At 59.7% G+C, this 230,686-nt stretch carries 198 protein-coding genes, 1 tRNA gene, 2 pseudogenes and 1 riboswitch (2 of these 202 running past the window's edge); of the genes and pseudogenes, 103 read left to right on the forward strand and 98 right to left on the reverse strand.

Features of this window, described 5'->3' with window-relative positions; all coding sequences use genetic code 11:
- Positions 1 to 289, reverse strand: the 5' end (the start) of a protein-coding gene (gene tyrS / locus ACOYXH_RS22500; RefSeq protein WP_095126209.1) for a tyrosine--tRNA ligase. Its footprint begins 911 nt before the window's first position; 289 of the gene's 1,200 nt are visible here — the first part of the coding sequence; the start codon lies at positions 287 to 289; its stop codon lies beyond the left edge, outside the window.
- Between the two features lie 212 nt (positions 290 to 501).
- Here tyrS and ACOYXH_RS22505 point away from each other — a divergent pair, with 212 nt between their 5' ends.
- Both ACOYXH_RS22505 and ACOYXH_RS22510 read left to right on the forward strand, forming a co-directional pair.
- A complete protein-coding gene (locus ACOYXH_RS22505; protein ID WP_095050332.1) occupies positions 502 to 1,920 on the forward strand; it encodes a peptidoglycan DD-metalloendopeptidase family protein in 1,419 nt (472 codons plus the stop codon).
- A 3-nt stretch (positions 1,921 to 1,923) separates the two neighbouring features.
- Positions 1,924 to 3,015, forward strand: coding sequence for an anhydro-N-acetylmuramic acid kinase (locus tag ACOYXH_RS22510; RefSeq protein ID WP_258708891.1), 1,092 nt, complete (start codon positions 1,924 to 1,926; stop codon positions 3,013 to 3,015).
- 71 nt (positions 3,016 to 3,086) lie between these two features.
- Here the strand turns inward: ACOYXH_RS22510 and erpA are convergent, their stop codons facing one another.
- Positions 3,087 to 3,437 carry an iron-sulfur cluster insertion protein ErpA gene (gene erpA, locus ACOYXH_RS22515; protein ID WP_008077999.1) on the reverse strand — a complete coding sequence of 117 codons (351 nt, stop codon included), beginning with the start codon at positions 3,435 to 3,437 and terminating at the stop codon, positions 3,087 to 3,089.
- Positions 3,438 to 3,605: 168 nt separating this feature from the next.
- Positions 3,606 to 4,640, reverse strand: coding sequence for an N-acetyl-gamma-glutamyl-phosphate reductase (gene argC, locus ACOYXH_RS22520; RefSeq protein WP_034155112.1), 1,035 nt, complete (start codon positions 4,638 to 4,640; stop codon positions 3,606 to 3,608).
- 133 nt (positions 4,641 to 4,773) lie between these two features.
- Between argC and hemJ the strand changes: the two genes are divergently transcribed.
- From hemJ to coq7, 6 genes are all read left to right on the forward strand, one after another.
- Positions 4,774 to 5,202, forward strand: a complete 429-nt coding sequence (hemJ, locus tag ACOYXH_RS22525; RefSeq protein ID WP_034155111.1) for a protoporphyrinogen oxidase HemJ — start codon at positions 4,774 to 4,776, stop codon at positions 5,200 to 5,202.
- 33 nt (positions 5,203 to 5,235) lie between these two features.
- Positions 5,236 to 6,207 carry an NAD(P)H-dependent flavin oxidoreductase gene (locus tag ACOYXH_RS22530; protein WP_095050330.1) on the forward strand — a complete coding sequence of 324 codons (972 nt, stop codon included), beginning with the start codon at positions 5,236 to 5,238 and terminating at the stop codon, positions 6,205 to 6,207.
- Between the two features lie 78 nt (positions 6,208 to 6,285).
- Entirely contained in the window at positions 6,286 to 7,236 is a 951-nt protein-coding gene (locus ACOYXH_RS22535; RefSeq protein ID WP_095050329.1) for a DUF805 domain-containing protein, read from the forward strand.
- 61 nt (positions 7,237 to 7,297) lie between these two features.
- Positions 7,298 to 8,086 (forward strand): SDR family NAD(P)-dependent oxidoreductase, encoded by a 789-nt coding sequence (locus ACOYXH_RS22540; RefSeq protein ID WP_093441854.1) that lies wholly within the window; start codon positions 7,298 to 7,300, stop codon positions 8,084 to 8,086.
- 57 nt (positions 8,087 to 8,143) lie between these two features.
- On the forward strand, positions 8,144 to 8,482 hold the full coding sequence (locus ACOYXH_RS22545; RefSeq protein WP_003228789.1) for a histidine triad nucleotide-binding protein: 339 nt from the start codon (positions 8,144 to 8,146) through the stop codon (positions 8,480 to 8,482).
- A 190-nt stretch (positions 8,483 to 8,672) separates the two neighbouring features.
- Positions 8,673 to 9,320, forward strand: coding sequence for a 2-polyprenyl-3-methyl-6-methoxy-1,4-benzoquinone monooxygenase (gene coq7, locus ACOYXH_RS22550; RefSeq protein WP_008077993.1), 648 nt, complete (start codon positions 8,673 to 8,675; stop codon positions 9,318 to 9,320).
- Positions 9,321 to 9,439: 119 nt separating this feature from the next.
- On the opposite strand, the gene speD is transcribed toward coq7, so the two are convergent.
- Both speD and ACOYXH_RS22560 read right to left on the reverse strand, forming a co-directional pair.
- Positions 9,440 to 10,234 carry an adenosylmethionine decarboxylase gene (gene speD, locus ACOYXH_RS22555; protein WP_095050328.1) on the reverse strand — a complete coding sequence of 265 codons (795 nt, stop codon included), beginning with the start codon at positions 10,232 to 10,234 and terminating at the stop codon, positions 9,440 to 9,442.
- Positions 10,235 to 10,471: 237 nt separating this feature from the next.
- Positions 10,472 to 10,894: an OsmC family protein gene (locus tag ACOYXH_RS22560; protein ID WP_003228794.1), complete on the reverse strand. Its 423-nt coding sequence runs from the start codon at positions 10,892 to 10,894 to the stop codon at positions 10,472 to 10,474.
- 237 nt (positions 10,895 to 11,131) lie between these two features.
- On the opposite strand from ACOYXH_RS22560, the gene crp reads away from it, so the two are divergent.
- Positions 11,132 to 11,776: a cAMP-activated global transcriptional regulator CRP gene (gene crp / locus ACOYXH_RS22565; RefSeq protein ID WP_008088598.1), complete on the forward strand. Its 645-nt coding sequence runs from the start codon at positions 11,132 to 11,134 to the stop codon at positions 11,774 to 11,776.
- Between the two features lie 9 nt (positions 11,777 to 11,785).
- Here crp and ACOYXH_RS22570 read toward each other — a convergent pair whose 3' ends face one another.
- From ACOYXH_RS22570 to ACOYXH_RS22585, 4 genes are all read right to left on the reverse strand, one after another.
- The gene (locus tag ACOYXH_RS22570) at positions 11,786 to 12,487 is read right to left on the reverse strand and encodes a lipoate--protein ligase family protein (protein ID WP_460409954.1); all 702 of its coding nucleotides are present in this window, start codon (positions 12,485 to 12,487) and stop codon (positions 11,786 to 11,788) included.
- 135 nt (positions 12,488 to 12,622) lie between these two features.
- A complete protein-coding gene (trpC, locus tag ACOYXH_RS22575) occupies positions 12,623 to 13,459 on the reverse strand; it encodes an indole-3-glycerol phosphate synthase TrpC (RefSeq protein ID WP_258708893.1) in 837 nt (278 codons plus the stop codon).
- Complete coding sequence (trpD, locus tag ACOYXH_RS22580) at positions 13,456 to 14,505, reverse strand: anthranilate phosphoribosyltransferase (RefSeq protein ID WP_095050325.1); 1,050 nt, start codon at positions 14,503 to 14,505, stop codon at positions 13,456 to 13,458. The genes trpC and trpD overlap by 4 nt, the downstream gene beginning before the upstream one ends.
- A 9-nt stretch (positions 14,506 to 14,514) precedes the next feature.
- Positions 14,515 to 15,108 carry an aminodeoxychorismate/anthranilate synthase component II gene (locus ACOYXH_RS22585; RefSeq protein ID WP_093441878.1) on the reverse strand — a complete coding sequence of 198 codons (594 nt, stop codon included), beginning with the start codon at positions 15,106 to 15,108 and terminating at the stop codon, positions 14,515 to 14,517.
- Positions 15,109 to 15,516: 408 nt separating this feature from the next.
- Here ACOYXH_RS22585 and estP point away from each other — a divergent pair, with 408 nt between their 5' ends.
- Positions 15,517 to 17,424, forward strand: coding sequence for an esterase EstP (gene estP, locus ACOYXH_RS22590; RefSeq protein ID WP_095050323.1), 1,908 nt, complete (start codon positions 15,517 to 15,519; stop codon positions 17,422 to 17,424).
- A gap of 23 nt (positions 17,425 to 17,447) precedes the next feature.
- Here the strand turns inward: estP and ACOYXH_RS22595 are convergent, their stop codons facing one another.
- The 11 genes from ACOYXH_RS22595 to ACOYXH_RS22645 form a co-directional block, all read right to left on the reverse strand.
- Positions 17,448 to 18,653, reverse strand: a complete 1,206-nt coding sequence (locus ACOYXH_RS22595; protein WP_095126667.1) for an ISL3 family transposase — start codon at positions 18,651 to 18,653, stop codon at positions 17,448 to 17,450.
- Between the two features lie 259 nt (positions 18,654 to 18,912).
- Positions 18,913 to 20,394 carry an anthranilate synthase component I gene (gene trpE, locus ACOYXH_RS22600; protein WP_095112702.1) on the reverse strand — a complete coding sequence of 494 codons (1,482 nt, stop codon included), beginning with the start codon at positions 20,392 to 20,394 and terminating at the stop codon, positions 18,913 to 18,915.
- A gap of 71 nt (positions 20,395 to 20,465) precedes the next feature.
- Complete coding sequence (locus tag ACOYXH_RS22605; protein WP_038363360.1) at positions 20,466 to 21,284, reverse strand: phosphoglycolate phosphatase; 819 nt, start codon at positions 21,282 to 21,284, stop codon at positions 20,466 to 20,468.
- On the reverse strand, positions 21,281 to 21,955 hold the full coding sequence (gene rpe, locus ACOYXH_RS22610) for a ribulose-phosphate 3-epimerase (protein WP_007918813.1): 675 nt from the start codon (positions 21,953 to 21,955) through the stop codon (positions 21,281 to 21,283). The genes ACOYXH_RS22605 and rpe overlap by 4 nt, the downstream gene beginning before the upstream one ends.
- 114 nt (positions 21,956 to 22,069) lie before the next feature.
- Positions 22,070 to 23,218, reverse strand: coding sequence for an iron-containing alcohol dehydrogenase (locus ACOYXH_RS22615; RefSeq protein WP_095050322.1), 1,149 nt, complete (start codon positions 23,216 to 23,218; stop codon positions 22,070 to 22,072).
- Between the two features lie 391 nt (positions 23,219 to 23,609).
- A complete protein-coding gene (locus ACOYXH_RS22620) occupies positions 23,610 to 24,434 on the reverse strand; it encodes an ABC transporter permease (protein WP_008084123.1) in 825 nt (274 codons plus the stop codon).
- A 12-nt stretch (positions 24,435 to 24,446) separates the two neighbouring features.
- Positions 24,447 to 25,694 (reverse strand): ABC transporter permease, encoded by a 1,248-nt coding sequence (locus ACOYXH_RS22625; RefSeq protein WP_093441896.1) that lies wholly within the window; start codon positions 25,692 to 25,694, stop codon positions 24,447 to 24,449.
- Between the two features lie 198 nt (positions 25,695 to 25,892).
- Positions 25,893 to 26,936, reverse strand: coding sequence for an ABC transporter substrate-binding protein (locus tag ACOYXH_RS22630; RefSeq protein WP_038363355.1), 1,044 nt, complete (start codon positions 26,934 to 26,936; stop codon positions 25,893 to 25,895).
- A gap of 48 nt (positions 26,937 to 26,984) precedes the next feature.
- The gene (locus tag ACOYXH_RS22635) at positions 26,985 to 28,109 is read right to left on the reverse strand and encodes an ABC transporter ATP-binding protein (protein ID WP_095126215.1); all 1,125 of its coding nucleotides are present in this window, start codon (positions 28,107 to 28,109) and stop codon (positions 26,985 to 26,987) included.
- Positions 28,110 to 28,461: 352 nt separating this feature from the next.
- Entirely contained in the window at positions 28,462 to 29,091 is a 630-nt protein-coding gene (locus tag ACOYXH_RS22640) for a response regulator (protein ID WP_093441901.1), read from the reverse strand.
- A gap of 85 nt (positions 29,092 to 29,176) precedes the next feature.
- Complete coding sequence (locus tag ACOYXH_RS22645) at positions 29,177 to 31,573, reverse strand: PAS domain-containing sensor histidine kinase (RefSeq protein WP_095050320.1); 2,397 nt, start codon at positions 31,571 to 31,573, stop codon at positions 29,177 to 29,179.
- Between the two features lie 73 nt (positions 31,574 to 31,646).
- Between ACOYXH_RS22645 and ACOYXH_RS22650 the strand changes: the two genes are divergently transcribed.
- Positions 31,647 to 32,630: an alpha/beta hydrolase family protein gene (locus ACOYXH_RS22650; RefSeq protein ID WP_460066202.1), complete on the forward strand. Its 984-nt coding sequence runs from the start codon at positions 31,647 to 31,649 to the stop codon at positions 32,628 to 32,630.
- Positions 32,631 to 32,753: 123 nt separating this feature from the next.
- On the opposite strand, the gene ACOYXH_RS22655 is transcribed toward ACOYXH_RS22650, so the two are convergent.
- The 3 genes from ACOYXH_RS22655 to ACOYXH_RS22665 are packed head-to-tail and all read right to left on the reverse strand — an operon-like array spanning position 32,754 to position 35,210.
- On the reverse strand, positions 32,754 to 33,521 hold the full coding sequence (locus ACOYXH_RS22655; protein ID WP_093441918.1) for a TerB family tellurite resistance protein: 768 nt from the start codon (positions 33,519 to 33,521) through the stop codon (positions 32,754 to 32,756).
- A 1-nt stretch (position 33,522) separates the two neighbouring features.
- Positions 33,523 to 34,194, reverse strand: a complete 672-nt coding sequence (gene murU / locus ACOYXH_RS22660) for an N-acetylmuramate alpha-1-phosphate uridylyltransferase MurU (protein WP_258708896.1) — start codon at positions 34,192 to 34,194, stop codon at positions 33,523 to 33,525.
- Complete coding sequence (locus ACOYXH_RS22665; protein WP_095050317.1) at positions 34,191 to 35,210, reverse strand: aminoglycoside phosphotransferase family protein; 1,020 nt, start codon at positions 35,208 to 35,210, stop codon at positions 34,191 to 34,193. The genes murU and ACOYXH_RS22665 overlap by 4 nt, the downstream gene beginning before the upstream one ends.
- Before the next feature lie 130 nt (positions 35,211 to 35,340).
- Here ACOYXH_RS22665 and ACOYXH_RS22670 point away from each other — a divergent pair, with 130 nt between their 5' ends.
- From ACOYXH_RS22670 to ACOYXH_RS22720, 11 genes are all read left to right on the forward strand, one after another.
- Positions 35,341 to 38,154, forward strand: coding sequence for an LPS-assembly protein LptD (locus ACOYXH_RS22670; RefSeq protein ID WP_095126217.1), 2,814 nt, complete (start codon positions 35,341 to 35,343; stop codon positions 38,152 to 38,154).
- Positions 38,135 to 39,451, forward strand: a complete 1,317-nt coding sequence (gene surA / locus ACOYXH_RS22675) for a peptidylprolyl isomerase SurA (protein WP_408980817.1) — start codon at positions 38,135 to 38,137, stop codon at positions 39,449 to 39,451. Before ACOYXH_RS22670 ends, surA begins: the two co-directional genes overlap by 20 nt.
- Positions 39,448 to 40,437, forward strand: coding sequence for a 4-hydroxythreonine-4-phosphate dehydrogenase PdxA (pdxA, locus tag ACOYXH_RS22680; RefSeq protein ID WP_258708899.1), 990 nt, complete (start codon positions 39,448 to 39,450; stop codon positions 40,435 to 40,437). The genes surA and pdxA overlap by 4 nt, the downstream gene beginning before the upstream one ends.
- Entirely contained in the window at positions 40,434 to 41,252 is an 819-nt protein-coding gene (gene rsmA / locus ACOYXH_RS22685; protein ID WP_095122616.1) for a 16S rRNA (adenine(1518)-N(6)/adenine(1519)-N(6))-dimethyltransferase RsmA, read from the forward strand. The genes pdxA and rsmA overlap by 4 nt, the downstream gene beginning before the upstream one ends.
- 113 nt (positions 41,253 to 41,365) lie before the next feature.
- Complete coding sequence (apaG, locus tag ACOYXH_RS22690; RefSeq protein WP_134178005.1) at positions 41,366 to 41,746, forward strand: Co2+/Mg2+ efflux protein ApaG; 381 nt, start codon at positions 41,366 to 41,368, stop codon at positions 41,744 to 41,746.
- The gene (locus ACOYXH_RS22695) at positions 41,746 to 42,627 is read left to right on the forward strand and encodes a symmetrical bis(5'-nucleosyl)-tetraphosphatase (protein ID WP_134178006.1); all 882 of its coding nucleotides are present in this window, start codon (positions 41,746 to 41,748) and stop codon (positions 42,625 to 42,627) included. Before apaG ends, ACOYXH_RS22695 begins: the two co-directional genes overlap by 1 nt.
- Positions 42,628 to 42,660: 33 nt before the next feature.
- Positions 42,661 to 42,990, forward strand: coding sequence for a thiosulfate sulfurtransferase GlpE (gene glpE / locus ACOYXH_RS22700; protein WP_016983139.1), 330 nt, complete (start codon positions 42,661 to 42,663; stop codon positions 42,988 to 42,990).
- 297 nt (positions 42,991 to 43,287) lie between these two features.
- Positions 43,288 to 45,210, forward strand: coding sequence for a PrkA family serine protein kinase (locus ACOYXH_RS22705; RefSeq protein ID WP_007910115.1), 1,923 nt, complete (start codon positions 43,288 to 43,290; stop codon positions 45,208 to 45,210).
- Between the two features lie 121 nt (positions 45,211 to 45,331).
- On the forward strand, positions 45,332 to 46,603 hold the full coding sequence (locus tag ACOYXH_RS22710; protein WP_007910114.1) for a YeaH/YhbH family protein: 1,272 nt from the start codon (positions 45,332 to 45,334) through the stop codon (positions 46,601 to 46,603).
- Entirely contained in the window at positions 46,600 to 48,162 is a 1,563-nt protein-coding gene (locus tag ACOYXH_RS22715; RefSeq protein ID WP_258708900.1) for a SpoVR family protein, read from the forward strand. The genes ACOYXH_RS22710 and ACOYXH_RS22715 overlap by 4 nt, the downstream gene beginning before the upstream one ends.
- 63 nt (positions 48,163 to 48,225) lie before the next feature.
- The gene (locus ACOYXH_RS22720; RefSeq protein WP_095126220.1) at positions 48,226 to 49,449 is read left to right on the forward strand and encodes a multifunctional CCA addition/repair protein; all 1,224 of its coding nucleotides are present in this window, start codon (positions 48,226 to 48,228) and stop codon (positions 49,447 to 49,449) included.
- Between the two features lie 91 nt (positions 49,450 to 49,540).
- On the opposite strand, the gene folK is transcribed toward ACOYXH_RS22720, so the two are convergent.
- Complete coding sequence (gene folK, locus ACOYXH_RS22725; protein ID WP_095050309.1) at positions 49,541 to 50,056, reverse strand: 2-amino-4-hydroxy-6-hydroxymethyldihydropteridine diphosphokinase; 516 nt, start codon at positions 50,054 to 50,056, stop codon at positions 49,541 to 49,543.
- Complete coding sequence (gene folB / locus ACOYXH_RS22730) at positions 50,047 to 50,403, reverse strand: dihydroneopterin aldolase (RefSeq protein ID WP_064390789.1); 357 nt, start codon at positions 50,401 to 50,403, stop codon at positions 50,047 to 50,049. Before folB ends, folK begins: the two co-directional genes overlap by 10 nt.
- Positions 50,404 to 50,477: 74 nt before the next feature.
- On the opposite strand from folB, the gene plsY reads away from it, so the two are divergent.
- Positions 50,478 to 51,047, forward strand: coding sequence for a glycerol-3-phosphate 1-O-acyltransferase PlsY (plsY, locus tag ACOYXH_RS22735; RefSeq protein ID WP_095050308.1), 570 nt, complete (start codon positions 50,478 to 50,480; stop codon positions 51,045 to 51,047).
- A 23-nt stretch (positions 51,048 to 51,070) separates the two neighbouring features.
- On the opposite strand, the gene tsaD is transcribed toward plsY, so the two are convergent.
- Positions 51,071 to 52,096, reverse strand: a complete 1,026-nt coding sequence (gene tsaD, locus ACOYXH_RS22740) for a tRNA (adenosine(37)-N6)-threonylcarbamoyltransferase complex transferase subunit TsaD (RefSeq protein ID WP_093441977.1) — start codon at positions 52,094 to 52,096, stop codon at positions 51,071 to 51,073.
- A 199-nt stretch (positions 52,097 to 52,295) separates the two neighbouring features.
- Here tsaD and rpsU point away from each other — a divergent pair, with 199 nt between their 5' ends.
- The 18 genes and pseudogenes from rpsU to ACOYXH_RS22830 all read left to right on the forward strand — a co-directional run bounded on the left by rpsU (position 52,296) and on the right by ACOYXH_RS22830 (position 74,207).
- Positions 52,296 to 52,511, forward strand: coding sequence for a 30S ribosomal protein S21 (rpsU, locus tag ACOYXH_RS22745; RefSeq protein ID WP_002551877.1), 216 nt, complete (start codon positions 52,296 to 52,298; stop codon positions 52,509 to 52,511).
- A gap of 486 nt (positions 52,512 to 52,997) precedes the next feature.
- Positions 52,998 to 54,962, forward strand: a complete 1,965-nt coding sequence (gene dnaG, locus ACOYXH_RS22750) for a DNA primase (RefSeq protein ID WP_093441982.1) — start codon at positions 52,998 to 53,000, stop codon at positions 54,960 to 54,962.
- Positions 54,963 to 55,029: 67 nt separating this feature from the next.
- A complete protein-coding gene (gene rpoD / locus ACOYXH_RS22755) occupies positions 55,030 to 56,874 on the forward strand; it encodes an RNA polymerase sigma factor RpoD (RefSeq protein WP_093441990.1) in 1,845 nt (614 codons plus the stop codon).
- Positions 56,875 to 57,000: 126 nt separating this feature from the next.
- Entirely contained in the window at positions 57,001 to 60,747 is a 3,747-nt protein-coding gene (locus ACOYXH_RS22760; protein WP_095050307.1) for a bifunctional diguanylate cyclase/phosphodiesterase, read from the forward strand.
- A 15-nt stretch (positions 60,748 to 60,762) separates the two neighbouring features.
- A tRNA-Ile gene (locus ACOYXH_RS22765) sits at positions 60,763 to 60,839 on the forward strand.
- A gap of 282 nt (positions 60,840 to 61,121) precedes the next feature.
- Positions 61,122 to 61,635, forward strand: a pseudogene (locus tag ACOYXH_RS22770) (PAAR domain-containing protein).
- A complete protein-coding gene (locus ACOYXH_RS22775; protein ID WP_176471330.1) occupies positions 61,628 to 61,852 on the forward strand; it encodes a hypothetical protein in 225 nt (74 codons plus the stop codon). The pseudogene ACOYXH_RS22770 and the gene ACOYXH_RS22775 overlap by 8 nt, the downstream one beginning before the upstream one ends.
- A gap of 188 nt (positions 61,853 to 62,040) precedes the next feature.
- Positions 62,041 to 63,135, forward strand: a complete 1,095-nt coding sequence (gene ptaA, locus ACOYXH_RS22780; RefSeq protein ID WP_460409955.1) for a pyoverdine biosynthesis transaminase PtaA — start codon at positions 62,041 to 62,043, stop codon at positions 63,133 to 63,135.
- 147 nt (positions 63,136 to 63,282) lie between these two features.
- The gene (locus tag ACOYXH_RS22785; RefSeq protein WP_007910086.1) at positions 63,283 to 63,744 is read left to right on the forward strand and encodes an Lrp/AsnC family transcriptional regulator; all 462 of its coding nucleotides are present in this window, start codon (positions 63,283 to 63,285) and stop codon (positions 63,742 to 63,744) included.
- Between the two features lie 223 nt (positions 63,745 to 63,967).
- Positions 63,968 to 65,650, forward strand: a complete 1,683-nt coding sequence (locus ACOYXH_RS22790; RefSeq protein WP_095050305.1) for a flavin monoamine oxidase family protein — start codon at positions 63,968 to 63,970, stop codon at positions 65,648 to 65,650.
- A gap of 12 nt (positions 65,651 to 65,662) precedes the next feature.
- Entirely contained in the window at positions 65,663 to 66,457 is a 795-nt protein-coding gene (locus ACOYXH_RS22795; RefSeq protein ID WP_220557078.1) for a carbon-nitrogen hydrolase family protein, read from the forward strand.
- Positions 66,458 to 66,495: 38 nt separating this feature from the next.
- Complete coding sequence (pqqF, locus tag ACOYXH_RS22800) at positions 66,496 to 68,910, forward strand: pyrroloquinoline quinone biosynthesis protein PqqF (RefSeq protein WP_460409956.1); 2,415 nt, start codon at positions 66,496 to 66,498, stop codon at positions 68,908 to 68,910.
- 155 nt (positions 68,911 to 69,065) lie between these two features.
- A complete protein-coding gene (gene pqqA / locus ACOYXH_RS22805) occupies positions 69,066 to 69,140 on the forward strand; it encodes a pyrroloquinoline quinone precursor peptide PqqA (protein WP_003422658.1) in 75 nt (24 codons plus the stop codon).
- A gap of 81 nt (positions 69,141 to 69,221) precedes the next feature.
- Positions 69,222 to 70,133 (forward strand): pyrroloquinoline quinone biosynthesis protein PqqB, encoded by a 912-nt coding sequence (gene pqqB, locus ACOYXH_RS22810; RefSeq protein ID WP_064388219.1) that lies wholly within the window; start codon positions 69,222 to 69,224, stop codon positions 70,131 to 70,133.
- Between the two features lie 140 nt (positions 70,134 to 70,273).
- A complete protein-coding gene (pqqC, locus tag ACOYXH_RS22815) occupies positions 70,274 to 71,026 on the forward strand; it encodes a pyrroloquinoline-quinone synthase PqqC (protein WP_095050302.1) in 753 nt (250 codons plus the stop codon).
- Positions 71,023 to 71,298 carry a pyrroloquinoline quinone biosynthesis peptide chaperone PqqD gene (gene pqqD / locus ACOYXH_RS22820; RefSeq protein WP_095050301.1) on the forward strand — a complete coding sequence of 92 codons (276 nt, stop codon included), beginning with the start codon at positions 71,023 to 71,025 and terminating at the stop codon, positions 71,296 to 71,298. Before pqqC ends, pqqD begins: the two co-directional genes overlap by 4 nt.
- Entirely contained in the window at positions 71,291 to 72,430 is a 1,140-nt protein-coding gene (gene pqqE, locus ACOYXH_RS22825) for a pyrroloquinoline quinone biosynthesis protein PqqE (protein WP_016983158.1), read from the forward strand. Before pqqD ends, pqqE begins: the two co-directional genes overlap by 8 nt.
- Positions 72,396 to 74,207, forward strand: coding sequence for a S9 family peptidase (locus ACOYXH_RS22830; RefSeq protein ID WP_460409957.1), 1,812 nt, complete (start codon positions 72,396 to 72,398; stop codon positions 74,205 to 74,207). Before pqqE ends, ACOYXH_RS22830 begins: the two co-directional genes overlap by 35 nt.
- A 133-nt stretch (positions 74,208 to 74,340) precedes the next feature.
- On the opposite strand, the gene ACOYXH_RS22835 is transcribed toward ACOYXH_RS22830, so the two are convergent.
- Both ACOYXH_RS22835 and ACOYXH_RS22840 read right to left on the reverse strand, forming a co-directional pair.
- Entirely contained in the window at positions 74,341 to 74,499 is a 159-nt protein-coding gene (locus ACOYXH_RS22835; RefSeq protein ID WP_003228885.1) for a YqaE/Pmp3 family membrane protein, read from the reverse strand.
- 193 nt (positions 74,500 to 74,692) lie between these two features.
- Entirely contained in the window at positions 74,693 to 75,976 is a 1,284-nt protein-coding gene (locus tag ACOYXH_RS22840) for an aspartate aminotransferase family protein (protein ID WP_095126227.1), read from the reverse strand.
- A gap of 169 nt (positions 75,977 to 76,145) precedes the next feature.
- Here ACOYXH_RS22840 and ACOYXH_RS22845 point away from each other — a divergent pair, with 169 nt between their 5' ends.
- Positions 76,146 to 77,060 (forward strand): LysR family transcriptional regulator, encoded by a 915-nt coding sequence (locus tag ACOYXH_RS22845; protein WP_460409958.1) that lies wholly within the window; start codon positions 76,146 to 76,148, stop codon positions 77,058 to 77,060.
- Positions 77,061 to 77,287: 227 nt separating this feature from the next.
- On the opposite strand, the gene ACOYXH_RS22850 is transcribed toward ACOYXH_RS22845, so the two are convergent.
- The 10 genes from ACOYXH_RS22850 to bioB all read right to left on the reverse strand — a co-directional run bounded on the left by ACOYXH_RS22850 (position 77,288) and on the right by bioB (position 89,839).
- Positions 77,288 to 79,066, reverse strand: a complete 1,779-nt coding sequence (locus ACOYXH_RS22850; protein WP_194935268.1) for an acyl-CoA dehydrogenase C-terminal domain-containing protein — start codon at positions 79,064 to 79,066, stop codon at positions 77,288 to 77,290.
- Positions 79,067 to 79,280: 214 nt separating this feature from the next.
- Complete coding sequence (locus tag ACOYXH_RS22855) at positions 79,281 to 81,077, reverse strand: acyl-CoA dehydrogenase C-terminal domain-containing protein (protein WP_095050297.1); 1,797 nt, start codon at positions 81,075 to 81,077, stop codon at positions 79,281 to 79,283.
- Between the two features lie 90 nt (positions 81,078 to 81,167).
- Positions 81,168 to 82,457, reverse strand: coding sequence for a GGDEF domain-containing protein (locus tag ACOYXH_RS22860; protein ID WP_095050296.1), 1,290 nt, complete (start codon positions 82,455 to 82,457; stop codon positions 81,168 to 81,170).
- Between the two features lie 300 nt (positions 82,458 to 82,757).
- A complete protein-coding gene (locus ACOYXH_RS22865) occupies positions 82,758 to 84,563 on the reverse strand; it encodes a phenylacyl-CoA dehydrogenase (protein WP_095050295.1) in 1,806 nt (601 codons plus the stop codon).
- A gap of 274 nt (positions 84,564 to 84,837) precedes the next feature.
- The gene (locus tag ACOYXH_RS22870; RefSeq protein ID WP_093429944.1) at positions 84,838 to 85,134 is read right to left on the reverse strand and encodes a pyrroloquinoline quinone biosynthesis protein PqqE; all 297 of its coding nucleotides are present in this window, start codon (positions 85,132 to 85,134) and stop codon (positions 84,838 to 84,840) included.
- Positions 85,135 to 85,241: 107 nt separating this feature from the next.
- Positions 85,242 to 85,922, reverse strand: coding sequence for a dethiobiotin synthase (gene bioD / locus ACOYXH_RS22875; RefSeq protein ID WP_095050294.1), 681 nt, complete (start codon positions 85,920 to 85,922; stop codon positions 85,242 to 85,244).
- Positions 85,919 to 86,728, reverse strand: a complete 810-nt coding sequence (gene bioC, locus ACOYXH_RS22880; RefSeq protein WP_095126230.1) for a malonyl-ACP O-methyltransferase BioC — start codon at positions 86,726 to 86,728, stop codon at positions 85,919 to 85,921. The genes bioD and bioC overlap by 4 nt, the downstream gene beginning before the upstream one ends.
- Positions 86,721 to 87,452: an alpha/beta fold hydrolase gene (locus ACOYXH_RS22885; protein WP_095050292.1), complete on the reverse strand. Its 732-nt coding sequence runs from the start codon at positions 87,450 to 87,452 to the stop codon at positions 86,721 to 86,723. The genes bioC and ACOYXH_RS22885 overlap by 8 nt, the downstream gene beginning before the upstream one ends.
- A complete protein-coding gene (gene bioF / locus ACOYXH_RS22890; protein ID WP_258708907.1) occupies positions 87,445 to 88,623 on the reverse strand; it encodes an 8-amino-7-oxononanoate synthase in 1,179 nt (392 codons plus the stop codon). Before bioF ends, ACOYXH_RS22885 begins: the two co-directional genes overlap by 8 nt.
- Before the next feature lie 160 nt (positions 88,624 to 88,783).
- On the reverse strand, positions 88,784 to 89,839 hold the full coding sequence (bioB, locus tag ACOYXH_RS22895) for a biotin synthase BioB (RefSeq protein ID WP_007910031.1): 1,056 nt from the start codon (positions 89,837 to 89,839) through the stop codon (positions 88,784 to 88,786).
- A 91-nt stretch (positions 89,840 to 89,930) separates the two neighbouring features.
- Between bioB and ACOYXH_RS22900 the strand changes: the two genes are divergently transcribed.
- The 5 genes from ACOYXH_RS22900 (at position 89,931) to rarD (ending at position 95,823) form a co-directional block, all read left to right on the forward strand.
- On the forward strand, positions 89,931 to 90,665 hold the full coding sequence (locus tag ACOYXH_RS22900) for a ComF family protein (RefSeq protein WP_220557082.1): 735 nt from the start codon (positions 89,931 to 89,933) through the stop codon (positions 90,663 to 90,665).
- 182 nt (positions 90,666 to 90,847) lie between these two features.
- Positions 90,848 to 91,612: a TOBE domain-containing protein gene (locus tag ACOYXH_RS22905; protein WP_460409959.1), complete on the forward strand. Its 765-nt coding sequence runs from the start codon at positions 90,848 to 90,850 to the stop codon at positions 91,610 to 91,612.
- Between the two features lie 70 nt (positions 91,613 to 91,682).
- On the forward strand, positions 91,683 to 93,584 hold the full coding sequence (locus ACOYXH_RS22910) for a PhoX family protein (RefSeq protein WP_093429938.1): 1,902 nt from the start codon (positions 91,683 to 91,685) through the stop codon (positions 93,582 to 93,584).
- A gap of 170 nt (positions 93,585 to 93,754) precedes the next feature.
- Positions 93,755 to 94,729, forward strand: a complete 975-nt coding sequence (locus tag ACOYXH_RS22915) for a serine/threonine protein kinase (RefSeq protein ID WP_093429937.1) — start codon at positions 93,755 to 93,757, stop codon at positions 94,727 to 94,729.
- A gap of 206 nt (positions 94,730 to 94,935) precedes the next feature.
- Positions 94,936 to 95,823 (forward strand): EamA family transporter RarD, encoded by an 888-nt coding sequence (rarD, locus tag ACOYXH_RS22920; RefSeq protein WP_093429936.1) that lies wholly within the window; start codon positions 94,936 to 94,938, stop codon positions 95,821 to 95,823.
- Positions 95,824 to 96,046: 223 nt separating this feature from the next.
- On the opposite strand, the gene ACOYXH_RS22925 is transcribed toward rarD, so the two are convergent.
- A complete protein-coding gene (locus ACOYXH_RS22925; RefSeq protein ID WP_093429935.1) occupies positions 96,047 to 96,565 on the reverse strand; it encodes a glycine cleavage system transcriptional repressor in 519 nt (172 codons plus the stop codon).
- 453 nt (positions 96,566 to 97,018) lie between these two features.
- Between ACOYXH_RS22925 and ACOYXH_RS22930 the strand changes: the two genes are divergently transcribed.
- Complete coding sequence (locus ACOYXH_RS22930) at positions 97,019 to 99,196, forward strand: malate synthase G (protein ID WP_460409960.1); 2,178 nt, start codon at positions 97,019 to 97,021, stop codon at positions 99,194 to 99,196.
- 399 nt (positions 99,197 to 99,595) lie between these two features.
- Here the strand turns inward: ACOYXH_RS22930 and ACOYXH_RS22935 are convergent, their stop codons facing one another.
- Positions 99,596 to 100,042 carry a response regulator gene (locus ACOYXH_RS22935; protein ID WP_095050287.1) on the reverse strand — a complete coding sequence of 149 codons (447 nt, stop codon included), beginning with the start codon at positions 100,040 to 100,042 and terminating at the stop codon, positions 99,596 to 99,598.
- 259 nt (positions 100,043 to 100,301) lie between these two features.
- Here ACOYXH_RS22935 and ACOYXH_RS22940 point away from each other — a divergent pair, with 259 nt between their 5' ends.
- The 8 genes from ACOYXH_RS22940 to ACOYXH_RS22975 all read left to right on the forward strand — a co-directional run bounded on the left by ACOYXH_RS22940 (position 100,302) and on the right by ACOYXH_RS22975 (position 109,622).
- On the forward strand, positions 100,302 to 102,236 hold the full coding sequence (locus ACOYXH_RS22940; RefSeq protein WP_305883329.1) for a putative nucleotidyltransferase substrate binding domain-containing protein: 1,935 nt from the start codon (positions 100,302 to 100,304) through the stop codon (positions 102,234 to 102,236).
- Positions 102,233 to 102,940 (forward strand): 3'-5' exonuclease, encoded by a 708-nt coding sequence (locus ACOYXH_RS22945; RefSeq protein WP_258708910.1) that lies wholly within the window; start codon positions 102,233 to 102,235, stop codon positions 102,938 to 102,940. The genes ACOYXH_RS22940 and ACOYXH_RS22945 overlap by 4 nt, the downstream gene beginning before the upstream one ends.
- A 353-nt stretch (positions 102,941 to 103,293) precedes the next feature.
- Entirely contained in the window at positions 103,294 to 103,770 is a 477-nt protein-coding gene (locus tag ACOYXH_RS22950) for an RNA polymerase sigma factor (RefSeq protein ID WP_189661312.1), read from the forward strand.
- Positions 103,767 to 104,741 carry a FecR domain-containing protein gene (locus ACOYXH_RS22955; protein WP_095050284.1) on the forward strand — a complete coding sequence of 325 codons (975 nt, stop codon included), beginning with the start codon at positions 103,767 to 103,769 and terminating at the stop codon, positions 104,739 to 104,741. Before ACOYXH_RS22950 ends, ACOYXH_RS22955 begins: the two co-directional genes overlap by 4 nt.
- Before the next feature lie 234 nt (positions 104,742 to 104,975).
- Positions 104,976 to 107,402, forward strand: a complete 2,427-nt coding sequence (locus tag ACOYXH_RS22960; RefSeq protein WP_460066242.1) for a TonB-dependent siderophore receptor — start codon at positions 104,976 to 104,978, stop codon at positions 107,400 to 107,402.
- Positions 107,403 to 107,476: 74 nt separating this feature from the next.
- Positions 107,477 to 108,607, forward strand: coding sequence for a PepSY-associated TM helix domain-containing protein (locus ACOYXH_RS22965; protein ID WP_460066244.1), 1,131 nt, complete (start codon positions 107,477 to 107,479; stop codon positions 108,605 to 108,607).
- The gene (locus ACOYXH_RS22970) at positions 108,604 to 108,783 is read left to right on the forward strand and encodes a hypothetical protein (protein ID WP_095050282.1); all 180 of its coding nucleotides are present in this window, start codon (positions 108,604 to 108,606) and stop codon (positions 108,781 to 108,783) included. The genes ACOYXH_RS22965 and ACOYXH_RS22970 overlap by 4 nt, the downstream gene beginning before the upstream one ends.
- Positions 108,784 to 108,992: 209 nt before the next feature.
- Positions 108,993 to 109,622 (forward strand): glutathione S-transferase, encoded by a 630-nt coding sequence (locus ACOYXH_RS22975; protein ID WP_095126234.1) that lies wholly within the window; start codon positions 108,993 to 108,995, stop codon positions 109,620 to 109,622.
- A 208-nt stretch (positions 109,623 to 109,830) separates the two neighbouring features.
- Here ACOYXH_RS22975 and creD read toward each other — a convergent pair whose 3' ends face one another.
- From creD to rloA2, 4 genes are all read right to left on the reverse strand, one after another.
- Positions 109,831 to 111,201 (reverse strand): cell envelope integrity protein CreD, encoded by a 1,371-nt coding sequence (gene creD, locus ACOYXH_RS22980; protein ID WP_095050279.1) that lies wholly within the window; start codon positions 111,199 to 111,201, stop codon positions 109,831 to 109,833.
- 168 nt (positions 111,202 to 111,369) lie between these two features.
- Positions 111,370 to 112,788, reverse strand: a complete 1,419-nt coding sequence (creC, locus tag ACOYXH_RS22985) for a two-component system sensor histidine kinase CreC (protein ID WP_460066247.1) — start codon at positions 112,786 to 112,788, stop codon at positions 111,370 to 111,372.
- Positions 112,788 to 113,468 (reverse strand): two-component system response regulator CreB, encoded by a 681-nt coding sequence (gene creB / locus ACOYXH_RS22990; protein ID WP_460066250.1) that lies wholly within the window; start codon positions 113,466 to 113,468, stop codon positions 112,788 to 112,790. Before creB ends, creC begins: the two co-directional genes overlap by 1 nt.
- Positions 113,469 to 113,541: 73 nt before the next feature.
- Complete coding sequence (rloA2, locus tag ACOYXH_RS22995) at positions 113,542 to 114,045, reverse strand: retropepsin-like aspartic peptidase RloA2 (protein WP_460066252.1); 504 nt, start codon at positions 114,043 to 114,045, stop codon at positions 113,542 to 113,544.
- Positions 114,046 to 114,302: 257 nt separating this feature from the next.
- Here rloA2 and ACOYXH_RS23000 point away from each other — a divergent pair, with 257 nt between their 5' ends.
- The gene (locus tag ACOYXH_RS23000) at positions 114,303 to 115,190 is read left to right on the forward strand and encodes an acyltransferase (protein WP_095050276.1); all 888 of its coding nucleotides are present in this window, start codon (positions 114,303 to 114,305) and stop codon (positions 115,188 to 115,190) included.
- A 1-nt stretch (position 115,191) separates the two neighbouring features.
- Here the strand turns inward: ACOYXH_RS23000 and ACOYXH_RS23005 are convergent, their stop codons facing one another.
- Positions 115,192 to 115,749, reverse strand: coding sequence for a DUF2780 domain-containing protein (locus ACOYXH_RS23005; RefSeq protein WP_095112740.1), 558 nt, complete (start codon positions 115,747 to 115,749; stop codon positions 115,192 to 115,194).
- A 150-nt stretch (positions 115,750 to 115,899) separates the two neighbouring features.
- On the opposite strand from ACOYXH_RS23005, the gene ACOYXH_RS23010 reads away from it, so the two are divergent.
- Positions 115,900 to 116,535, forward strand: a complete 636-nt coding sequence (locus ACOYXH_RS23010) for an RNA polymerase sigma factor (protein WP_095050274.1) — start codon at positions 115,900 to 115,902, stop codon at positions 116,533 to 116,535.
- On the forward strand, positions 116,532 to 117,206 hold the full coding sequence (locus ACOYXH_RS23015; protein WP_258708914.1) for an anti-sigma factor: 675 nt from the start codon (positions 116,532 to 116,534) through the stop codon (positions 117,204 to 117,206). Before ACOYXH_RS23010 ends, ACOYXH_RS23015 begins: the two co-directional genes overlap by 4 nt.
- A 252-nt stretch (positions 117,207 to 117,458) precedes the next feature.
- Here the strand turns inward: ACOYXH_RS23015 and fdhA are convergent, their stop codons facing one another.
- From fdhA to ACOYXH_RS23055, 8 genes are all read right to left on the reverse strand, one after another.
- Complete coding sequence (gene fdhA, locus ACOYXH_RS23020) at positions 117,459 to 118,658, reverse strand: formaldehyde dehydrogenase, glutathione-independent (RefSeq protein ID WP_093429915.1); 1,200 nt, start codon at positions 118,656 to 118,658, stop codon at positions 117,459 to 117,461.
- A gap of 199 nt (positions 118,659 to 118,857) precedes the next feature.
- Positions 118,858 to 119,715, reverse strand: coding sequence for a formyltetrahydrofolate deformylase (purU, locus tag ACOYXH_RS23025; protein ID WP_008086918.1), 858 nt, complete (start codon positions 119,713 to 119,715; stop codon positions 118,858 to 118,860).
- Positions 119,716 to 119,928: 213 nt separating this feature from the next.
- Positions 119,929 to 120,561 (reverse strand): sarcosine oxidase subunit gamma, encoded by a 633-nt coding sequence (locus ACOYXH_RS23030; protein ID WP_008086919.1) that lies wholly within the window; start codon positions 120,559 to 120,561, stop codon positions 119,929 to 119,931.
- 132 nt (positions 120,562 to 120,693) lie between these two features.
- Positions 120,694 to 123,711 (reverse strand): sarcosine oxidase subunit alpha, encoded by a 3,018-nt coding sequence (locus ACOYXH_RS23035; RefSeq protein ID WP_460066258.1) that lies wholly within the window; start codon positions 123,709 to 123,711, stop codon positions 120,694 to 120,696.
- Positions 123,708 to 124,037 (reverse strand): sarcosine oxidase subunit delta, encoded by a 330-nt coding sequence (locus ACOYXH_RS23040; protein WP_007913119.1) that lies wholly within the window; start codon positions 124,035 to 124,037, stop codon positions 123,708 to 123,710. The genes ACOYXH_RS23035 and ACOYXH_RS23040 overlap by 4 nt, the downstream gene beginning before the upstream one ends.
- Positions 124,038 to 124,051: 14 nt before the next feature.
- Positions 124,052 to 125,302, reverse strand: a complete 1,251-nt coding sequence (locus tag ACOYXH_RS23045; protein WP_034155011.1) for a sarcosine oxidase subunit beta — start codon at positions 125,300 to 125,302, stop codon at positions 124,052 to 124,054.
- A 20-nt stretch (positions 125,303 to 125,322) separates the two neighbouring features.
- Positions 125,323 to 126,576 carry a serine hydroxymethyltransferase gene (locus tag ACOYXH_RS23050; RefSeq protein ID WP_007913117.1) on the reverse strand — a complete coding sequence of 418 codons (1,254 nt, stop codon included), beginning with the start codon at positions 126,574 to 126,576 and terminating at the stop codon, positions 125,323 to 125,325.
- A 285-nt stretch (positions 126,577 to 126,861) separates the two neighbouring features.
- Complete coding sequence (locus ACOYXH_RS23055; protein ID WP_220557094.1) at positions 126,862 to 127,572, reverse strand: TraX family protein; 711 nt, start codon at positions 127,570 to 127,572, stop codon at positions 126,862 to 126,864.
- A gap of 126 nt (positions 127,573 to 127,698) precedes the next feature.
- Between ACOYXH_RS23055 and ACOYXH_RS23060 the strand changes: the two genes are divergently transcribed.
- From ACOYXH_RS23060 to ACOYXH_RS23070, 3 genes are all read left to right on the forward strand, one after another.
- The gene (locus tag ACOYXH_RS23060) at positions 127,699 to 128,739 is read left to right on the forward strand and encodes a threonine aldolase family protein (protein WP_093429910.1); all 1,041 of its coding nucleotides are present in this window, start codon (positions 127,699 to 127,701) and stop codon (positions 128,737 to 128,739) included.
- Between the two features lie 309 nt (positions 128,740 to 129,048).
- Positions 129,049 to 129,582 (forward strand): REP-associated tyrosine transposase, encoded by a 534-nt coding sequence (locus ACOYXH_RS23065; RefSeq protein ID WP_258708916.1) that lies wholly within the window; start codon positions 129,049 to 129,051, stop codon positions 129,580 to 129,582.
- 294 nt (positions 129,583 to 129,876) lie between these two features.
- Entirely contained in the window at positions 129,877 to 130,701 is an 825-nt protein-coding gene (locus ACOYXH_RS23070; RefSeq protein WP_095050269.1) for an SDR family oxidoreductase, read from the forward strand.
- A gap of 209 nt (positions 130,702 to 130,910) precedes the next feature.
- Here ACOYXH_RS23070 and gbcB read toward each other — a convergent pair whose 3' ends face one another.
- Entirely contained in the window at positions 130,911 to 132,011 is a 1,101-nt protein-coding gene (gene gbcB, locus ACOYXH_RS23075; RefSeq protein ID WP_007911227.1) for a glycine-betaine demethylase subunit GbcB, read from the reverse strand.
- A gap of 297 nt (positions 132,012 to 132,308) precedes the next feature.
- On the opposite strand from gbcB, the gene gbcA reads away from it, so the two are divergent.
- Positions 132,309 to 133,604 (forward strand): glycine-betaine demethylase subunit GbcA, encoded by a 1,296-nt coding sequence (gene gbcA / locus ACOYXH_RS23080; RefSeq protein ID WP_095050268.1) that lies wholly within the window; start codon positions 132,309 to 132,311, stop codon positions 133,602 to 133,604.
- Between the two features lie 123 nt (positions 133,605 to 133,727).
- Here gbcA and ACOYXH_RS23085 read toward each other — a convergent pair whose 3' ends face one another.
- From ACOYXH_RS23085 to ACOYXH_RS23125, 9 genes are all read right to left on the reverse strand, one after another.
- Positions 133,728 to 134,972, reverse strand: coding sequence for a metallophosphoesterase family protein (locus ACOYXH_RS23085; protein WP_095050267.1), 1,245 nt, complete (start codon positions 134,970 to 134,972; stop codon positions 133,728 to 133,730).
- A 25-nt stretch (positions 134,973 to 134,997) separates the two neighbouring features.
- Positions 134,998 to 136,866 (reverse strand): c-type cytochrome, encoded by a 1,869-nt coding sequence (locus ACOYXH_RS23090; protein ID WP_095050266.1) that lies wholly within the window; start codon positions 136,864 to 136,866, stop codon positions 134,998 to 135,000.
- 139 nt (positions 136,867 to 137,005) lie between these two features.
- Positions 137,006 to 140,458: an alpha/beta fold hydrolase gene (locus ACOYXH_RS23095; protein WP_460066264.1), complete on the reverse strand. Its 3,453-nt coding sequence runs from the start codon at positions 140,456 to 140,458 to the stop codon at positions 137,006 to 137,008.
- Between the two features lie 982 nt (positions 140,459 to 141,440).
- The gene (gene etfB / locus ACOYXH_RS23100) at positions 141,441 to 142,211 is read right to left on the reverse strand and encodes an electron transfer flavoprotein subunit beta (protein WP_064119206.1); all 771 of its coding nucleotides are present in this window, start codon (positions 142,209 to 142,211) and stop codon (positions 141,441 to 141,443) included.
- 9 nt (positions 142,212 to 142,220) lie between these two features.
- Positions 142,221 to 143,441, reverse strand: coding sequence for an electron transfer flavoprotein subunit alpha (gene etfA / locus ACOYXH_RS23105; RefSeq protein WP_258708919.1), 1,221 nt, complete (start codon positions 143,439 to 143,441; stop codon positions 142,221 to 142,223).
- Entirely contained in the window at positions 143,441 to 145,390 is a 1,950-nt protein-coding gene (gene dgcB / locus ACOYXH_RS23110; protein ID WP_095050262.1) for a dimethylglycine demethylation protein DgcB, read from the reverse strand. Before dgcB ends, etfA begins: the two co-directional genes overlap by 1 nt.
- Positions 145,391 to 145,553: 163 nt before the next feature.
- The gene (gene dgcA, locus ACOYXH_RS23115; protein WP_460066268.1) at positions 145,554 to 147,614 is read right to left on the reverse strand and encodes a dimethylglycine demethylation protein DgcA; all 2,061 of its coding nucleotides are present in this window, start codon (positions 147,612 to 147,614) and stop codon (positions 145,554 to 145,556) included.
- 15 nt (positions 147,615 to 147,629) lie between these two features.
- On the reverse strand, positions 147,630 to 148,160 hold the full coding sequence (locus tag ACOYXH_RS23120) for a DUF5943 domain-containing protein (protein ID WP_008083165.1): 531 nt from the start codon (positions 148,158 to 148,160) through the stop codon (positions 147,630 to 147,632).
- A gap of 214 nt (positions 148,161 to 148,374) precedes the next feature.
- Positions 148,375 to 149,352, reverse strand: coding sequence for a dipeptidase (locus tag ACOYXH_RS23125; RefSeq protein ID WP_007962626.1), 978 nt, complete (start codon positions 149,350 to 149,352; stop codon positions 148,375 to 148,377).
- Between the two features lie 234 nt (positions 149,353 to 149,586).
- Here ACOYXH_RS23125 and ACOYXH_RS23130 point away from each other — a divergent pair, with 234 nt between their 5' ends.
- Entirely contained in the window at positions 149,587 to 149,988 is a 402-nt protein-coding gene (locus ACOYXH_RS23130) for a lysozyme inhibitor LprI family protein (protein ID WP_077574880.1), read from the forward strand.
- A gap of 47 nt (positions 149,989 to 150,035) precedes the next feature.
- Positions 150,036 to 150,452, forward strand: coding sequence for a DUF3010 family protein (locus ACOYXH_RS23135; protein WP_258708920.1), 417 nt, complete (start codon positions 150,036 to 150,038; stop codon positions 150,450 to 150,452).
- 94 nt (positions 150,453 to 150,546) lie between these two features.
- Here ACOYXH_RS23135 and ACOYXH_RS23140 read toward each other — a convergent pair whose 3' ends face one another.
- Positions 150,547 to 151,491: a GlxA family transcriptional regulator gene (locus ACOYXH_RS23140; RefSeq protein WP_258708921.1), complete on the reverse strand. Its 945-nt coding sequence runs from the start codon at positions 151,489 to 151,491 to the stop codon at positions 150,547 to 150,549.
- A 207-nt stretch (positions 151,492 to 151,698) separates the two neighbouring features.
- Here ACOYXH_RS23140 and ACOYXH_RS23145 point away from each other — a divergent pair, with 207 nt between their 5' ends.
- The 6 genes from ACOYXH_RS23145 to ACOYXH_RS23170 all read left to right on the forward strand — a co-directional run bounded on the left by ACOYXH_RS23145 (position 151,699) and on the right by ACOYXH_RS23170 (position 157,354).
- Positions 151,699 to 152,643 (forward strand): choline ABC transporter substrate-binding protein, encoded by a 945-nt coding sequence (locus ACOYXH_RS23145; RefSeq protein WP_095050254.1) that lies wholly within the window; start codon positions 151,699 to 151,701, stop codon positions 152,641 to 152,643.
- Positions 152,644 to 152,752: 109 nt separating this feature from the next.
- Positions 152,753 to 153,640, forward strand: a complete 888-nt coding sequence (locus ACOYXH_RS23150; protein ID WP_016983621.1) for a beta-keto acid cleavage family enzyme — start codon at positions 152,753 to 152,755, stop codon at positions 153,638 to 153,640.
- A gap of 182 nt (positions 153,641 to 153,822) precedes the next feature.
- The gene (locus tag ACOYXH_RS23155) at positions 153,823 to 154,788 is read left to right on the forward strand and encodes an L-carnitine dehydrogenase (protein WP_220557101.1); all 966 of its coding nucleotides are present in this window, start codon (positions 153,823 to 153,825) and stop codon (positions 154,786 to 154,788) included.
- A gap of 242 nt (positions 154,789 to 155,030) precedes the next feature.
- Positions 155,031 to 155,507 (forward strand): thioesterase family protein, encoded by a 477-nt coding sequence (locus ACOYXH_RS23160; RefSeq protein WP_220557102.1) that lies wholly within the window; start codon positions 155,031 to 155,033, stop codon positions 155,505 to 155,507.
- A gap of 23 nt (positions 155,508 to 155,530) precedes the next feature.
- Positions 155,531 to 156,694, forward strand: a complete 1,164-nt coding sequence (locus ACOYXH_RS23165) for a gamma-butyrobetaine dioxygenase (RefSeq protein ID WP_460409962.1) — start codon at positions 155,531 to 155,533, stop codon at positions 156,692 to 156,694.
- Between the two features lie 396 nt (positions 156,695 to 157,090).
- The gene (locus ACOYXH_RS23170; RefSeq protein ID WP_095050250.1) at positions 157,091 to 157,354 is read left to right on the forward strand and encodes a hypothetical protein; all 264 of its coding nucleotides are present in this window, start codon (positions 157,091 to 157,093) and stop codon (positions 157,352 to 157,354) included.
- 125 nt (positions 157,355 to 157,479) lie between these two features.
- On the opposite strand, the gene gbdR is transcribed toward ACOYXH_RS23170, so the two are convergent.
- On the reverse strand, positions 157,480 to 158,583 hold the full coding sequence (gene gbdR, locus ACOYXH_RS23175; protein WP_007949927.1) for a choline metabolism transcriptional regulator GbdR: 1,104 nt from the start codon (positions 158,581 to 158,583) through the stop codon (positions 157,480 to 157,482).
- A gap of 514 nt (positions 158,584 to 159,097) precedes the next feature.
- On the reverse strand, positions 159,098 to 160,474 hold the full coding sequence (locus ACOYXH_RS23180) for an L-serine ammonia-lyase (protein ID WP_034153599.1): 1,377 nt from the start codon (positions 160,472 to 160,474) through the stop codon (positions 159,098 to 159,100).
- Between the two features lie 436 nt (positions 160,475 to 160,910).
- Here ACOYXH_RS23180 and ACOYXH_RS23185 point away from each other — a divergent pair, with 436 nt between their 5' ends.
- From ACOYXH_RS23185 to choV, 3 genes are all read left to right on the forward strand, one after another.
- Complete coding sequence (locus ACOYXH_RS23185) at positions 160,911 to 161,855, forward strand: choline ABC transporter substrate-binding protein (RefSeq protein ID WP_007918300.1); 945 nt, start codon at positions 160,911 to 160,913, stop codon at positions 161,853 to 161,855.
- Positions 161,856 to 161,921: 66 nt separating this feature from the next.
- Positions 161,922 to 162,767, forward strand: a complete 846-nt coding sequence (gene choW / locus ACOYXH_RS23190) for a choline ABC transporter permease subunit (RefSeq protein ID WP_016983941.1) — start codon at positions 161,922 to 161,924, stop codon at positions 162,765 to 162,767.
- Positions 162,764 to 163,942: a choline ABC transporter ATP-binding protein gene (gene choV / locus ACOYXH_RS23195; protein ID WP_016772804.1), complete on the forward strand. Its 1,179-nt coding sequence runs from the start codon at positions 162,764 to 162,766 to the stop codon at positions 163,940 to 163,942. The genes choW and choV overlap by 4 nt, the downstream gene beginning before the upstream one ends.
- 186 nt (positions 163,943 to 164,128) lie before the next feature.
- On the opposite strand, the gene betT is transcribed toward choV, so the two are convergent.
- Positions 164,129 to 166,126, reverse strand: a complete 1,998-nt coding sequence (gene betT, locus ACOYXH_RS23200) for a choline BCCT transporter BetT (RefSeq protein WP_095050249.1) — start codon at positions 166,124 to 166,126, stop codon at positions 164,129 to 164,131.
- Positions 166,127 to 166,555: 429 nt separating this feature from the next.
- Between betT and betI the strand changes: the two genes are divergently transcribed.
- The 9 genes from betI to yccS all read left to right on the forward strand — a co-directional run bounded on the left by betI (position 166,556) and on the right by yccS (position 180,420).
- Positions 166,556 to 167,149, forward strand: a complete 594-nt coding sequence (betI, locus tag ACOYXH_RS23205) for a transcriptional regulator BetI (protein ID WP_008085771.1) — start codon at positions 166,556 to 166,558, stop codon at positions 167,147 to 167,149.
- An 88-nt stretch (positions 167,150 to 167,237) separates the two neighbouring features.
- Positions 167,238 to 168,710 (forward strand): betaine-aldehyde dehydrogenase, encoded by a 1,473-nt coding sequence (betB, locus tag ACOYXH_RS23210; protein ID WP_077574839.1) that lies wholly within the window; start codon positions 167,238 to 167,240, stop codon positions 168,708 to 168,710.
- A 178-nt stretch (positions 168,711 to 168,888) separates the two neighbouring features.
- Entirely contained in the window at positions 168,889 to 170,592 is a 1,704-nt protein-coding gene (betA, locus tag ACOYXH_RS23215) for a choline dehydrogenase (protein ID WP_320413592.1), read from the forward strand.
- Between the two features lie 256 nt (positions 170,593 to 170,848).
- On the forward strand, positions 170,849 to 172,291 hold the full coding sequence (locus ACOYXH_RS23220) for a TldD/PmbA family protein (RefSeq protein WP_449123685.1): 1,443 nt from the start codon (positions 170,849 to 170,851) through the stop codon (positions 172,289 to 172,291).
- Positions 172,291 to 173,628, forward strand: coding sequence for a TldD/PmbA family protein (locus tag ACOYXH_RS23225; RefSeq protein ID WP_095126240.1), 1,338 nt, complete (start codon positions 172,291 to 172,293; stop codon positions 173,626 to 173,628). Before ACOYXH_RS23220 ends, ACOYXH_RS23225 begins: the two co-directional genes overlap by 1 nt.
- A 150-nt stretch (positions 173,629 to 173,778) precedes the next feature.
- Positions 173,779 to 175,206, forward strand: a complete 1,428-nt coding sequence (mdtD, locus tag ACOYXH_RS23230; protein WP_093429880.1) for a multidrug transporter subunit MdtD — start codon at positions 173,779 to 173,781, stop codon at positions 175,204 to 175,206.
- Between the two features lie 80 nt (positions 175,207 to 175,286).
- Complete coding sequence (gene dbpA / locus ACOYXH_RS23235) at positions 175,287 to 176,672, forward strand: ATP-dependent RNA helicase DbpA (protein ID WP_008085781.1); 1,386 nt, start codon at positions 175,287 to 175,289, stop codon at positions 176,670 to 176,672.
- Positions 176,673 to 176,803: 131 nt separating this feature from the next.
- Positions 176,804 to 177,982, forward strand: a complete 1,179-nt coding sequence (locus ACOYXH_RS23240) for a BaiN/RdsA family NAD(P)/FAD-dependent oxidoreductase (RefSeq protein WP_095050245.1) — start codon at positions 176,804 to 176,806, stop codon at positions 177,980 to 177,982.
- Between the two features lie 254 nt (positions 177,983 to 178,236).
- The gene (gene yccS, locus ACOYXH_RS23245; protein WP_095050244.1) at positions 178,237 to 180,420 is read left to right on the forward strand and encodes a YccS family putative transporter; all 2,184 of its coding nucleotides are present in this window, start codon (positions 178,237 to 178,239) and stop codon (positions 180,418 to 180,420) included.
- Positions 180,421 to 180,562: 142 nt separating this feature from the next.
- Here yccS and ACOYXH_RS23250 read toward each other — a convergent pair whose 3' ends face one another.
- Positions 180,563 to 181,300 carry a substrate-binding periplasmic protein gene (locus ACOYXH_RS23250; RefSeq protein WP_095050243.1) on the reverse strand — a complete coding sequence of 246 codons (738 nt, stop codon included), beginning with the start codon at positions 181,298 to 181,300 and terminating at the stop codon, positions 180,563 to 180,565.
- A 255-nt stretch (positions 181,301 to 181,555) separates the two neighbouring features.
- Between ACOYXH_RS23250 and ACOYXH_RS23255 the strand changes: the two genes are divergently transcribed.
- A complete protein-coding gene (locus ACOYXH_RS23255) occupies positions 181,556 to 182,008 on the forward strand; it encodes a GNAT family N-acetyltransferase (protein WP_034153611.1) in 453 nt (150 codons plus the stop codon).
- A gap of 187 nt (positions 182,009 to 182,195) precedes the next feature.
- Here the strand turns inward: ACOYXH_RS23255 and ACOYXH_RS23260 are convergent, their stop codons facing one another.
- The 3 genes from ACOYXH_RS23260 to ACOYXH_RS23270 are packed head-to-tail and all read right to left on the reverse strand — an operon-like array spanning position 182,196 to position 185,178.
- Positions 182,196 to 182,492 (reverse strand): winged helix-turn-helix domain-containing protein, encoded by a 297-nt coding sequence (locus ACOYXH_RS23260; protein ID WP_008081019.1) that lies wholly within the window; start codon positions 182,490 to 182,492, stop codon positions 182,196 to 182,198.
- A gap of 24 nt (positions 182,493 to 182,516) precedes the next feature.
- Complete coding sequence (locus tag ACOYXH_RS23265) at positions 182,517 to 183,011, reverse strand: M48 metallopeptidase family protein (protein ID WP_095050242.1); 495 nt, start codon at positions 183,009 to 183,011, stop codon at positions 182,517 to 182,519.
- Positions 183,012 to 183,054: 43 nt separating this feature from the next.
- Positions 183,055 to 185,178, reverse strand: a complete 2,124-nt coding sequence (locus ACOYXH_RS23270) for a putative bifunctional diguanylate cyclase/phosphodiesterase (RefSeq protein ID WP_460066291.1) — start codon at positions 185,176 to 185,178, stop codon at positions 183,055 to 183,057.
- Between the two features lie 321 nt (positions 185,179 to 185,499).
- Here ACOYXH_RS23270 and ACOYXH_RS23275 point away from each other — a divergent pair, with 321 nt between their 5' ends.
- The 4 genes and pseudogenes from ACOYXH_RS23275 (at position 185,500) to ACOYXH_RS23290 (ending at position 188,101) form a co-directional block, all read left to right on the forward strand.
- Positions 185,500 to 186,168 (forward strand): polysaccharide lyase family 7 protein, encoded by a 669-nt coding sequence (locus ACOYXH_RS23275; RefSeq protein ID WP_258708925.1) that lies wholly within the window; start codon positions 185,500 to 185,502, stop codon positions 186,166 to 186,168.
- Positions 186,169 to 186,616: 448 nt separating this feature from the next.
- Entirely contained in the window at positions 186,617 to 186,979 is a 363-nt protein-coding gene (locus tag ACOYXH_RS23280) for a DUF6124 family protein (protein ID WP_095050239.1), read from the forward strand.
- 101 nt (positions 186,980 to 187,080) lie between these two features.
- Positions 187,081 to 187,333: pseudogene (locus ACOYXH_RS23285) on the forward strand (helix-turn-helix domain-containing protein).
- A 405-nt stretch (positions 187,334 to 187,738) separates the two neighbouring features.
- A complete protein-coding gene (locus ACOYXH_RS23290; protein WP_095126244.1) occupies positions 187,739 to 188,101 on the forward strand; it encodes a hypothetical protein in 363 nt (120 codons plus the stop codon).
- A 107-nt stretch (positions 188,102 to 188,208) separates the two neighbouring features.
- Here the strand turns inward: ACOYXH_RS23290 and fba are convergent, their stop codons facing one another.
- From fba to tkt, 6 genes are all read right to left on the reverse strand, one after another.
- The gene (fba, locus tag ACOYXH_RS23295; RefSeq protein WP_007913760.1) at positions 188,209 to 189,273 is read right to left on the reverse strand and encodes a class II fructose-bisphosphate aldolase; all 1,065 of its coding nucleotides are present in this window, start codon (positions 189,271 to 189,273) and stop codon (positions 188,209 to 188,211) included.
- Between the two features lie 252 nt (positions 189,274 to 189,525).
- Entirely contained in the window at positions 189,526 to 189,858 is a 333-nt protein-coding gene (locus tag ACOYXH_RS23300; RefSeq protein WP_008081029.1) for an MliC family protein, read from the reverse strand.
- Between the two features lie 57 nt (positions 189,859 to 189,915).
- The gene (locus ACOYXH_RS23305; RefSeq protein ID WP_007913756.1) at positions 189,916 to 190,137 is read right to left on the reverse strand and encodes a hypothetical protein; all 222 of its coding nucleotides are present in this window, start codon (positions 190,135 to 190,137) and stop codon (positions 189,916 to 189,918) included.
- A gap of 34 nt (positions 190,138 to 190,171) precedes the next feature.
- Positions 190,172 to 191,335, reverse strand: a complete 1,164-nt coding sequence (locus ACOYXH_RS23310; protein WP_460409963.1) for a phosphoglycerate kinase — start codon at positions 191,333 to 191,335, stop codon at positions 190,172 to 190,174.
- A 12-nt stretch (positions 191,336 to 191,347) separates the two neighbouring features.
- Complete coding sequence (epd, locus tag ACOYXH_RS23315; RefSeq protein ID WP_460066295.1) at positions 191,348 to 192,400, reverse strand: erythrose-4-phosphate dehydrogenase; 1,053 nt, start codon at positions 192,398 to 192,400, stop codon at positions 191,348 to 191,350.
- Between the two features lie 178 nt (positions 192,401 to 192,578).
- Entirely contained in the window at positions 192,579 to 194,576 is a 1,998-nt protein-coding gene (tkt, locus tag ACOYXH_RS23320; protein ID WP_093429867.1) for a transketolase, read from the reverse strand.
- Positions 194,577 to 194,835: 259 nt separating this feature from the next.
- On the opposite strand from tkt, the gene ACOYXH_RS23325 reads away from it, so the two are divergent.
- The 4 genes from ACOYXH_RS23325 to ACOYXH_RS23340 all read left to right on the forward strand — a co-directional run bounded on the left by ACOYXH_RS23325 (position 194,836) and on the right by ACOYXH_RS23340 (position 199,470).
- Complete coding sequence (locus ACOYXH_RS23325) at positions 194,836 to 195,831, forward strand: ArsR/SmtB family transcription factor (protein ID WP_095049498.1); 996 nt, start codon at positions 194,836 to 194,838, stop codon at positions 195,829 to 195,831.
- A gap of 18 nt (positions 195,832 to 195,849) precedes the next feature.
- On the forward strand, positions 195,850 to 197,040 hold the full coding sequence (metK, locus tag ACOYXH_RS23330; protein ID WP_095049497.1) for a methionine adenosyltransferase: 1,191 nt from the start codon (positions 195,850 to 195,852) through the stop codon (positions 197,038 to 197,040).
- A 260-nt stretch (positions 197,041 to 197,300) separates the two neighbouring features.
- On the forward strand, positions 197,301 to 198,977 hold the full coding sequence (gene ligB / locus ACOYXH_RS23335; RefSeq protein ID WP_320413596.1) for an NAD-dependent DNA ligase LigB: 1,677 nt from the start codon (positions 197,301 to 197,303) through the stop codon (positions 198,975 to 198,977).
- A 97-nt stretch (positions 198,978 to 199,074) separates the two neighbouring features.
- Positions 199,075 to 199,470 (forward strand): DUF1090 domain-containing protein, encoded by a 396-nt coding sequence (locus ACOYXH_RS23340; protein WP_095049495.1) that lies wholly within the window; start codon positions 199,075 to 199,077, stop codon positions 199,468 to 199,470.
- A gap of 78 nt (positions 199,471 to 199,548) precedes the next feature.
- On the opposite strand, the gene ACOYXH_RS23345 is transcribed toward ACOYXH_RS23340, so the two are convergent.
- Positions 199,549 to 199,998: a c-type cytochrome gene (locus ACOYXH_RS23345; RefSeq protein ID WP_095049494.1), complete on the reverse strand. Its 450-nt coding sequence runs from the start codon at positions 199,996 to 199,998 to the stop codon at positions 199,549 to 199,551.
- 128 nt (positions 199,999 to 200,126) lie between these two features.
- Between ACOYXH_RS23345 and mltA the strand changes: the two genes are divergently transcribed.
- On the forward strand, positions 200,127 to 201,305 hold the full coding sequence (gene mltA, locus ACOYXH_RS23350) for a murein transglycosylase A (protein WP_095049493.1): 1,179 nt from the start codon (positions 200,127 to 200,129) through the stop codon (positions 201,303 to 201,305).
- Between the two features lie 120 nt (positions 201,306 to 201,425).
- Here mltA and ACOYXH_RS23355 read toward each other — a convergent pair whose 3' ends face one another.
- Positions 201,426 to 201,809, reverse strand: coding sequence for an MAPEG family protein (locus tag ACOYXH_RS23355; RefSeq protein ID WP_008081053.1), 384 nt, complete (start codon positions 201,807 to 201,809; stop codon positions 201,426 to 201,428).
- A gap of 38 nt (positions 201,810 to 201,847) precedes the next feature.
- On the reverse strand, positions 201,848 to 202,681 hold the full coding sequence (locus ACOYXH_RS23360) for an EamA family transporter (RefSeq protein ID WP_258708928.1): 834 nt from the start codon (positions 202,679 to 202,681) through the stop codon (positions 201,848 to 201,850).
- Between the two features lie 212 nt (positions 202,682 to 202,893).
- Between ACOYXH_RS23360 and ACOYXH_RS23365 the strand changes: the two genes are divergently transcribed.
- Positions 202,894 to 204,063, forward strand: a complete 1,170-nt coding sequence (locus ACOYXH_RS23365; protein WP_095049491.1) for an MFS transporter — start codon at positions 202,894 to 202,896, stop codon at positions 204,061 to 204,063.
- Between the two features lie 266 nt (positions 204,064 to 204,329).
- Positions 204,330 to 205,595, forward strand: coding sequence for a cation:proton antiporter (locus ACOYXH_RS23370; RefSeq protein WP_320413597.1), 1,266 nt, complete (start codon positions 204,330 to 204,332; stop codon positions 205,593 to 205,595).
- On the opposite strand, the gene ACOYXH_RS23375 is transcribed toward ACOYXH_RS23370, so the two are convergent.
- Entirely contained in the window at positions 205,596 to 206,483 is an 888-nt protein-coding gene (locus ACOYXH_RS23375) for a formate/nitrite transporter family protein (RefSeq protein WP_095049489.1), read from the reverse strand.
- 174 nt (positions 206,484 to 206,657) lie between these two features.
- Positions 206,658 to 207,065 (reverse strand): acyl-CoA thioesterase, encoded by a 408-nt coding sequence (locus tag ACOYXH_RS23380; RefSeq protein WP_016984776.1) that lies wholly within the window; start codon positions 207,063 to 207,065, stop codon positions 206,658 to 206,660.
- 198 nt (positions 207,066 to 207,263) lie between these two features.
- Positions 207,264 to 207,362: riboswitch (S-adenosyl-L-homocysteine riboswitch) on the forward strand.
- Positions 207,363 to 207,385: 23 nt separating this feature from the next.
- Here ACOYXH_RS23380 and ahcY point away from each other — a divergent pair.
- From ahcY to ACOYXH_RS23400, 4 genes are all read left to right on the forward strand, one after another.
- On the forward strand, positions 207,386 to 208,795 hold the full coding sequence (gene ahcY, locus ACOYXH_RS23385) for an adenosylhomocysteinase (protein WP_008083099.1): 1,410 nt from the start codon (positions 207,386 to 207,388) through the stop codon (positions 208,793 to 208,795).
- Positions 208,796 to 208,951: 156 nt separating this feature from the next.
- Complete coding sequence (gene metF / locus ACOYXH_RS23390; RefSeq protein ID WP_095049506.1) at positions 208,952 to 209,797, forward strand: methylenetetrahydrofolate reductase [NAD(P)H]; 846 nt, start codon at positions 208,952 to 208,954, stop codon at positions 209,795 to 209,797.
- 146 nt (positions 209,798 to 209,943) lie between these two features.
- Complete coding sequence (locus ACOYXH_RS23395; RefSeq protein ID WP_194935197.1) at positions 209,944 to 210,756, forward strand: substrate-binding periplasmic protein; 813 nt, start codon at positions 209,944 to 209,946, stop codon at positions 210,754 to 210,756.
- A 222-nt stretch (positions 210,757 to 210,978) separates the two neighbouring features.
- The gene (locus ACOYXH_RS23400; RefSeq protein WP_460409964.1) at positions 210,979 to 212,859 is read left to right on the forward strand and encodes a DEAD/DEAH box helicase; all 1,881 of its coding nucleotides are present in this window, start codon (positions 210,979 to 210,981) and stop codon (positions 212,857 to 212,859) included.
- Positions 212,860 to 213,118: 259 nt separating this feature from the next.
- On the opposite strand, the gene ACOYXH_RS23405 is transcribed toward ACOYXH_RS23400, so the two are convergent.
- The gene (locus ACOYXH_RS23405; RefSeq protein ID WP_038358767.1) at positions 213,119 to 213,697 is read right to left on the reverse strand and encodes a YceI family protein; all 579 of its coding nucleotides are present in this window, start codon (positions 213,695 to 213,697) and stop codon (positions 213,119 to 213,121) included.
- 31 nt (positions 213,698 to 213,728) lie between these two features.
- Positions 213,729 to 214,280 (reverse strand): cytochrome b, encoded by a 552-nt coding sequence (locus tag ACOYXH_RS23410; protein ID WP_460409965.1) that lies wholly within the window; start codon positions 214,278 to 214,280, stop codon positions 213,729 to 213,731.
- 320 nt (positions 214,281 to 214,600) lie between these two features.
- On the opposite strand from ACOYXH_RS23410, the gene ACOYXH_RS23415 reads away from it, so the two are divergent.
- Positions 214,601 to 215,098: a hypothetical protein gene (locus tag ACOYXH_RS23415; protein ID WP_095049505.1), complete on the forward strand. Its 498-nt coding sequence runs from the start codon at positions 214,601 to 214,603 to the stop codon at positions 215,096 to 215,098.
- 373 nt (positions 215,099 to 215,471) lie between these two features.
- Here ACOYXH_RS23415 and ACOYXH_RS23420 read toward each other — a convergent pair whose 3' ends face one another.
- Entirely contained in the window at positions 215,472 to 217,235 is a 1,764-nt protein-coding gene (locus ACOYXH_RS23420) for a flavin monoamine oxidase family protein (protein ID WP_095049485.1), read from the reverse strand.
- 223 nt (positions 217,236 to 217,458) lie between these two features.
- On the opposite strand from ACOYXH_RS23420, the gene ACOYXH_RS23425 reads away from it, so the two are divergent.
- Together ACOYXH_RS23425 and ACOYXH_RS23430 are read left to right on the forward strand one after the other, a co-directional pair.
- The gene (locus tag ACOYXH_RS23425; RefSeq protein WP_460409966.1) at positions 217,459 to 218,865 is read left to right on the forward strand and encodes an adenosylmethionine--8-amino-7-oxononanoate transaminase; all 1,407 of its coding nucleotides are present in this window, start codon (positions 217,459 to 217,461) and stop codon (positions 218,863 to 218,865) included.
- Positions 218,866 to 218,997: 132 nt separating this feature from the next.
- The gene (locus ACOYXH_RS23430) at positions 218,998 to 219,717 is read left to right on the forward strand and encodes a 16S rRNA (uracil(1498)-N(3))-methyltransferase (RefSeq protein ID WP_320413601.1); all 720 of its coding nucleotides are present in this window, start codon (positions 218,998 to 219,000) and stop codon (positions 219,715 to 219,717) included.
- Between the two features lie 111 nt (positions 219,718 to 219,828).
- Here ACOYXH_RS23430 and trhA read toward each other — a convergent pair whose 3' ends face one another.
- Positions 219,829 to 220,446, reverse strand: a complete 618-nt coding sequence (trhA, locus tag ACOYXH_RS23435) for a PAQR family membrane homeostasis protein TrhA (protein WP_047596560.1) — start codon at positions 220,444 to 220,446, stop codon at positions 219,829 to 219,831.
- Between the two features lie 209 nt (positions 220,447 to 220,655).
- Between trhA and ACOYXH_RS23440 the strand changes: the two genes are divergently transcribed.
- Entirely contained in the window at positions 220,656 to 221,576 is a 921-nt protein-coding gene (locus ACOYXH_RS23440; RefSeq protein ID WP_034153639.1) for a LysR family transcriptional regulator, read from the forward strand.
- A 186-nt stretch (positions 221,577 to 221,762) separates the two neighbouring features.
- On the opposite strand, the gene madM is transcribed toward ACOYXH_RS23440, so the two are convergent.
- From madM to ACOYXH_RS23500, 12 genes are all read right to left on the reverse strand, one after another.
- Positions 221,763 to 222,527 (reverse strand): malonate transporter subunit MadM, encoded by a 765-nt coding sequence (gene madM / locus ACOYXH_RS23445; protein WP_038861195.1) that lies wholly within the window; start codon positions 222,525 to 222,527, stop codon positions 221,763 to 221,765.
- Between the two features lie 5 nt (positions 222,528 to 222,532).
- The gene (gene madL / locus ACOYXH_RS23450; protein WP_016984760.1) at positions 222,533 to 222,925 is read right to left on the reverse strand and encodes a malonate transporter subunit MadL; all 393 of its coding nucleotides are present in this window, start codon (positions 222,923 to 222,925) and stop codon (positions 222,533 to 222,535) included.
- A 65-nt stretch (positions 222,926 to 222,990) separates the two neighbouring features.
- Entirely contained in the window at positions 222,991 to 223,911 is a 921-nt protein-coding gene (mdcH, locus tag ACOYXH_RS23455; protein WP_460409967.1) for a malonate decarboxylase subunit epsilon, read from the reverse strand.
- Positions 223,908 to 224,528: a malonate decarboxylase holo-ACP synthase gene (locus tag ACOYXH_RS23460; protein ID WP_258708933.1), complete on the reverse strand. Its 621-nt coding sequence runs from the start codon at positions 224,526 to 224,528 to the stop codon at positions 223,908 to 223,910. Before ACOYXH_RS23460 ends, mdcH begins: the two co-directional genes overlap by 4 nt.
- Positions 224,522 to 225,307 carry a biotin-independent malonate decarboxylase subunit gamma gene (gene mdcE / locus ACOYXH_RS23465; RefSeq protein ID WP_460409968.1) on the reverse strand — a complete coding sequence of 262 codons (786 nt, stop codon included), beginning with the start codon at positions 225,305 to 225,307 and terminating at the stop codon, positions 224,522 to 224,524. The genes ACOYXH_RS23460 and mdcE overlap by 7 nt, the downstream gene beginning before the upstream one ends.
- Positions 225,304 to 226,155: a biotin-independent malonate decarboxylase subunit beta gene (locus ACOYXH_RS23470; protein WP_460409969.1), complete on the reverse strand. Its 852-nt coding sequence runs from the start codon at positions 226,153 to 226,155 to the stop codon at positions 225,304 to 225,306. Before ACOYXH_RS23470 ends, mdcE begins: the two co-directional genes overlap by 4 nt.
- On the reverse strand, positions 226,148 to 226,447 hold the full coding sequence (locus tag ACOYXH_RS23475; protein WP_007913697.1) for a malonate decarboxylase subunit delta: 300 nt from the start codon (positions 226,445 to 226,447) through the stop codon (positions 226,148 to 226,150). The genes ACOYXH_RS23470 and ACOYXH_RS23475 overlap by 8 nt, the downstream gene beginning before the upstream one ends.
- Positions 226,447 to 227,319, reverse strand: a complete 873-nt coding sequence (locus ACOYXH_RS23480; RefSeq protein WP_460409970.1) for a triphosphoribosyl-dephospho-CoA synthase — start codon at positions 227,317 to 227,319, stop codon at positions 226,447 to 226,449. Before ACOYXH_RS23480 ends, ACOYXH_RS23475 begins: the two co-directional genes overlap by 1 nt.
- On the reverse strand, positions 227,319 to 228,989 hold the full coding sequence (gene mdcA, locus ACOYXH_RS23485; RefSeq protein ID WP_460409971.1) for a malonate decarboxylase subunit alpha: 1,671 nt from the start codon (positions 228,987 to 228,989) through the stop codon (positions 227,319 to 227,321). Before mdcA ends, ACOYXH_RS23480 begins: the two co-directional genes overlap by 1 nt.
- Before the next feature lie 295 nt (positions 228,990 to 229,284).
- Positions 229,285 to 229,650, reverse strand: a complete 366-nt coding sequence (locus tag ACOYXH_RS23490; RefSeq protein ID WP_460409972.1) for a DUF6124 family protein — start codon at positions 229,648 to 229,650, stop codon at positions 229,285 to 229,287.
- Positions 229,651 to 230,154: 504 nt separating this feature from the next.
- On the reverse strand, positions 230,155 to 230,625 hold the full coding sequence (locus tag ACOYXH_RS23495) for a chemotaxis protein CheW (RefSeq protein ID WP_095049473.1): 471 nt from the start codon (positions 230,623 to 230,625) through the stop codon (positions 230,155 to 230,157).
- Positions 230,618 to 230,686 carry the 3' portion of a hybrid sensor histidine kinase/response regulator gene (locus ACOYXH_RS23500; RefSeq protein WP_460409973.1) on the reverse strand. Its footprint extends 5,829 nt past the window's final position, so only the last 69 of its 5,898 coding nucleotides appear in the window; the start codon falls outside the window, past its right edge; its stop codon occupies positions 230,618 to 230,620. The genes ACOYXH_RS23495 and ACOYXH_RS23500 overlap by 8 nt, the downstream gene beginning before the upstream one ends.

Raw genomic sequence — 230,686 nt, forward strand, 5'->3', positions numbered from 1 at the left:
CCTGCTCACGAGTCAACGGAGGACGCGTAGCACTCTTGCCGCTCGGATCACCGATCATTCCGGTGAAGTCACCTATAAGGAAGATAACTTGATGCCCCAGCTCCTGGAACTGGCGCAGCTTATTAATAAGCACCGTGTGGCCCAAATGCAGATCCGGAGCGGTCGGATCGAAACCAGCCTTGATACGCAGCGGTTGGCCGCGCTTGAGCTTCTCGATCAGCTCGGACTCGACCAATAGTTCTTCCGCACCACGTTTAATCAGCGCTAGCTGCTCTTCAACCGACTTCATAACAGACCCGCAAGGCTCAGATTCAAAGGGAACCAACCATACAAGATCGTGCACCAATTACAAGTTTTGCCCGGCGCACGGACACCAATCCACAAACGCGGCGTCTGCAGACTTGCTTCAGAGATGATTTGGTTATATTTTATACAGTTATTTCATCTTCATCATGTCATTCATCTTTTCCAATTCATCTTTTTTCAAAGTCAAAATTACTTATGACCACAGAACCGTCTAAAGCGCCTCCGCTTTACCCGAAGACCCACCTGCTCGCCGCAAGTGGAATCGCCGCCCTTCTCAGCCTGGCACTCCTGGTATTCCCTTCCAGTGATGTTGAAGCCAAAAAGACGACCCTGAGCCTTGAACTGGAAAGTCCTGCTGAACAACTGACACAAGATCAAGACGCTGCTGACGCAGCTCAAGCCACAAATGAGCCAGTAGCTTCGCCATTTGCTCAAATCGAAAACAGTAGCGAAAACACCCCGCAAACCGCAGAGGCTGCACCTACGCCAGCCGCCGAAAAGCCAAAAGCGCCTGGCCATCGCGAAGTCATCGTTGCCAAGGGCGATACCCTGTCGACCCTGTTCGAAAAGGTCGGCCTGCCGGCTGCCTCCGTTCACGAAGTCCTGGCCAGCGACAAACAAGCCAAACAGTTCAGCCAACTCAAGCATGGCCAGAAACTCGAATTCGAATTGAATCCTGAAGGCCAACTGACCAGTTTGCACAGCAAGGTCAGCGACGTCGAAACCATTACCCTGACCAAGAATGACAAGGGTTATGCCTTCAACCGGGTTACCGCAAAACCAACCGTTCGAACTGCTTACGTCCATGGCGTAATCAATAGCTCGCTCTCACAATCAGCAGCCCGTGCCGGTCTCTCCCATAGTCTGACCATGGATATGGCCAGCGTCTTTGGCTACGACGTCGATTTCGCTCAAGACATCCGCCAGGGTGACGAATTCGATGTCATCTACGAGCAGAAAGTGGTCAACGGCAAAGCCGTCGGCACCGGACCTATCCTGTCCGCTCGCTTCACTAACCGCGGCAAGACCTACACCGCCGTGCGTTACACCAACAAGCAAGGCAACAGCAGCTACTACACCGCTGACGGCAACAGCATGCGCAAGGCGTTCATCCGTACTCCGGTGGATTTCGCCCGCATCAGCTCGAAGTTCTCAATGGGCCGCAAACACCCGATTCTCAACAAGATCCGCGCCCACAAAGGCGTGGATTACGCTGCGCCACGCGGTACGCCAATCAAGGCTGCGGGTGACGGTAAAGTGTTGCTGGCCGGACGTCGTGGTGGCTACGGCAACACGGTGATCATCCAGCACGGCAACACTTACCGCACGCTGTACGGCCACATGCAAGGCTTCGCCAAAGGCGTGAAGACTGGCGGTTCCGTTAAGCAAGGCCAAGTCATCGGCTACATCGGCACCACCGGCCTCTCGACCGGCCCGCACTTGCACTATGAGTTCCAGGTCAACGGCGTTCACGTCGATCCGCTGGGACAGAAGCTGCCAATGGCTGATCCAATTGCCAAAGCCGAACGCGCTCGCTTCCTTGCACAGAGCCAGCCGCTGATGGCGCGCATGGATCAAGAGAAAGCCACCATGCTGGCTTCGAGCAAGCGCTAAGTCATGGCCCTGTATATTGGCGTGATGTCCGGAACCAGCCTCGACGGTCTGGACATTGCCCTGATCGAACAGACCTCGGCGATCAAACTGGTCGCCACGCATTACATTCCCATGCCTGAATCCCTGCGCACCGAGCTGCTTGGCTTATGCGCCAGCGGCCCTGACGAAATCGCCCGCTCGGCGATTGCCCAGCAGAACTGGGTGACACTCGCTGCGCAGGGCATTCATACCCTCCTCGATCAGCAGCGACTCAAGCCGCAGGACATTCGGGCGATAGGCAGCCACGGCCAGACCATTCGCCATGAGCCTGCACGCGGTTTCACCGTGCAGATCGGCAACCCCGCTCTGCTGACCGAACTGACCGGTATCACCGTAGTCAGCGATTTCCGCAGTCGTGATGTGGCGGCCGGTGGCCAAGGCGCTCCGCTGGTACCTGCATTTCATGAAGCGTTATTTGAAGAGCGTACCGGTAACCAGGCCGTCTTGAATGTCGGCGGTTTCAGCAATCTGAGTCTGATTGAGCCGACCAAACCTGTAGCCGGTTTCGACTGCGGCCCCGGGAATGTGCTGATGGACGCCTGGATTCACCAGCAGCGCGGCGAAAACTATGATCGCAATGGCGACTGGGCTAAAACAGGTACAGTCGAGCCGACACTGCTAAACGCACTCCTCAGCGATCCGTTCTTCGTCACCAAGGGGCCGAAAAGTACCGGCCGAGAAGTGTTCAACCTGCCCTGGCTGGAACAACATCTCTCGCACCTGCCAGCCTTTGCTGCCGAGAACGTGCAAGCGACGTTGCTTGAGCTGACCGCGTTGACGATCGCTGAATCTTTGCAAAACGCTCAAACCGATACTCAGGAACTGTTGGTCTGTGGCGGCGGGGCGCACAACGCCACGCTGATGAAGCGTCTGGCCGAGCTGCTGCCGACCACCAAAGTCACCAGCACTGCCACTCACGGCGTTGACCCCGACTGGGTCGAAGCCATGGCCTTCGCCTGGCTGGCCCATTGCTGCCTAGAAGGCATCGCCGCCAACCGCCCAAGCGTCACCGGCGCACGCGGGCTGCGGATACTTGGCGCTATCTACCCCGCTTAAAGATTAAGCACAGCAAAACGCCGCAGAACCGTGAGGCTCTGCGGCGTTTTGTTATCTGGAGCGAGGAGCAATCAGATCGAGAACGAAGACCCGCAACCACACGTCGTGGTGGCGTTAGGGTTCTTGATCACGAAGCGCGAACCTTCCAGACCTTCCTGGTAATCCACTTCAGCACCGGCCAGGTACTGGAAGCTCATCGGATCCACCACCAGACTCACGCCTTCGCGCTCGACGATGGTGTCGTCCTCGGCCACATCTTCATCGAAGGTGAAACCGTACTGAAACCCTGAACAACCGCCGCCCGTAACGAATACGCGCAGCTTCAAGCGATCATTCCCCTCTTCATCGACCAGGCTCTTCACCTTGTGCGCGGCACCGTGGGTGAATTGCAAAGCCGTGGGGGTGAAGGATTCGACGCTCATGCTGACTATCTCCCGGCGTTACGCCGCCATAATGCGTGATGACGCGCATTATCCGCTTGTCCGAGAAAATCGGTCAACTATTGTTACGGTATATCAATAAACCCGACGAACTGTTCAGAATGCAAAAAGGCCCGCTTAACGGGCCTTTTTGCTGTGCTGCTTAAAGTATTACGGCAGCATACCGGCGTGGGACAGACCGAAACGCTCGTCCAGCCCGAACAGGATGTTCATGTTCTGCACCGCTTGACCCGACGCACCTTTGACCAGGTTGTCGATCACCGACAGCACCACCACCAGATCGCCATCCTGCGGACGATGAACGGCGATACGGCAAACGTTGGCACCGCGCACGCTACGGGTTTCCGGATGGCTGCCGGCCGGCATCACATCGACGAACGGTTCGTTGGCATAGCGCTTTTCAAACAACGCCTGCAGATCCACCGAGCGATCAACCACGGTCGCGTAGAGCGTCGAGTGAATGCCACGGATCATCGGAGTCAGGTGCGGTACGAAGGTCAGACCGACATCCTTGCCCGCTGCGCGACGCAGACCCTGGCGAATTTCCGGCAGGTGACGGTGACCTTTCACCGCATAGGCCTTCATGCTTTCTGACGTTTCGGAGTACAGCGAGCCGACAGCCGCACCGCGACCAGCACCGCTGACGCCGGATTTGCAGTCGGCGATCAAGCGCGAAGTATCCGCCAGACCAGCCTCGAGCAACGGCAGAAAGCCCAGCTGCGTAGCGGTTGGGTAGCAACCCGGCACCGCGATCAGGCGGGCCTTCTTGATCTGCTCGCGATTGACTTCCGGCAGACCGTAAACCGCTTCGTCCAGCAACTCAGGCGCGCCGTGCGGCTGACCGTACCACTTGGCCCACTCTTCAGCGTCTTGCAGACGGAAGTCAGCCGACAGGTCGATGACCTTGGTGCCCGCTGCCAGCAATTCACCGGCCAACGCATGAGCCACACCGTGCGGAGTGGCGAAGAACACTACGTCGCAAGCGCCGAGGGTCTTGATGTCTGGGACGCTGAAGGCCAGGCCGTCGTAGTGTCCGCGCAGGTTCGGGTACATGTCAGCCACGGCCAGACCGGCCTCGGATCGGGAAGTGATCACTACCACTTCTGCCTGCGGATGCTGCGCCAACAGACGCAGCAGTTCGACACCGGTGTAACCCGTGCCGCCGACGATACCGACCTTGACCATAACCTGCCCTCAAAGAACCCACTGGAAAGCCGTCGATAATAGGGGCCGCGCGGCCCTGCGACAACCGTCAAGGTGACGTGCGGACGCTCAAGCCTCTACTATCCGGCTTACCGTGAACCTGGAATAACTAAAAATGCTCTATCTATGGATCAAAGCTTTTCACATTGTCAGCATCGTTTGCTGGTTTGCCGGGCTGTTCTACTTGCCGCGTCTGTTCGTGTATCACGCGCAAAGCGAAGACACGATCAGCAAAGAGCGCTTCAGTGTCATGGAGCGCAAGCTGTATCGCGGCATCATGGGCCCGGCGATGATTGCGACGCTGATCTTCGGCGGCTGGCTGATTTACCTCAACCCGAGCATCTTCAGCATGGGCGGCTGGATTCACGCCAAATTGACCCTGGTCGTCTTGCTGATCGGCTACCACCACATGTGCGGTGCGCAGGTAAAACGTTTCGCCCGTGGCGAGAACACCCGCAGCCATGTCTTTTATCGCTGGTTCAATGAAGTGCCGGTTCTGATATTGCTGGCTATCGTAATTCTGGTCGTGGTCAAGCCGTTCTAACTTCAACAAGTACAGATCCTTGGGGTGTTCATAATGTCGCTGCCCGCTTTGCTCGAACAACGTCTGCGTTTGCCTGTAGTGGCGGCGCCGATGTTTCTGATTTCCAACCCTGAGCTGGTGCTCGCCTGCTGCCGTAATGGCGTGGTCGGGAGTTTTCCTGCGCTGAACCAACGCGAAAGCAGCGGATTCAAAGCCTGGCTGGAACAGATCGAAGCGGGCTTGGCGACACTGGACAACCCGGCGCCGTACGCGGTGAACCTGATCGTGCACAACAGCAACCCGCGCTTGCAGGCAGACCTGAACATCTGCGTCGAACACAAAGTGCCGATCGTCATCACCAGCCTCGGCGCGGTGAAGGAGTTGGTCGACGCGGTACACAGTTATGGCGGCCTGGTCTTCCATGACGTCACCACTCGCCGACATGCCGAGAAAGCGGCCGAGGCCGGCGTCGACGGATTGATTGCTGTGGCGGCCGGCGCCGGGGGCCATGCCGGGACCTGGAGTCCGTTTGCGCTGATCGCCGAGATCCGTCAGTTCTTCGATAAAACCCTGCTGCTTGCAGGATGTCTTAACCACGGGCATGAGATTCTCGCCGCACAGCTGCTCGGCGCGGATCTGGCCTACTTCGGTACGCGATTTATCGGCACCACGGAAAGTCATGCGCCCGACGCCTACAAGGAGATGCTGCTGACAGCCAAGGCGTCCGACATCATCCATACTCCAGCGGTCTCGGGAGTGCCGGCGAGCTTTATGCGGCAGAGCCTGGAAGCGGCCGGTTTCGACATGGCCGCCCTGCAAGGCAAAGGCGAAGTGAATTTCGGTGACAAGCTCAAGCCAATCAATGATGAAGCCAAAGCCTGGAAGACTGTGTGGTCGGCCGGACAAGGCGTCGGACAGATCGATGACCTGCCGAGCGTGGATCAATTGATCGCACGGCTGGACGCTGAATACCGGCAAGCCCAGGAACACGCAGCACAATTGCCAAAACGCTGGCCGCGCGAATAAAAAAACCGGGCAAGTCGACTCAAGACTGGCCTTACACTGACGACCTTTCAAACCATTCGCGACAAGGATGCCTCGGCCATGAGCGAACCCCGTTACAAGATCGTATTCGACGGTGCTTTGCAGCCCGGTGTCGATATCACTACGGCCAAGCTCAATCTGGCTGATCTTTTCAAAAGTGAAGTGGCGGCCATCGAACGCCTGTTCAATGGCCGCGCCGTAGCACTCAAACGCGACCTGTCCCACAACGATGCACAGGCTTATCTACAAGCTCTGAGCAAAACCGGGATTGATGCACGCATTGAAGCAGAGACGGCAATCGAACTGAATCTATCGGACGTCCAGGAACACTCCACTGTGGTGGCAGAACCGGACTCCCCGTATGCACCGCCTCGCGCCAATGTGGGGGAACACCTTCCGGCGTTCGCCACGCTCAAGCCGTTCAGCGTCGAAGGCCGCATAGGTCGCCTGCGTTTTCTTGCATGGACGATGGTACTGAGCCTGGTCACGCTGCCCATTATCGGGGTATTCGCCCTGTTGGCGCTTGGCCTGGTCAGCGGCGATTCCACCACCGGCCTGATCATCGGCGGAATCTTCGCGTTCTTCCTGTTTATCGCCTTCCTGATCGTCAGCATTCTGTTCAGCGTCCAGCGCCTGCACGATATCGGCTGGTCGGGCTGGCTCTGGCTATTGAACCTTGTACCGTTCGTGGGCAGCTTCTTCCCGCTGGTGATCATGGTCGTACCGGGCAACACCGGCGCCAATCGCTACGGCCCTCCCCCGCCGCCAAACAGCACCGCCGTGAAAGTGCTGTGCTCACTGTGGATCGTGTTCTTCGCACTGATTTTTGTCGGTGGAATGCTCGGCGGCATCTCAGCCATCCAGCAGGAATATGAAAGCAATCTGGAAAGCAGCTACGAAAGTGGCTCGGTGACCACTGATGAAGTCGAAGTAGAGGTCGAAACGCCTGCGGATTCCGCCGACGAGGCAGCCGAAGCGGCGCAGGCCCCTGTAGACTCTGCGAAAGAATGAACAGCGCTCCCCGCCGTGACACCCGCGTCGCCGGCGCGGAGCTGTTGCGATGGAGAATTGCATGACCCGTTACGCACTGATCACCGGCGCCTCCAGCGGCATCGGCCTGGCGATGGCCGAAGCACTGGCCCGGCGTGGCCGCAGCCTGATTCTGGTGGCCCGACAGCGTGATCAGCTCGAAAGCATTGCGATCGAATTGACCCAGCGTTTTGGCGTCGAGGTACTGTTCCGCGCCTGCGATCTGGGCGAGCCATTGCGTCTGTCCGGCTTCCTGCTGGAACTGGAAGAAGGTGACCGACAGATCGACTTGCTCGTCAATTGCGCCGGCATCGGCACCTGCGGCCCGTTTCTCGCACAGGACTGGATGACCGAGCAGGATCTGATCGAAGTGAACATCCTCGCCCTCACCCGTCTCTGCCACGCCATCGGCAACAGCATGGCGCTGCAGGGTGGCGGGCAGATTCTCAATGTCGCCTCGGTGGCCGCCTTCAATCCCGGCCCTTGGATGAGCACTTACTACGCCAGCAAGGCGTATGTGCTGCACTTCTCCGAAGCCTTGCGGGTTGAACTGAAACAAAGTGCGGTGAAGGTCTCGGTACTCTGCCCCGGCCCGACACGCACGGCATTTTTCCGCACGGCGCAGCTGAACAGCGACAAACTCAAAGACAGCAAGTTAATGATGAGCCCGGAGGAAGTCGCGCTATACACCGTACGCGCCCTCGACAAGAACCGCGCAATCATCATTCCCGGACGACGCAACCGCTGGTTCGCGTTCTTGCCGCGACTGGGCTCGCGCTGGCTCAATCGCACCATCGTCGGTATGGTCAATAAAGCTTACTGCCCGCGCTGAAGAAACCGGATTCAACGCGGTACACTCGATTCAGCCCAAACAGCGGAGAAAACAGCAGTGGATACTCTGTTCACCAAGATCATCAACCGGGAAATCCCGGCCAAGATCATTTACGAAGACGACCAGGTTTTGGCCTTCCATGACATCGCCCCTCAGGCACCGGTGCATTTCCTGGTGATCCCGAAAAAACCGGTGCGCACCCTCAATGACCTGACCGAAGATGACAAGGCATTGGCCGGGCACATCCTGTTCACTGCGCAGCGTCTGGCACTGGAACTGGGTTGCGAAGAAGGTTTCCGCGTAGTGATGAACTGCAATGAGAAAGGTGGGCAGACCGTCTACCACATTCATATGCACGTACTCGGTCAGCGTCAGATGAACTGGCCACCGGGCTAAAAAGCCCCCTGCGGGAGCGAGCCTGCTCGCGAAGACGTCGGCACGTTCAATATACCAGTGCCTGACACCACGCCTTCGCGAGCAGCATCGCTCCCACAAAAAAGCATGACCGTGCAGCAAATGACCCAGCGCAAACCTTCCACGGCCGATTCGGTTAAACTGGCCGTCGAGATTCTTCCCGGAGGTCAGCATGACTACCCAACGTCACTACTCGCCAATTGACCGTCTTCTGCTGCAAGCCGATGCCGCAATGCGTACCCTGCTGCCCTTCAGTGGCCAACCGTACCGTCCGTCGCCGGCGATTTTGCAGCCGGACACGCAAATGAGCGACGAAGACACCCGCCACGTCGCCGGCCTGATGCGCATCAACCATACCGGTGAAGTCTGCGCCCAAGCGCTCTATCAGGGACAGGCGCTGACCGCCAAGCTGCCTCAGGTGCGCGAGGCCATGGAGCACGCCGCCGAAGAAGAGATTGATCATCTGGTCTGGTGCGAACAACGTATTCATCAGTTGGGCAGCCATACCAGCGTTTTAAATCCGCTGTTTTACGGGATGTCGTTCGGTATTGGTGCGGTGGCCGGGTTGATCAGCGACAAGGTCAGCCTTGGATTCGTCGCGGCGACCGAGCATCAGGTGTGCAAGCACTTGAATGAACACCTGGAGCAGTTGCCGGCTGAGGACGAGAAATCCCGGGCGATTCTGGAGCAGATGCGCATAGATGAAGAACATCATGCGGAAAGTGCGCTGGAGGCTGGGGGTTTTCGGTTTCCGGCGCCGGTGAAGTTCGGGATGAGTATTCTGGCGAAGGTGATGACCAAGAGTACTTATCGGATCTGAGATCTGTGTGGGTGCTGAAGGCCTTATCGCGAGCAGGCTCGCTCCCACAGGGTGCTTTGTTCCAGCAATAAAAAAGGCGACTGTCCTGAGACAGTCGCCTTTTTTTGTGCCCGGGAATCTTAAGTCGGCATGTTGCGCGCGTAGAAGATTTCGAGCATTTCGTGTTTCACCCGATCGGTCACCTGAGCACGCTGCTCGAGGGACAGATTGCTGGTGGCGTCGCCGAACAGGTAGTTGTCCAGCTCGAAGTTCTTCAGCAGCATTTTGGTGTGGAACAGGTTTTCCTGATACACGTTCACGTCGGTCATCTGGTACGCGTCGCGGGTGTCTTCAGAGAGGTAGTTCTGGATCGAGTTGATCTCGTGGTCGATGAAGTGCTTGTTGCCTTCAACGTCACGGGTGAAGCCGCGCACACGATAATCCACAGTCACTATGTCCGAATCGAACTGGTGAATGAGGAAATTGAGCGCTTTAAGCGGTGAAATGACACCACAAGTCGACACGTCGATGTCCACACGGAAAGTTGCAATACCGTCGTCCGGATGAATTTCCGGGTAGGTGTGCACCGTGATGTGACTCTTGTCGAGGTGGGCCAGGATAATTTCGGGCAACGGGCCCGGCGACTCTTCAATCTGGCTTTCAGTCGGGGTTACCGGCTCTTCAGAAATCAGAATCGTGACGCTGGCGCCCTGAGGTTCATAGTCCTGACTGGCAATGTTCAGGATGTTGGCACCAATGATCTCGACAACTTCTGTGAGAATCTGCGTCAGGCGTTTCGCGTTGTACTCTTGATTGATGTACTCAACGTAAGCCTGCTGGTCTTGCGGGGTTTCCGCGTAGCAGATGTCATAGATGTTGAAGCTCAAGGTCTTTGTCAGGTTATTGAACCCGTGGAGCTTGAGTTTGCTTTTCACCGTTAAAAACTCTCTATGTATGCGGCCCGGCCGCGTGATCAAGCATGCCCGTCAAGTGCGAACAACGCACCTGCGTAGGACGGTTAACACCTCTTCGCGATGGCGATTTTGGTTATCTGTTCAGGCGGCTGATCCGTCGGCTGACCGATCACTGCCCTGAAAAAAGTGGCGCATTATGCAGACGTCAGCGGGGGATCGCCAGAGTCTGCACTGCTTTTATGATAGTTGAATGTCGGTTCAACCGAGTTCGACGATTTCGTAGTCGTGAGTGATCGCCACGCCAGCCGCGCCAAGCATGATCGAAGCGGAGCAGTACTTCTCGGCGGACAGTTCGATGGCGCGCTTGACCTGGGCCTCTTTCAAGCCACGGCCCTTGACCACGAAATGCATGTGAATCTTGGTGAACACCTTCGGATCTTCGGTCGCGCGCTCGGCTTCGAGAAAGGCCTCGCAGCTTTCAACGGCCTGACGGGACTTCTTCAGGATGCTGACCACGTCGAAGTTGCTGCAACCGCCGACACCCAGCAGAAGCATTTCCATCGGACGAACACCCAGATTACGACCACCAGCGTCCGGCGGACCGTCCATCACCACGACATGACCGCTACCGGATTCGCCGAGGAACATGGCTTCGCCAGCCCATTGGATGCGTGCCTTCATCGCCCAGACTCCACTGTAAAAAAAGGGTCGCCAGCTTAGCACAGGGCTTTACCCGGACAACGAGCAACGTTCCTAGGACAGGATGCCTCCACGCTGTAGGTAATTTCTCGAATTTGCGACGAAGTGTCTGTTAAGCTGGCGCCAATTCGCTGGCGCCCATGTCAGCCCGTGTAGCGACCGCCTTCAGCGCCTCATAAAAAATCAAACATCACCGTGCAGTCTTTTCGGGATACAACCATGGTTGCTATTACCCCCACACCCAAAATCAAGAATCTCGACAAGCTGTTGATGCATTGCCAGCGCCGTCGCCATGCGGCCAAGAGCAACATCATCTGTGCGGGCGATCGCTCGGACACGCTGTACTTCATCATCAAGGGTTCTGTGACGATCCTGATCGAGGATGACGACGGTCGGGAGATGATCATCGCTTACCTCAACGCCGGGGATTTCTTTGGTGAACTGGGCCTGTTCGAGCAAGCGGGACAGGAACAGGAACGCAGCGCCTGGGTGCGGGCCAAAGTTGAATGCGAAACAGCGGAAATCAGCTACGCCAAGTTCCGCGAATTGTCGCAGCAGGATCCGGACATTCTTTACGTACTCAGCGGACAAATCGCACAACGTCTGCGCAACACCACGCGCAAGGTCGGCGATCTGGCGTTCTTCGATGTAACCGGTCGAGTCGCGCGTTGCCTGCTGGAACTGTGCAAACAACCGGATGCGATGACCCACCCGGACGGCATGCAGATCAAGGTGACCCGTCAGGAAATCGGCCGGATTGTCGGTTGTTCGCGGGAGATGGTCGGTCGCGTGCTCAAGGATCTTGAGGAACGCAACCTGGTCGATGTGAAAGGCAAGACCATGGTGGTCTTCGGTACGCGCTAAGCCCGAAAGTCAGGCGCTGTAGATCTGCGCCAGCATCAATCGAAACAGCTCATCGAGACGCGCCAAGGCATGTGGCGCGTTGAATTTCTCATGCAGGCCGATGTGGCTTTCAGCCCGCACGCGTTGCTCCAGGCCGCACACTTCATTGAAGCGATTGACCGCGGCGACCATCGATTCGCGCTCGTTATCCATCAGCATCGCCCCGTGCACCAGGCCCACCGGACGTTGCCCGCCCTGACTCTGGCGCCAGCGCTGGGCGGTGCCGACCATTTTGCGGCCGTCGAGATTGACGTTGAAGCGGCCGTCGCAGAACGCGCCATCGATTTCACCCAACGATGACGAGCCGCCCAACTCCTCCAACAACTGACAGATCGGATCGCAGAGACGGTGGTAGCCGGTTTCGATGCGGTTCAGGTCGCCTTCGCTGCGTGGTGGCGCATAGACCAGGGCGATGTTGATCGTCGCCGCTGATTGCGGGACGGGTTCGCCACCGGTTTCGCGTAGCAGGACGGGCCAGCCAGCGGCGGCTGAGACTTCGCAGGCGTGGTCGAACGCGGCGAGGCGATTGAGGCGGCGAGGCATGACCAACGCACGATCGCTGGGTTGCCAGAATAGAAGGCCGAATTCTGCGTCGCCGGCGCAGACCGAGGCCAGCAAGTCTTGTTCGGCTTGCAGACCGGCTTCGATGGTCAGGGAGGTTGGCAGCGACATAACAGGCTCCGGCAACATGGAAATCATTAGCGGTTTCGATGGACCCTTCGCTAGCAAGCTCGCTCCCACATTGGAATGCATTTCCCCTGGGGGAGTGAGCCTGCTCGCGATGGTCTCGACTCGGTCTAGAGCGAATCAGTCGAGGGTCGAACCGCTGATGGAAGTGCCACGCTCCGGGAAGAACAGTCGCTGCAGTTCAGTGCCCGGATTCTCCGCACGCATGAACGCTTCACCCACCAGGAACGAATACACTTCGCTGATTTCCATCAACTCGACATCGGCACGATTGAGAATACCGCTCTCGGTAATCACCAGGCGATCGCGCGGAATGCGCGGCAGCAGGTCGAGGGTGGTTTCCAGGCTGACGTCGAAGGTGTGCAGGTTACGGTTGTTGACCCCGACCAGCGGCGTGTCGAGGGTTTTCAACGCACGCTCCAGCTCATCGCCATCGTGCACTTCGACCAACACATCGAGACCGACGCTTTTGGCGACAGCGGCCAGCTCGGCCATTTTCACGTCATCCAGTGCGGAGACGATCAGCAGCACACAGTCAGCACCCAGCGCGCGGGCTTCGACGATCTGGTAAGGATCGATCATGAAGTCCTTGCGAATCACCGGCAGTTTGCACGCGGCCCGGGCCTGTTGCAGATAAGCATCGGCGCCCTGGAAGTAATCGATGTCGGTCAGCACGGACAGACAGGTCGCCCCGCCCTTCTCGTAGCTTTTGGCGATGTCGGCGGGAACGAAGTTCTCGCGGATCACGCCTTTGCTTGGCGAAGCCTTTTTGATTTCGGCAATCACCGCAGGCTGCTTCTTCTTCGCCTGGGTCAGCAATGCCTGGGCAAAACCACGGGGTGCATCGGCCGCCTTGGCCAGACTTTCCAGCTCGCTCAGGCTGACGCGAGCGCTACGCTCGGCGACTTCCTGAACCTTGCGGGCCAGAATGTTTTCCAGAACCGTCGGTACACTCATCCCTCATTCTCCACTTTGAATACCGCGGTAAAGGCACCCAGCTCCTCGAGTTTTTCCCGAGCGAGGCCGGTGTGCAGGGCGTCGTGCGCAAGCTCCACACCCTGTTTCAAACTACTCGCCACGTCAGCGGCATACAGCGCCGCACCGGCATTGAGCACAATCATTTCGGCGGCTTTCTGGCCGTTTTCGGTTTTGCGCTTGCCGAGAGCATCACGGATCAGCGCCAGCGACGCCTCCGGGCCTTCGACCGACAGACCGTGCAGGCTCTGGCTCTTCATGCCGAGATCTTCCGGCTCGACCCAATACTCGGTGATTTCGTTGTTCTTCAACTCGGCAACAAAAGTCGGCGCGGCAAGACTGAACTCGTCCAGGCCGTCTTTCGAATGCACCACCAGTACATGCTTGCTGCCCAGGCGCTGCAAGACTTCGGCCAATGGCCGGCACAATGCCTGAGTGAACACGCCCACCACCTGATGTTTCACACCGGCCGGATTCGTAAGCGGGCCGAGCATGTTGAACAGCGTACGCAAGCCAAGATCGCGGCGCGGGCCGGCGGCGTACTTCATGGCTTTGTGGTGGGTCTGGGCAAACATGAAACCGATGCCGACGTTGTCGATGCAACGCGCGACTTGCACCGGCGTCAGGTTCAGATAGATGCCGGCGGCTTCCAGCAAGTCGGCGCTGCCGCTCTTGCCCGATACCGCGCGGTTGCCGTGCTTGGCCACGGTGCAACCGGCTGCCGCTACGACAAACGAAGAGGCGGTGGATACGTTGAAGATGTTCGCGCCGTCACCGCCGGTGCCGACCACATCGACCACGCCGTCGAGGGTTTTCAGTTCAACTTGATCGGCCAGCTCACGCATCACCGACACGGCGCCGACGATTTCGTCGATGCTCTCGCTCTTCATGCGCATGGCCATCATGAACGCGCCGATCTGCGCGTCGGTGCATTGGCCGGTCATGATTTCGCGCATCACGTCGCGCATTTCATCGGTGCTGAGGTCGAGGTGATCGACGATACGGCTCAGGGCTGTCTTGATATTCATGGGAAGTCCTTAGCGCGTGCCGCCGGTTTGTTTGAGGAAGTTGGCAAACAGTTCATGGCCCTGCTCGGTCAGGATCGACTCGGGGTGAAACTGTACGCCCTCAATGTTCAGGGTCTTGTGACGCAGGCCCATGATTTCGTCGACGCTGCCGTCATCGTGTTGCGTCCATGCGGTCAGCTCCAGGCAATCGGGCAAGGTCGCATGCTTGACGATCAGCGAGTGGTAACGGGTGACGGTCAGCGGATGATTGAGGCCTTGGAAAACGCCCTTGTCCTCGTGGAATACCGGACTAGTCTTACCGTGCATCACCTGCCGCGCACGCACTACGTCGCCGCCAAAGGCCTGACCGATGGACTGGTGGCCGAGGCAGACGCCGAGGATCGGCAGCTTGCCGGCAAAGTGCTTGATCGCTTCGATGGAAATGCCGGCTTCGGTCGGCGTACACGGACCTGGGGAAACCACGATGCGCTCAGGCTTGAGTGCTTCGATTTCGGCGATGGTCAATTCGTCGTTGCGCACGACTTTGACTTCGGCACCCAGCTCGCCGAGGTATTGCACAACGTTGTAAGTAAAGGAGTCGTAGTTGTCGATCATCAGCAACATGGCGTGTCGAACCTCTTGAATTCTGATTTGAAAACAGCCTTCAGATCACTTGCCCGCAGGGCGCTGCACGATGTCGGACGCAGATAGATGCGTCGGCACAGCGGCATTTCAAACAGGCAAGTAAGGCAAAGCGATACAGATCCGGCGGGGCCGGCAGAAAAGATTCAGGCGCGCCAACGCCAGCGGGCGTGTGCCTTGATGACTTGATCCAGAAGTTTGCTGGTGATCAACACGGGGAAGGTCTCGTTCATACGTTCCGGCACAGTAACTTAGCTGGGCGGAGCGTGCAATATGGCCGGGGCTGCGGCAGATAAAACCGGGGGAGGATTCGCGACCGATGGCAAAACGCCGGGAGTTTTTGGTACTGTCGTTTCGTTCACCTACAACAATAACTAAACGGACTTGCTCATGATCAAACAGACGTTGTTTGTACCGCTGGCCGGCTGCCTGCTCGCACTGGCCTGCGCTCAGGCCAATGCTGCACCCAATCCTTATTCCAGTTTCATTGTGTTTGGCGACAGCCTCAACGACGCAGGCACCTTCACCGACACTGGCGGACCGGCCGGCTCCACCGAGCGTTACACCAACCGGACCGGGCCGGTGTATCAAGATGGCAGCGGTGAACTGTATTCATTGAATTCCACGCAGTTGCTCGGCGGACGCCTTGGCTTTTCGCCAGACCAGACAGCCTCCTCCAGCTCCGCCGTGCGCGCCGAAAACGGCCAGCCGGACGGTAACAACTGGGCGGTCGGCGGTTATCGCACCGACCAGATCCTCGACTCGATCACGACGCAATCCGCTACCGGCGAACGCACCCGCGCCGGTTACCTGCCATCGAACGGCTTCCGCGCCGACCCGAAGGCGCTGTATTACATTTCCGGCGGCGGTAACGACTTCCTGCAAGGTCGCATTCTCAGCCTGCCGCAAGCCAACGCCGCCGCCGATCGACTGGCCGACAGCGTGCAAACCCTGCAAACCGCCGGCGCCAAATACGTGATGGTCTGGCTGTTGCCTGATGTTGGCCTGACGCCAGCGATCAACGGTACACCGCTGCAAGCTTTCAGCAGCCAGCTCGCCACTCAATTCAACAGCCAGTTGGTCACGCGCCTGCAAGGCATCAACGCCGAAATCATTCCACTGAACATTCCGGTCCTGTTGTCGGAAGTGTTTGCCGATCCTGGGCGCTTTGGCCTCGCGACCGACCAGAACCTGACCGCGACCTGCTTCAGTGGCAGCGGTTGCACCGAGAACGCGCGATACGGGATCAACAGTGCAACGCCCGATCCGACCAAGCTGATCTACAACGACGGCGTGCACCCGACCGAGGCCGGGCAAAAGCTGATCTCCGATTACGCCTATTCCCTGCTCGCCGCGCCGTGGGAGCTGACGCTGCTACCGGAAATGGCCCACGCCACCGTGCGTGCGCATCAGGATGAACTGCGCAATCAATGGCAGGCGGACTGGGAGAACTGGCAAGCGGTAGGTCAATGGCGCGCCATTGTTTCGGCGGGCGGCCAACATCTTGATGTCGACAGCCAAAGCAGCGGCGCCAGCGCCGATGGCAGCGGTTACAACCTTAACGTCGGCGGCAGCTACCGCTTGAATGAAGCCTGGCGTGTCGGTGTGGCAGGAGGTTTCTACCGGCAGAATCTGGAGGCCGGTCACAACGACTCGGATTACAAACTCAACAGCTACATGGCCACGGCATTTGCCCAGTACCAGCAGAACCGCTGGTGGGCTGACGCGGCGTTGACCGGTGGCAAACTCGACTACGACAACCTCAAGCGCAAATTTGATCTGGGCGTCAGCGAAGGTGCTGAAAAAGGCGACACCGACGGCAGCCTCTGGGCCTTCAGCGCCCGCGTCGGTTACGACATTGCCCAACCGGGCAGCGAGTGGCACCTGTCGCCATTCGTCAGCGCCGACTACGCCAGCGTCGATGTCGACGGCTACTCAGAGAAGGGCAACCGCGCCACGGCGCTGACTTTCGATGATCAGACTCGTGACTCGAAACGCCTGGGGCTGGGCTTGCAGGGCAAGTACAACATCACCCCGCAAACCCAGGTATTCGGCGAGTACGCTCACGAGCGTGAGTACGAAGACGACGTGCAGAAGGTCAACATCGCGCTCAACACCTTGCCGGCGAATGACTTCAAACTTGAGGGCTACACGCCGCAGAGTCATTTGAACCGTTTGAGCCTGGGCGTCAGCCACAAACTCACGGCGGATCTGGCGCTGCGTGGCGGCTACTCGCTGCGTAAGGATGATGACTTTACCCAGCAGGGCGTTAACGTCGGGGTCGTTCTGGACTTCTAAATCGCAGGCAAAAAAAAGGTTCTTCACGGATTACCGGGAAAGACGCTCTTGATCTTCATGAAAAAGAACTCGCTATCCCGGTAACCGTACGCCATCCGCTTGATCACCTTTATTCGATTGTTTATTCCTTCCAACTGACCGGTGTGCATCGGCCAGCGCACCCGGCTTACGATGCCTCGCCAGTAACCCTTTAGCCGTTTGGCAAACTGCACCAGAGCCGGTATTTCGCTTTCATGAGCATGGCGCAGCCATTGTTTCCAGGCCGATCGCCAGCCCCAGGCGCTGCTAGGTGCCCAAAGCGTTTTGAGTTCAGCCTTCATTAGATAGACTGTCATCAATGCTTGGTTGGCCGCCAGCAGGTCCTTTAAACGTACCTGTTGCTCCGGCGTTTTCAGGTTCTGCGGGTTGCGTAGCAACAGCCATCGCGCTTGCTTGATGACCTTTCGGGCAGGCTTGTCATGGCGTAGCCGATTAGCTTCATCGACGCGGACCCGATCAATCACCTCTCGGCCATATTTGGCCACCACATGAAAGAGGTCGTAGACCACTCGCGCTTTCGGGCAGTGCTGACGGACCTCCAGGTCAAAAGCGGTATTCATGTCCATCGCAACCGCTTCGATTCGAGCACATCCCTCTGGCCCCAGCTCTTCGAAAAAGGGCCGAACCGCCGCCCGGCTACGGCCTTCGCCAATCCATAGCACTCTTCGCGTATCGGCATCCAACACCACACTGGCGTAGCGATGCCCTTTGAACAGCGCGAATTCATCCATCACCAGGCGTCGTGGTTGCGCCTTCGGCAGCGTGGCCAACGCCGCCTGTAAGGCTCGACGCTCCAGCAACCGAACGGTGTCCCAATGCAGCCCAAACATCTGGGCCACGTGCAGGGTGGGAAGTCGCTCGCAGGCTTGAATGACCGCATCGGCCAAGCGACGCGTCATGCGGGCATAGCGATCCAGCCAACTGACGGCCTCCATGCGTTTGCCACAGTCGCGGCAACCAACACGCCTGAGCAAAACGCTGAGGCGCACCGCACGACCGAGAATGGGTAGATCACGAATCACTCGCTCGCAATACTCATGAGTGGTTGAACAGGTTTTTTGGCACCCTCCGCAGGAAGGGAAGCGGGTGGTGTGGGGTGTGAGATCGATCTGGAGGCCGTCACCATCAGGCTTGATGTTGACGACAGAAAAGCCCTCCCAAAAAGGAAGGAAAGTATTAATATCGCGCATAAGAACGCCGGTTTGTTAGATGTGTTTGCTCGCACGAACATCATCAATCAAATCGGCGTTCTTGTTTCTGTCTTTCCCGGGATTCCGTGAAGAACCAAAAAAAAGCGGCGCTCTCACAGGCGCCGCTTTTTTATGACCGAACACAGATCAAATGTAGGAGTGAGCCTGCTCGCGATTACGGTGGTTCAAACAACATATCCGTTGAATGTTAATCCGCTATCGCGAACAGGTTCACTCCTACAGGGGGTTTTGCGTGAGTTCAGGCTTCCGGGGTTTGCTCGGCCAGGGCCACGGCGCGGAACATCGCGCGGCGTTTGTTCAGGGTTTCTTCCCATTCCAGTGCCGGCACCGAGTCGGCGACGATACCGCCACCAGCCTGCACGTGCAGTTCGCCGTTCTTGATCACCGCCGTACGAATCGCAATCGCGGTGTCCATGTTGCCGTTCCAGGCGAAGTAACCCACCGCGCCGCCATACACTCCACGCTTGACCGGCTCCAGTTCGTCGATGATTTCCATCGCGCGAATCTTCGGCGCGCCCGACAAGGTGCCCGCCGGCAGAATCGCTCGAAGTGCATCCATCGCCGTCAGCCCGGCTTTCAACTGGCCGGTGACGTTGGAGACGATGTGCATCACGTTGGAATAGCGCTCGATAACCATTTTCTCGGTGAGCTTCACCGAGCCGATTTCCGACACGCGCCCGGTGTCGTTGCGACCCAGATCGATCAGCATCAAGTGCTCGGCGATCTCCTTGTCGTCCGACAGCAAGTCCTCTTCCAGCGCCACATCCGCTTCTTCCGTGGCGCCACGTGGGCGCGTGCCGGCAATCGGGCGCACGGTGATCAGGTTGTCTTCGACCCGCACCAGCACTTCCGGCGAACTGCCAACGACGTGGAAGTCGCCGAAGTTGAAGAAGTACATGTACGGCGTCGGGTTGAAGCAACGCAAAGCGCGGTACAGATCGATCGGCGCAGCCTTGAAGTCGATCGACATGCGCTGCGACGGCACGACCTGCATGCAGTCACCGGCAAGGATGTACTCCTTGATGGTGTCGACGGCTTTTTCGTAATCGTCTTGAGTAAAACTCGAACGGAACACCGGATCAGCCGCTTGTTGCTTGCTGAAGTCCAGGCCACGGCGCGGGGTGATCGGCTGACGGAGCTTTTCCAACAATGCCTGCAGTTGCGCCTGACCTTGTTCGAAGGCATCCGCCTGCGCAGGGTCGGCGAGCACGATCGCGTGCATCTTGCCGGCGAGGTTGTCGAACACCACGACGGCGTCGGAAACCATCAGCAGAATGTCTGGCACGCCAAGTGGATCCGGGTTCGGGCACTTGCCCAGGCGCTTCTCGACATAACGCACGCAGTCGTAACCGAAGTAACCGACCAGACCACCGTTGAAGCGCGGCAGACCGGCGATGGTCGGCACGTTGTAGCGCGCCTTGAAGGTTTCGACGAAGGCCAACGGATCTTCAACATCGTGGCTTTCGGTCTCGACGCCATCAACGGTGATGCTCACGTGATGGTCGTGAACGCGCAGCACGGTGCGGCACGGCAGGCCGATGATCGAATAACGGCCCCATTTCTCGCCACCCTGCACCGATTCGAGCAGGTAGGAGTTGGGCTGGTCGGCCAGTTTCAGGTAGATCGACAGCGGCGTGTCGAAGTCGGCCAGGGTTTCGCAGGCCAACGGAATGCGGTTGTAGCCGTCAGCGGCCAAGCGCAGGAATTCTTCGCGGATCATAAGGTGCCTCGTGGTGTGAGGGGCAAATCAGTCAGGTATGCAAACGCGCCGGCAGGCCGGCCAGGAACAAGTCAGGCGCGCCAACGCCAGCGGGCCAGGGCCTTGATGACTTTCATCCAGAGTTTGCGAGTGACCACCACGATGGCGTTTCCAGAATGGGATTGAGCAGCGTCGGGCAACGTTATCTCAGCGGCCGAACCTAGGCAACCGGGAATTAGCTTGCGCAGATCGTCGATGACCAGCGCCGGTGATTCTTCGGCAATCGGTCGACCGTGGTTGTAGCCATAGCTCAGCGCCACGCATTTGACCCCCGCCGCTTTCGCCGCCAGCACATCGCTGCGCGAGTCGCCGACGAAGAGCGATTGCGAGGCCGGGATGTTGGCCATTTTCATCACAAAGAACAGCGCTGCCGGATCAGGCTTTTTCTGCGGCAGGGTATCGCCACCGATGATCCACTTGAAGTAGCGGCCGATCTTCATCTGATCCAGCAGCGGCGCGACGAAACGCTCCGGTTTGTTGGTAATCAGCGCCATGGCCACGCCTTGCTTGTGCAGCCACTTGAGAGTGTCGCGCACGCCGGGATAGACCACGGTCAGCTCATGGCTGGCGCCGTAGGCTTGCATGAACACTTCCAGCGCGTGCTCGGCTTCGACGTCATCCACCGCCGAATGATCGATACCACCGGCCAACGCACGGCGCACCAGTACTGGCGCGCCGTTGCCAACCCACTCGCGCACCGAATCGATGCCCGCCGGTTGACGGCCGAGGGAGAGCAGCATGGTGTCCACGGCGGCTGCCAGGTCCGGAACCGAGTCGATCAGTGTGCCATCCAGATCGAACATCACCAGCCGTGGCAGTTTTCCCGGGAACAGCTGCTCAAAACCGCTCATGGGCGCGCCAGCGCCAGTTCGGAACGCATCTTGTCGATGACTTCCTGATAGTTCGGCGCATTGAAGATTGCCGAGCCGGCAACAAAGGTGTCAGCGCCAGCAGCGGCGATTTCGCGGATGTTGTTGACGTTGACGCCGCCATCGATTTCCAGGCGGATGTCACGGCCCGAGGCATCGATGATTGCCCGCGCTTCGCGCAGTTTATCGAGGGTGCCAGGAATGAACTTCTGCCCGCCGAAGCCCGGGTTGACGCTCATCAGCAAGACCATGTCGACCTTGTCGATCACGTACTTGAGCACATCCAGCGGGGTCGCCGGGTTGAATACCAGACCGGATTTGCAGCCACCTTCGCGGATCAGTTGCAGCGAACGATCAACGTGCAGCGTGGCTTCCGGGTGGAAGGTGATGTAGGTGGCGCCGGCTTCGATGAAGTCGCCGACAATGCGATCCACCGGGCTGACCATCAGATGCGCGTCGATAGGCGCGGTAACGCCGTACTTGCGCAATGCCGCGCAGACCATCGGACCGATGGTCAGGTTTGGCACGTAGTGGTTGTCCATGACGTCAAAGTGGACGAAGTCGGCGCCAGCGGCGAGAACGTTGTCTACTTCCTCGCCGAGGCGGGCGAAGTCGGCGGAGAGAATCGACGGAGCAATTACGAAGGGCTGCATGACGCACCTTTTCTGAGCTAAATCACGATGGCGCGCATTGTATACCTCAAGTTTCCAAGCGCGCACCGTGACCGCGATGATTGGGTTATGCCATGACGGATGACCGGCGCTGACTCAATACGCCGCGCGGTAGATCTTCTCGATATCGACAGCACTGAGTTTGCGCGGGTTATTGCGCATCAGCCGCTCAATGCCCGCGGCTTCCACGGCCATCGCCGGGATCGCCTCTTCCGGCACGCCGAAACTACGCAGCCCGGCCGGGATTTCCACGGCCGCACACAAATCGGTCATCGCTTGCACAGCTTTGTCTGCCGCTTCGGCTGCACTCAAATGAGCGGTCTTCACCCCCATGGCTTCGGCAATATCCTGCATGCGTTCGACGCAGGCCATCTTGTTCCAGGTCATGACATACGGCAGCAGCAACGCATTGCTCACGCCATGAGCGATGTTGAAGCGCCCGCCCAGCGGATACGCCAGCGCATGCACCGCGCCGACCCCGGCGTTGCCGAACGCCATGCCGGCCATCAGGCTGGCGGTGGCCATGTCTTCGCGGGCCTGCAGGTTGGCGCCATTGGCGTAGGCCTTGGGCAGCGCTTTGGCGATCAGCTTGATGGCGCCAAGGGCCAGAGAGTCGGTGATCGGCGAGGCATTCACCGACAGATAGGACTCGATGGCGTGCACCAGCGCGTCGATGCCACTGGCGGCGGTGACACTGCGTGGGCAGGTCAGGGTCATCTGCGGGCTGACCAGCGCCACGTCCGGCAATAGAAAGTCGCTGACGATGCCTTTCTTCAACTGTGCGACTTTGTCCGAGAGAATCGCGACGTTGGTCACTTCGGAGCCGGTGCCAGCGGTGGTCGGAATCGCGATCAGCGGCGGACCTTTGCGTGGTACCTGGTCAACACCGAACAGATCTTCCAGCGCGCCGTGATATCCAGCGTAGGCAGCGACACTCTTGGCGATGTCGATGGCGCTGCCGCCACCTAGACCGATCAAACCGTCATGCCCGCCTTCGCGGTAGACACGCATGCAGTCTTCGACGATGGCGATTTCCGGGTCGGGCAGTACGCGATCGAAAATCTCGTAGTCGCGCCCACCGAGTTGCACCAACGCTAGCTCGACGGTGCCGGACTTGACCAGCGCGGCGTCAGTGACGATCAGTGGATTGTCGATGTCCAGACGCGTGAGCTCAGCGGCCAGTTGTTCGATGGCGGCGGCGCCGGTGATCAGTTTATGAGCGATTTTGAACTGGGACAGACTCATCGTGCGCAGCCTCTTATAGATGTGGGAGCTGGGCACAAGATTAGCTGGGGATTTGGGGTTGTCTGCTATTCAGGTGGTGAATGACCTATCGAGCGCAAGAGCAAGAGCCCCTCACCCTAGCCCTCTCCCAAAGGGAGAGGGGACTGACCGAGGTGAATGTAAGAGGTACACCGACGTGCGATACCTAGTCGAACTCGGATTTTGAAAAGCACAACGATCTGCTCCCTTCTCCCCAGAAGGTAAAAAGACTGACCGAGGTGCATGGAGGAGATACACCGACGTGCGATACCAAGTCGGATTCAGGTTTTGAAAAACATGAAGATTTGCTCCCTTCCCCCTCGCCCCCATGGGGGAGAGGGTTGGGGTGAGGGGGTGGCTTTTGACCTGGCCCTTAAACCTGAGCCGTACGCAGTTTTTCGCTACGCCCGCGCAGCCATTCCAGGGTCAGCAGCAAAATGACGGAGAAGGCGATCAGCAACGTGGCAGCAGCGGCAATCGTCGGACTCAGGTTCTCACGAATCCCGCTAAACATCTGCCGAGGCAACGTCGCCTGCTCAGGCCCGGCGAGAAACAACGTCACCACCACCTCATCAAACGAAGTCGCAAACGCAAACAGCGCCCCGGAAATCACCCCCGGCGCAATCAGCGGCAAGGTCACCCGGCGGAACGCCGTCAGTGGCGATGCACCGAGACTCGCCGCCGCCCGCACCAGGTTGTGGTTAAACCCCTGCAATGTCGCCGACACGGTGATGATCACAAACGGCACACCCAACACCGCATGCACCACAATCAGCGAGAAAAAGCTGTTACCCAAACCCAACGGCGCGAAGAACAGATAACTCGCCACGCCGATGATCACCACCGGCACCACCATCGGCGAAATCACCAGCGCCATCACCAGCGCTTTGCCGGGGAAGTCACCGCGAGTCAGACCAATCGCCGCCAGCGTACCGAATATCATCGCCAGCACCGTCGCCGCTGGGGCAACAATGATGCTGTTCTTCAGTGCGCGCATCCATTCCGCCGAGGCGAAGAAGTCGTGGTACCACTGCAGCGAGAAACCCTGCAGCGGATAGACCAGAAAACTCCCCGAGTTAAATGACAGCGGAATAATCACCAGCACCGGCAGAATCAGGAACAACAGAATCAGGCCGCAGAGGATCCGCAGGCTGTAGAACCACACCCGTTCAATGGGCGACATGTAAGGACTCAGCATTTCGAATTCCCCTTAGCTCAGGCGCAGGCGACTGGCGCCGACCAGCCAGCTGTAAATCAGATAAAGCACCACGGTCGCCAGCAGCAACAGCCCGCCCAGCGCGGTGGCCATGCCCCAGTTGATGCTGGTGTTGGTGTAGAAAGCGACGAAGTAGCTGACCATTTGATCATTCGGGCTGCCGAGCAGCGCCGGGGTGATGTAGTAGCCGATAGCGAGGATGAACACCAACAGGCAACCGGCGCCAACACCGGCGTAGGTCTGCGGGAAGTACACCCGCCAGAAACTGGCGAACGGGTGGCAGCCGAGGGAAATCGCCGCGCGCATGTAGGTCGGCGAGATGCCTTTCATCACGCTGTAGATCGGCAGGATCATGAACGGCAGCAGAATGTGCACCATCGAGATGTACACGCCGGTGCGGTTGAACACCAGTTCCAGCGGTTTATCGATGATGCCCATGGCCATCAGCCCACTGTTGATCAGACCGCCCGATTGCAGCAGTACGATCCACGCGGCGACGCGCACCAGGATCGATGTCCAGAACGGCAGCAGCACGAGGATCATCAGCAGGTTGCTTTGCCGCGACGGCAGGTTGGCCAGCAGGTACGCCAGTGGATAAGCCAGCAGTAGGCAGATCACGGTGATGACCAGACCCATCCAGAAGGTGCGGGCGAAGATGTCGAGGTAGATCGCCTGATCCGGGGTGGCCGGGGCGATTTCGCCGAGGTCGTCGATACGGTGATCGACCGCTGCCAGCAAGTAGTAAGGCGTGATGCTGCTGGTGTTGCGTTTGACCGCTTGCCAGTAGGCCGGGTCGCCCCAACGCTCGTCGAGGCCTTCCAGTGCTTCTTTATAGGAGGCCGGTTCGCTGGCGAACGGCAGCGCCCGGGCAGTTTTGGTCAGCAGGCTGCGATAGCCGGCCAACTCCATGTTCAAGCGCTTGGACAAATCGCCCAGCGTCTGGTTTTTACGCGCTTCGGCGAGGTCTTCGCCGGCAGCTTTGTAGACCGGTTCAGCGGGCAGGCCACGGCCGTCCCAACTGGCGATGGCCGCCACGGTGCGCGGCATGCCGCCGACCACTTCGGGGTTGCCGACGCTTTTGTAGAGCAGCGCCACGATCGGCACCAGAAACACCAGCAACAGAAACAGCACCAGCGGCGCAATCAGCGCTTGAGCCTTCCAGCGGTTGACCCGCTCGGCGCGCTTGAGCTTCTGCTTCAAGGTGGGGCTGGTGCCCTCGTTCAGGGGAACGGCGATGGCCATGACGTACTCCGCAAATCTTTGATCGTTACAGAGGTGGCGAACGCTACCTCGAACTTTGGGTACTGATCGTTCCCACGCTCTGCGTGGTAACGCATCCAGTGACGCTCTGCGTCACAGGGACGCGGAGCATCCCGGGCGGCATTCCCACGCAGAGCGTGGGAACGATCATCCGGAAAGCCCTCGGTCCGTATGCTCGGGTTACTTCGCAGCCCAGGAATTGAAGCGCTGCTCCAGTTGCTCGCCGTTGTCAGCCCAGAAGCTGACGTCGATCTGCACCTGGTTGGCGATGTTTTCCGGGGTGGTCGGCATGTCTTTCAGGACGTCCTTGGCCAGCAGAGGCACAGCCTGGGTGTTGGCCGGGCCGTAGGCGATGTTTTCCGAGTAGGTTTTCTGCTGCTGCGGCTGTACCGAGAAGGCGATGAATTTCTTCGCCGCTTCGGCGCGCTTGGCGTCCAGACCTTTCGGGATGGCCCACGCGTCGAAGTCGTAGATGCCGCCGTTCCACACCACTTTCAGGTTGGATTCTTTCTGCACCGCCGCGATGCGACCGTTGTAGGCCGAACTCATCACTACGTCACCGGAAGCGAGGTATTGCGGCGGTTGTGCGCCGGCTTCCCACCATTGGATGCTTGGCTTCAGCTCATCAAGCTTCTTGAACGCACGATCCTGGCCACCCTTGCTCGCCAGCTCTTTGTAGACGTCTTTCGGCGCCACACCGTCGGCCATCAGCGCGAATTCGAGGGTGTACTTGGCGCCTTTGCGCAGGCCACGCTTGCCCGGGAATTTCTTGGTGTCCCAGAAATCCGCCCAACTGGTCGGTGCGGTTTTCAGCTTGTCGGCGTTGTAAGCCAGTACGGTCGACCACACGAAGAAGCCCACGCCGCATGGCTGAATCGCGCCTTTGACGTAGTCTTCAGTCTTGCCGAACAGTGCCGGGTCGAGTTGTTCGAACATGTCTTCGTCGCAGCCACGGGACAGCTCTGGCGATTCAACTTCGACCAGATCCCACGACACGCTCTTGGTGTCGACCATGGCTTTGACCTTGGCCATTTCGCCGTTGTATTCGCCGGCGACGATCTTGCCGTTACCTGCCGCTTCCCACGGTGCATAGAAGGCTTTGACTTGCGCCGCCTTGTTCGCCCCGCCAAACGACACCACGGTCAAATCCGGGCCAGCGGCCATTGCGCTTGCCGCACCCATCAGGCCCAGGGTCAGGGCGGTGAACTTCAGGGATCTCAACATTTATTGTTCTCTCCACGTGCAGGGTTGGTGTTGGTATTGCCGGGGCGATCAGTTCGCCTCTAGAAGAGGATCGAGTGCGCGTACGTGCTCGACCTGCCAGCCAAGCGGAACCACGTCACCGACTGCGAGCGCGGGATCGAGCTCGGCAATCGGCTGTTTCACGAAGAAGTCGGTCTTGCCGCAGACTTCCAGGCGCACCCGGACGTGGTCGCCCAGATAGATGAATTCCGCCACCCTCCCTGAGAAGCGGTTAACGCATTGATCGCTCGAACCGTTGAGGCTGACGCGCTCCGGACGGATCGACAGGGTCACCGGTTCGCCGGTCTGGCCGACATTGACCGCCAGCGCCTCGACCTTTTCGCCACGGCCCAACTCGACCACGCAGCGCTCGCCGCTCTGACTGAGCAAGCGGCCGTTGAGGCGGTTGTTCTCGCCGATGAAGTTGGCGACGAAGGTGTTTTTTGGCTCTTCGTAAAGGGTGCGGGGCGGCGCGATCTGCTGGATTTCGCCTTGATGGAATACCGCAACGCGGTCGGACATGGTCAGCGCTTCACCCTGATCGTGGGTCACGTAGACCACGGTCACACCGAGGCGCTGGTGCAGGTGTTTGATTTCCATCTGCATGTGTTCACGCAGCTGTTTGTCGAGGGCGCCGAGGGGTTCGTCCATCAGCACCAGTTGCGGTTCGAACACCAGCGCACGGGCCAATGCCACACGTTGTTGCTGACCGCCGGACAGTTGCGCCGGATAACGCGAGGCGAACGCGTCGAGCTGAACCATGCTGAGGACTTTTTTCACGCGGTCACTGACATCGCTTTTGTTCAGGCCACGGACGGTCAGTGGAAACGCGAGGTTTTCCGCAACGGTCATGTGCGGGAACAGCGCGTAGTTCTGGAACACCATGCCGATGTCGCGCTTGTGCGGCGGCACGTTGTTGATCGAGCGCCCGGCCAGCAGAATCTCGCCAGCGGTCGGTGTTTCGAAACCGGCGAGCATCATCAGGCTGGTGGTCTTGCCGGAACCGGACGGCCCGAGCAGGGTGAGAAACTCGCCTTTGCGGATGTCCAGGTTGAGGTCTTTGACGATCAGGTTCTCGCCGTCGTAGCTCTTCTGCACTCCACGAAAGCTGACCAGCACATCACTGGCCCCTGCGTTTGTTTCGACCTGGCTCATACCCACACCTTTGTTGTTGATGACTGCTTGTGGATTAAGCCTAGTGGTTGCTGACAGGCGCGCAAATCGGGGCGCAGGAGAGAATCGCCTCAGCCGGATGGAAGGTTGGGGGTAGGGATTGCCCTACAAGGATGGCGCTAATGGATAAGGCAGTGGCGAGGGTTGAGCTGCAAGCTGCAAGAACAAGCAAAAGCGCGTGTCGCTAACAGATATGCTTAAAATTTCTGGCGCTATGGAGATCCCCTGTAGGAGTGAGCCTGCTCGCGATAGCGGTGGATCAGCCACCACAGCAGTGAATGATCCACCGCTATCGCGAGCAGGCTCACTCCTACAGTTTTGATCGCGGTGATCTTTAGAGGAGTTTGTGTTCCATCGCGTATTTGACCAGTTCGGCCAGCGAGGTGATGTTGAGTTTCTGCATCAAACGCGCCTTGTGGGTGCTGATGGTTTTGCTGCTCAGGGCCAGTTGCTGGGCGATGTCGTTGACGTTGGCGCCTTGGGCCAGGCGCTCGAACACCGAGAATTCGCGCTCCGACAGCAACGAATGCAGCGGCCGCGCATCGGTCAGGCCGACTTCGAAGACCATGCGATCCGCCAGATCCGGATCAATGTAACGCCCACCGGCCGCGACCTTGCGAATGGCGGTGAGCAACAACGCCGGATCACTGTCCTTGGTCGCATACCCGGCAGCGCCAACCTTCAGCGCCCGAGCAGCCATCTGCGCTTCGTCATGCATCGACAGCACCAGAATCGCTGGCGGATTGTTCAGAGCACGGATGCGCGGGATCGCTTCGAGGCCATTGACGCCGGGCATGGAGATGTCGAGCAGCACCACTTCGCACGGCACATTGCGCAGGGTTTCGAGCAGTTGCTCACCATTGCTCGCCTCGCCCACCACTTGCAGATCCTTGGCCAGGCCAATCAATTGCTTGATGCCTTCGCGGACAATGGTGTGGTCTTCGGCTACCAGTACTCGGATCAAATCTTTTCTCCAGATTTCAGGTACACACCAATCCCTGTGGGAGCGAGCCTGCTCGCGATAGCGTCAGCCCAAACACCACAAACCTTCAAACCTCACTCACCGGCACCCGCACCACCAGACTGGTGCCCTCCCCCGGCTCACTCTCCAGCGTCAGCCGCCCGCCCATGATCAGCACCCGCTCACGCATGCCCACCAGCCCAAACGAAGTCGGCCGACCGGCAGCAGCGACGAATCCTACGCCATCATCGGCGACCGTCAGACACAATTCGTCGCCTTCCAGCGCCAGCGTCAGTTCCACAGTATGCGCCTGGGCATGGCGCATCACATTGGTCAGCGCCTCCTGCAGGATCCGGAACAGGCCAATCGCCTTGGCATCACTGAGCGCCGGCAGATTGTCCGGCACCTGCACCAGGCATGGAATCTGCGTACGCGCCTCGAACCGCCGCGCCTGCCACTCGATTGCCGACGCAATCCCGGCATCGAGAATCGGTGGTCGCAGCGCCGTCGCCACATCACGCACCAATTGAAATAACTGCGCGATCAGGCGCTTCATGCTGTTCAACCGTTCGTTCAGACCGGGATCGAGTTGCGCGTAGGCCAGTTCGCACATCGATGTTTCCAGTTTCAGCACCGTCAACATCTGCCCCAACTCATCGTGAACCTCGCGGGCAATTCGCGCCTTCTCTTCTTCACGCACGCTTTCAAGGTGCGCCGACAGTTCGCGCAGTTGCTCGCGGGAGGCCGCCAGTTCCAGCTCGATACGCTTGCTCTCGCTGATGTCCCAGACGATGCCGTCCCACACGTACGCGCCGTCCTCCAGTTGGCGAGTGATCGCTTTGATCTCGGCCCAGCGCTGCTCGCCCTGACGCGTGAGGATCCGGCCTTGCCATGACCAGTCACTGTCGGTGTCCAGCGCCTGATCCTGAGTGCGGTGATAACTCGCCTTATCTTCGGGATGCACCAGGCTGCGCAGGCCCATGTCGCGATGGGCAATGGTGGCCGGGGCATAACCGACCAGACTTTCGCTGCCCTCGCTGATGTAGGCAAAGTCGATCTGCCCGGTCACTGGCGCCCGCTCCAGACGGAACACCAGCCCCGGCACATTCGCCGCAATGCCTTGCAGACGCGCCTCGCTTTCCTGCAACGCCGCCAGTGCACGGCGGCGCTCGGTGACATCCGTGAGGTAAACCACCAGGTATTCGCTGTCGCGAAAGCGCAGGAAACTCAGCGACACGTCCGCAGGCAAAACACTGCCATCGGCGCGCACGCAACTGGTTTCGAAACTCAGCGGCCCTTCTTCGCTGGCCCGCGCGCGCTTCCACAGATTGAGCCAGCGATCCATGTGCAGTCCCGGCTCGAAGTCGATCAGGGGACGCTCGATCAATCCGCCTGAGGGGTAACCGAGCATGTTTTCCGCCGCACGATTGGCGTAGCGCACATGGCTGTCCCAATTGACCCAGAGGATGCCGACGGTGCTTTGATCGATGGAGAACTGCGTCAACCGCAGCGCTTCTTCGCTGGCTGCGCGCAAGGCGATGTCTTCCCGGGCGGCCAGCAATCGCTGCTCAAGGCTGTGCTGTTGGCGGCGCTGCCAGAGCACGATCGCGACACAACTGAGCAGGATCACCGCAAACAACAGACTGAGGTTCTGCCAGAAGCCGGGCGACTCCGACAGTCGCGGGTATTTCGGTTGCAGCCATTGGTTGTGCAGTTGCTCCAGATCTTTGGCCGGGATCGCGCGCAAAGCACTTTGCACAATGCCGGCCAGCTCCGGCCAATCGCGGCGCGAGCCGACTCGCAGCAGTTGCGGCAGGCCGATATCGCCCACCACCACCAGTTCGGCGAACTCCGGCTCTACCGACAACCGCCCGAGTTGTGCCTCGTCGACCACGGCGTAGGCGGCCTGCTGCGTCAACAGCAACTGCAAGGCTTGACGCTCTAGCGGCACGCCTTGCAGGTTCAGGTGTGGATAGTTGCTGCGCAGATAGTCCGCGGTGCTGCTGGGCATGCGCACGGCGACGCGGACCTGGCTGTCGAGTTTCTCCAGATCGACCACGCCACTGGCCTTCTGCTCACTGACCACCAGTTGCGGCACGCGCATGTAGGGATCGGAAAACTGCCACAGACGCAACGCACTCGGGGTTTGACTCAGGCCCGGAGCGATATCGATCTCGCCCTCGCGCACGGCGGTTTCCAGTTGTGCGAGATCCTGAAAGTTACGCCAGCTCAGTTCGACATTGAGCGTCTTGGCCAACAACTTCATCAGTTCGACGTTAGCCCCGGACAGCCGCTGCAAACGCCGGTCGTATTGCGCATACGGTGCTTGCAGGACCAGACCGACGCGCAGTTCATTGTGCTGCGCCAGCCATTGCTGCTGGCCCGCCGACAATTGCGCAACGTGGGCCGGGGGCGCAGGCGCCGCCCAGCCCATCAAGGGAAACCACAAACAGCCGATAACCCACAGGCAGCAAAATCGCTTCATTGAAGTCTCATACACTGACAAATTCTGACCAACCCATTAGGCTGCCGGGATACTTTCTGGCCTGGAATAACCGATGCCCTCTGTTTACCGCCTGGCAATGCCAGCATTGTGCCTGTCGCTGATCCTGCCCTGTGCGTTTTCCGTCAACGCCGCCGACCCCACTCCTGCGGCGGAAAAACCGGCAGAAGAAAAACCGGCCGAACGCCAGCCACTGCTAGAGCGTAGTCAGGAAGAGGCCGCCGCACTGGAACGTAAAGTCCCGGCGCAAGAACAGCAACAATTGCAGGCCGGCAGCGACAGCTTCCTCGCCCTGTGGAAACCGGCCAACACCGCCGAGCCCAAAGGCGCGGTGATCATCATCCCTGGCGCCGGCGAAACCGCTGACTGGCCGCAGGCAATCGGCCCATTGCGGCGCAAACTGCCGGATGCAAAATGGAGCAGCCTGAGTATCACCCTGCCCGACCTGCAAAGCGACGCCATCGCACCGCGCGTGGTTGAAGCGCCGGTTGCGCCGAAAGCACCGGAGTCGGGTAGCAAGGACTCCACCACCGCGCAGCCAATTGAACAAGCCGCTGGCGGTGAAGCCGAAGTGGCGGATCAAGTGGTCGCCGAAACCACTGAAGAACAATCCAAGGCTGACGCCGAACGCATCTTCGCGCGCATCGACGCCGCGATTGCCTACGCCGAACAGCAGAGCGCACGCAGCATTGTCGTGCTCGGACACGGCACTGGTGCCTATTGGGCCGCGCGATACCTGAGCGAGAAACAAACGGCGCAGGTAGAGAAATTCGTCATGGTCGATGCACAGATGCCAGCCAAGGCCAAACCGCCACTGGCCGAGCTGACGCCAACCCTGAAGCTGCCGACCGCAGATATTTTCTACATGGACAAGCCGCTGGATCGCAACGCCGCGCTGGAGCGCATGCAGGCGAGCAAGCGCTTGAAGACTTCGGCGTTCAGCCAAGTGGCGCTCAGAGCCTTGCCAGACAACAAGGCTGAGCAGGAACAGTTGTTCCGCCGGGTGCGTGGCTGGCTGAATCCGCAGAACACAGACTGACCGACAAACCGCGTCGCTCCCTTCGCGAGCAGGCTCGCTCCCGCATTGGATCTGCATACACAATCCATTGTGGGAGCGAGCCTGCTCGCGAAGAGGCCAGCGCAGACGATACACATCTAACGTTTAGCGAAAATCCCGCCGCTCACGAATCAACGTATAAGCATTGTGCAGCTCCCGGGTTCTATCAGTCGCCTCACGCACCTGCGCTGGCGTCGCCCCCGTTCCGGCAATCTTGTCCGGATGATGACGACTGAGCAGGCGCCGATAGGCCCGCTTGATCTGCGCCGGTTCACTGGACGCCGACACACCCAATAAACGCATCGCCTCCTGATAGCTCACTGCAGCACTGACGATCGGACGCTTGCCCGGTTCGTAATCACTGGCCAGCGCCTGCACCTGATGCGTTGTCCAGCCCAGCCATTTGCCCCACTGCGCCAACAATTCACGCTCGCTGACGCCGGCACGACCATCGGCCCAGACCATCCGCCAGCACGCACGCAAGACACCCTCGGCCGCATGGGGCTGCGCGCTCAAGCGCCGCAGATAACCGCGCAGATTGTCATTTTCAGACTTGCCACGGTTGAATGCCGCGATGGCGCGGCGCGTTGCCGGCTCACTCATCTCCAGCGCACGCATCTCGTTGCGCGCCTGCTGGATATGCCCGTCGGTAACCCGACCATCACTCTTGGCCAGACGCCCGAGCAACACAAACAACAGTTCGTCGTTGCGCAGCATCGGCCGACCGCCGAGTTTTTCCCGCAAGTGTCCCCAGCTCTGCAAGTGCAGACGCCGATCCAGCGCTTGCCCCAACAATGCCCCAAGCATGGCCCCCGGAATGCTGGCAATCGCAAAACCCGCTCCGGCTCCAATCAGAGTCCCTGGCCACAACATGTCAGCGACTCGCTTCTATCAAGGCTTCAGCTTCGGCCAGACGCTCGTGGGTACCGACATCCACCCAGTGACCTTTCAGGCGTTCGCCACTCACTTCGCCAGCCGCCATGGCTTTGCGCAGCAGCGGTGCCAGCTTGAACGCGCCGTCGGTGCAGCCATCGAACAGTTGCGGATGCAGCACAGCGATGCCGCTGTAGGTCAGGGTTGCAGCGTCGGGCTGGCCATCGATCACCTGGCCGTCGGCCAACGTGAAATCACCGTTCGGGTGATGCGTCGGGTTGTCCGCAAGGACCAGATGCGCGAGTCCGTTGATCGGCTGGTGCAGGACGCTGAAGTCATAATCGGTCCAGATATCACCGTTGACCACCAGGAACGCATCATCGCCAAGCATCGGCAGCGCCCGGAAAATCCCGCCGCCGGTTTCCAGTGGCTCGCCTTCGGGCGAGTACTGAATGCTCACACCAAATCGCGAACCGTCACCCAGATAATCCTCGATCTGCTGACCGAGCCAGGCGTGGTTGATCACGATCTCGTTGAATCCTGCGGCCGCGAGGGCGCGCAGGTGATATTCGATCAGGGGAACACCGCCGGCACGCACCAGTGGTTTCGGCGTGGTCAGGGTCAGCGGACGCATGCGCTCGCCTTTGCCTGCTGCCAGAATCATTGCCTTCATGCTGTTGCTCCACCCCGCAGGCTGGTGAACAGCGCTTGCAGTTCGGCCAATTCCGGACGTCGCGCAATCACCGCTTCTATATAGGAGAAGAAACGTGGCACGTCGGCCAGGTAACGCGGCTTGCCGTCACGGTGGCAGATGCGCGCGAAGATGCCGATGACTTTCAAATGGCGCTGCACGCCCATCAGATCGCTGGCGCGCAGGAAGTCTTCGAAGTCCGGCTGCACTGGAATGTTCAGCGCCGAAGCTTGCTGCCAGTAATTTTCCAGCCAGCCGTGCACGCGCTCTTCGGGCCAGCTGAGGAAGGCGTCCTTGAACAGGCAGGTCACGTCGTAGGTCACCGGGCCATAAACCGCATCCTGGAAGTCCAGCACGCCGGGATTCGGTTCGCTGAGCATCAGGTTGCGTGGCATGTAGTCGCGGTGTACCAGCACTTTGGGTTGAGCGAGTGCGCTGTCGATCAGTAGATCACTAACCTGCTGCCACTGCTGTTGCTGAGTCGAATCGAATTCGACACCGAGTTCACGCTTCACATACCACTCAGGGAACAGTTCCAGCTCACGGCGCAGCAAGGCAACGTCGTAGCTCGGCAACGGTGCAACCATCGGCAACTGCTGAAAAGCCAGCAGCGCTTGCAAGGCATCGGCGAACAATGCGTCGGCATTTTCGCCATCGATCACGTCGAGATAGGTCTGGTTGCCCAGGTCATTGAGCAAAAGAAATCCGCGCTCGAGGTCCTCGGCATAAATTTTCGGCACATTTATTCCGGATTTCGCCAGCAAAAAAGCGATATCCACGAACGGTTTGCAGTTTTCCTGGGGGGGCGGCGCGTCCATCACGACGAAGCTGCGCCCCTCGCCTTCCCAGCGGAAGTAACGGCGGAAACTCGCGTCGCTGCTGGCCGCAGTCAACGTGGCCGGGGGCACGGTGCCCCAGCCCTGATCTGCAAACAGGATTGCCAACTGCTCATCGAGCCAAACTTTCAGGTGTTGCAAGCGTACATCTTGGTCAGGCATTGCAAGGGTCTCCGACGGCGCTAGCCGTCAAGCGGGTCATGCTTTATTATCCAGCATCTTTTTCAGACCATCGAGAGGCGTGCGGCCCACACCGCGGGCAGATGGCACGCAGGAAGCCCGGACTAATAAGATGGCATTGAAATCCCCCGCGTTTCGTAAAAAATTTCCGTTGTTGGTAACCGGCAGTCTGCTGGCTATGCAACCTCTGGCCAGTCAATTCGTTGTTGCCGCCGAGCAGTATGACTGCTCCGTCTCGGCTTCGGGTGGTTGGGCCTGTGCGCCCAAATCAACCGCTGCTGCGTTGCCGCCGCGTCCGGTGCATGACGGCAGTGCCGTCAGTGCTACGGGCGAAGCGGCGACCGAGAACGGTTCGGCTGCCGACACAGCGCCTAAAACGGCGCTGGTCACCGAAGCCAAGGGCCGCGGTTTGAAATCCCGTAGCGAAGACTTCAGTCACCTCGACTGGGTTCCGCGCGAGAAGCTCACCGCCGCCCAATTGGCCGAGACCGGGCCTTACTGCTCTGGTGCCTATATCGAACCGATTCGTCCTGGCATGAATGACAAGACGAACAAAAGCGATGCTCCGACCTTTATCGGCGCAAAAGCCTCGCGCTATAACACCGATGATCAAGTCGGTACGCTGGCCGGTGATGTTGTCCTGCGTCAGGGCAGCATGCAGGTCGAATCCGACGAGGCCAGCCTGTATCAGGCCGAGAGCCGCGCCGAACTCAATGGCGATGTACGTATCCGCGACAACGGCGCGCTGATTGTCGGCGACCACGCCGATGTGCAGCTCGACACCGGTGAAGCCAAGGTCGACAACGCCGAATACGTGATGCACAAATCGCGCATCCGCGGTAACGCGCTGTACGCCAAGCGTGCGGAAAACGCGATCATTCGCTTGAAGGACGGCACGTACACCACGTGCGAACCGAACAGCAACGCCTGGCAGCTCAAGGGCAACAACATCACCTTGAACCCGGCCACCGGTTTCGGTACCGCGACCAACGTGACGTTGCGCGTAAAAGACATTCCGATTCTGTACACGCCGTACATCTACTTCCCGATCGACGACCGTCGTCAGTCGGGTTTCCTGCCGCCGACCATTGGCAGCGGCAGCGACACCGGCTTCATGCTGGTTACACCGTACTACTTCAACCTGGCACCGAACTACGACGCCACGTTGTACCCGCGTTACATGAGCAAGCGTGGCATGTTGGTGGAGGGTGAGTTCCGTTACCTGACCAAGTCGAGTGAAGGTCAGTTTGGTGCGGCGTATCTGAACGATGACGATACCGAGCGCAGCAAGCAGACCGACTACGAAAAAACCCGCTACATGTACAACTGGCAGCACAAGGGTGGTCTCGACTCCCGTGTGCTCACCGAAGTCGACTACACCAAGATCAGCGATCCTTATTACTTCCAGGATCTGCAGACTGACCAGATTGGCGTGAAATCCAGCGACTTCGTGAACCAGCAGGGCGCGGTTACTTATCGTGGCGACAGCTATACCGCTCGCTTGAATGCTCAGCAGTACCAATTGGCTACTGTTTCGAACATCACGCCGTATGGTCGTCTGCCGCAGATCACCTTCAATGGTCAGCTGCCGTATCATCCGGAAGGTTTGAATTTCGATTACGAGACCGAGATTGTGCGGTTTGATCGTGATTTGAAAACTGGCAACTTCATCGATGAAAACGGTAACGCGTCACCGCGTCTGGATACCAACGTTCAAGGCCTGGCCCGTGCCAACGGCGACCGTCTGAATTTGAAGCCGGGTGTCAGCCTGCCGATGAACTGGACCTATGGCTTCTTGAAGCCATCGCTGAAGTATCAGTACACCCAGTATCAGCTGGATCTGGACGGTACCGGTAAGTCGCAGATCGTTGCTCAGCAGAATGCTGCAGCTGCGGCAGGCACCGACTACGTAGGTGGCAAGTTCGGTAGCAATCAGAACCGTGGCGTGCCAATCGCCAGCATCGACAGCGGCCTCTACTTCGACCGCAACACGTCTTTCTTCGGCAAGAACTACCGTCAGACGCTGGAACCGCGACTGTTCTACCTCTACGTGCCCGAGGAGAATCAGGAAGACATTCCTGTATTCGACACCAGCGAGTACACCTTCAACTACTCGTCGCTGTTCCGTGACAACCGCTTCTCCGGCTCCGACCGTGTCGGCGACGAGAACAAACTGTCGCTGGGCGTGACCAGCCGCTGGATCGAAGACGACGGTTTCGAGCGTCAACGCATCAGTGTCGGCCAGGCTCTGTACTTCAAGGATCGCGAAGTTCAACTGCCAGGTATCGATGCCAAAACCCGTGACGACGCGAAATCCAACGTTTCGCCATATGCACTGGAATACGAATACCGCTGGAACCGCGATTGGCGCACCACGGCCGACTACAACTGGGATCCGGACAGCCGCAGCCCACGTTCCGGCAGCGCGATGTTCCACTATCAGCCTGAAGACAACCCGAACAAGGTTATCAACGCCGGCTACCGCTATCGCAATGACCAGGTCCGTTATGACCAAAACACCGGCAAATGGTCGGTGGGTGGTGGTGACTACGGCACTCCGGGCACACCTGGCTACGTGAAGGACTACTACAAGATCCAGCAGCATGACTTCTCGGTTATCTGGCCGATCGTTCCACAGTGGAACGCGATCAGCCGCTGGCAGTATGACTACAACCGTAACCGTACCTTGGAAGCCTTCGGTGGTTTCGAGTACGACAACTGCTGCTGGAAACTGCGCCTGATCAACCGTTACTGGGTTTCCTATGACGAGTTCAGCCAGGAAGCTCCGCAAAACGAAAAAGGCGACCATGGCGTCTTCCTCCAAATTGTTCTGAAGGGACTCGGCGGCCTCACTGGCGCCAAGGTAGAGAGCTTCCTCGACAAAGGCATTCAAGGTTATCGTGAACGTGAAGACCAAGCTTTCTGATTGTCTGCGCCCGCTGATGCTGGGCGCGCTGTTCCTGGGTACTGCGGCGAACGCCGCAGTTCAATCCATCGACAAAGTGGTAGCGATCGTCGACAACGATGTGGTCATGCAGAGCCAACTGGATCAACGCGTCCACGAAGTACAGCAGACCATCGCCAAGCGTGGCGGCGGCTTGCCGCCTCCTGGCGTACTGGATCAACAGGTGCTTGAGCGCCTGATCGTCGAAAACCTGCAACTGCAGATCGGCGAACGCTCCGGCATCCGCATCACCGATGAAGAACTGAACCAGGCGGTCGGCACCATTGCCCAGCGCAATAACATGTCGGTTGAGCAGTTCCGTGCTGCTCTGGCTCGCGACGGCCTGAACTATGACGACGCCCGCGATCAGATCAAACGCGAGATGATCATCAGCCGCGTGCGTCAGCGTCGCGTGGCAGAACGCATTCAGGTTTCCGAGCAGGAAGTGAAGAACTTCCTCGCTTCCGACCTGGGCAAAATGCAACTGTCCGAAGAGCTGCACCTGGCCAACATCCTGATCCCGACGCCGGAAAGCGCCAACTCTGACGCGATTCAGAGTGCTGCCCGTCAGGCCATGGAGGTTTACCAGCAGCTCAAGCAAGGCGCTGACTTCGGCCAGATGGCCGTTGCCAAATCCGGCAGCGACAACGCTCTGGAAGGCGGCGACATGGGCTGGCGTAAAGCCGCGCAACTGCCTCCGCCGTTCGACCGCGAGTTGAGCAGCATGGCTGTTGGCGACATCACTCAACCTGCACGCACGCCGGGTGGTTTCATCATCCTCAAGCTGCTGGCAAAACGTGGTGGCGAAGCGCAGATGCGCGACGAAGTGCATGTACGTCACATTCTGGTTAAGCCGAGCCCGATTCGCGATGAAGCGAAGACCAAGGCACTGGTTCAATCCTTGTACGAGCGCATTCTGGCCGGTGAAGATTTTGCCACTCTGGCGAAAAGCTATTCCGAAGACCCGGGTTCGGCGCTCAACGGCGGCGACCTGAACTGGATCGACCCGAACGCACTGGTACCGGAATTCCGCGAAGTGATGGCCAAGACCCCACAAGGTCAGCTGTCCAAGCCATTCCAGACTCAATATGGCTGGCACGTTCTGGAAGTCCTTGGCCGTCGCGCCACCGACAGCACTGAACAGGCCCGCGAGCAGCAAGCCATGACCGTACTGCGTAACCGCAAATACGACGAAGAGCTGCAAACCTGGCTGCGTCAGATCCGTGACGAAGCGTACGTAGAGATCAAACTCCCTGGTGCAGACCAGGCAGCGCAGTGAAACCCCAGCGTTTCGCGCTGACACCCGGCGAACCAGCCGGCATCGGCCCCGACCTGTGCCTGCTGCTCGCCTCGCAAGCCCAGCCACATCCCCTGATTGCCATCACCAGCCGCGACCTGCTCTCCGAGCGGGCCGCGCAGTTGGGGCTGGCCGTCACTTTGCTGGATGTTGCGCCTGGCATCTGGCCGGATGCTCCTGCACCCGCAGGCAGCCTATATGTCTGGGACACACCACTCAGCGCTCCCGTGGTTGCCGGGCAACTGGACAAAGCCAACGCCGCATTCGTCCTCGAGACCTTGACCCGCGCCGGCAATGGCTGCCTGAAGGGTGATTTCGCCGGAATGATCACCGCACCTGTGCACAAAGGCGTGATCAACGAGTCCGGCATCGCCTTTTCCGGGCACACGGAATTTCTCGCTGACCTGACCCACACCGCCCAAGTGGTGATGATGCTCGCCACCCGCGGTTTGCGCGTGGCACTGGTCACCACTCACCTGCCCCTGCGCGAGATTGCGGACGCAATCACACCCGAACGGCTGGAGCGCGTGACACGGATCCTGCACAGCGACCTGCAAAATAAATTCGGCATCGCCCGCCCGCGCATCCTGGTTTGCGGACTCAACCCGCACGCCGGTGAAGGCGGACACCTGGGCCATGAAGAAATCGACATCATTGAACCGACATTAGAGCGCCTGCGCGGCGAGGGCATGGACCTTCGTGGCCCGCTGCCTGCCGACACTCTGTTTACCCCCAAATATCTGGAGCACTGCGACGCAGTGCTGGCGATGTACCACGACCAGGGTTTGCCTGTGCTTAAGTACAAAGGCTTCGGCGCTGCCGTCAACGTGACCCTTGGTCTGCCGATCATCCGCACGTCGGTCGATCACGGCACCGCCCTGGATCTGGCCGGCAGCGGCAAGATCGATACCGGCAGCCTGCAAGTCGCCCTGGAAACCGCCTACCAGATGGCCGAGACCCGTTTATGACCGAGCAATACCAACACAAGGCGCGCAAACGCTTTGGCCAGAACTTCCTGCACGATGCCGGCGTCATCGACCGCATCCTGCGCTCCATCAGCGCCAAGTCTGAAGATCGCCTGCTGGAAATCGGCCCGGGCCAGGGCGCACTGACCGCCGGCCTGCTCAACTCCGGCGCACAACTCGACGTGGTGGAACTGGACAAGGATCTGATCCCGATCCTCAACCAGCAGTTTGCCGGAAAGAGCAACTTCAACCTGCATCAGGGCGATGCACTGAAGTTCGACTTCAACACGCTCAACGCCGCGCCAAACAGCCTGCGTGTGGTTGGCAACCTGCCGTACAACATCTCCACGCCGCTGATTTTTCACCTGCTGAACAATGCCGGCATCATTCGCGACATGCACTTCATGCTGCAGAAAGAAGTGGTCGAGCGTCTGGCTGCAGGCCCGGGTGGTGGTGACTGGGGTCGTCTGTCGATCATGGTTCAGTACCACTGCCGTGTAGAACATCTGTTCAACGTGGGTCCGGGCGCGTTCAACCCGCCGCCGAAGGTCGACTCGGCCATCGTCCGCTTGGTGCCGCACGCCGTACTGCCGCACCCCGCCAAGGATCACAAGCTGCTGGAGCGCGTGGTGCGCGAAGCGTTCAACCAACGCCGCAAGACCTTGCGCAACACTCTCAAGCAACTGCTCAGCAATGCCGAGATCGAAGCCGCCGGCGTCGATGGCAGCTTGCGTCCGGAGCAACTGGATCTGGCCGCGTTCGTACGTCTGGCCGACCAGCTCGCGGTACAAGTCCCGGCCTCCCCCGCCGCCGACTGATAAACGATGAACGCTATCGGGCAGGACGCCACTCTGGTTTACTGCCCGATACTTGCCTAGACTGAATCCCCATCAGCTACGCCCCGCGTTCCGCTTCGTTTAAGGCCTCTTGCATGTCCGATTCCCGTTACCAGGTCGATGTCAGCGTCGTTACCCGCTATCTGGCAGACCAATCGCAACCCGAGCACGACCGCTTCGCCTTCGCCTACACCATTACCGTTCAGAACAATGGCGAGCAGCCCGCACGCCTGATGTCGCGACACTGGGTGATCACCGATGGCGACGGCCATGTAGAGGAGGTGCGCGGTGCAGGCGTGGTCGGTCAGCAACCGCTGATCGATGCCGGCCAGAGCCACACCTACAGCAGCGGCACAGTGATGACCACCAAGGTCGGCACCATGCAGGGCACCTACGAAATGGTCGCCGACGATGGCAAACATTTCGACGCCATCATCAAGCCGTTCCGCCTCGCCGTTCCCGGATCTTTGCACTGATGGCGACGTATGCCGTCGGCGACCTGCAGGGCTGCCTTGAACCGCTGAAATGCCTGCTCAAGCAAGTGGCGTTCGACCCAAAGCTTGATCGACTGTGGCTGGTCGGTGACCTGGTCAACCGTGGCCCGCAATCACTGGAAACCCTGCGTTTTCTGTATGGCATGCGTGAATCGCTGATTTGCGTGCTCGGTAACCACGACCTACATCTGCTGGCAGCGGCTAGAAATATCGAGCGCTTGAAGAAGTCCGACACTTTGCGCGAGATTCTCGATGCTCCGGACAGCGCCGAGCTGCTGGAATGGGTACGCCAGCAAAAGCTGATGCACTACGACGAGACGCGTGATGTCGCCATGGTTCACGCCGGCATTCCACCGCAATGGTCGCTGCGTCGCGCGCTGAAATGCGCCGACGAAGTCGAAACCGCCTTGCGTGACGACAACCTGTTCCCCGCTTACCTCGACGGCATGTACGGCAACGATCCGGCGAAATGGGACAACGACCTGAAAGGCGTCACTCGCCTGCGCGTCATCACCAACTACTTCACGCGCATGCGCTTCTGCACCGCCGAAGGCAAACTCGACCTCAAGAGCAAGGAAGGTCTGGACACCGCCCCGCCCGGCTACAAACCGTGGTTCCAGCACAAGGATCGCAAGACCAAAGGCTTGCGGATCATCTTCGGCCACTGGGCGGCACTCGAGGGCAATATCCATGAGCCAGGCATCTCGGCACTGGACACTGGTTGTGTCTGGGGCGGCAGCCTGACCCTGATGAATGTCGACAGCGGCGAACGGCTGTCATGCAAATGCGATGAACACGGCGGCCTCGCCCCGACCGTCGCACCACTTATCCCCCAAACTTCGCCAGTCAGCGCACCGCGTTAGACTGCGCTTTCAGCCGAGCAACAGGAACCCGCCATGAGCGAATTCAAACGAATCCCCCCGGAACAGGCCCAGGCCCTGCGTGAACAAGGCGCCGTTGTCGTCGACGTGCGCGACCCGGCGACTTTCGCCGCCCTGCATATCAGCGGCTCGAAGCATCTGGACAATCATTCCCTGCACGCTTTCATTCAAGGCGCTGACCTTGATGCGCCGACCGTGGTCGTCTGCTACCACGGCAATTCCAGCCAGGGTGCCGCGGCGTACCTGATCAGCCAAGGCTTCTCTGACGTCTACAGCATGGACGGCGGCTTCGAGCTGTGGCGTACGACTTATCCTGCGGAAACTGCGCAAGGCACCGCCGAATAATTTTTTTGTCACGCGCAGGCCCCGGCTGCCGTGGGCCTGCGCGGGCAGACGAACGGTCTTGCCACAACTAATTACGTATCTCGCCTTTACCTCCCGAATTCCCAACTATCCTTAAGCCCAGGCCATCCAAATCAGGGGAGAGCCGGTACACCGGCGCACGGGTCATCGGGAGTGACTTTCACGATTGTCGATCGTGAAAGTGTTCTGGGGGGTAAACAAACAGCTGCCAAAACGGTTGTTTGCCAGCATCGACTGAGTGATCCGGCGTCGGCTCCACGTATCGAGCGAGGTGACGTCATGAGTATCTTTAGCCACTTCCAACAACGCTTCGAGTCCACACGCCAGGAAGAACTCTCGCTGCAAGAGTACCTGGAGCTGTGCAAGAAAGACCGTAGCGCCTACGTTTCCGCCGCCGAGCGTCTATTGCTGGCCATCGGCGAACCGGAACTGCTCGACACCTCGACCAACTCGAGGCTGTCACGCATCTTCTCCAACAAGGTGATCCGTCGCTATCCGGCCTTTGAAGACTTCCACGGGATGGAAGAATGCATCGACCAGATCGTCTCGTATTTCCGCCATGCCGCCCAAGGCCTGGAAGAGAAGAAACAAATCCTCTATCTGCTCGGCCCCGTCGGCGGCGGTAAATCGTCCTTGGCCGAGAAGCTGAAACAACTGATTGAAAAAGTGCCCTTCTATGCGATCAAGGGCTCGCCGGTATTCGAATCACCACTGGGTCTGTTCAACGCAACCGAAGATGGCGCGATCCTCGAGGAAGACTTCGGCATTCCACGGCGCTACCTGAATACCATCATGTCGCCATGGGCGACCAAACGCCTGGCCGAATTCGGTGGCGACATCAGTCAGTTCCGCGTGGTCAAGCTGTACCCGTCGATCCTCAACCAGATCGCCGTGGCCAAAACCGAACCGGGTGACGAGAACAACCAGGACATCTCGGCGCTGGTCGGTAAAGTCGACATCCGCAAACTCGAGGAATACCCACAGAACGACGCCGACGCTTACAGCTATTCCGGTGCGCTGTGCCGGGCCAACCAGGGCCTGATGGAATTCGTCGAAATGTTCAAGGCACCGATCAAGGTGCTCCACCCGTTGCTGACCGCGACTCAGGAAGGCAACTACAACAGTACCGAAGGCCTCGGCGCGATTCCGTTCACCGGGATCCTGCTCGCCCACTCCAACGAATCGGAATGGCACACCTTCCGCAACAACAAGAACAACGAAGCGTTCATCGACCGGATCTACATCGTCAAAGTGCCGTATTGCCTGCGCGTCAGCGACGAAGTGAAGATCTACGACAAACTGCTGTTCAACAGCTCCCTGGCCAAAGCGCATTGCGCGCCGGACACCTTGAAGATGCTCGCACAGTTCACTGTGCTGTCGCGCCTCAAGGAGCCGGAAAACTCCAACATCTATTCGAAGATGCGCGTCTACGACGGCGAAAACCTCAAGGACACCGATCCAAAGGCCAAGTCGATCCAGGAATACCGCGACTCGGCAGGCGTCGACGAGGGCATGAACGGGCTGTCGACCCGCTTCGCGTTCAAGATCCTCTCCAAGGTCTTCAACTTCGACCCGCATGAAATCGCCGCCAACCCGGTGCATCTGCTCTATGTGCTGGAACAGCAGATCGAACAGGAGCAATTCCAGGCCGAAACCCGCGAGCGCTACCTGCGCTACCTGAAGGAATACCTGGCGCCGCGTTATATCGAATTCATCGGCAAGGAGATCCAGACCGCGTACCTCGAGTCTTACAGCGAGTACGGCCAGAACATCTTCGACCGCTACGTGCTGTACGCGGACTTCTGGATTCAGGATCAGGAATACCGCGATCCGGAAACCGGCGAGATTCTCAACCGCGTCGCGCTGAACGAAGAACTGGAGAAAATCGAAAAACCGGCCGGCATCAGCAATCCGAAGGATTTCCGCAACGAGATCGTCAACTTCGTACTGCGCGCACGGGCCAACAACAACGGCAAGAACCCGACCTGGCTCAGCTACGAGAAACTGCGGGTGGTCATCGAGAAGAAAATGTTCTCGAACACCGAGGACCTGCTGCCAGTCATCAGCTTCAATGCCAAGGCCAGCAAAGAGGATCAGCAAAAGCACAACGACTTCGTCACTCGAATGGTCGAACGCGGCTACACCGACAAACAGGTACGGCTTCTTTCCGAATGGTACCTACGGGTACGGAAGTCGCAGTGAAGCAGCTGCAAGCTTCTAGCTACGAGCTGCAAGAACAAAGCGCGTAACCCACTGATGCCCGGGAACCTGCTTTTACTTGCAGCTTGAAGCTCACAACTTGAAGCTGCCCGGAGGGCTTCCTATGAGTTATGTGATCGACCGACGTCTCAATGGCAAGAACAAGAGCACGGTAAACCGTCAGCGCTTCCTGCGGCGTTACCGTGACCACATTAAGAAGGCTGTCGAAGAGGCGGTCAGCCGGCGCTCCATTACCGATATGGAGCACGGCGAACAGATCAGTATTCCCGGTCGCGACATCGACGAACCGGTGCTTCACCACGGCCGTGGCGGCAAGCAGACCGTGGTGCATCCTGGCAACAAGGAGTTCACCGCCGGCGAACACATCGCCCGCCCGCCGGGAGGCGGTGGCGGACGCGGCCCGGGCAAGGCCGGCAACTCCGGCGAGGGCATGGACGAATTCGTCTTCCAGATCACTCAGGAAGAATTCCTCGAATTCATGTTCGAAGACCTCGAACTGCCAAACCTGGTCAAACGCAACCTGAGCGGTACCGACACCTTCAAAACCGTGCGGGCCGGGATCAGCAACGAAGGCAACCCGTCGCGGATAAATATCATCCGCACGCTGCGTTCGGCTCATGCTCGGCGCATTGCCTTGTCCGGCAGCAGCAGGGCAAAACTGCGTGAAGTGAAAGAAGAACTTGAACGTCTAAGACGCGAAGAGCCAGATAACTTCGGCGATATTCAGGAGCTCGAGGCAGAAATCGAGAAACTCAGCGCGCGCATCCATCGTGTGCCGTTCCTCGACACCTTCGACTTGAAATACAACTTGCTGATCAAACAGCCCAACCCCAGCTCGAAAGCCGTGATGTTCTGCCTGATGGACGTCTCCGGCTCCATGACCCAGGCGACCAAGGACATCGCCAAACGCTTTTTCATCCTGTTGTACCTGTTCCTGAAACGGAACTACGACAAGATCGACGTCGTGTTCATCCGCCACCACACCAGTGCCCGGGAAGTCGACGAAGAAGAGTTTTTCTATTCACGGGAAACCGGCGGCACCATCGTTTCCAGCGCCCTGAAACTGATGCAGGAGATCATGGCCGAGCGTTACCCGAGCAACGAGTGGAATATCTACGCGGCGCAGGCTTCCGATGGTGATAACTGGAACGACGACTCGCCAATCTGCCGCGACATCCTGATCAACCAGATCATGCCGTTTGTGCAGTACTACACTTATGTGGAGATTACCCCGCGCGAACATCAGGCCTTGTGGTACGAGTACGAACGCATCGCCGAAGCCTTTTCTGACACTTTTGCCCAGCAGCAACTGGTCTCGGCCGGGGATATCTATCCGGTCTTCCGTGAACTCTTCCAGCGCAGGTTAGTGACATGACCGCCAAAGAGCAGAAGCGCCAACCCATTTCCACCGGCTCCGAATGGACGTTCGAGCTGATTCAGACCTATGACCGCGAAATCGCCCGGATCGCGGCCCGCTATGCGCTGGATACCTACCCCAACCAGATTGAAGTGATCACCGCCGAGCAGATGATGGATGCGTATGCCTCGGTGGGCATGCCACTGGGCTACCACCACTGGTCCTACGGCAAACACTTCCTCAGCACGGAAAAGTCGTACAGCCGTGGGCAGATGGGCCTCGCCTACGAAATCGTGATCAACTCTGACCCGTGCATCGCCTATCTGATGGAGGAAAACACCATCTGCATGCAGGCGCTGGTAGTGGCCCATGCCTGTTACGGGCATAACAGTTTCTTCAAGGGCAATTACCTGTTCCGCACCTGGACCGACGCCAGCTCGATCATCGATTACCTGGTGTTTGCCAAGCAGTACATCATGCAGTGCGAGGAGCGTCACGGCATCGATGCAGTAGAAGACTTGCTCGACTCCTGCCATGCGTTGATGAACTACGGCGTCGACCGCTACAAACGTCCTTATCCGATTTCCGCCGAAGAAGAACGGCGTCGGCAGAAGGATCGTGAAGAGCACCTGCAGAAGCAGATCAACGATCTGTGGCGCACCATTCCCAAAGGCGCGGATAAATACAGCGACAAGGATAACGCCCGCTTCCCCGCCGAGCCGCAGGAAAACATCCTGTACTTCATCGAAAAACACGCGCCGTTACTGGAACCGTGGCAGCGCGAGATCGTGCGGATCGTGCGCAAGATCGCCCAGTACTTCTACCCGCAACGCCAGACCCAAGTGATGAACGAAGGCTGGGCAACGTTCTGGCACTACACGCTGATGAACGACTTGTACGACGAAGGGCTGGTCACCGACGGCTTCATGATGGAGTTCCTCACCTCGCACACTAGTGTGGTGTTCCAGCCAGGTTTCGATAGCCCTTACTACAACGGCATCAACCCCTACGCGCTGGGTTTCGCCATGTATCGCGACATCCGGCGCATGTGTGAAGAACCTACCGAAGAGGATCGTCACTGGTTCCCGGAAATTGCCGGGAGCGACTGGCTGTCGACCATCAAATTCGCCATGAGTAGCTTCAAGGATGAAAGTTTCATCCTGCAGTATCTGTCGCCAAAGGTGATCCGTGACCTGAAACTGTTCAGCATCATGGATGACGATCAGAAGGACGACTTGTTGGTGCCTGCGATTCATGACGAACCCGGCTACCGGATCATCCGCGAAACCCTGGCCGCGCAATACAACCTCGGCAATCGTGAACCGAACGTGCAGATCTACAGCATCGATCGGCGTGGCGACCGCTCACTGACCTTGCGTCACCAACAGCACGATCGCAAACCGCTGGGAGACTCCACTGACGAAGTGCTTAAACATCTGCATCGCCTGTGGGGCTTCGATATCCATCTGGAAACCCTGCAAGGCGACCAGATCATGAAAACCCACCACGTTCCCCCCCGCAGTGAACACAGCGAAGGGGATTACGGTCGACTTGACCTTGCCGTCATTCATCTTTGATCCGGTTCCGGCCTCCGAAAGTCTGACGCAAGGGTTATTCTGTCGGGCTAACGGAGGTTTTTTATGCAGATTTTCAAGGTTGGCGGTGCCGTACGTGATCGCTTGCTGGGCAAACCAGTCACTGACATCGATTGGGTCGTAGTCGGTGCCACCACGGAAGAAATGCTCGCCCAGGGTTATCGCCCGGTCGGCGCGGATTTCCCGGTGTTTCTTCATCCCAAAAGCGGCGAGGAGTACGCCCTCGCTCGCACCGAACGCAAGAGCGGGCGCGGTTATGGCGGTTTCACTTTTCACGCCAGCCCCGAAGTGACGCTTGAAGAAGACCTGATTCGTCGCGACCTGACCATCAACGCCATGGCCGAGGACAATGAGCACAATCTGACCGATCCCTACCATGGCCAGCGCGATCTGGAAGCCCGGATTCTGCGCCACGTTTCTCCGGCGTTCGCCGAAGATCCCCTCCGTGTATTGCGGGTTGCCCGTTTCGCAGCGCGCTATGCCGGGCTGGGTTTTACCGTCGCACCGGAGACGCTGGAATTGATGCATGAGCTCAGCGAGTCCGGTGAGCTGGAGGCGTTGACCGCCGAACGTAGCTGGAAAGAAATCTCCCGGGCACTGATGGAAGATCAGCCGCAAGTGTTCATTCAGGTGCTTCGCGACTGCGGCGCGCTGAAAGTACTGATGCCGGAAGTCGACGCGCTTTTCGGTGTGCCACAACCTGAAGCGCATCACCCGGAAATCGATACCGGCCTGCACACCCTTAGCGTCCTGGAGCAATCGGCGCGGCACAAACAACCGCTGACGGTTCGCTGGGCTTGCCTGCTGCACGATCTCGGCAAAGGTCTGACCCCGGAAGAAGAGTGGCCGCGACACATCGCCCATGAGCACACGGGGTTGAAGCTGATCAAAGCGGTCAACGAACGCTTTAAGGCACCAAAGGATTGTCAGGAGTTGGCCTTGTTGGTCGGCAAGTACCACACCCACAGCCACCGGGCGCTGGAGTTGAAGGCCTCGACGCTGCTTGACCTGCTGCAGAGTTTTGACGTGTATCGCCGACCGCAGCGGTTTGAAGAGTTTATCGCCGCATGCGAAATGGACGCCCGAGGCCGTAAAGGGCTGGAGCAGAGAAGTTATCCACAGGCGGATTATTTGCGCGGTGCGGCGAAGGCTGCGCGAGAGGTTGCGGTGCAGCCGTTGCTGGAGAAGGGATTCAAAGGGCCGGAGCTTGGCGAAGCGCTAAAGCGTGAACGGCTCAAGGCGTTGAAGGCTTACAAAGAGAACGCCTGAAGCAAGATCAGAAGATCGCAGCCTGCGGCAGCTCCCACACGGGAATATGCGTTTCTCTGCAGGACCTGCCGCAGGCTGCGATCTTTTGCTTTTAAAGATTCGGCGGGGTTAACTGCTCACCCCGCCATTCGAACGGCACTGGCGCCAGCACCTGATCAATCTGCGCTTCAGCCCACAAAGTCGCGAAGCTCTTTCCCACCCCCGGATGCACGCGATCCGGCGCAATCAGCGACAGCGGCCACAGCACAAAAGCATTTTTCAGAATCTCCGCGCGCGGCAGAACCAGTCCGTCGAAATTCCCCGCCAGATCACCATACAACAGCACGTCGATATCCAGCGGCAAGCCCTTGCGATCCGGCGCGTAACGTCCGTTATCCGCCTCAATGAATTTCAAGCGTCGGTCCAGCTCCATCAACGGCAGATCGGTATACGCCGACACCACGAAGTTGAAGAACGGCCCGCTTTTGATCCCCACCGGTTGGCTCTCGAACACCGCCGAACAGCGGATATCCACCAGAAACGTCGCCAACGCTTCAAGCCCTGCGCGCAAATGGGTTTCGCGCTCGATATTGCTACCGAGCCCGAGGTAGACCTGAGTCAGCGACATCCGCGCTCGATCTCCACACCCACGCCGCCCTTGGCAGCCGGAACGGCGCCGGGCTTGGTCAGCTTCAGGCGTACCCAAGTGATCTTGAATTCGCTCATCAGCACTTCAACCAGACGTTCGGCAAAGGTCTCGACCAGTTGAAACTGCGCTTGCTCGGCAAACGCCTGAATTCGCGTGGACACGCTGGCGTAGTCGAGCGCCAGGGTCAGGTCATCACCGGCCGCGGCCGGGCGATTATCCCAGGCGAAGCTCAGATCAAGCCGCAGGCACTGGCGGATGCCGCGCTCCCAGTCGTAGGCACCAATCACGGTGTCGACTTCCAGGCCTTCGATAAACACTCTGTCCAAGCACTTCTCTCCGCTGCACGACAAGGGCGCAATGCGCCGTTAGAATCAGGGCGTCCTCGCCCGGAATAGTTAGCATGTTTTGGTTACTGGCGACTCTCGCCTACCTGCTCGGCTCGCTGTCCTTCGCCATTTTGCTCAGCCGCCTGACCGGAAACCCGGATCCGCGAATGAGTGGCTCGGGTAATGCCGGTGCCACCAACATGCTGCGCCTGGCCGGTCGCAAACTGGCGATCCTGACCTTGCTGGGTGATCTGTGCAAAGGCCTGGTGCCGGTGCTGATCGCTTCGACTGCCGGCCTTTCGCTGCAGGATCAGGCGTGGATCGGCGTGTGCGCCGTGATCGGTCACCTGTTCCCGCTGTATTTCCGCTTCCGTGGTGGCAAAGGTGTTGCCACCGCCGCCGGCATGCTGCTGGGCCTGTATCCGCCCGCCGCGCTGCTGGCCATCTGCGCCTGGCTGCTGACGTTCTACCTGACCCGCACCAGCTCGCTGGCGGCCCTTATCGCTACGCCCCTGACCTTGCCTTTGCTGGCCTGGCAGGAACCGGAAGCGCTGCTGCCGATGAGCGCGCTGACACTGCTGATCGTCTGGCGCCACCGCGGCAATCTACGCGACCTGTTTGCCGGGCGCGAACGGCATTTTTAAATACCGGCCATGAGCGCCACTCATCACAACGCCGACAATTGCTCCATCGGCCAGCGCGCCTGCACGCTGATTGCCAGACTTTCCTGCTGACCGGCCTGCAAACGCTGGCAACCGGCAAACGCGATCATCGCGCCATTGTCGGTACAGAACTCCGGGCGCGCATAAAACACATCGCCCTTCATGTCGCCGAGCATCTTTTCCAGCGAAACACGTAACGCCTTATTGGCGCTGACGCCGCCCGCAATCACCAGACGCTTCATACCGGCCTGCTTCAGGGCACGCTTGCACTTGATGGTCAAAGTCTCCACCACGGCCTGCTGGAACGCCAGCGCGATGTCGCAACGGGCTTGCTCGCTGTCGTCCCCGGCGTTGACGCACTGCTGCCAGGCGTTGAGCGCAGAGGTTTTCAGACCACTGAAGCTGAATTGCAGACCCGGGCGATCACACATCGGACGCGGGAAGGTAAAACGTCCTGCGACGCCCTTCTCGGCCAGTTTGGCGATTTCCGGCCCCCCCGGATAATTGAGACCCATCATCTTCGCGGTTTTGTCGAATGCCTCACCGGCGGCATCATCCAGCGTCTCGCCGAGCAGACTGTATTGGCCGATGCCATCGACCTGAACCAGTTGCGTATGACCGCCGGAGACCAACAAAGCGACGAACGGGAATTCGGGCGGTTTCGGCTCCAGCATCGGCGCCAGCAAGTGGCCTTCCATGTGGTGCACGCCGAGCGCAGGAATGCCCCAGGCAAACGCCAGCGCCTGAGCGCAGGAAGCGCCGACCAGCAACGCGCCAACCAGGCCAGGACCCGCGGTGTAGGCGATCGCGTCGATCTCGGTCGGCACGCAGTCGGCTTCTGCCAACACCTGACGAATCAAGGGCAGCATGCGCTTGACGTGGTCACGCGAGGCCAGCTCCGGTACCACACCGCCATAAGCGCGGTGCAGGTCGATCTGGCTGAACAGTGCGTCGGCCAGCAGGCCGCGTTCGCTGTCATATAATGCGACACCGGTTTCGTCGCAGGAGGTTTCTAATCCCAGTACTAGCATGGGTTTGCGCCTTGTTTAGGCTGAATTCGAAGGCGCGCATAATAGTCGCCGCGTGATGCCCCGACCAGCGGTTTTCGATCAGAGGCTTTGCATTCCGAGCGATGAGGGGTTAACATCCGCAACCCTTAAAAACCGACGTCTTCAAGTGCTCTTTTGCCGCGAGGATGTTGACCCCGGTAATGAATGAAGGTAGCTCTGGATGCCAGCCGTCAAAGTTAAAGAGAACGAACCCTTCGACGTAGCTCTGCGTCGTTTCAAGCGCTCCTGCGAAAAAGCCGGTGTACTGGCTGAAGTTCGTAGCCGCGAATTTTACGAGAAGCCAACTTCTGAGCGTAAGCGCAAAGCAGCAGCCGCTGTTAAGCGTCACGCCAAGAAAGTTCAGCGCGAACAGCGCCGCGCCGTTCGTCTGTACTAATACACAGACGTTCGTTGCAAGCTTCTTTGCCTAAGCCCGGCTCTCAGCCGGGCTAATGGCATTTGCGTAAAACGCTTGATGCTTCAACGTCGAAGCCGCACACGCGACCAAGACGAATCTGCTTCACACGTCAGACCTGGCTCTTTTGCCAGCGGTGCACGTCTTTTCTGACGAGCCTTTCAAGGCTACTGACGAGCACACCCACTGATTCCTCTTACGACGATCAGCCCAAGGCACCTGCATGCGTGCCCGCTTTATTGAGCTATCCGAGGCCCCTAACCGGCCGTCAGCGGATTCAGCGCAACACTTTCAAATAGTCGAAGGCTGATGAGTACTAACGTCAGTGGATTTTCGGCAGATACACTTCCCGACAGCGATTACGCAGACGACACCGGTCGAGCCGCATATTTTGCGCGCTTCAAACAATGACCCGCGTTCGGCAGCCTTTCGCATCGGACTTATTACAGCGCAGACGACGAGTACGCCATGGCCGGGCTGATTCCCCAGAGCTTCATTGACGACCTGCTGAACCGCACCGACATCGTCGACGTGGTCAGTTCGCGCGTGCAATTGAAGAAGGCCGGCAAGAACTACACCGCCTGTTGCCCGTTTCACAAAGAGAAAACCCCGTCTTTCAGCGTCAGCCCCGACAAGCAGTTCTATTACTGTTTCGGCTGCGGCGCCGGCGGCAATGCCCTCGGCTTTCTCATGGATCACGACAACCTGGATTTCCCCCAGGCTGTCGAAGATCTGGCCAAAGCCGCCGGTATGGAAATCCCCCGCGAAGAAAGCGGCCGCGAGCGCAAGCCACGGCAGCCGACCGATTCGCCGCTGTATCCGCTGCTCACCGCCGCCGCCGACTTTTACCGGCAGGCGCTCAAGAGCCATCCAGCACGCAAAGCTGCGGTGGATTACCTAAAAGGACGCGGCCTGACTGGCGAGATCGCCCGGGATTTCGGCCTCGGTTTCGCGCCGCCGGGCTGGGACAATCTGTTCAAGCACTTGAGCAGCGATACATTGCAGCAGAAGGCCATGATCGACGCTGGCCTGCTGATCGAGAACGCCGAAACCGGCAAACGCTATGACCGCTTCCGCGATCGCGTAATGTTCCCGATTCGCGACACCCGCGGGCGGATCATCGCTTTCGGTGGCCGCGTACTCGGCGACGACAAGCCGAAATACCTGAACTCACCGGAAACCCCGGTATTCCATAAAGGCCAGGAACTCTACGGCCTCTATGAAGCACGCAAGAACAACCGCAACCTCGACGAAATCATCGTCGTCGAAGGCTACATGGACGTCATCGCCCTCGCACAGCAGGGGCTGAAGAATGCCGTCGCGACGCTGGGCACCGCGACCAGCGAAGAACATTTGAAGCGCCTGTTCCGCGTCGTACCGAACGTGTTGTTCTGTTTCGACGGTGACCAGGCCGGCCGTAACGCCGCCTGGCGCGCGCTCGAAGCTACGCTTTCAAGCCTGCAAGACGGCCGCCGGGCGCGCTTTTTGTTTCTGCCCGAAGGCGAAGACCCGGATACCTTGGTGCGCGCCGAAGGCACTGACGCCTTCAAGGCCCGGATCAATCAGCATGCTCAGCCACTGGCGGATTATTTCTTCCAGCAATTGACCGAAGAAGCCGATCCGCGCTCGCTCGAAGGCAAGGCCCACATGGCCACCCTCGCCGCACCACTGATCGACAAAGTGCCGGGCGCCAACCTGCGTATTCTGATGCGTCAGCGCCTGACCGAAATCACCGGCCTGAGCAGCGAAACCGTCAGTCAGCTGGCACAAAGCGCACCGCAGGAAGCGCCTCCTGCCTACGATCCGGGCATCGATTACGACGCAATGCCTGACTACAGCGACTACCATCAGCCGCAGGCACAGGACATGTATGTGCCGCAGCAGGAGTGGACGCCCAAGAAGCCCGGTGCTGGTGGCAAGAAGTGGGACAAAAAGCCCTGGGACAAGAACGGCAAACGTGGCGGTGATCGCGATCAGCAGCGCCCGCGCACACCGATTGGCGTCGAGTCGCCAACCCTGACCGCCCTGCGCACACTGCTTCATCACCCGCAATTGGCCAAGCGCGTCGAAGATGCCGGGCACATTGCGGACGAGAATCAGACCAACGCCCAGTTACTTGTGGCCCTGCTCGAAGCTGTACAGAAGAATCCCAAGCTAAACTCATTTCAGTTGATCGCGCGATGGCACGGCACTGAACAGGGACGCTTGCTCAAGGCTTTGGCAGAAAAGGAGTGGCTGATTGACGGCGATAACCTTGAACAACAGTTTTTCGACACCATTACTAGCTTGTCAGCCCGCCAACGCGAGCGAAATCTGGAACAGTTGCTCAGGAAAGCGCGTCAAAGCGAACTGAGCGTTGAAGAGAAAAACCAACTGCGCGACCTACTAAGTCGCAATGTTTCCGCATCAAACCCGACCTCAACTGGCGCGTGAGGTCATAGCTCAGGTATAATCCTCGGCTTGTTTTTTGCCCGCCAAGACCTTCAGTGGATAGGGTGTTATGTCCGGAAAAGCGCAACAGCAGTCTCGTATTATTGAGTTGATCAAACTGGGTCGTGAGCAGAAGTATCTGACTTACGCCGAGGTCAACGACCACCTGCCCGAGGATATTTCAGATCCTGAGCAGGTGGAAGACATCATCCGCATGATTAACGACATGGGGATCCCCGTACACGAGAGTGCTCCGGATGCGGACGCCCTTATGTTGGCCGACGCCGATACCGACGAGGCCGCTGCGGAAGAAGCAGCCGCCGCGTTGGCAGCGGTGGAGACCGATATCGGTCGCACCACTGACCCTGTGCGCATGTATATGCGTGAAATGGGTACGGTCGAGCTTCTGACTCGTGAAGGCGAAATCGAAATCGCCAAGCGTATCGAAGAGGGCATCCGTGAAGTGATGAGCGCAATCGCGCACTTCCCTGGCACGGTTGACCACATTCTCTCCGAGTACACCCGCGTCACCACCGAAGGTGGTCGCCTGTCCGACGTTCTGAGCGGTTATATCGACCCGGACGACGGCATTGCGCCGCCTGCCGAAGTGCCGCCGCCTGTCGAAGCTAAAGTGGCGAAAGCCGACGACGACACCGACGACGATGAAGCCGAATCTTCCGATGACGAAGAAGAAGCCGAAAGCGGTCCGGATCCGGTCATCGCTGCCCAGCGTTTCGGCGCCGTGGCTGACCAGATGGAAATCACCCGCAAGGCCCTGAAAAAGCACGGTCGCAACAACAAGGCAGCGATTGCCGAGTTGCTCGCACTGGCCGAGCTGTTCATGCCGATCAAACTGGTGCCGAAGCAATTCGAAGGCCTGGTCGAGCGTGTCCGCAGTGCCCTGGATCGTCTGCGTCAGCAAGAGCGCGCGATCATGCAACTGTGCGTACGTGATGCACGTATGCCACGCGCCGATTTCCTGCGTCAGTTCCCGAGCAACGAAGTCGACGAAAGCTGGTCCGACGCCCTGGCCAAAGGCAAGAGCAAATACGCCGAAGCCATTGGTCGCGTGCAACCGGACATCATTCGTTGCCAGCAGAAACTGATCGCGCTGGAAACCGAAACCGGTCTGACCATCGCAGAAATCAAGGATATCAACCGTCGCATGTCGATCGGTGAGGCCAAGGCCCGCCGCGCGAAGAAAGAGATGGTTGAAGCCAACCTGCGTCTGGTGATCTCGATCGCCAAGAAGTACACCAACCGTGGCCTGCAATTCCTCGATCTGATCCAGGAAGGCAACATCGGTCTGATGAAAGCGGTAGACAAGTTCGAATACCGTCGTGGTTACAAGTTCTCGACTTATGCCACCTGGTGGATCCGTCAGGCGATCACTCGCTCGATCGCCGACCAGGCCCGCACCATCCGTATTCCGGTGCACATGATCGAGACGATCAACAAGCTCAACCGCATTTCCCGGCAGATGTTGCAGGAAATGGGTCGCGAACCGACCCCGGAAGAGCTGGGCGAACGCATGGAAATGCCTGAGGACAAGATCCGCAAGGTATTGAAGATCGCTAAAGAGCCGATCTCCATGGAAACCCCGATCGGTGATGACGAAGACTCCCATCTGGGTGACTTCATCGAAGACTCGACCATGCAGTCGCCAATCGATGTCGCCACTGTTGAGAGCCTAAAAGAAGCGACTCGCGAAGTGCTGTCCGGCCTCACTGCCCGTGAAGCCAAAGTACTGCGCATGCGTTTCGGTATCGACATGAACACCGACCACACACTCGAAGAAGTGGGCAAACAGTTTGACGTAACGCGTGAGCGGATCCGTCAGATCGAAGCCAAGGCGCTGCGCAAGCTACGCCACCCGACGCGAAGCGAGCATCTGCGCTCCTTCCTCGACGAGTGATACCAGAACCCCCGGCCCAGGCCGGGGGTTTTGTTTATATGGCAGATTAAATCCTTCGCAACGCCCCTCCCCCGCATACCCCGTCTACACTCGAAACAATCATCCCCGAGCCATAACGAGAGCGTTATGCCCAGATTGGCGTCCGTGCTTTTTTTGCTGTCACTGATGATCTGGACCGCAACGGCTGACGCGCTGACTCTGACCGATGAAGAACGTAGCTGGCTGGCGGCTCACCCGGACTTGCGCCTAGGTGTCGATGCGTCGTGGCCGCCCTTTGAGTTTCGCGACGACCAGAGCCGCTATCAGGGCCTGGCTGCCGACTATATCGACGTGATTCGCCAACGCCTGGCAATCAAATTGACGCCCATCGAACCGGTGAGCTGGACGGTGGTGCTCGAACAGGTCAAATCAGGCAAGATCGACCTCCTGCCCGGCATCATGTCCACACCGGAGCGCCAGACTTACCTGTCGTTTACCCGCCCTTATCTCGACTTCCCTATCGTCATCCTCTCGCACATCGGCGGTGCACAACCGCGCAAACTTGACGACCTGTACGGCTTGAAGATCGCCGTGGTGGAAAACTACGCGCCCCACGAACTGCTGCGCACCCACCACCCCGATCTGAATCTGGTGGCCATGCCCAATGTCAGTTCGGCATTACAAGCGTTGGCGACCGACGAAGTGGACGCCGTCGTCGGCGACCTCGCCTCCAGCGTCTGGAGCCTGCGCCAGCTCAAGCTCGACGGTCTGTACGTCAGCGGCGAAACCCCATATCGCTACCAACTGGCAATGGCCGTCCCCCGCGACAACAAGATACTGGTGGGAATTCTCGACAAAGTCCTTGCTGACATGAGCTCTGATGAAATCAGCAGCATTCAGGAGCACTGGGTCGGCAACGTCCTTGATCATCGGACATTCTGGTCGGATCTGCTGATCTACGGTTTACCAGGTCTGTTGCTGTTGGTGACGATTCTCGCCGTGGTGATCCGCATCAACCGCCGCCTGAGTTCGGAAATCGCCCGACGTATCGACCTCGAACAGGAACTGCGCAGCAGCGAATACCACTATCGTGGCCTGGTCGAGAGCCTGTCGGCCATCGCCTGGGAAGCGCGGATGAGCGACTTCACCTACAGCTATGTGTCGCCCCACGCCGAAGACTTGCTTGGCTATCCACAATCGCACTGGCTGATTCCCGGGTTCTGGCACAACATTATTCACCCGGCCGACCTGACCCGTACGCAGAATTACTGCAAAGAAGCGCTTCGCCAGGGTCGCGATCACATCGTCGATTACCGCGTTATCACCGCTGATGGCCGCTGTTTGTGGGTACGCGACATCGTCAGCCTGATCGAACATGGCCACGAGCCGGTGATGCGCGGTTTGATGATCGACATCAGCGAAATCAAGCGCACTGAAGAAGCGCTGCGGCTTTCGGAACAAAAGTTCGCTTCGGTCTTCCAGCAGTGCCCGGACATTCTAGTGATTGCACGGCTGTCCGATGGCTGCCTGCTGGAGGTCAACGAAGCGTTTGAAGAACAAATCGGCTTGAAAGCCGAAGAAGTGCTGGGGCAAACCGCAACTGACCTGAATATCTGGGGGATACCCGGCGTCGGTCCCGGATTGCTGCAGCGCTTGCAGGCGGGCAGCATTCGCAATCTGGAGATGCCGTTTCGCCGCAACAATGGCCAGTTGTTCACTGGCCTGATTTCCGCCGAGCCGTTCGACCTCGATACCACCCCCGCGCTGGTTGTCGTAGTGCGCGACATCACCCAGCTCAAGGAAACCCAACAGCAACTGCAAACCTCCGAAGAGAAGTTCGCCAAAGCCTTCCACGCCTCGCCGGACGGTTTGTTATTGTCACGCCAGAGCGACGGCCTGCTGCTGGAGGTCAACGAAGGATTCAGCCGTATCACCGGTTTCAATAGCGCCATGTCGGTGGATCGCTCGGCACTGGATCTGGGAATCTGGGTCAACCTCAACGAACGCAAACAGATGCTCGATCTGTTGCATCGCGACGGCTTCGTCCGTGACTTCACCTGCCATATCCGCCGCAGTGACGGGCAGATCCGCCTCTGTGAAGTATCCAGCCGTCCGCTGCCGATTGGCGAAGATGACTGCATGCTGACCATCGCCCGCGACATTACCGAGCGGCATCTGATGCAGGAAAAACTGCAGCAGGCCGCCACCGTGTTCGAAAGTACCGCTGAAGGCGTATTGATCACCGACACCCAACAACACATCAGTGCGGTCAATCGCGCTTTCACCGAAATCACCGGCTACAGCGAAAGCGAAGCGCTCGGGCATACCCCGCGTCTGCTCGCATCCGGTCTGCACGACAGCGCATTCTACGCGGCAATGTGGCACCAGTTGACCGACGAAGGTCACTGGCAAGGCGAGATCTCCAACCGACGCAAGAACGGCGAGCTGTACCCCAGCTGGCTGACCATCAGTGCTGTGCGCAATCGCGACAAGTTCATTACCCACTTTGTTGCCGTGTTTGCCGACATCTCCAGCCTCAAACATGCACAAGCCAAACTCGACTATCAGGCGCATCACGACCCGCTTACCGGCCTGCCGAACCGCACGCTGTTCGAAAACCGCTTGCTGATGGCACTGAACAGCCAGCAGGAAAACGGCAGTCAGGGCGCCGTGCTGTTTCTCGATCTCGACCGCTTCAAACACATCAATGACAGCCTCGGCCACCCGGTCGGCGATCTGCTGCTCAAGGGCATCGCCGTGCGCCTGAAGGAGCAATTGCGAGACATCGATACCGTGGCGCGTCTGGGCGGTGACGAATTCATCATTCTGCTACCCGGCCTGCAACAGGCCAGTGATGCCGACAACATCGCCACCAAACTGCTCAACTGCTTTGGTGCGCCGTTCCAGGCTGGCGAACATGAGTTCTTCATCAGCGCCAGCATTGGCACCAGCCTCTACCCACGGGACGGTTGTGACGTCGCCACACTGGTGAAAAACGCCGACGCGGCGATGTACCGCTCCAAGGCCAAGGGCCGCAACCGCGTCGAGAGCTACACCCGCGACCTCACTGCCCAGGCCAGCGAGCGCATCGCGCTGGAGCATGAACTGCGTCGGGCCATTGAACGTGATGAACTGTTCCTCTACTACCAACCGAAAATCAGCCTCGACGATCATCGCCTGGTCGGTGCCGAGGCGCTGATCCGCTGGCGTCACCCGACCTTCGGCGACGTGCCGCCAGAGCACTTCATTCCGCTGGCCGAAGAGAACGGCATGATCCTGCAGATTGGTGACTGGGTGCTCGAGACGGCGTGCCGGCAAATGTTCGAATGGGGGCAGGTCTACGACAGCCTCGGCCCGCTGTCGGTGAACCTCGCCGGTGCGCAACTGCGTCAGCCAAATCTGCTCGGACGCATCGAACAGCTACTCAACGACAACCGCCTGCAGCCGGATTTACTGCAACTGGAAATTACCGAGAATTTCATCATGAGTCAGGCCGAAGAGGCGCTGGCCGTGTTGCACCAGCTCAAACACCTCGGCGTACAACTGGCGATCGACGACTTCGGTACCGGATATTCCTCTCTCAGTTACCTCAAGCGCCTGCCGCTGGATATCCTCAAAATCGACCAGTCGTTTGTCCGCGGACTGCCCGATGACCCCCACGATGCGGCCATCGTCCGGGCGATCATCGCACTGGGCCGGAGCATGCAATTCACGGTTATCGCCGAAGGTGTGGAAACCCAGGCACAACAACAATTTCTCGCCGCCGAAGGCTGTGAACAGATCCAGGGCTACATCGTCAGCCTGCCGTTACCACCAGAAGAGTTCGCCGCGACGTTTCTTCGTGTAACCGTATCGGATTATTCGGATAGCACAGCCGAGAAACCGTCGCTATAATCCGCGACCTACTGAGGGCCTATAGCTCAGTTGGTTAGAGCAGAGGACTCATAATCCTTTGGTCCACGGTTCAAGTCCGTGTGGGCCCACCAAACCTGAAAGCCGCGCAAATGCGCGGCTTTTGCGTATCTGAAGCGAAAAAATGCGGCTCCTCAAAATCGCGGAATAGCTTGTTCCGTCCATAATCTGTCCACTCGTGTGCACTGATGCTGCAACAGACACATCACCTTTCGCACTCCCACCGTCAAGGCCTTTAACCAGCGCGCGGCACCGGCAGTTGCTTCGCGACACTTGGTACTGGCTCACCAGCAGCACCCGGACTTGAGGCCTGCCGAGCGTTGCGCCGCTATCGCCCTTTTGCAAGGATTCGCAAAATGAGTGGTAAACCTGCTGCACGCGTTACAGATCCGACCGCCTGTCCATTGCCCGGACATGCAACCAACCCGATCGTTTCGGGTTCCCCCGATGTAATGTTCGAAGGCCTGCAGGCCGCACGACTGAACGACGCCACCGCTTGCGGAGGCCACATTGCTTCAGGAGTATCCTCCACCGTTTTCATCAACGGCCAACCCGCCGCCATGCTTGGCATGCGTCACCGACCACGGTGCACCGGTCATTCAGGGCGCGAGCACGATCATCATCGGCGACACGCACACTCTCGCGCCCTTCATCCCGATCCCGTCTCTACCCGCGCCATTCTCCGGGCGCTTTCAATTGATCAACCAGGAAACCGGCAAGCCCATGGCTGGCCGCAAGGTCAAGGTCTGCTCCTCCTCCGGCACCAGCTTCTTCGACACCACGGATGCCGAGGGTATGACCCGTTGGGTCAAGGATAAATCGTCGCAAACCCTTCATATCGACCTTGTGCAGGGTGAAAGCAATGACTGAACCGTCCGTATCCCAAGGTGGCATGAAACCAGAGGGTCAGATGAACCCTGTCAGCGTCCTGGAACCCAAACTCGACCCGCAGGACCGGGAAGTACTTTGCTCGGCGATGCGTCACTGCAGCGCTACGCCGAACATCAGCAAGGACGGCAAGAGCCTCAAGTTGCTGCGCGACGAACCGCATCTGGACTCTACAAATTCGCTGGCAGAACGCTTGTAGCGGTCTGCGCGCAGAGAAAAACCGATGCTCGCTGCACATGCTGAACCGCCCGTGATGGGCGGTTTTTTTGCGTGTGCTTTTCTACTCATGAGATCACCCTCCTGTAAATCAACCATTAACCAGTTCGTTACTTCAGTATCCAGGCCCCACAGCCGTGGCGCATCTGATGATCCGAAAAGGGAGTTTTCATGGTTGATGTCACTCGACGCTCATTCGTTGGATTTGCTGCGACGCTGCCGTTACTGGCCCACAACCCCTGGGCACAGGCTCACATTGAAACCGCCTCGACAGCAGCAACTTCCGATGACGTGCTGATCAACTTCAACGAAAGTCCTTGGGGACCCTCAGCGACAGCCCGGCACGCGATGCAGGAAGGTATCGCCCTGTCGGGACGTTATCCCTACAAGATCCAGTACCGACTCAATGCACTGTTTGCCCGCCAGCAAGGCATTCCCGAGGATTTCGTCCAGACGTATTGCGGCTCCAAACAGGCCTTGCAGCATGCCGTGCATGCCTTCACCCAGCAGGGCAGTCTGGTAGTCGCCGCCCCCTCCTACGAAGATCCCGCCCAGGCGGCTCGTGGCAGGAAAGTCACTGTCCACGAGGTTCCCCTGAACGCCGAGCATGCCCACGACCTGCCGCGCATGCTGGTTGCCGACCCTCGGCCCGGTTTGATCTATATCTGCAACCCGAACAATCCGACTGGCACTCTCACGGCTCGCAGCGATATCGAACGTGCCCTGAAGGACAAACCCAAAGGCTCGATTCTGTTGGTCGATGAGGCCTACATTGATTTCTCGCAGGCCACGACGTGCATTCCCCTGGTCAAGGAACACCCCGACCTGCTGGTGCTGCGTACCTTTTCGAAAATTTACGGCATGGCCGGCGCAAGGCTCGGTATCGCGGTGGGCAATCCGGTGTTGCTGGAACAACTGGAGGTGTTCGGCAACTACAACGTCCCAGCCGCATCGTCCCTGCTGGGAGCAATCGCCAGCCTTGAAGACGCGTCGTTGTTGAGCCAAAGGAAACACAACAATACGCGCCTGCGCGAGGAAACCGTCGCGTGGCTGAATACGCGCGGTTTTCGCTGCACGGCGTCCCAAGCCAACTGCTTCATGATAGACGTCAGACGCCCGGCGAGTGACATAGTCAAGGCTTTGGCCGAGCGTCGCGTGCATGTCGGTCGCGTCTGGAAAGAATGGCCGACCTGGGTTCGGGTGAGTGTCGGCACGGACGATGACATGCACCGGTTCCGGGAGGCGTTTGCCGAGGTTATGGCCTAAGCAACACGGGCGTGAAGTAACGGTCAGTTTTCAGCAGTTCAATATCGTCGGCACGCAGATGAAAACCCGATCATCGCCTGCAAGCGTCCGCTCTATTGAGCCTGTAACATGCGCAAGCCACCGATTCGCGCCAATGGAGCCGCCCCCTTGCCAGACATCCGCCCGCCCGTGCTTGATGAAATCGACCGTCAGTTGATCGCCGCCCTGCAGATTAATGCCCGTGAAAGCGTAGCCATGCTCGCGCGGCAATTGGGCATCGCGCGCACCACTGTGACGTCGCGTCTGGCGCGGCTGGAAAAAGCCAAAGTGATCACCGGTTATGGCGTGCGTCTCGGCCAGCGAGTGGTCGATGGCGGGTTGCAGGCGTATGTCGGGATCAAGGTGCAGCCGCGCTCAGGCAAAGAGGTGTTGCGCCGGTTGAGTGCGATGGCGCAGGTGCAGCAGCTGTGTGCCGTGAGTGGCGAGTTTGATTATGTGGCGTGGTTGCGCACCGATTCGCCGGAGCAACTGGATCAGTTGTTGGATCAGATTGGCAGTGTGGACGGGGTGGAGAAGACGACGACGTCGATCATTCTGAGTAGCAAGATTGATCGGGGGCAGCCAGTTTAAGGTTTTGATCGGGCTTCTCGGCTGGATCAGAGGGCCTCTTCGCGAGCAGGCTCGCGTCTACACGCTGGTCGATGTGCAGTCTCTGATCGTCATATTGATATGTTAATTGGCAAAACGACGACATTTTGCGTCTTATTAACGTGTTCTACGCTCCCTAGAATGGCTGGCATCTTTTCCTATACTCAGACGCGCATCCTGCGTCGGGTCGCCAGCAAGGTCAGCCATGAACAAGAACAATCGCCATCCTGCAGACGGTAAGAAACCAGTCACCATTTTCGGCCCGGACTTTCCGTTCGCGTTCGACGACTGGATCGAGCACCCGGCCGGTCTCGGCACTATTCCTGAACATCATCATGGCGCTGAAGTGGCGATCGTCGGCGCTGGCATCGCCGGCCTGGTAGCGGCTTACGAGCTGATGAAGCTCGGCCTGAAACCGGTGGTCTACGAGGCTTCGAAGCTCGGCGGGCGTCTGCGCTCGCAAGCGTTCAACGGCACTGACGGCATCGTCGCGGAACTGGGTGGCATGCGTTTTCCGGTGTCCTCCACCGCGTTCTATCACTACGTCGACAAGCTCGGCCTGGAAACCAAACCTTTCCCGAACCCGCTGACGCCGGCCTCCGGCAGCACCGTGATCGACCTGGAAGGCAAAACCCATTACGCACAAAAGCTGGCGGATCTTCCTGCACTGTTTCAGGAAGTGGCTGACGCCTGGGCGGACGCACTGGAAGCCGGCTCGCAGTTCGCCGATATCCAGCAAGCCATCCGCGATCGCGATGTGCCGCGCCTGAAAGAACTTTGGAATACCCTGGTGCCGTTGTGGGACGACCGAACGTTCTACGACTTCGTCGCCACCTCCGAAGCCTTCGCCAAACTGTCGTTCCATCACCGCGAAGTGTTCGGGCAGGTCGGTTTCGGCACCGGCGGCTGGGATTCCGACTTCCCCAACTCGATGCTGGAAATCTTCCGCGTGGTGATGACCAACTGCGACGATCACCAGCACCTGGTGGTCGGTGGCGTCGAGCAAGTCCCACAAGGCATCTGGCGGCATGTGCCGGAGCGTTGCGTGCACTGGCCGGAAGGCACCAGCCTGAAATCCCTGCACCGTGGTGCGCCACGCTCGGGGGTGAAGAAAATCGCTCACGCGGCCGATGGCCGTTTCGCGGTCACCGACAATAATGGCGACACTCGCGAATACGCCGCAGTGCTGACCACTTGCCAGAGCTGGCTGCTGACCACCCAGATCGAATGCGACGAAACCCTGTTCTCGCAGAAGATGTGGATGGCCCTCGACCGCACCCGCTATATGCAATCGTCGAAGACTTTCGTGATGGTCGACCGGCCATTCTGGAAAGACAAAGACCCGGAAACCGGCCGCGACCTGATGAGCATGACCCTCACCGATCGCCTGACCCGCGGCACTTATCTGTTCGACAACGGCGACGACAAACCGGGGGTGATCTGCCTGTCGTACTCGTGGATGAGCGACGCCTTGAAGATGCTTCCGCACCCGGTGGAAAAACGCGTTGAGCTGGCGTTGAACGCGCTGAAAAAGATCTACCCGAAAGTCGACATCGCCGCGCGCATCATCGGCGATCCGATCACCGTGTCGTGGGAAGCCGACCCTTACTTTCTCGGTGCGTTCAAGGGCGCCCTGCCCGGCCACTATCGCTACAACCAGCGCATGTACGCGCACTTCATGCAGGACGAGATGCCCGCCGAGCAGCGCGGGATCTTCATCGCTGGCGACGACGTTTCGTGGACACCGGCATGGGTTGAAGGCGCGGTGCAGACGTCGCTCAACGCGGTGTGGGGGATCATGAAGCATTTCGGCGGTTCGACACATAAAGCGAACCCGGGCCCGGGTGATGTGTTCAAAGACATCGGCCCTATCGCCCTGCCCGAGTAAGAGGAATCCCTGATGCGTGTAGCCCTTTACCAATGTCCACCGCTGCCTCTGGACCCTGCCGCCAACCTGCAACGCCTGCATCAAGTGGCGATGGAGGCCAAAGGCGCCGATCTGCTGGTGCTGCCGGAGATGTTCATGACCGGCTACAACATTGGCGCCGAAGCGGTCAGCACCCTGGCTGAGGTCTACAACGGGGAATGGGCGCAGCAGATCGGCCGCATTGCCAAGTCGGCCGGTTTGGCGATTCTCTACGGTTACCCCGAGCGCACGGCGGACGGGCAGATCTACAACGCCGTGCAGTTGATAGACGCCAACGGTGAGCGCCTGTGCAATTACCGCAAGACGCACCTGTTCGGTGACCTTGACCGCTCGATGTTCAGCCCCGGTGAAGGCGATTTTCCGGTGGTTGAACTGAACGGCTGGAAACTCGGTTTCCTGATCTGCTACGACCTGGAATTCCCGGAAAACGCCCGACGCCTGGCCCTCGACGGCGCCGAGCTGATTCTGGTGCCGACGGCGAACATGATTCCGTTCGATTTTATCGCCGATGTCTCCGTACGCTCCCGCGCCTTCGAAAACCAATGCTACGTGGCCTACGCCAACTACTGCGGCCATGAAGGCGATATCCACTATTGCGGGCAAAGCAGCATCGCCGCGCCTGACGGCAGCCGTATTGCTCAGGCCGGTCTGGACGAAGCATTGATCGTCGGCGAACTGGATCGGCAGTTGATGATCGATTCACGCGCGGCCAATCGCTACCTCAGCGACCGCCGCCCGGAGCTTTACGGCGCGCTGAACAAGCGCTAATCCGCTAGCATGGGCACTCCACTGTTCTGGAAGTGCCCATGCCTGCGCCGACTCACCCCCGCCCCCACACCGAAACCCTGGCCAACGGCTTGCGCGTGACCCTGCGTCATGTGCCAGGCCTCAAGCGCAGTGCCGCTGCCCTGCGGGTGGCTGCCGGTAGTCATGACGTGCCATTGGCGTGGCCGGGGCTGGCGCATTTCCTCGAGCATTTGCTGTTTCTCGGCACTGAGCGTTTTCCGGCGGACGAAGGGTTGATGGCCTACGTGCAGCGCCACGGTGGCCAAGTGAATGCCAGCACTCGCGAACGCACCACTGACTTTTTCTTTGAGCTGCCGACGCGCTCGTTCAGCAAGGGGTTGGAGCGTCTGTCAGACATGCTAGCCAAGCCGCGTATGAATCTGGACGATCAACTGCGGGAACGGGAAGTGTTGCAGGCGGAATTTGTCGCCTGGTCGCAAGATCCTGCGGCTCAGCAGCAGTTTGCGTTGTATGAGGGTTTACCGGCAGAGCATCCGTTGCGCGGATTTCATGCGGGGAATCGGGACAGCCTGAAAGTGGAATTGCCAGCGTTTCAACAGGCGTTGAAGGATTTCCACCAGCAGTTCTATCGCACCGGACAAATGAGCTTGAGCCTGGTGGGGCCGCAGAGCCTTGAAGAGCTGCGCGCGCTGGCCGAGCAGTTCGCAGCGGCTTTGCCGGTTGGGGATAAAGTTGCACAGGTGGCGCCCCTGCCGCTGGCGGTGAAAAGTTATCAACAGGCCGCTGAGCGACGCGGCAATCTGCTGTTTGCGTTCGATGATTTGCCGGAGACTTCCGCCGAGGCAATGGCATTCCTCTGCCACTGGCTGAACAGTGCCAAGCCCGGGGGGTTGCTGGCGCATCTGCAGGAACAGAATCTGGCGGATGATCTGAAAGCCGCACCACTGTACTGCTTTGCGGGGCAAGCCTTGCTACATCTGGCATTCATCGCACCAGCCGAATCGATGAACGCCATTAGCGAACGCGCAAAGGATTGGCTGAGCTTCTTCGCGCAACAGGATTGGACGCCGCTGCGGGCGGAATACACGGCCCTGGTTCAGCGCCAGCAACAAGTCAGCGGCGCGCTGCAACTGGCACGACTCGACAGCGAGCGACAAGAGAGTGGTCTGTCCGACAGCGGCATCAGCGCCCTCAAACATCTGCTCCGTGAAATCGGTGTTGTGGATAACTTCAGCGCTCACTGGCGATTACCTGCTGCCAATCCATTCCTGCGCACCAGCGAACCGCTCGCCAATGCACGCCTGATTCGCGGCCAAACCAGCGCCCACCGTGGCCTTCGTACATTTGCTCAGGATCGCTCGCGCGGCCGTCGCGAACGCTCGCCGATGCAGTTCAGCCAGGTCTTGCCGGACAGCGGCAATGAAGGCGCGATTTATCTGCGTTGGCAGGTTGAGTCTGCCGCCAGCCCTGATCTGCACTCGAGATTGCAACGCAGTCTTCGGGAAACTCAGCAAGACGCGCGCGAGGCTGGAGTCGAGTTGTCTTTCAGCACCACAGGGCATCAATGGTTGCTCAAGCTCACCGGCCTGCAGGAGCCAATGCCCAGCGTCCTGGAGCATGCGCTGAAATGTCTGACGCAAGTTGACGCCGATTCGTTGCGTAGTGAGGCGGAAACGCCGCTGATCCCCATTCGCCAGTTGCTGAAAGCGCTGCCGGAACAGGCGCTGGAATCAGCTAAAACCGGCGACGACGCCCAACAGCTGTGGACAACTTCGCATTGGGACGGCCTCGCGTTGGGACTGAGCCAACAGACCCAGTCCGCCTTGGGCCTGGCCCTGAGCCGGGTTCCCGGCATCCCGGACAACCAACTGGCAGCGCCGGCGGCAATCACCGCGCAAAAACACTGGCGCCATGTCGATACCGCCTCCAGCGAACACGCCGTGCTGTTGTTCTGCCCCGCCACCAGCCGCGACATCGTCGAGGACGCCGCGTGGCGACTGTTGGCGCACGTGTGCCAGACGCCGTTCTACCAGCGCCTGCGCGTCGAATTGCAATTGGGCTATGCGGTGTTCAGTGCGCTTCGTCAGATGAATGGCCAAACCGCCCTGCTGTTTGGCGTGCAATCCCCGAGCGCCAGACCTGCGGAGTTGCTCAAACACATTCAACAGTTCCTCAAAGGTATGCCCGCGCTGATCGAACAGTTTGATGAGGCCAGCCTCAACCAGCAGCGGCATAACCTCGCGGATCAATTCGACGCAGCCAATCTATCCAGCAAAGACGCTGCTGAGCTGCTCTGGCAGGCCAGACTCGCAGGCCACTCGTCGGATTATCTTGGGCAATTACTCGCCGCCATTGGCCAACTGGATCGCCAGGCGTTGTTTAACGCAGCACAGCGCTTGATCAACGCCGAGGGCGGCTGGCTCTGTCTCGCCAGCGACCCCGCACCCAGTAACCCATGGCAAACGACAAATTGATCATTACCGAGGCTGCAAGGAGCTTTCTCGAATATTCACGGGCAAACCCGGTGAAATTTTGAGTAACATAGCCGCCTAACTATTTGGAACATCTTTGCGCTGCCGTGGACTATACCTATGGACAGCGCTATCCCACCCAACCTGAGGAGACACCTATGTCCTGGACAAAACCGGCTTACACCGACCTGCGTATCGGCTTCGAAGTCACCATGTACTTCGCCAGCCGCTGAGTTCTGCTTACGTAGAATTGCAGTGCAACGCCTCGGCTCGCCGGGGCGTTTTATTTTCCGCGTAGAAATGATGGAGCGTTCATGTTCGTCCAGATTCTGGGTTCGGCCGCCGGTGGCGGTTTTCCGCAGTGGAACTGCAACTGCGTCAATTGCGCAGGCTTTCGCGACGGCAGCCTGAATGCCAAGGCCCGCACCCAATCGTCCATCGCGATTTCCGATGACGGCGTGAACTGGGTACTGTGCAACGCCTCGCCGGACATCCGCGCACAGCTGCAAAGCTTCGCCCCGATGCAACCGGGCCGCGCCCTGCGTGACACCGGCATCAGCGCGATCATTCTGATGGACAGCCAGATCGACCACACCACCGGCCTGCTCAGCCTGCGCGAAGGCTGCCCGCATCAGGTCTGGTGCACGGACATGGTTCATGAAGATCTGAGCACTGGTTTTCCGCTGTTCAAGATGCTCACCCACTGGAACGGCGGGCTGGACTGGAACCGCATCGAACTCGACCAGAGCTTCACCGTGGCCGCATGCCCGAACCTGCGCTTCACCCCGCTGCCGTTGCGTAGCGCCGCGCCGCCGTACTCGCCGCACCGCTTCGATCCTCACCCGGGCGACAACATCGGTTTGATCGTTGAAGACTTGAAGACCGGCGGCAAATTGTTCTATGCGCCGGGCCTGGGCAAGGTCGATGCGCCGTTGCTGGAGATCATGGCCGGCAGCGATTGCCTGCTGGTGGACGGCACGATGTGGGATGACGATGAAATGCAGCGCCGTGGCGTCGGCACCCGCACCGGTCGCGAGATGGGCCATCTGGCGCAGAACGGCCCTGGCGGCATGCTCGAAGTGCTGGAGCAGTTGCCTGAGCAGCGCAAAGTGCTTATCCACATCAACAACACCAATCCGATTCTCGATGAAGATTCGCCGGAGCGTGCTGAGTTGGCCCGGCGTAATGTTGAAGTGGCGTTCGATGGCATGAGTATTGTGCTGTAAGCATTTGAGACCGCTGCGCGGTCTATCGCGAGCAGGCTCACTCCTACATTGGAATGCGATCACTTGTAGGAGTGAGCCTGCTCGCGATAAGGCCGGTACAGACACCAGATATTTCTAGGGTTGTTCCCCGGAGAACCGCAATGACCGACACCCCGCTTTCCCCGGCCGAATTCGAAGCGGCCCTGCGCGCCAAAGGCGCCTATTACCACATCTACCACCCGTACCATGTGGCGATGTACGAAGGCCGCGCCACCCGCGAACAGATTCAGGGCTGGGTCGCCAACCGCTTCTACTATCAGGTGAACATCCCCCTGAAGGACGCGGCGATCCTCGCCAACTGCCCCGATCGGGAAATCCGCCGCGAGTGGATTCAACGCCTGCTCGACCACGACGGCGCCCCCGGCGAGGACGGCGGCATCGAAGCCTGGCTGCGTCTCGGCCAAGCGGTCGGCCTCGACCCTGATCAACTGCGCTCCCAGGAACTGGTGCTGCCCGGCGTGCGTTTCGCCGTCGACGCCTACGTCAACTTCGCCCGCCGCGCCAGTTGGCAGGAAGCCGCCAGCAGCTCGTTGACCGAACTGTTTGCACCACAGATCCACCAGTCGCGCCTCGACAGTTGGCCGCAGCATTATCCGTGGATCGACCCGGCCGGTTACGAATACTTCCGCACCCGTCTCGGTCAGGCGCGACGCGATGTCGAGCACGGTCTGGCGATCACGCTTGAGCACTACAAGACGCGTGAAGGCCAGGAGCGCATGCTGGAAATTCTCCAGTTCAAACTGGACATTCTTTGGAGCATGCTCGATTCCATGAGCATGGCCTACGAACTGAACCGCCCGCCGTATCACAGTGTCACCGAGCAACGCGTCTGGCACAAAGGAATCACCTTATGAGTTTCGACCGCAGCAAAGTCCCGACCTGGCGTCCCGGCTACCGCTTCCAGTACGAACCGGCGCAGAAAGGCCATGTGCTGCTCTACCCCGAAGGCATGATCAAACTCAACGAAACCGCTGCGTTGATCGGCGGTTTAATCGACGGCGAACGCGATGTCGCGGCGATCATTGCCAAACTTGATGAGCAGTTCCCGGGCGTGCCTGAGCTCGGTGACGACATCGAGCAATTCATGGAGGTTGCCCGTGCGCAGCACTGGATCGAACTTGCCTGATCTGCCGCCCAAGCCTGAAGTCGGCCTGCCGCTGTGGCTGCTCGCCGAGCTGACCTACCGCTGCCCGCTGCAATGCCCGTACTGCTCCAATCCGCTGGATTTCGCCGAGCAGGGCAAAGAGCTGAGCACCGAGCAGTGGATCAAGGTGTTCCGCGAAGCGCGGGAGATGGGCGCGGCGCAACTGGGCTTTTCCGGTGGCGAGCCGCTGGTGCGTCAGGATCTCGCCGAGCTGATTCATGAAGCGCGGCAGTTGGGTTTCTACACCAACCTGATCACCTCTGGCATCGGCCTGACCGAGCAGAAAATCAGCGACTTCAAGAAGGCCGGGCTCGATCACATCCAGATCAGTTTTCAGGCCAGCGATGAGCAAGTGAACAACCTGCTGGCCGGCTCGAAAAAGGCTTTCGCGCAAAAGCTGGAAATGGCTCGCGCAGTGAAGGCCCACGGCTATCCGATGGTGCTGAACTTCGTCACCCATCGGCACAACATCGACAAGATCGACCGCATCATCGAGCTGTGCATTGCGCTGGAAGCCGACTTCGTTGAACTCGCCACCTGCCAGTTTTACGGTTGGGCGCAGCTCAATCGTGTCGGCCTGTTGCCGACCAAAGAGCAACTGGTGCGCGCCGAGCGCATCACCAACGAATACCGCGCGAAGCTGGAAGCCGAAGGGCATCCGTGCAAGCTGATTTTCGTCACCCCGGATTACTACGAAGAACGCCCGAAGGCCTGCATGAACGGCTGGGGCAGTATTTTTCTGACAGTCACACCGGACGGCACCGCCCTGCCTTGTCATGGCGCCCGACAGTTGCCGGTGCAATTTCCCAATGTGCGCGATCACAGCATGCAGCACATCTGGTACGACTCGTTCGGCTTCAACCGCTTCCGTGGTTACGACTGGATGCCCGAGCCGTGCCGCTCGTGCGACGAGAAAGAAAAAGACTTCGGCGGCTGCCGCTGTCAGGCGTTCATGCTCACCGGTGATGCGAGCAATGCCGACCCGGTGTGCAGCAAGTCCGAACATCACGGCGTGATTCTCAAGGCCCGCGAAGAAGCCGAGACTGCCACTCAAACCATCGAACAACTGGCCTTCCGCAATGAACGAAACTCGCGCCTCATCGCCAAGGGCTGAGCCATTCAGCGCTTCGCAAGCCGTCGCTGCCGGCATGGACTTCGCCGAACTTCAGCTCGGCGCCAACGGGCTGTTCTGGAATGAATATCGTCCGGAAGATGCCGCGTGCCGGATCTGGCATTGGCGCGATGGCGTGACGAAATGTCTGACGCCGAATGGTTTTAGCGTGCGCAGTCGCGTGTACGAATATGGCGGTGGCGCGTTTTGTCTGACGCCGGATGGGGTGGTTTTCGTCGCGGAGGCGGATCAGCAGTTGTATCGCCAGAAGCTCGGTGGCGAGCCGGAAGCATTGACCTCGGGCGAGTGCCGTTATGGTGATCTCCATTTTGCTTTCGGCCAAGTGCTGGCGGTCGAAGAACAGCAAGATCAGCATCGGCTGGTAGCAATCGATCTGGCTGACAGCGCACGACATTTGTTGGTTGAGGGCGCGGATTTTTATGCGGCGCCAATCCTTAGTGTGGATGGCCAGCGCTTGGCCTGGATCGAGTGGAGTCGGCCGCATCAGCCGTGGACGTCGACCCGGTTGATGGTGGCTGAGCGTTCGACTGACGGTGCATTTGGTTCGCCGCAATGCATTGCCGGCACCGAGGTTGAAGAGTCCATTCAGCAACCGCGATTCGATGCCGACAATCGCCTTTATTGCCTGACCGATCGTGGTGGATTCTGGCAGCCGTGGGCTGAGACTTCCGACGGTTTGGAGCCATTACCTGCTGCGCAAGCCGATCACGCGCCAGCACCGTGGCAACTGGGCGGCTGCACTTGGTTGCCTGTTGAAAATTCGGTTTTAGCCAGTTGGAGTGAAGGCGGTTTCGGCCGTCTGACATTAGGCGATGACGACTTCACCGGTGACTACAGTCGTTTCCGGCATTTGGCTTTGGATGCGCAATTTATCTACTGCATCGCCGCCTCGCCGACCAGTCCTTCTGCGGTCATCGCCATTGATCGGGCGACGCGCAAAGTGAACATGCTGGCCGGCGGCGTAGCGCCTTTACCCGCAGAGCGCATCAGCCGTCCGCAAACCCTGTGTTACCCAAGCGGTTCGGGCGAAGCGCATGGGTTCTTTTATCCGGCCATGAGCGGCGAGACAAACCCGCCGCTGGTAGTGTTCATCCACGGCGGCCCGACATCGGCCTGCTACCCGATGCTCGACCCGCGCATTCAATACTGGACGCAACGCGGCTTCGCCGTGGCCGATCTCAACTATCGCGGCAGCAGCGGTTATGGCCGCGAATATCGGCAGGCCTTGCATCTGAGCTGGGGTGAGGTGGATGTCGAGGATGCTTGTGCGGTGGTGAGTCATCTCGCCGGCCAGGGTTTGATCGACGGTGATCGCGCATTCATTCGTGGCGGCAGCGCAGGTGGCTACACCACGTTATGTGCGCTGGCGTTCAAGCAAGTCTTCCGCGCTGGAGCGAGCTTGTACGGCGTCAGCGACCCGGTTGCGTTGGCTCGAGCTACGCACAAATTTGAAGGTGATTATCTGGACTGGCTGATCGGCGATCCCGAGCAAGACGCCGAACGCTACGCCGCACGCACGCCGTTGTTGCACGCAAACAACATCCGCGTACCGGTGATTTTCTTTCAGGGTGAACTGGACGCCGTGGTCGTGCCACAACAGACCCGCGACATGGTCACGGCGCTGGAGCACAACGGCGTCCCGGTCGAAGCGCATTACTACCCCGACGAACGCCACGGATTCCGCCGCGCGGCCAATCAAGCGCATGCGCTGGAGCAGGAGTGGAAGTTCTATCGCCAGGTAATGGGATTGACGGACTGATCACCGCGCCCTGTTCAAAACCGGGTTGCCCCATTCGCGAGCAGGCTCGCTCCCACATTGGATCTGTGTTGTTCACAAATCCCCTGTGGGAGCGAGCCTGCTCGCGAAAGCTATCTACTTGGCGCCGCAGTACTCAGCGCTTGGCGATGATGTACACCGCATGCACGATCCCCGGAATATAACCGCACAACGTCAGCAGAATGTTCAACCAGAACGCCCCGCCAAACCCGACCTGCAGAAACACGCCCAGTGGTGGCAACAGAATAGCGATGATGATGCGAATGAAATCCATGGGGCAGCTCCTGTATGGGGGTTGGCTCACTTGAGCCATACAAGCTAATCGACCTGCGCCGCTCGTCAGGGTTCAGTGCAACGGCCATTTGATCGCCACCACCTCAAAAAAAACGCCCCACGCCAAAAGAATCAGGCGTGGGGCGTGCGTTATACCGCGAGACGGTTCTGGAAATCGGGTAAGAAACTTCAGTTCAGACGGCAATCCCCTTGCGGCATTGCAGTTGTGCGGTTCGCACTCGCGAGAAGGCGCGGCCCAGGCGCAGGAGCATTTCGTCGATGTTGGTTTTGCTGACGGTAAGGGCCGGGGTGAAGCGCAGGCAGTTGGCTTGCGGGGCGTTGAGCAGCAAGCCTTCGTGAAGGGCGGCGTGGACCACGGCCTCAGCGGAATCGTCCGACAGGGTCAGTCCGTAGAACAAACCTTGGCCACGCAGTTCGCCGTGGTCGTAGCGGTGCGCCAATCGGGCCAGGCCTTCGCGCAGATGCTGGCCATTATCGTTGACCTGCTGCAGGAAGCTGCGGTCGTACACGCTGTCGAACACCACCAGGCCAGCCGCTGTCATCAGCGCATTGCCGTGATGCGTGCCGCCCAGTTCACCCGTGTCGAAACAACACGCCTTGCCCCGCGCCAGCAGCGCCGCCAAGGGCACACCGCCGCCAAGGCCTTTGCCGAGCACGACGATATCGGCGCGTACGCCATAGGACTGTTCGGCAAGCAAGGTGCCGCAGCGACCGATGCCGGTTTGTACTTCGTCGAGGATCAGCAGAATGCCCAGCTCTCGGCACAGACGTTCAACGCCTTTTAGGTAATGCTCAGTCGCCGGAACAACCCCGGCATCGCTCTGGATCGGCTCCAGCATGATCGCCACGGTTTGCGCATCGACCGCGGCGTGCAGCGCGGGCAAGTCGTTGAACGGCACCAGATCGAAACCCGGCAGTAACGGCGCGAAACGGTTGTGCAAGTTGCAGCTATCGGAGGCAGAAATCGTCGCCAGACTGCGGCCATGGCAACCCTGCTTCGCGACAATGATTCGCGAGGCGCCGCCACGATGCAGTTGGCCCCATTTGCGCGCCAGTTTGATCGCCGCTTCACAGGCTTCGCTGCCGCTGTTGAGCAGATAGGCCTGATCGCTGGAGGTGCTGGCGCACAGCCGTTCAGCGAGGCTGAGCATGCCGCGATTGTGCAGGTTGAAACCGGGATTGATCAGCGCCTGCGCCTGGCTGGCAATCGCTTTGACCAGCGCTGATGGGCTGTGGCCAAGACTGTTGGCGCCACCGGCCTGGGAAAAATCGAGGTACGCGCGGTCATTGCTGTCCCACAGCCACGAACCCTGACCACGCACGAACACCTGTTGCGGCCGTTCGACGCTGGGCATCAGGCGCTCGGAGCTAAGATTTTCGTTGATATCAGAAGGATCAGCCTCAAAAGCGAGGTCATCGAGACTCGGCGTCTGGCGCCGCAAACTGAACAGATTCATTGAAAAACACCACGTTTAAGGTGTTTTGAACTGCCTATGCAAACACTGTCGAAGCGAACGCTATTCATCGCGCTTTCTGGCCCTGTAAGCCTTGTGAATGCGGTTAGACTAGGCTCACTGAGGTCTGCGGGCCATTTCGATTTACCAGCATTTTCGATAAGCATTACTTATGGATTTCAAACAACTGCGTTATTTCGTCGCGGTCTACGAAGAAGGCCATGTCGGCCGCGCCGCCGAACGCCTGTCGATCTCGCAACCGGCACTGTCGCAGCAGATCCGCCAGCTCGAACAGAACCTCGACGTCACCTTGTTCGAACGCAGCAGCAAACGCCTGCTGCCGACCCTCGCCGCGCACACGTTGTACAACCACGCTTTGCCACTGCTCGACGGATTGCAGCGGGCGCGTGAGGCGCTGGGCAACTTCAAGGGGCTGGCCTTGCGCACGCTGGCAATCGGCGTGCTGCAAACGGTTCACACCAGTCTCGTTCCGCAAATGCTTGAGCGGGTGCGCAAGGCACAGCCACATCTGGTGGTGCAGATCTATGAATTGACCGGACTTGAGATCGAGCGGCGGCTGCTCAACGGTTCTTTGGACATCGGCATCAGTTACCTGCCGCCGCGCCAACCCGGCCTGCACGGCGTGATGCTCTACGAAGATGAACTGACGCTGGTCATCCCGGCGGATCATCCGCTGCGTGAATTCAAGAAAGTTTCGATGCGCCAGGCTGCCGAGCTGCCGATGTTGCTGCTGGGCGAAGAGTTTCAGATCCGCCAGATCTGGCAGGCGCAATTGACCGCGCTCGGACGACGCCCGCAGGTGCAGGCCGAACTGAACAATATGGTGGGGATACTCGACAGCCTGCCGCACACCAAACTGGCGACGGTGCTGCCGGGGCGTTCGCAAAAGGAGTACGACGATCAGGATCTGCTCTGGAAACCGCTGAGCGAACCGCGCGTGCCGCTGAAGGTAGGGTTGGTCTGTCGCGATGTGCAGCGCCAGCAGGCGCCTTTGGCGCTGTTGCAGACATTGTTGGAAGAAGTGATGGAGCGCGAAGTGAAGCCGGCGCTTGATCCGCTGGCCTGACTACTTTTCTGCAGGCAAAAGAAAACCCCGCCGAAGCGGGGCTTTGCAGACTGTTTCCCTGACATCCATTTCACTCCGCCACCCTGGCAGAATCCTACGTGTCCGTGTTGTTGCTTTGCGCTTCCTGCGCGACGTCCATGAAATGTAGATTAGCCGTGGATCCAATCTACGCATATGGGAGAACAGCAGCACGTCATGTAAGAGAATGCTTACATGACGTCATCGCATCAGAATTGCGCCGCATCCAGCAGGAACAGCGACTCGCTACCGGCCTTCACCGACGCACTCAACGAGTGAATACGCGGCAGCAAGCGGGCGAAGTAGAAGCGCGCGGTGCCCAGTTTGCTGGCATAGAAATCGTCTTGCGCTTCTTTGCCCAGCGAAGCTTTGGCCATCAATGCCCACATGTAGGCGTACGCTGTGTATCCGAATGCTTGCAAATATTCGACCGAAGCCGCGCCGATTTCGTTCGGGTTGTTTTTCGCCCGATCCAGCAGCCACGAGGTCAGCTCGTCGAGGGTGTCGACGGCATCGTTCAGCGGTTTGGTGAATTCGCCCAGATCGGCGCTGGCCGTCGCGGTGAAATGGCGGATCTCGTCAGCGAACAGCTTGTAGAAAGCGCCACCGCTGCCGACGATCTTGCGCCCGACCAGGTCCAGTGCCTGAATGCCGTTGGTGCCTTCATAGATCTGGGTGATGCGCACGTCACGTACCAGTTGCTCCTGACCCCACTCGCGGATGTAGCCGTGGCCGCCGAAAATCTGCTGGCCGTGCACGGTGGTTTCCAGACCCAGGTCGGTGAGGAATGCCTTGGCCACAGGCGTCAGCAACGCGACCAGATCTTCCGCACGTTTGCGGGTGGTGGCGTCTTCGCTGAACTTGGCGGTGTCGAGCTGCATCGCTACGTAGGTGGAGAACGCACGGCCGCCCTCGTTCGAGGCTTTCATGGTCAGCAACATGCGCCGCACGTCCGGGTGGACGATGATCGGGTCAGCGACTTTGTCTTTGTTCTGCGCGCCAGTCGGCGAACGGCTTTGCAGACGGTCGCGGGCGTATTCGACGGCGTTCTGATAGGAGCGCTCGCCGGTGGCCAGACCTTGGATGCCCACGCCCAAACGCTCGTAGTTCATCATGGTGAACATCGCGGCCAGACCTTTATTCGGCTCACCGACCAGATAGCCCACGGCTTCATCAAAGTTCATTACACAGGTCGCGGACGCCTGGATGCCCATTTTGTGTTCGATCGAACCGCAGTTCGCCGGGTTGCGCGCGCCCAGGCTGCCGTCGGCGTTGACCATGAACTTCGGCACCAGGAACAGCGAGATGCCCTTAGGACCGGCCGGGGCGTCCGGCAGCTTGGCCAGCACCAGGTGAATGATGTTTTCGGTGAGGTCGTGTTCGCCACCGGTGATGAAGATCTTGGTGCCGCTGACTTTGTACGACCCGTCGGCCTGAGGCTCGGCCTTGGTGCGAATAATCCCCAGGTCGGTGCCGGCGTGCGGCTCGGTCAGGCACATCGAGCCGGCCCAGACGCCAGCGTACATGTTCGGCAGGTACGCGGCTTTCAGCTCTTCGCTGGCGTGAGCGTTGATCGACAGGCAGGCGCCGGCGGTCAGCATCGGGTACAGACCGAACGACAGGCTGGCGGAGTTGACCATTTCTTCGACTTGCGCCGACACGGCTTTGGGCATGCCCATGCCGCCGTATTGCGGATCGCCACCGACGCCAACCCAGCCGCCTTCAGCGTACGTCTGATAAGCCTGTGGGAAACCGGCCGGCGTGGTGACGGCACCGTCCTTCCAGTGGCAGCCTTCTTCGTCGGCAGCGCGGCTCAGAGGTGCGATGCTTTTGCTGGTGACTTTGCCGGCCTCTTCGAGAATGGCTTCAACGGTTTCGGCGTCGACAGTCTCGGCCAGGGCCGGCAGTTCGGCCCAGAGCTTGGCGACCTCGAACACTTCATTGAGGACGAAGCGCATATCGCGCAGCGGCGCTTTGTAGTCAGCCATGGCAAACCTCGCAAGATCTAAACAGGTGATTCGTGGAATGATGTTTTCGTTGAGCCCGAGTGTACCTCAACAACTTTTGCGACACATAGGGTCAACCCGTGACCGTTTTGTTATTTTTAGTCATCACAAAAAAGATCGCAGCCTGCGGCAGCTCCTACAGATAAAACTCGGTCCCATGTAGGAGCTGCCGCAGGCTGCGATCTTTTGATCTTGCTTAAAGCGCAAACATTTCCGCCGGCAACTTCATCAAGCAATCACTGCCCGCCTCGATCGCCGCACGATGCGCCGCCGTACGCGGCAACAAGCGCTTGAAGTAAAACTCGCAGGTCGCCAATTTCCCGCGCAGGTAATCCCCCTCGCCCTCGCCCGCCTCCAGTTGCGCCTGCGCCACCAGGCCCATGCGCAACCACAGATAGCCAAGGATGATGTAACCGCTGTACATCAGGTAGTCCACCGACGCCGCGCCCACTTCATCCGGGTTCTTCATCGCCGCCATCCCGACCTTCACGGTCAGGTCGCCCCACTGCTGGTTCAGCTGATTGAGCTGCGCAACGAAACTGCCCAGCTGCGGGTGCTCAGCGTTGGCTGAGCAGAACTTATGGACGATTTTGGTGAAACCGCGCAGCAACTTGCCCTGACTGCCCAGCACCTTGCGTCCGAGCAGGTCCAGCGCCTGAATGCCGTTGGTGCCTTCATAGATCGGTGCAATCCGGCAATCGCGCACCAGTTGCTCCATGCCCCATTCGCGAATGAAACCGTGGCCGCCGAACACCTGCATGCCGTGGTTGGTCACTTCCAGGCCGGTGTCGGTCATGAACGCTTTGCAGATTGGCGTGAGGAACGCCAGCAAATCCTCGGCCTCCTGCCGTGCTTCGGCATCACCGCTCAGATGCGCGACATCGAGCAACTGCGCGGTGAAGTAGGTCAGCGCCCGATTGCCTTCGTTAAAGGCTTTCATGGTCAGCAGCATGCGCCGCACGTCCGGGTGGACAATGATCGGGTCTGCAGGTTTATCCGGGGCTTTGGCGCCGGTCAGCGCGCGCATCTGCAAGCGGTCGTTAGCGTATTTGATCGCGCCCTGGAAGCTTGCTTCGCCCAGACACAAACCCTGCATGCCGGTGCCTAGCCGCGCGTGGTTCATCATGGTGAACATGCAGTTCAGGCCCTTGTTCGGCTCACCGATCAGATAGCCCTTGGCGCTATCGAAGTTCAGCACACAAGTGGCCGAAGCCTTGATGCCCATCTTGTGTTCGATCGAACCACAGGAAACACCGTTGCGCTCGCCCGCTTCACCCGCCGTATCCGGCAAGAACTTCGGCACGATAAACAGCGAAATCCCTTTGGTCCCGGCCGGCGCATCCGGCAACTTGGCCAACACCAGATGGATGATGTTATCGCTCATATCGTGCTCGCCGGCAGAGATGAAAATCTTGCTGCCGGTAACCGCGTAACTGCCATCAGCCTGAGGCACGGCGCGGGTCTTGATGATGCCCAGATCGGTGCCGCAGTGGGCTTCGGTCAGGCACATGGTGCCGGTCCACTGGCCGGCGGTGAGTTTGCTCAGGTAGGTGTCTTTCTGCTCGGCGCTGCCATGGGCATGGATCGCCGACATCGCGCCGTGGGTCAGGCCCGGGTACATGCCCCAGGAAGTGTTGCTGGAGCCGACCATCTCACTGATCACCAGCCCCAGCGAACTTGGCAGCCCTTGGCCGCCGTAGCTCGGATCTGCCGCCAGACCATGCCAGCCACCTTCGACATATTGTGCGAATGCCTGCTTGAAGCCTGTAGGCGTTGTCACCACACCGTTGTCGAAATGGCAGCCCTCTTCGTCACCGCTGCGATTGAGCGGTGCGAGCACGTTCTCGCAGAACTTCGCGCCCTCTTCGAGGATCGCGTTGATCATGTCCGGGCTGGCGTCGTGGGCGCCGAGGGCGGCGTAGTTGCTGTGAAAGTCGAAGACGTGGTCGATCAGAAAGCGCATGTCGCGCAGGGGAGCTTTGTACTCAGGCATGGTGGCTTCTCCGTCAGCAGATTTCTCCAACCTACTGCCGGCCACCACGCCCCACAATCATTGTGCAGGCGCTGAATGCGCCGTCATCACTCAACCTGCGGCCGTGTCCATGCGCACCGCGCCACGACGGTTCTGGCCGAACGCAACCACGCAGTTACGCCCCGCGCCTTTAGCGGCGTAAAGCGCCTCGTCGGCGGACTTCAGCACTTGTTCCGGGTTGCGTTGCTCCACTCGCTCGGCGACGCCGATGCTCACCGTGACCGAAACGCTGGAAGCACCGGAACCGGCGCGGCGCTGACGACCTTGCTGATCATCCTGCGGACGGTTTTCCTGATTGCGCAGTTGAATGCTGTAGGACGCAATCGACTCGCGGATCACCTCAAGGTGCGGCATGCACTCCTCAAGGGTTTTGCCTGCGAACACCAGGGCGAATTCCTCACCGCCATAGCGATACGCCCTACCGCCACCGCTGATTTTCGACAGTTTGCTGGCGACCAGACGCAAAACCTGGTCACCAACATCGTGGCCGTGGGTGTCGTTGAATTTCTTGAAGTGATCGACGTCGCTCATCGCCAATACATAGTTGCGACCCAAGCGCTGCATGCGTTCATTGAGCGCGCGACGGCCCGGCAGTCCGGTGAGTTCATCGCGGAAGGCCATTTGATAAGCCTCATGCGCAACCGCGGCGGCGATCATCAACATCACCTGACTGCACATGATGTTCAGGGTAAACGGCAGGATGAACGTTTTCGGCAGCATCCAGAACACACCGAGCAAACCCACCAGTTGCGCCGCATGCAGCGGACGCGGGTTGCGCCAGTATTGCCAGGCCAGCAGCAGGAACGCCGAGATGAACACTGGATACGAGAGCTGAATCAGACTCATCCACGCGCCGTGTAGCGCCGGCCAGCGAATTTCCGAGAGCCACATCAGCAATGCCTGGGGATAACTTTGCTCAAGCCCCAATGCCACGCTGCCAAAGGCCAGCAACACGGCGAAACGCGCGACCATGTCCTGGAACAGATGTGTACGTTCCTGCCATGCGGCGAACAAGCCGAACAACAACGGCAACAGCAGGCAGACGAGGTGGAAGACCACCGCAGCGTCTTCGCGGACCTTGCCATTGTCGCGGTAATAGTCGGTCTGGGTGTCGAGCAGAAAGTAGGCGATGTACACCGTGAGCATCAGAAACAGCTCGCGCTGACGGCGGTAAACCGCGCAATACGCGCCGCCCAGCAACAGCACCAACGTCGGCAACACGTTGAACAGCGACGTGAAGAATACGCTAAGGTCTTTGACGTACGCAGCCGCCAACCCCGCGAGTAACAACAGCAGTGAAGGTAGGAAATGGCTGAAACGTACAGCGGAAGAACGCGGCAAGGGTAAAGCTCCGACCCGTCATGGCAAAGAGGTGGCATTGTGCCTGCAATGCATGCAGTTAAGCACACACAATGTGATCCAGATCACACGCAGTCTCTTTAACGGCCGGAAACGCTGATTTCTGAGCCTTCGACCAAGGTTTTTTGCCTCCTTGGAGATGAAATCTCCTTCATGGCCATCATGCTTGATGGCCATGTCGGGAATTTCTTCCAGGAATACCCACAACCGGAGGAAATCCGCGCATAAAAAAACCGCTGCCCCCCAAGGGAGCAGCGGTTTTTCTACAGACCGCGTTAATGCTTAGTAGCCCAGTGCGAAGTCTTCTTCTTTCATGTCCATCAGGTTGTTGGCGCCCGACAGCATGGTGGCCACATGCGTACGGGTACGCGGCAGGATGCGCTGGAAGTAGAAGCGCGCGGTTTGCAGCTTGGCCGTGTAGAACGCCGCGTCGCCGGTGCCTTCTGCCAGCTTTTCAGCTGCCAGACGCGCCATGTCGGCCCAGAAGTAAGCCAGGCAGGCATAACCGGAATACATCAGGTAGTCCACGGAAGCCGCGCCGACTTCTTCGCGATCTTTCATGGCAGCCATACCGACCTTCATGGTCAGCTCGCCCCATTCCTTGTTGATCGCGGCCAGCGGTGCGACGAACTCTGCAACGGCTTCGTTGCCTTCGTTGTTCTGGCAGAACTTGTGGACGATCTTGGTGAAGCCTTTCAGGGCCTCGCCTTGCGTCATCAGCACTTTACGGCCCAGCAGGTCGAGTGCCTGGATACCGGTGGTGCCTTCGTACAGCATCGAAATGCGGCTGTCGCGAACGTTCTGCTCCATGCCCCATTCGGCGATGAAGCCATGGCCGCCGTAGATCTGTACGCCGTGGTTGGCGGATTCAAAACCGACTTCGGTCATGAACGCCTTAGCGATCGGGGTCATGAAGGCCAGCAGTGCGTCGGCTTTCTTTTTCTCTTCTTCGTCGACGCCGTATTTGACGATGTCGACCTGTTTGGCAGTGAAGTACACCATCGCACGGTTGCCTTCGGCGAACGCCTTCATGGTCAACAGCATGCGGCGAACGTCAGGGTGCACGATGATCGGGTCAGCGGCTTTGTCCGGCGCTTTCGGGCCAGTCAGGGAGCGCATTTGCAGACGGTCGCGAGCGTATTTCAGGCCGCCCTGGAAACCGATTTCGGCGTGGGCCAGACCTTGCAGTGCGGTACCCAGACGTGCGGTGTTCATAAAGGTGAACATGCAGTTCAGGCCTTTGTTCGCCGGGCCGATCAGGTAACCGGTGGCGCCGTCGAAGTTCATCACGCAAGTGGCGTTGCCGTGGATGCCCATCTTGTGTTCCAGCGAACCGCAACTCACTGCGTTGCGTGCACCGACGGTGCCATCAGCATTGGGCAGGAACTTTGGAACGATGAACAGCGAGATGCCTTTGGTACCAGCCGGTGCGTCCGGCAGGCGGGCCAGCACGATGTGGACGATGTTATCGGCCATGTCGTGTTCACCGGCCGAGATGAAGATCTTGGTGCCGGAAACCTTATAGGAACCATCGGCCTGAGGTTCGGCCTTGGTGCGCAGCATGCCCAGGTCGGTGCCGCAGTGTGGTTCGGTCAGGCACATGGTGCCGGTCCATTCGCCGGAAACCAGTTTGGTCAGATAGGCTTCTTGCTGCTCAGGGGTGCCGTGCTCGGAGATGGTGTTCATCGCACCGTGCGACAGGCCTGGGTACATGCCCCACGACCAGTTGGCTTCGCCAACCATCTCGCTCACTGCCAAACCCAGCGATTCAGGCAAGCCCTGACCGCCGTGCTCAACGTCGTGAGCCAGGCTTGGCCAGCCACCTTCGACGAATTGCTTGTACGCCTCTTTGAAGCCAGTCGGAGTTTTCACGCCGGACTCGCTCCAGGTGCAACCTTCGAGGTCGCCCACGCGGTTCAGCGGTGCCAGTACCTGCTCACAAAACTTGGCGCCTTCTTCGAGAATGGCGTCAACCATGTCTGGAGTTGCGTCTGCGCAAGCCGGAAGGCTCTGATAGTGCGCTTCGTAGCCGAGCAGTTCGTCACGAACGAAGCGAATATCACGCAAGGGGGCCTTGTAGTCAGGCATAGCGATAAACCTCTGCTGATGTAACCGGGAATGAACGACCGTGTTGATTTGTTGTGACGGTCAAACAGTTGTTTGAAACATACGTTTACGCCGAAATCTTGTCAAGCATCGATCTTTTGCCGTTCGTCCCCGCATCTTTCAAACAGCGGACGCAGCAAACCGCCATGAGCTCGAACGAGTCATGGGCGCTGAAAAAAGATTAGTTGAGGGAGAAGGACTTACAACGAAAAACGCCGCGACAAAGCGCGGCGTTCAGGGTGTAGATGGTGAAAAATCAGGCGAAGGTGTCGATGATCGTACCGAGCATTTCGTCGGAAGCTTTGGCAACTTTTACGCCTAGCTCCACCTGAAATTTGCCCTGGGCCATTTGCACCATGTCGCTGCCCAGGTCCATTTGCTGGCTGCGATCAACGCCGCGCAGACGATCGACCTGCGCTTCCGAAGACTGGCTGGTGACCGAACGCTCAATGGTGTTGTTGGCAATCTGGCTGGCGGCCTGATCAACGCGGTTCTGCCCGCTTTGAATCGAGCTCAGACCTGCATAAAAAGCTGTGTTACCGGAGATTTCCATAACAGTTCTCATCCTTGGGAAGGATCAATGGCGCCATTGAACCAGAGGCGCCAGAAAAACACCCGTCAAAAACACTAATAGCACAGTGCCTGCCCATAGAGAAAAGCTTAGTCGAGCAGATCCAGTTGCAAATGATCCGCTACCGCTTCGGCACTCAAGCTCTTGAGTTTCGGCACGCGCCCAAGGCACGGCGCCGGAATTCTCTCGGCCAATGTGGCGAGGTTCTCCTCAAGCCGCGAAGTCTTCGGATCGATGATATTCGCCACCCACCCGGCCAGTTGCAGCCCATCACGGGCAATCGCCTCGGCCGTCAGCAAGGCATGACTGATGCACCCCAGCCGCACACCCACCACCAGAATCACCGGCAGCTTCAACGCAATCGCCAGATCCGACAGATTGTCCTGATCCGCCAACGGCACCCGCCAGCCACCCGCGCCCTCGATCAAGGTGAAATCGGCGTTCATCGCCAGAATCTCGCGCATCGGCGCCAGCAACGATTGCACGGTCAACGCTACTCCGGCCTCACGCGCCGCCAGATGCGGAGCAATCGCAGGCTCGAACGCCACGGGATTGACCTGTTGATAAGTCAGCGGCAGCGAACATTCGGCCAACAGCGCCAACGCATCGGAATTGCGCAGCCCCTTGGGCGTCACTTCGCACCCGGACGCCACCGGTTTGCCCGCCGCTGTGCTCAGCCCGGCCGAACGCGCCGCGTGCAGCAACCCTGCGGCAACCGTGGTCTTGCCGACATCGGTGTCCGTTCCGGTGATGAAATAGGCTGCGCTCATACGGGTTTCTCCAACACGGCGTAGACCACCTGATAAGTCGCCGGCAATCCCGACGCTTCACGGAACTGCTCGTAAGCTTCCACCAGCCCGAGAATCCGCGCCCGCCCGGTCAAACCACCGGGCCGTCCGGGATTCAGATTGTGCGCACCCAAGGCCTTCAATTCATGGGTCAGGCTGCGCACATCGGGGTAATGCAGCACGTGAGGCTGATTCTCCAGGCTTAGCGTACGCAAGCCACTGGCCGTACACAGTTGCTCATAACGGGCGAACTCGCGGAAGCGGTTGACGTGCACCATCCCGTCGACCTGCCGCCAGCTGTCGCGCAACTCAAACAGCGTCCCGACACAAAGACTAGCAAACGCAAAAATCCCACCCGGTTTCAGTACGCGAAAGGCTTCGCTGAGCACTGCATCGAAATCCGCGCACCACTGCACCGCCAGGCTGGAAAAGATCAGGTCGCAAGTCGAGTCCTGCAACGGCAGACGCTCCGCATCGCCAGCAATGAAGTACTCAGCGCCGCCCAACGGCCGCGCGTGATCGAGCATGCCCTCGGCAATGTCCAGCGCCAGACCGTGCCCCTCGATAAAATGCGAGGCCAGTGCCCGGGTGAAATAGCCGGTGCCGCAGCCCAGATCCAGCCAGCGCGACGGTGAAAAATCCGCCGGCAAGCGTTGAAGCAATTGTGTACCCACATCACGTTGCAACTCGGCGACGCTGTCGTAACTGGCCGCCGCGCGGGAGAAAGAGGCCGCGACCTGACGCTTGTCAGGCAAGCCGCCAGGCAGCACAAGAGACAAATCAGTCATCACCGCACTCATGTAAAAAAGCCTGGATAGCGCCCGCCAGTCCGTGGGGGTCTTCCAGAAGGAACGCATGACAGGCCTGTTCGATCAGACCTATTTCGATGTCCGGCAACAGGACGAACAACGCCCCCGCCGCTTCCGCCGGAACGAGAGCGTCCTGTCCGGCGAACAGATGAAATTGCGGGCCGCGAAATGCTTGCAGTGCTTCGCGGGTGTCCAGTTGCGCGAGCAATTCCAGGCCCGCCATCAACGCCGACGGCGCCGTGTGCGGTGCGCCGCCGAGCATCAACCGCGACAAGCCGCGCGCATCTTGTGCACCTTGAGCACAGAGCAGCGAAAAGCGTTTGAGGGTCAGCCGGGGATCGGCCTGGCAACCGGCGAGAAATGCATCGAAGGTCTCGCCCGGCATCGCGGTCGGCCACTGCTCATGGGCAACGAAGGAAGGGTTGCTCGCCAGAGTCAGTAAACCGCAGCAGCGCTCGCCACGGCGCGCCGCCAATTCGGACGCGAGCATGCCACCCAGCGACCAGCCACCGAGCCAGACGTCTTGTGGAATGCGTTCATCGAGTTCATCGAGCCAGTCTTGCAGGTCACTGGAATCCAGCTCCGGCAGCGGCTCGATTTCCACTTTCAGATGCTCGTCGAGCCCTTGCAAAGCGGCGGCCAGAGGCTCCATCGGCGACACACCGAGGCCCCAGCCGGGCAGCAGAATCAGGCGATTACGCATGGCTTGGCTCCGACGACAGTTGGGCAAAGCAATCGGCCAGTCCCTCTAACAATAGCTGCACCTGCGCCTCGCTGTGGGCGGCGGTCAGGGTCACGCGCAAGCGCGCGCTGCCGGCGGGCACGGTCGGTGGGCGGATGGCGGTAACCATCAGCCCGCGCTCGCGCAACATTTGCGACAACCGCACCGCGCGCCCGGCATCGCCGATCATGATCGGCTGGATCGGCGTGAAGCTGTCCATCAACTCCAGGCCGATCTGCTCGGCGCCCTGGCGGAACTGGCGGATCAAGGTCTGCAGATGATCCCGGCGCCAGTGTTCAGTGCGTAGCAACTCCAGACTTTTCAGGGTCGCGCAAGCCAGCGCCGGGGGCTGGCTGGTGGTGTAAATGTACGGACGGGCGAACTGGATCAGGCTTTCGATCAGCTCTTCGCTGCCCGCGACGAAGGCGCCAGCGGTGCCGAAGGCTTTACCGAGGGTGCCGACCAGTACCGGCACGTCCTCCTGACTCAAACCGAAATGCTCGACGATGCCGCCACCGTTCGCACCCAGCGGCCCAAAACCGTGAGCGTCATCGACCATCAGCCACGCGCCTTTGGCCTTGGCTTCACGAGCCAATGCCGGCAGGTCAGCGAGATCGCCGTCCATGCTGAACACACCGTCGGTGACTACCAGCGTATTGCCGGTGGCTTTCTCAAGACGCTTGGCCAGGCTCACCGCGTCGTTGTGCAGATAACGATTGAAACGCGCGCCGGACAACAGACCCGCGTCCAGCAGCGAAGCGTGATTGAGGCGGTCTTCCAGCACCGTATCGCCCTGCCCGACCAGCGCCGTGACCGCGCCGATATTAGCCATGTAGCCGGTGGTAAAGAGCAATGCACGCGGTCGACCGGTGAGATCGGCCAGCGCTTCTTCCAGTGCGTGATGCGGGCCACTGTGGCCAATCACCAGATGCGAGGCACCGCCACCGACGCCCCAGCGTTCAGCACCGGCGCGCCAGGCTTCGATCACTTGCGGATGATTGGCCAAGCCTAGGTAATCGTTGTTGCAGAAGGCGAGCAACGGTTTGCCGTCGACCACCACTTCAGGCCCCTGCGGGGACTCAAGCAGCGGTCGCTGGCGATAGAGATTTTCGGCACGACGGGCAGCAAGGCGTGCGGCGAGATCGAAAGACATGCAGGCCTCGACTTTCAAGTGACACAGATCCCTTGTGGGAGCGAGCCTGCTCGCGAATAGGCCTTCACATCCAACATCAATGTCGACTGAGGCACCGCTTTCGCGAGCAGGCTCGCTCCCACAAGGGGTTTTGCATTCCTTCAGAGGAATCCGCGCAGCTTTAAACCGCGGCGTTGTAGAACTGCTCGCTGCTCTTCTGCTCCACCAGCGCCTGCTCGATCGCGGCCTGATGCACCTCATCGGAATGCTCTTCACGGGCCTCCGGTTGAATGCCCAGACGCGCGAACAGCTGCATGTCCTTGTCAGCCTGCGGGTTGGCGGTGGTCAGCAGTTTGTCGCCGTAGAAAATCGAGTTGGCGCCGGCGAAAAATGCCAAGGCCTGCATCTGCTCGTTCATCGCTTCGCGGCCGGCGGACAGGCGCACGTGGGATTGCGGCATGAGAATGCGCGCCACGGCAAGCATGCGGATAAAGTCGAACGGGTCGACGTCTTCGGCGTTTTCCAGTGGCGTGCCAGCGACTTTCACCAGCATGTTGATCGGCACCGATTCCGGATGCTCAGGCAGGTTGGCCAGCTGGATCAGCAGATTGGCGCGGTCATCCAGCGACTCGCCCATGCCGAGAATGCCGCCGGAGCAGATCTTCATCCCCGATTCCCGCACATAGGCCAGCGTTTGCAGACGTTCGCTGTAAGTACGGGTGGTGATGATGCTGCCGTAGAACTCGGGCGACGTGTCGAGGTTGTGGTTGTAGTAATCGAGGCCGGCCTTGGCCAGTGCTTCTGTCTGATCCTGATCGAGGCGACCGAGGGTCATGCAGGTTTCCAAGCCCATGGCTTTCACGCCTTCGACCATTTTCAGTACGTACGGCATGTCTTTGGCCGACGGGTGTTTCCACGCCGCGCCCATGCAGAAACGTGTCGAGCCGATGGCCTTGGCACGTGCCGCCTCTTCGAGGACCTTCTGCACTTCCATCAGCTTTTCTTTTTCCAGACCGGTGTTGTAGTGACCGGACTGCGGGCAGTACTTGCAGTCTTCCGGGCAGGCGCCGGTCTTGATCGACAGCAGGGTCGAAACCTGCACGCGGTTGGCGTTGAAATGTGCGCGGTGCACCGTTTGCGCCTGGAACAGCAAGTCGTTGAATGGCTGTACGAAGAGTGCTTTGACTTCGGCCAGAGACCAGTCGTGACGCAGGGTGGCAGTGGTGCTCGCGCTCATGGGTAGTTCCTTGGTTATGCTTGGCTGGCGGCTGCGGGAACGGAATACCCACAGGCGCGACACGGATGTTCGGCATATTTAAGGAAGAGTCATGCGCTGTCAACCACGATACGAAGGACAGGTTTACATCTGTTTAAATAATGTACAGAGCTGCTTGCTTTGCGATGAGCCGGCAGAAGCAGAAATGCCAATATGTGTGGCCTGCGAAACTGATTTGCCGTGGCTCGGCGACCACTGCCAGACCTGCGCTCTGCCACTCTTCGCCGCCGGCCTGACCTGTGGCGAGTGCCTGCTAGAGCCGCCGGCATTCGAACAGGTGGTGGTGCCGTGGCGCTATGGCTTCCCGGTCGACAGTTTGATTACGCGTTTTAAACACAACGCAAAATGGCCGTTTGGTCACCTGCTCGCCGACGTTCTCGGGCAATACCTGCAACATCGCTTCGATGAGGGGTTACCGAGGCCTGATGTGTTGTTGCCGGTGCCGCTGGCGAACAAACGCCTGCGTCAACGCGGGTTCAACCAGGCTGCGATGCTGGCGCGGTGGTTGAGTCAGTCACTGGATCTGCCGTGCGAAGAACGGGTTCTGCGGCGAATCAAGGATACCGACGCTCAGCAAAATCTCGATGCCAAGGCGCGTAAAGGTAATCTGCGCAATGCTTTCAGCCTGATACCCGACTCCGATGTGAAAGGCCGGCATCTGGCGTTGATCGATGATGTGCTGACTACGGGTGCCACTGCCCAGGCAATCGCCCGGTTACTGATGAACGCAGGCGCTGCACGGGTCGATGTCTATTGCCTGGCCCGCACGCCAAAACCCGGAACCTGAGCCAGCACAATCCCTGTAGGAGTGAGCCTGCTCGCGATAGCGTCATCATTGCCAACATTTATGCTGACTGATCCACCGCAATCGCGAGCAGGCTCACTCCTACAAGGGATCTCGGCTCGACTTGACTCTCGCGTCGCTAGCGGCCAACTTCCACGTCCACCGCCACAAAAAAGCACCCATCCATGTCCATGCCTTCCCTGCTCTCCCAGCACATCGTCCGCCGTCCGCAGCGCATCGCCTTGCTGCAACACATCGCCGAACAGGGCTCGATCACCCGCGCGGCGAAAAGCGCAGGCCTGAGTTACAAAGCGGCGTGGGACGCCATTGATGAGCTGAACAACCTGGCGCAAAAACCATTGGTCGAGCGCGCCGTCGGTGGCAAGGGTGGCGGCGGTGCGAAACTCTCCAGCGAAGGCGAGCGCGTTTTGCGCCTGTACCAAAAACTGCAGGCCTTGCAGGCCCAGGTGCTGGAGGCAGCGGAAGACGCCAGTGATCTGGATCTGCTCGGTCGTTTGATGCTCAGAACCAGCGCACGCAATCAGTTGCACGGCAAGGTCGTGGCGATCGAAGCGCAGGGCCGCAATGACCTGATCCGCCTCGAACTGGCCGAAGGCCTGTGCCTCGACGCGCAGATCACCCACGACAGCACCGTGCATCTGGAGCTGCAAGCCGGCACCGAAGTGGTGGCCCTGATCAAGGCCGGCTGGCTGGAATTGCTCAGCAACGAGCAGCCTGCAACGTTTGGTCACAATCTTCTCAACGGCACCATCGAAACGATCCTCGACGCCGAGGATGGCCCGAGCGAAGTGCGCATTGCCCTGCCCAACGGCCATACCCTCTGTGCCCTGGCGGAACCGCTGGACCTGCGCACTCGCGGGCTGGGCGTCGCACAACCGGTGCAGGTGCAGTTTTCGCCGTCCAATGTGCTGCTCGGCACGCCGCTGTAATCAGGCGCTGCAACGAAAGCGTCATCGACGCTCATTAAGGTGGCTGCCAAAACCATGCAGGGAGCCTGATGTGAGCCTATTAGAAGAAAACCAATCCACTGACCTGGAAAAAATGGTCGGCCTCAGCCGTCGCGGTTTCATCGGCGCCGGTGCGCTGTGCGGCGCGGCGATGTTCCTCGGCGGCAGCCTGTTGAGCCGCAGCGCGCTGGCCACTGGCGTCAGCGCCGGCAACAGTCGTCTGCTCGGTTTCGAGAGTATTCCGGCGGCAACCACCGACGTCATCACCCTGCCCAAAGGCTACAAGTCTTCGGTGCTGATCAGTTGGGGCCAGCCCCTGCAGAAGAACGGCCCGGCCTTCGACCCGAGCGGCAACGGCACCGCGGCCGCACAGGAAGTGCAATTCGGCGACAACAACGACGGCATGAGCCTGTTCGCCTTCCCCGACGACCGCAATCGCGCGTTGATGGCGATCAACAACGAATACACCAACTACCGCTACCTCTACCCGCACGGCGGCATGCCGCAATCGGCCGAAGACGTGCGTAAAGCACTGGCCTGCGAGGGCGTGTCGGTGATCGAGGTACAGCGCAAGAACGGCCAATGGCAGTTCGTTCAGGGCTCACGCTACAACCGCCGCATTCACGGCAACTCACCGCTGCGCATCAGCGGCCCGGCTGCCGGTCACGACTTGATGAAAACGGCAGCCGACAAACACGGCAAGAAAGTCCTCGGCACCTTCCAGAACTGCGCCAACGGCAAAACGCCGTGGGGCACTTACCTGACCTGCGAAGAAAACTTCACCGACTGTTTCGGCAGCAGCAATGCCCAGCAACAGTTCGACCCGGCGCAGAAGCGTTACGGCGTCTCGGTCGCCAGCCGCGAAATCAACTGGCACCCGTACGACCCGCGCTTCGACATGGCGAAAAACCCCAACGAACTCAACCGTCACGGCTGGGTGGTCGAGATCGATCCGTTCGACCCGCAATCGACCCCGGTCAAACGCACCGCGCTGGGCCGCTTCAAACATGAAAACGCCGCACTGGCCGAGACCGACGACGGTCGCGCCGTGGTGTACATGGGCGACGACGAGCGTGGCGAGTTCATCTACAAATTCGTCAGCCGCGACCGCATCAACCACCGCAACGCCAAGGCCAACCGCGACATCCTCGATCACGGCACCTTGTACGTGGCGAAATTCGACAACGGCGACAGCAACCCCGATCACCCGAAAGGCCAGGGCCAGTGGATCGAGCTGACCCACGGCAAAAACGGCATCGACGCCAGCAGCGGCTTTGCCGATCAGGCCGAAGTGCTGATCCATGCACGCCTCGCCGCCAGCGTGGTTGGTGCAACACGCATGGACCGCCCGGAATGGATCGTCGTCAGTCCGAAGGATGGCCAGGTCTATTGCACCCTGACCAACAACGCCAAGCGCGGCGAAGACGGGCAGCCGGTGGGCGGGCCGAACCCGCGCGAGAAAAACGTCTACGGGCAAATTCTGCGCTGGCGCACCGACCGTGACGATCACGCATCGAAGACGTTTGCCTGGGACCTGTTTGTAGTCGCCGGTAATCCGGGCGTGCATGCCGGGACGCCGAAGGGTGGCTCGAAGAACATCACCCCGCAGAACATGTTCAACAGCCCGGATGGCCTGGGTTTCGACAAGGCCGGTCGCCTGTGGATTCTCACTGATGGCGATTCGAGCAACGCCGGCGACTTTGCCGGGATGGGCAATAACCAGATGCTTTGCGCCGATCCCAAGACCGGTGAAATTCGCCGGTTCATGGTCGGGCCGATTGGTTGTGAGGTGACGGGGATCAGTTTCTCGCCGGATCAGAAAACCCTGTTTGTCGGGATTCAGCATCCGGGGGAGAACGGCGGGTCGACCTTCCCCGAGCATCTGCCGAATGGCAAGCCGCGGTCTTCGGTGATGGCGATCACTCGCGAGGATGGTGGAATCGTCGGCGCCTGACAGGCCCTCATCGCGAGCAGGCTCACTCCTACATTTGGAATGCGTGCGTTCCCCTGTAGGAGTGAGCCTGCTCGCGATAGCGTCAGCACAGACACCAACCACCTCCCCCGCTGCCATCTGCGCTACCATGCTGGGCCGGACGCGGCAGCCTGCTGCGCGCAGGAGTCAGCATGGCCCACCCGTTTGAAACCCTCACCCCAGACCTCGTGCTCGATGCCGTTGAAAGCATCGGTTTCCTGAGCGATGCGCGCATTCTCGCGCTCAACAGCTACGAAAACCGCGTCTATCAGGTCGGCATCGAAGACTCCGAACCGCTGATCGCCAAGTTCTACCGCCCGCAACGCTGGACCAACGAAGCCATCCTCGAAGAACATCAATTCACCTTCGAACTGGCCAACGTCGACATCCCGGTGGTAGCGCCGCTGATCCACAACGGCGAAACCCTGCACGAGCATGCCGGTTTCCGCTTCACCCTGTTCCCGCGTCGCGGCGGTCGTGCGCCGGAGCCGGGCAACCTTGATCAGCTGTATCGCCTCGGCCAGTTGCTCGGGCGCATCCACGCGGTCGGCGCGACCAAGCCGTTCGAACACCGTGAAGCCCTCGCCGTGCAGAACTTCGGCCATGCCTCGCTGAACACCTTGCTTGAAGGCAACTTCATTCCGAAAAGCCTGCTGCCGGCCTACGAGTCTGTCGCCCGCGACCTGCTCAAACGCGTGGAAGATGCCTACGCCAACACGCCGCACCAGAACATCCGCATGCACGGCGACTGTCACCCCGGCAACATGATGTGCCGCGACGAGATGTTCCACATCGTCGACCTCGACGACTGCCGCATGGGCCCGGCGGTGCAGGACATCTGGATGATGCTCGCCGGTGATCGTCAGGAATGCCTAGGGCAGTTGTCGGAACTGATGGACGGCTACAACGAGTTCCACGACTTCGATCCGCGAGAACTGGCGCTGATCGAGCCGCTGCGCGCCTTGCGCCTGATGCACTACAGCGCCTGGCTCGCGCGGCGCTGGGATGACCCGGCCTTCCCGCACAGTTTTCCGTGGTTTGGCACCGAGCGTTATTGGGGTGATCAGGTGCTGGCGCTGCGTGAGCAGCTATCCGCGCTGAATGAAGAGCCACTGAAACTCTTCTGATCACCACCTCCCCCTTGTAGGAGTGAGCCTGCTCGCGATAGAGCTTTGTCAGTCGACGTAAATGTTAAATGTCAGACCGCGATCGCGAGCAGGCTCACTCCTACATTTGTCCGGTGTTCACAATTTCCCGACCATTGCGCTACGGCACTCGTAGACAAATCTCCTTACAATCCCTCCTTTGTTAGCTGCCTAAGCAAGGATTCTGCATGCAAGCCGCCAACCCGCGTCGCGGGTACATTCTGGGCCTGAGCGCCTACATCATCTGGGGCCTGTTCCCGATCTACTTCAAAGCCATCGCCGAAGTGCCGGCCGTTGAAATCATCATCCATCGAGTGCTGTGGTCGGCGCTGTTTGGTGCGTTGTTGCTGATGGTGTGGAAACACCCGGGCTGGTTGCGCGAACTGCTCGACAACCCTAAACGTTTGGCGATTCTGGCCTTGAGCGGCACGTTGATCGCGGCCAACTGGCTGACCTACGTGTGGTCGGTGAATAACGGGCGCATGCTGGAAGCGAGCCTCGGTTACTACATCAACCCGTTGGTAAACGTGCTGTTGGGCATGTTGATTCTCGGCGAGCGCTTGCGGCGGATGCAGTGGCTCGCGGTCGGCCTGGCGGCGGTCGGTGTGGCGCAACAGGTGTGGCAGGTCGGCAGTCTGCCGTGGGTGTCGCTGGTGCTGGCGTTGACGTTCGGCTTCTACGGTCTGATCCGCAAACAGGCGCCGGTCAAGGCGTTGCCGGGACTGGTGGTGGAAACCTGGATGCTGGTACCGATCGCGATTGCCTGGCTGCTGTTCAATCAGACCGCGACCAGCGCCCAACCGGAGTTCTGGACCACCTCGCAAGCCTGGTGGCTGGTAGCGGCCGGCCCGGTGACATTGGTCCCGCTGGTGTGCTTCAACGCTGCCACGCGTCACTTGCCCTACACCACCATCGGCTTCTTGCAATACCTGGCGCCGACTTTGGTGCTGCTGCAAGCCGTGCTGCTGTTCGGTGAGCATCTATCGTCCAGCACACTGGTGGCGTTTATCTTCATTTGGGCCGGCCTGGCCGTTTACAGCGTCGATGCCGTGATCAGTTTACGCCGGCGCAGCTGATCAAAAAACGTACAAACCCTCACAGGCCACGGTTCTCGTGGCCTGCATCGTTCCTTCCCAAGGTTATCCACAGCGTGATCCCCGCCATTTGTGTGCAAGTCACTGAATGTTGGCGGTTTTTTGATCAGTTCCGCGCAAGCCCCGGCCGGCTTGGCGCTGCGCCCGGTCTCTACAGGTTATCCACAGGCAGGTGCACGTTAAAACTGGATAACCCGGTCAGCGCTTAACTGTCTGTGCGTAACACCAGTTCGACCATCAGATCATCAGCCAGGGTTTCCAGCCGCGACTGCAATACATCCAGCGACAGGGTTAGCGGTACCGCGAGAATCGCTTCGGCGTGGAACAGCGGTTCGCTGCTCATCGGTGCCGGACGCACTTCAGTCACCAGCCGCTCAAGGTTGACGCCCTGCTCGCTCAACAGCCGAGTGATGTCGCGGACGATACCGGGCCGGTCATTGCCCACCAACTCCATGGCGATCGGCTTCCAGGTGCAGGATTGCTCGATGCCACTCTCAGCAATCAATACGCGAATGCCATGCGTCGACAATGCTTGTAAGGCATCGACTAATTCGTCGTAAGCCTCTGCCGGCACCCCGACCCGAAGAATCCCGGCGAACTGCCCGGCCATCCGCGACATGCGGCTTTCCAGCCAGTTACCGCCGTGTTCGGCAATGCATTGGGCGATGCGCTCGACCTGCCCGGGCTTGTCCGGGGCGAATACGGTGAGTACGAGATGGTCCATGGCGCAGCCCTCTTGTCATGACTTTTGTTGTAGAAGGGCAAGTATAGGCAAGGGACGGTCCGCCGCCTCAGACGCCCGAAACAACAAATCGTGTACAACTTTTTATATTTAGCTGGAACAATCCATCTGTTTTTTGAGAACATCCCGTTCCGCGATGTGACCGCAATGCGACATGAGGTCGCAGAACGACGTAATTAGTCTGATTTTCACAAGCGCAACTCATCATGTAGTATGCCGCAGCGCGCACTACATAACGCTGAACCGATGTCTGCCCAAAGCCTGTTCGCAACCCTGAAAGCCCCGTCAGCAAGGCCCCAAGCCGTTGATTGGTCCCAGCCCAGCCGCCAGCAATGGCATGTACTGGTCGGCAGGTTTGTGGTTTAAATGGCCAGAGGCTTCATTGTCAAATTGAAGAGCTGAAAAGCGAAATAGCTGAGCAGAGTGAGGCAAGCAATGACTGAACACGTTCAAGTCGGTGGCCTGCAGGTCGCCAAAGTCCTGTTCGACTTCGTGAACAACGAAGCCATTCCCGGTACCGGCCTCACCGCCGAAAAATTCTGGGAAGGTGCCGACAAGGTCATTCATGACCTGGCGCCGAAGAACAAAGCCCTACTCGCCAAACGCGATGACTTCCAGGCTCGTATTGACGCCTGGCATCAGGAACGCAACGGTCAGGCGCACGACGCCGTGGCCTACAAAGCCTTCCTGCAAGAAATCGGTTATCTGTTGCCAGAAGCGGCTGATTTCCAGGCAACGACGCAAAACGTCGATGATGAAATCGCCCGCACCGCCGGCCCGCAACTCGTTGTGCCGGTGATGAACGCCCGCTTCGCTCTCAATGCCTCGAATGCCCGCTGGGGTTCGCTGTATGACGCCCTCTACGGCACCGACGCAATCAGCGAAGAAGGTGGCGCGGAAAAAGGCAAAGGCTACAACGAGGTGCGTGGCGACAAAGTCATCGCCTTCGCCCGTGCCTTCCTCGACGAAGCCGCGCCATTGGCTGCTGGCTCCCACGTCGATTCGACCGGCTACAAAATCGCCGACGGCAAACTGCTGGTCACCCTCAAGGGCGGCAGCAACAGTGGTCTGCGCGACGATGCACAACTGATTGGTTTCCAGGGCGACGCCAACGCGCCAATCGCGATCCTGCTGAAACACAACGGTCTGCATTTCGAAATCCAGGTCGACGCCACTACCCCGGTTGGCCAGACCGACCCGGCCGGCGTCAAAGACATCCTGATGGAAGCGGCGCTGACCACCATCATGGACTGCGAAGACTCCGTGGCCGCCGTCGATGCCGACGACAAAGTGGTGATCTACCGTAACTGGCTCGGCCTGATGAAGGGCGATCTCGCGGAATCGGTGTCCAAGGGCGGTCAGACCTTCACCCGCACCATGAACCCGGATCGCACCTACACCGCGCCAAATGGCGGTGAAGTGACGTTGCACGGTCGTTCGCTGCTGTTCGTGCGCAACGTTGGCCACTTGATGACCATCGACGCGATCCTCGACAAAGACGGCAACGAAGTTCCGGAAGGCATCCTCGACGGTCTGGTGACTTGCCTGGCGGCGATGCACAACCTCAACGGCAATACCTCGCGTCGTAACACCCGCACCGGCTCGGTCTACATCGTTAAACCGAAGATGCACGGCCCGGAAGAAGCAGCGTTCACCAACGAGCTGTTCGGCCGCATCGAAGACGTGTTGGGCCTTACGCGCAACACCCTGAAAGTCGGGATCATGGACGAGGAGCGCCGCACCACGGTCAATCTCAAGGCCTGCATCAAAGCGGCCAGCGAGCGCGTGGTGTTCATTAACACCGGTTTCCTCGACCGCACTGGCGACGAAATCCACACCTCCATGGAAGCCGGCCCGGTGGTACGCAAGGCCGACATGAAGGCTGAGAAGTGGATCGGCGCTTACGAAAACTGGAACGTCGATATCGGTCTGAGCACCGGCCTGCAAGGTCGCGCGCAAATCGGTAAAGGCATGTGGGCGATGCCGGACCTGATGGCGGCGATGCTCGAACAGAAAATCGCGCACCCGTTGGCCGGTGCTAACACCGCTTGGGTGCCGTCGCCGACTGCTGCTGCGCTGCACGCGCTGCACTACCACAAGGTCGACGTGTTCGCCCGTCAGGCCGAACTGGCCAAACGTGCTCGCGCTTCGGTAGACGATATCCTGACCATTCCGCTGGCGGTCAACCCGAACTGGACTCCGGAGCAGATCAAGAACGAACTGGACAACAATTCCCAGGGCATTCTTGGCTATGTGGTGCGCTGGATCGACCAGGGCGTGGGTTGCTCGAAAGTGCCGGACATCAATGACGTCGGCCTGATGGAAGACCGTGCCACGCTGCGTATCTCCAGCCAGCACATCGCCAACTGGCTGCGCCACGGTGTAGTCACCGAAGCGCAAGTGATGGAAAGCCTCAAGCGCATGGCGCCGGTGGTGGATCGTCAGAACGCCAACGACCCGCTGTACCGTCCGCTGGCACCCAACTTCGACAGCAACATCGCCTTCCAGGCGGCGGTCGAACTGGTGATCGAAGGCACCAAACAGCCGAACGGCTACACCGAGCCGGTGCTGCACCGTCGTCGTCGCGAGTTCAAGAAGGCCAACGGCCTGTAACTTGCGCTGAATGCCGGACATGAAAAAGCCCTGATCGAAAGATCAGGGCTTTTTTGTTTGTGCTGTGGATTGGATTTTTGTGGTGGGCTTGAGATCCATCCCCCCTCACCCCAGCCCTCTCCCCCAGGGGGGAGAGGGGGAAAGGGAGCAGATCTGTATGCTTTTCAAAATCTGAGCTCGACTCAGGAATTGCCAAGGGTAGAGGGGAAAGGGAGCCGATCTCTGTGCTTTTCAAAATCTGAGCTCGGCTCAGGAGTTGCCAAGGGTAGAAGGGAAAGGGAGCCGATCTTTGTGCTTTCAAAACCGGAGTTCGACTCGGGAATCTCAGGTCGGTGTACCTCAAACATTCACCGCGGTCAGTCCCCTCTCCCTCCGGGAGAGGGCTAGGGTGAGGGGCTCTTAGGGTTCAATCCCCAATTCATGTTTCACCAACTCCAACAACTTGCCCGTATCAATCGGCTTGAGCAGAAAATCCACCACGCTCAAATGCATCGCCGCGATCGCGTCTTTCACATCGGCATCGCCCGAGACAATGATGATCGGCATCGCCGCCCTTACCGACTCACGCACCTGGCGGATCAGCTCAAGGCCACCGACATGGCCCATGCGCAGATCGGTAATCACCAGCCCAATCGAAGGTTTTTCTTCGAGCATCTTCAGCGCCGTCTCGCCACTGGCTGCGGTCATGCAACGAATGCCATCCAACGCGAGAATCTCCGACAACAGCTCTCGGGCGTCCTTGTCGTCATCGACGATCAGTACACGCTGCGGCGGCAAATCGGGTTCGAGCATTACAGCGCTGAGCGCTTCACGCTCGGCGTCGCTCAAAATATCGTGGTCGGACATGGCGTTCTCTACGTTTTCAAATCAATCACCTGGCACAGTCGTCAGACATCGCTAAGCAGAGCTTCAATGTGCACTTCGTCGGATTTTTTTCCAAGAGGCTGGCGGGCGAATTTCCGACTGTTTTTGTAGGGCACTTCCCAAATGTGCCGAACGGCATGGCAAACCTAGACTTACGTCCAATGGGCACCCCGCCCGCAGGGGTCGACCATGGCCAGAACGATCCGACAACAACAATTCGAAAAAGACTGCGGTAATGGTTATGAGTAAAGCGGACGCCTTCACCCAGGCAGGGAAAACCGCGGTATTGCAGAACATTCAGGGCACCCTGCAATTCCTCCAGCGCTTCCCGCCCTTCAATCAGATGGAACACGCCCACCTGGCTTATCTGGTGGAGCAATGTCAGCTGCGTTTCTACGGCCAGGGCGAAAGCATCATCAAACCCGCCGACGGCCCGGTTGAACACTTCTATATCGTCAAGCAAGGTCGGGTGGTCGGCGAACGTCAGCACATCACCAAGCCCGGCACCGAGACCACGTTTGAAATCACCACCGGCGAATGTTTTCCGCTGGCCGCATTGCTCGGCGAACGCGCGACGCGCACCGAGCACCTTGCGGGCGAAGACACTTTCTGCCTGCAACTGAACAAACTGGCGTTCATCAAACTGTTCGCCCTCTCCAACGCCTTTCGCGATTTCGCCTTGCGCGGGGTAAGCAGTCTGCTCGATCAAGTCAATCAGCAAGTGCAGCAGAAAGCCGTGGAAACCCTCGGCACGCAGTACTCGCTGAACACCCGACTGGGCGAACTGGCGATGCGTCACCCGGTCACCTGCAGCCCCGACACGCCATTGCGTGAAGCGGTGAAGCTGATGCACGAGCAGCAGGTCGGCAGCATCGTTGCGGTGGATGCACACAAGGCGCCGCTGGGCATTTTCACCCTGCGTGATCTGCGTCATGTCGTGGCTGCGGGCGTCGGTGATTTCAGCGAGGCCATCGAGCGCCACATGACGCCTTCGCCCTTTTATCTTTCGCCGGATCACAGTGCGTTCGATGCGGCGATTGCCATGACCGAACGGCACATCGCGCATGTCTGTCTGGTCAAGGATCAGCGTTTGTGTGGCGTGGTCTCAGAACGTGATCTGTTTTCGCTACAACGGGTCGACCTGGTGCATCTAGCCCGGACGATTCGCAGCGCCCAACGCGTCGAACAGCTGGTCGGTCTGCGCGGTGAGATCGGCCAACTGGTCGAGCGCATGCTTGCTCATGGCGCGTCGTCGACGCAGATCACCCACATCATCACCTTGCTCAACGATCACACTGTGTGCCGGGTGATCGAGCTGACCCTCGCGGAAAAAGGCGATCCCGGCGTGCCGTTCAGTTGGCTGTGCTTCGGCAGCGAAGGCCGCCGCGAGCAAACGCTGCACACCGATCAGGACAACGGCATTCTGTTTGACGCCCGCGATGCTGCGCATGCAGCGGAGATTCGCGGCAAGCTGCTGCCGATTGCGCAGCAAATCAACCAGAGTCTGGCGCTGTGCGGCTTCACTCTGTGCAAGGGCAACATCATGGCCGGCAATCCCGAGCTGTGTCTGTCGCGGGCAGAATGGGCACGGCGCTTTGCAGCTTTTATTCGTGAGGCGACGCCGGAGAATCTGCTCGGGTCGAGCATTTATTTCGACCTGCGCGTGGTCTGGGGTGATGAACAAGGCTGTGAACAACTGCGCCGGGGCATTCTCGATCAGGTCGGCGACAACCGTTTGTTCCAGCGCATGATGGCCGAGAACGCCCTGCGCAATCGTCCACCGGTGGGGCGTTTCCGTGAGTTTGTGCTGGCACGCAAGAATGGCGAGAAAGCCACGCTGGACCTGAAGGTGCAGGGGCTGACGCCGTTCGTGGATGGCGCACGATTGCTCGCGCTGGCTAACGGTATCGACGCCAACAATACCCTCGAGCGCTTCCGTCAGTTGGTCGAGAAAGAAGTCATCGAGCGACTGGATGGCGCGGCGTATGAAGAGGCCTATCACTTCATACAGCAGACGCGCATGCAGCAGCATCAATTGCAGACGCGGGAGAACCTGCCCTATTCCAACCGCGTCGACCCGGACAGCCTCAATCACCTCGACCGGCGCATCCTGCGGGAATCCCTGCGCCAGGCCCAGCGCCTGCAAAGCAGCCTGACCTTGCGGTATCAGCTATGAGCCTGTTCTCGTGGCTGCGCCCGGCGAGTGCGGTGGTGCCGGTGGATTTTCAGCAGCGTCTGGCGCAGCTGCCGACGATTACCGAGCTGAGCGAATGCACACTGCGCGAACAACGTTGGGTAGTGCTGGATCTGGAAACCACCGGGCTGAATCTGAACAAGGACCGTGTGTTGTCGATTGGCGCGGTGGTGATCGAGGACGGCGCGATCGATTTCAGTCAGCAGTTCGAACGCACGCTGCAATGTCGCGAGCTGAAGCTCAGCCCCAGCGTGTTGATTCACGGGTTGGGGCCGAATGCGATTGCGGCGGGCAGTGAGCCGGTCGAGGCGTTGCTGGAACTCATGGAATTTATCGGCGACAGCCCGGTGTTGGCGTTTCATGCGCCGTTTGATCAGCACATGCTCGGGCGTGCGCTGAAGGAACATCTGGGGCACAAGTTGCAGCAGGTCTTTCTTGATGTCGCCGACATTGCACCGCTGGTGTGTCCGCAAGCGAATATTCGTGAGGCCGGGCTGGATGAGTGGATCGACTGGTTCAAGCTTGAGGTGTTCGAGCGGCATAACGCCAGTGCCGATGCGCTGGCCACTGCGGAGTTGGCGTTGATTCTGTTCAGCCGGGCGCGGGGGCAGCAGATTCATAGTCCGTTGAATTTGCAGCAGCGGCTGAGTCAGTGGAAGCGGCGGCAGCAGGCGCCTTCGTTCTGAAATTGAGTCAAGTCCAAGATCCATCCCCCTCACCCCAGCCCTCTCCCAAAGGGAGAGGGAGCCTACCGAGGTGTCTCGGGCTCTTCATCGACCTGAGAAATCGGGTCGATTATGGATTCCCTGAAGTTCGCTCAGGTCGGTGTACCTCCAGAATATCCCCCGATCGATCCCCTCTCCCCCCGGGAGAGGGCTAGGGTGAGGGTCTGCCTTTAAACGCTTACCTGACCAGTGGCCAATTGCTAACCATTCCCACCTCTGCCACAATCGCGAACAATTCGCGTTAGTTAATATTTCCCAATCGGTGATGTCCGGTGTCGTCAGTCCCAAGCCCTAACAGTGAGCTCGTCGGTGCGATGTATCGTGACCATCGCGGTTGGCTGCTGGCGTGGCTGCGGCGCAATGTGGCCTGCCCGCAGCGCGCCGAAGACCTGAGCCAGGACACCTTCGTCCGCCTGCTCGGTCGCGACGACATGCTGACACCCCGTGAGCCCCGCGCCTTTCTGGTGGCGATCGCCAAAGGCTTGCTGTTCGACTACTTCCGCCGTGCGGCGCTGGAACAGGCCTACCTCACCGAACTGATGCTGATCCCCGAAGGCGAACAACCGTCGGTGGAAGAACAGCAAATGATTCTCGAAGACCTCAAAGCCATCGACCGCTTGCTCGGCAAACTGTCGACCAAGGCCCGCGCCGCTTTCCTTTATAACCGCCTCGATGGCCTCAGCCATGCCGAGATCGCCGACAAGCTCGGCGTCTCGGTGCCGCGCGTTCGGCAGTATCTGGCGCAAGGCATTCGGCAGTGCTACATCGCCCTGTACGGTGAGCCGACGTGAGCCCGGCCAGTTCCAGACCGGTGCCGGCGCATGTGCTGGACGCGGCGATTGCCTGGCAACTGACCCTCGACTCAAGCAGCCCGCTGGAGCGTGAGGAATTCGCCAAATGGCATGCGGCCCATGAAGAACACGCCCGCGCGTGGCGGCAACTGGGCATGCTCGATCAGCGCTTCAGCGTGGCCAAAGGTCCGGCCCGCAGTGCCTTGCTGCAGTCACGCGAAGGCATTCGCCGCCGGGTGCGCAGACTGGGCGGTGGGCTGGCCAGCGTTGTGGTGCTGGTCGGTGTGGGGCTGTTCGCCAGCGAACGCTTTCTGCCGCTGGATTACTGGCTCGCCGATCAACGCACCGCGACCGGTGAGCAGCGCACCGTGCGTCTGGCGGACGGCACTGTGTTGAATCTGAACACCCACAGTGCGGTGGATGTGCGGTTCGATGAGAAGCGCCGGTTGATCGTGTTGCAGGAAGGCGAAATTCTTGTCGAAACCGGGCATGGCGATGCGCGCCCTTTTATCGTCGAAACCCGCGAAGGCAGCATGCGCGCGCTGGGTACGCGGTTCCTGGTCAAGCGTGAAGAAGAAGGCACGCGCCTGAGTGTGTTGCAGTCGGCGGTCGCGGCGCACCCGCAATCCAACCCTGCAGAGCAAATCCTCCATGAAGGCCAGCAAGTGCTGCTGCGCAGTGATGGATTGGGTTCGATCGTCGCGCTCAACCCCGGCGCCGATGCCTGGACGCGCGGCATGCTGGTGGTCGATAACGCGCGGTTGGGCGATCTGGTGCACGAACTCGGGCGTTATCGTCGCGGGCATCTGGGCGTGGCACCGGACGTGGCTGACCTGCGGATTACCGGTAGCTTCCCGCTGCATGACACCGATAAAGCCCTGAGCGCCCTGCTGCCGACCCTGCCGGTGCAGATCGAGCGGCATACGCCATATTGGGTCACAGTCGCTAAGGCCGAGCCCTCCTCCCCTTGACCTGATCGTTCCCACGCTCTGCGTGGGAATGCAGCTCGGGACGCTCTGCGTCCCTGCCGAAGCGGACGCAGAGCGTCCATTGAGGCATTCCCACGCGGAGCGTGGGAACGATCAAGCCCGCAGAAATGTGGCTGTTTCCAGTTAATCGAAATTATTTTCATCCTGCCCTATCACTTTCTGCTTTTCATCCGGCACACAGGCAATTGAGAAATATTTCCATTCAGGAGCCGCCGTATGTCCCGTTCGCTAGACACCTTGTTGCGCCCCGGTCTGCTGGCCGTCGCCATCGCGCTCAGCGCGCCGCTGATCAGCAGTCCGTTGCTCGCCGCTGAACAAGCGTCCAGCGTGCGCGCCTACAACCTGCCGGCGGCGCCACTGTCGACCACCCTGAACCAGATCGCCAGCCAGGGCGGCATTGCGCTGTCGCTGAATCCGTCGCTGGCGGCGGGCAAGACCTCGGCGCCGGTCAACGGCCAGTACGACGCGGCCGGTGCCTTGCGCGCAGCCCTGCGTGGCACCGGTCTGCAACTGGAACAAAGCAGCACCGGCACCTACACCCTTGTGGCGGTGCCTGAAGGGACGTTGGCCCTGCCGGAAACATCGGTTATCGGTGTGGAAAACTTCGAAAGCGCCTGGGGACCGGTCGACGGCTACACCGCCACCCGCACCGCCGCTGGCAGCAAGACCGACACCGCACTGGTCGAAGCGCCGCGTTCGATCTCCGTCGCGACTCGCCAGCAAATGGACGACCGCAGCGTGCACAGCCTCGATGACGCCGTGCGCTACATGCCGGGCATCACCGCCAGCAGCTACGGCAGCGACACCCGTGCCGACTGGCTGCGGGTGCGCGGTTTCGAACCGACCCAGTTCCTCGACGGCCTGCCACTGCCAAAAGGCGTGTACGCCAACCCGAAACAGGAAACCTGGAACCTCGACCGCCTCGCCCTGCTGCGTGGCCCGGCGTCGTCGGTGTACGGTCAGACCCCACCGGGCGGTTTGCTGGACATGGTCAGCCGTCGCCCAAGCGCCGAAGCCAGCAACGAAATCCAGCTGCAGTACGGCAGCGACAATCACCGTCAGATCAACTTCGCCAGCACCGGCAAGATCGATGACGCCGGCCAGTTCCTCTACGGTCTCAGCGGTGTGGTGCGCGACAGCGGCACGCAAGTCGATCACGTCGACAACAAGCGCTACAACATCGCGCCGAGCCTGACCTGGAACATCGACGACGACACCAAGCTCACCCTGCTGAGCCAGTTCACCCGCGACGATACCGGCATCACCAGTCAGTTCCTGCCGATTCAGGGCACCAAGATCAAGTCACCGTTCGGTGATATTTCCCACCACAAGAATGTGGGTGATCCGGACTGGGAATATTACGATCGCACCTACTACGCGCTGGGCTACGCCTTCGAACATCGTCTGAACGATGTCTGGCAGTTCAAGCAGAACCTGCGCTACACCAAGTCGGACCTGTCGTTCCAGTCGCTGACGCCGGGTTCCTACCCGTTCACCGAAGTGGATGATCAAGGCAACGTCGGGCGCACCAGCACCAGCGTCGAAGAAGACATCAGCCAGTTCGCCGTGGACAACAACTTCCAGGCCGACTTCGCCACTGGCGATATCCGCCACACCCTACTGCTGGGCCTGGATCATCAGCGCAGCAACACCAACTACACCTCGATCTTCGGCGACGGTTTGACCACCAACGTGATCACCCCGATCTACGGCCAGCCAATCGTACGTCCAGCGCGCTCCACGGCGTTTTACGATTACGACCAGAAAACCTACCAGACCGGCCTGTACATTCAGGACCAGATGGCCCTCGACCAGTGGCGCCTGACCCTCGGCGGCCGTGAAGACTGGGTGCACACCAGCACAAAGTTCATCAACAAGGGCGATGCCACCAACACCCAGCGTGACAAGGCCTTCAGCGGCAACGCAGCGCTCAGTTATGTCTTCGACAACGGTTTCGTGCCGTACCTGTCGTACGCTGAATCCTTCCAGCCGACCACGGGCGCCGACGCTACCTCGACGGGTTCGCTCAAACCGACCGAAGGCAAGCAGTGGGAACTGGGCATCAAGTACCAGCCACCGGGCAGTAAAACCCTGCTGACCGCCGCCGTGTACGACCTCACCCAAAAGAACGTCTCGGTCAACACCTTCGTCAACAACGTCTCGATCACCAGTCAGACCGGCGAAGTGAAAGTCAAAGGCCTCGAGCTGGAAGCGGTTTCCGACGTCACCGACAACCTGAAAGTCATCGCTGCCTACACCCTGGCCAAATCCGAAGTGCAGAATGGCGTCGACAAGGGCAATCGCCTGCAACTGATGCCGAACCAGCAAGCGTCGCTGTGGACCGATTACACCTGGCACGCCGGCGTCCTCGACGGCTTCGGCATTGGCGGTGGCGTGCGTTACACCGGCAACACCTACGGCGACAAGGCCAATACCTGGCTGGGCAAAGCGGACGCCTACACCGTGTTCGACGCAAGTGTGCATTACGACCTCGGCCGTCTGGACAACAGCCTCAAAGGCGCGTCGCTGGCGGTCAACGCAACCAACCTGTTCGACAAGGAATACATTTCCACCTGCGACAGCTTCTACTGCTACTACGGCGACACACGCAGTGTCGTCGCCAGCGCCACTTACAAGTGGTAAGCGCTTGAGCTGAAACAGGCCCTGTGACCAGGCCGTCCTTCGTGGACGGCTTTGGTGTTTTTGAAGGTCATGAAATGAAAAGTAAAACAATTCGTCGCTGGTCGTTCATCCACACCTGGACCAGCCTGGTCTGCACCGTGTTTTTGCTGATGCTGGCACTGACCGGTTTGCCGCTGATCTTTCATCACGAGATCGAGCACCTGCTCGGCGACGCACCCGAAGTGCGCGAGCTGCCAGCCGATACGCCTCGATTGAATCTGGCGCAACTGGTCGAGGCCGCCGAAAAGCATCGCCCCGATGACGTCGTGCAGTACTTCGGCTTCGATGACGATGAGCCGAACGCCGTGCTGACGATCATGGCGAAAACCGCTGGCACCGAACCGAATTCCTCGCACACGTTCATGCTCGATGCGCGAACCGGGGAAGCGCTGGAAACGCCTTCGGCCAATGGCGGCTTGATGCTGTTCATCCTGCGACTGCATGTCGACATGTTCGCCGGGCTGCCGGGCAAATTAATGCTGGCGTTCATGGGGCTGCTGTTTGTCGTGGCCATCGTATCCGGGACGGTGCTGTACCTGCCGTTCATGCGCCGTTTGAAGTTCGGCACGGTGCGTCAGGACAAGTCGACACGGCTGCGCTGGCTCGACCTGCATAACCTGATCGGTGTTGTCACCCTGACCTGGGCGCTGGTTGTCGGCGTGACCGGTGTGATCAGCGCCTGCGCCGACCTGCTGATCGCTGCCTGGCGCAATGACGCACTGACTGCGCTGATCGAACCGTACCGCGGTGCGCCACCGCTGACCCACCTGGCGCCGGCCACGCGTTTGCTCGATATCGCTGCTGAAGTTGCGCCGGAGATGAAAACGGATTTCATTGCCTTCCCCGGCACACGCTTTTCCAGCGAACACCATTACTCGGTGTTCATGAAGGGTGGCACGCACCTGACCTCGCATCTGCTGACGCCGGTGCTGATCGATGCGACCACGCTGCAGGTCACCGCCGTGGCCGAACGGCCGTGGTACATGGACGCCATGGGCATGTCGCAGCCGCTGCACTTTGGTGACTATGGCGGCATGCCGATGAAAATCCTCTGGGCCACTCTGGATGTGCTGACGATCATTGTGCTCGGCAGTGGCGTGTATTTGTGGGTGGTGCGGCGCAGAGCGGCCAGGCCTGTGCTGGAAACGGCGGAGGCCTCTGCATGAAGCCGCGTCAGTCGAGTTTCTGGAAAGTCTTCAGCACGCCGATCGTGATTGCGTTGCTCAGTGCGGCGGGGTTGTTTGCGGCGTTGCTGGGGGATGGGATTTGGGATGCATTGAGCTGGGTCGGACTGGGTGTTCCGGCCTTTCTGGCGATCAGGGGATTGTTGCTGCGCAGGTAGTTTTTGTGCTGTCGGTGATGGCCTCATCGCTGGCAAGCCAGCTCCCACAAGGATCTCTGCTGGGCCTGAAATGTGTGTTCACTGCAAAAACCTGTGGGAGCTGGCTTGCCAGCGATGGCGCCCGGATGGGCGCCATAAATTCCCTCGCCAGCCATCGCGGTTCTGACTAGGCTAACCACCTGCTCTTCGACGATCACCGAGGTTTGCCAATGTCCGCCCCCAGCATGACCCTGTACCACAACACGCTCTCCCCGTTTGTGCGCAAAGTGATGGTGTTGCTGCACGAAACCGGCCAGCAGGATCGCGTCGCGCTGCAAGACTGCGTGCTAAGCCCGGTCAGCCCGAGCGCCGAGCTCAATCTCGACAACCCGCTGGGCAAGATCCCTGCCCTGCGCCTGGCCGACGGCAACGTTATCCATGACAGCCGGGTGATCCTCGAATACCTCGACCAGCAGCATGTCGGCAATCCGCTGATCCCCCGCGAAGGCGCGGCTCGCTGGCGCCGCCTGACCCTGGCCTCGATGGCCGACGGGATCATGGATGCGTCGGTGATGGTGCGTTATGAAATGGTCCTGCGCGCGCCGGAAAAGCATTGGGATGAATGGCTCGAGGCTCAGCGCGACAAGATCCGCCGCGCCCTCGCAGTGTTGGAAAAAGATGCCATTGCCGAGCTGACCAGCCATTTCGATGTCGCGGCGATCAGCGTGGCGTGTGCGCTGGGTTATCTCGATCTGCGTTTCCCGGACCTGGGCTGGCGTGATGCCAACCCGCAACTGGCCAACTGGTTCTTTGAGGTGAGTCAGCGACCGTCCATGATCGCCACGATGCCCAAGCCTTAAATCGGCGGCGCCTGTTCCGGCCTCTTCGCTGGCAAGCCAGCTCCCGCAGGATTTGTGGTAGATCGGGGATTTGTGTCATCACCGAACTCATTGTGGGAGCTGGCTTGCCAGCGATGGCACCACCTCGGTTCCACAGGCAAAAAACCGATCATCCGCGTCACCAATCCCTCCCTCCAGCACTGATCCTCACGCAATCCCAGCGACCGGCTCATTGCATCGCCCCGACATCAAACTCCAACGGCTTCGCCGGTTTCTGACCGATCCCGTACCAATCCAGTTTGCGCGTCAGCACCATGAACACACCGAGCAAACCAAACAGCAACAACGAGCCCATCAACAACGCGTAATCCTCAGCGCTCAGCAAGCCATAAAGCAGGCCATACAACGCCGCCAGCCCCGCCGAAAAACTCAAGCCGTGACGCACACTGCGCAGCACATGGCAGACATAAAATCCGATCAACACCACACAGGCACTGGCCGACAGCAAATATGCCAGGGCAAAACCAATGTGCTCCGACAGCGACAGCAACAACAGATAAAAGAATGCCAGCGCCACACCAACCAGCGCGTATTGCACCGGGTGCACGGCCAGACTCTTGAGTACTTCGAAGAGGAAGAAACCGGCGAACGTCAGGACAATGAACAGCAGCGCATACTTGATCGCCCGGTCACTCTTCAGATATTGATCCACCGGATCGATAAAGCTCACACCGAAGCTACGACCGTTGAACGCCTCGCAATCATTGCTGCTCACGCAACGGCTCATGGCGTCTTGCAGGTTGGTGGAGAAAAACGTGGTCTGCCAATCGGCGCTGAAACCTTGATCATTGATTTCACGTTTGCCCGGCAGGAAGTTGCCGACAAAGCTTGGATGCGGCCAGTTGGCAGTGAGGCTGACGCTGCTGCTCTTGCCCACCGGCAGCACCTGCAATGAACCAGTGCCTTGCAGACGCAGGTCGAAGCCGAAGCTCAGTTCCGTGGTTTTACTGGTGTCGAGCAACGGCAGCGTGACCCGCACACCTTCACCGAGCCAACCGACTTGCGTACCCGGAACGAAATCGAGGCGCTGGCCATCGAGCTCCAGTTTCAGCGCATTTTCGATACCGCGAATATCGCTGATACCGACCGCGAGAAACGGTGCATCGAACTGGTAGTCGCTGAAGTCTTCCTTGATGCCCAATTGCGCCGGCAATGAGAAATGGCCGTTGATGCGGTTATCGGCGTGGAACAGCCGCGCCTCATAAATGCCCCGCGCACGCAGTTCGGTTTGCACCTGGCCGTCCAGTTCAAATCGTTCCGGCAGGAAGTACAAACGCCCGCGTTCTTCGCCCGGTTCGTCGTAACGCTGGTTGGTTTTATCGTTGGTTTTCCAGTTGTGAATCACTTTGCGATACGGCACCACCATCACCGGGCCGCTCAGTTGCTGGCTGTAGCTGGAGCTGCGGGCAATGTCTTCGAGCACGCCATCGCGCAGCTGTTGGCGCTCGTCGATGACGCCGTCGATCATCAGCAGCGGGATCAATAACAGCAGGATCAGCAGGGCGATGGCGCCGAGCTTTATAGTCAGATTCTTGTTCATGGGACTCTCCCTGTTTGGATGGGGAGAGTCTGCTGAGTGGGTGTGGGGGTTTTGTGGGGGGAATGTGGAGATTGTGTGGAAAAATCAAAAGATCGCAGCCTTCGGCAGCGCCTACAGGTGTACGCACCCTATGTAGGAGCTGCCGAAGGCTGCGATCTTTTGACGGAATCAAGGCAAGCGCAATGTCACCTCAACACCACTTTCGACATTACGAATCTGCATCGTCCCACCATGTAACTTGACCACCTCTTCAACGAAGTTAAGCCCCAACCCCGTGCTTTTTCGTCCACTGTCCGGGCGCGGCAATGAGTAGAAGCGTTCAGTCAAACGCGGCAAAGCGTAGTCAGGAATCGGCGCCGTTTCATTGAACAATCGAAATTCGATCTGCTCGCCAACCCGCTCGGCACTGAAGCGCAGCAGCCCCTCAACCGGGGTGAAATCCAGCGCATTCTCCAGCAGATTACCCAACGCCTGACGCAGCAGAAACGGCTCGCCAATCAACAGCAGATCCGCCGCAATAGTCTGTTCGATGCGCAACTGTTTGCCTTCAATTCGCGCCGCCTGCCCCTGCAACAACTGATCAACCAGCGCCGCCAACGGCACGGCGACCCGCTCTTCAAGGCCCTGACGTTGTTCCACTTGTGCCAGATTCAACAACCGCTCGATCAACTGCTGCATCCGCGTACTTTCACTGTCGATGTTGCCGACAAAGCGCAATCGCTGAACCGGCGGCATGTCCCCTTGCAGCAACTCCGCCGCGCCACGAATCGCCGCCAGCGGACTTTTCAGTTCATGGGTCAGCGTGTGCACATAACGCTCGACGTAGGCCTTGCCTTCCAGTTGCGTGCGCATCTGTTCCACGGCGGTAGCCAATTGTTCCAGTTCACCGCCACGGTAATGCGGCACTTCCACCCGCCGGCCCTCACTCACCGCTTGGGCATAACCGGTCAGACGATGCAGCGCGCGGCTCAGCCACCACGACAGCAATGCGCCAAAGAGCAGACCGAGACCGATCAATCCGGCGCCGTAAAACAGCAGGCGCCGCTCGGTGCGATCGACGTAGGGCTGCAATGAGCTGTTCGGCTTGGCCACGGTGACGACACCGATGATCTGGCCGTTGTCGCGGATCGGCGCGCCGACGTGCATCACCGACGAGCTGGCGTCATCCGGATCACTGCGGCTCGAACGTGCGCCGTACTCACCGCGCAGGGTCAGGTAGACGTCGTTCCAGCGCGAGTAATCCTGACCGACCGCGACACCACTGGAATCGAGCACGACGATGCCTTTCGCGTCGGTGACGTAGATGCGGTGGTTGACCTGATTTTTCGGCAAGCCCCAGATGGTCGCTTGCGGCTGACGCTCGCCATACGCGCGCAGCAATTCAGGCCAGCGATTCTCACTGAGGGTGCCGGCCTTGAAATCATCACGGAGGATTTCCGCCATCAGGTTGGCGGTATCGACCAGGGTTTCTTCGGTGGACTGGCGCACGCCGGGGCGGATTTCTTCCATCACCGTGTTGAGCACGAAATACCCGGTCAGGCCGACAAACAGCACATACACCAAAAAGATCCGCAGCCCCAGTGACATCAGCTGTGCCCCGGGCTGTAGCTGTAACCGAGGCCGCGATGGGTCTGGATCGGCTCGGCGTCGGCACGCACCAGACGCAGTTTGGCGCGCATGCTTTTGATGTGGCTGTCGATGCTGCGCTCGTAACCGGCGTCGGCCGCCACGCCCAGCGCATCGAGTAATTGCTCGCGGCTGAAGACCCGCTCGGGTTGTTCGAGCAGGCATTGCAGCAGGCGGAATTCGTGGCGGGTCAGGCTTAACGTCTGGCCGCGATAAATGATTTGAATCCGTTCCGGATCAATACGGAACAGCGCTGAACTGGTCTCAATCGCTGGACGCGGCGCCATGCGTTTCAGGATTGCCTTTACTCGCGCCGCGACTTCTCGCGGGCTGAACGGCTTGACCACGTAGTCGTCGGCGCCGATTTCCAGCCCGACCACACGATCAATCTCGGCATCGCGGGCGCTGAGGAACAGCACCGGCACCTCGCTGAAGCGCCGCAGTTGCTTGCAGGTCTCGAAACCGCTGATGTCCGGCAGGCCAATGTCGAGGATGATCAGATCGGCCGGCGTCTGCCGCTGATGTTCAAGCGCCGCCGCGCCGAGGCTCAGCCACGTGGTGGTGAAGCCCTCGCCCTGCAGAGCAAAAATCAGCGTGTCGGCAATCGCCGCTTCGTCTTCGACAATCAGGATATGAGGCATGGCGTCCGAGCCCGTGGGTTAGGTGCGCGAACGGTGCCCCAAGCCTGACGTTACGTCAATGAGACCACTTGGTTCAGCAGTCCGGTTTGTCGGCGGTGAAGCGCCGCGCCGGGTTCACTGCCGCGCCGAATTCACGCAAGGCCTTGGCACCGATCAGCAGCGGGTAGTTGAAGTTGCTGCGGTCGGTCAGGTTGACCTCGACGGTACGCTTGACGTTACCCAGACACAGTTCCAGATCGACCACCGGGCGCTTGGCGACTTCGGTGCTTTCGCCCTCGTCCTCTTCATCCGAACGGCTCTTGATCTTGCTGATCCGCGCGACCTTGTGTTCATAGACCTTGTTGCTGGCGTCTTTGGTGGCGAGGCTGAACCGCACCCATTCATCGCCATCGCGGGTGAAGGTCTCGATGTCCTTGGCCGACAGCGAGGCGGTCAGGGCGCCGGTGTCCATCTTGGCCTTGAGCACTTCACCGCCGATTTCCGGCAGCGCGATGTATTCATAGCGCCCGTACAGGGTCGGCTCGGCGGCCATGACCGGCAGGGCGACGAGGGCAAACAGTGCAAGGAGGGATTTCACGTAAGGGGCTTCCTTGAGAGGTTGGGCAACGGGATTTTAGACCGTTGCGCGCTTGATCGTTCCCACGCTCTGCGTGGGCATGCATCCAGTGACGCTCTGCGTCACAGGGACGCGGAGCGTCCCGGGCGGCGTTACCACGCAGAGCATGGGAACGATCAGGTTAACGCGACTAAAGTGAAACATTCGTCACCGCCGATTTGGCCTGTCGCGCGAAGCTGCTTATCATGGCGTGCCCATCCGTTTGCAAAGAGTTGCTTATGCGCCGCCTGCTCACCGGCTGTTTCGTCACCCTGCTGCTGTTGCTCAACACCCTGATCCTGATCGGGCCGTTGCTGGTATTTGCTCTGCTCAAACTGATCGCACCAGGCCGCTGGCGCGATTACGCGTCGGGCGCGGTGATGTGGATCGCCGAGACCTGGGCCGAGATCGACAAGCTGATTTTCCGCCTGTGCATCCCCACCCAATGGGACATTCGCGGTGGCGAAGACTTGCGCAGTGACACTTCGTATCTGGTGGTCAGTAACCACCAGTCGTGGGTCGACATTCCGGCGCTGATCCAGACCCTCAACCGCCGCACGCCGTTCTTCAAATTCTTCCTCAAGAAAGAACTGATCTGGGTGCCGTTTCTCGGACTGGCGTGGTGGGCGCTGGATTACCCCTTCATGAAACGCTACACCAAGGCATTTCTGGCAAAACATCCGGAGCTGGCCGGCAAGGATCTGGAAATCACCAAACAGGCCTGCGAGCTGTTCAAGCGTCAGCCAGTGACCGTGGTGAATTATCTGGAAGGCACGCGCTACACCGCCGCGAAAAGCGCGCAGCAGCAATCACCGTTCAAGTATTTGCTCAAGCCCAAGGCCGGTGGCGTAGCGTTTGTGCTGGCGGCGATGGGTGAACAGCTGGATGCGATTCTCGATGTCACGGTGGTTTATCCACAGGCGAACATCCCGGGTTTCTGGGATTTGATCAGCGGCAAAGTGCCGCGCGTGATCATCGACATCAAGACCCGCGAACTCGACCCGGCACTGTGGCAGGGCGATTACGAGAATGATCCGGCGTTCCGCCAGACGGTCCAGAACTGGGTCAACCAGCTCTGGAACGAGAAGGATCAGCGCATCGCCGAACTGCGCAGCGAACGCGGCTGAATCAGCTACCGGTGCCGGCACCCCAGATGCTGCCCAGGCTGCTCAGCAGCGAACCGCCGACGCCCTGCTGACCGAGGTATTGCAACAGCACAGGGGCAAACTGGCCGATCATGCCGCTGTCCATGCCCAATGCGCTGAAGGCATTGTTCAGGTCATTGGTGTCCTTGACGTTGCCCAGCGCATTCTCCAGCCCGGCGGACTTGCCGGACGAGCCGAGCAAAGCGCCCAACGCCGCCAGATTGCCGCTGCCACCCGACAGTTTGTCGATGCCTGGCACTTCTTTGGCCAACTGCGAATAATCGGTACTGCTCAATTGATTCTTGGCCAGACCGAGCATCGCACTGGTGCCGCCAACGGCTTGCTCCGGCGTGACATCCAGCGCACTGAGAGCACTGAGCAAACCGGCGGTTTCCGAGGTCGGCGCCGCAGCGGCCGCCTTGTCACCGCCCTGCATCCCCGAAACCGCACCAGCGACGTCGTTCAGACTGAAACCGGCAAACACCGGCCCGGCGGCCAGGGTCAGGAGCGATGCCAAGGCAAAACCGCGTGAAATCTTCATTCAGACATCCTCTTGCGCTGTGAAAACCACCCGTTGCACGAGCAGTGAAACTGCCGGTTTGACCGGGTATCCGCCGGCATGTTCCGGCGCGGCGCATCCATTTTCGTCCGGCCTGCGTATATAAAACGTGAAATCCCGGACACCTTCGCGATGAATGGCACAACCGCTGTCGCTGAACTAGCCTGTGAACAGTCCGAGCCCAGCCCTCGTCGCTCGACCTTTGCCTGGAGAGTGGTCATTTCCATCGCCGACACCGATCAGTTGCGCCAGCTGTTGGCCCAGTGTGCACTGGGCGATCGTCGCGCCTTCGAAACGCTGTACCGCAGCGTCGGCCCGCGTCTGCATGGCGTCGCCCTGCGGTTTATGGGCCGCACCGATCTGGCGGAGGAAGTGCTGCAGGAAAGCTTCGTGCGCATCTGGAACAACGCCTCGCGCTACGAAGCGCACCTGTCGGCGCCGCTGACTTGGATGATCAACATCACCCGTAATCAGGCCATCGATCAGTTGCGTAAACATCGCGAAAGGCCACTGACCGATCTGGAACAGGACACACTGCCGGACGAAAGCCCCTCGGTTCACGAGCAACTGAACAGCGCCCGTGAGGCCAACGCGCTGAACCGATGCCTCGAAACCCTCGAAAGCATGCAGCGCCAGTCAATCACCGTGGCCTACTTTCAAGGATTGTCGTGCACGGAACTCGCCGAACATCTCGCCACGCCACTGGGGACAGTCAAATCTTGGATTCGCCGTGGCCTCGAACGTCTGCGCCGGTGCCTTGAATCATGAACTACCAGACCCCTGCCCTGCGCCGCGCCCTCGCCGCCGATTACGCGATTGGCCTGATGTCTGCACCTGCGCGGCGGCGCTTTGAACAGTTGCTGCTGGATGACGCGGCATTAAGGGCTGAACTGGCGCAATGGCAGGAAAGCCTCGTCTCTCTCACCGAAGCGCTGCCGGAACATCCGGTGCCCGACCGCGTGTGGCAAGGCATCACCGCGCGCATCGAACCGCAGGTGCTGCATGTGCCTGAGAAACGGCCATTCTGGAACTGGCTGCGACTCACCGCTGCGATCTGCTCCATTGCCGTGCTGGTGCTCCTCGGCTCGCTGTACAACCGCGACGACGCCCGCTACCGCGCCACGCTGCTGACCGCCGATGCGCAACCGGCGCTGAAGGTCGAAGCGCATGCGGATTATCTGCAAGTTGAGCCGCTGACGCTGGCGGCGGTTGATTCGGATCGTAGCCTGGAGCTGTGGGCGATTCCGGCGGATGGCAAACCGATTTCCCTCGGCGTTATTCCGGCGGGCGGCAAAGGCAAGGTTGAGTTGAACGAGGCGCAGAAGGTGTTGATCGGCAAACCGATTGCGCTGGCAGTGAGCCTGGAACCGAAAGGTGGTTCGCCGACCGGGCAGCCGACGGGGCCGGTGCTGTATCAAGGGACGTTGGCGGCCTTGTAAAGCCCCTCACCCTAGCCCTCTCCCAGAGGGAGAGGGGACTGACCGTGGTGTTCTCTCGAGTTTCATCGACCTGAATTACCGAGCCGATTATGGATTCACAGCGGTATTTTCAGGTCGGCGTAAATTGTGAGCATCCCTCGGTCGGCCCCCTCTCCCTCCGGGAGAGGGCTGGGGTGAGGGGTAGCTTTTGACCTTGGCTCTAAACAAAAAAACGGCGCCCCTGAAGTCGCCGTTTTGTATCGAACTTAAGCCTTACGCCGCACTAAACAACTTATGCGGATCAATCACAAACTTCTTCGGCACGCCTGCATCGAACTCGCCATACCCTTCCGGCGCCTGATCGAGGCTGATCACCTGCACGCCCACCACTTCGGCGATGTTGATGCGATCCCACATGATCGCCTGCATTAGCTGACGGTTGTATTTCATCACCGGCGTCTGGCCGGTGTGGAAGCTGTGCGACTTGGCCCAGCCCAGACCGAAGCGAATGCTCAGGCTGCCCATTTTCGCGGCGGCATCGACAGCGCCCGGATCTTCGGTGACGTACAGGCCGGGAATACCGATCTTGCCGGCCACGCGCACCACACCCATCAGTGAGTTGAGTACGGTGGCCGGAGCCTCGGCTTTCACGCCGTCGTGGCCGTGGCCGCGTGCTTCGAAGCCGACGCAGTCCACTGCGCAATCCACTTCCGGCTCGCCCAGCAGTGCGGCGATCTGTTCGTGCAGCGGCGTGTCCTTGGACAGGTCGACGATTTCAAAACCCTGCGCCTTGGCGTGGGCCAGGCGGATGGTGTTGACGTCGCCGACGATCACCACCGCCGCACCGAGCAGACGCGCGGAAGCGGCAGCGGCCAGACCGACCGGGCCGGCGCCGGCAATGTAAACGGTGCTGCCCGGGCCAACGCCGGCAGTGACGGCGCCGTGGTAACCGGTAGGGAGGATGTCGGAGAGGCAGGTCAGGTCGCGGATTTTCTCCATGGCCTTGTCGCGGTCCGGCAGTTTCAACAGGTTGAAGTCGGCGTATGGCACCAGCACGTACTCGGCTTGGCCACCGGTCCAGTCGCCCATGTCGACGTAACCGTAAGCACCGCCGGCACGGGCCGGGTTGACGGTCAGGCACACGCCGGTGTGTTGCTCTTTGCAGGAACGGCAGCGCCCGCAAGCCACGTTGAACGGTACGGAGACCAAGTCACCGATTTTCAGGTTTTCGACGTCGGAGCCTTTTTCGATCACCTCGCCGGTGATCTCGTGCCCCAGCACCAGACCGGTTTGCGCCGTGGTACGGCCGCGCACCATGTGCTGGTCGGAGCCGCAGATGTTGGTGGAAACCACTTTGAGAATGACCCCGTGCTCGATCTTGCGACCGCGCGGGTCCTGCATTTTCGGATAGTCGATTTTCTGTACTTCGACCTTGCCAGCGCCGAGATACACCACACCACGATTGCCAGACATGCTTTCACCTCGCTGTTGTTTTTATGGAACCGCGTTGCCCAGGCAGGCAGCGCGTTGAGTGCTCGGGTACAGATGCTGTTTATGTGTTGCCTGTCAGGGCCTCATCGCTGGCAAGCCAGCTCCCACAAGGTTCGGATTGGATTCAAATCCTGTGTACGACACAAATCCCTGTGGGAGCTGGCTTGCCAGCGATGGCGGCCTAAAGAACGACCGTGCGATTGGCGTTGAGAAACACCCTTCTTTCAATGTGATACCCAACCGCCCGCGCCAGCGTCAGGCCTTCAATATCGCGCCCCTTGGCAATCAGATCCTCAGGGTAATGACTGTGATCCACCGCCTCGACACCCTGGGCAATGATCGGCCCTTCATCCAGGTCGTTATTGATGTAATGCGCCGTCGCGCCAACCAGTTTCACGCCCTTGTTGTAGGCCTGGTGATACGGCTTGGCGCCCTTGAAACCCGGCAGCAGCGAGTGGTGAATGTTGATCGCCTTGCCATCGAGCTTGCGGCACAGCTCCGGCGACAGCACCTGCATATAGCGCGCGAGGATCACCAGTTCGGCGCCGGACTCTTCGATCACCTGCCACACCTGACGTTCCTGCGACGGTTTGTCGTTGGGGTCGAGGGGGAAATGGTAGTAGGGAATCTGGTGCCAGTCGGCCAGCGGTTTGAGGTCCGGGTGATTGGAGACCACCGCCGCGACGTCCATCGACAACTGGCCGATGCGCTGGCGGTAGAGCAAGTCGTTGAGGCAGTGATCGGCCTTGGAGACCATGATCACCACTTTTGGCCGGTAGTTCGGCGCGGTCAGCTCGAAGATCATGCCGAAGGCCTGACCACGTTCGGCTAAACCGGCGCGGAAGGATTGTTCGTCGAAGCCGTCGGGCTGGCGGAATTCCACGCGAATGAAGAAACGCCCGGAGAGGCGGTCATCAAACGAATGGTGCTCGGTGACGTAGCAACCCTGCTCGAACAGAAAACGCGTCACCGCGTCCACGGTGCCGAGGACGCTGGGGCAGTCGGCGGTCAGAATCCATGTGTCTGGGGCGCGGCTCATGGTGCGGTGACTCCTGTTCTTTGTGCGGGGTGTCAGGTTTTTCCCTCACCCTAGCCCTCTCCCAGAGGGAGAGGGGACTGACCGAGGTGTTCGTTCGAGCTACGCCGACCTGAAATATCGCGTCGAACTCAGGCTCGAAAAACACACAAATCTGCTCCCTTCCCCCTCTCCCCCTGGGGGAGAGGGCTGGGGTGAGGGGTGGCTTTTGATCTTTCAGGCCTGAACGCTCAACCCGTACTCAGCCGAAGCATCCTGCAACCACAACCACCAGTAATCCGAGAAGCTGCGACGAATCAGCAGTTCCCAAGTGTCTTCAGCGGTGTGGCGAATCATCAGCTGCGACTTGGCGAACACCGTGCCCACCGCTTTACCGACCGGGAAGTTATTCGGATGCACGTCATAGCTGGTCGATTTCATCAGCACTTGACGCACGTTCGGGCCGCTCAGTTCGAGCACCTGCTGGCCACCGCTGACGTTGACGATCGCGATGTGCAGATCGCCCAGGGCTTCACGCAGTTTCTGTTCGGCGGCGAATTCTTCACCGCTCGGCACGATCAGTAGCCACTCATCCGGGCCCATCCATTGCAGGCTGGTTTCGCCTTTGACGATCACGCTCAGAGCGCCGGGCAGTTCGATACCCAGGGCCTTGTGCACACCGGCGGCGAACGCGGCATCGTGGCCATCGCCACGAATGGTCAGGTGGCCGAGGAGTTTCTTTTCCCGCACGATCACGCCGGCGTTCTTGCGGCCCTTGCCGACCAGGCTGGCGAGGTCGGCATGGTGCAGCGACGACTCGGCCTTGGCGCCGGTGGTCGGGCGTTGTTGGTAAACATTGGCTGTGGTCATAAAGCACCTTCCTGAATTCTTGATCGTTCCCACGCTCTGCGTGGGAATGCCGCCATGGACGCTCTGCGTCCGCTCTTGGGACGCGGAGCGTCCCGGGATGCATTCCCACGCAGAGCGTGGGAACGATCAGTGTCAGATGTTCTGGCGATCACCCTTCGGATCAAAGAACACCGAAGAAACAATCTCCGCCTCGATCACGCTGCCATCTGCCAGCGGTGCAAACACCCGCTCACCCATGCGCTTCAGACCGCCCTTGACCACACCCATGGCAAACGAATAACCGAGGGAGTTGTGCGCGTAGCTGGACGTCACGTGGCCGACCATGGTCATCGGGATCGCCTGCTTGGTGTTGAACACCAATTGCGCGCCTTCCGGCAGCCAGACATTCGGATCAATCGGCTTCAGGCCGACCAACTGTTTACGCTGATCCTTCACGCAGTCTTCACGGTTCATCCCACGCTGGCCGATCCACGAGAACGGTTTGGTGCGACCGACGCACCAGCCCATGTTCAAGTCATCCGGGGTCATCGAGCCGTCCGTGTCCTGACCGACAATGATGAAGCCCTTCTCGGCACGCAGGACGTGCATGGTTTCAGTGCCGTACGGGGTCAGGTTGTACTGCTTGCCGGCCTCGACGATTTTCTCCAGCACGCCCATCGCATAGTCGGCCTGCACGTTGACTTCGTACGACAGCTCACCGGTGAACGAGATGCGGAACACCCGCGCCGGCACGCCGCCGACCAGACCTTCTTTCCAGGTCATGAACGGGAACGCTTCGTTGCTCAGATCAATGTCGGTCACGGCGCTGAGCAGCTTGCGGCTGTTCGGCCCGGACAGGGTCATGGTCGCCCAGTGGTCAGTCACGGAGGTGAAGTAAACCTTCATGTCCGGCCATTCAGTCTGGTGGTACAGCTCCAGCCACTGCAGCACGCGCGCCGCGCCGCCGGTGGTGGTGGTCATGACGAAATGGTTGTCGGCCAGGCACGCCGTCACACCGTCGTCGAAGACCATGCCGTCTTCTTTGCACATCAAACCGTAGCGAGCCTTGCCCACGTCAAGTTTGGTCCAGGCGTTGGTGTACACGCGGTTGAGGAACTCGCGGGCATCCGGGCCTTGAATGTCGATCTTGCCGAGGGTCGAGGCGTCGAGCAGGCCGACGCTGTCGCGCACAGCTTTGCATTCACGCTTCACGGCGGCATGCAGGTCTTCACCGTTTTTCGGGAAGTACCATGGACGCTTCCACTGACCGACGTCTTCAAACTCGGCACCGTTCTTCACATGCCAGGCATGCAGCGCGGTGTAGCGCACCGGCTCGAAGATGTGCCCACAGTGACGACCGGCCACGGCGCCGAAAGTCACCGGCGTGTAGTTCGGACGGAACATGGTGGTGCCCATCTGCGGGATGGTCACGTTCAGCGAGCGGGCCGCGATGGCCAGACCGTTGACGTTGCCGAGCTTGCCCTGATCGGTGCCGAAACCCAGCGCGGTGTAGCGTTTGACGTGTTCGACCGATTCGAAACCTTCGCGGGTCGCCAGTTCGATCGCAGCAGCGGTCACATCGTTTTGCAGATCGACGAATTGCTTCGGCGCCCGTGCGGTGTTCTTTTCGTGCGGCACTTGGAACAGCGCCAGCGTCGGCTCTTCTAGACGGCTCAGGGCTTTTGGCAGCACGCCTTCGACGGTCTGGAAACCGGCTTCAGCGGCAGCGCGCACGCCACCTTCAAAACCGTCAGCGAGCGAATCGCCGAGACCGTACACGCCGTTGATGCCACCAACGCACACGCGCTTCTGCGGTGCTTCGCCCGGAACGAAACCGAGGATGTCTTCACGCCAGGTCGGCTTGCCACCGAGGTGCGAGGCCAAGTGAACGACCGGGCTGTAACCGCCGGAACTGGCGATCACATCGCAGTCGAGCCATTCGCCCGGGCTGGTCACGGCGTGCGCTTTGACATCGATCGCGGCAACGCGAGCAGCGGTAACACGCTTGCTGCCACGGGCTTCGATCACGGCGCTGCCGGTGAGAATGCGGATGCCTTTGGCGCGGGCTTCTTCCACCAGCGCACCACGCGGATTGCTGCGCGCATCGGCGATGGCCACCACTTGCAGACTGGCGTCGAGCCAATCCAGTGCCACGCGGTAGGCGTGATCGTTGTTGGTGCTGAGGACAAGCTTCTTGCCCGGTGCTACGCCGTAACGACGCACGTAAGTCGACACCGCACCGGCAAGCATGTTGCCCGGCACATCGTTGTTGCCGTAAACCAGCGGACGCTCGCAAGCACCGGTCGCCAGCACGACACGCTTGGCGCGAACACGGTGAATACGCTGACGCACCTGACCGATGGGCGCACGGTCGCCGAGGTGATCGGTAAGGCGTTCGTGAATGGTCAGGAAGTTGTGGTCGTGGTAACCGTTGACCGTGGCGCGCGGCAACAGCAGCACGTCCGGGGTGTTCTTCAGTTCCGTGATGACGCTGGCGACCCAGTCCATCGCCGGTTTGCCGTCGAGGCTTTCGCGGGAATCGAGCAGGCTGCCACCGAACTCTTCCTGCTCATCGGCCAGAATCACTCGGGCACCGCTGCGCGCAGCGGCCAGGGCAGCGGCCAGACCGGCCGGGCCAGCGCCGACGATCAGCACGTCGCAGTGCTGGTTCATGTAGTCGTAGGTGTCCGGATCATTCTCGGTCGGCGAACGGCCCAGACCGGCAGCCTTGCGAATGTACTTCTCGTAGGTCATCCAGAACGACTGCGGGTACATGAAGGTTTTGTAGTAGAAACCCGGCGGCATCAGCTTGCCGCCGACCTTGCCGAGAATACCCATCATGTCGTTGTTGACGCTCGGCCAGCCGTTGGTGCTGGTCGCAACCAGACCTTGATACAGTGCCTGTTGCGTGGCGCGCACGTTGGGAATCTGCGTGGCTTCGGTAGCACCGATCTGCAGCACCGCGTTCGGCTCTTCGGCACCAGCAGCGAAAATGCCGCGCGGACGCGAATACTTGAAGCTGCGGCCGATGATATCGACGCCGTTGGCGATCAGTGCGGCGGCCAGCGAGTCACCCTCGAAGCCTTTGTAGCTCTGACCGTTGAAGGTGAAGCTCAGCACTTTGTTGCGGTCGATCCGTCCACCGTTGGACAGGCGATTGGTCTGGCTCATACCTTCTCTCCCAGCGCCGTCGTGGCTGTTTTCGCCGAATCAGCCTTGTCGGTGAATTGCGGCTTGGTGCCGATCTTGTAGGTTTCGAGAATCTCGTAAGTCACGGTGTCGCGGGTGACGTTGAAGTACTGGCGGCAACCGGCGACGTGATCCCACAGTTCGTGGTGCAGTCCGCGCGGGTTATCGCGGAAGAACATGTAGTCGCCCCACTCCTCGTCGGTGCAGGCGCCTGGATCGAGCGGGCGCGGAATGTGCGCCTGGCCGGATGCGTGGAATTCCTCTTCGGAGCGCAACTCGCCGCAGTGAGGACAGAAGATATGCAACATGGGGATTTCTCCTGTTAGTGGGCGACGGCAGCAGCGCCGTGTTCGTCGATGAGTGCGCCGTTGTGGAAACGGTCGATGGAAAACGGTGCGGCCAACGGGTGCATTTCACCCTTGGCCAGACTCGCGGCAAACACGTTGCCCGAGCCAGGTGTGGCCTTGAAGCCACCGGTGCCCCAACCGCAGTTGAAGAACATGTTCGGTACCGGGGTTTTCGAAATGATCGGGCAAGCGTCCGGGGTGGTGTCGACGATGCCGCCCCACTGGCGGTTCATGCGTACGCGGGACAACACCGGGAACATCTCGACGATGGCCTGAATGGTGTGTTCGATCACCGGGTACGAACCACGCTGGCCGTAGCCGTTGTAGCCGTCGATACCGGCGCCGATCACCAGGTCGCCCTTGTCGGACTGGCTGATGTAACCGTGCACGGCGTTGGACATGATCACGCTGTCGATAATCGGTTTGATCGGCTCGGACACCAGCGCTTGCAGCGGGTGGGATTCGATCGGCAGGCGGAAACCGGCGAGTTTGGCCATGTGCCCGGAGTTACCGGCCGTGACCACGCCGACGCGCTTGGCGCCGATGAAGCCCTTGTTGGTTTCGACACCGATGCACACGCCGTTTTCCTTGCGGAAGCCGATCACTTCGGTCTGCTGGATCAAGTCGACACCGAGGGCGTCAGCGGCACGGGCAAAGCCCCAGGCCACGGCATCGTGACGGGCAACGCCGCCGCGACGCTGAACAGTCGCGCCCAACACTGGGTAGCGAGTATTTTTCGAGCAGTCGAGGTACGGAATCTCGTCAGCGACTTGCTTGGCGTTGAGCAGTTCGCCATCGACGCCATTGAGGCGGTTGGCGCTGACCCGACGCTCGGAATCACGGATGTCCTGCAGGGTGTGGCACAGGTTGTAGACGCCACGCTGGGAGAACATCACGTTGTAGTTGAGATCCTGCGACAGGCCTTCCCACAATTTCATCGCGTGTTCGTACAGGTGCGCCGACTCGTCCCACAGGTAGTTGGAGCGCACGATGGTGGTGTTGCGCGCGGTGTTACCGCCGCCCAGCCAGCCCTTCTCGACCACGGCGACGTTGGTGATGCCGTGTTCTTTGGCCAAGTAGTAAGCCGTCGCCAGACCGTGCCCGCCGCCGCCGACGATGACCACGTCGTAGACCTTCTTCGGCGTCGGCGTGCGCCACATGCGCTGCCAGTTTTCGTGGTGGCTGAGGGAGTGTTTGAAGAGGCCGAAGCCCGAATAGCGTTGCATAGTCAGTTACTCCAGAACACTCAGCGATAAACCGGGAAGTCTGCGCACAAGGCCGACACTTGCTGGGCAACATTGGCCTCGACATCGGCATCGCCGAGGTTGTCGAGGATGTCGCAGATCCAGCCGGCCAACACTTCGCACTGGGTCACCTTGAAGCCACGAGTTGTGACGGCCGGGGTGCCGATGCGCAGGCCCGAGGTCACGAATGGCGACTGCGGGTCGTTCGGCACGGCGTTCTTGTTGACGGTGATGTGCGCGCGGCCAAGGGCGGCGTCGGCGTCTTTGCCGGTCAGGCCCTGACGGATCAGGCTGACCAGGAACAAGTGGTTGTCGGTGCCGCCGGACACTACATCGTAGCCACGTTTGATAAACACGCTGGCCATCGCCTGAGCGTTGTCGATCACTTGTTGCTGATACGCCTTGAAGCCGGGCTCCAGCGCTTCCTTGAAGCACACGGCTTTACCGGCGATGACGTGCATCAGCGGGCCGCCCTGGGCGCCGGGGAACACGGCAGCGTTGAGCTTCTTCTCGATTTCTTCGTTGGACTTGGCCAGGATCAGCCCGCCACGTGGACCGCGCAAAGTTTTGTGCGTGGTGGTGGTGACCACGTCGGCGTACGGCAGCGGGTTCGGGTACAGACCGGCGGCGACCAGACCGGCAACGTGGGCCATGTCGACAAACAGCAGCGCACCGACCTTGTCAGCGATCTGACGGAAGCGCGGGAAGTCCAGCGTCTTCGAGTAAGCGGAGAAACCGGCGACGATCATTTTCGGCTTGGACTCAACGGCCAGACGCTCGACTTCGTCGTAATCGATCAGCCCGGTGTCGGTGTTGATGCCGTACTGCACGGCGTTGTAGAGCTTGCCCGAAGACGACACTTTCGCGCCGTGGGTCAGGTGCCCGCCGTGGGCCAGGCTCATGCCGAGGATGGTGTCGCCCGGCTGGATCAGCGCCAGGTAAACAGCACTGTTGGCCGATGAACCGGAGTGTGGCTGGACGTTGGCGTAATCGGCGCCGAACAGTTGCTTGGCGCGTTCGATGGCCAGTGCTTCAACTTTATCGACGTGCTCGCAGCCACCGTAGTAGCGCTTGCCCGGATAGCCTTCGGCGTATTTGTTGGTCAGGCCGCTGCCTTGCGCTTGCATCACGCGTTTGCTGGTGTAGTTCTCCGACGCGATCAGCTCGATGTGATCTTCCTGACGTTGCTCCTCGGCATTCATCGCCGCCAGCAGTGCATCGTCGTAACCCTGGATCTGGTCTTGCTTGCTGAACATCGCGTCTCTCCCAGCGGCATCTGTGCGCCATTCGTCTCGGTAAGGCACTGGCAATGAAGGCAGTGCCCTTTGATGCCGATGGTATGACCGGCGCAGACAGCTCAAATGCCTGCGCGCGCCACGCAAAGGTGCGTTTACGACATGGCTGGAAATGCCATTACCAGACTCGATCTCGAAAACACTGGAGAACCTTGTGGGAGCTGGCTTGCCAGCGATGGCGGCGGCACATCCGGCATTGATGGTGGCTGACCCACCACTATCGCTGGCAAGCCAGCTCCCACAGGGTTATGCGGCGACCTGGCGGATAAGTAGCAAGAGGAGAAAATGCGCGGGATAAAGGGTATAGGCCCAGCGCCGCATCGGTGTCGGCTGGAGATGTCGCCCATGTCGCAACAGGAACATTCCTAGCATTGGCGCAAACAGGCATGTCGCAATACCGAGAATGGCGACGCTACTGCCGAACCTCGCCGAGTCGTACAGCACTTGCCATTGATTCGCTGCGAGGCATATCAAACCCGGCAGCAAGCTGAAGTACCACGGACGGCGAAACACCAACAGCATTGCCAGCGGTAGCAGAATCCCGAAGAAACCGAACATCAGCCGTTCCGGAAACATGGCGGCCAGCACCAGCACAGCAACACCGAGCAATCGCGACATGATCGAGGGATCCTGCCACCCCCGCGCCACCAGCAAGCCCAACGCCAGCGTCGGCATCACGTTCAACGTATCGGGCTCAGGAATGTACAGCCGATAGGGAATCTCACTGACTGCACTGAACAGCATCAACCAGCCCAGATAGCGCCATTCCATCCTCCGCGACCCTGCGCGCGCCAGATTCGCCGCCATCGCCAGGCAAAACCACGGAAACGCCAGCCGCCCAGGCACATACAGCCAATCGGCGGAGAACCCGGCATATCGCAGGTGATCGAGCAACATGCACAGCAGCGCCAGCCACTTGAGCAGATCCAGTGCGCCGTCGCGTTTGCTCAAGTGCATAATCGTCCTACAAACTGGTAATTTCCTGAACGTGACATCCCGTGTGCTCCCCGGAAGATCTTCGGTAAAGTGCGCACCCTCATTGACCACGAGCCTTCACAAGAGTCTCGACCACGGAAGCCGGCCATGACCGACAAGAGCCAACAATTCGCCAGCGACAACTACTCCGGTATCTGCCCTGAAGCCTGGGCTGCAATGGAACAGGCCAACCACGGCCACCAGCGCGCGTATGGCGACGATGAATGGACCGCACGCGCGGCCGACCATTTCCGCCAATTGTTTGAAACCGACTGCGAAGTGTTCTTCGCCTTCAACGGCACCGCCGCCAACTCGCTGGCCCTGTCGTCGCTGTGCCAGAGTTACCACAGCGTGATCTGCTCGGAAACCGCCCACGTCGAAACTGACGAATGCGGCGCCCCGGAATTTTTCTCCAACGGCTCGAAACTGCTGATCGCCGGCACCGAAAACGGCAAGATCACCCCGCAATCGATCCGCGAAGTCGCGCTCAAGCGCCAGGACATTCACTACCCGAAACCGCGTGTGGTGACCCTGACCCAAGCCACTGAAGTCGGTAGTGTCTACACCCCGGAAGAAGTCCGCGCCATCAGCGCCACTTGCAAAGAACTGGGTCTGCACCTGCACATGGACGGCGCGCGTTTCTCCAACGCCTGCGCCTTCCTCGGCTGCTCGCCGGCGGATCTGACCTGGAAGGCCGGTGTCGATGTGCTGTGCTTCGGCGGCACCAAGAACGGCATGGCCGTGGGTGAAGCGATCCTGTTCTTCAACCACAAACTGGCCGAAGATTTCGATTACCGCTGCAAACAGGCCGGACAACTGGCGTCGAAAATGCGTTTCCTCTCGGCACCCTGGGTCGGCATTCTCGAAAACGGCGCCTGGCTGAAATACGCCCGCCACGCCAACCACTGCGCGCAACTGCTGGCCGAGCTGGTCAGCGACATTCCAGGCGTCGAACTGATGTTCCCGGTCCAGGCCAACGGCGTGTTCCTGCAACTGTCGGAACCAGCCATCGCCGCGCTGACCGCGAAGAACTGGCGCTTCTACACCTTCATCGGCAAGGGCGGCGCGCGCTTCATGTGCTCCTGGGACACCGAAGAAGAACGCGTCCGCGAACTGGCCCGCGACATCCGCGAAGTCATGTCCGCCTGATCCCCCTGCACTGATCGTTCCCACGCTCCGCGTGGGAATGCCTCCCGGGACGCTCCGCGTTCCCGCCTCACCACTGTCGACATGCTTAACACCGCTATGACGCAGAGCGTCGACGGCTGCCTTCCCACGCAGAGCGTGGGAACGATCTTCGATCGGGAATGATTTTTCCCACCGCAACACCAGACTTCTCTTCTAGCGAGAACATGCCACCCGCCTCATCCTGATCGCTCCCACGCTCCGCGTGGTAACGCATCCCGGGACGCTCCGCGTTCCATCTCCAATGCACCGCAAGATTCAAGGAAGAATCCCATGGGCCGCAGCCGCTACACCCTTACCGAAACCGAAAAGCCACATTTTCTGACCTGCACGGTCATGGAGTGGTTGCCGCTGTTCATCCGTCCCTACATCGTCGACCACCTGCTCAACTGCTGGCGTTATCAACAGACCCACCATGACTTGAAGCTGTACGGCTACGTGATTCTGGAAAACCATCTTCACTTCGTCGCTCAGGCGCCCGACCTGAGTAAATGCCTCAGCCAGTTCAAATCTTTCACCGCGCGACAAATCATCGATGATCTGCAAAGCAAAGGTGCAGACAAAGCCCTGCAACGTCTGCGCTTTAGCAAACGTGCGCACAAGCAAGACCGGGTTTACCAGTTGTGGCAGGAAGGCTCCCACGCAGAGATGGTTTATAGCGAATCGGTCATGCGCCAGAAGCTTGAATACATCCACAACAACCCGGTGAAACGCGGGTATGTGGATTTGCCAGAGCATTGGCGTTATTCGAGTGCCAGAAACTACACGGGAATGCCGGGGCTGACTGAGGTTCAGTGCTGGTATTGAAATGGGACGCGGAGCGTCCCGGGCTGCATTCCCACGCAGAGCGTAGGAACGATCAGATCCGACTCCACCCCACTGATCGTTCCCACGCTCCGCGTGGGAATGCCTCTCCGAACGCTCCGCGTTCCAGCCTCACCACTGTCGACATGCTTAACACCGCTATGACGCGGAGCGTCGACGGCTGCATTCCTACGCGGAGCGTGGGAACGATCAAACGCCTTCCTTCTGCCCTGAAAGACTTGGTCTACATTGTCTGTCGAGCCCTCCGCTCACATAACAATAAGCAGGAGCATCGGCATGTCGTTACAAGGCAAAACCCTGTTCATCACCGGCGCCAGCCGTGGCATTGGCCGTGAGATTGCGCTACGGGCCGCCAGGGACGGGGCCAATATCGTGATTGCGGCGAAGAGCGCCGAACCCCACGCAAAGTTACCCGGGACCATTCACAGCGTCGCAGCGGAAGTCGAAGCAGCGGGCGGCAAGGCTTTGGCCCTGCAAGTCGATGTGCGTGATGAAGACGCCGTACGCCAGGCACTGGCTCAGGCCAACGAACATTTCGGCGGCATCGATGCATTGGTGAACAACGCCGGGGCGATCAAACTCACCGGTGTGCAACACATCGAGCTCAAACGCTTCGACCTGATGCACCAGATCAACACCCGCGCGGTGTTGCTGTGCAGCCAGGCCGCCCTGCCTTATCTGAAAAAATCCGCCGGGCACATTCTCAACCTGTCGCCGCCGCTAAATCTGGCGAGCAAATGGTTTGCACAGTTCAGCCCTTACACCGTGACCAAATACGGCATGAGCATGCTGACGATCGGGATGAGCGAGGAATTTGCCAGTTACGGGATCAGTGTCAATTCGTTGTGGCCGCAGACGATGATTGCGACGGCGGCGATTGAATTTCAGTTGGGTAATCGGGAGTCGTTCAAGCAGGCGCGAACGCCAGCGATCATGGCGGATGCGGCGCATGTGATTCTGGATAGCAGCGGGCGGCAGATTACCGGGCGGTTGTTGATTGATGAGGAGATTTTGCGGGAGAGCGGTGTGACGGAGTTCGGTCAATATCGCTTTGATCGAGAAAGCGACGCGGCACTCATGCCGGATTTGTTTATCGACTGAAAAGCCCCTCACCCTAGCCCTCTCCCGGAGGGAGAGGGGACTGATTGGGAGATATTTGAGAATTACGCCGACGTGAAACTGCTTTACTGAATCCATAGTCGACTCGATCTTTCAGGTCGATGGATCCCTCAAGACACCTCCGTCGGCCCCCTCTCCCTCTGGGAGAGGGCTGGGGTGAGGGGCATGCCGTACGCAAAAATTCGCCCCACTCAAAAATCGATTCGCACATCCCCTTTAGGCACACTGCAGCACGACAAGATAAACCCTTCCGCCTCATCGTCCTCGGTAATCCCGCCGTTGTGCTCCATCTCCACTTCACCACCCAGCTTGAGCACCTTGCACGTCCCGCAAATCCCCATGCCGCACGCCTTCGGAATCATCAACCCCAGCTTGGCCGCCGCCGCATGCACCGTCTCGCCCGGTGCAACACGAATGCTCTTGCCCGACGAAGTGAATTCGACCTGATGCAGATCCGCTGCATCGATTTCTGGCGCATCGGCTGCCTGTTCGGCTTGCTCGACCGCATCGGCACGAGCTTCCGGTGGCGTAGCACCGAAGGATTCCTCGTGATAACGCGACATGTCGTAACCGGCCACTTCCAGCAGGCGCTTGACCGCGTTCATGTACGGCGTCGGGCCGCAGCAGAACACTTCGCGCTCAAGGAAGTCCGGCACCATCAACTCAAGCATCTTGTGATTGAGGTAGCCGCGATACCCGGCCCACGGCTCGCCCAAGCCGTGCTTCTCGCAAATCAGGTGCAGGCTGAAGTTGTCAATCCGCGACGCCATGTGTTCCAGCTCGCGGTGGTAAATGATGTCTTTCGGCGAGCGCGCGCTGTGGATAAAGGTCATGTCGACGTTGGCGTTAGTGTCGTAGAACCAACGCGCCATCGACATGCACGGCGTGATGCCGACGCCGCCGCTGAGGTACAGCACTTTCGGGCTCGGAAAGTCGATGGCATTGAACAGCCCGACCGGCCCGTGCACCGCCAGCTCCTGGCCTTCATGCAGCGTATCGTGCAGCCAGTTGGAAACCTTACCGCCCGGCACCCGTTTGATCGTCACCGAAAAGCTGTACGGCACCGACGGCGAACTGGAGATCGTGTACGAGCGCATGATCGGCTGGCCTTCGATTTCCAGCTCCAGGGTCACGAACTGCCCGGGCTTGAAGAAGAACAGGATCGGCTGATCGGCCATAAAGCAGAAGGTGCGCACGTCCCAGGTTTCCTGGATGACTTTGACGCAACGGACGATGTGTCGGCCATTGGCCCAGGTCTGGGTGGTGACCGGATTCAGGAAGCTGTTGGACATGCTGTTCTCCACGGCCGACTGTCGGCCTCATGTCGGCGATTCTGCGTATAGCGCGAACCGCCCGTTTACCTATCCGCGACATCGGCATACTTATCGCGACCAGCCCCCAACCACCGGGGGTTGCGCGTCGGGAACAGATTGCACCATGTCGCCCATGGATAAGGTTCGCGGCAGCGCCGGCCCCACACTCGCCCCAACACCAATACAGATTCTTTACACCTTGCGTAGCAACCGTTAGCAGCACACCTGATCAGCCACTTTTCGCCGGCCACGCAGATGGCCATGAGGATCACATCGATGGACGTCACCGCAAAAATCAGCCTGGGCGATCCGCTGGAACCCGCACGCAAGGCCACCGCACAAATGCTCCAGGAGCGCGAGCGCACGTTTTCGCTGCCGCAACCGTTCTATAGCGACGAGCGGCTGTTCGATATCGACATGCAGGAGATCTTCCAGAAAGAGTGGTTGATCGCCGGCATGACCTGCGAGATCCCGGCCAAGGGCAACTACCTGACCCTGCAGATCGGCAAAAACCCGATCATCGTTATCCGTGGCGCCGAAGGCGTGGTGCACGCGTTCCATAACGTCTGCCGCCACCGTGGTTCGCGACTGTGCACCAGCGAAAAAGGCAAGGTTGCCAAACTGGTCTGCCACTACCACCAGTGGACGTACGAGCTGGACGGTCGCCTGCTGTTCGCCGGCACCGAGATGGGCGCCGACTTCGACATGAAGCAATATGGCCTCAAACCGGTGAACGTGAAGACTGCTGGCGGCTATATCTTCATCAGCCTAGCGGAGAATCCACCGGCCATTGATGACTTCCTGGCGACGCTGAACCACTACATGGAACCGTACGACATGGAGAACACCAAGGTGGCGATCACCACCACCTTGATGGAAAAGGCCAACTGGAAACTGGTGCTGGAAAACAACCGCGAGTGCTACCACTGCAACGCGTCTCACCCGGAACTGCTGAAAACCCTGCTGGAGTGGGACGACGTCACCGACCCGCGCGCCGATCAAGCGTTCAAGGATCACGTTGCTGCGTCCGCTGCTGCCTGGGAAGCTGAGAAAATCCCTTACGCCCACGCCAGCTTTGGCCTGCGCAACCGCATCGTGCGCATGCCGCTGCTCAAGGGCACCGTGTCGATGACCCTCGACGGCAAACAGGGCTGCGCGAAACTGATGGGCCGGATCAAGAACCCGGATCTGGGTTCGATGCGCATCCTGCACCTGCCGCACTCGTGGAACCACTGCATGGGCGACCACATCATCGTCTTCACCGTGTGGCCGATCAGCGCGCAGGAAACCATGGTCACCACCAAATGGCTGGTGCACAAGGATGCGGTTGAGGGTGTCGATTACGACGTGGAGCGTATGCGTCAGGTGTGGGACGCGACCAACGATCAGGATCGTCGCCTGGCCGAAGAGAACCAGCGCGGGATCAACTCCACCGCCTACCAGCCCGGGCCTTACTCCAAGACCTATGAGTTTGGCGTGGTTAACTTCGTCGACTGGTACAGCGAGCGCCTGTTGAGCAACCTCGGCGCCGAGCCTGCGCCGTACCTAAAAGGTGTCCCGGTCCAGGGCTGATGTCTTCTGCTTGATCGTTCCCACGCTCTGCGTGGGAGTGCAGCCCGGGACGCTCTGCGTCCCAAAAGGCCGAACGCGGAGCGTCCGTTGAGGCGTTCCCACGCAGAGCGTGGGAACGATCAGTCAGTGTGATGACCACCTCACCGATCCATCCTCACCAATAAACTCCTCAAATATCTCCTCCCCCACCAACCTGATTTTCGCGTACCCGTTCAACACCCGCAGCGGATATGCCGGGTCCTTGGCATCCTGCGTCTCCGACCACAACACCCGCGAATGCCCGTCCAGCTCGCTGGCATTGCCATAGGGAATCGCCCCGTGCCCGGCACAACGCGCATGCAAACCACCCTGCTGCGCATACACGATGCCGTTGTGCAGATGCCCCCAATACCAATAATCCGGCTCGCGCCCCAGCGCATCGCACACCGGTTGATACAGCGCGGTCTTGTTGTGCCCGGAAATATCGAAGCCCTGATGATGGCTGAGCACCATGAGCTTTTTGCGTTTTGGCAGGCCTTTCATCCACGCGATCTGCGGCTCGTTCAAAGTGCCGTCCATGTACAAATTCATCGCATCAGACGCGTACGCAGAATCCAGCCCTACCACCAGCCAGTCATCGTTGATCAAGGCGAAGTAACTGGTGCCCTGCTGCCCCGGAAAACGCTTGGCCAGTTCCTTGAAGTAGCCGTGGGCGCCGCTGTACATCTCGTGGTTGGAATTGAGGGTAAACGAGCCATGCGTACCCATCGGCCAACCGGCCATGTCGACGTCTTCCTGGGAATGACTGCCGGCGTAATACACATCGCCCAAATGAATGGTGAAATCGGCCTGGGCCAGTTGCATCTGATTGGCCACCGACACCGCCGGCGCATGACTGTCGAACGGCCCGGTGCCCCAGTCGCCGGCAATCGCCAGGGTCACGTCGCGATCCATTTGCACCACCGCCGGGTCAGTACCGAAGGTCGCGTGATGGCGCAGGTTTTCGATCCACTTCAGCAGCGCCTCGCTCCACAGCAGATCCAGCAGTTCCCACTTGCGACAGCCGAGCAGGCTGCCGTCCTTGAGCACCCGGGTCGCCAGTTGATCGGTGGACTGCGGCAACGGTGCGGCGTTGCCGATGCGCAGGATCGACAGACCGTGGGACAGCTCCCAGGGTACGCTCGGTTCGTCGTCCGGCAACTCGCCGTTCTTCAGCACGTACTGCGCCTGATCATGCCCGCGTTGCAGCAGCTTGATGATCGCCTGAAACTCCTGCGGCTCAAGCTCGCTGATGAGTTTCATCCAGGCCATTTCCATGCGCGTGAACAAGCCGTGAATGCGCACTTTGACCTTGTCGTATTCGTGTTCCCAATGACTGACCAGTGACATGGTGTAATCCTCTCTCCGTAAGGGTTCACAGGGTTTTCATGAATTCGATCAATGCACGCTTGTCGTCGTCCGACAGGGTTGTGCCGTACAGGTGACCGCTGTTGTGGTTGCCCTCCAGCCGCGTGTCGTATTTGAAGTCCGCCGAGGCTTTGGCCTGGGCGCCGCTGGTGACGAAACCGACGTTGACCGGGTCGTAAATATCCGAGCCGGTGATGAACACCTGCGGACGTTTTTCCGGCGGTTGCAGTAAGTCCCATAGGGTCGGCACCGAGCCGTTGTGCAGGTACGGCGCGCGCAACCAGACGCCGTCGGTGGGCGTGTTGCTGTAGCTCTGGGTCTTGCGGTAGGCGCCGAAATCGAACGGCGGTTTTTTGAAGGTGTGGAACGCGGCCACCAGACCGGTGGTGAACGAGTCGAGCCGGTGCGGATCAGTGCCGAGCTGATCGATATTGGTCGTGACCTGCCCGGTATCGGCGCGCCCGAAGTCATGACAAGCCGCGCAGTTGGCCTCCCAGATCGGTTTGCCCTGGGCGACCTTGGCCTGATCCAGCGCCCACGGCCACGCAGGCGCCTTGTGCCCGAGCAGCCAGTTGGTCACGCGGTTGAAGCTCGGCGGCAACACCGATTCTGGCGTTGCGCCCACGGCCATCGCGGCGGCGTAGTTGCGTTCGTGGATCTTGTTGTTATTGCCGTCCCAGTGCAGGTACATCGATTCGCGGGGTTTCTGGTTCCACACTTGCGGCAGGTCGACGGTGCCGATGGTCGAGTCATCCGGGAAGCCGAACACCACCATTTTCGTCGGATTGAAGGTGTCGGTGCGGCCCGGGCCTTGTTGCGGACGCAGCTTTTGCCAGGCGTAAGCCTGCTTCTGCTTGAGCAGTGCGCTTTTGGCCATCGGCATGATCAGGTAGCGGTTGTAGAGCTTCTCAAAGAAGCCCAACTGAAACTTGCTGTTGATCGCCGCCATCACCGCGTCGGTGGTGAATTTCGGATCGCTGGCGCAATCGTAAGCGAACCACTGGAAGGCTTGCAGTTGCAGGGTGTTGGCCGGCGCGCTCGGCACATTGACGGCGACGTCGCTGGCATTGGCGCGGTAGGAGCCGGTATGGCACAGCGCGCAGTTCGGCTCTACCGTCGGGTAGCCGATCTGCCGCTTGGCCATGCCGATCGGCAGATCCTTGCCGTTTTCAAAGAGGAAACCGAAAACCTCCCAGCCACCGGGTTTGGGCATTTTCTCCGGGCACATCTGCGGCAGCACGGCGAACAGGTAATACGGGATGCGCGCTTCGATGCCGAGGCCGATGGCAGCGTACTTGTAGTGGTCTTCGTCGGAGGCATATTGCTGTTCAGGCACGACGCGGAGCATCTGATACCAGGTCTCGTAACCGATGAAACCGAGTACCGCGACGACAATCAGCGTGCCTACCTTGAAGGCGTGACTCTGCCATTGCCGCTGCCATGCCGCGCGCCACTCGCGCCAGCCATCGCAAAGCAATGCCCAAGGGCGGTTCTCCGGCGCGGTGCCGAGGTAGAGCAGAATGCCGAGGATCAGAAAGAAGCTCAGATCGCCCATCAACATCGGCACGAATACCGAGCCTTGAGAGCTGGTGTTGATCAGGTAAATCCAGAAAATCACCGCGATCAATCGCGTCAGCACACACAACCAGGAATGCACCACGTAACGCGGCGCGTTGAAACCCGACGGCATGTAAAACACGCTGATGCCAACCAGCAGCATCCCAGCGTTCTCCAGCCATGGGTCAGAGAGTTGCGGCGGCAGCCCGACCACCGATGTCAGCAACCCCGGCGCGAACAGCGCAGGGAGGGCGAACACCATGTTCATCGCAATGCCTATCCAGATGAAGCGTTGAAACCAGCGGATGTAGCTGTCCATATCAGTTCCCCTGATCGTTCCCACGCTCTGCGTGGGAATGCATCCCGTGACGCTCTGCGTCACACAAGCGGACGCAGAGCGTCCATGGCGGCATTCCCACGCGGACGGTTCGACGCCTCGACGTGGGAACGATCAGTGACTACCCGAGGGCGGTTTTCTCCAGCTGTGCAAGGATGATCGGGTAGACATCGACCACCGCGTTCTTGCCGAACATGCAGTCAATGTGGCCGTAGCCCGGCACCACTTGCCGGCTATAGCGCTCCGGCCCATGCATTTCGCACAAGCGCTGGTAGGTCTTGAGGGTGCTTTCCGGCAGGTAGCACTGGTTGTCGGCACCGCTGATAAAACAGATCGGCATGGTCAGTCGATCAAAGTGCGGCATGTACACATCGTTGCCTTTGAAATCCACCAGGTGCCCTTTGCGCACGATCAGCGCCAGGTGCTCGAAGGTTTCGATGTTCGACTCACCGAACAACTCGTGCAGGTTGTCGTGCAGGGTTTCGTTGAGGGTGTCGTGGCGATACAGCGACGCGTACATGAAGGTGATCCGGTGGCACACCGGATTGGTGCAATAGCCCTGCGCCTCGATCCGCGCGTAGCCGTTGAGGGCCTTGTCGTAGAGTCTGTTGAACCAGTTTTCCTTGCTGTCGGCGTAAGCGGTCATCGACTTGATGCCGATCGCATCGAGCATCCCCGGCAGGTGCAATCCGGCCTTCAGCCCTGTGGCAGTAGCAACTACGGTGTCAGCGGCAATCTGCGAGCAGACCACCGAACGCACACCCTGCAAACCGGCGAGCAACGACATGAAGAAGGTCGTTGCGCCGTAGCAATGCACCACGCACTGCACGTCCTTGGCCTGGGTCTGCTGCTGAATCTGCGCGATGGCAGCCTTGAAATCGTATTGGGCGATCTGGTCGCCGTTCCACTCTTTCTTGCTCGCCGGCAACAGGATACTCACGCGAAAATCCAGCAACCACACGTCGTAGTCGTGCTTGCACAGATATTCCAGCAGATTGGTCTGGATGGTGTCGGTGGAAAAGATATTCGAACCCACGCCCAAGCCATGCACCAGCATCACCGGGCCTTTGCTCCCGGCCTGATACCGGGTCAGGCGCAATTCAACGCCGTCTTCGGTGGGGAAGAAATGCACCGCCGGCGTCGGCGCATCCAAGGGCCGTTTCAACCGTGGCGGCGCGTCGGGATTGAAGTAGATATCGCCGGCAAACACCCCGCCGTAACTTTCCCAGAGGATCCCGGCGAAGAACTTGCCGAACCGCGCCAGGCCTTCAATGCGCTCGCGCTCGTTGCGCGCATTGAGGACTTTCATGGTGGTCATCTGTTTGGCGAAATCGGTCGGATGAATATGCATCACCCCGGAACCGATCACCTCACCGGTCTTGTTCGGCCCGCGATACAGCGTCACGTACAGCGTGCTGGTGTCATGCCAGATATTCAGCACGCCGTTGTCTTCCGGCACGGTTTTGAAGGCGCTGAAGAAATAGTCGTTACCGTCCTCGGCGGTCAGTTTCATGTCGTACTTCATGTGGCGCGTATCGACCTGTTGCTCGAATTGTTCGAACAGGTTGAACACGCCGTTGCTCGCGGTCAGCGGCTGCGGTGACAGCGCTGGGGCGATGACAGTGCCAACGATGGTCGCCGCGTGCTCGGGTTCCTTGATCATGCGGTTGAGGTCGTTGGCGGTGATGGTCAGGGTGAAGTCGATCGGCGAATTGTCCGCCTCGCCGCGTTTGGCCGCTGCTTCGTAGACTTTCAGGTCGGTGCTTTGCGCCGCAGTGAAAGCCCGGGAGAAATAGCCCTTCATGGTTTCGGTGAACTGCACGCCGAGGGTTGGCGGTGCCACTGGTTTACGCGGTGCGGATGGCAGCGTGTAGTCGATCTGCCAGCCACGGTCGGCGGCAAGCAGGCCCATGTTGCGCTCACTCACAGCAGAGATGGTCAGCAGCGGATTGACCGCCAGCGAGGTCGGAATCACCGCACCGTCCGTCACGTACAGGTTGGCGTAAACATCGCTGCCACTGGCACCGCTGAACACCTGCCCCTTGTGATTGACCACGCCTTGCGCCGCGTCTTCACCCATCACGCAACCGCCCAACGGGTGGACTGAAACGATGCTGTGCTTGAGCAATTTGGTCCAGATCGGGTTCTCCACCCACACGCCGCCGAGCGCCTTGGTGCTCTGGTGCAAACGCTCGTTGCCGAGCTTGAAGTTCTCCTGCTCGCCAACGCCCGGCCAGTCGATACGCAGTTGATCCTTGTTGTCGAGGACCATCCGTCCCTGGCCGCTGTCGTGGCTCATGATCAGGTAAGTCTGCATGTTGTGCAGTGCGCCGTAATACGGGCCGCGCAGAAAGCTTTCCGCTTCACGCGCCTTGTATTTGACCTTGCCGCTGAAGCTGTCATCCGTGGCGACGCCGATCATCTCGGCAAACCCGGCCATGGCCGGCACCATCGGCCGGCCGAGCGCGCCGGGGATCGAGCCCTCCTCGATGACCATGCGGCTGCGCCAGTCGCCTTCCGTGCGCATGTCGATCACCGAGGTGATGCACGGGCCGACCGGGTGCAGTTCCTTGGCCGGGTGCGCACCGAAACCGATGCCGTTGATGGTCTGCTCGCAGTTGTGGCCGAAGCCGAGGATGTCGCCGTTGCCGCTCATGTTCTCGCCGAGCTGGGCGGACATCACCACGCCTTTGTCGCGCGTGCGCAGAAGAATTTCCGTGGAGCCGAGGGTGCCGGCGGAGACCACGACGATGTCGGCCTTCACGAACAGCGTCGGCGCGTTGAACGTCTCCCGCCCGCTGTCGAGGTACTGGAAGTGCACGATCCAGCCTTCACCATCACGCTCCAGGTGCCGCACTTCGGCCTGGCAGAAAATCTCCGCGCCGTAGTTCCAGGCGTCCGGCAGATAGTTCATCAGCGTGGTGTTCTTGGCCTTGTTGTTACAGCCCGACACGCAGTCGCCGCACTGGTTGCACGGCAGTTGCTCGACGCCGACATGGTTGAGGTTGTTTGGCAGCTTGTCGAAGGTCACGTTGATCGGCGGCTTGTAGAAATGCGCGCCCTGCTTGAGGTATTCCGCGGATTTCTTGTTGGCGTCGAGTTTGGGCAGGTTGGGTGCAGTGCTCGGGTAGGGATTGGGTTTGAGCATTTCCCGGGCGCGGGCATAACCGTCCTTGAGCAACGTATCGCGGTGCTCACGCACCGCTTGCGGCCAGCGCGGATCGTCGAATACGCCCGGCTCCGGTTCAAGGGCCACGTTGGCATTGATCAGCGACGTGCCGCCGAGGCCGCAACCGACCACGACGTTCTGCTGGGCATTCACATGCAAGTCGAACAGCCCGGTGCGCGAGCCGATATGGCCGTCCGGGTCATGCACCTGCAGTTCCTCGGTGGCGGCGATCATGGTGTTGGGGTATTCGCCGGGCTGGATTTCCCGACCGCGTTCGAGCAGGCACACACGTTTGCCGGCACGGGACAGGCGCGAGGCAGCAATGCCGCCGCCGTAGCCTGAACCAATGACAATCACATCGTAGTGTTCCTTGATCTCGCTGATGGGCGTTGCGATCCGTGTCATGAGGTGGTTCCTCTAATCAGGCAGATGGGGCAACTCTGCGGTTGCCTGCAATCAATGGGCGGACGGGCACCTGGCCACCGGATCAAGTCCGGCGACAGCACAGCGGTCTGGCGGGTGGGGCGCGCTACAGGCGAGCGTGCTGATTGGCGGCGCGCCGTAGCGTGCGCTTGCGTGGCGAGGGCGGGGGGCGGTGCGGCTGACTATCCATCATGCGTTCTCCCAGAACCTGATGTGGATAAGTGACGGCTGTCCTTGTGCCATTGCAGTGAAGACAGCGCAGGAATCGAAGTCAAGGCAACGTCTTAGAACTGTATGAAATGTGATCAATTGCCATTTGGACTATGCCGGACGGGGCTTGCGGGGTTTGACGAACAAGTTATCCACATAGCCACCCACAGCAAATGGGGGTAACTGTGGATGATTAAAAAAATAACTTGCTGATTTGTAGAGAAAAATCGTGACTTATCCAGAATGACGGTTTGCCAGACGTATTGGTTGTTTTTTGATCACATTCTTGCAAGCCACGTTCTGTAAGGCCTGTAGGGGATGGCAAACACGTTATCCACAGAAGCGCCAACAGAGATCGGGGGTAACTTTGGCCTTGCTGTGGAAAAGCGTTGGAGGCTGTGTGAAATCGAGGCTTGCGCGGGAATTAAGTGCGGAAACTGACGAATTGACTGTTTTTTGATCACCCCTTCGAAAGCCACGGTTTGTATGGGCTTCAGCGGATAGCGAACATCTTATCCACAGAAGCGCCAACAGAGATTGGGGGCAACTTATTCAGTTATCCAAGATAAAAAGCCCAGAAAATCCGTAACTTAGGCTGGTTGTTTTTTGATCGGAGAGCTGTAGGGCTTGATTGACGTGGGGTGCAGAGAGGGGCGAACATGTTATCCACAGATCCGCCAACAGGGATTGTGGGTAAACAGCCCCCCTCACCCCAGCCCTCTCCCTCTGGGAGAGGGCTAGGGTGAGGGGCTTTTCAGCGAACCACACCTTCTTCAATCAGCAACTTGAGGATCGCTTCAGCCCCGGCCTGTGCAGTAACACCTTTGAGCACTTGCCCCCCGCCCCCACTGGCCTTGGCCGTCGCGGCCTTCATCCGGTCCGCCCCACTCTTGGCCTTGATCACCTTCAAGCGTTTCGGCCGTGGCTTGGCCGGTTGCAAAGTAGCAACCGCGAGCAACTCATCGTCCACCACTTCGACGTCGTCAGCCTGCAAGACCCCGCGTCGCGCCGGCCCGTAGGCACTCTGCCGAGGTTTCGGCGCGGCGTTATCCACAGTCGCCAGAAACGGCAGCTTCACTTTCAACCGGCGCCGTTGCCCGCGCGGCAACGCTTGCAGCACCAGTGCTGAACCGTCATTGATCGACTCGACCTGCGCCAGTCCCACCACCAGCGGCCAGCCCAGACCTTCCGCCAGCAAGAACGGCAACATCCCCGAACCTTCACCGGTCTCTGCCTGGCTGCCGGTCAGCACCACCTGCGCACCGGCATCACGCAGATACGCGGTCAGCGCCGGCAGCGCATCGGCACCAGCCGGTTGCTCCAGCACATGCATCTGCTCAAGACCCATGCCCAGATAAGCGCGCAACGCCGGCTCCGCAACGTCGCCGGCATGCAGCACTTGCAAGTTATCCCCAGCCAGTTGCAAACCCAGTTCCACGGCGCGCGCGTCCTGATCAGCGCGGCGTGGCCGCCCGGAAGTAGGGTGAGCGCCGATTGAAACCAGACTGATTACTTTCGTGTTCATAGCGTTTCCTTAAGCCGCATCGCGCTTGGCTTCGTTGCGGTAAGCCGCCACCGCCTCGATCAACGCCTGAAGAATCTCTGCGCTCTCGCCGATCACAGAGAGGTCTGCACGCTTGATCATGTCGCAACCCGGATCGAGGTTGATCGCCACCACCTTGTCACAGGCACCAATGCCTTGCAGGTGCTGGATCGCCCCGGAAATCCCCACCGCAACATACACCCGCGCGGTAACCCAGGTGCCGGACGCGCCGACCTGGCGATCACGGGCCATGAAGCCATCGTCCACCGCCACCCGCGACGCACCTTCGGTAGCGCCGAGTGCCGCCGCCGTTTCGTGGAACAGTGCCCAGTCCTTGACGCCGTTGCCGCCGGAGAAAATGAACTCCGCTTCGGCCATCGGAATCGCTGCCGGGTCGACCGCAACGGCGCCGAGATCTTCAATCCGCGACAGGCTACGAGCGACACTTGTGGATAACTCCACCGGCAACGCTTCGTGACGGGTTTCACTGACCGGTTCAGCGCATTCGGCCGCCGCCAGAATCAACCGTGCGACGGGACGGGCAAGGTCTTGCAGCCCCGCGCCAGCGCGGCCGATGCATTCCTGATCCTTGACCTGCCAGACCCGTGTCGCCGGGCGCTCGCCCAATGCCGCGGCAAAGCGCCGGCCGAGTTCACCGCCACCGCTGCGACTGTCAGGGAGCAGCCAGTGACGCGGGTTGAACTGGTTATCCACAGCGCGCAAACCTTGCGCGCGTTGCTCCGGTGCATAACCACTAAAGGCTTCGCCCTCGAGTACCAGCAAGCGATCGACGCCTGCCGTGGCGAAGGCATTTTCCTTGTGCTCGCCAAAGACCACCGCCAGCACCGCGCCGTCATTGCCGGCGAGCTGATGAGCGAGGCCGAGCAAGTCGCGATCGTGGCTGCTCAGGCGGCCGCCGACCATGTCCGGCACCACACAGATATAGAACGCCGGGGCCGGCACCTGATGCAGCGGCAATTGCACTTCCACAGCCGCCGAGCGTTTGACCGCCCCGCCCTGTTGCGCGCCGCTGCGGTCGATACGCTTGATGCCGTTGGGGCCGATAAAACCGATGCCATGGAGGTTTTTGCGGATGATGCCGTTAGGTCCCATCCAGCTGTGTTGCGCTGGTTGCATGGCCGCGTGCAGCGGGTGCAGGCGGTTACGCGCAATCCATTCGGCGCGCGGGTCGCGGCGGATAATGTCGCTCATCAGTGGGCCTCCGCAGGTTCACGTTTGGCCGGAGTGGCAGGCTTGCTTGGCGCGGCGTCTTCGAGCAGCGCGTCGGCGACCAGTTCGGCGATGTCCTTGATCAGCGGACGCGGTTCGACCACGCCTTCGAGCATCGCCGTGCACTGTGGACAACCCACCGCCACCAGTTCGGCGCCGGTCTCGCGGATGTCTTCCATGCGCATATCAGGAATCCGTTGCTTACCCGGAATGTCAGTGATCGGCGCCCCGCCGCCACCGCCGCAGCAGCGCGAACGGAAGCCGGAACGTTGCATCTCTTTGACTTCAATACCGAGCGCACGCAGCACTTCGCGCGGCGCTTCGTACTCGCCGTTGTAACGACCGAGGTAGCACGGGTCGTGATAGGTCACGCTGTTGCCTTTGTGCTGACCGAGGTTCAACGCACCGGCCTGAATGATTTCCGCCATGTAGGTGCTGTGGTGTTGCACCAGATAGTTGCCGTCGAACGCGCCGTACTCGTTTTTCAACACATGGAAGCTATGCGGATCGCAGGTAACGATGCGGTTGAAGCTGTATTTGGCCAGGGTCTGGATGTTGCGCTTGGCGAGCAACTGGAAGGTTGCTTCATCGCCGAGACGGCGGGCCACGTCGCCACTGTCACGTTCTTCCAGCCCCAACACGGCGAAGTCGATTTTCGCCGCTTTCAGCACTTTGACGAACGCGCGCAAAGTGCGCTGGTTGCGCATGTCGAAGGCACCGTCGCCGACCCAGAACAGTACGTCGGTGGATTTCTTCTCGCTGAGCAGATTGAGGTTCAGATCCGCCGCCCAGTTCATCCGCCCGCCCGGGGCGAAACCGCCTGGGTTGTCGGTGGCGATCAGGTTTTCGAGGACCTCGGCGCCCTTATTCGGGGTCGCGCCTTTTTCCAGGGTCAGGTGCCGGCGCATGTCGACGATGGCGTCGACGTGCTCGATCATCATCGGGCACTCCTCGACGCAGGCACGGCAGGTGGTGCACGACCACAGGGTTTCGGCGTCGACCAGACCGTTAACGATCGGTTGATGTGGATTACCGCTGTGTTCGCCCACTGGTTTGCCGGGATACGGGCTGCCGGCGAACTTCGCATCGGTGCCACCGGCGAGACCGACGACCATGTCCTGAATCAGTTTCTTCGGGTTCAGCGGCTGACCGGCAGCGAACGCCGGGCACGCCGCTTCGCACTTGCCGCACTGCACGCAGGCGTCGAAACCGAGCAACTGGTTCCAGGTGAAATCCTTGGGTTTCTCTACCCCTAATGGTGCTGAAGGATCATTGAGATCCAGCGGTTTGAGGCCGGTGGAACGACCACCACCAAAACGTTCAGCGCGACGGTGCCACGCCAAGTGCAAGGCACCGGCAAAGGCGTGTTTCATCGGCCCGCCCCAGGTCATGCCGAAGAACAGTTCCGACACGCCCCACAACACGCCGATCCCGAGGATGACCGCGAGTATCCAGCCGCCAAAGTTTTCCGGAAGAATCCCGGCCACCGGCAAGGTCAGCAGAAAGAACGACGCCGAGAACGCCAGCAGGCTTTTCGGCAGGCGCATCCACGGGCCTTTCGACAGCCGCGCCGGCGGGTTGCGCCGACGCAGATAAACGAAGATCGCACCGACGAACATCACCGCCGTCATCAGCAGCAAGGCGTAACCGAGTATGCGGTTATGCAGGCCGAAACCGTGCACCAGCAGCGCCAGCACAATCGACGCCACCGCACCGCCGGCCGTGGCCACGTGGGTGTTGGCGATGTATTTGTCCCGCGCCACGACATGGTGCAAATCGACCATGTAGCGCTTGGGCATGGCGAACAGGCCGCCGATCAGATCGACCTTCGAGGCCCGGCCCCGGCGCCACATCGCTACCCGCCGCAACGCGCCGAGGACACCAAGCCCGATAGCTGCGAACAACAGGATTGGAAGAAGGGTGTTCAACATGGTGAAGCTCCCACCAGTACAACCTGGAGAAACACGGCGTTCAATGATCGTTCCCACGCTCTGCGTGGGAATGCATCCCGGGACGCTTCGCGTCCCAAGCGGACGCAGAGCGTCCATTGCGGCATTCCCACGCAGAGCGCGGGAACGATCGGTTCACTAGCCCTTAGAAATCCTTGCAGAGCCGCAGGGCGTCATAGATCGCGGCGTGCGTGTTGCGCTGCGCCACGCAGTCGCCGATGCGGAACAGCAAGTAGCCGTCGCCGGTGGTGCTCAGCGAAGGTTGCGGCTGGATCGCGAACAACGCTTCGACGTCGATCTGGCCCTTGTTGCGCGAACCCTCTTTGAGCGCGTAGTAGATTTCCTCATCCGGACGCACACCGTTTTCCACCACCACCTGATCGACCACCCGCTCCTCTTTCGCGCCGGTGTATTCGTTCTCCAGCACCGCGACCAGTTTGTCGCCTTCGCGGTAGACCTTTTCCAGCATCATGTCGCCGGTCATGATCACTTCTTTCGGGTACATGCTGCGGTAGTAGGTCGGGAACGACGTACCGCCGATGGCCACGCCCGGTTTGATGTCGTCGGTGACAATCTCGACCTGGCTGCCTTTGTCGGCGAGGAAGTCAGCAACCGACATCCCGGTGAACTCGCAAATGGTGTCGTAGACCAGCACGTTCTTGCCCGGCGCGACCTTGCCGTCGAGCACGTCCCAGCTGCTGACCACCAGCCCTTCGGCGGCGCCCCAGTGTTCGTTCTGTTCCAGGTACGGATGCCCGCCGACCGCCAGCACCACCACGTCCGGACGCAAGTCCATGATGGTGTCGGCATCAGCCGCCGTGCCCAGGCGCAGATCGACTTTCAGCCGCGCCAGTTCCAGTTGGAACCAACGGGTAATACCGGCGATCTGGTCACGCTGCGGCGCTTTCGATGCGGTGGTGATCTGTCCGCCGATGAATTCCTTCTTCTCGAACAGGGTCACGTCGTGGCCTCGCTCGGCAGCAACACGTGCCGCTTCCATCCCGGCCGGGCCGGCACCGACGATCACCACTTTGCGCTTCGGCCCGGTGGATTTCTCGATGATGTGCGGCACGCCCATGTATTCACGGGACGTTGCAGCATTCTGGATGCACAGCACGTCGAGGCCTTGATACTGGCGGTCGATGCAATAGTTGGCGCCGACGCACTGTTTGATCTGGTCGATCTGGCCCATCTTGATCTTGGCGATCAGGTGCGGGTCAGCAATGTGCGCACGGGTCATGCCGACCATGTCGACGTAACCGCCTTCAAGGATGCGCGTGGCCTGGTTCGGATCCTTGATGTTCTGTGCGTGCAGCACCGGCACCTTGACCACTTCCTTGATCCCGGCGGCCAGATGCAGGAACGGCTCCGGTGGATAACTCATGTTCGGAATCACGTTGGCCAGGGTGTTGTGGGTGTCACAGCCCGAGCCGACGACGCCGATGAAGTCGAGCATGCCGGTGTCGTCGTAATACTTGGCGATCTGCTTCATGTCCTCGTGGGACAAGCCGTCCGGGTGGAACTCGTCACCGCACAGACGCATGCCCACGCAGAAGTCGTCACCGACCTCGGCGCGCACGGCTTTCAGCACTTCCAGACCGAACTTCATCCGGCCTTCGAAGGTGCCACCCCATTCGTCGGTACGCTTGTTGACGCGCGGGCTCCAGAACTGGTCGATCATGTGCTGGTGCACCGCTGACAGCTCAACGCCGTCGAGACCACCGGCCTTGGCCCGACGCGCCGCCTGGGCATAGTTGCCAATCACCCGCCAGATTTCTTCCGGCTCGATGGTTTTGCAGGTGGCGCGGTGTACCGGTTCACGGATGCCCGAGGGCGACATCAGCGTCGGCCAGTTGAAGCCGTCCCAGCGCGAGCGCCGGCCCATGTGGGTAATCTGAATCATGATCTTGGCGCCATGCTTGTGCATGGCGTCGGCCAGATTCTGGAAATGCGGAATGATGCGGTCGGTGGACAAATTCACCGAGCTCCACCATTCCTGCGGGCTGTCGATGGCGACCACAGAGGAGCCGCCGCAAATCGCCAGGCCGATGCCGCCCTTGGCTTTCTCTTCGTAGTATTTGACGTAGCGGTCGGTGGTCATGCCGCCGTCCGTTGCGTAGACCTCAGCGTGCGCGGTGCTGAGCACGCGGTTGCGGATGGTCAGTTTACCGATCTGGATCGGCTGGAACATTGCTTCGAAAGCCATGGCGGGTTCCTCGACTTACAACGGCTTGACGGTGAACAGGCCGTCGTCGTGGCCTTCTTCGGAGCCACCGTAGACTTGCTCGGCGACGGTGCGAATCTTGCTGCCGCGAGCCTCAAGAATCTGATCCATGGCCCCGGCAAACCAACCGGTAAACATGTAATCGACTTTGCGCCCGACCTTGCCGTAGACGTAGACGAATGCCGAGTGTTCGAGCTTGACGCTGGCAGTGCCTTTGTCGAGGTCGATGTCCTGAATCTTGAACAGGCCCCAGCCGCGCTGCGACAGGCGCTTCATGTAATGCTCGAATACCGCGACGCCTTCCAGGCCGTGGCATTCAGCTTCTTTCTCGCACCAGTGCCAGGCGGACTTGTAGCCGGCCTTGTAGAGGATCTCGGCATAAGCTTCAGCGCCCAAAACCTCTTCGATGCCCATGTGGTTGTTGACGAAGAAGTGACGCGGTACGTACAGCATTGGCAGGGCGTCGGAGGTCCAGACACCGGTCTCGCTGTCGACTTCGATTGGCAATTGCGGGGCGATCTTGGCCATGGAAACTTAACTCCAGAAAAATTCGTGGTTGGTGCCGAGCAAAGCTTTTGCTCTGCTCTTATAAACAAGCCGTATGAATGACTTTGGAGCCGTAGCGAGCACGTCGAGAGCAAGGAAGGACCGGAGCGACAAGCGAGACAGTACGGGACGTACGGCGAGTTTGGCGCGAGGACCTGACGCAGCTATCGGTGAGCGGAGTAGGCTCCAGAGTTATTCATTCGCCCCAGACGTCTTTGAGGACGTTCACCCAGTTTTCGCCCATGATCTTGCGCACGACGCGCTCGGAGTGGCCGCGCTTGAGCAGGGTTTCGGTCAGGTTCGGGAACTCGCCGACGGTGCGGATGCCCAGCGGGTTGATGATCTTGCCGAAGCTGGTCAGACGGCGGGCGTAGCCCTTGTCGTGGGTCAGGTATTCGAAGAAGTCCTGACCATGGCCTTGGGTGAAGTCGGTGCCGATGCCGATGGCGTCTTCGCCGACGATGTTCATGGTGTATTCGATCGCTTCGGCGTAATCGTCAATGGTCGAATCGATGCCTTTGGCGAGGAACGGCGCGAACATGGTCACGCCGACAAAACCGCCGTGATCGGCAATGAACTTCAGTTCTGCATCGGACTTGTTGCGCGGGTGCTCTTTGAGACCCGACGGCAGGCAGTGGGAATAGCAGACCGGTTTTTTCGATTCGAGGATGACTTCTTCGGAAGTCTTGGAACCGACGTGGGACAAGTCGCACATGACGCCAACGCGGTTCATCTCGGCGACGATTTCGCGACCGAAACCCGACAGGCCGCCGTCACGCTCGTAGCAACCGGTGCCGACCAGATTCTGGGTGTTGTAGCACATCTGCACGATGCCGACGCCGAGCTGTTTGAACACCTCGACATAGCCGATCTGGTCTTCAAACGCGTGAGCATTCTGGAAGCCGAAGAGGATGCCGGTCTTGCCTTGTTCCTTGGCGCGACGGATGTCGGCAGTGGTGCGCACTGGCATCACCAGGTCGCTGTTTTCGCGGATCAGCTTCTGGCTGGCAGCGATGTTGTTCACGGTCGCCTGAAAGCCTTCCCACACCGACACAGTGCAGTTGGCCGCCGTCAGACCGCCCTTGCGCATGTCTTCGAACAGCTCGCGGTTCCATTTGGCAATGATCAGACCGTCGATAACGATGCTGTCGGCGTGTAATTCGGCTGGGCTCATCAGGCGTCCCCTTATTGGCGATTCATGCGCCGAATCGTCTGCCGGCGCTTTGGGGCCAGCATATGCCTCGGTGCCGGGGCGACCGGGTGCAAAAACGACAGGGGAATTGCCGAAAGCGTCAATCCGCGACAAAGGGTCGCCAGGCGCCCCGATCAGCTACCTGTTCAAGCCCGCGCGCTTGAGCCAGAATCTCCCGCATCTTGGAAACACCACTGGATTAGAGCGGCGACAACAATGAAATCGATCTTCCTGGCTTTGGCTTTGCTTGCGACCGGCGTACACGCCGCTGAAGAGTCCGACAACAACCCGTGCGACGCCGTCGAAAACGACGTCCAGACCCTGGAATGCTCGACCTACAGCCGCACTACTGCAGAAGACCTGCTCAAGGACAACTACGCCAGCCTCAACGAACGCATGCAGACGGCGTATGGCAAGAACCCGACGCAATTGGCGGACATTACCGCCAAGATCAAGACGGCTCAGCAGCAGTGGTTGAAGACGCGGGACGCGGATTGTGCGGTGGAGGCGTTCCCGGCTACGGCGGGGAGCAAGGCGTTCACGATTGCGCAGAATGATTGCGTGGCGCGGATGAGTGATGAACGGTCGGAGTTTTTGGAGTCTATTGGGCAGGAGTGAGTGTCTGAACTGTAAGCTGCCGTTCTATAGCTAATCTAGGTAATCACATGAAAATCTGCGGTATCGAAATCAAAGGCAGCGAAGCGATCATCGCCGTGGCCGCTCTCGACGGTTCGGCCTTGAGCCACGTTCCCCTTGCCACCAAGAAGATCGCCCTCGAAGACGATGACGAGGCGGCCAACGTGAAGATGTTTGCGGCGCAGGTGGCGTCGTTTGTGCGGGAGAATTCGGTTGACCGGATTGCGATCAAGAAGCGCAGCAAGAAGGGTGAGTTTGCCGGTGGCCCGACGACGTTCAAGATTGAGGGGATTTTGCAGTTGCTGGATGGTTGCGAGGTGACGTTGTTGTCGCCGCAGACGATCAATGCGCAGGCGAAGAAGCATAATTTCGAGCTGCCGGGGACGTTGAACAAGTATCAGCATGAGGCTTATAAAGCGGCGTGTTCGGCGTTGGTGAAGAAGTAACCAACAGCAAGATCAAAAGATCGCAGCCTTCGGCAGCTCCTACATTGGAATGCATTTCCCTGTAGGAGCTGCCGAAGGCTGCGATCTTTTGATTTCAGGCCTGCGCGGTACGGCGGTCCTCGCGGGGGCAGCGGGCGAATTTTGCGCGGTAGCTGCGGGTGAAGTACGACGGTGATTCGAAGCCGCAGGCGATGCTGACTTCAAGCACGCTCATGTCGGTCTGGCGCAGTAGCTGCCGGGCTTTTTCCAGGCGCAGACGCAGGTAGAAGTTGCTCGGTGTATCGTTCAGATGCAGCCGAAACAAACGCTCCAGTTGCCTCCGCGTCACCTTGATCGATTCCGCCAGTTGCAGCGTGGTCAGCGGCGGTTCGCTGTGCTGCTCCATCTCGCCGATCACCTGCACCAGTTTCTTGTTGCTGATGCCGTAACGCGTGGCGACTTCCATGCGCTGGTGATCTTTGCGCGGACGGATGCGCCCTAGCACAAACTGTTCGCTGACCTGAATTGCCAGTTGCGGCCCATGAGCCTGGGCGATCAGATCGAGCATTAAATCAATGGACGCCGTGCCGCCCGCTGAAGTGATGCGCCGCCGGTCAATCTCGAACAGCTCCTGGGTGACGCTGAGCGTTGGATAAGATTCCTTGAAGGCGTCAATGGCTTCCCAGTGCAGGGTCAGGCGATGGCCCTCGAGCAAACCGGCTTCAGCGAGGACAAAACTGCCAGTGTCGATGGCGCCAAGTGTGACGCCTTCGTTATCCAGCCGCCGCAACCAGTGTTCAAGGGTTGGCGTGGCGAACTTCAGCGGTTCAAACCCGGCCACCACCAACAACGTCGCGCCTTTCTTCAGCGGCTCCAGTGCCGCGTCGGCGTTGACCGACATGCCGTTGCTCGCCAGCACCGCCCCGCCGTCGGCGCTGAGCACATGCCAACGATACAGCTCGCCACGAAAGCGGTTGGCCACGCGTAGCGGTTCGATTGCGGAAATAAAGCCAATGGCGGAGAACCCCGGCATCAGCAAAAAGTAGAAGTCCTGGGACATGGGCGCACTCGATTCGCGGGTAACGAGAGGGAGGGGAGCGTGGCTCGTTGATACGCCGATTGTCGTCAGCGTTCAAGCGCACAGGTCGCTACAGTGCAAATGCCAGTCGCCGCAGTGCGCTTTTACGGGGGCATAGCTGCGTAACTTGGCATCACCGGCGCATCAGACGCCGGGAACCACAATAAACCACCTGCCGAGGAACCCGACATGAAACGACTGATCAGCAGCTGTGTTCTTGCACTCAGCGGTACCGCTTTCTTGAGCGCCAGCGTCATGGCGGCCGAACCCGCCTCGTGCCAGAACGTGCGCATGGGCGTGGTCAACTGGACCGACGTGATCGCCACCAGTGCCATGACCCAGGTCCTGCTCGACGGCCTCGGCTACAACACCAAACAAACCAGTGCGTCCCAGCAAATCATCTTCGCCGGGATCCGCGATCAGCGCCTGGACCTGTTCCTCGGTTACTGGAACCCGCTGATGACCCAGACCATCACGCCGTTTGTCGACGCCAATCAGGTCAAAGTCCTCGAAGCGCCAAGCCTGAAAGATGCCCGTGCGACCCTCGCCGTGCCGACTTATCTGGCCGACAAGGGCCTGAAAACCTTCGCCGACATTGCCAAGTTCGAAAAAGAACTGGGCGGCAAGATCTACGGCATCGAGCCAGGCTCGGGCGCCAACACGCAGATCAAAGCGATGATCGCCAAGAACCAGTTCGGCCTCGGCAAATTCCAGCTGGTCGAGTCGAGCGAGGCCGGCATGCTCGCCGCCGTCGACCGCGCCGTGCGCCGCAAAGAGGCCGTGGTCTTCTTCGGCTGGGCGCCGCACCCGATGAACGTCAACGTCAAGATGACTTATCTGACCGGCAGCGACGACGCCCTCGGCCCGAATGAAGGCATGGCCACCGTGTGGACAGTGACCGCGCCGAAATACGCCGAGCAATGCCCGAACATTGGTCGCCTGCTGACCAATCTGACGTTCACCGCCGAGGACGAGAGCCGGATGATGCAGCCGCTGCTCGACCACAAGGACGCCTTCGAGTCGGCCAAGCAATGGCTCAAGGATCACCCGGAAGACAAGCAGCGCTGGCTGGAAGGTGTGACCACGTTCGATGGCAAACCGGCGGCTGAAAACCTGCAGCTGACCAGCAAATAACCGCGACCCTCACCCTAGCCCTCTCCCGTTGGGAGAGGGAACTGAACGACGCTTCGCAGCCCGGAAAAGGGCTGCGGACAGACCCATCACGCCTGAAGGAAACCGCACCATGAACCACGACGTCATCATCACCTGCGCACTCACCGGTGCTGGCGACACGACCGCCAAGAGCCCGCACGTGCCGGTCACCCCGAAACAAATTGCTGCTGCTGCGGTGGAAGCGGCCAAGGCTGGCGCCACCGTCGTGCACTGCCATGTGCGCGATCCGCAGACCGGCAAGTTCAGCCGTGACGTGGCGCTGTACCGCGAAGTGATGGAGCGCATCCGCGAGGCCGACGTCGACATCATCGTCAACCTCACCGCCGGTATGGGCGGCGACCTGGAGATCGGCGCGGGCGAGAACCCGATGGAGTTCGGCCCGAACACCGATCTGGTCGGCCCGCTGACCCGTCTCGCACACGTTGAAGAGTTGCTGCCGGAAATCTGCACCCTCGATTGCGGCACGCTGAACTTCGGCGATGGCGACACCATTTATGTCTCCACTCCGGCGCAACTGCGTGCCGGCGCCAAGCGTATTACCGAGCTGGGCGTGAAGGCCGAGCTGGAGATTTTCGACACCGGTCACCTGTGGTTCGCCAAGCAGATGATCAAGGAAGGTCTGCTCGATAACCCGTTGTTCCAGCTGTGCCTGGGCATCCCGTGGGGCGCGCCGGCGGATACCACCACGATGAAAGCCATGGTCGACAACCTGCCCGCCGATGCGGTGTGGGCCGGGTTTGGCATTGGCCGTATGCAGATGCCAATGGCAGCGCAAGCGGTGCTGTTGGGCGGCAACGTGCGGGTCGGGCTGGAAGACAACCTGTGGCTGGACAAGGGCGTGCTGGCGACCAACGGCCAACTGGTCGAACGCGCCACCGAAATCCTCAGCCGCCTCGGCGCCCGGGTGCTCACCCCGGCCGAGGGCCGCAAGAAAATGGGCCTGACCCAGCGCGGTTAACCCTCAGCTCAAAAAATGGGGCTCTAACTGCCCCCCAAATTTCACCTGTAGGAGCTGCCGAAGGCTGCGATCTTTTGATTTTGTTTCTCAAGATCAAGATCAAGATCAAGATCAAGATCAAGATCAAAAGATCGCAGCCTTCGGCAGCTCCTACAGGGATTACCTTCCACGGGAAAATTCCTATGAGCTTTATCACCGAAATCAAAACCTTCGCCGCGCTGGGCAGCGGTGTCATCGGCAGTGGCTGGGTCGCGCGCGCCCTCGCCCATGGCCTCGATGTGGTGGCCTGGGACCCGGCACCGGGCGCCGAAGCGGCGCTGCGTAAACGCGTAGCCAATGCCTGGGGCGCACTGGAGAAAAACGGTCTGGCGCCGGGCGCGTCGCAGGATCGTCTGCGCTTTGTCGCGACCATCGAAGAATGCGTACGCGATGCCGACTTCATTCAGGAAAGCGCCCCGGAACGCCTGGAACTGAAACTCGAGCTGCACAGCAAAATCAGCGCCGCGGCCAAGCCTAATGCGTTGATCGGTTCGAGTACCTCGGGCCTGCTGCCAAGTGAGTTCTACGAGAGCTCAACGCACCCCGAACGTTGCGTGGTCGGCCACCCGTTCAACCCGGTTTATCTGCTGCCGCTGGTCGAAGTCGTGGGTGGCAAGAACACCGCGCCCGAGGCCGTTCAGGCAGCGATGAAAGTCTACGAATCCCTCGGCATGCGTCCGCTGCACGTGCGCAAAGAAGTGCCCGGCTTCATCGCCGACCGCTTGCTTGAAGCGCTGTGGCGTGAGGCGCTGCACCTGGTCAACGATGGTGTCGCGACCACTGGCGAGATCGATGATGCGATTCGCTTTGGCGCCGGCCTGCGCTGGTCGTTCATGGGTACGTTCCTGACTTATACCTTGGCCGGGGGTGATGCCGGCATGCGCCACTTCATGTCGCAATTCGGCCCGGCGTTGCAGTTGCCGTGGACGTATCTGCCAGCGCCGGAACTGACTGACAAGTTGATTGATGATGTGGTTGATGGCACCAGTGATCAGCTTGGTCGTCACAGCATTTCGGCGCTGGAGCGCTATCGTGATGATTGCTTGCTGGCGGTGCTGGAGGCGGTGAAGACCTCCAAGGAGAAGCATGGGATGGCGTTCAGCGAGTGATATGTCTGCCGTGACATTGCAGTCCCTCACCCTAGCCCTCTCCCGGAGGTAGAGGGGACTGACCGTGTTGATTGTTCGAGTTACGCCGACTTGCACCACCGAGCCGAACTCAAGTTTTGAATAGCATAAAGATCGGCTCCCTTTCCCCCTCGCCCCCTTGGGGGCGGTCCGACGTTTCGGGAGGGCTGGGGTGAGGGGGTAGCTCTTGATCCTAACGACCCGCCCACTGCCGGAACCCAATCATGCCCACTCTCACCACCTACCAAACCACAATCATCCCCGACTGGGTCGACTACAACGGCCACCTGCGCGACGCCTTCTACCTGCTGATTTTCAGCTACGCCACCGACGCCCTGATGGACCGCCTCGGCATGGACAGCAACAACCGCGAAGCCAGTGGCAACTCGCTGTTCACCCTCGAACTGCACCTCAATTATCTGCACGAAGTGAAACTCGATACCGAGGTGGAAGTACGCACGCAAATCATCGCCCACGACAGCAAACGCCTGCACCTCTATCACAGCCTGCACAAGGTCGGTGACGAGCAGGAACTGGCCGGCAACGAACAAATGCTCTTGCACGTCGACCTCGCCGGCCCGCGTTCGGCAACGTTCAGCGCGGACACCCTGAGCCGCCTGCAAAGCATCGTCGCCGAGCAGAAAGACTTGCCCGCTCCCGCTTACATCGGCCGCGTTATCGCACTGCCACCCGCCAGGTAATCCATCGATCACAAGGAGCCGCCATGAACACCGCTGCCGCTGTTGCCGATTTCCGTACTTATCCGTTGATCAGCGCGCTCGGTGGCGTGCAGACCCTGGCGGATCGCGTTGCCATCGCATGGGCTGACGGTCGCATCAGCCCGTTTCACCACGTCTGGTTGCGGGATAACTGCCCGTGCCCGCAGTGCGTCTACAACGTTACCCGCGAGCAGGTGTTCGAGATTGTCGATGCCGCTGAAGACCTCAAGCCTGCCGCCGCCCATATCGATACCGACGGCTGCCTGCGCATCGACTGGCAGGACGGTCACCTCAGCCGTTTCGATCCCGGCTGGCTGCGCGCTCATGCCTACGACGATGATTCCCGCGCCGAACGTCTGGCTGGCAAACCCAAGCCTTATCTGTGGCGCAGCGACTCGCAGCTGCCGGTGTTCGAATACGCGGCACTGATGAACGACAACGCCGCCCTGCTGCAATGGCTGCTTGCCGTACGCGACATTGGCCTGACGCAAGTGCGCGGCGTGCCCACCGAACCCGGCTCGCTGAAACTTATCGCGCAGCGCATTTCCTTTATCCGCGAAAGCAATTTCGGCGTGCTGTTCAACGTGCAATCCAAGGCCGATGCCGACAGCAATGCCTACACCGCTTTCAACCTGCCGTTGCACACCGATCTGCCCACCCGCGAGCTGCAACCGGGGCTGCAATTTCTGCATTGTCTGGTGAATGACGCCGAGGGTGGCGAGAGCATTTTTGTCGATGGTTTTGCGATTGCCGATGCGTTGCGCAGCGAAGACCCGGAGGCGTTTCAGGCGCTGTGTGAAATCCCCGTGGAGTTTCGCAACAAGGATCGCCATAGCGACTATCGCTGCCTGGCGCCGATCATTGCTTTGGACGCCTTGGGACGTGTGGCGGAAATTCGCATGGCGAACTTTTTGCGCGGCGCATTTGATACGTCGGTGGAGCAGATGCCGGTGTTGTATCGGGCGTATCGACGCTTTATCGCGATGACCCGCGAGCCACGGTTTCGGCTGATGCAACGGCTCAATCCGGGGGAACTGTGGTGCTTTGATAACCGGCGTACGTTACATGCGCGCAATGCCTTCGACCCAACCACCGGGGCGCGGCATTTTCAGGGCTGCTATATCGACCGGGATGAGTTGTTGTCGCGGATCCTCGTGTTGCAAAGATAGACCGCGTCATCGTTCATCGCGGGCAAGCCCGCTCCCACAGGGTTCGGCGGCGTTTCACAAATATGCGACCAGACTCAAAACTTGTGGGAGCTGGCTTGCCAGCGATGACGTCGGCAGGAACAACAAATTTCTAACTGATTCACAGACAAAAAAAGCCCCGATACCAGCCGTGACTGGATCGGGGCTCAAGCTACTGTTGAGGAGCTGCCAAGCGAGGGTGACCAAACCTTCGTGTTGCAAGCTGAGTTCAGTGTGCCCACTCCCTTGAGCGGCGAGTTAGCCGAAAACGACCTGTTCATAGCCGTCGCAGCCACTGCGACAAAACGCCCTTGCCGTGCCCCGACGTGGCTACCAGAATCGAGCCACGACCTCCGTTACCGAAGAAGGATGCGCGTCATGATGTATGCCGATTTGATCGATCAGGAAGATTTGTTGGGCCAGCTCAAGGCGTTGGGTATTCAAGTGCCCAGTGGCACTACTGCCGATAAGGCTTGCGAGTGCGCGGTGCGCGGTCTGGATAATGTTCGCGCGTTTGAACTGCGCAAAATGGTCAAGGACATGTACACCAGCGGCGCCAGTATCCAGCCGGCGGTGCGCCAGGCGATCGACAAACAATTACTGCCGGCATTGGCGGACTATCAGCAAAGCCATAGCGCCTGACGTTGCTCACCTGATCGTTCCCACGCTCTGCGTGGGAATGCCTCAACGGACGCTCCGCGTTCGGCCTTTTGGGACGCAGAGCGTCCCGGGCTGCGTTCCCACGCAGAGCGTGGGAACGACCCTCATCAGAGCCTTACGCTGGCAAACGTCGACTCATTCCGAGCCTGACTCAACGCCGACATCGGCCCCGACAGCGGCGACATCACGATGGCCTGCGGCAGTGGCAACATCGCCACTTGTTGAGTGGTGTTGGAACCCACACGCTCGTCACGCGGCGGAATGCCGAAGTATTCGCGATAGCACTTGGAGAAGTGCGGCGTCGAGACGAAACCACACACGGACGCCACTTCGATGATCGACATCGGCGTTTGCTTGAGCAACTGCCGGGCGCGGATCAGGCGCAGCTTCAAGTAGTAACGCGACGGCGAGCAGTGCAGGTATTTCTGGAACAGGCGCTCCAACTGTCGACGCGACACGGCGACGTACACCGCCAGTTCATCGAGGTCGATCGGCTCTTCGAGGTTGGCTTCCATCAGCGCGACGATTTCCTGCAGCTTCGGCTGGTTGGTGCCGAGCATGTGCTTGAGCGGCACACGCTGGTGATCCTGTTCGTTGCGGATACGTTCGTAGACGAACATCTCCGAGATCGCGGCGGACAGTTCACGGCCGTGATCGCGGCTGATCAGGTGCAGCATCATGTCCAGCGGCGCGGTACCGCCGGAGCTGGTGAAACGGTTACGGTCGAGGGTGAACAAACGGGTGCTCATGGCCACGCGCGGGAAGGCTTCCTGCATCGCCGCCAGACATTCCCAGTGCACGCTGCAATCGAAACCATCGAGCAACCCGGCGCAGGCCAAAGCCCAACTGCCGGTGCACACGGCGCCGAGGCGCTTGGACTGACGCGCCTGGCTTTGCAGCCAGGAAACGTGTTCACGGGTAACGGTGCGTTGAATGCCGATGCCGCCGCAGACAATCACAGTGTCCAGTGGCGGGGCTTTGTGCATGGAAGCGTCGGGAGTGATTTGCAGACCGTCACTGGCCCACACCTGGCCGCCATCGACGGTGAGGGTACTCCAGCGATACAGCTCGCGACCGGACAATTGGTTGGCCATGCGCAGGGGTTCTACTGCGGACGCCAGAGAAATCAGCGTGAAATTGTCCAGCAGCAGAAAGCCGATGGATTGAGGCGCACGGTTCTGGGGTTGGGCCCCGGAGTTGAACGACGTCATCGCGGTATCTCCTCACACAAAGCGGGTGATGGCCTCAGGCGGAGGCTCTTGTTATTGCCAGCGTTCTCGCGTGGGAGACGGGCTTTGTTATGACAGAGCAAATGCCATGCCTAAAATTGAATGGCTGTTCAATAACTCCTGAAAACGACGTCGCGACGTGTCTATACGAGCCGTCCGACGAAAGGTGTTTCGAAGTGCCATCAGCGTTGCTGAACGCCCTGCCCCCAGGGGTGTGAGCAAATCGGTAGCACTTGTGGGAACTGGCCTGCGCGCGATTGTCGGACAGTGTCACCGCAAGCACGGGTGACGGACGGTAGGAGAGCTGAGCGCGTGTAACAGGTGGGAAAGACTCTTATCTGATTGCGACGCGCTAAAAGGTGGCGTGATTTATTGTCTGTGTTCACTTGGTGAGCAGTTTTGACTGGTCTGGCGCTATCGCGAGCAGGCTCACTCCTACAGGGGAACGCGTTCCAAATGCAGGAGTGAGCCTGCTCGCGATTGAGGCGACTCGGTCTCAGCACTCCACAGCGCTGACCGCCAACCCACCACGCGATGTCTCTTTATATTTGTCATGCATATCAGCGCCGGTATCACGCATGGTGCGGATCACCCGGTCCAGCGAGATAAAGTGCTGACCATCGCCACGCAACGCCATCTGCGCCGCATTGATTGCTTTAACCGCCGCAATCGCATTGCGCTCGATGCACGGCACTTGCACCAGGCCACCGACCGGATCGCAGGTCAACCCGAGGTTATGTTCCAGGCCAATTTCGGCCGCGTTGCACAACTGCTCCGGCGTGGCACCAAGAATCTCCGCCAGCCCCGCCGCCGCCATCGCACACGCCGAACCGACTTCGCCCTGGCAACCCACTTCGGCGCCCGAGATCGAAGCATTCTTTTTGCACAGAATCCCCACCGCCGCTGCACCGAGGAAGTAATCGACCACGTTGGCGTCAGTCACCGCTTCACTGAACTTCATAAAGTAGTGCAATACCGCCGGAATGATCCCTGCGGCGCCATTGGTCGGCGCCGTGACCATGCGCCCGCCCGCCGCGTTTTCTTCATTAACCGCCAGAGCGAACAGGTTGACCCACTCCATCGCGCTCAACGTTGAACCGATCACATTGGGCTTGCCCAGTTCCTGCAGGCTGCGATGCAGCTTTGCCGCGCGCCGACGCACATTCAGTCCGCCGGGCAAGATGCCTTCGTGTTTCAGGCCCTGCTCGACGCAATCCTGCATCGCCCGCCACAACTTCATCAGCCCGGCGCGGATCTCTTCTTCACTGCGCCAGACCTTTTCGTTGGCCATCATCAATTCGGCGACGCGCAGGTTGTTTTTCTTGCACAACTCCAACAGTTCAACCGCACTGGAAAAGTCGTAGGGCAACTCAGTGCGATCCAGATCGACCACGCCGCTGGACGCCTGCGCTTGATCCACGACAAAACCGCCGCCCACCGAATAGTAGGTGTCGCGATGCAGTTCGCCGTGATCACCCTCGGCAACGATAGTCATGGCATTGGGGTGGAATGGCAGGTTCTCGTCGATCAGGCGCATGTCCCGTGCCCAGACAAACGGCACCGACAAACGACCATCCAATAACAGTGTGTGAGTTTCACGCAGGGCCTGTATGCGCGGGCCGATCTGCGACGGGTCGATTGCGTCCGGCCACTCGCCCATCAAACCCATGATCACCGCGTTGTCGCTGCCGTGACCAATGCCCGTGGCCGACAGCGATCCGAACAATTGCACTTCTATACGGCGCACCTGTTCCAACTGGTGCTTGTCCCGTAGCGACTCGACGAACAACGCCGCGGCGCGCATGGGCCCGACGGTGTGGGAACTGGAAGGGCCGATGCCGATTTTGAACAGGTCGAAAACGCTGATAGCCATTGCTGCAGAGCTCCTGAGGATGCCGGTCCGGGGCGTGAAGCGCCCGCTGGCGGAGCTGCTACGCTCAAGCTGCGATCCGCCGGAATGCCCGCATCATCAGGCTTTTGTCGGAGCGCACGGCGTCTGACACCGACGCACTCATGTCCACCAGCGCCGCGCCGTTTTCGCCCCGGTTTTTCGCCGTTTTTGTGCGGTTCAGATGGCCATTCGGGGCTGAAAAAAGCTGTAAACGACGTCACTGACACTGGATGCGACCATCCCTGTACTGGATACGACCCCCCCTGTAGGCGTCAGATTTTCACTGGTACATGATCGTTATGACTCGATTGCAAGGCGCCGTGGTAGAGCTGTCTCCAGAACGCCATCCAACCGCAACCTATAAGTGCGGTGGTCCACAGTCGGAACACTGCCAAAAAAAACACCAAGGAGTCCATCCATGAAAGGTTCCCCGTCGTTGTTGTTGGCCGCCATGCTGAGTCTGCCGTTACTGGCGCAAGCTGCAGAACCGGCACAGTGCAGTACCGTTAACTTCTCCGATGTCGGCTGGACCGACATCACCGCTACCACCGCTACCACCTCTGTTGTGCTCAACGCCCTCGGCTACAAGACCAAGACCACCATGATCTCCGTGCCCGTGACCTACAAGTCGCTGGCCGACGGCAAGAACATGGACGTGTTCCTCGGCAACTGGATGCCGACCATGGAAAACGACATCAAGGCTTACCGCGACGCAGGCACCGTGGAAACCGTGCGCACCAACCTCAAGGGCGCCAAGTACACCCTCGCCGTGCCGCAAGCCCTGTATGACAAAGGTCTGCATGACTTCGCCGACATCGCCAAATTCAAGAAAGAACTCGACGGCAAGATCTACGGCATCGAGCCTGGCAACGACGGCAACCGTCTGATCCAGAGCATGATCGACAAGGACGCCTTCGGCCTGAAAACCGCTGGTTTCAAAGTCGTCGAATCGTCGGAAGCGGGCATGCTCTCGCAGGTGGATCGCGCGCAAAAACGCGACACCGCCGTCGTATTCCTCGGCTGGGCGCCGCACCCGATGAACAAGCGCTTCAAGATTCAATACCTGACCGGTGGCGATGATTTCTTCGGCCCCGATTTCGGTGCTGCGACCGTGGCGACCAATACCCGCAAGGGTTATGCCGAGGAATGCAGCAACGTCGGTCAGTTGCTGAAGAACCTGGAGTTCACCGTCGACATGGAAAGCGAACTGATGGGCAACATCCTCGACGACAAGATGAAGCCTGACGCGGCCGCCAAGGCCTGGCTGAAAAAGAATCCACAAGTGCTCGATACCTGGCTCGCTGGCGTAACCACCATTGACGGTAAACCTGGCCTGGAGGCCGTTAAAGCCAAGCTTCAGTAATCGCTTATGCCGGGTGGGCTCGCCCACCCGGGCTGTTTATTTCCTTGCATGCGGACGTTCACTACCATGCTGATTGATCAGAAAATACCTTTAGGCCAGTACATCGCGGGCTTCGTTGAATGGTTGACGCAACACGGCGCCAACACCTTCGACGCAATCGCCGTGACACTGGAAACGATGATCCACGGCGTGACGTTCGCGCTGACCTGGTTCAACCCACTGGTCTTGATTGGCCTGATCGCCCTGCTCGCGCACCTGATCCAGCGCAAATGGGGATTGACCGCTTTCGTGATCGCCTCCTTCCTGCTGATCCTCAATCTGGGGTACTGGCAGGAAACCATGGAAACCCTCGCCCAGGTCATGTTCGCGACCCTGGTCTGCGTGGTCATCGGCGTGCCGCTGGGCATCGTCGCCGCACACAAACCGATGTTCTACACTGTCATGCGTCCGGTACTCGATCTGATGCAGACCGTACCGACCTTCGTTTACCTCATTCCTACCCTGACCCTCTTCGGGCTGGGTGTGGTCCCGGGCCTGATCTCCACGGTGGTGTTCGCCATCGCTGCGCCGATCCGCCTGACCTATCTGGGCATCCGCGATGTCCCGCAAGAACTGATGGACGCCGGCAAGGCCTTCGGCTGCTCGCGTCGCCAACTGCTCTCACGGATTGAACTGCCTCACGCCATGCCGAGCATCGCGGCCGGCATCACCCAGTGCATCATGCTGTCGTTGTCGATGGTGGTGATCGCGGCACTGGTAGGCGCCGACGGACTCGGCAAACCGGTGGTCAACGCACTGAACACTGCTGATATCGCCCTGGGCTTCGAAGCGGGCCTGGCGATCGTACTGCTGGCGATCATGCTCGACCGTATCTGCAAACAACCCGACGCCAAAGTAGGGGGTGACGCATGAGCATAATTCGCTTCGAAGACGTCGACGTAATCTTTTCCAAAGATCCACGCGAGGCACTCAAGCTGCTGGATCAGGGCATGACCCGCAACGAAATCCTGAAAAAGACCGGACAGATTGTCGGCGTGGAAAAAGCCACGCTGGACATCAACAAAGGCGAGATCTGCGTGCTGATGGGCTTGTCCGGCTCGGGCAAGTCGAGCCTGCTGCGCTGCATCAACGGCCTCAACACCGTGAGCCGCGGCAAGCTGTTCGTCGAGCATGAAAACCGTCAGATCGACATCGCCTCCTGCACCCCCGCCGAGCTGAAAATGATGCGCACCAAACGCATCGCCATGGTGTTCCAGAAGTTCGCCCTGATGCCGTGGCTGACGGTGCGCGAGAACATCAGTTTCGGTCTGGAAATGCAGGGTCGACCGGAGAAGGAACGCAAGAAACTCGTCGATGAAAAACTCGAACTGGTCGGCCTGACCCAATGGCGCAACAAGAAGCCTGATGAACTCTCCGGCGGCATGCAGCAGCGTGTCGGTCTGGCACGAGCGCTGGCGATGGACGCCGACATTCTATTGATGGACGAACCGTTCTCGGCCCTCGACCCGCTGATCCGTCAGGGTCTGCAGGATGAACTGCTGGAACTGCAACGCAAGCTGAGCAAGACCATCGTGTTCGTGAGCCACGACCTCGACGAGGCGCTCAAATTGGGTAGCCGCATCGCGATCATGAAAGACGGCCGGATCATCCAGTACAGCGTGCCGGAAGAGATCGTGCTGAACCCGGCGGACGACTATGTGCGCACCTTCGTCGCACACACCAATCCGCTCAACGTGCTCTGCGGCCGCAGCCTGATGCGCACGCTGGACAAGTGCAAACGCATCAACGGTTCGGTGTGTCTCGATCCGGGCGGCGATTCGTGGCTGGACCTGGCCGAAGGCAACACCATCAAGGGTGCGCGGCAGAATGGTTCGGTGCTGAACCTGCAGAACTGGGCACCGGGGCAAGCGGTGGAAGGACTGGAGCGCAAGCCGACGCTGGTGGATTCGAACATCGGCATGCGCGATGCGTTGCAGATTCGTTATCAGACCGGCAACAAGCTGGTGTTGCACGATAACAATCATGTGGTGGGGATCCTGGGCGACAGCGAGTTGTATCACGCGTTGCTGGGCAAGAACCTCGGTTAAGGGGGATAAAAAAAGGGATCGCGGTGAGCGATCCCTGATCGTTCCCACGCTCCGCGTGGTAATGCAGCCCGGGACGCTCCGCGTCCCACAACAGCGGACGCGGAGCGTCCATTGAGACATTCCTTTGCTGAGCGGGGGAACGATCATGCAAAAGGGGCTCAATCGAGCCCCTTTTGTTTTAGCGGTTTAGCTGTACACCCGGCCAAGGAGCTGCCGATGGCTTTCAAACTGATCGAGCACATCGCGTGTGATCTGATCCTGCGTGAAGCCCATCAGGTCGTAATCCTGGCTGCCGTTGTGCAGATACACTTCAGCGCGGTAGTAACGCTGACGCGCTTCATCGGACTGCGCCGATTCGGTCGGGGTCGCCAGATAGCCATCCAGGCTCACTTCGTAAACGAAAGGGTTGCCCTCTTCCATCTCGACGCGCACGCCCATGCAGCGCTTGGATTTACCCAGCAGCGTCTGCACTTCCAGACCCTGCGCACGCATCTGCGCGGTGGCATCTTCCAGCGCCGGGCTGACCTGCTTATCCATGAAACGCTGCACCACCGATTGGCTCGGTTGCAGGTCCAGTTGCGTCAGACGCTCGCTGAAACCACGACGACCGCGCTCCGCCAGCTGCGCCTGCTCCTGTTCGATCTGCACGTCCTGACGCATGGCCTTGTGCAGGCCGAACATGAAGAACACCAGCACCACCGAGAACGGCAGACCCGCCAGCACCACCATGGTTTGCATGGCTTCGAAGTTACCGGCAAACAGCAGACCAATGGTCACCAGGGTGATCACCACCGACCAGAAGATCCGCAGCCAGTGCGGCGCATCTTCATCGACGTTGCCGCCCTTGCAGGACAGATTCGCCATCATCACCGCGCCGGAGTCAGCTGGGGTCAGGAACAGTACGAAGCCAACAAAAATCGACACACCGATAACGACTTTCGACGCCGGGTAGTGTTCAAGCAACTGATAAATCGCCATCGACGGCTGTTCCAGTGCCGTCTTGCCAAGCTCCACAGCCCCCTGGTTCATCACCAGATCCAGCGCCGAGTTACCGAAGATCGACAGCCAGGCCAAGGTGAAGCCCAGCGGAATCAGCAGCACGCCGGCGACCAGTTCACGCACGGTACGACCACGGGAAATACGCGCGATGAACATGCCTACGAATGGCGCCCAGGAAATCCACCAGGCCCAGTAGAACAGGGTCCACAGGCCCATCCAGCGCTCGGACTTGGCGTTGTCGCCTTCGTACACATAAAGGTCGAAGGTTTTCAGTACGATGCCATTGAGGTAGTCGCCGATGTTCTGCACGAAGCCGTTGAGCAGGTGCAAAGTCGGGCCAAACAACAGCACGAAAATCAGCAGACCGCTGAACAGTACGATGTTCAGGTTGGACAGACGACGGATGCCGTTTTCCACGCCGGACACGGCAGCGATGGTCGCCACGGTGCTCATCACGATGATCACGATCAACAGGTTAGTGTTGCTGTGCTCCATGCCGAACAGGTTTTCCAGGCCCGACGACACTTGCAGCGAACCAATCCCCAGGTTGGTCACCAGACCCAGCAGGGTCACGAACATGCCGAAGCCGTCCACCGCGTGACCGGCCGCGCCCTTGACCCAACGCTCGCCCACCAGCGGATACAGCGCCGAACGCAGGGCCAGCGGCTGGTTATGCCGGTAAGCAAAGTACGCCACGGCCAGACCGACCAGTGCGTAGATCGCCCAGCCGTGCAGGCCCCAGTGCAGGAAGGTCAGTTGCACCGCCTGACGCGCGGCCATGTTGGTGGCCGATGCGCCTTCTGGCGGATTGAAGTAGTGATCCAGTGGCTCGGACGCGCCGAAGTACAGCAGCGAAATACCGATACCCGACGAGAACAGCATCCCCGCCCAGGCTCCGTAACTGAAATCCGGGGTGTCGTCCTTGCTGCCCAGTTTGAGTTTGCCGTACGAGGAAAATGCCAGGCCCACCACAAACACCAGGTAGGCGGCGATGACCACCATGTAGTACCAGCCGAAGCTGCGCGACAACCAGGCCTGAGCGATACCCAACAGTCTGCCGGCCTCTTGCGGGGCGATAATCAGAATGGCGGTCAACAACAGAATCAGCGCGGTAGAGGTGTAGAACACCCAACCGTTGACCGTCACCTTCTCGGGCGGGGTCTTTATAAGCGAGGCAGAACTCATGGCACAAATGCTCCAGGCAGTGCGAGAGAAGAACACAAGGCAACACGGAACCCGACCAATCGGTTAGTTGGCAGCCGACCGGCGGGTGATATAAAGACACCCCGAAAAATGCCCGAACCTGCCGAAATGGCGCTGCGAATCGCTTTCGTGGCCGAAGGTGGACGGACGTTCATCCGAAACCTGGCCGTGAGCGTCTTGCCCTTTCAACACGTCCATCGAATCGCGAACCGCGCCATGCCCCACGCAGGTTTCGAGCTTTTTCGGATGTCGGTTTTATCGCCACTTACACGTAGGAAAAATCTGTAGGCAGCGACGATTTGTCGCAGATCTTATTCTTTGTTGATTGAACGTTCAATCAAAACAAAATAGACTGGCCGCTAATCCGATAGGCGTGATTCGCCGCTCGGAAGGCCTAAGGAGATGTGCAAGATGCCCAAGGTCGGTATGCAACCCATCCGCCGCCAACAACTGATCGAAGCCACTTTGCAGGCGGTCGATCAGGTCGGAATGGGGGACGCCAGCATTGCGCTGATCGCCCGTTTGGCCGGTGTCTCGAATGGCATCATCAGTCATTACTTTCAGGACAAGAACGGCCTGATTGCCGCCACGATGCGGTATCTGATGACCGCCCTCAGCGAGAGCGTCACCGCGCGCCGGCAGGCGCTGGCAGATGACAGCCCACGGGCGCATCTGCAGGTGATCATCGAAGGCAACTTCGACGCCAGCCAGGTCAATGGCCCGGCAATGAAAACCTGGCTGGCCTTTTGGGCCACCAGCATGCACCAGCCGTCTTTGCACAGGTTGCAGCGGATCAACGATCACCGTCTGTATTCCAACCTGTGCTGCCAGTTCCGCCGTGTGCTGCCGCTCGAAGATGCGCGCAGCGCAGCGCGGGGGCTGGCAGCGTTGATTGACGGCTTGTGGTTGCGCGGCGCGCTGTCGGGAGACGCTTTCGATACCGCGCAGGCGCAACAGATCGCTTACGAATACATGGATTTCCAATTGGCCAAGAAGGTGAGCTAGAGCACACAGAAAACGCTCGGCCCCTGAACGCCACCGCAGCCTCACCGCGGTGGTCAACGCCAACCACCAATGCACTTGCGAGGACACTATGGCCCGTTTCGAACTGCAAAAACTTTACATCGATGGCGCGTACTCCGACGCCGGCAGCGATGCCACCTTCGAAGCCATCAACCCGGCTAACGGTGAAGTCCTCGCACTGGTGCAACGTGCGACCAAGGAAGACGTCGAGCGCGCCGTGGTCAGCGCTGAAAAGGGCCAGAAAATCTGGGCTGCGATGACCGCCATGGAGCGTTCGCGCATTCTGCGTCGTGCCGTCGACATCCTGCGCGAGCGCAACGATGAACTGGCCGCGCTGGAAACCCTGGACACCGGCAAATCCTTCTCCGAAACCAAGTACGTCGACATCGTTACCGGCGCTGATGTGCTGGAATACTATGCAGGCCTGGTGCCAGCGATCGAAGGCGAGCAGATCCCGCTGCGCGACACTTCTTTCGTCTACACCCGTCGCGAGCCGCTGGGCGTTGTCGCCGGTATCGGCGCGTGGAACTACCCGATCCAGATCGCCCTGTGGAAATCCGCTCCAGCGCTGGCCGCTGGTAACGCGATGATCTTCAAGCCAAGCGAAGTGACCTCGCTGACCACCCTGAAACTGGCCGAGATCTACACCGAAGCCGGCGTTCCAAACGGTGTGTTCAACGTCCTGACCGGCAGCGGCCGTGAAGTCGGCACCTGGCTGACCGAGCACCCGCGCATCGAAAAAATCTCCTTCACCGGCGGCACCGACACCGGCAAGAAGGTTATGGCCAGCGCTTCGGCTTCGTCGCTGAAAGACGTAACCATGGAACTGGGCGGCAAATCCCCGCTGATCATCTGCGACGACGCCGATCTCGATCGCGCTGCCGACACCGCGATGATGGCCAACTTCTACAGCTCCGGTCAGGTCTGCACCAACGGCACTCGCGTGTTCGTTCCGGCGCACCTGAAAGCCGCTTTCGAAGCCAAGATCGTTGAGCGCGTTGCACGCATCCGCGTCGGCAACCCGGAAGACGAAAACACCAACTTCGGCCCACTGGTCAGCTTCGCGCACATGGAAAGCGTGCTGGGCTACATCGCCAAAGGTAAAGAACAAGGCGCCCGCGTGCTGTGCGGCGGCGACCGTCTGACCGACGGCGAATTCGCCAAAGGCGCGTTCGTGGCACCTACCGTGTTCACCGATTGCACCGACGACATGACCATCGTTCGTGAAGAAATCTTTGGCCCAGTGATGGCGATCCTCTCCTACGAGACCGAAGAAGAAGTGATCCGCCGCGCCAACGACACCGACTTCGGTTTGGCCGCCGGTATCGTCACCAAAGACCTGAACCGCGCACACCGCGTGATTCATCAACTGGAAGCCGGTATCTGCTGGATCAACGCCTGGGGCGAGTCCGACGCAAAAATGCCGGTCGGCGGTTACAAGCAGTCGGGTGTTGGTCGTGAAAACGGCATCAGCTCGCTGAACAACTTCACCCGCATCAAATCGGTACAGGTCGAGCTGGGCGATTACGTTTCGGTGTTCTAACCCGAGATTTGCATTGCCCGCGAAGGCCTCTTCGCTGGCAAGCCAGCTCCCACAGGTTTGGGGTCGTCCATCAAATCTGTGGCAGCCCCCAATCTTTGTGGGAGCTGACTTGCCAGCGATTCGAGTGCGCAGCACTCGCCGAGGTCAGACCTGACCACATCTAAAGAGGGTGCATTCAATGTCCCAAGAATTCGATTACATCATCATCGGTGCCGGCTCGGCCGGTAACACCCTGGCGACCCGTCTGACTGAAGACGAAGGCGTCACCGTTCTGCTGCTCGAAGCCGGCGGCCCTGACTACCGTCTCGACTTCCGCACGCAAATGCCCGCTGCCCTGGCATTCCCGCTGCAAGGTCGTCGCTACAACTGGGCCTACGAAACCGATCCAGAGCCACACATGGACGGTCGCCGCATGGAATGCGGTCGCGGCAAAGGCCTCGGCGGTTCTTCGCTGATCAACGGCATGTGCTACATCCGTGGTAACGCTATGGACTACGACGGCTGGGCGAAACTGCCAGGCCTGGAAAACTGGTCGTACCTCGACTGCCTGCCGTACTTCCGCAAAGCGGAAACCCGCGACATCGGCCCGAACGACTACCACGGTGGCGAAGGTCCGGTCAGCGTGACCACGCCGAAGGCGGGCAATAACCCGCTGTTCCACGCCATGGTTGAAGCAGGCGTGCAGGCCGGTTACCCGCGCACCGAAGACCTCAACGGTTACCAGCAGGAAGGCTTCGGCCCGATGGACCGCACCGTGACGCCGAACGGCCGTCGTGCATCCACCGCCCGTGGTTATCTCGACACCGCTAAAAAGCGCTCGACCCTGACCATCGTCACCCACGCCCTGACCGACAAGATTCTGTTTGAAGGCAAGCGTGCCGTCGGTGTGCGTTACCTGGTCGGCGATGCGGAAGAACGCGTTGAAGCCAAAGCGCGCAAAGAAGTCCTGCTGTGCTCCGGCGCCATCGCTTCGCCGCAGATTCTGCAGCGTTCCGGTGTCGGTCCTGCCGAACTGCTGAAATCCCTCGACATCCCGGTCGTTCACGACCTGCCGGGCGTCGGTGAAAACCTGCAGGATCACCTTGAGCTGTACCTGCAATACGCGTGCACTCAGCCGGTTTCGCTGTACCCGTCGCTGCTCTGGTACAACCAGCCAGCCATCGGTGCCGAGTGGCTGTTCAACGGCACCGGCATCGGCGCCAGCAACCAGTTCGAAGCCGGCGGTTTCATCCGTTCGCGTCCGGAATTCGAATGGCCGAACATCCAGTACCACTTCCTGCCGGTAGCGATTAACTACAACGGCAGCAACGGTGTGAAAGAGCACGGTTTCCAGGCGCACATGGGTTCCATGCGCTCGCCAAGCCGTGGTCGCATCCAGGCCAAGTCGAAAGACCCGCGCCAGCACCCGAGCATCCTGTTCAACTACATGGCTACCGAACAGGACTGGCAGGAATTCCGTGACGGCATCCGCCTGACCCGCGAAATCATGCAGCAGCCGGCACTCGACGCTTTCCGTGGCCGTGAAATCAGCCCGGGCATTGAAGTGCAAACCGATGAGCAGCTGGACAAGTTCATCCGCGAGCACGCCGAAACCGCGTTCCACCCGTCCTGCTCGTGCAAGATGGGCACCGACGAGATGGCTGTAGTGGATGGCGAAGGTCGCGTGCACGGCATGCAGAGCCTGCGTGTGGTCGATGCCTCGATCATGCCGATCATCACCACTGGCAACCTCAACGCGCCAACGATCATGATCGCCGAGAAAATCGCCGACAAGATCCGTGGCCGCCAGCCGCTGCCGCGCAGCACCGCGCCGTACTACGTCGCGGGTGATGCGCCGGTGAAGGGCAAACCGATGCGTGATATCACCCCGGCTGCGCAGTAGCCTGAAGTGATCGTTCCCACGCTCTGCGTGGGAATGCATCCCGTGACGCTCTGCGTCACACAGCGGACGCAGAGCGTCCATGGCGGCGTTCCCACGCAGAGCGTGGGAACGATCTCCTGCCTCGCACAGTAAATCCCCCTACACCCCCTCTTCACTTGATCCTACCCCCACGCAGGCCTACTCTAGACCTCGCGCAACCGTTTCACCCCCTCCCCGCCGCTGCTCTACCGCTTCCCCCTGACAAGGAGGTTCCCGAATGTTCGATTTCCACCCCCAGCTCAAGCAGCGCTTTGCTGCCTTGCGCACGGGCGCTGAGTTTTTTTCCCTGCGGTATGTACGCGAGTCCGGGCAATATCTGTCGGTGCGCAAGAATGTCGCCGAGCCGCCGAGCCTGAGCCGCGACGAAGGCGCGATGCTCACCGTTCGCGTCAACGGCGTTGAAACCTATGCCGCGACCAATGACCTGTCGCAACAAGGTCTGCAAGCCGCCCTCGAACGCGCCGAGCAGCAAGCCCGTCGCCTCAAGCCGCACGCCTTGCTCGACCTGCGCGATCAGCCGGTGTCCAGCGATCGCGCTGATTACTTTTCACCCAATCTCGACCAAGCCTTCCCGTCCCTGAGCGAATGTTTTGAGCTGCTCGGCGCGGAATCCGCCTCGGTGCCAAAGGATGAGCGCCTGGTGAACTGGCAGGTGAGCATTGGCATTACCCACGTCGAACAGATTTACCTGAGCAGCGCCGGGGCTGAATTGCGCCAGGCCCAACGCTTCGTCTATCCAGGCCTCGACGTCACCGCCTACGACGGTAACGACAGCCAGACCCGTAGCCTCGGCCGCGAGAACTTCGGCCAACAGGGCGGCGCTGACGTGATCAGCCGCTGCGGCCTGATCGGCGCCGGCCCGCAAGTCGCCGATCAGGCCTTGCAACTGCTGCTCGCGCCGAACACCCCGCAAGGCCCGCGCGACCTGCTGTTGATGCCGGATCAAATGATGCTGCAAATCCACGAATCCATCGGCCACCCGCTGGAACTCGACCGCATCCTCGGCGACGAGCGCAATTACGCCGGCACCAGTTTCGTCAAGGCCAGCGACTTCGGCAGCCTGCAATACGGCTCCAAGCTGCTCAACGTGACCTTCGATCCGGGCATTCCCGAAGAACTCGCCAGCTACGGTCATGACGACGACGGCAGCAAGGCCAGCAAACAATTCCTGATCCGCGATGGCCTGTTGTTGCGCCCGCTGGGCGGTGCGCTGTCGCAGTTCCGCGCCGGTCTCGATGGCGTTGCCAACAGCCGCGCCTGCGGCTGGAACCGGCCGCCGATCGACCGCATGGCCAACCTCAATATCGAACCGGGCGATCAGCCTCTGAACAAACTGATCGAAGGCATCGAGAACGGCATCCTGATGAGCACCAACCGCTCATGGTCGATCGACGATGCGCGCAACAAATTCCAGTTCGGCTGCGAATGGGGCCAGTTGATCGAAAACGGTGAACTCAAAGGTGTGGTGAAAAACCCGAACTATCGGGCGATTTCCGCGCACTTCTGGAAAAGCCTGCGCGCCGTCGGCGATGCCAACACCGTCAAGGTGCTGGGCACGCCGAACTGCGGCAAGGGCGAACCGAACCAGGTGATCCGCGTCGGCCACGCTTCGCCGGCCTGCGTATTCAGCAACGTTGATGTGTTTGGGGGAGACGCCTGATGAGCATTTCGAAGAGTCAGTCCGACGCCTTCAAGGTCATGGTCGAGTGGCTGCGCGACAGCGTGCGCGAGCCGGAACAGTTCACCCTCAGCTTTGCCGCCGAATCCTCGGCGTTCGTGCGTTTCAATCACGCCAAGGTGCGTCAGGCCGGGCAAGTGCAGCAGGCCAATATCGTTCTGAAACTGATCAACGACGGTCGCCACGCCGACCTGCAGGTCACCCTGTCCGGTGATCAGGAAGGCGATCTGCGACGCCTCGCCGAAGGTCTGCAACAACTGCGCGAAACCCTGCCGCTGCTGCCGCAGGATCCGTACCTGTTGCTCAACCACAACGGCTGGCAGAGCAAAAATGTGCAGGAGCATCCGCTGCCGGACACCGAGCAGGTTGTCGATGAAATCTGCGCTGCCGCTGAAGGTCTGGATCTGGTGGGCTTCTATGCGGCCGGCCCGATCAGTCGTGGTTTCGCCAGTTCAGCGGGGGCGTTTGGCTGGCATCAGGCGAACAGCTTCAACTTCGATTTCAGCCTGTTCCACGAGAACGGTGAAGCGGTGAAAGCCAGCTACGCCGGGCATGACTGGAGCAGCGAAGGCTTCGCCAAGCGCTTCGGCCAGGCTCGCGAGCAACTGGAGTTTCTCGGCCGCCCACTGCGCACCTTGGCGCCGGGGCAGTACCGCGCGTATCTGGCACCGGCGGCGCTGGAAGAAATCATGGGCATGCTGAGCTGGGGCGGTTTCTCGGCGCAGTCGATCGCCAGTAAGAGCAGCCCGTTGCAGAAGCTGTATGTCGGCGATCAGGCGTTCAGTCCACTGCTGTCGCTGGATGAGAAAGTCAGCGAATCGCTGAGCCCGGCGTTTTCCGGCGAGGGGTATCCGCGCAGTGATTTGCGCCTGATCGTTGAAGGCAAGGCTGGCGATCAACTTGTCGGCTCGCGCAGTGCAGCGGAATATGGCCTGACCGCCAACGGCGCCGGTGGCGGTGAAATGCCAAGCGCGTTGAACATGGCGGCGGGTGATCTGGCGCAAGCAGAGATCCTCAAGCAATTGGGTACCGGGCTGTACATCAGCAACCTGTGGTACCTGAACTTCTCGGATCAACCGGCGGCGCGCATGACCGGCATGACCCGTTTCGCGACCTTCTGGGTCGAGAACGGCGAGATCCAGGCGCCGGTCAGCACCATGCGCTTCGACGATAGCGCTTACAGCCTGCTCGGTTCGCAGCTGGAAGCGTTGACCGCCGAGCGCGAGTTGCTGCTGTCAGCGAGTACGTACAGCCAGCGCAATACTTCGTCGGCGTTGCTGCCGGGGGCGCTGGTCAGCCGTTTGACTCTGACCCTCTGACGGCGAGCATTCCCACGCTCTGCGTGGGAATGCAGCAGGGGACGCTCTGCGTCCCAGCCAAAAGCGGACGCGGAGCGTCCGTGGAGGCATTCCCACGCAGAGCGTGGGAACGATCATGGATATGCATTAACTCCAACGACAAGAGGTTCCATGCCCAACCGCCCGCCTCTCGACGCCATCACCGCCCGCTGGTTGCCGTGGGTCGTCGCCATTGCGTTCTTCATGCAGTCCCTCGACGGGACCATTCTCAATACCGCCCTGCCCGCCATGGCTCGCGATCTGGCCGAAGATCCCTTGCGTATGCAGGGCGTGATCATCGCCTACATGCTCACCGTGGCCTTGCTGATTCCGGCTTCGGGCTGGATCGCCGACCGTTTCGGCACCAAGAAAATCTTCTTCGGCGCGATCTTGTTGTTCAGCTTCGGCTCGCTGCTCTGCGCCTTGTCGAGCAGTCTGAGCATGCTGGTCGGCGCCCGAGTGATTCAGGGCCTGGGCGGTGCGCTGATGCTACCGGTCGGGCGACTCGTCGTACTGCGCGCCTATCCGCGATCCGAACTGGTGCGGATCATGGGCTTCATCACCATCCCCGGCCTGCTCGGTCCGCTGATCGGCCCGACCATGGGCGGCTGGATGGTCGAGTACCTGACGTGGCACTGGATTTTCCTGATCAACCTGCCGGTCGGCGTGATTGGTTGCTACGCGGTGTGGAAATTCATTCCCGACCTGCGCGGCACCGAGCGCACGCGTTTCGATAGCCTGGGTTTCCTGCTGTTCGGCGCGGCGATGATCCTGATCACCATCGCCATGGAAGGCCTTGGCGAACTGCACTTGCCGCATCTGCGGGTGATGTTGCTGCTGTTCGCCGGTCTGGCGTGTCTGGCGGCGTACTGGTTGCGCGCCGGGCACATCGAAAACCCGCTGTTCGCGCCATCGCTGTTCAAGACCCGCACGTTTGCCGTCGGCATTCTCGGCAACCTCTTTGCCCGCCTGGGCAGCGGCGCATTGCCATTTCTGGTGCCGTTGCTGCTGCAAGTGGCGCTGGGCTATTCACCGTCGCAAGCGGGGATGAGCATGCTGCCACTGGCGGCGGCGGCAATGTTTGCCAAGTGGATGGCACGGCCGCTGATTGAGCGGCTCGGTTATCGCATCGTGCTCACCGGCAACACCCTGGCACTGGGGATCATGCTGGCGAGCATGGGCCTGGTCAGCGAGCAGACGCCGTACTGGTTGCTACTGTGTCTGCTGGCGATTCTCGGCGCGATCAACTCGCTGCAATTCACCGCGATGAACACGGTGACGCTGATCGATCTCGACGATGCGAGCGCCAGTAGCGGCAACAGCTTGCTGTCGGTGGTGGCGCAATTATCGTTGAGCCTGGGGGTGGCGTGCGCCGGTGCTTTGCTCGGTGGGTTTACCGCAGAGATCGGTAACGATGGCGTGGAAACCGTGCTGGGTGCGTTCCAGCTGACCTTCGTCACCGTCGGCATCATGGCGATGCTGGCCGCGACGATCTTCTCGCAACTGTCGAAAGAAGACGGGCGCCGCGCCAAACGTCCGGAAGAACACATCGAACATTAACCACTGTTCGTCCAGAACTTTCGAAGAAAGTGGCACGGGGCTGCTACACTGCGCGACATTTTGTTTTGCAGGCCAGTCCCGTGACCACCATCGCCACCGCTTTTAATACTCTGCCGCTGTCCGCTGCCATGCTGGCTAACCTCGAATCCCTCGGTTATGCCCAGATGACGCCGATCCAGGCGCAGAGCTTGCCGGTGATCCTCAAGGGGATGGACCTGATCGCCCAGGCCAAGACCGGCAGCGGCAAGACCGCCGCGTTCGGCATCGGCCTGCTCAACCCGATCAACCCGCGCTATTTCGGTTGCCAAGCGCTGGTGATCTGCCCGACGCGTGAGCTGGCCGACCAGGTCGCCAAGGAAATCCGTCGTCTGGCCCGTGCCGAAGACAACATCAAAGTCCTGACCCTGTGCGGCGGCGTGTCCTTCGGCCCGCAGATCGCTTCGCTGGAACACGGCGCGCACATCATCGTCGGCACCCCGGGGCGTATCCAGCAGCACTTGCGCAAAGGTTCGCTGGTGCTCGATGGCCTGAATACGCTGATTCTCGACGAAGCCGACCGCATGCTCGACATGGGTTTCTACGACGCCATCGAAGACATCATCGTCAAGACCCCGGAACGTCGTCAGACCCTGCTGTTCTCCGCGACGTACCCGGTGGGCATCAAGCAACTGGCGTCGAAGTTCATGCGTGATCCGCAAACGGTGAAAGCCGAAGCGTTCCACGATGACACGCAGATCGAGCAGCGTTTCTACGAGATTTCCCCGGAAGATCGCATGAGCGTGGTGACCAAAGTCCTGCACCACTTCCGCCCGGCATCGTGCGTGGCGTTCTGCTTCACCAAGCAGCAAGTGCAGGAAACCGTTGATCACCTGACCGCCAAGGGCATTTCCGCCGTCGGCCTGCACGGCGATCTGGAACAGCGTGACCGCGATCAGGTGCTGGCGATGTTCGCCAACCGCAGTACCTCGGTACTGGTTGCCACCGACGTCGCCGCCCGTGGTCTGGACATCGATGCGCTGGACATGGTGATCAACGTCGAACTGGCCCGCGACTCGGAAATCCACATTCACCGCGTCGGCCGTACCGGTCGCGCTGGCGAAAAAGGCATCGCGATCAGCCTGGTTGCACCGGGCGAAGCGCATCGCGCGCAAGCCATCGAGCAGCTGCAGAAGTCGCCGCTGAACTGGGATCAGGTCGATAACCTCAAGTCCCAGGGCCTCGCCCCGCTGCAACCGCCGATGACCACGCTGTGCATCGGCGCGGGCCGTAAAGACAAGGTTCGCCCGGGCGACATTCTGGGCGCACTGACTGGCGATGCCGGTATTCCGGGTGCGCAGGTTGGCAAGATCGCGATTTTCGACTTCCAGGCTTATGTAGCCGTGGACCGCACCGTGGCCATGCAAGCCTTGCAGCGTTTGAACGACGGCAAGATCAAGGGCCGTTCGCTGCGCGTCCGCATCCTCTGACCTGATCGTTCCCACGCTCTGCGTGGGAATGCATCCCGTGACGCTCCGCGTCACATAACAACGGACGCAGAGCGTCCATGGCGGCATTCCCACGCAGAGCGTGGGAACGATCATTGTGTGAGGACACCGTTTTGCGCTCTACCGAAGTCGTGATCATTGGCGCTGGCGCCGCTGGGTTGATGTGTGCACTGACCGCTGCCGGACGCGGGCGTCAGGTGTTGCTGCTCGACCACGCGAACAAGGCCGGCAAGAAAATCCTGATGTCGGGCGGTGGTCGCTGCAATTTCACCAACATGTACACCGAACCGAGCAATTTCCTCTCGCAGAACCCGCACTTCTGCAAATCGGCACTGGCGCGCTACACCCAGTGGGATTTCATCGGCATGGTCGGCAAACACGCCGTGCCGTACCACGAGAAGAAACTCGGCCAGTTGTTCTGCGATAACAAATCCAGCGACATCCTCGAAATGCTCCTGACCGAGTGCGATCAGGTCGGTGTGGAGCTGCATCTGGACACCTCAATCCAGACCATCGAGAAGATCGAAAGCGGTTACCTGCTCGACACCACACTGGGCCAGATCCAGTGCCAGTCGCTGGTGATCGCCACCGGCGGTCTGTCGATCCCGACGCTGGGCGCCACCGGTTTCGGTTATCAAGTGGCCAAACAGTTCGGCCATGAACTGCTGCCGACCCGCGCCGGGCTGGTGCCGTTCACCATCACCGATCAGCTCAAGGAACTGTGCACCGAGCTGTCCGGCACTTCGGTGGATTGTCTGGTGAGCTGCAACGATCAGAGCTTTCGCGAGAATATTCTGTTCACTCACCGTGGCCTCAGTGGCCCGGCGATTTTGCAGATTTCATCGTTCTGGGAATCCGGCGACACGGTTGAGATCAACCTGCTGCCGGATCACGACGCGGCGAGCTGGCTGCAGCAGCAAGTGGCCGAGCGTCCGAACAGTGAATTGAAAACCCTGCTCGGTGAGATTTTCACCAAGAAGATGGCCAATCTACTGGCGGACAACTGGTTCGTGTCCAAGCCGATGAAGCAGTACACCCACGCGGAACTGGCGGAAATCGCCGACAAGCTGGGCAGCTGGAAAGTGGTGCCGGCGGGGACCGAAGGTTATCGCACGGCCGAGGTAACGCTCGGTGGCGTCGATACCCGCGAGGTGTCGTCCAAGACCATGGAATCACTGAAAAGCCCTGGCCTGTATTTCATCGGCGAAGTGCTCGACGTGACCGGGCATCTGGGCGGTTTCAACTTTCAGTGGGCCTGGGCCTCCGGCTACGCTGCCGCGCAGTACGCTTAATTCAAAGCTAAATACAAAAACCTGTGGGAGCTGGCTTGCCAGCGATGAGGCCGGCAGATCCAACATCATTGTTGACTGTCATGCAGCCATCGCTGGCAAGCCAGCTCCCACAGGGTTCCGTGCCCAATTCAAGATTTAGTTCTACACAAGATCTCAAAGGAACACTTTTTGCTGTCAGATGTGATCGGCGCCATTGCGTCGGCGTCATTACTGGCTCAATTTAGCGGCATCGCCTCGGAAGGCCTTCGCACTTCATGTCCTCGACCTCGTTTCGTCAGTCTTTGCGGCGCCTGTGGGCGCTGGATAAATTCAGCTACAGCGTGCGGGTGTTCATCGCCCTGACCGGCAGCATGGCGCTGTGTTGGTATCAGGATGAAATGGGCCTGCTGATCCCGTTGTTCCTGGGGATTATCGCCAGCGCCCTGGCCGAAACCGACGACAGTTGGCAGGGCCGCCTCAACGCCCTCGCCGTGACACTGGTGTGTTTCAGCATCGCCGCGCTGTCGGTGGAATTGCTCTTCCCTTACCCCATTGTGTTTGCCATTGCTTTGGCGCTGGCCAGTTTCGGCCTGACCATGCTCGGGGCGCTCGGCGAGCGCTATGGTGCGATTGCCTCGGCGACGTTGATTCTGTCGGTATACACGATGATCGGCGTTGATCAGCGCGGCGGTGCGGTCACCGATTTCTGGCACGAACCGATGCTGCTGGTGGCCGGTGCGGCGTGGTACGGCTTGCTCTCGGTGTTGTGGCAGGCAATGTTTTCCAACCAGCCGGTGCAGCAGAGTCTGGCGCGACTGTTCCGCGAACTGGGGTTTTACCTGAAGCTGAAATCTTCGCTGTTCGAGCCGATCCGGCAGATGGACGTCGAAGCCCGGCGGCTGGAACTGGCCCAGCAAAACGGTCGCGTGGTGGCGGCGCTGAACAGTGCCAAGGAAATCATTCTGCACCGCGTCGGCAATGGACGCCCCGGCTCGAAAGTCAGCCGTTATCTGAAGCTGTACTTCCTCGCTCAGGACATCCACGAACGCGCGAGTTCTTCGCACTATCCGTACAACGCACTGGCCGAAGCGTTCTTCCACAGCGACGTGCTGTTCCGCTGCCAACGCCTGTTGCGCCAGCAAGGCAAGGCCTGCCGCGCTCTGGCCGAATCGATCCAGATGCGCCAGCCATTTATTTATGACGCGAGTTTCGCCGAAGCCCTCAGCGACCTCGACGCCTCCCTCGAACACCTGCGCATCCAGAGCAATCCGGCCTGGCGCGGATTGCTGCGTTCGCTGCGCGCCCTGGCGGCCAACCTCGGCACCCTCGACCGCTTGCTTAGCGACGCGAGCAACCCCGACGCCTTGGCCGATGCGACTGACAGCAGCCTGCTCGACCGCTCACCGCGCAACCTCAAAGACGTCTGGGTGCGCCTGCGCACGCAACTGACGCCGACGTCTCTGCTGTTCCGGCATGCCCTGCGCCTGCCATTGGCGCTGAGTATCGGTTACGGCATGGTGCATTTGATTCACCCGTCGCAGGGTTACTGGATCATCCTCACCACGCTGTTCGTCTGCCAGCCGAACTACGGCGCGACGCGGCGCAAACTCGGTCAGCGGATTTTCGGTACCGCCATCGGCCTGACCGTGGCGTGGGCGCTGTTCGATCTGTTCCCGAGCCCGTTGGTGCAGTCGTGTTTCGCCATCGCTGCCGGCGTGGTGTTCTTTACCAACCGCACCACCCGCTACACCCTGGCGACAGCGGCGATCACCATCATGGTGCTGTTCTGCTTCAATCAGGTCGGTGACGGTTACGGACTGTTCCTGCCACGGTTGTTCGATACCTTGCTTGGCAGCCTGATTGCCGGTCTGACGGTGTTCCTGTTCCTGCCGGACTGGCAGGGCCGACGCCTTAACAAAGTGCTGGCCAACACCCTGACCTGCAACAGCATCTACCTGCGCCAGATCATGCAGCAATACGCCGCCGGCAAGAGTGATGACCTCGCCTATCGGCTGGCCCGCCGCAACGCGCACAACGCCGATGCGGCGCTGTCGACAACGCTGGCGAACATGCTCATGGAGCCGGGGCATTTCCGTAAGGAAGCCGATGTCGGCTTCCGCTTTCTGGTGCTGTCGCACACCTTGCTGAGTTATCTGTCAGGGCTGGGCGCGCATCGCGAGACGCAGTTGCCGGCGGATGTGCGCGAGCATTTGATCGAAGGCGCCGGGGTGAAACTGGCGACGAGTATTGATGAAATCGCCCAAGGGCTGGCCAACAAGCAGCCGGTGGCGATTCAGAGTGATGAAGAAGAAGCGCTGGCCAATGAGCTGGAGCAGATGGCCGATGAGATCGATGAGGGGCAGCGGCTGGTGCAGACGCAACTGGCGTTGATTTGCAGGCAGTTGGGGCCGCTGCGGACGTTGGCGGCGCATCTGATCAAGGACACCGCCGAAGTTTGAGTTGCCTTGGCGGGCCTCATCGCTGGCAAGCCAGCTCCCACAGGATTTGTGTACACCGCAAAACCTGTGGGAGCTGCGGTGCGACGATTCGACTTGCCAGCGATGAGGCCATCAGCAACAACGCAACTCTGAAATCAGAAACTCACATCCCATGCTGCCTCAACAACTTGTCATAACTCCCATCCGCCTTCATCGCCGCAATCGCCTTATCAAACCCCGCGACAATCTGCTCATGCTGCGGATTCTTCAGGCTCACCAATATATGCAGGCTGTTCTCACTCAACGGCTTGGGTAAAAACTCCACCGAATCGCGCACCTTGGCGGATTCCCGCGCCAGGTAATACTTCGCCACATATTCATCCTCCAGCGTCAACTTGACCCGATCTGCCGCGAGCATGCGCACGGCCATGGCGAAGTTATGCACAGGGACTTTCTGCAACGCCGTGTCGGCATCGAACGGCGCCGAATAGGCGTAGCCGCGCACCACCGCAATCGGATAGGTGTGCAGTTGCTGCAGATTGGAATAGTCGAGTGGCGTGTCTTTGCGCTTGAGAAAGCGAATGCGGTTGAGCAGGTATTCCCCGGAGAACTGGCCGAACCTGGTGCGTTCGTCGTTGTACCAGGCGTTGACCAACACATCGTAGCGGCCCTCGCCGACGCCAAGCAGCGCCCGCGCCCACGGCACCTGCTCATAACCGCTGGCATAGCCGGCCCGGGCGAGTGCGGTGGTGACAATGTCGGTAGCCAGACCGCCGTTGACTAGCGTGTCGTCGGTAAAGGGTGGCCAGATATCAAACACCAGCCGCAGCTTCTCCGCTGCAGCGGTCTGAGCCAGCAAGAGCAATCCGGTCAAAGCAACGGCTCGATGCAAACGCGGCATGCTTGAAAATCCTTAGCGGGCGAGTTGCCCAGCATGTTTTCAGCCAAAACCCCAAGGCCCCTTACCGGCAAAACCCAGGCCCTAACATTAGCTCATTGCAGCCAGTGCACAGGGCTCTCCAGCAGATTACACAAAGTCACCGAGGCTGCGAGAAAGGAATGATGGCATTTTGACCTTTGTCACAGACTCTTACGCCATACAGACATCTTTGCCGTGGGCGCTTAGTATCGGGCGACACGTTCAAGGAATCGGCAAATGACAATCGAATGGGTCTGCAAACATCACAGTGATCTGGGCAAGGAACAGCTATACGCGCTGTTGAAGCTGCGCTCGGACGTGTTCGTCGTCGAGCAGAAATGCGCCTATCCGGACCTCGATGGCCAGGATCTGGAAGGCGACACCTACCATCTGATGGGGTGGGAGGATGACCAGTTGATGGCGTACCTGCGCCTGCTGGATCCGGAATCCCAGGGGGGTGACGTGGTGATCGGCCGCGTGATTACCGCACCGCAAGGGCGCGGCAAAGGGCTGGGGCACGAAATGATGGAGCAGGCGTTGAAACAGGCGGAGAAGCATTGGCCGCAGGTGCCGATCTATCTGTCAGCGCAGGCGCATTTGCAGGGGTATTACGGTCGGTACGGGTTTGTTGTGGCGGGTGAAGAGTATCTGGAGGATGACATTCCACACATTGGGATGCGTCGGGCCTGAACAGCCCTCACCCTAGCCCTCTCCCAGTGGGAGAGGGGACTGACCGAGTTGTCTTGCGTCAGACATCGACCTGAAAAACCGCGTCGATTATGGATTCACAGCAATTCGTTCAGGTCGGCGTATCTCTCCAATATCCCCCAATCGGCGCCCTCTCCCTCCGGGAGAGGGCTGGGTGAGGGGCTCTTTTTCAGGGATACTCCAGAACTGCCTTGATCTGCCGCAAATTACGCTCGATCCACCCACGATCAATCGCTCCCCACTCGCGAATCCGATAGCGCCCGGCGTGATTGCGCGCGCCCTCTTCCTGCTCGAACTCACAAACGATATCCAGATCGGCCAACGCGGCAATCGTGTCCTGCGCCGTGCGCCGGGGCATGCCGGTCACGTCGGTCAGCGTCGGTACACTCGGCGCCAGACCGCTGTCGATCAGGTACGCCACATATAAGCGACGGTAGAAACTGCTTTTGGTCTTGCTGACGTCCATCCACACCTTCCTGGTTGCGTACTGTTAAGCCTGCATATCGCGCCACGTCAGATACACACGCAGATCAAACTCGACCTGGTGATACCCCGGCAGCATGTGCTCGCACAATTTATAGAACGCCTTGTTGTGATCCGATTCCTTGAAGTGCGCCAGTTCATGCACGACGATCATTTTCAGAAAGTCCGGCGCGGCCTCCTTGAACAACGAGGCGATACGAATCTCTTTCTTGGCCTTGAGCTTGCCGCCCTGCACTCGCGACACCGTGGTGTGCAGACCCAGTGCGCGGTGGGTCAGGTCAAGGCGGTTGTCGAACAGCACCTTGTCGATGGCCGGGGCGTTGCGCAGGTATTCCTGCTTCAGGTCCAGCGCGTAGCTGTACAAAGCCTTGTCGCTCTGCACGTCGTGGCGCCCCGAATAGCGTTGATTCAGGTAATCACCCAGACGCCCTTCGGCAATCAGTTGACGCACCTGATCCTGTAATTGCGCGGGATAGGCCTGGAGGTACTTCAACACAGTCATGGACGAGCGACACGGTTCGAAAAGGTGCGCCAGTGTAGCGAATTCAACCGGGCAGTGCGCTCCAGTCAAACGGCTCGGCGAAGCTGACCGCGTCCTCGGCCATCAGCGGCCGCGCGACGAGGAAACCTTGCACGTACTCACAGCCATGGGCTTGCAGCCATTGGTATTGCTCGATGGTTTCCACACCCTCGGCGATCACCAGCAAACCGTATTGCTTGCACAGACTGATGACCGTGCTGACCAGCGAGGCGTCGCGTTTGGAGTCCGGCAATCGCGCGATGAGATGGCGATCAATTTTCAGCGTATCGAGTTCCAGATCGCGCAGATGCGCCAGCGAACACGGCCCGGAACCGAAGTCATCCAGCGCCACGCGCACCCCAAGATTGCGCAGCAAACGCAGCTGTTTGCGGGTTTCGTCGGGGTTTTGCATCAGCGCTTCTTCGGTGACTTCGACCTCCAGTTGCCGAGGCTGCAAGGCGTGTCGCTCCATCACCTGACGCAACTCGGTGACCAGATTCGGCAGACTGAACTGGGTGTTGCTCAAACTCACGCCAAGCACCAGATCTTCGGCAAACAGGGTTTCCCAGGCTTTGCGCTGGCCGGCGCCACGATGATAAATCCAGCTGCCGAGGCGACTGATCAGCCGCGCCTCTTCCAGCAGCGGCAAGAACAACCCCGGCGGCACATCGCCGACACTCGGGTGCTGCCAGCGCAACAACGCTTCAAAGCCACGAATCTGGCCCGTGTCGATAGCCACTTGCGGTTGATAGACCAGATTGAAATCGCGATTCTCGATGGCGGCACGCACGCTCTCTTCGAGCATCAACCGCGAGCGCGCCCGGCCATTCATTTCATGATCGTAGAAACGATATTGCTGACGTCCGGCACGTTTGGCCTCGTACATGGCGATGTCGGAAGCACGCAGCAATCCGTCGAGGTTCGAGCCGCAGTCCGGGTAAGTGGCGATGCCGATGCTGGCGCCGAGGGCGATGTCCAACCCCTCGATCTGCTGACAGATTGACACCCGCTCGATGAGTTTCTCGGCAATCTTCGCCGCTTGCTCGGGGAACTCCAAATCCAGCAGCGCGGTAAATTCATCGCCGCCCATGCGCGCCAGAATGTCGAACGGTCGCAGACAGGCTTTCAATTGCTCGGAAACCCAGCGCAACACGCGATCGCCGGCATCGTGACCGAGTGAGTCGTTGACCCGTTTGAAGCCATCAAGGTCCAGATACAGCAAGACCCAACTGCTATCACTGCGCTCACCACGCAATAGCAGATTTTCAACGGTCTGGTAAAAACCGCGCCGGTTGAGCAACCCGGTCAGTGGATCGGTCACCGCCTGGAATTCGAGTTGCTGGTGCAAGTGCCGCACCACCGACATGTCCAGCACGGTGACCACCATCGCGTGTTGCTCGGCAGGCAACGCCGCACAGGACAGCGCCACCGGCACTTGCTGGCCGGGCGCGGTGCGCAGCAAGGCATCGTGCAGTCTTAATGTTTCGCCACGTTTATAGCTGGCATAAAACTCGGAATCGGCCCACAGCGGAATATGCGGTTTCTGCAGATAGTCGAGAAATTCCTTACCTTCCAGTTCCTTCACCGGGGCGTTGAGCAACCGCGAAATAGCCGGATTGGCAAAGCGGATCAAACCGTCCTCGCCCACCACCAGAATGCCTTCGGCGGCGTTATCCAGCACCGAGGCATTGAAGGCGCGTGCCACTTCCAGGTCATGACTCAGGCGCTGCAAGGCCCGGCGATTGCGCTGGTGTTCCAGCAACGCCTGCACTTTGGGCTTGAGTATCTGCGGGTCGAACGGCTTGAACAGGTAATCCACCGCGCCACTGGCATAGCCCTTGATCACAGCGTCCTGGGATTGTTCGTTGGCGGTCAGAAAGATGATCGGCGTCAGGCGCGTGCGCTGGCTGCCACGCATCAGGCGCGCGACTTCAAAGCCGTCCATGCCCGGCATCTGCACGTCCAGCAGAACCAGATCGACGTCATGCGAGAGCAGAATATTGAGCGCTTCGAAACCGGAGGCTGCGGTGAGGACGTGCCAATCCTGACGCTGCAGCAACGCGCGCATGCTGATCAGATTTTCAGGGTAATCATCAACGATCAAAAGGACAGAGCTGCCTTCGCCTGGCTGGGGTTGCGCGCATTCCATGCTGCTTCTCTTGTCGGGACTTTTGGTCGGCTTCCGGTAAAAACCGCACACATACTGAGCCTTCACTCTAGTACTGGATCCAAGAAAGCAGAAGCTGTCATCAGGCCATCATTTAACCAAAGCGTGAGTTTGCCGACTAACGGTCACCGCTGAAGCCCCCGGAAACCGGCAGAGATGGCATTTCGACAGGATGTTGACGTCAATCATCTGCCAAACGGGCATTAACAAAAAATCCCTCTACGCTTATAAAGGCCGCCCCAAAACGTGCGGGCTAGAGCTTCTGGCACGTACGTGCAGTGAATTTTGAGTGGAAGAACCGACATGATCGATCTCGCAACCTGGAACCTCAGCGTTCCCGTTGGCAGCCCGCCATACACCGTCGAAACCTCCAAACTGGTGAACGGCTTCAAAGATCAGTACTTCCATTCCGACACCGGCACCTTGTTCTTCTGGTCACCGGTTACCGGGTCAAAAACCGAAAACGCCATTTATCCGCGCACCGAACTGCGGGAGACCTACAGCAACGGCAGCCTGCGCAACTGGTATTACCCGGATGCCGACAACCTGCTGCGGGCGACCCTCACCGTCAACAAAGTGCCCAGCTCGGGCAAGATCGTCATCGGCCAGATTCATGCTTATGAAAGCCAGAAGCCGATGGTCAAACTTGAATATCAGTACAAGACAAAAACAGAAACCGGCAATCTGGTGATCAAAGTGCGCATGCACCCGGATGATGACGAAAGCCGCGTCATCACCCTCGCCACCGGGGTCAAACTGGATCGCGAATTCAACTACCTTATTCACCTGAGTCCTGGCGGTGCGTTGGGTGTCAGTGCGGCGGGTTATCAGTGGGACTCACAGATCAGTGCGACGTGGCGGAATAAGCCGCTGTATTTCAAGGCTGGGGTTTATGTGCAGGACAACACCGGGTACACCAGCGAAGGTGGCCAAGTGACCTTCTCCAAACTCGACATCGATCACGACAAATAACCCAATCCCCACGGTAGGAGCTGCCGAAGGCTGCGATCTTTTGATCTTGTTCTTGATTCTGAAAAGACAAAATCAAAAGATCGCAGCCCTCGGCAGCTCCTACCTTTAAACAGTGCTGTTTAGATCTGTCGGCGGTTACTTCCGGATGCCTACAACAGCTTGCGTCGTTGCCTACCACTACGCCAGAATCCGCCGGCTTGTGCGCCTGGCGGGCCATCGGTAACTTGATTCGCGTCACTGATTTCCAGTGATCGGGTTTAGTAGCCCGTGGTTACGCGATGCGCATTGGCACCATTCAGTCGGGCATAACCCGCGCTTGATGGTAGCTGTTCGCAGGGCGCCTTCGGGTGCGCCGGTCGCGTCTCCCCGGTCTACTAACCTGCGTTCAGCTGCCACCCTCTTCGTTTAGTAGCGATCCGGTGTCGGCTCCATTTACCGGAGACGAAACATGATCAGATCAACGCCACACCCGCCAGAAACAGATCTCGCATCCCCTTACGAATCCCTCGATTCAAAAAAACTCAACGACGCCGCCGAGCGCGCCCTCGACCACTACCTCAAACCGTCCGCCTTCATCATGGCAAGTACGCATAAACCCGAGCCCATGTACCTCGCCAACCCGAAGTACAACACCGAATCCCTGCTGGCCAACGCCAGCGAGACCCTGGGTTCAGCCAGCGAAATGCTCAACAACTTCGCCGCCATGCTCGATACCTCACACCGCAAGACTGCCCTAGGCATTGCGCAAGTGGTCATGCTCGGTGAATTGGCGGTAAATCAGGCACTGGATCACGTTGAACTAAAGGAGTAGTCGTTCACAAAGAAGCCCGTCTCACGACGGGCTTCTTGAGCCAAATAGATTAAATGTTCCGCATACGCCACATTGAGATCAAAATGTTACGGTAGCGCAACATGGATTACTCTCTTTTTAATTACCCGTCTGGGCATTCAATTACGTGAAAAACGTATAAATCGTGGCCTGACGCAGGCTCAGCTTTCCGATCTGGCGGGACTGACGCGATACAAAGTCATAGCGGTGGAGAAAGGTACCCTTTCTGTTGGCATGATCGCTTACGCGCGCGTTTTGGCTGCGTTGGACTGCGAACTCTCGGTGGTTCCAGCAACGATGCCAACCTTTGAAGAGATTAGAGATTTATTCAAATAAAAGGGAAAAAGGGGACAGACTTATCTAGTCCATTGACGGGCAGTCCGCGTTTCACAGAAGAAATTGAAAACATCACGAGAATGCGGATTTCACAACGCTCTAGAGGTAACCTGGAGATTTAATAAATCTGTCCCGTTTTGTGCTCAACTGGAAGGGTGACGGATGGCGGGCCTTTTGGTGTTACGTCCTTAGTTGCCATTGATAAATAAATCGTCGCCTTTTTCTACTAAGCCCCTTTTTCTATAGATCATATTGCACAGATCATTATTTCAAAAGCATATAAAAACCTGTCACTTTTTACAGGTGACAACGAATAACGCTGAAAACTAGTCTGTTCTCGCAGCAACGGCTCCTTAGGGACAACTCAAAGGAACTGAATTCAATAATTTACAGCGGAGGCTTCAAATGTCCCATTCAAATATGAAAGGTACTTACAACTCGTTTCCGAAAGGCCATCAACTTGTAATCACTACCATGGATGAATCGGCTGGTCGCTTTACAGGTACTTTTCTCACCGCTGCTGGCAAGGAAAACATCAGCGGCGGATTTCACTTTAACAACGCAGCCAAGAAAACTGATTTGAGCTTTTCAACATCCGACGCAAATTGGGCGTTCGAGGCTAAATACAACAACGATGGTCCAGACTTCGAGGAGTGGAACGGTCTTAAAAAAGAAAAATCCAACCCCGAGGCCACTGCGCTATGGCCATTTTATAAGGACTTGTCGGGGGGTACTGCAGGACTGATAGTTGACGGAAATTTAATGTAGGCGAAATATCCAAACAGCTCAGCGAGTGTCGATTCTGAGTTGACCATTCCTAATGCACTAAAAAACCGCCCGACGGCGGTTTTTTAGTGCATCTACAACTCGAAGGCTCAGTTAACCTTAGCGTTCAACTCACCCTTCAGATAACGCTGATACATCGCTTCCAGCGAGATCGGTTTGATCTTCGAAGCATTACCGGCAGTACCGAACGCTTCATAACGAGCGATACACACGTCACGCATTGCAGTAACAGTCGCGCCGAAGAATTTACGTGGGTCGAACTCGCTCGGGTTGGTGGCCATCAGGCGACGCATCGCACCGGTGGATGCCAGACGCAGGTCGGTGTCGATGTTGACTTTGCGCACGCCGTACTTGATGCCTTCGACGATTTCTTCAACCGGTACGCCGTAGGTTTCTTTGATGTCGCCGCCGTACTGGTTGATGATCGCCAGCCATTCTTGTGGCACCGACGAGGAACCGTGCATCACCAGGTGGGTGTTCGGGATGCGTTTGTGGATTTCCTTGATGCGGTCGATCGCCAGCACGTCACCGGTTGGTGGCTTGGTGAACTTGTAGGCGCCGTGGCTGGTGCCGATGGCGATGGCCAGGGCATCGACTTGGGTGCGCTTGACGAAGTCAGCGGCTTCTTCCGGGTCGGTCAGCATTTGGCTGTGATCCAGAACGCCTTCAGCGCCGATGCCGTCTTCTTCACCGGCCATGCCGGTTTCCAGCGAACCCAGGCAGCCCAGCTCGCCTTCTACCGAAACGCCGCAGGCGTGAGCCATGGCTACGGTTTGTTGGGTAACGCGGACGTTGTAGTCGTAGTCGGTCGGGGTCTTGCCGTCTTCGCCCAGCGAGCCGTCCATCATCACCGAGCTGAAGCCCAGTTGGATCGAACGCTGGCAGACGTCAGGACTGGTGCCGTGGTCCTGGTGCATGCACACCGGGATGTGCGGGAATTCTTCGATCGCGGCGAGGATCAGGTGACGCAGGAAAGGCGCGCCGGCGTATTTACGGGCGCCGGCCGAAGCCTGAACGATCACCGGGGAGTCAGTCTTGTCAGCGGCTTCCATGATGGCGCGCATCTGCTCAAGGTTGTTGACGTTGAAGGCTGGAACGCCGTAGCCGAATTCGGCTGCGTGGTCCAACATCTGGCGCATGCTGATAAGTGCCATTGTGTGTGTCTCTCCCGGTTGAGGGTCGTTAATCGTGCCAGCCTGCCGGAGCGGCGGCGGCTATTCAAGTGATTGCAGATCGGGGGTTGAGGCCCGGTCTGGTGATTCGATAAAGCCAATTCTTCAGAACTGCGCAGAACCCCTGTAGGAGTGAGCCTGCTCGCGATAGCAATCTTTCAGTCAATATTGCAGCGACTGTCAGGCCGCTATCGCGAGCAGGCTCACTCCTACAATGGGCCTGCGGTGTTGCAATTACTCGGCTTTGCAGCCGCGGCCGATCAGGTCATTGGTGGCGACCCAGTACACCAGGCCTTCCTCTCCCTTGACGTGAAACGCCAGCATGCCGTCGCTGTACAGCGTGCCCGAGGCGCCCGGTTCTTCTTTCAGGCGATAGACCTGATCACCGCCACCCAGTCGAACATCGACTTCCTTCTGGCCGGCATCGGCGTAGCGCCACAGCACTTTGGCCTGGCTGTCGCAGGTCCAGGTGGTCCAGTTGTCCGCCGGGGCAGAAGACTGAAACAGGTTCAACTGCGCGCAACCGCCCAACAATGCCAACGCCGCAATGGCGATCAAGCCTTTCATCCGTGTTCCTCGACTGACAGCACACGCCGCCAGCCCTGAGTTAAAGAGTCAGACCCGTCAAGGACAACCATGTTCCTTGGCCGGGGTTTGCGTCTCGTATTTGTCCAGGCCATCCGGCCCCGAGCGCTTATTCAGCACCGGGTTGGTTTCGGCCTGCCAGTCGGCCTGATAACAGCCCTTCTGCGACTCGCTCGGCGCCGGCGTGGCTTCGGCCTTCGGGTTACTCCCGCAGGCCGCCAGCGTACCGGTCAGCAACAACAGTGCTAACGACTTGACCATGTAAACACTCCTTTGCCTGGCCAAACGGGCGGCCTTAGGCCTTGGCCCGGCTTTCCAGGACTTCTACGGCTGGCAGCACTTTGCCCTCGACGAATTCGAGGAACGCGCCACCACCGGTGGAAATGTAGGAGATTTGCTCAGCCACGCCATATTTATCGATCGCGGCCAGGGTGTCGCCGCCGCCGGCGATGGAGAACGCCGAGCTTTCAGCGATGGCCTGCGCCAGCACTTTGGTGCCGTTGCCGAACTGGTCGAATTCAAACACGCCGACCGGGCCGTTCCACAGAATGGTTTTCGAAGATTTCAGCAGTTCGGCGAAGTTGGCTGCGGTTTGCGGGCCGATGTCCAGAATCATGTCGTCAGCCGCGACGTCAGCGATCAGCTTGACGGTGGCTTCTGCGGTTTCAGCGAATTCTTTGGCAACCACTACGTCAACCGGCAGTGGCACGCTGACTTTGGCAGCGATAGCGCGTGCGGTGTCGAGCAGAACCGGTTCGTACAGCGACTTGCCGACCGGGTGACCGGCCGCCGCGAGGAAGGTGTTGGCGATGCCGCCGCCGACGATCAGTTGATCGCAGATCTGGCTCAGGCTGTTCAGCACGTCGAGTTTGGTCGAGACCTTGGAGCCGGCAACGATGGCCGCCATTGGCTGAGCCGGCGCGCCGAGGGCTTTGCCCAGTGCGTCCAGTTCAGCGGCCAGCAGTGGACCAGCAGCCGCAACCTTGGCGAACTTGGCCACGCCGTGGGTCGAACCTTCGGCGCGGTGAGCGGTGCCGAAAGCGTCCATCACGAACACGTCGCACAGAGCAGCGTATTGCTGGGCCAGTTCGTCAGCGTTCTTTTTCTCGCCTTTGTTGAAGCGCACGTTTTCGAACAGCACGATGTCGCCGGCCTTGACGTCAACGCCGCCCAGGTAATCAGCCACCAGCGGCACTTCACGGCCCAGGGCCTTGCTCAGGTAGTCAGCGACAGGCTTGAGGCTGTTCTCGGCGGAGAACTCGCCTTCGGTCGGACGGCCAAGGTGCGAGCAGACCATCACGGCCGCGCCTTTTTCCAGGGCCAGCTTGATGGTCGGCAGCGAAGCCAGGATTCGCGCATCGCTGGTGACAACACCGTCCTTGACTGGGACGTTGAGGTCTTCGCGGATCAATACGCGCTTACCTTGCAGATCGAGGTCGGACATCTTCAACACGGTCATGGGTCGCACTTCCTACGGTTTTTTTGAAGTTGCTGTTTGCAGATAGTGTTCTGCAACGTCCAGCATTCGGTTGGCAAAACCCCATTCGTTGTCGAACCAGGCCAGGATGTTCACCAGCTTAGGGCCGGAAACACGGGTCTGACTGGCATCGACGATGGCCGAATGTGGGTCATGGTTGAAATCACAGCTAGCGTGCGGCAACTCGGTATAGGCGAGCAGACCTTTGAGCGGGCCGCTGGTGGCGGCTTCGCGCAGGATCCGGTTGACCTCATTGGCATCGGTCGCGGTGGCGGTCTGCATCGTGATGTCGAGGCAGGACACGTTGACCGTCGGCACGCGTACGGCTTTGGCCTGAATTCGCCCGGCAAGTTCCGGCAGCAGGCGCTCGATACCACGCGCCAGACCGGTGGACACCGGGATCACTGACTGGAATGCCGAACGGGTGCGGCGCAGGTCTTCGTGGTGATAGGCGTCGATCACCGGCTGGTCGTTCATTGCCGAGTGAATCGTGGTGATCGACACGTAATCGAGGCCAATGGCCTTGTCGAGCAAGCGCAACAGCGGCACGCCGCAATTGGTCGTACAGGAGGCGTTGGACACCAGCAGTTCGTCGCCGGTCAGGCAATCCTGATTGACGCCGTAAACGATGGTGGCGTCGACATCCGCCTCGCTGGCCATTGGCTGCGAGAACAACACACGTGGCGCGCCAGCGTCGAGAAAACGCTGGCCGTCATCACGGGTGTTATAGGCACCGGAACACTCAAGCACCAGATCGACGCCCAGTGACGCCCAATCGATGCCTTCGGGGGTGGCACTGCGCAGGACCTTCACGCAGTCGCCATTAATATGCAGACAATCGCCTTCTACTCGCACCTCGCCCGGAAAACGGCCGTGAGTGGAGTCGAAGCGTGTCAGGTATTCGATGCTGGCCATGTCCGCCAGATCGTTGATCGCGACAATTTCAAACCCGGCTTTCTCGCCTCGCTCAAACAACGCACGCAAGACGCAACGACCAATGCGGCCGTAGCCGTTGAGTGCAACTTTGAAGGGACGCGGTTGAGGCATGGGGTTCTCGATAGTACGCAGGCAGACGCAATGTTTGTTGCAACACAACCCTTGTGGGAGCTGGCTTGCCAGCGATAGGGCCATTCGCTTCAACATATATGCTGACTGAACGGACGCTATCGCTGGCAAGCCAGCTCCCACAGGGATTGCGGTGACCCTGAGGCCACCGCGCTGTGCCTTAGTCTTCCAGCAGCTCTTCAGCCTGACCGAGGATGTTTTCCAGGGTAAAGCCGAACTCTTCGAACAGGGCCGAAGCTGGAGCCGATTCGCCGTAAGTGGTCATGCCAATCACGCGACCTTCCAGACCCACGTACTTGAACCAGAAGTCGGCGTGTGCCGCTTCGATCGCGATACGCGCGCTGACCTGCAACGGCAGCACGGCTTGCTTATAGCCCGCGTCCTGAGCATCGAACACGCTGGTGCAAGGCATCGAAACCACTCGCACTTTGCGGCCCTGCTCGGTCAGCTTGTCGAAAGCCTGAACCGCCAGACCGACTTCCGAACCGGTGGCGATCAGGATCAGCTCAGGCTCGCCTGCGCAGTCCTTCAGCACGTAACCGCCACGGCTGATGTCGGCAATCTGGCCGGCATCGCGCTCCTGGTGTTGCAGGTTCTGACGCGAGAAGATCAGCGCCGATGGGCCGTCCTTGCGCTCCAGCGCATTTTTCCAGGCCACGGCCGATTCAACGGCATCGGCTGGACGCCAGGTGTCGAGGTTCGGCGTGGTACGCAGGCTGGTCAATTGCTCGATAGGCTGGTGCGTCGGGCCGTCTTCGCCCAGACCGATGGAGTCGTGGGTGTAGACGTGGATGACCTGCTTCTTCATCAGCGCCGACATGCGCACGGCGTTGCGGGCGTATTCCATGAACATCAGGAAGGTCGCGCCGTAAGGCACCAGACCGCCGTGCAGGGTCACGCCGTTCATGATTGCGGTCATGCCGAATTCGCGCACGCCGTAGTACATGTAGTTGCCGCTGGCATCTTCAGCGCTGACGCCCTTGCAACCTTTCCACAGGGTCAGGTTGGAACCGGCCAGGTCAGCCGAACCGCCGAGCAGTTCCGGCAGCAATGGGCCGAACGCGTTCAGGGTGTTCTGGCTGGCTTTACGGCTGGCGATGGTTTCGCCTTTGGCCGCAACTTCAGCGATGTAGGCCGAGGCTTTTTCCGAGAAGTCAGCTGGCAGCTCACCGCTCAGACGACGTACCAACTCGTTGGCTTCGGTCGGGAACGCAGCGGAGTAGGCAGCGAAACGCTGATCCCACTCGGCTTCGGCCGCGCGACCTTTTTCCTTGGCATCCCACTCGGCATAGATGTCGGCCGGGATTTCGAACGGGCCGTGGTTCCAGTTGAGCGCCTGACGGGTCAGCGCGATTTCCGCGTCACCCAGTGGAGCGCCGTGGCAGTCTTCTTTGCCCTGCTTGTTCGGCGAGCCGAAACCGATGGTGGTCTTGCAGCAGATCAGCGTCGGCAGCGGGCTCTTGCGCGCGGTTTCGATGGCAGTCTTGATTTCTTCCGGGTCGTGACCGTCAACGTTGCGGATCACTTGCCAGTTGTAGGCTTCGAAACGCTTCGGCGTGTCATCGGTGAACCAGCCTTCGACTTCGCCGTCGATTGAAATGCCGTTGTCATCGTAGAAAGCGATCAGCTTGCCCAGACCCAGCGTACCGGCCAGGGAAGCGACTTCGTGGGAAATGCCTTCCATCATGCAGCCATCACCCAGGAACACGTAGGTGTGGTGGTCAACGATGTTGTGGTTTGGACGGTTGAACTGCGCTGCCAGGACTTTTTCTGCCAGAGCGAAACCGACGGCGTTGGCCAGACCCTGACCCAATGGGCCGGTGGTGGTTTCAACGCCCGGGGTGTAGCCGAATTCCGGGTGGCCCGGGGTGCGGCTGTGCAGTTGACGGAACTGTTTGAGGTCTTCAATCGACAGGTCGTAACCGGTCAGGTGCAGCAGCGAGTAGATCAACATCGAGCCGTGGCCATTGGACAGCACGAAGCGGTCACGGTCGGCGAACGATGGATTGCTCGGGTTGTGCTTGAGGTAGTCGCGCCAAAGCACTTCGGCGATATCTGCCATACCCATAGGGGCACCGGGATGGCCGCTGTTGGCTTTTTGCACGGCATCCATGCTGAGGGCACGAATGGCGTTGGCACGCTCACGACGGCTAGGCATCGCTGATCTCCTGGGTGTGAATAGATTGAAACGGAAAAAAGGAGGGCATTTTCCCTCACCGGAGCGCCTCGGGGCAATGACAGATAGTCATCCGGAGGCGTTTTTCCAATGGATAGCAGTGGTTTCGGTAGGTGAAACCTTTCCGCTGTTCGTTTGTAGAGTTAACCGTTTCGGGAGAAGTGCCATTTATCGAGCAATATCAAAACTTTTTGATATTGGCCTTGCGATGATTTGCCCCCCTCTCTAGACTGCCAGCCCTATGAACTTACGCGTGCCTTCCATTCGCCATGACGATTGCGACGAGCTGGCGGCCCTGTGCAAGGCCGGCGGCGATCCGCTGCGCCTGAATGTATTGCGCGCGCTGGCCAACGATTCGTTCGGCGTGCTGGAGCTGGCGCAGATTTTCGGCATTGGTCAGTCCGGCATGAGTCATCACCTCAAGGTACTGGCACAAGCCGACCTGGTGGCGACGCGCCGCGAAGGCAACGCGATCTTTTATCGCCGCGCCCTGCCCCACACCGAATTGCTCGGCGGTAAGTTGCACGCTGCATTGTTAGAAGAAGTCGACAATCTGGATCTGCCTGACGACGTGCAAGCGCGCATCGAGCAGGTTCACGGCCAACGTGCCGCGGCTAGTCAGGACTTTTTCACCCGGGTGGCGGAAAAATTCCGTGCCCAGCAAGACTTGATCGCAGGCCTGCCGCAGTACCGTGACAGCGTGCTGGCCCTGCTCGACAAACTGAACTTCGATGGTGCAGCCACGGCCATTGAAGTCGGCCCCGGCGATGGTGCTTTTTTGCCGGAACTGGCGCGTCGCTTCGGCACCGTAACTGCGCTGGACAACAGCCCGGCGATGCTCGAACTGGCTCGCCAGGTATGTGAACGTGAACAGCTGGCTAACGTCAGCCTGCAATTGGCCGATGCATTGAATGGCACAAGCCTTACGGCCGATTGCGTGGTGTTGAACATGGTGTTGCACCATTTCGCCGCGCCGGCCGACGCACTCAAGCATATGGCCAACCTGCTGCAACCGGGCGGTAGCCTGCTCGTGACAGAGTTATGTAGCCACAACCAGAGTTGGGCCAGGGAGGCCTGCGGTGATCTGTGGTTGGGGTTTGAACAGGACGATTTGGCCCGTTGGGCCACCGCTGCGGGACTCGTTCCCGGGGAAAGCCTCTATGTAGGCTTACGTAATGGTTTCCAGATCCAGGTCCGCCATTTTCAGCGACCGGCTGGCGACACTCACCATCGGTAAATTCAGGAAAACATCGAGATGAGCGAATACTCCCTCTTCACCTCCGAGTCCGTGTCCGAAGGACATCCGGACAAAATCGCCGACCAGATTTCCGATGCGGTGCTGGACGCCATTATTGCCCAGGACAAACACGCACGCGTTGCCGTGGAAACCCTGGTCAAGACCGGCGTGGCCATCGTTGCCGGTGAAGTGACCACCAGCGCCTGGGTCGACCTGGAGCAGATCGTCCGTGACGTCATCTGCGACATCGGTTACACCAGTTCCGAAGTCGGCTTCGACGGCGCGACTTGCGGCGTGATGAACATCATTGGCAAGCAGTCCCCAGACATCAACCAGGGTGTTGACCGTGCCAAGCCTGAAGATCAGGGCGCCGGCGACCAGGGCCTGATGTTCGGCTACGCCAGCAACGAAACCGAAGTGCTGATGCCAGCGCCGATCACCTTCTCGCACCAGTTGGTGCAGCGCCAGGCCGAAGCCCGTAAATCGGGTCTGCTGCCTTGGCTGCGCCCGGACGCCAAGTCGCAAGTGACTTGCCGTTACGAAGGCGGCAAGGTTGTCGGTATCGACGCCGTTGTTCTGTCGACCCAGCACAACCCTGAAGTGTCGTACAAAGACCTGCGCGAAGGCGTGATGGAGCTGATCGTCAAGCACGTGCTGCCTGCCGAACTGCTGAGCAAAGACACCCAGTTCCACATCAACCCGACCGGCCAGTTCATCATTGGCGGCCCGGTAGGTGACTGCGGTCTGACCGGTCGCAAGATCATCGTCGACAGCTACGGCGGCATGGCCCGTCACGGCGGCGGCGCATTCTCCGGTAAAGATCCATCGAAGGTTGACCGTTCGGCGGCCTACGCTGGCCGTTACGTGGCCAAGAACATCGTCGCGGCCGGCCTGGCCGAGCGTTGCGAGATTCAGGTTTCCTACGCGATCGGCGTGGCTCAGCCTACCTCGATCTCGCTGAACACCTTCGGCACCGGCAAGATCAGCGATGACAAGATCATCAAACTGGTGCGTGAAGTGTTCGACCTGCGTCCATACGCAATCACCACCATGCTCGATCTGCTGCACCCGATGTACCAGGAAACTGCAGCGTACGGCCACTTCGGTCGCGCGCCAGAGACCAAGACCGTTGGCGAAGACACCTTCACCACGTTCACCTGGGAAAAAACCGACCGCGCCGACGCCCTGCGTTCTGCTGCTGGTCTGTAAGACTCCCTGGCGGTACAAAAAAGCCCCGCACGGTTCGCCCCGTGCGGGGCTTTTTCATGCCTGAAACCGGGAGTTCAACTCAGAACGCTCAGGTCGATGCATATCCAACAAACCACTCGGTCAGTCCCCTCTCCCCCCGGGAGAGGGTTAGGGTGAGGGGCTGTTTTCACGGCCCAGAAACAAGCCGTAAAACACCCTTCCGGCGGAGTAAATATCTTCGCCTAACCTTCAAGCATTCCCCTTGAGCAAGGACGCTCACGATGCTTGCCACGCTGCGCCTGTTATTTATTTTCCTGCTGATGCCCGCAACATTCAGCGCGCAAGCCACCTGCCCAAACTGGCCCGCTGCACACGCCCAACGCGAAATCACCGCCCTGCAAAACCAGATCAATCAATGGGACGACGCCTACCACCGCGAAGGCCGCTCACTGATTGCCGACGAACTCTACGACCAATCCCTTGCGCAACTGAACGATTGGCGAGCGTGTTTCAAAGTGCCCTCGCCACCCGATCCTTTGCACACAGTTTCAGGCTCAAACGCGCACCCCATCGCCCATACCGGCCTGGATAAAATCCACAAAGATGAGGCCGTGGAGGCCTGGCTACATGATCGCAAGGATGTCTGGATACAACCCAAGATCGACGGCGTCGCAGTAACGCTGATTTATCGCGCGGGCGTTTTGCAACAGGTCATCAGTCGCGGTGACGGGGTTCGCGGGCAAGACTGGACGCCATCAGCACAGAAGATCGGCGCCATTCCTCAACACCTGACACAACCGCTGGATATGCTGGTGCAGGGCGAACTCTATTGGCGCTTGAACGAGCACGTGCAAGCTCGATCCGGCAGCGTTAACGCTCGCTCCACCGTCGCGGGACTGATGGGACGCAAAACCCTGGATGCCGCGCAAGCCGCCGGTATCGGACTGTTCGTCTGGGACTGGCCACAAGGCCCAGCGCAATTGCCCGAGCGAATCGCCACGTTGGCGACGCTGGGTTTCGCCACAATTGAACCGTACAGTCATCCTGTCGCCGACTTTGCTGCAGCACAGAAATGGCGCGATCACTGGTATCGCTCACCCCTGCCCTTTGCCACTGACGGCGTGGTACTGCGCCAGAGCCAACGACCACGCGCCGAACGCTGGCAGGCTCGCGCTCCGTATTGGGCAGTTGCGTGGAAGTATCCTTTTGCTCAAGCGCTGGCCGAAGTGCGCAAGGTCAACTTCAAGATCGGGCGCACCGGGCGCATCACGCCAGTACTCGAACTCAAACCCGTCATGCTCGATGACCGGGAAATCAAACGGGTCAGCGCCAGTTCCTTCAAACGCTGGCAAGACCTGGATATCCGCCCCGGCGACCAAGTGGCAATCAGCCTCGCCGGCCTGACCATTCCACGGCTCGACAGCGTGGTGCTGCGCGCCGCCGAACGCCCAGACCTCAACATCCCCAACGCCGACGACTTCCACGCATTGAGTTGCTGGCAACCCTCGCCCGGCTGCGAAAGCCAGTTTCTCGCTCGCCTGACCTGGCTCAGTGGCAAACAAGGGCTGGCGCTGCAACATGTCGGTCGTGGCACTTGGGAGAAACTTCTCGAAACACGCCGCGTGAACAACCTGCTGGATTGGTTGACCCTCGACGCACCGGAGCTTGCTAACATTGCCGGCTTTGGCGAGCGCAGCAGCGAACGCCTGATGAACAGCTTTCACAGCGCCCGCCAGCGACCGTTCACTCAATGGCTCAAAGCCTTGGGCTTGCCGCCAACCGGTCAGGCACAACTGCCTGATTCATGGCAGGCGCTGGCACAACGAGACACCGAACAATGGCAGGCAGAACCCGGTATCGGCCCCGGTCGCGCAGCGCAATTGAGCGCCTTCTTCCGCGCCCCGCAGGTGTTAGCCTTGAGCGATACCTTGCGGACCGCCGGCATCGACGGTTTCTGAGCACGCAATCCCGGTACCCCGGGAACCCAACCACCACCGAGGCGCTCCAACAGCGCAGTGCCGCCCCGACCCGATTGCCTTTGCACATGGAGCTTTTATGAAATTTCTCGCACCGCTCGCCATGCTGACCCTTTGTGGCGTGATGGCCACCCCTGTCATGGCCGACGAAGACGCCCCGGGCCTGACCGGTTGCGCGGCCAAGAAGCAAGGCATCATGAACCAGATCGAACAGGCCAAGTCGCGCGGCAACGCTGATCAGCAGGCAGGCCTGGAAACTGCCCTGCGTGAGGTGACCGAACACTGCACCGACGCGGGCCTGAAGAAAGAACGCGAAAACAAGGTGCTCGACGCCAAGCACGAAGTGAGCAAGCGCCAGGCTGATCTCGACAAGGCGATGAAGAAAGGCGATCCAGAGAAGATCAACAAGCGCAAAGACAAACTCGCCGAATCGCGCAAAGAACTTCAGGACGCGCTGGACGAAATCGATAAGTAAAAATCAATAGATCGCAGCCTGCGGCAGCTCCTATATTGATCAGGGTAGGAGCTGCCGCAGGCTGCGATCTTTTAAATATCAATGATCGCGAAACTGTTTATGACAAGCGCTGCAGGCATCTTCGACTTTCTGCACCGCAGGCCCGAGGTTGCTGGCCTTGTACGGTTGAATCTGACTGGCAATCACCAATTCACCGGTGGCAGCTTCGAGAGTGCGGGCCATTTCCTGAAACTTCGCCTGCTTCTGCCAGACATCGTCCTTGGCGCTGGTGTGATCTTCTTCGCGAACCTGCGGGAAATGCTTCCACGGCTCATGGGACAACGCATTGAGTTTGACCGCGCCTTCGGCGAACTTCGGCCCGTCGAACGGGATGCGTCCACGCAACATACCGCCGAGGTCTTCACCAGTCTTGAGCATCTGTTTGAAAATGGCCTTGCGCTGGCCCAGTGGAGAATTCGGATCGACACCGCCACAGGCGGACAAGGTCAGACAGGCCAGCAATACAACAGAAATGCTTTTAAGAGTCATGGTGGCTTCAGGTCACGGAATTCGGCGGCCAGTATCCTCGCGTCACCGCCAAACACCAATAGCCCTATTAAAAATACGGGTTGTTCGAGCGCATGGAGCACTCGGTCAACCGGCACAGGAATTACTCCATGAACAGCCCTTTCAAGGCCTGGCGTCACCCGCTGATCGCATCCCTGCCTCTAATGGCGATTCTCGCTGGCTGCACCGGCGGTGATAGCGCCAAACCAAAAACCCACGCACTGGCCACTTATTCCAGCGCCACCTGGGAAGCACTGCCGGCAGTATCCGATAGCGATCTGGTCGCCGGTTTCGGTTCGTGGCGTAGCGCCTGCACCCGACTCAAAGCTGATGCCGTATGGGGCTCCACCTGCGCCGCTGCGGCCAACGTACCGCAAAGTGCTGGCGAGATTCGCGCTTTCCTTAAGCAAAACCTCGACGTTTACGGCCTGCGCGCTGAAAACGACAACCCCAACGGTTTGATCACCGGTTACTACGAACCGGTCTACCCCGGCAGCCTGACGCCCACCGACACGGCCAATGTGCCGGTGTACGGCGTGCCCGAAGACATGATCATTGTCTCGCTGGACAGCATTTACCCGGAGCTGAAAGGCAAACGCTTGCGCGGCCGCCTCGAAGGTCGCGTGCTCAAGCCTTACGACGATGCCGCCACTATTGAATCCAAAGGTGTAAAAGCCCCGGTGGTTGCCTACCTGACCGACCCGATGAATCTGCAATTCCTGCAGATCCAGGGTTCCGGGCGAATTCAGACCGATGACGGCAAACAGTTGCGCATCGCGTACGCCGATCAGAACGGCCATCCGTATCGCCCAATCGGGCGCTGGCTGGTCGAGCAAGGCGAGCTGAAGAAAGAAGACGTGACCATGAGCGCGATCAGCAACTGGGCCAAGGCCAATCCTTCGCGCATTCCGGAACTGCTGGGCAGCAACCCGAGCTACGTGTTCTTCACGCGCAACCCGGACAGCAATGAAGGCCCGCGCGGTTCGCTGAACGTGCCGTTGACTGCCGGTTATAGCGCGGCAGTGGATCGCAAGGTGATTCCGTTGGGCAGCCTGCTGTGGCTGTCGACGACAAAACCGGATGGCACGGCACTGGTTCGCCCGGTGGCGGCACAAGATACCGGAGGTGCGATTGCTGGCGAAGTGCGGGCGGATCTGTTCTGGGGCACCGGTGATGCGGCCGGACAACTGGCCGGGGACATGAAACAGCAGGGGCAGATCTGGATGCTTTGGCCCAAAGGCGCAGCGCTGCCGCAAGTGCCGCAGGTGGCTGATACAGAGAAGAAGTAACCCTTGGAATCTGCTGAGGTAATCAGATAGCTATCGCGAGCAGGCTCACTCCTACAGGGGAACGCATTCCTAATTTAGGAGTGAGTCTGCTCGCGATGAGGCCATCAGCAACACCGATAATCAAACAGACACAAAGAAGAACGAAGCAATCAACCCCATCCCCACAAACCACACCAGCGAGCGCAAGATCGCCCAGTCCGCCAGGTAGCAAATGATGTAAAGCAGGCGACTGGTGATAAACAGCACCGCCAGCACATTGACCGTTACCAGTTCCGCCGTCCCAACCAGGTGCGCAACAATCACTGCCGCCGCAAATGCCGGCGTCACTTCAAAGCTGTTCATCTGCGCGGCATGCGCACGCCTCGCCACGCCGTTGAGACTTTCGAGAAAGTCGCGCGGATCGTGGTTATCACTCAGCCGGTAGCCGCCCACGGCTTTCGCCACGCCGGTGCAGATATACGGCAGAAAAATCGCAATCAACACACACCACAGAGCCACCGTCATAACGCCGTCCTTTTTCGAGTTATAGAGTTCGCGAGCAGTCAGAACTTCATTACCAGCATGCCGATCAGTACCAGCCCACAGGCTAAGAGCCGCGGCCGGCCAAAAGGTTCTTTGAGGTAGCGCATACCGAACAGCACCACCAGAATTACGCTGATCTCGCGCAATGCCGCCGCTTCCGCAATCGAACCCAACTGCATCGCCCACAGCACCAGAGCGTAGCTGGCCAATACGCAGAAGCCCACCGCCAACCCCAGCTTCCATTGCTCACGCCAGAACAACATGAACGCCGGACGCTTGGCGACCCATGCCAACAGCGGAAACGGCCAGGCGCTGAGCAGCGTGACCCAGACCAGATAATCCAAAGGATGGGACCAGCGCCGCAACGCCTGGCCATCGATGTAGGTGTAGCAACCGATACACAGGCCGATCAGCGCCACCACCGGCAACATCGACCATGGCAAATGCTTGCCACCGCCACCCTGCCACAGCAGGCAAACCATGCCCAACGGAATCAGCATGATGCCGAATATCTGCTGGGTGGTGAGCACCTCTCCGGCGAAGATCAGGGTCAACGCCAACACCACCAATGGCGACAAGCCGCGCATCAGTGGATAGACCAACCCGAGATCGCCGACCCGATACGCCTGAATCAGCAGGTAGCGATACAGCAATTCAAACGCTGCCGACGCCAGAATCCATGGCCAGATTTCCATGGGCGGCAGGCTCACGAATGGTAACGCGATGGCGACGACCAGCAGCGCCACGCTGTCCATGCACGCCACCACCAGCAACCGTTCGGCGCTGAACTTGATTAACGTATTCCACGTCGCATGCAACAGCGCCGCCATCAATACCAAAGCTGTCGCCAGCACATTCCACTCCTTGTTGTTGTTAGCGAGCCAATTAGTCAGATTATTGATTCGCGATGTGTCAGCAGCTGTTTATACTGCAAGCGACCACGCCGCACTCAGTTGCGCACAGAAAAATACCAATAATTCCTGCCTGCCCTGCTCTCATTCGAAAGCGGTCGTCGGCCTGCGTATGCCTGATCAAAGCGTCAAGACTACCGACAGAGACCTTGCGCATGCCACTCGCCTTGCTTGCACTCGCTGTTGCCGCGTTCGGCATCGGCACCACCGAATTCGTCATCATGGGCCTGCTGCCCGACGTCGCCCGGGACCTCTCCGTGAGCATTCCCCATGCGGGCCTGCTGATTACCGGCTACGCCCTGGGCGTGGTGTTCGGCGCCCCGATCCTGGCGATCGGCACCGCGAACATGCCGCGCAAAGCGACGCTGTTGGGAATGACGCTGATGTTCATCCTTGGCAACGTGCTCTGCGCACTCGCGCCGAACTACGCGACGCTGATGGCCGCTCGCGTGGTCACCGCGCTGTGCCACGGCGCGTTCTTCGGCATTGGCTCGGTGGTTGCCGCCGGGCTGGTCGCACCGAACAAACGCGCGCAGGCGATTGCAATGATGTTCACCGGCCTGACCTTGGCCAACGTTCTCGGCGTGCCGCTGGGCACGGCGCTCGGACAGTATGCCGGCTGGCGCTCGACGTTCTGGGCGGTGTCGGTGATTGGTGTGATTGCGGCGCTCGCGCAATGGTTGTGGCTGCCAAAACACATCCCCATGGACAAGGCCAACCTCGCCAGCGAATTCAAGGTACTGGGTAAGGTCAACGTGTTGCTGGCTCTAGGCATGAGTGTGCTCGCGTCGACCAGTCTGTTCAGTGTGTTCACTTACATCGCGCCGATCCTGCAGGACATCACCGGCGTCAGCCCGCATGGCGTGACGGTGATGTTGCTGTTGTTCGGCGTCGGCTTGACCGGTGGCAGCATGCTCGGCGGGCGCCTGGCGGATAGCCGTTTGTTGCCGTCGCTGGTTGGTGTGGCCTTGGCGGTGGTGGTGATTCTGGCGGCGTTCAGTCAGACCAGTCGCTCGGTGGTGCCAGCGGCAATCACGCTGGTGCTGTGGGGGATTTTCGCTTTTGCGCTGTGCCCGATTCTGCAACTGCTGATCATCGATCAGGCCCATGAAGCACCGAACCTGGGCTCGACGCTGAACCAGAGTGCATTCAACCTTGGCAACGCAGCGGGTGCGTGGATCGGCGGGCTGGTGGTGGCCAGTGGCGCGGATCTGGCGGACTTGCCGTGGACGGGGGCGCTGGTCGGTGTATTGACGGTGCTGACGGCGCTGTTTTTCATCTATCTGCAACGTCGCGAAGCGGCTGCGGTCAATGTGTCCGGCTAGCCCTCACCCTAACCCTCTCCCAGAGGGAGAGGGGACTGCCGGGGGATGCTTCAGAAGTACGCCGACCTGAACGCGCATTGCCGAATCCATAATCGACTCGGTTATTCAGGTCGATGCATGCCGCAAGACAATAAGGTCGGCTCCCTCTCCCTCCGGGAGAGGGCTGGGGTGAGGGAAGCTTGTGCCCTCTGTCGCTCTCAGCCCATCAAACCCCTGCGCCCAAGCATCGGGCGCGCTCCACTCACCCCTCATCCAAAGGACCCCGGATGCTTGAACTTGTCGCCGCTTTCATCTGCCTCACCACCCTCCTCACCTTCGTCAATTTCCGCTTCATCGGCCTGCCGCCGACCATCGGCGTGATGGTCACCGCGCTACTGTTCTCGCTGATCCTGCAAGGCCTGAGCGTGCTCGGTTACCCCGGTCTCGAAGAACGCGTGCAGCAACTGATTGGCCAGATCGACTTCGGCGATCTGCTGATGAACTGGATGCTCTCGTTCCTGCTGTTCGCCGGCGCCCTGCACGTCAACCTCAATGATTTGCGCAGCTACCGCTGGCCCATCGGCCTGCTGGCGACCTTCGGCGTGTTGATTGCCACCACGGTGATCGGCAGTCTCGCCTATTACATTTTTGCCCTGTTCGGCTGGCCCGTGAGTTTCCTGTACTGCCTGTTGTTCGGCGCGTTGATTTCGCCAACCGACCCGATCGCGGTGCTCGGCGTGCTGCGTACCGCCAATGCCTCGAAACCGCTGAAAACCACCATCGTCGGCGAGTCGCTGTTCAACGACGGCACGGCCGTGGTGGTGTTCACCGTGTTGCTGGGCATCGCCCAACTCGGCGAAACCCCGACCATCAGCGCCACCGCGATGTTGTTCGTTCACGAAGCGATTGGCGGCGTGCTGTTTGGCGGCCTGATCGGTTATCTGGTTTATCGAATGATCAAAAGCGTCGAGCAGCATCAAATCACCGTGATGCTGACGCTGGCGCTGGTCATTGGTGGTTCGGCGATGTCTACCGAGATTCACGTTTCCGCACCGATTGCGATGGTGGTCGCCGGTCTGATCATCGGTAACGTCGGGCGCAATCTGGCGATGAATGACATGACCCGTCGTTATCTGGACGGTTTCTGGGAATTGCTCGATGACATGCTCAACGCGCTGCTGTTCGCGCTGATCGGCATGGAGCTGTTGCTGCTGCCATTCAACTGGTTGCACATGGCCGCGGCAGGTTTGTTGGCGGTGGCGATTCTGCTGTCGCGCCTGCTCACTGTGGCCCCGGCGATTCTGCTGCTGCGCCGTTGGCGGACGGTGCCGGCCGGCACCATCCGGATTCTGACCTGGGGCGGTTTGCGCGGCGGTGTTTCGGTGGCACTGGCCCTGGCCCTGCCGCTGGGTCCGGAGCGCGATCTGCTGCTGAGCATCACCTATATCGTGGTGCTGTCGTCGATCCTGTTGCAGGGCCTGACCATCGGCAAACTGGTCAAGTACGCAACTCGCAACGAGCCCGTGACCATCAGCGAAGCCGCTCACCACTGATCATTTTTTGATCTCCTGCGGATCAGGTTTCCCGGCCTGATCCGCCGTTTCCTTCGGCGCGCCGCTCTCGCTGCGGATCTGCGCATGGCTGATCAGCGCAAAGATAAAGCTGCCGCCAATGATATTCCCCGCCAGCGTGGGGCCTGCGAATACCGCCCAGAAATCACTCCACGGCAATTCGCCGGCGAACACCAGATACGAGACCTCCGCCGAACCCACCACGATGTGAGTGAAGTCGCCGAGCGCCATCAGGTAGGTGATAAGGATGATGATCCACATCTTCGCGCTCTCCATGGACGGGATCATCCAGACCATGGTGGCGATCATCCAGCCGGAAACGATGCCCTTGGCGAACATCTGGCTGGCGTGGTTTTCCATGACCTTGCGACCGATTTCGAGGAAAGCTTGATCGGTTTTGGTGTCGAAGATCGGCAATTCGAGCATCACGTACGCGACCAGAATCGTCCCGCACAGATTACCGACCAAAACCACTGTCCACAGGCGGATCAACCGGCCGAAATTTTGCAGGGTCGGCTTGGTCATGACCGGCAATACGGCGGTCAAGGTGTTTTCGGTGAACAGTTGCTGGCGGGCGAGGATCACTGCGAGAAAACCCGCGCAGTAGCCGAAACTGGCGATCACCTTGAATTCGTCACCGTCGGGCAGGCGCGAGTTGAGCAGGCCCATGCCCATCAGTGACAGGCCCATGGTCAACCCGGCCGCCAGCGCCGACCACCAGAGTGCGGCGATACTGCGCTCCAGTTCCTGATCGCCTTGGCTGCGGATGATTTCGTGCAGGACAGCCGCGCGGGGCGGCTGGTTTTTCTCGACTTCGTGCTGTTCTTTGGCCGAGAGGTCGGGGGTCTTGCCGTCGGTGGGAGTGGTCATGGCGTGGGAACCGTGGGGGTGGTGTTTACCTACGACCCCGGCGGTTCATGGCTGTTCAGTGGGCAGATGATTCTTCGCTGACTGAACAACCGCTTTCGCGAGCAGGCTCGCTCCCACAGGTACAGCGTGATCCTTGTGGGAGCGAGCCTGCTCGCGAAGAAAGCGCCGCCGATGTCACTTGGTAACTAACTCATCTTCCTGGAACTGATCTTTCACATATTTGATTTCAGTGCGCCCGTGCGGTGCGGGCAAGCCGTCTTCGCCCAGATTCACGAAAACCATCTTCTCAACCGTCAGAATACTCTTGCGGGTGATTTTGTTGCGCACTTCGCAGGTCAGGGTGATCGAGGTGCGGCCGAACTCGGTGGCAGTGATACCCAGTTCGATGATGTCGCCCTGGCGCGAGGCGCTGACGAAGTTGATTTCGGAAATGTACTTGGTCACCACGCGCTGATTGCCCAACTGGACGATCGCGTAAATCGCCGCTTCTTCGTCGATCCAGCGCAACAGGCTGCCACCGAACAGGGTGCCGTTGGGGTTGAGGTCTTCGGGTTTTACCCATTTGCGGGTGTGGAAATTCATCTTCACTCCTGAGTGTCTTACCGAACGATGGACGGTATCTTGGCAGACTGAGCGGTCAGGCTCCATGCAGCTACGACTATGGTCGCCATTAACGATCTTCATCTGGCCGACAGAAACCCTTTGGAAGATCAGTCTAGACAGCTATAATCGCCCCCGTTTCAAAACGGTAACGTTCACTTGCTACCGTTTTCCCGCCACCTGTCCGAGGGGCGCTGCAGCAGGTTCAACCTGTCAGGCTCGGATGGGGCGTTGACTGGCTCAGGCCGGACACTAAACGCACAACGGCGCCCATTCGCATACATTACGAATGGAGGCTCTTCATGAGCGCTGTTATCACGCCTGCAGATTTTAACGATTACAAAGTTGCCGACATGTCCCTGGCTGCCTGGGGCCGTCGCGAAACCATCATCGCCGAATCGGAAATGCCGGCCCTGATGGGTCTGCGTCGCAAGTACTCCGGCGAACAGCCGTTGAAAGGCGCCAAGATCCTCGGCTGCATCCACATGACCATTCAGACTGCCGTGCTGATCGAAACCCTGGTTGCCCTGGGTGCCGAAGTACGCTGGTCGTCCTGCAACATTTTCTCGACTCAGGATCAGGCTGCTGCCGCTATCGCTGCTGCCGGTATCCCGGTTTTCGCCTGGAAAGGCGAAACTGAAGAAGAGTACGAGTGGTGCCTGGAGCAGACCATCCTGAAGGATGGCCAGCCATGGGACGCCAACATGATCCTCGACGACGGCGGCGACCTGACTCAGCTGCTGCACGACAAGTACCCACAAGTACTGGATCGCGTTCACGGCGTGACCGAAGAAACCACCACCGGCGTACACCGTCTGCTGGACATGCTGGCCAAGGGCGAGCTGAAAATCCCGGCCATCAACGTCAACGACTCGGTGACCAAGTCCAAGAACGACAACAAGTACGGCTGCCGTCACAGCCTGAACGACGCGATCAAGCGTGGTACCGACCACCTGCTGTCCGGCAAGCAAGCGCTGGTCATCGGTTACGGTGACGTGGGCAAGGGTTCGGCTCAGTCGCTGCGTCAGGAAGGCATGATCGTTAAAGTCTCCGAAGTTGACCCGATCTGCGCCATGCAAGCATGCATGGACGGTTTCGAACTGGTTTCGCCGTTCATCGACGGTATCAACGACGGTTCCGAAGCGAGCATCGACAAAGCGCTGCTGGGCAAGATCGACCTGATCGTGACCACCACCGGTAACGTCAATGTTTGCGACGCGAACATGCTCAAAGCCCTGAAGAAGCGCGCTGTTGTCTGCAACATCGGTCACTTCGACAACGAAATCGACACCGCTTTCATGCGCAAGAACTGGGCATGGGAAGAAGTGAAGCCGCAGGTACACAAGATCCACCGTACCGGCGCTGGTGCTTTCGACGCGCAGAACGACGACTACCTGATCCTGCTGGCCGAAGGCCGTCTGGTAAACCTGGGTAACGCCACTGGCCACCCAAGCCGCATCATGGACGGTTCGTTCGCCAACCAGGTGCTGGCGCAGATCTTCCTGTTCGGCCAGAAGTACGCCGACCTGTCGCCAGCCCAGAAAGCCGAGCGTCTGACCGTTGAAGTACTGCCGAAGAAACTTGACGAAGAAGTGGCCCTGGAAATGGTTCGCGGCTTCGGCGGCGTGGTCACGCAACTGACCAAGCAACAGGCTGACTACATCGGCGTGACCGTCGAAGGCCCGTTCAAGCCGCACGCTTACCGCTACTAACAGGCGCTTGCTCGCTCTCCCTGTGGGAGCGAGCCTGCTCGCGAAGGCGTCTCAACGTTCAACATCCGTGTTGTCCGACCCAGCGCTTTCGCGAGCAGGCTCGCTCCCACACGGGATTGCAGCGCCTCGAAGGTTCTTGTTTCCAAGGGTATGACCATGTCCCAAGACCGTCGCTACAGCTTCGAGTTCTTCCCGACCAAGACCGATGCTGGGCATGAAAAGCTGCTCAACGTTGCCCGTCAGTTGGCAACGTACAATCCCGATTTCTTCTCCTGCACCTATGGCGCTGGTGGTTCGACACGTGATCGCACCCTCAACACCGTTCTGCAACTGGAAAGCGAAGTCAAAGTACCGGCCGCACCGCACCTGTCGTGCGTCGGCGACAGCAAGGACGACCTGCGCGGCCTGCTGAACGAGTACAAGGCTGCCGGCATCAAGCGTATCGTCGCCCTGCGTGGCGACCTGCCATCCGGCATGGGCATGACCAGCGGTGAGCTGCGTCACGCCAATGAACTGGTTGAATTCATTCGTGAAGAAACCGGTGATCATTTCCACATCGAAGTTGCCGCTTACCCGGAGATGCATCCGCAAGCGCGCAACTACGAAGACGATCTGGCCAATTTCATCCGCAAGGCCCGTGCCGGCGCCGACAGCGCCATCACCCAGTACTTCTTCAACGCCGACAGCTACTTCTACTTCGTCGACCGTTTGCAGGCGCAGGGTGTGGATCTGCCGATCGTTCCGGGGATCATGCCGATCACCAACTACAGCAAACTCGCGCGCTTCTCCGATGCCTGCGGTGCGGAAATTCCGCGCTGGATCCGCAAGCAACTGGAAGCCTACGGCGATGACACGCAAAGCATTCAGCGCTTTGGTGAGCAAGTTGTCAGCGAGATGTGCGAACGCCTGCTGCAAGGTGGCGCGCCGGGTCTGCACTTCTATTCCATGAACCAGGCTGAGCCTAGTCTGGCGATCTGGAATAACCTGAAGTTGCCGCGTTAAGCATCATAGAAAGATCAAAAGATCGCAGCCTTCGGCAGCTCCTACAGGGGGTGTCGCAGTTGCGATCTTTTGCTTTTAAAGGCCCGAAACAGAGCTTGTGCAGGCACTTTCTGGCTCTTTCGCGTTTCTCGTCGTAATCTCAAGCCATGCCTTTGATCACGCAGTTATTCGCCGTGCTGGTTTTTGCTTGCCTGAGCTTCGCCGCTCGAGGCGAGAAGTTGCGTATTGTCACCGAGCCGTGGGCGCCCTATGTCTACGAAGAGAACGGTAAAAACCTCGGGCTGGATTACGAAACCACGGCCATTGTCTTCAAACGTCTGGGCATCGAAGTCGAATGGCAGTTCTTGCCGTGGAAGCGCTGCCTGTCGATGCTTGAGACCGGTCAGGCCGATGGCGCGCTGGACATTTTTCACAGCGACGAGCGCGACGCGACCCTGCTTTACCCGAGCGAGCCGCTGTCGGACGTCGAGTTCGTCCTGTTCTACGCCAACGACCGGCCACACCCGTTCAGCAAACTCGAGGAACTCAAAGGCCTGACCATAGGCACCTCGCCGGGTTATCTGTACAGCCCCGACTTCAGCGAATCAACACTGTTTACCCGTGAACCGGCACCGACCCACGAAGCCAACTTCGGCAAACTGGTGCGCGGTCGCATCGACTTGCTGATCACCGATCGCCGTGTCGGTCAGCACTTGCTCGATGAGCTGAATATTCGCGATCAAATCACCGAAAACCCCACTGTCATTAGCCGCCAGAGCCAGTTTCTCGCGGTTAGACGCAATGCCGGCATGGATTTGCTGGTGCAGCGATTTGGCGCCGAGCTCAAGCGATTCAAGCGCGAACCGGCTTACGCCGAGCTGAGCGCACGCTACGGCGCGGCTCCCGCCATGGCTGCGCCGCTGGGCAATGCCACGGCCAGCGGTAAAACCGTTGAGCAGCAGGAAAGCAGCGCGCAGTGATTGCTCTGTTATACTCCGGCGTTCCCGCCAGGCTCACGCCCGGACGCCCGGAACCGTAACAGGCCTCTCGACCCGCTACAGCGCAGCTTTGCAGCCCGCGCGAGCACTCCAGACGTGCCTTCGGAACCGCAGCAGGACCGGACGGGATTGCGTCCTCTTAAACGCCATTCGCGCCAGGCAAGACTCCCATTGGGCCAAGCCCTAACTAAAACAGGATTACTCATGTCCTTTGCTTCCCTCGGTCTCTCCGAGGCTTTAGTCCGCGCCATCGAAGATGCGGGCTATACCGAGCCTACTCCGGTGCAACAGCGGGCCATTCCCGCCGTGTTGCAAGGTCGCGACCTGATGGTTGCGGCACAGACAGGTACCGGTAAAACCGGCGGTTTCGCCCTTCCGATCCTGGAGCGGTTGTTCCCCAACGGTCACCCGGACAAATCCCAGCGTCATGGCCCGCGCCAACCGCGCGTACTGGTCCTGACCCCGACCCGCGAACTCGCGGCCCAGGTTCACGAGAGCTTCAAGATCTACGCTCGTGACCTGAAATTCGTCAGCGCCTGCATCTTCGGCGGCGTCGGCATGAACCCACAGGTTCAGGCCATGTCCCGCGGCGTCGACGTACTCGTTGCCTGCCCGGGTCGCTTGCTCGACCTCTGCGGCCAGGGCAGCGTTGACCTGTCCCACGTGGAAATCCTCGTCCTCGACGAAGCCGACCGCATGCTCGACATGGGTTTCGTGCACGACGTGAAGAAAGTCCTCGCGCGCCTGCCGTCCAAGCGTCAGAACCTGCTGTTCTCGGCAACCTTCTCCAAAGACATCACCGACCTCGCCGGCAAGCTGCTGCACAACCCGGAACGCATCGAAGTGACGCCGCCGAACACCACGGTCGAGCGCATCGAACAACGCGTATTCCGTCTGCCGGCCAGCCACAAGCGTGCGCTGCTGGCACACCTGATCACCGCCGGCGCGTGGGAACAGGTGCTGGTCTTCACCCGCACCAAGCACGGCGCCAACCGTCTGGCCGAGTACCTGGACAAGCACGGCCTGCCGGCTGTAGCGATCCACGGTAACAAGAGCCAGAACGCGCGCACCAAAGCGCTGGCCGACTTCAAGGCCAGCCAGGTACGCATTCTGGTTGCGACCGACATCGCCGCACGCGGTCTGGACATCGATCAGTTGCCACACGTGGTCAACTTCGAACTGCCGAACGTCGATGAAGACTACGTGCACCGTATCGGCCGTACCGGCCGTGCCGGTCGTTCGGGCGAGGCGATCTCGCTGGTTGCCCCGGACGAAGAGAAACTGCTGAAAAGCATCGAACGCATGACCAAGCAGAAAATCGCCGACGGCGACCTGATGGGCTTCGATTCGAGCACCATTGAAGCCGAGAAGCCGGAAGTGCGTGAGCGTCCGGACGTGCGTAACCCGCGCAATCCACGTGGCCCACGCGGCGACGGCCCGAATGGCGGCGGCGGTGGCGGTCGTAAAGACAAAGGCAAAGACAAGGGCAAGGAAAAACCGGCCGGTGAACGTGGCGAGCGCCCTGCCCGTCAGCAAAAACCGCGCGAAGGCACTCCGAGCCGCGAACAGCGTCCGAGCCAACCGCCACGTGCGGCGGCTGATCGTGCACCGGACGAGTTCCTCGACGACGATATCGATAACTTCGGTAACCGCGTTGATTACGTACCAAAACCAGCCCCTGCCGGCGGCCGTGGCCGTCGTCCAGGCGCACCGGCTCAAGGTGCAGGCGCAGGTTCGGGCGCACCACGTGGCGGTCAGTCGCAGGGGCGTCAGAACGGTCCGCGCAACAGCAACGGTTCGAGCACCGGCACCCCGCCAGCCAAGCGCAGCGGCCCGCGCAACGGCGCACCGCGTGATGGTCAGTCGGGTCGTCGCGACGATTCCGCCTCGTCGTCGCGCAACCGCCGTCCGGCCCGTGACGATCAGCCACGTAGCGAACCAGCCGTGCAGAACCCGCGCAGCAACGGCCCGAAGATCATGCACAAGGAATCGAAAGCCGACCGCTTCCCGACGCCTGAGCAGCTCGATCAACTGCCAAGCCGCCCGCGTGGCGAAAAACCAGCATTGCTGACCCGCAATCGCTGAGTTAACGCCGCCATAAAAATGCCCCGTCTCGCAAGAGCCGGGGCATTTTTTTATGCCGCCACAAATACCCCTGAATCACCGCATATCCCCTGTGGGAGCGAGCCTGCTCGCGAAAGCGGTCATTCGCCAACATCATTGCTGACTGACCCGCCGCCTTCGCGAGCAGGCTCGCTCCCACAGGGGATGCGTGTGTGTCGTAGGCAATAAAAAACGCCCCCGATCTTTCGACCGGGGGCGTTTTTGTGTGGCAGAGCAAAAGTTATTTAACTTTCACGCCTTCCAGCGAGATGTCCAGATCTGCGGTTTGCGAGGTAGGACCTGGGCCCTTGATCCCGAAATCGTTCAGGTTGAGGGTGGTCTTGGCGTTGAAGCCAGCGCGTTCGCCGCCCCATGGATCCTTGCCTTCGCCGTTGAACGTAGCCTTGAAGGTCACAGGCTTGGTCACACCGTGCAGGGTCAGGTCGCCAGTCACATCAGCAGTCTTTTCACCGGTCGATTTAACGGCGGTGGAGACGAACTTGGCATCAGCAAATTTGCCAACGTCGAGGAAGTCTTTGCTGGCGATGTGCTTGTCACGTTCAGCGTGGTTCGACCACAGGCTGGCGGTTTTCACATCAACCGAGATCTTGCTGGCTTCAGGCTTGGCCGAATCCCACGAGAACGTACCGTCGAAATCTTTGAAAGTACCGTGAATGAAGCTGTAGCCCAGATGGCTGATTTTCCAGTCAACGAAGGCGTGCTGACCTTCCTTGTCGATTTTGTAGTCCGCAGCCATGGCCTGACCAGCCGAGAGCAGTGCAGAACCGATTGCCAGAGCGGCCAGAGTCTTTTTCAACATGCTTTCTTTTCCTTTGAGTCGAGGTTGAATTTCAGGCTTTGCGACCGAGCATTCGCGTCAGGGTCGCATCACGATCGATAAAGTGGTGCTTCAATGCTGCCAACGCATGGAGGCCGGAAAAAATTACCAGTGCCCACGCGAGCCAGAGATGAATCACCCCAGCGGTATCTGCCTGATCCGGTAGCCCGGAAACCAGTGCAGGAACTTCAAACAGGCCAAACACCGGGATCCCGACACCGTCTGCGGTGGAAATCAGGTAACCGGCAAGCATCACAGCGAACAGCCCCAGATACAGAAACCCATGGCCGAACTTGGCGCCGATGCGGGTCATGCGGCTGTAGCTTTGCAGCGTCGGCGGCGGTGGGCTGATAAAGCGCCACAGCACCCGCAACACCATCACACCCAACAGCACCAGACCGATACTCTTGTGCAGATCCGGCGCCTCTTTGCGCCAGCTGCTGTAGTAATCCAGCCCGACCATCCACAGGCCCAACGCGAACAGCCCGAAGAACACCAGCGCCACACCCCAGTGCATGAAGATGCTGACCCAACCATAGCGCGAAGAAGAGTTACGTAGCTGCATTGCCCAAATCCTGTGAGAACTGCGAACCAAGACTAGCGAGTTATCTATCGAATTAAAGCGGAAAATTTTGCTTTGAAATATCGAGAAATACGATCAAGAGTCTGGAAGTGGCGTGTTAAGGAAAGATTAAAGGCGATTCTACCGCGCAGCGCTCGGACCACGGGGCGCGATTCTCCTTCTGCTCCGGCGCGCCGCGGAGCAGGCAGTGATCACAAAAAATTCGCAGAAAAAGAAAATTCATTTAATAACTATGTATCGCTAGTTGGCCGCTTGCCCCTGATCAAATGATGACTCAATCATTCATTGAAAAGGTGAAAAACATGGCGCTTCGTTATAGCCCCTTTCAAGCAAGTGGCACTTCCGAGTTACCACCAAACCAGACAATGTCTCCGGGCCAATACCTGCAATCCGAGAACGGTCGATATCGGTTGTTATTGCAGAGCGATGGCAATCTGGTGATAAAAGAAGGTGAAGCATTAGTCTGGATTGCCGACAACAATCAACCTTACAGTGCAACTCTGCATCCAAAGAAGATGCGTGAACCACTACAATTTGTCGTAAGTAATAACGGATTTCTCTTCGACCCTTCCAGACGGCGACTATGGATTGCCGAAAGTACCCACAGCCTCGAAAAGTCGCTGTGGTACAACACTTACCTGACGATGCAGGACGATGGCAATCTGGTCATTTACGATCAGCGCAACGGCAACCTGCGTTGGGCTCGCTTCGGTTTTATCCCCGGGCGGATTCGAAAACCCAAGCAGCGCTGGCTCAGAAAGTTACCGAACGGCACCGAGTTCTATAAATGGGACTTTTAACAAGCCAACGCTCTTTTGATTGATTAGTTGGTGAAAACTGGCGGCGGCTGCAAGCAATCGGCACTGTAGGGATCAATCTTGCATTGATACGCAAGTTCTGCGTTATATCCACCTGGAAAGAAACGCCCATTGGCACAACCGGAAAGTGTCATCAACAGAAGTATTACCGTAAGTCTTTTCATCGAGCGACTCCAATTTCTTCAAGCATAAAGTTGGAGCTCAGGCACCCGCTATCATTTCGTTCCGATTGTTTTGTGGGAAGTGTCCTGCGCAAAGGTAAGCCTTGAGACTGCACCGGGAAGGATCGAAGTGCGCGCTTCTGGCAAAAAAAACGCGGCCCGTGTGGCCGCGTTTTTTTTATTGAAGCAAAGGCCTACTGCGCCTTGGTCTCAGTGGTGGCTGCCGGCTTGGCCGCTGGCTTCTTCGCCGGCTCAGCCTTCTTCGCTGCCGGTTTCGCCGCAGGCTTTTTCGCCTCGGTTTTAGCCGCTGGCTTCTTCACCGCTGGCTTGGCCGCTGCTTTCTTCGCCGGTTCAGCTTTCACTGGTGCCGCAGGCTTCGGCGGTTCCACCGGAGCTGGCGCAGGTGCCGGAGTCGGCGCTGGTGCGACCGGAGCAGGAGCCGGCTCTGGCGCCTTCACTGGCTCAGGCTTCTTCTCGTCATCCGAACCACCGAACAGGTTGCTGAAGAAGTTGCCCTTCTTCGCCGCCACGGCACCCGCCGCGCCCGCCGCTGCTGCAGCCGGCACTACTTTGGCTGGCTCAAACGATTTGCCTGCCGCCAGATCTTCAACCTGACTCGCCGCCCGCTGACCGGTGCGCAGCGCGCCTTCCAGGGTGCCCGGGTACAAGGTGTCGGTGTGTTCGCCGGCGAACGTCACGCGTTGCAGCGGACGCTCCCACAGACGCCAGAACTTGCTGATCTGGCCCGGGCCGTAAGCCAGGTACGCGCCGCCCATCGACGGGTCGGTGCTGTAGCGGCGGATTTCATAACCGGTGAACGAACCACGGGCCTGTGGATAAAACGCGTGCAGACGAATCAGCACCTGATCGACCATTTGCTTGTCGCCAAACGCCTGCATCACACGAGCGTTGTCGCCGGACAGGTTGATCACCACGTTGGCGCCGCCCTTCAGGGCTGGCTCGATCCACAACATGCCGAGACCGGTGTTGCTGTAGATCTCGCCGGACATGCGCGCCTTGCTTTCCCACACCGGCGTCTTGAACTTCAGCATGATCTGGTCGCGCCAGCCGTAGTTGGTGCCCTTGATCGCCGCCAGATGCTGAGCGTCCAGCGCCGGGGTCAGGGCAATCTTGTTCAATGCACGCAGCGGCACAGCCAGCACAACGTAGTCGGCCTGATAGCCAACACTGCCGACCTTGACGGTCACGCCGTCCTTGTCCTGAGTGATCGCCGACACCGGCGAGTTGGTCTTGATGGTTTTGATCTGTTTGACGAACGCCTGCGCCAGCACTTGGCTGCCGCCGACCAGACGCGAAGCGCGCAGGTCACGGTCGGAGATGCCGCGATACACGCGGTTCTGCTGCGCGAAGTACAGCAGCGACAGACGCGAAGGCTCGTCGTAGTGAGTGCGGATGTCCTGGTTGATCAACTGGCGCGCAGTGGCTGGCAGGTTCTGCTTGTCGAGCCAGCTCGATACGGTGATCTGGTCCAGCGCGTGCAGGGTGCTGGTTGCCGCCGGGTTTTGCGGGTCGTCAATCGAACGCGCCAGATCATCGAGGGTTTTCTGGTAGCGCTTCAAGGCATCGGCGGTGGCCGGCTGCTTGGTCGCCAGATCGGCGGCAGAGAAATACTCGCCGTCGATCAGGTAGCCCGGGGTACGCACGAATTCCGGCGCCGGCGTGGTGCCCAGCTTGAACGTCGAGACGTACTTGTTCAGCACTGGCTGGGTCTTGTCGTTGCCGATCCACTCGCTGGTGGCCATGCCCGAGCGACCACCCAGGCTCGGTTTGGCTTCCAGCAGGGTGACCTGCCAGCCTTTGTTTTGCAGCTCATAAGCGGCGGTCAGGCCCGACAGGCCGCCGCCGATCACGATTGCAGTTTTATCCTTGGCCAGCGCTGTAACGCTGAACAGCCCCAACATCACCAGCGCACAGGCGCGCAGCCAACCGACAGACATTCAGCGAACTCCGGAAATACACGTAGGAAAAAGCAGTTTTGCGGGTCAGACGACCCAAATAACCGCGAAGAATACGTTAGCCATCAAAACGCCGCCAGCGACGTCTATCGGCTCATACAAAGTAGCTCAATCGACACAATGGGTTGTCCCCGCGCGACGCATTGCATAGGCTTGCGCGATTGTTTGCCCGCGCCTGACGCGAGCCGCCTCGAGGAGACTGTAAATGGGCCTGAATAACCAGTGGATGCAACGCGACCTCGCGGTGTTGTGGCATCCCTGCACCCAGATGAAAGACCACGAACAGCTGCCGCTGATCCCGATCAAGCGCGGCGAAGGCGTCTGGCTCGAAGACTTCGAAGGCAAGCGCTACCTCGACGCCGTCAGCTCGTGGTGGGTCAACGTGTTTGGCCACGCCAACCCGCGCATCAACCAACGCATCAAGGATCAGGTCGATCAGCTGGAGCACGTGATTCTGGCTGGCTTCAGCCATCAACCGGTGATCGAACTGTCCGAGCGTCTGGTGAAGATGACCCCGGAAGGCTTGAACCGGGTGTTCTACGCCGATAACGGTTCGTCCTGCATCGAAGTCGCGCTGAAAATGAGCTTTCACTACTGGCTCAATCGCGGCCAGCCAAACAAAAAGCGCTTCGTCACCCTGACCAACAGCTACCACGGTGAAACCATGGCGGCGATGGCGGTCGGCGACGTGCCGCTGTTCACCGAGACCTATAAAGCGCTGCTGATGGACACCATCAAGGTGCCGAGCCCGGATTGCTACGGGCGCCCCGACGGCATGAGCTGGGAAGAACACTCGCGCAATATGTTCGCGGCCATGGAGCAGACTTTGGCCGAGCATCATGACAGCGTCGCGGCAGTGATCGTCGAGCCGTTGATTCAGGGTGCCGGCGGCATGCGCATGTATCACCCGGTGTATCTGACGTTGCTGCGCGAGGCCTGCGACCGTTATGGCGTGCACCTGATCCTCGATGAAATCGCCGTCGGCTTCGGTCGCACCGGGACGATGTTTGCCTGCGAGCAGGCCGGTATTCGTCCGGACTTCCTCTGCTTGTCGAAGGCGCTGACCGGCGGCTATCTGCCGTTGGCGGCGTGCCTGACCACCGATGAGGTCTACAGCGCGTTCTACGACGACTATCCAACCCTGCGCGCCTTCCTCCATTCGCACAGCTACACCGGCAACCCGCTGGCGTGCGCGGCGGCACTGGCGACGCTGGATATCTTCGAGCAGGACAACGTCATCGAGAACAACAAGGCCCTGGCCCAGCACATGGCCTCGGCGACGGCGCATCTGGTCGATCACCCGAACGTCTCCGAAGTGCGGCAGACCGGCATGGTCCTGGCCATCGAGATGGTCAAGGATAAAGCCACGAAAGAGGCCTACCCTTGGCAGGAACGTCGCGGTTTGAAAGTGTTCCAGCATGCGCTGGAACGTGGCGCGTTGCTGCGCCCGCTCGGTAGCGTGGTGTATTTCCTGCCGCCGTACGTGATCACCCCGGAGCAGATCGACTTCCTCGCCGAAGTGGCTAGCGAAGGCATCGACATTGCTACGCGTGACAGCGTCAGCGTCGCCGTGCCGAAAGACTTCCATCCCGGCTTCCGTGACCCAGGCTAACCGTGACCGCTCGTTCCCACGCTCCGCGTGGGCATGCAGCCCGGGACGCTCCGCGTCCCAAAGCGGACGCAGAGCGTCCATTGAGGCATTCCCACGCAGAGTGTGGGAACGATCTAATCTGAGAGACCCGAAATGAGACTGTCCCGCTTCTTTATCGACGCCCCCCTGAGCACCGGCGAACACGAATTGCCCGAGGCCCAGGCGCATTACATCAGCCGCGTACTGCGCATGGCCGAGGGCGATGCGGTGCAGCTGTTCGACGGTTCCGGCCATGAGTTTCGCGGTTCGCTGGTGGAAGTCGGCAAGAAACGCGTGACCGTGCAGATCGACGAGCAATTCGCGGGGCAGGTCGAATCGCCGCTGCACATCCACCTCGGCCAGGGCCTGTCCCGTGGCGAGCGAATGGACTGGGCCATTCAGAAAGCCACCGAACTGGGCGTGAATGAAATCACCCCAATCTTCAGCGACCGCTGCGAAGTCCGCCTCAAGGACGAACGCGCCGACAAACGCCTGCTGCACTGGCGCCAGGTGGCGATCAGCGCTTGCGAGCAATGCGGTCGTTCGCGGGTACCGGTGATTCATCCGCCGGTTTTGTTGGCGGACTGGATCAAGCAAACCGAAGCCGAGTTGAAACTGGTGCTGCACCCGGTGGCGCAGCCGTTGGTGAGTCATGCCAAACCGGTGACGCTGGCGTTCTTGATCGGGCCTGAGGGCGGTTTGACGGATGCCGAAGTCGAGCAAGCCAAAGGCAACGGTTTCCACGCCGCCCGCCTCGGCCCGCGCGTGCTGCGCACTGAAACTGCGCCGGTGGTTGCACTGGCGGTGGCCCAACAGCTTTGGGGTGACTTCTAAGGCCCCATCGCTGGCAAGCCAGCTCCCACAGGATCTTTGTTGGCCACAACATCCGTGAACAACGCTAAACCCTGTGGGAGCTGGCTTGCCAGCGATTAGCCGCGCCTCGGTCTATAGGACGTAAAACAAGATCGCCACAAAGTGCAGCAAACTCCCCGCAATCACAAACAAATGCCAGATCCCATGCGCATGCCGCAGCCGGTGATCCAGGGCAAAAAAGATAATCCCCACCGTGTACAAAACCCCGCCCGACGCCAGCCAGGCAAAACCTGTCGTACCCAGCGCCGCAATCAGCGGTTTGACCGCCACCAACACAATCCAGCCCATCACCGCATAAATCACGATCGACAGAATCCGCGCTTCCGAACGCGGTTTGATCTCCTGCAGGATGCCAATCAGCGCTAACCCCCAGACAATCCCGAACAACGTCCAGCCCCACGGTCCGCGCAGGGTCACCAGGCAGAACGGCGTGTAACTGCCGGCGATCAACAGGTAGATCGAAAAGTGATCAACCTTCTTCATGATCGCTTTCTTGCGCCCGCGCACGCTGTGGTACACGGTCGAGGCGCTGTAGAGCACCAGTAAGGTAAACGCGTAGATCGCCACACTGACAATCTTCCACGGGCTGCCGTCGAGGCTGGCGATCACCAGCATCCAGACGCCGCCGATAAACGCTGCCACTGCCCCGACCAAATGCGTCCAGGCGTTGAGTTTTTCTCCGTGATACATGTATCGCTCACCTCAATATTCGTTACCGCAGCGCGCAAGGCTCGGGCCTTGAGCGTAAAAGCGCAATGTTTCTGTTCAACGCCAAGATCAAAAGATCGCAGCCTTCGGCAGCTACTACGGGTGATCGCATTCCAATGCAGGAGCTGCCGAAGGCTGCGATCTTTTGATGTTCAAGGCACAATCGACGCATTCCAAAAAGAGTCCGCGCCATGCTGATCGACGAAGAATTGACCCTGAAAAAACTCGAGGTGTTCCTCGCCTTCATGCGTACCGGCAACCTCGCCCGCGCCGCTGCCGAGTTGCAGACCAGCAACGTCAGCGTGCACCGCGCAATCCACTCGCTGGAAAGCGCCCTGCGCTGCCCGCTGTTCAAACACGAAGGGCGCAACCTGACGCCGCTGGAAAGCGCTTATGTACTCGAAGAACGGGCGCAGAAGCTGATCAATGACGTCGTCGAAAGCGTACGCCTGACCCGCGAAGCCGCCGGGTTCTCCGCCGAACGCTTCAAACTCGGATCCTTGTATTCGCTGACCGTGAAAACCGTGCCGCAACTGATCATGGGGCTGAAAATCCGCCGCAGCGAACTCAACATCGACCTGATCCTCGGCTCGAACATCGACCTGCTCTACAAGCTGAAAAACATGGAAGTCGACGCGATTCTGGTATCGCTGGACGACAGCATCAACGACCCGGATTGCGAGCAGATTGCGCTGTTTTCCGACGACATCTTCCTCGCCACACCGGCGGATTCAAAGTTCGCGCAACGCAGTGAAGTGGATCTGGCTGAAGTGCGCGATGAGACTTTCATCACCCTGACTCAGGGTTTTGCCACGCATCAGGACGGTAACCGGGTATTCAAGCAGGCGGGGTTCGAGCCGAAGGTGGCGATGCAGGTGAATGACATCTTCACGCTATTGAGCATGGTCAGTTCGGGGGTGGGTTATGCGTTGCTGCCGGGAAGGATTGCGGCGGTGTATGAGAACCGGGTGAAGCTGATTCCGCTGCAGGAGAAGTACCGGTTGCAGCAGCACATTGGCGTGGTGTTCTTGAAGGCCAAGGAGCGGGATCCGAATTTGCTGGCGTTGCTGGCGGAGTGTCGGATGTATGCGAATCGGCAGGCAGGGGTTTAGATCAAGATCAAGATCAAGAGCTACCCCCTCTCCCCCAAGGGGTAGAGGGGGAAAGGGAGCAGATCTTCATGGGTTTCAAAACCTGAGTTCGACTCAGAACTTTCAGGTCGGCGAACCTCCAACATCCACCTCGGTCAGTCCCCTCTCCCTCCGGGAGAGGGTTAGGGTGAGGGCAGCTTTTAGTGACTAACCCATCAACCCGCGCATCGCCAGAAACAACAACGAAGGCCCAAGCAAACACCCAAGCGCGGTGTAAAACGCCGCCGTCAGACACCCGTAAGGCACCAGCTTCGGATCGGTCGCCGCCAACCCGCCGGCCACACCGCTGGACGTGCCCATCAAGCCGCCGAAAATCACCGCACTGCGTGGATTGTTCAGGCCAATCATCGGCGCCACGAACGGCGTCATCACCATCACCAGAATCGCCTTGATCAACCCCGCCGCAATCGACAGCGCCATCACCTCGGAACTGGCGCCAATCGCCGCGCCGGTCACCGGGCCGACAATGTAGGTGACCGCGCCAGCACCAATAGTGGTCAGGCTCACGGCATCGGTGTAACCGAACGCCATCGCCACGCCAACCCCCGCCACGAAAGATGTTCCTACACCGACAAACAGCGCCAGTACCCCGACGAATCCTGCACGTTTCAGCTCATCGACACTCACGCCGAAGGCCGTGGCGACAATCGCGAAATCGCGCAGCATCGCGCCACCCAACAGACCGATACCCGACAACAACGGAATATCCACCACGCCTTTCTGCCCACCGGTCAGTGCCCCGCCGACATATGACAGCACCAGCCCCAGCAGAATGGCGATGGCCGAGCCGTGCAAACGGCCCTTGGTGAAGGTGTTGGACATCCAGTAGGAGACCCACATGGTCAGCCCGACAATCAGAAACCCGCTGATCAAACCGTAGCCGGTAATCACTTTCATCATCGATTCGTACATGGCGATTACCCCGCAGTCTTGGCTGGAGCAATCGGGGTCTGCTCCTTGTTACCCATGCGCGTCAGCACGGGCACCAGGGCAAAAGCGATCACCACTGCGAGGGTGCCGGCGAGAATCGCCATCGGCCCGCCCTTCAACGCGCCATAGACGTTTTGCTGCGCGGCCATGGCGACCACGATCGGAATGTAGATGGCGCTCCAGAACTCGACGCCCTGCTCGGTCTTGCCCTTGAGCCAACCGCTTTTGTTCAGATAACTGCCGAGGCCGATCAACAGCAGCATCGCAATGCCGACGCCGCCGACGTTGGCCGGCACGCCGATCAGCTTGCCGAGCAGTTCACCGACCCAGATACCCACCAGCGTACAAAAGGCGAGAAACGCCACACCGTAAATAATCATTGTTGTAGTCCTCAAAGTGCATCGTCGAATGTTGTTTTTGTTGTTCGAAGCTTGAGTCGGCGGTTTTAGAGTTGGCGGCCACCCTCCTCACGCAACAGCGCCTGCAAGGTGTCGAGACGCGCACTGTCGAAGGCCGTGACCGTGCCCTGCTCGAACACCCGGCGCGCCAGCCCGGTCAGCACCGCACCGTGCGGCAGTTCGATCTGTAAACGTACGCCACGCTCGTAGGCGCTTTGTACGGTGCCGCGCCAATCCACCACGCGGCACATGTTGAAAGCAAGGTCGTCGCGCAGCGCTTCGACTTTGCTCACAGGGCGCGCGCGACTGCCGCTCAGGTAAGCGATTTTCGGGTTTTTCAGTTCGACCTTGGCGAAAGCTTCTGCGAGGGTTTGCGCCGGTTTTTCCAGCAGCGGACAGTGCGACGGCACACTCACTGCCAGACGTTTCGCCAGGCCGGCACCACGACTGCGCGCCAGTTCGGCCACGGCTTGCATCGCCTCGTCACTGCCGGCAATCACCACCTGATTGTCGGCGTTGATGTTGGCCAGATACACCGGCGAATCTTCGCTGTGCACCTGCGCCAGCAACGTTTCGACTGTGGATAACTGCAGACCGATAATCGCGGTCATGCCGTAGCCCTGTGGATAAGCTTGCTGCATCAGTTCGCCGCGCAGGCTGACCAGATGCAAGGCATCGCCGAAGCTCAATGCACCCGCAACCACCGCTGCCGGGTAGGCGCCGATGGACAAGCCAGCCACGTAATCCGCCATGAACCCGTTCTGCAATAACTGCCGCGATGCAGCGACGCCGCCGATCAGCAGGCACAGCTGAACCGCCCTCGTCGTGCGCAATGCTTCAGCAGAATCGAGCAACGAGACATCCTCACCGAGCACATCGCTGGCCTCGGTCAACGTTTCCCGAGGCAAGCGCTGCAGCATGCCCGCCTGCTGCGCGCCCTGGCCGGGGAACACCAGCAGACTGCTCACGCTGCCTGCTCCTGCGGGTTCCACGGATCAATCACCAGGCAAGCCTGATGAGCATTTTTCAGCAGCACGCGTGCCGATCCGCTGGCCCACTCGCGCAATGCGACCGCACCGAACGGCGTCTGCAACTGCATGTCGATCCGGCACTCGGCTTGATCAAAAATCTCTACGAATTTACGAGCCTGATTACGCGTGATCAGCTGCGGTGTACGCAGAATCAAATCGAGGTCGCTGGCCGCGTGCATCGCGGTAAAACCACTGGCCAATTCAAACCCGACACTGCCGCTGACACCCCAGACCCAACCGCAATCGTCGAGCATCGGCCGCAGCTGTTTGAGCGCCTGCATGACCGGCAGATCGCGCTCGCAGTCGACGTGACACAGCGCTTCGGGGCTGACCCGACAGGCAATCGAATCGAGCGCCATAAACGCCGCCAGCCGCTGCTCGCGCAACACACCGCGCACGCCCACCGCGACAAAACCTTCAGCACTCAACGCCCGCCGCACTGCCACCGGTTGCCCGGCGGCCAATGACTCGACTGCCCACAGCGGCGCATCTGCCGGCAACTGCGCCGGGGTCATACCCCAGAGCAGATCGTGGGCCAGAGGCGTGCTCACCACTGCGCCCTCAACAGTTCGCGCACCTTGCTGGAGGCCGCACGATTCTTCGCGCCGAGGCGATTGCTCAGATCAGTGCTAACGACATCGCCGATGGCTTGCTTCAGGCACTCGTTAACTCTCGATAGATCCTCCGCCGTCGGCTGCTCAATCTGTTGCACCGACAGGGTTTCCCAGAGCAAACCGAGACTCGCGTAGCTGTCGATGTCATAAGCCATCGGCGGCACACTGGCGGCCAGCGCTTCCAGCTCTTCAACACTGCGCAACGTCACTCGCGCCGCCGACGCCTTGCCCATCGCATGCACCATCACGCCGGGATCGCGCAACGCAATCAAACGGTTGGCCTGATAACCATGCGCCAGAAACGCCCCGGACATCGCCTTGCCCACCAGCAATGCAATCACCGGATGCCCGGCCAAACGTGCGCGGGCATAACTGTCCGCCGCACCGGCCAGCGCCTGATGAATGCCAAGCGCTTCTTCGCGCCGACCATAAGCCTGGCTCGGCACATCGACGATGGCGATGATCGGGCGTTTCTGCGCTTTATCGCGGTCAGCGCTGATCGCATCATCCACAGCCTTGGCCAGACCCCAGCCTTCAAGCAAGCCGACTTCGCCATTGCGAGCACGTGGAAAACGATTGTCCGGGTCAGCGACCACAGCGATAAAACGCCCCAGATCACCGTCAGCAACCTTCAACGAGGCCGGCAGACCTTCAACCACCACAGCGCCCGCGCTCAAGGCGTTGAACCAGTTCAAACCGCGCAGCGAATAACCGCTCATGAGCGCTCTCCTTGATACAGATCGCGAACCACCGACGGTTCGATTTGCGGGTCAGTGTTCAGACTGCTCAGGCGTTGCAGGAACCATTCGGCGCGCTGGCTACGCGGTTGCGCCGGCAAACCTTGCTGCAGCAATTCGCCGACCTGCTGACGAATCCTCGCCACATCATCGGCGACATACCGATCCACCAGACCACTGGCGAAACGCTGCTCGCCACCGGTCAGGCTCCAAATGAACGGCCGGTCGCGGGAGTCGTATTCTTCGATCCCGGCTTCTTGCTCGATCACTTGCGGGCCGTTCAAACCGAGGCGTGCTTCCTGAGTCACCAGCAAATAGCTGCACAGCGCCGCCGCAATCGACATACCGCCGAAACAACCAACGCTGCCCGCCACCACCCCAACCACCGGTTGGTACTGCTGCAAATCGACAATCGCCGCATGAATATCAGCAATCGCCGCCAACCCAAGATTGGCTTCCTGCAAACGCACACCACCGGTTTCCAGCAACAACACCGCGCGCGTCGGGATGCCCTTGCGGTTGTCTTCAGCCGCCAGCTCCAGCGCGCCGGCAATCTTCGCCCCGCCGACTTCGCCAAGGCTGCCGCCCTGAAACGCACCTTCAATCGCAGCGATGACCACCGGCAAACCGTCGAGACTACCCTTGGCAATCACCACGCCGTCATCGGCCTGCGGCACCACGCCCTGACGTTCGAGCCATGGCGACATTACCCGTTGAAACGGATCGAGCAATTCGCGAAAGCTGCCGGCATCGAGCAGGGCTTGCGCCCGTTGCCGCGCGCCGAGTTCGACAAAGCTGTGTTTGTTGAGCAACGCTGCGCTGTCAGTCATGGCCGATCTCCTCGAAACCTTGTTCCAGACGCAAACGCACCACCCCCGGCGTCGCGCCGAAGTCGTGGATATCAATAGCCATCGCCGGCGGCGTGGTGCCGTCGAACATCCGCGCAAACAGGTGCTGCCAGCGCAGTTGCGCGCCGTTCACCGAGGTCTGCACATTGATCGTCAGCTTGCCGGCCAGACCCGGCTCGATCAGCACTTCCAGATCACCCGAGCCGACACAACCGACCAGCGCGCGACCGCGTGGCGGCTGCCCGGCGGGGAATTCAAACGATAGGGTTTCCATCAAAACGCTCCCTGAGAGATGCCGTCGCGCTCGATACGGTCGAGCAGCAGCGTGGCGGCGAGCAAGTCGGCGGCGCCACCGGGCGAGGCATTCAATGCGATGAGTTGTTGATCGAGTTCGTGCAAGCGACGGCGTCCGCTGAGGCTGGCGCTGCCACCGGCGTCGAGCACCGCTTGCGCGCCGGACTGCATGGCGTGCAGGCCCTCTTCACCGGCGCGGTAGAGCACGCAGGTGTCGGCCAGATTCGTCATGATTGCGAGCAAGGCGTCGAGCCGAGCGTTCTGCTCGCCATGGCCGTTGGCGCGGCTGCGCTTGAGTTGCGGCAGGCCGCGTTGCAGCACCGAGGGGAAGCCGAGTTGCGCTTCTTCACGCGCGCCGCGTGCGCCGTAACGCAGGGCGACCTGGGCGCCGTGGCTCAATGGTTTGGGTGCGTAGCGGTCCTCCAGTAAGGCCAGACGTGCGGCGCGCAGGGTCACGGCGTTAGCGCTGGAGGATTGCGGTTCCAACGCAGCAGCGGTCACCAATAATCCCAAGGCCCAGATCGCCCCACGATGCGTGTTCACGCCATCGGTGGTCGTGAGCATGGCTTGCTCGCCTTCACGACCGATGCGGCCAATCGCTTCGCGCAACGTTGAATCGACGTCGCCGATTGCAACCGCCGCTTCGGCCATTTCCTTGAACGCCGGCCACAACGACAGCGCCGAAGCGTGCATCAGGCCCAGGTGCAGATCGGTGTGCGCGCCATTGCCGCGACGGTCGACCAGCGCCGGTTTCGGCGACAGATCCGCTTCGTCGATCAGCGCGTCCACCGCCAGATCAGCCAATCGATCAGCCAGGGACAGCGGTTGCGCTTGCAGGTTAAGTGCGTGCATTACCAGCTCCTGAATTTGGCGGGCGGGTTGTACAGGCCGCCGGACCACTCGACCAGATCGGCCACGCTTTTTGCTGCGAGCAGTTCGCGGGTGGCGTCGGTGCGGCGGATGCCGAGGTCTTCGGGCAAAGCGATCAGGCCTTCGCGGCGCATGCGTTCGGTGTCTTTCGGGTTGTGGCGCAGGCCGATGGCGGTAACGCCGGCGACCGCGGCGATCATTGCCTGGCGCTCTTCCAGCGAGCGCGCCTTGTACAGGTAGGCGATGCCTTCTTCGGTGAGCAAGTGGGTGACGTCGTCGCCGTAGATCATGATCGGCGCCAGCGGCATGCCACTTTTCTTCGCCACTTCGACCGCGTCGAGGGTATCGACGAAGGTCGGTTTGCCGCCTTCCTGGAAGGTCTCGACCATTTGCACCACGAGTTTCTTGCCGCGTTCGAGCATCGGTTGCTGCGAATCGTCGTGGCGCATGTCCAGCCACGCCGGGGTGCCGTGACGCCGACCGCGCGGGTCGTGGCCCATATTCGGCGCGCCACCGAAACCGGCGAGACGGCCACGGGTGACGGTCGAGGAATGGCCATCGCCATCGACCTGCAACGTCGCGCCGATAAACAGATCCACCGCGTACTGCCCGGCGAGTTGGCAGAACATCCGGTTGGAACGCAACGAGCCGTCGCGGCCGGTGAAGAACACGTCCGGACGCGCGGCGATGTAGTTTTCCATGCCGAGTTCGGTGCCGAAGCAATGCACGCTTTCGACCCAGCCGCTCTCGATCGCCGGGATCAACGTCGGGTGCGGGTTGAGCGTCCAGTTGCGGCAGATTTTGCCCTTCAAGCCAAGAGACTCGCCGTAAGTCGGCAGGATCAATTCGATGGCGGCGGTGTTGAAACCGATGCCGTGGTTGAGCGATTGCACGTTGTGTTTTTCGTAGATGCCACGGATCGCCATCATCGCCATCAACACGTGCACAGGCTTGATATGGCGCGGGTCACGGGTGAACAATGGTTCGATGTAGAACGGCTTGTCCGCCACCACGACGAAATCGACCCACGACGCCGGGATGTCGACGCGGGGCAGTTCGCTGACGTCGTCGACCAACTGGTTGACCTGGACGATGACGATGCCGTCGCTGAACGCCGCCGGTTCGATCAGTGCCGGCGTGTCTTCGGTGCTCGGGCCGGTATAGATGTTGCCGGCGCGGTCGGCCATGAACCCGGCCGAGAGCACGACGTTGGGGATCAGGTCCACCACCAGCCGCGCGTAGAGTTCGATGTAAGTGTGGATCGCGCCGACTTCGAGCAAGCCGTCTTCAAGCAACTGGCTGATGCGCAGGCTCTGGGTGCCGGCGAAGGAGAAATCTAGCTTGCGGGCGATGCCGCGTTCGAACAGGTCGAGGTGCTCGGAGCGACCGACGCTGGGCATGATCATGTGCAGGTCGTGGAGCTTTTCCGGGTCGGCTTTGGCTAGCGAGCGCGAGAGGAAGTCCGCCTGCTTCTGGTTGTTGCCCTCCAGCACCACACGGTCGCCGGGATGAATCAGCGCTTCGAGCGCGGCGACGATCTTGTCGGTGGGCAACACCACACCGTCGGCCAGCCCGCGCACCTTGTCGAGCCGGCGCTGCTTCTCATCGCGCCGCCGCGTCCAGCGCGAGTCGGGGGAAATTGTTGTTGTCATGCTCACTCCACGGGTTCGCTGTCGTGGAGCTAAGGTAGGCGCGTGGGGTGGGGGCATCAATCAAGCGCGGTGGTGAATCATTACGCTGAGCGTAATGATCAAGAGCGCCCTCACCCTAGCCCTCTCCCGGGGGGAGAGGGGACTGACCGAGGTGTCTGGCGCTATACATCGACCTGCCCCACCGAGTCGATTATGGATTCACAGCAGTATTTTCAGGTCGGCGTAACTTGTGAGCATCCCACGGTCGGCCCCCTCTCCCTCCGGGAGAGGGCTGGGGTGAGGGTCAGCTTTTAAGTCACTCCGTCGGCACCAACCTATCCAACAAACGGTTAACAGCCATCTCCGCCACCATCACCACCTGCGCAATACCCTGCACAGTCTTGCGGTGCGTGCCGTCCACCGTTGCCGCGTGATTGTTGAGCATGACCGTAGCCGAACCGAGGGTTTCACTGGCGTCAGCCAGCAAGGATTCGGTGTCGGCCTTGGGATTGGCCATGTACAGCGTGTTCGGGGTGTAGGGCGTGGCCATGAGGTCGGCGTTGGTCGGGCCGAGGTAATGATCGAGGGCGCGTTCGGCGGCTTCGTGGAATTTCCTGGAGTCGGGGGATTCGTAGGGGGATGTCGGGTCTGCGAGCGGGGGGTTAGGCGTTGGTTTAATCATCTTCAGGTTCCGAAATAAAGCTGGAACCGCTTCTCTGCTAAAAGAAGGGGTGGCAGCTGAACGCAGGTTAGCAGACCGGGGAACCTAAGGAAGCCGGCGCGCCGAAGCGCCCTGCGCACAGCCGCCATCGAATGCAGGCGCTAAGCCTGACGATGATGCATGTGCACCCTTAGATTAACCACGGGCTGCTAAACCCGATCACTGGAAATCAGTGACGGAATCAAGTTACGCAGCATGCCAAAGGCGCACAAGCCGGCGGATTCTGGTGCATGCGTAGGCAGCGGCGCAAGGATTTGTAGGCTAGGGAGCCGTAACACCGGGTGTCTTTAAACAACGCGACTAGAAGGCGTTTATTGCGCACAGAGATTGAGGATTTGTCTGTCGGATTTTGGTGGATGCCGCAGGCGCTATCGCGAGCAGGCTCACTCCTACAGGGGAATGCATTCCAACTGTAGGAGTGAGCCTGCTCGCGATGAGGCCAGTCAGGCCAATGAACATTCTGGATCAGTGAACCAGCCCAGCATCCACCAACAACTTCTCCAACCCCAACAAATCCGGCACCTTCGCCACCTGCTCCCCGACCTGCACCGCCGCCTGCTCCAGACCACACAACGGCACATCGACATAACTCAACTGACTATCAAGCTTGTACGACCGCGGAATCCCCTGCACCAGCAGGGCAATGAACTTCAACTCCGGCAACCCACCGAGGGCATTCAAAATCACGATTCGCGCCCGCTCGCCAATGACGATTTTCTGCCCGCACGCCGATTCAAAACTCAGCAACGGAATCTGCCGCTCACGCCACGTAACCTTGCCGAGGTACCACGGCGGCGTGTCCAGATCGAAGGCACTGGCCTGGTAATCGATCAACTCAGCGACAGCGACGTTAGGCAGGATCAAATTGCGATCCGCCAACGGCAACAACAGACCAGTGAGTTGGCTGCTGCGCTGATTATGCCGGCGCTCATGCATGTTTCTTGCTCCAGTGGGCAATGCTTTCAAGCAGCACCGACTCTTGATACGGCTTGCCGAG

Source organism: Pseudomonas sp. Mb7 (genome assembly GCF_054790525.1).

Coding starts and splice junctions, on each gene's coding strand:
- ACOYXH_RS23410 (WP_460409965.1), bottom strand. CDS start 214,280: ATGCAGCTACGTAACTCTTCTTCGCGCTATGGTTGGGTCAGCATCTTC.
- apaG (WP_134178005.1), top strand. CDS start 41,366: ATGTCCGATTCCCGTTACCAGGTCGATGTCAGCGTCGTTACCCGCTAT.
- ACOYXH_RS22710 (WP_007910114.1), top strand. CDS start 45,332: ATGAGTTATGTGATCGACCGACGTCTCAATGGCAAGAACAAGAGCACG.
- metK (WP_095049497.1), top strand. CDS start 195,850: ATGAGCGAATACTCCCTCTTCACCTCCGAGTCCGTGTCCGAAGGACAT.
- estP (WP_095050323.1), top strand. CDS start 15,517: ATGATCAAACAGACGTTGTTTGTACCGCTGGCCGGCTGCCTGCTCGCA.
- ACOYXH_RS23045 (WP_034155011.1), bottom strand. CDS start 125,302: ATGCAACGCTATTCGGGCTTCGGCCTCTTCAAACACTCCCTCAGCCAC.
- ACOYXH_RS22960 (WP_460066242.1), top strand. CDS start 104,976: ATGTCCCGTTCGCTAGACACCTTGTTGCGCCCCGGTCTGCTGGCCGTC.
- ACOYXH_RS22970 (WP_095050282.1), top strand. CDS start 108,604: ATGAAGCCGCGTCAGTCGAGTTTCTGGAAAGTCTTCAGCACGCCGATC.
- ACOYXH_RS22840 (WP_095126227.1), bottom strand. CDS start 75,976: ATGAATCTGTTCAGTTTGCGGCGCCAGACGCCGAGTCTCGATGACCTC.
- ACOYXH_RS22835 (WP_003228885.1), bottom strand. CDS start 74,499: ATGGATTTCATTCGCATCATCATCGCTATTCTGTTGCCACCACTGGGC.
- ACOYXH_RS22945 (WP_258708910.1), top strand. CDS start 102,233: ATGAGCCTGTTCTCGTGGCTGCGCCCGGCGAGTGCGGTGGTGCCGGTG.
- mdcA (WP_460409971.1), bottom strand. CDS start 228,989: ATGACAACAACAATTTCCCCCGACTCGCGCTGGACGCGGCGGCGCGAT.
- betA (WP_320413592.1), top strand. CDS start 168,889: ATGTCCCAAGAATTCGATTACATCATCATCGGTGCCGGCTCGGCCGGT.
- tsaD (WP_093441977.1), bottom strand. CDS start 52,096: ATGCTAGTACTGGGATTAGAAACCTCCTGCGACGAAACCGGTGTCGCA.
- betI (WP_008085771.1), top strand. CDS start 166,556: ATGCCCAAGGTCGGTATGCAACCCATCCGCCGCCAACAACTGATCGAA.
- creB (WP_460066250.1), bottom strand. CDS start 113,468: ATGCCTCATATCCTGATTGTCGAAGACGAAGCGGCGATTGCCGACACG.
- ACOYXH_RS23325 (WP_095049498.1), top strand. CDS start 194,836: ATGAACTTACGCGTGCCTTCCATTCGCCATGACGATTGCGACGAGCTG.
- ACOYXH_RS22855 (WP_095050297.1), bottom strand. CDS start 81,077: ATGCCTGAGTACAAAGCTCCCCTGCGCGACATGCGCTTTCTGATCGAC.
- ACOYXH_RS23125 (WP_007962626.1), bottom strand. CDS start 149,352: ATGAGCCCAGCCGAATTACACGCCGACAGCATCGTTATCGACGGTCTG.
- metF (WP_095049506.1), top strand. CDS start 208,952: ATGTCCCAAGACCGTCGCTACAGCTTCGAGTTCTTCCCGACCAAGACC.
- rpsU (WP_002551877.1), top strand. CDS start 52,296: ATGCCAGCCGTCAAAGTTAAAGAGAACGAACCCTTCGACGTAGCTCTG.
- ACOYXH_RS22975 (WP_095126234.1), top strand. CDS start 108,993: ATGTCCGCCCCCAGCATGACCCTGTACCACAACACGCTCTCCCCGTTT.
- ACOYXH_RS22845 (WP_460409958.1), top strand. CDS start 76,146: ATGGATTTCAAACAACTGCGTTATTTCGTCGCGGTCTACGAAGAAGGC.
- dnaG (WP_093441982.1), top strand. CDS start 52,998: ATGGCCGGGCTGATTCCCCAGAGCTTCATTGACGACCTGCTGAACCGC.
- ACOYXH_RS23425 (WP_460409966.1), top strand. CDS start 217,459: ATGGGCCTGAATAACCAGTGGATGCAACGCGACCTCGCGGTGTTGTGG.
- ACOYXH_RS23265 (WP_095050242.1), bottom strand. CDS start 183,011: ATGACTGTGTTGAAGTACCTCCAGGCCTATCCCGCGCAATTACAGGAT.
- ACOYXH_RS23130 (WP_077574880.1), top strand. CDS start 149,587: ATGAAATCGATCTTCCTGGCTTTGGCTTTGCTTGCGACCGGCGTACAC.
- mltA (WP_095049493.1), top strand. CDS start 200,127: ATGAACAGCCCTTTCAAGGCCTGGCGTCACCCGCTGATCGCATCCCTG.
- ACOYXH_RS22830 (WP_460409957.1), top strand. CDS start 72,396: ATGAACGAAACTCGCGCCTCATCGCCAAGGGCTGAGCCATTCAGCGCT.
- ACOYXH_RS23495 (WP_095049473.1), bottom strand. CDS start 230,625: ATGCATGAGCGCCGGCATAATCAGCGCAGCAGCCAACTCACTGGTCTG.
- ACOYXH_RS23345 (WP_095049494.1), bottom strand. CDS start 199,998: ATGACTCTTAAAAGCATTTCTGTTGTATTGCTGGCCTGTCTGACCTTG.
- dgcB (WP_095050262.1), bottom strand. CDS start 145,390: ATGTTGAACACCCTTCTTCCAATCCTGTTGTTCGCAGCTATCGGGCTT.
- glpE (WP_016983139.1), top strand. CDS start 42,661: ATGAGCGAATTCAAACGAATCCCCCCGGAACAGGCCCAGGCCCTGCGT.
- ACOYXH_RS23340 (WP_095049495.1), top strand. CDS start 199,075: ATGAAATTTCTCGCACCGCTCGCCATGCTGACCCTTTGTGGCGTGATG.
- ACOYXH_RS22885 (WP_095050292.1), bottom strand. CDS start 87,452: ATGCGTAATCGCCTGATTCTGCTGCCCGGCTGGGGCCTCGGTGTGTCG.
- bioD (WP_095050294.1), bottom strand. CDS start 85,922: ATGAGCGCAGCCTATTTCATCACCGGAACGGACACCGATGTCGGCAAG.
- pqqD (WP_095050301.1), top strand. CDS start 71,023: ATGAGTTTCGACCGCAGCAAAGTCCCGACCTGGCGTCCCGGCTACCGC.
- bioC (WP_095126230.1), bottom strand. CDS start 86,728: ATGACTGATTTGTCTCTTGTGCTGCCTGGCGGCTTGCCTGACAAGCGT.
- ACOYXH_RS23030 (WP_008086919.1), bottom strand. CDS start 120,561: ATGACCACAGCCAATGTTTACCAACAACGCCCGACCACCGGCGCCAAG.
- ACOYXH_RS23165 (WP_460409962.1), top strand. CDS start 155,531: ATGAACACCGCTGCCGCTGTTGCCGATTTCCGTACTTATCCGTTGATC.
- trpD (WP_095050325.1), bottom strand. CDS start 14,505: ATGAATATCAAGACAGCCCTGAGCCGTATCGTCGATCACCTCGACCTC.
- gbcB (WP_007911227.1), bottom strand. CDS start 132,011: ATGTCCAACAGCTTCCTGAATCCGGTCACCACCCAGACCTGGGCCAAT.
- ACOYXH_RS22760 (WP_095050307.1), top strand. CDS start 57,001: ATGCCCAGATTGGCGTCCGTGCTTTTTTTGCTGTCACTGATGATCTGG.
- ACOYXH_RS23180 (WP_034153599.1), bottom strand. CDS start 160,474: ATGGCTATCAGCGTTTTCGACCTGTTCAAAATCGGCATCGGCCCTTCC.
- ACOYXH_RS23060 (WP_093429910.1), top strand. CDS start 127,699: ATGACCGACAAGAGCCAACAATTCGCCAGCGACAACTACTCCGGTATC.
- ACOYXH_RS22585 (WP_093441878.1), bottom strand. CDS start 15,108: ATGTTGCTGATGATCGACAACTACGACTCCTTTACTTACAACGTTGTG.
- rpe (WP_007918813.1), bottom strand. CDS start 21,955: ATGCAGCCCTTCGTAATTGCTCCGTCGATTCTCTCCGCCGACTTCGCC.
- ACOYXH_RS23480 (WP_460409970.1), bottom strand. CDS start 227,319: ATGCACGCACTTAACCTGCAAGCGCAACCGCTGTCCCTGGCTGATCGA.
- ahcY (WP_008083099.1), top strand. CDS start 207,386: ATGAGCGCTGTTATCACGCCTGCAGATTTTAACGATTACAAAGTTGCC.
- creC (WP_460066247.1), bottom strand. CDS start 112,788: ATGTCACTGGGGCTGCGGATCTTTTTGGTGTATGTGCTGTTTGTCGGC.
- ACOYXH_RS23280 (WP_095050239.1), top strand. CDS start 186,617: ATGATCAGATCAACGCCACACCCGCCAGAAACAGATCTCGCATCCCCT.
- ACOYXH_RS22510 (WP_258708891.1), top strand. CDS start 1,924: ATGGCCCTGTATATTGGCGTGATGTCCGGAACCAGCCTCGACGGTCTG.
- ACOYXH_RS22905 (WP_460409959.1), top strand. CDS start 90,848: ATGTCCATGCCTTCCCTGCTCTCCCAGCACATCGTCCGCCGTCCGCAG.
- hemJ (WP_034155111.1), top strand. CDS start 4,774: ATGCTCTATCTATGGATCAAAGCTTTTCACATTGTCAGCATCGTTTGC.
- ligB (WP_320413596.1), top strand. CDS start 197,301: ATGCTTGCCACGCTGCGCCTGTTATTTATTTTCCTGCTGATGCCCGCA.
- dgcA (WP_460066268.1), bottom strand. CDS start 147,614: ATGGCTTTCGAAGCAATGTTCCAGCCGATCCAGATCGGTAAACTGACC.
- ACOYXH_RS23160 (WP_220557102.1), top strand. CDS start 155,031: ATGCCCACTCTCACCACCTACCAAACCACAATCATCCCCGACTGGGTC.
- ACOYXH_RS22790 (WP_095050305.1), top strand. CDS start 63,968: ATGAACAAGAACAATCGCCATCCTGCAGACGGTAAGAAACCAGTCACC.
- ACOYXH_RS22925 (WP_093429935.1), bottom strand. CDS start 96,565: ATGGACCATCTCGTACTCACCGTATTCGCCCCGGACAAGCCCGGGCAG.
- bioB (WP_007910031.1), bottom strand. CDS start 89,839: ATGAGCGCGAGCACCACTGCCACCCTGCGTCACGACTGGTCTCTGGCC.
- pqqB (WP_064388219.1), top strand. CDS start 69,222: ATGTTCGTCCAGATTCTGGGTTCGGCCGCCGGTGGCGGTTTTCCGCAG.
- ACOYXH_RS23400 (WP_460409964.1), top strand. CDS start 210,979: ATGTCCTTTGCTTCCCTCGGTCTCTCCGAGGCTTTAGTCCGCGCCATC.
- folK (WP_095050309.1), bottom strand. CDS start 50,056: ATGTCGCTGACTCAGGTCTACCTCGGGCTCGGTAGCAATATCGAGCGC.
- ACOYXH_RS22950 (WP_189661312.1), top strand. CDS start 103,294: ATGTATCGTGACCATCGCGGTTGGCTGCTGGCGTGGCTGCGGCGCAAT.
- madL (WP_016984760.1), bottom strand. CDS start 222,925: ATGATTATTTACGGTGTGGCGTTTCTCGCCTTTTGTACGCTGGTGGGT.
- ACOYXH_RS22720 (WP_095126220.1), top strand. CDS start 48,226: ATGCAGATTTTCAAGGTTGGCGGTGCCGTACGTGATCGCTTGCTGGGC.
- ACOYXH_RS23260 (WP_008081019.1), bottom strand. CDS start 182,492: ATGGACGTCAGCAAGACCAAAAGCAGTTTCTACCGTCGCTTATATGTG.
- gbdR (WP_007949927.1), bottom strand. CDS start 158,583: ATGACGTCGTTCAACTCCGGGGCCCAACCCCAGAACCGTGCGCCTCAA.
- trpE (WP_095112702.1), bottom strand. CDS start 20,394: ATGATCCGCGAAGAATTCCTGCGCTTGGCCGCTGACGGCTACAACCGC.
- ACOYXH_RS22775 (WP_176471330.1), top strand. CDS start 61,628: ATGACTGAACCGTCCGTATCCCAAGGTGGCATGAAACCAGAGGGTCAG.
- epd (WP_460066295.1), bottom strand. CDS start 192,400: ATGCCTCAACCGCGTCCCTTCAAAGTTGCACTCAACGGCTACGGCCGC.
- ACOYXH_RS22615 (WP_095050322.1), bottom strand. CDS start 23,218: ATGAGTCTGTCCCAGTTCAAAATCGCTCATAAACTGATCACCGGCGCC.
- ACOYXH_RS22865 (WP_095050295.1), bottom strand. CDS start 84,563: ATGCCTGACTACAAGGCCCCCTTGCGTGATATTCGCTTCGTTCGTGAC.
- ACOYXH_RS22630 (WP_038363355.1), bottom strand. CDS start 26,936: ATGTTGAGATCCCTGAAGTTCACCGCCCTGACCCTGGGCCTGATGGGT.
- ACOYXH_RS22535 (WP_095050329.1), top strand. CDS start 6,286: ATGAGCGAACCCCGTTACAAGATCGTATTCGACGGTGCTTTGCAGCCC.
- ACOYXH_RS23055 (WP_220557094.1), bottom strand. CDS start 127,572: ATGCACTTGAGCAAACGCGACGGCGCACTGGATCTGCTCAAGTGGCTG.
- ACOYXH_RS23490 (WP_460409972.1), bottom strand. CDS start 229,650: ATGATTAAACCAACGCCTAACCCCCCGCTCGCAGACCCGACATCCCCC.
- ACOYXH_RS22715 (WP_258708900.1), top strand. CDS start 46,600: ATGACCGCCAAAGAGCAGAAGCGCCAACCCATTTCCACCGGCTCCGAA.
- ACOYXH_RS22695 (WP_134178006.1), top strand. CDS start 41,746: ATGGCGACGTATGCCGTCGGCGACCTGCAGGGCTGCCTTGAACCGCTG.
- ACOYXH_RS23255 (WP_034153611.1), top strand. CDS start 181,556: ATGACAATCGAATGGGTCTGCAAACATCACAGTGATCTGGGCAAGGAA.
- ACOYXH_RS22625 (WP_093441896.1), bottom strand. CDS start 25,694: ATGGCCATCGCCGTTCCCCTGAACGAGGGCACCAGCCCCACCTTGAAG.
- ACOYXH_RS22620 (WP_008084123.1), bottom strand. CDS start 24,434: ATGCTGAGTCCTTACATGTCGCCCATTGAACGGGTGTGGTTCTACAGC.
- murU (WP_258708896.1), bottom strand. CDS start 34,194: ATGAAGGCAATGATTCTGGCAGCAGGCAAAGGCGAGCGCATGCGTCCG.
- ACOYXH_RS23395 (WP_194935197.1), top strand. CDS start 209,944: ATGCCTTTGATCACGCAGTTATTCGCCGTGCTGGTTTTTGCTTGCCTG.
- ACOYXH_RS23010 (WP_095050274.1), top strand. CDS start 115,900: ATGAATGGCACAACCGCTGTCGCTGAACTAGCCTGTGAACAGTCCGAG.
- ACOYXH_RS22560 (WP_003228794.1), bottom strand. CDS start 10,894: ATGAAGGCACGCATCCAATGGGCTGGCGAAGCCATGTTCCTCGGCGAA.
- ACOYXH_RS23430 (WP_320413601.1), top strand. CDS start 218,998: ATGAGACTGTCCCGCTTCTTTATCGACGCCCCCCTGAGCACCGGCGAA.
- ACOYXH_RS22570 (WP_460409954.1), bottom strand. CDS start 12,487: ATGTCGCTGCCAACCTCCCTGACCATCGAAGCCGGTCTGCAAGCCGAA.
- ACOYXH_RS23145 (WP_095050254.1), top strand. CDS start 151,699: ATGAAACGACTGATCAGCAGCTGTGTTCTTGCACTCAGCGGTACCGCT.
- ACOYXH_RS23220 (WP_449123685.1), top strand. CDS start 170,849: ATGTTCGATTTCCACCCCCAGCTCAAGCAGCGCTTTGCTGCCTTGCGC.
- ACOYXH_RS23370 (WP_320413597.1), top strand. CDS start 204,330: ATGCTTGAACTTGTCGCCGCTTTCATCTGCCTCACCACCCTCCTCACC.
- crp (WP_008088598.1), top strand. CDS start 11,132: ATGGTTGCTATTACCCCCACACCCAAAATCAAGAATCTCGACAAGCTG.
- etfB (WP_064119206.1), bottom strand. CDS start 142,211: ATGAACACGAAAGTAATCAGTCTGGTTTCAATCGGCGCTCACCCTACT.
- betT (WP_095050249.1), bottom strand. CDS start 166,126: ATGAGTTCTGCCTCGCTTATAAAGACCCCGCCCGAGAAGGTGACGGTC.
- ACOYXH_RS23090 (WP_095050266.1), bottom strand. CDS start 136,866: ATGGACAGCTACATCCGCTGGTTTCAACGCTTCATCTGGATAGGCATT.
- ACOYXH_RS22650 (WP_460066202.1), top strand. CDS start 31,647: ATGCCCTCTGTTTACCGCCTGGCAATGCCAGCATTGTGCCTGTCGCTG.
- argC (WP_034155112.1), bottom strand. CDS start 4,640: ATGGTCAAGGTCGGTATCGTCGGCGGCACGGGTTACACCGGTGTCGAA.
- trhA (WP_047596560.1), bottom strand. CDS start 220,446: ATGTATCACGGAGAAAAACTCAACGCCTGGACGCATTTGGTCGGGGCA.
- ACOYXH_RS22505 (WP_095050332.1), top strand. CDS start 502: ATGACCACAGAACCGTCTAAAGCGCCTCCGCTTTACCCGAAGACCCAC.
- ACOYXH_RS23035 (WP_460066258.1), bottom strand. CDS start 123,711: ATGAGCCAGACCAATCGCCTGTCCAACGGTGGACGGATCGACCGCAAC.
- etfA (WP_258708919.1), bottom strand. CDS start 143,441: ATGAGCGACATTATCCGCCGCGACCCGCGCGCCGAATGGATTGCGCGT.
- ACOYXH_RS23185 (WP_007918300.1), top strand. CDS start 160,911: ATGAAAGGTTCCCCGTCGTTGTTGTTGGCCGCCATGCTGAGTCTGCCG.
- ACOYXH_RS23155 (WP_220557101.1), top strand. CDS start 153,823: ATGAGCTTTATCACCGAAATCAAAACCTTCGCCGCGCTGGGCAGCGGT.
- betB (WP_077574839.1), top strand. CDS start 167,238: ATGGCCCGTTTCGAACTGCAAAAACTTTACATCGATGGCGCGTACTCC.
- trpC (WP_258708893.1), bottom strand. CDS start 13,459: ATGAGTGTACCGACGGTTCTGGAAAACATTCTGGCCCGCAAGGTTCAG.
- ACOYXH_RS23470 (WP_460409969.1), bottom strand. CDS start 226,155: ATGACTGACAGCGCAGCGTTGCTCAACAAACACAGCTTTGTCGAACTC.
- ACOYXH_RS23170 (WP_095050250.1), top strand. CDS start 157,091: ATGATGTATGCCGATTTGATCGATCAGGAAGATTTGTTGGGCCAGCTC.
- ACOYXH_RS23250 (WP_095050243.1), bottom strand. CDS start 181,300: ATGCCGCGTTTGCATCGAGCCGTTGCTTTGACCGGATTGCTCTTGCTG.
- rsmA (WP_095122616.1), top strand. CDS start 40,434: ATGACCGAGCAATACCAACACAAGGCGCGCAAACGCTTTGGCCAGAAC.
- ACOYXH_RS23015 (WP_258708914.1), top strand. CDS start 116,532: ATGAACTACCAGACCCCTGCCCTGCGCCGCGCCCTCGCCGCCGATTAC.
- creD (WP_095050279.1), bottom strand. CDS start 111,201: ATGAACAAGAATCTGACTATAAAGCTCGGCGCCATCGCCCTGCTGATC.
- ACOYXH_RS22530 (WP_095050330.1), top strand. CDS start 5,236: ATGTCGCTGCCCGCTTTGCTCGAACAACGTCTGCGTTTGCCTGTAGTG.
- ACOYXH_RS23050 (WP_007913117.1), bottom strand. CDS start 126,576: ATGTTCAGCAAGCAAGACCAGATCCAGGGTTACGACGATGCACTGCTG.
- gbcA (WP_095050268.1), top strand. CDS start 132,309: ATGGACGTCACCGCAAAAATCAGCCTGGGCGATCCGCTGGAACCCGCA.
- ACOYXH_RS23135 (WP_258708920.1), top strand. CDS start 150,036: ATGAAAATCTGCGGTATCGAAATCAAAGGCAGCGAAGCGATCATCGCC.
- ACOYXH_RS22900 (WP_220557082.1), top strand. CDS start 89,931: ATGCGCTGTCAACCACGATACGAAGGACAGGTTTACATCTGTTTAAAT.
- ACOYXH_RS22540 (WP_093441854.1), top strand. CDS start 7,298: ATGACCCGTTACGCACTGATCACCGGCGCCTCCAGCGGCATCGGCCTG.
- ACOYXH_RS22705 (WP_007910115.1), top strand. CDS start 43,288: ATGAGTATCTTTAGCCACTTCCAACAACGCTTCGAGTCCACACGCCAG.
- ACOYXH_RS22635 (WP_095126215.1), bottom strand. CDS start 28,109: ATGAGCCAGGTCGAAACAAACGCAGGGGCCAGTGATGTGCTGGTCAGC.
- mdcE (WP_460409968.1), bottom strand. CDS start 225,307: ATGAGCGGTTATTCGCTGCGCGGTTTGAACTGGTTCAACGCCTTGAGC.
- fdhA (WP_093429915.1), bottom strand. CDS start 118,658: ATGTCTGGCAATCGTGGTGTGGTGTATCTCGGCGCTGGCAAGGTCGAA.
- ACOYXH_RS23070 (WP_095050269.1), top strand. CDS start 129,877: ATGTCGTTACAAGGCAAAACCCTGTTCATCACCGGCGCCAGCCGTGGC.
- ACOYXH_RS23365 (WP_095049491.1), top strand. CDS start 202,894: ATGCCACTCGCCTTGCTTGCACTCGCTGTTGCCGCGTTCGGCATCGGC.
- ACOYXH_RS23270 (WP_460066291.1), bottom strand. CDS start 185,178: ATGGAATGCGCGCAACCCCAGCCAGGCGAAGGCAGCTCTGTCCTTTTG.
- ACOYXH_RS23085 (WP_095050267.1), bottom strand. CDS start 134,972: ATGTCACTGGTCAGTCATTGGGAACACGAATACGACAAGGTCAAAGTG.
- ptaA (WP_460409955.1), top strand. CDS start 62,041: ATGGTTGATGTCACTCGACGCTCATTCGTTGGATTTGCTGCGACGCTG.
- pqqF (WP_460409956.1), top strand. CDS start 66,496: ATGCCTGCGCCGACTCACCCCCGCCCCCACACCGAAACCCTGGCCAAC.
- ACOYXH_RS22930 (WP_460409960.1), top strand. CDS start 97,019: ATGACTGAACACGTTCAAGTCGGTGGCCTGCAGGTCGCCAAAGTCCTG.
- ACOYXH_RS22655 (WP_093441918.1), bottom strand. CDS start 33,521: ATGTTGTGGCCAGGGACTCTGATTGGAGCCGGAGCGGGTTTTGCGATT.
- ACOYXH_RS23355 (WP_008081053.1), bottom strand. CDS start 201,809: ATGACGGTGGCTCTGTGGTGTGTGTTGATTGCGATTTTTCTGCCGTAT.
- bioF (WP_258708907.1), bottom strand. CDS start 88,623: ATGTCTTTCGATCTCGCCGCACGCCTTGCTGCCCGTCGTGCCGAAAAT.
- ACOYXH_RS23095 (WP_460066264.1), bottom strand. CDS start 140,458: ATGACACGGATCGCAACGCCCATCAGCGAGATCAAGGAACACTACGAT.
- ACOYXH_RS23040 (WP_007913119.1), bottom strand. CDS start 124,037: ATGTTGCATATCTTCTGTCCTCACTGCGGCGAGTTGCGCTCCGAAGAG.
- ACOYXH_RS23065 (WP_258708916.1), top strand. CDS start 129,049: ATGGGCCGCAGCCGCTACACCCTTACCGAAACCGAAAAGCCACATTTT.
- ACOYXH_RS23375 (WP_095049489.1), bottom strand. CDS start 206,483: ATGACCACTCCCACCGACGGCAAGACCCCCGACCTCTCGGCCAAAGAA.
- ACOYXH_RS22935 (WP_095050287.1), bottom strand. CDS start 100,042: ATGTCCGACCACGATATTTTGAGCGACGCCGAGCGTGAAGCGCTCAGC.
- ACOYXH_RS22670 (WP_095126217.1), top strand. CDS start 35,341: ATGGCATTGAAATCCCCCGCGTTTCGTAAAAAATTTCCGTTGTTGGTA.
- ACOYXH_RS23140 (WP_258708921.1), bottom strand. CDS start 151,491: ATGTCCCAGGACTTCTACTTTTTGCTGATGCCGGGGTTCTCCGCCATT.
- ACOYXH_RS23300 (WP_008081029.1), bottom strand. CDS start 189,858: ATGAAAGGCTTGATCGCCATTGCGGCGTTGGCATTGTTGGGCGGTTGC.
- ACOYXH_RS23120 (WP_008083165.1), bottom strand. CDS start 148,160: ATGGCCAAGATCGCCCCGCAATTGCCAATCGAAGTCGACAGCGAGACC.
- ACOYXH_RS22915 (WP_093429937.1), top strand. CDS start 93,755: ATGGCCCACCCGTTTGAAACCCTCACCCCAGACCTCGTGCTCGATGCC.
- ACOYXH_RS22940 (WP_305883329.1), top strand. CDS start 100,302: ATGAGTAAAGCGGACGCCTTCACCCAGGCAGGGAAAACCGCGGTATTG.
- choV (WP_016772804.1), top strand. CDS start 162,764: ATGAGCATAATTCGCTTCGAAGACGTCGACGTAATCTTTTCCAAAGAT.
- ACOYXH_RS22850 (WP_194935268.1), bottom strand. CDS start 79,066: ATGGCTGACTACAAAGCGCCGCTGCGCGATATGCGCTTCGTCCTCAAT.
- ACOYXH_RS23000 (WP_095050276.1), top strand. CDS start 114,303: ATGCGCCGCCTGCTCACCGGCTGTTTCGTCACCCTGCTGCTGTTGCTC.
- ACOYXH_RS22795 (WP_220557078.1), top strand. CDS start 65,663: ATGCGTGTAGCCCTTTACCAATGTCCACCGCTGCCTCTGGACCCTGCC.
- ACOYXH_RS22870 (WP_093429944.1), bottom strand. CDS start 85,134: ATGGAAATCTCCGGTAACACAGCTTTTTATGCAGGTCTGAGCTCGATT.
- yccS (WP_095050244.1), top strand. CDS start 178,237: ATGTCCTCGACCTCGTTTCGTCAGTCTTTGCGGCGCCTGTGGGCGCTG.
- ACOYXH_RS23475 (WP_007913697.1), bottom strand. CDS start 226,447: ATGGAAACCCTATCGTTTGAATTCCCCGCCGGGCAGCCGCCACGCGGT.
- ACOYXH_RS23405 (WP_038358767.1), bottom strand. CDS start 213,697: ATGTTGAAAAAGACTCTGGCCGCTCTGGCAATCGGTTCTGCACTGCTC.
- ACOYXH_RS22595 (WP_095126667.1), bottom strand. CDS start 18,653: ATGCGCGATATTAATACTTTCCTTCCTTTTTGGGAGGGCTTTTCTGTC.
- ACOYXH_RS22665 (WP_095050317.1), bottom strand. CDS start 35,210: ATGCCTGACCAAGATGTACGCTTGCAACACCTGAAAGTTTGGCTCGAT.
- ACOYXH_RS23440 (WP_034153639.1), top strand. CDS start 220,656: ATGCTGATCGACGAAGAATTGACCCTGAAAAAACTCGAGGTGTTCCTC.
- tkt (WP_093429867.1), bottom strand. CDS start 194,576: ATGCCTAGCCGTCGTGAGCGTGCCAACGCCATTCGTGCCCTCAGCATG.
- ACOYXH_RS23225 (WP_095126240.1), top strand. CDS start 172,291: ATGAGCATTTCGAAGAGTCAGTCCGACGCCTTCAAGGTCATGGTCGAG.
- madM (WP_038861195.1), bottom strand. CDS start 222,527: ATGTACGAATCGATGATGAAAGTGATTACCGGCTACGGTTTGATCAGC.
- ACOYXH_RS23150 (WP_016983621.1), top strand. CDS start 152,753: ATGAACCACGACGTCATCATCACCTGCGCACTCACCGGTGCTGGCGAC.
- ACOYXH_RS22645 (WP_095050320.1), bottom strand. CDS start 31,573: ATGAAGCGATTTTGCTGCCTGTGGGTTATCGGCTGTTTGTGGTTTCCC.
- rarD (WP_093429936.1), top strand. CDS start 94,936: ATGCAAGCCGCCAACCCGCGTCGCGGGTACATTCTGGGCCTGAGCGCC.
- plsY (WP_095050308.1), top strand. CDS start 50,478: ATGTTTTGGTTACTGGCGACTCTCGCCTACCTGCTCGGCTCGCTGTCC.
- fba (WP_007913760.1), bottom strand. CDS start 189,273: ATGGCACTTATCAGCATGCGCCAGATGTTGGACCACGCAGCCGAATTC.
- ACOYXH_RS22605 (WP_038363360.1), bottom strand. CDS start 21,284: ATGAGCGGTTTTGAGCAGCTGTTCCCGGGAAAACTGCCACGGCTGGTG.
- ACOYXH_RS23380 (WP_016984776.1), bottom strand. CDS start 207,065: ATGAATTTCCACACCCGCAAATGGGTAAAACCCGAAGACCTCAACCCC.
- erpA (WP_008077999.1), bottom strand. CDS start 3,437: ATGAGCGTCGAATCCTTCACCCCCACGGCTTTGCAATTCACCCACGGT.
- ACOYXH_RS23305 (WP_007913756.1), bottom strand. CDS start 190,137: ATGGTCAAGTCGTTAGCACTGTTGTTGCTGACCGGTACGCTGGCGGCC.
- purU (WP_008086918.1), bottom strand. CDS start 119,715: ATGAGCCGCGCCCCAGACACATGGATTCTGACCGCCGACTGCCCCAGC.
- ACOYXH_RS23420 (WP_095049485.1), bottom strand. CDS start 217,235: ATGTCTGTCGGTTGGCTGCGCGCCTGTGCGCTGGTGATGTTGGGGCTG.
- ACOYXH_RS23415 (WP_095049505.1), top strand. CDS start 214,601: ATGGCGCTTCGTTATAGCCCCTTTCAAGCAAGTGGCACTTCCGAGTTA.
- pqqC (WP_095050302.1), top strand. CDS start 70,274: ATGACCGACACCCCGCTTTCCCCGGCCGAATTCGAAGCGGCCCTGCGC.
- rpoD (WP_093441990.1), top strand. CDS start 55,030: ATGTCCGGAAAAGCGCAACAGCAGTCTCGTATTATTGAGTTGATCAAA.
- mdtD (WP_093429880.1), top strand. CDS start 173,779: ATGCCCAACCGCCCGCCTCTCGACGCCATCACCGCCCGCTGGTTGCCG.
- ACOYXH_RS23310 (WP_460409963.1), bottom strand. CDS start 191,335: ATGACCGTGTTGAAGATGTCCGACCTCGATCTGCAAGGTAAGCGCGTA.
- coq7 (WP_008077993.1), top strand. CDS start 8,673: ATGACTACCCAACGTCACTACTCGCCAATTGACCGTCTTCTGCTGCAA.
- ACOYXH_RS23290 (WP_095126244.1), top strand. CDS start 187,739: ATGTCCCATTCAAATATGAAAGGTACTTACAACTCGTTTCCGAAAGGC.
- ACOYXH_RS22965 (WP_460066244.1), top strand. CDS start 107,477: ATGAAAAGTAAAACAATTCGTCGCTGGTCGTTCATCCACACCTGGACC.
- ACOYXH_RS23005 (WP_095112740.1), bottom strand. CDS start 115,749: ATGAAGATTTCACGCGGTTTTGCCTTGGCATCGCTCCTGACCCTGGCC.
- choW (WP_016983941.1), top strand. CDS start 161,922: ATGCTGATTGATCAGAAAATACCTTTAGGCCAGTACATCGCGGGCTTC.
- ACOYXH_RS23275 (WP_258708925.1), top strand. CDS start 185,500: ATGATCGATCTCGCAACCTGGAACCTCAGCGTTCCCGTTGGCAGCCCG.